Origin of the sequence: Paenibacillus nicotianae, from assembly GCF_042681745.1 — a bacterium.
GTDB lineage: Bacteria > Bacillota > Bacilli > Paenibacillales > Paenibacillaceae > Saccharibacillus > Saccharibacillus nicotianae.
Genome location: NZ_JBHUGF010000010.1, coordinates 461370 through 692055, shown reverse-complemented (window position 1 = coordinate 692055; position 230686 = coordinate 461370). Strand labels below are relative to the sequence as shown.

Here is a 230686-nt window from a genome sequence, read left to right as displayed (position 1 = left end):
GTGCAGAGATGCCTGTAGAAGTGCTGATATGATCAACTGATACAGTAAACGCTGTACCATGATAATCCGTATTCTGGGCTACCATCGGAATCAGTTCTAGCTCGGTAGCACGCTGACTGGTGATAGGAGCACATACCAGACCACGACCTTCTGTAACCATAAAGTTGATCACTTCAGGTGTAGCACGATCTGCCAAAGCGATAAAGTCGCCTTCATTTTCCCGATCTTCATCATCAACCACGATAATCACTTTTCCTTGCTTTAGATCAGCTAACGCTTCTTCGATAGAATGTAAGTTGGTAGATTCATGATTCATCGGTATAACCTCCTTCTTGAACTTTGTCGCACTTTTACTGCCAAGTGCTTGCTGTAAGATATTTTGCTTTGCAAAAATCTTTTTTTATTGAACTTTGTCGCGCTTATGGCGCCAAGCGCTTGCTGTAAGATATTTTGCTTTGCAAAAATCATTTTTTTATTGAACTTTGTCGCGCTTATGGTGCCAAGCGCTTACATATATCCATTTTCCTGCAAAAATTGGCTGGTGATTGATGGCTTTTTCTGACTGATTGCATCATTCGCTGTATTGGATTGGTATTGTAGTAAATGCTCTACATACTTACCAAGCACATCACATTCAATATTGACCATGTCGCCTGCTTTACGATAAGCAAGCACTGTTTCTTTGAGTGTATGTGGAATGATAGAGATCGTGAATGAAGTGTTCGTTACCGATACCACTGTTAAGCTGATGCCATCGACAGTGATAGACCCTTTCGGAATAATGTAACGAAATAGATCATGATCGGTTGGAGCTATCTGGAAAATCACAGCATTCTGGTTGCTCTGTATCTGTTCAATATGTGCTGTACCATCGACATGACCCTGTACGATATGTCCTCCGAAGCGTCCGTTGGCTATCATTGCCCGCTCTAAGTTAATAGGGCTACCTGTTTTCAATTCCTTGAGACTGGAAGAACGATACGTTTCTGGCATCACATCTACTGTAAATAAAGAATCGGCTATCGTCGTCACTGTTAAGCATACCCCGTTGCATGACACACTATCTCCGATCTGAAGTCCGTCCATGATACGTGATGCTTGAATACCAAGTACCATCGTTTCACCGCGTCGTCCATTTTGTCTGAGTGTACCTATTTCTTCGATCAGTCCGGTAAACATAGACATCCTCCTTTCTATCGAGATGGTCTGCTACTTAAATATTAAAGATGATGATAACGTGGTAATCCACTGATATAAATATTGTCATCTAATGTCTCAATTTCGATTTCATCTAGTATTACAGCTTGATTCATTTTTTCAAATCCATCGAAAGCAAATGTTGATAATGTACCACCGATAATTTTGGGAGCAAAAAATAAAGTGATGCGATCGATCAGTCCTGCTTCAAGCATCGAACCGTTCAGCGTTCCGCCACCTTCTAACAAAATCGAAGAAATCTCCAGTTCACCAAGCTTTTTCATCGCAAATGGAAGGTCTACATACGGCCCGCTCCCACAGATAATAACGGTGATACCACGTTCTTGCAGTTCATGGATACGATCTCGATTGGCTTGATATGTGGTCACAATAATCGTAGGCGCTACATCTGTATTTAATAATTTGGCTGTATCTGGAATACGTAGTTGCGAGTCAATCACAATACGAGTAGGATGAACGCCAGGTACTTCTGTACGTGTAGTCAGCTCAGGATCGTCTGCCAATACGGTACCAATGCCTACCATAATGCCTTGATGACGATGACGCATCGTATGAACGATAGCGCGAGCATCACTATTGGAAATCCACTTACTATCACCGGTACGAGAAGCTAGACGACCATCTAAGGTACTGGCTGTTTTGAGAGTCACAAAAGGAAGCCCTGTTGTAATATATTTATTAAATGTCTCGTTAAGTCGTTCTGATCGCTTAGCCAGTACACCGGTAACGACTTCAATCCCATGACTGCGTAACTTTTCGATGCCTGAGCCAGCTACTTGTGGATTAGGGTCTACTGCGGCAACAACGACCCGTTTTACTTTTTCTTTGATCAGGCGATCACTACAAGGTGGCGTTTTGCCATAATGACTGCATGGTTCTAGCGTCACATATGCTGTAGCGCCTTCTGCTTGATCTCCTGCCATATTGAGTGCGTGTACTTCAGCATGTCCGGTTCCTCGTTGTAAATGTGCACCCATTCCTACGATTCTGCCATCTTTTACAACAACACAACCAACCACAGGATTAATATCTGTCTGCCCTTGAGCTTTTTCTGCTAAATCCAGTGCTAGTGTCATATAAAATTCATCATTGATTACGTTCATTATTCAGGGCTCCTTTGACACCATAAAAAATTCATAACTGCATCCTTTGAGATTGATCAGAGTGCTGTTACGAGTTTGATCGTAGTATCATCATATTTAGTTACTATTCATAATTTAATAACTAAATTATAAAGTGTATCACGATATAATGACAAGCAAAAAGCCCTGTAAACCGGAATTGTATCCGAATGTTTACAGGGCTTTACATAAATGTATAGGAGTAAGAATATAATGTACCTATATAATCGAGTGCTCATATGTCTGTAAATCTACAGCACAAAGACTGTATACCTACTATTGGCTTCAGTTGATCTACTAATCCAATTTTTACATATGTGCTACGTATAGACACTATTTATATGCCAAAGAAACCTATAACGATAAGGTATCTTGCTTCATAAAAATAGTAAACTATACACTCAAATAAGTGCACTTTCAGTCAGAGATCGCTGTGCAAGCGACCTCTGTATCCCTCTCCCATCCAGACTATACTGTCGGCTCTGGATTCTCACCAGATCCACCGTCTATGGTTGTTACACACATAGCCGGGTCACGGACTTAGAGATCAGATTTTGTCTTGATCTCAACACCGCCGGTGGGGAATTTCGCCCCGCCCCGAAGGATAAATTATAAAGTTGTGATCACGATTTTGCTGTGATGCTGAAATCATATCATCCATACACGTAAAAATCAAGAAAGCTAACTTTTTCTATATGCTGTCTACCATTGTATAATCTTTAGTTATACTATAGATAACTGATTTCATGACTCTACTGTCTATACTGTTGTATAATAAATATACTTTTTATTTTTTAGATGAGGTATTGCTTTGAGTCTAATATCCTTACCATCGTGTGAATCAAATCATGTTAATCGAAAGGTGATTATGATGTTTTTTATCAACAAAAAATTAATCAACAAATTGGCTGCACCTTATCAAGAACCAAGTATGCAGGTATGTTATGCTACACCTCAACACTTTTCAGCCTATTCCAGCAAAGCAGTATTATTACTTAATGAGGAGAAATTAATAGTTTTATTTCTTAACTTCTTTTCTTCCAAAGTCATACATAAAGTCGAGTTATCTATGGCTGATATGCAAGAACATCGTTATAATAAAGGACTTTCACTCGCTTCAACGTGGTCATTTCAAAGTAACGGACAAACATGGCGGTTTCAGATGCTCAAAAAGATTATTCCACTCGGTAAGATGCAACAAGAGTTTTTAGATTTTCTGAATGAACACATTATCAATACATAAAAAAGTGCAAAAAAACACCAATCCACCCTCTTTTCTATTTGCAAAAGAAGGTAGATCAGTGCTGTTAACATCTGTATGCTGACTAGGTATAGACTACCTTTTAAGCTTGATACGCGACCTGTCCATTAACAACGGTCATACGGATAGCAGTTTGTAATAAAGATTCGGAATCGGTAGTAATATCTCGATCGATCACTGTAAAATCAGCCGCTTTGCCTACGTGAATACTGCCACGCTCTTGTTCTTCGCCTGCTGCTTGTGCACTACCTACTGTAAACAAATGTACAGCTTCTGCGATACTAAGTCGCTCCTGTGGTAAATACCCTTCGGCTGGCTCTGTCGCATAAGGTCTGCGACGGGTAACAGCGGCATGAATACCGAGCATCGGGTCGAGCGGTTCAATCGGCGCATCGCTTCCACCTGCACAGATGACACCGGCATCCATTAACTTTTTCCAGGCATATAAGTAATCTGTACGCTCTGCACCTACACGCTCCATTACCCAGGGGAAATCACTGGCGACAAAACGTGGCTGGATATCTGCAATCAGTGGTAATTGCGTCATTCGTCCAAGCAGTTGTTGATCCAGTACCTGCGCATGAATAAATCGATCTGGCAAATGTGAAATACCTTGCAACGGATGTGCTTCCATCGTCGATAAGGTCAGGTCTGCGGCGCCATCACCGATCGCATGTACCGCAATCGGATAACCTAGCGAACGCGCATACGATGTAATTTCATGTAACTGTGCTGTTGTATGAATCGCCATTCCGCGTGTATGAGGTGCATCGCTATACGGTTGTTGTAATAGCGCTGTACGTCCTCCAATCGCTCCATCAGAGAACAACTTAGCTGCACCGATACGTAACCACTCATCTCCATCACCTGCGCGTAATCCCAACGCTTGAGCTTCTTGTAAATGAGTATAAAAAATCAACTGATGGGTTCGGAAATGTAACCCTTCGGCATGCAATTCACGATAAATCTGTAACATCGTTTCTATACTACCCAAAAACCGTAAATCTTCGGTATGAGATGCTGTTAATCCTAAACGAAGTGCATCCTGACAAGCACGCCGAATCGCTTCTTTTTTGGTGTTATAATCGGGTTCGGGTTGTACCGCTGTAAAAGCCGCTGAAGCTTCTTCATAAATCCATCCGTTTAACTCTCCAGCTTCATCCCTGCCAAAAGAACCGGCTTCAGGATCAGGTGAAGATGAGGTAACACCTGCTTTGGCAAAAGCCAAACTATTACCTAAAAAAGCATGAAAACATGTTCTCGTGAGGTAGATAGGATGCTGTGTCGTAATCTCGTCTAGTTCTGTTCGCAATGGTGGAATCGGTGGATCAAAATTATTTTCATTCCAATTCAATCCGACAATCCATTCCCCAGCCGGTGTAACTTCGGCACGCTGACGAATCAATTGAATCATCTCTTCTTTGGACGTAACGTCTGAAAAATCAAGCATAGATAACTTCATCCCATGCATAGATAAATGCATATGCGAATCGACTAACCCGGGCAATACATAAGCCCCATCCCAATTCACATGACGGTAATCTTTCCCTGCTAGCTGTAACGATAAATCTTGCGTAGTACCAATCGCAGAAATGATTCCATTTTCTATGTAAATCGCATCTGCTTCTGCTGGAAGATGAGGGCTAAATGCAAATTTTCCATGTGTGAATAATGTTCCTGCCATTTTTTACACTCCTTTTGCATATTTTTAGTAAAAAAAGAGCCTGCATTATAAATGCAGACCCTTATTGCTGTTGATTGAAAAAAGCTTACGCTTCTACAACTGCAACAGTTTCCATTTTGTCGCTACCTTTAAGAGCATCAACATATTCCAAACCTTTAACGACTTTACCAAACACTGTATGTTGTCCATCCAAATGTGGTTGTGGTTGGTAGCAGATGTAGAACTGGCTTCCGCCTGTGTTGCGTCCTGCATGAGCCATAGCCAAAGAACCGCGCTCGTGTTTGTTCGGGTTGATTTCGCAGTTGATTGTGTAACCTGGGCCGCCAGTACCAGTACCGTTCGGGCATCCGCCTTGAGCTACAAAACCAGGGATAACGCGGTGGAATGTTAATCCGTTGTAGAAACCTTCGTTTGCTAATTTTTCAAAGTTAGCAACCGTATTCGGTGCATCTTGTTCAAACAGGTCGATAACTACTTCGCCGCCGTTTGCAAGTTTGATGTTCGCTTGTTTAGACATAATATAATAAATCTCCTCTCAATTAAAAACAGAAATTAGGATGCTTGACACTACTTCACTCTAGTACGATTAAGCAAGAATTAGTTCTGTAGGACAGCATCCTATTTAGTTTACTATGAAAATGAATTCTGCGCAAAGGCATGTTCACTTGTTTATCTGTCTACGATCCTCATTTTATTATTGAATTCAAATATTTATCGTTGATATATACTTCATATTCTGTTCTTTTGTTAGCGAATTTTAGAAAAAAAGAGCAGCAGATTGACGATCTTTATTATGGTTTTAGGTAAGACCTTCTCAAAAACAGATTTTTATAAAATTTAGCTTATGAAGCGCTAATCGTAGCTTTGGTTAGACGAGCCGGAATAACATCATGACCTGTAATATCAGCCAGTGTTTCGCGCTCTACAATCACATCACTTTTGCCGTCTTTGACTAATATCACTGCCGGACGACGAATACGGTTATAATTGCTTGCCATTGAATAATTATATGCGCCTGTGCAAGCTATCGCTAACAGATCACCTGCTACCGGAGAAGCAAGTTCAATATCCCAGATCAGCATATCGCCACTTTCGCAACATTTACCAGCTACTGATACCAGTTCTGTTTCTTCATCTGTGGCGCGATTGGCAATCACTGCTTCATATTTTGCTTCATATAGAGCCAGACGTGGATTATCTGTCATTCCACCGTCGACTGATACATATTTACGTACATTGGGAATATCTTTGTTAGAGCCTACTGTGTATAATGTGGTTCCTGCATCGCCTACGATACTGCGACCGGGTTCTACCCAGATTTGTGGTAATGCTCCTTCTAATTTGGCAAAATGTTCTTTCACTGCTGTCGTGATCGCTTCTACATATTCAGATACTTGAAGCGGAGTATCTTCGGATGTGTACCGAATCCCAAATCCGCCACCTAAATTAATAACAGTAAATGAAATACCTTCTTGTTGCTGTACTTCAAGTGCAAATGCTGCAACACGTTCTACTGCTACTTGAAAACCATCTACTTCAAAAATCTGTGAACCGATATGAGAATGAATACCTAGCAATTTGACATTCTCTAACTGATGAGCTTCTTTGACTGCTTGATAAGCTGTTCCATTTCCTACATCAAATCCAAATTTGGAATCTTCTTGTCCGGTAGAAATATATTCATGCGTATGCGCTTCTACGCCTGGTGTCACACGCAATAAAATATTAGGTATTAGATTTTTGGACGCTGCTATCGCATTTAATACGTGCAGTTCTACAAAGTTATCAACAACAAAGCAACCGATACCTGCATCCAACGCCATTTCTAATTCATCCGGTGTTTTGTTATTACCATGAAAATGTATCCGTTCTACAGGGAATCCAGCCTGCATCGCTGTGTATAATTCGCCTTCAGATACAACATCCATCGATAATCCTTCTTCTTCTACAATACGACACATTGCCATCGTACAGAACGCTTTACTAGCATACGCTACTTGAAAAGTTAATCCTGATGCTTTAAATGCTTGCATATATTCCTGACAACGACTACGAATTAAATGTTCATCCATAATATATAAAGGCGTACCATATTGTTCTTTTAACTGAACGGTATCACAACCACCGATCACAAGATGACCTTGATCATTTATTTGACTTGTTCCATGTAAATACATCTGTTGTCCTCCGTTCATTCACTTGAAGTGTATAGTCAGTATAACCATTGTGCATATTATAGCAGAATGGACTATTTTGCTGAACATTTGTGTTTTATGTGACTTGGTACAGAGTTGATTCACTTATTAATGTACTTACATATGGAAAAAATAAGCATTTACGTCAATTCAAATAAGATGCTACTATGCTTTATAGAGACACCGTCTTATCGCGATAAATCAGGATAATCTATAATTAAAATCTTTATATTACATTACTTATTTACCGAGGAGGATGGCATTGAAAAAGATTGGATGTCTTGTGCTTGCATTTATACTATTTGTACCTACTTTGCTCGTTCAAAATCTAGCGGAAGCAGCAAATAGTACTATAGTGAATCACTCTGTCACGTATACATATGCAGCGATGACCCGTCATATTCAGTTGTTAGCGCAGAAATACCCTGATTTGATCCAGTACAAATCGATAGGCAAAACCAAGTATGGTCGTGATATCTGGGCTGTCGGACTCGGTCATGGACAAGCGACTGTATTTATCAATGGTTCTCATCATGCTCGTGAATGGATGACGACGACAATCAATATGTATATGTTAGAGCAATATGCGATAGCGTATACCGCCAATCGCCCTTTTGAAGGATATAATACACGCCAGATTTTAGATCGAACAACCATCTGGTTCGTACCGATGGTCAATCCAGATGGGGTGACATTGCAACAGCAAGGAACCGGTGCTTTTCCTGCTTCTGTTCGACAAGCTTTAGTCAAAATGAATGGTGGAAGCACCAACTTTAAGCGCTGGAAAGCCAATGCTCAAGGGATTGATCCGAATCGTCAATATGATGCCTATTGGAGCACGATTGAAGATAATATTCCGTATCCATTTTGGAAAAATCATAAAGGAACCACTGCTGTACAAACAGCCGAAAATCAAGCGACCACTTCGTTTACGTACGAGATCGATCCCGAGATCGCTGTTTCGTATCATTCCGCAGGACGTATTCTGTACTGGAACTTCCACACGCTTCCACAGAATCTAAGTCGGGATAAGCGTTTGGCTAACATTTTCACAAGCTTTACCGGATACCGCCAAGTCCGTCCGAACAATAATCCTTCGGGTGGAGGATATACCGATTGGTTTATCACTACATTTGGCAGACCTGCTTTTACACCTGAGATTGGTATCAAAACAGGCGAGACCAACTTGCCACTATCTGCGTTTAACGAAGAATGGCGACGCAATAAAAAAGTCGGACTATGGATTGCTCAAGAAGGATATTCACTCTGGTTGAAAAAGAATCCAAATTCACCTTCTTCTCCAACCACACCAACCGATCCAGAACTACCAGCTACTCCTTCACGTCGATCTTTAAACGTTACTTTAGATGGAACGACCATCAGCAAAGAAACTCCTGCTTTCGTCCAAAACAAAGTAACCTATATTTCCTATAAACCATTGCTGACTCCGTATGGATTTGCTTTTTTCTGGGATCAAGCCAACCAGACCATTACAGCAACATCCAGCGCTTCCGGTACAGCCACATTTACACTGAACCAAAAAGCCGCTGAAATCAACGGCGTATCTACTGTACTAGAAGGTGCACCTATCAATCTCGAAGGAACCGTTTATGTTCCAACATCATTGATCAGTCAACTTACAGGCATAGCGATCCATATGAATGATAAAGGCGACACTTTAACACTAACCAGTCCAGACACAGCCACTCCATCACCAGCAACAGAAATCATAACAGAAAATCCCAACCCTTCTCCACCCCAAGCACCGGAACCATCAACTACATCAGAACCAGCAACTACAGACCAACCCACTGTAGCCCCTGACCCTGATGCAAGCGAATCCTAAGTGCCAACAGTAAACAGTATACTGTTGATGATCTAAACCCTATCTATCTGGTATTTTATTAACAATAATTTATACTCAGAAGTAATAAGTTATACTCAAAAAACCTTCTTGAATAATTAATTATTCAAGAAGGTTTTTTTGATCCCCTTTTCATATTCTATACTCATTCCCTGATCATTCTATATACAAACATATCCACCAATACTTCTCCTCTCCCGCAACCACCTAACATCATTAATTGTTAAAACCCTGTTTATATTATGCCCCTCCATCATTCACTTCAATAAAAGAAAAAATATCCAAATCCCTCCTAGTTCTCCCACACAATCCAACTCTCAAAAATCCTTCTCCACAATAAAAAAGCTTCCAATCCTATACCATAGGATTCAGAAGCCTTTTCACCTTATTTATCTTTTAACATTCTATCTTTTAGAGATTTACATCCCATATCACTACCTGCCACTTCCCCACAAGGTAGGCTTTTGTTTCATGACTGCGGTCTTCCTCAGCGGAGCGAAAGGAAAAACAATATTCTGAAAGTCGCCTTTGAAGTGGAATCCCGACTGCCACGCAGTCCAATCAAAGGATTCCATTTCACCAGCGACGGCAAGAATAATGTTTTTCCTGTAGCAGTCTCCCACCCCAGTCATTTTCAAAATCCCCCCACAACAATTACATTTGAGGAATAATAGCCAGTACCAATTTCAAGAACTGATCACGTACACGATCAGCCGTCTCCATGACTTCATCATGGGACAACGGTTGATCTAAAATACCTGCTGCCATATTCGTAATACAAGAAATACCCAATACTTCGATCCCTGCATGACGCGCTACAATCGTTTCTGACACTGTAGACATACCGACAGCATCTGCACCCAATGTACGCAACATAACGATCTCAGCAGGCGTTTCATATGTTGGCCCAAGCAATCCAGCATAGACACCTTCTTGAACTTTTAACCCTTGTTGCGCTGCTGTTTCTTTGAATACAGCACGTAGACGACGGCTGTAAGCTTCAGACATATCTGGGAAACGTACGCCTAGCGCAGAATCATTTGGGCCGATCAACGGGTTACGACCTGTCATATTCAAATGATCGCTAAGTACCATTAGATCCCCTGGCTCATAGGAAGTATTCACTCCACCGGCTGCATTCGTAACAAGCAATGTAGAAATTCCCAATTCTTTCATCACACGTACAGGGAATGCTGTGACTTCCGGGCCGTATCCTTCGTACATATGGAAGCGACCTTTCATCATCACTACAGGGCGACCTTGAATCGTACCTAATAACAATTCGCCTTCATGACCTTCGACTGTAGATACAGGAAAATGTGGAATATGATGATAATCAATCGCTACGCTATCTTCGATCAAATCTGCTAAAATACCTAATCCTGAACCCAAAATCAATCCGATCTCTGGTTTGATATCACTTTGACTACGAATATAAGCTGCTGCTTCTTGAATCGTTGCTTGAGTAATAGTTGTCATTAATATATCCTCCTTGAATATCTATTCATGTATAAAATGACTGCACGTTACTATATACATAGTAGTGTACATGTTATTTTAATTTATCTAAAAAGCTTTCTCCATGCAACGGCCCACCTGTTCTAAAATTATCGGCAATCGTTGCACCAATATCACTATACGTCGCCCGAATCCCTAGATCAGCACTCTGTTGAAGAGATGGACTATAGACTAATAAAGGTACATACTCGCGTGTATGATCGGTTCCTTTATGCACCGGATCATTCCCATGATCTGCGGTAATAATCAGCAAATCTTGTTCACCTATCGCAGATAACATTTTAGGCAAAGCTTGATCGAATTGCTCTAATGCTTTGGCATATCCCAGTGGATCACGACGATGTCCATATAACGAATCAAAATCAATCAGATTGGTAAATAATAATCCGTTAAAGTCCTGTCGCAACAAGTTTGTAGTCACTTGAATCCCATGTTCATTTCCTTTGGTCGGATGAGTCGCTGTAATGCCATGACCGGAGAAAATATCGTTGATTTTACCGACTGAAATAACATCATATCCAAAGTTCTGCAACGTATTCAATACTGTAGGCTCTGGCGGATTCACTGCAAAATCACGACGATTTGCTGTACGTACAAATTGTCCGGGTTCTCCGCGATAAGGACGAGCAATAATGCGTCCAACCGAATGTTCAGGTGACATTGTAAGCTGACGTGCTATTTTGCAAGCTTCATACAATTTATGAAGTGGAATAATATCTTCATGAGCCGCTATCTGCATTACACTATCCGCAGATGTGTAAATAATCCATGCTCCACTTTTCATCTGTTCTTCGCCATACTGTTCAATCATATCTAGCCCTGCACCTGATTTGTTACCGATTACACGTCTACCGGTAAGCTTTTCTAGTTCGGTAATTAGATCCTGAGGGAACCCATGCGGATACGTATTAAAAGGAGAACCTATTTGTAAACCCATCATTTCCCAATGACCGGTCATCGTATCTTTGCCGATAGAAGTTTGTGCCAGTTTGCCATAATAAGCTTGTGGTTGTTCTACCGGTTCAAGTGGCGCCAAAGACGTAATATTCGCCAGCCCCAATTGTTGCAAATGAGGAAGCTGAATATCTGGAACTTGCTCCAAAATATGACCTAATGTATGTGCACCTTTATCACCGAATTTCGATGCATCAGGTAATTCACCGATACCTACGCTATCCATTACAATAACGCTAATACGTTTAAAACGTGTGTCTGATTGTGTCATGATCAATGCCTCCCTATTCTATAGTGAATCAGGTTACATTGGCACGCGGATGATGAGCTTCATATACATCTTTCATATTCTTTTTGGATACCTGTGTGTAAATCTGAGTTGTCGAAATATCAGCATGTCCTAACATTTCTTGCACCGAACGCAAATCGGCTCCGCTCTCCAACAGATGAGTCGCAAAAGAATGACGCAACGTATGAGGTGTAATATCTGCTTCTATTCCAGCTTCACGAGCATACTTTTTGATAATTTTCCAAAAGCCTTGTCGTGTAAGTCTTGTGCCAAGCTGATTCACAAAGAGTGCCAGTTCTTCAGGATGATTACGAATAAGTTGCTGACGACCCTGTTCTATATATTCACCTACACGCTTCGCTGTGACACCTGTGATTGGAATAATTCGTTCTTTGCCTGCATTGTTCGCACAGCGCAAAAACTTCAAATCCAGACGCACATCATCTACATTGACCGATATTAATTCAGAAACGCGGATGCCTGTAGCATACAACATTTCTAACATTGCACGATCACGTCTGCCTTGTGGTGAATGACGATCAGGCGCATCGATTAAATGTCCTACTTGTTCGATCGTCATTACATTCGGTAGACGCTTTTCTGCTTTGGGCGCTTCCATATGTACTGAAGGATCTTGCTGAATAATCCCTTCTCTTACAAGATGATGACAAAATGAACGAATTGAAACGGTCATCCGCGTAATCGTGGACGATGCTCTTCCCATTTGTCTCATTTCTCCTAAAAAAAGAGCGATATGTGTTTTACGAATTTGATCTGGCGCCTGTAAGTCGCGCTGTTTGGCAAATTCTAGAAATTGATTTAAGTCACGTTGATACGATTCTAACGTATTTCGAGATAGTGCTTTTTCTTCGGCTAAATATCGGATAAACGTCTGCAAATATTCATTCATCGGAAATCAGGTCCCTTCATAGGAATGGTTACGGCAAAAAGACTCCCTCCCGAACAGCCAAATATCGGGCGAGAGTCTCTGGTATCCATTTTAGTTGTCAGGTTGTTGGTCTTGATTGCTATCGTTTTTGTCTTTACAACGGTAGCAAATTCCGTAAAAATCGAGTCTATGGTCCAGAACCGTAAAATCGAATTCTTTATCCAGTCGTTCTTCCAGTGGTCCTAGCCAATCTTCGCGGATCTCATCCATACTTCCGCATTGCACACATATAAGATGATGATGATGGTGCTTGCTGGTGTCGGTACGCAAATCATAACGCGCTACACCGTCACCGAAGTTGATTTTTTCCACGACATGCAGTTCACTCAGAAGCTCAAGGGTACGGTAAACAGTGGCAAGACCGATTTCGGGAGCTTTTTGCTTCACTAACATAAAGACATCCTCTGCACTCAGATGATCTTCTTCATTCTCAAGAAGCACTCGAACGGTGGCTTCCCGCTGGGGCGTTAATTTATAACCTTTGGATTGCAATTGTTGTTTAATTTTATCGATCCGTGCTTCCATTCTATACCTCCCCCTGTGGAAATCACTGCATCGTGTAAATGCTCACTTCTATTATTATAGGGGGAATTCTTTGACAAAGTCAAACTTTTTAGAACAGGTGTGTCTGCCTGCAATTCAAAGCAAATCTCTAAGTTTATCAGGTCAATCTGCTATGATGTCACTTCGTCATGACTTTGCCATATGTTCCGCCGCCACCCGAGCTTAACTGTAGCTCTCCGCTTCTTGCTTGTACAATCGACAAAGCAATTTCAGCACCTACAACATCTGTTAATTGCTTGATCGAAGTCTGGTGTAAAATGTTCATCTCTGTACCGTATTGTGCTAGCAAACGGTTCATCTTCGCAGGCCCTAAGCCTGGAATAAACGACAGTGGCACCTGATAATGATATGGAGGACGATGAGGAGCAACGACAGGTTGTTCTCGATCTGCAATCTGAAGAATCCGATCCATCACGCCTACTGTTAATTTGGTGCTACCACAATAAGGACAACGCTCAATAGCAGGTGAAGCATCGTCTATAATACTATTGCAATTCGTACAATACGTACGGTGATATTTGCCAAGTCTAGGATCAAGTCCATAATTGGCAATAATATGACGTCCTTCTTCTCCTCGCAGTACAGCTACCCATTCATCAAAACTCGCTTCACGCATCGCAAAGATATTGTATTCCCGTCCGATTTTGCCAAGTGAATGCGCATCTGAATTGGTCAGTAGTGGATAGCGATCCAGTTCACTAATATAACTCGACATCGTGGTATCAGCACTTAATCCTAGTTCTCCACCATCGATCTTATTCAAGTCTAGCACTTCACTCATACGTGCTACAGTACTTCCATAGATTCCTTTATGTGGAGTGAACATATGTGCAGGCATAAAAATACCGTTGCGTTGTTTTACCTGTTCTTGTAATTCATGAAACGATACATGTAGACGTTGAGAGCTTAACTGAACATTTTTCATATGCTTGCTCATCCATTGACTAAAATCAGTTATCGTAGCTAGATCACGAAAATAGACCAATACATGCGCTTCATGATAACCAGGTTCACGTATCTCAATCTCTGAACCGAGTAGAATCGTTGTATCCTGATAACGAATACCTCCACCCGGCACTTCAACCATTTCACCGCTAGCAATATAGTTACGAATATCTTGTTGTACGCCAGGAGAATGACAATCGATAATGCCTGTTAAGCCGATTCCTTTGCGTTCTGAAGATTCTTTGGCAATATTAGCAAAAGTCAGATTACGGCTACCACTGATCTTCACCGGCTGTCCATCTTCACTTCTACCGATATGAATATGAAGATCAGCGTAGACCGATTGCAATTCACTCACAGACTTGCTTTTCCTGTCACTTTGATCAGATGCCAAGCTTGTACCGCCATAATCGTTTTCGCATCGCTAATACGTCCATCACGAATCTGCTCATACGCTTCTTCTAATGTAATTTCAGTGATCTCTAGAAATTCATCTTCGTCTGGATTCAGTTCACCTGTTTGTAGATTTTCAGCTAGATACAGATGAATAATCTCATCTGCAAATCCTGGTGATGTATAAAAAGAGTTCAGCAATGTCACTTGCTCACAACGATATCCGGTTTCTTCTTCCAGTTCACGTTTGATCGCTTCCTCTGGTTGTTCCCCTTTTTCCAATTTGCCAGCAGGAACTTCCACTTCTGTCCGACCTAATGCTTGACGATATTGCTCTACCACAAGCATACGATCATTATGAATTGCCAGTACAGCTACAGCTCCTGGATGACGAACAATCTCACGTTTACTGGTATTGCCATTGGGAAGTTGTACAGTATCCACTTGTAAAGAGATAATTTTCCCTTCAAAGATAGATTCGGTGGACAGTGTGATTTCGTCTAATGCTTTATTCGCTGTCATTTCAATTCCTCCACTTATCGTTTATCGTTGACTGCTGTATCTTCTTATTTCCACTCTGTCAATTGAGCGGTCTCACGTACAATTTCTGTAACAAGATGAGCAGCTCGAATCAATTCGTCTTTGTGAATACGCTCATCTGTCGTATGAATAAATTCGTACCCTACCGCTAGATTCGCTGTCGGAATCCCAAAGCTATTGAAGATATTAGCGTCACTACCTCCGCCAGTATGGAAAATATCGTTAGGCACACCTAATTTACTAGCGGCACGTTGCGCTAATTGTACTACTGCATCGTCTTCTGTAAATTTGAAGCCCGGATAGACGATCACGCTTTGAAATTTACCTGTCGCGCCAAAATCTGCACATGTGCTCTCCAGAGATTGCTTCATCGCTGCTAACTGTGCTTCTACTTTCTCATGCACCAGACTGCGTGCTTCTGCTTCCAAACGCGCATAGTCGCAAATGACATTAGTCGCTTCGCCGCCTTCAAATTTACCAATATTCGCAGTTGTCTCATGATCGATCCGTCCTAATTTCATACGTGAGATTGCTTTGCCTGCTACTTGAATCGCACTGATGCCATCTTCAGGATTCACGCCTGCATGAGCAGACTTACCGAAAATCTCCATCACAATGCGTGCTTGTGTAGGTGCAGCCACAGCTATCGTACCTACGGTTCCATTGGAATCAAGCGCATATCCAAAATCTGCATCGACCAAAGACGAATCCATCGAACGCGCACCCATCAGACCTGATTCTTCACCAGCCGTAATAATTAATTGAATCTGTCCATGCTCGATCTGTTGTTCTTTTAAGACACGAATCATTTCAAAAAGAGCAGCGATACCTGCTTTGTCATCTGCTCCTAAAATCGTATCGGTAGAGCTTGTGATATAACCAGCTTCATCGATAACAGGCACAATACCAATTCCAGGCTTTACCGTATCCATATGAGAAGTGAAAAATAATTTAGGAATCGATTTGCCTGTATTAGCAGGCAATGTTGCGATCAAGTTACCTGCCGCATGACCTGTTTTGGCAGCCGATTCATCTTCGATAACAGTGAATCCAAGCGCGACTAGCTTTTCTGTCAAATGATCGGCTATCGCACGTTCTTGTTTGGTTTCACTATCGATTTGTACAAGTTCTTTAAATTCTTCGATTAAACGAGATTCCACTATCACAATATTCGCCCCTTTGAGTTTACGTAAATATACACATATTAGCGTACTCCCTTTTGCAAAATAGCCTTATAATCGGTATGATGAGATGGATTGGTACGTTTGCCAATCCCTATTTTACAGATATAAAGGAGTACACTTATGGAAAAGAAAAAATGGTTCAAAGTCTTTATTTATATCATGTTGATTGCAATGGTCGGTTCTACTCTACTGATGGTCATTCAACCGTTTTTATAAGGATTATGATTCGTCCGGCTGTGCATATTCAAAATGGCGCATAAAATGTGGCAAAATCTCTTGAGCCACTTGCTCAACATTAAATGTACGGCCGGTTATGTCCTCAAGCGAAGTCACTCCATATTGCTCGATACCACATGGAACTATACCGCTAAATCCTTCATTTTGAATCCCCGAAGAAATATTAAACGCAAATCCATGACTGGTAATAAACCCTTTACGATGACGACATTTATTAAATTTGATGCCTATCGCAGCGATTTTGAGATCACCGATCCATACACCGGTGTATTCTTCTTTGCGTCCAGCTTCAATGCCTTGCTCTGCTAAATAATCAATAATGACTTGTTCCAGTGTTCTCAAATATCGATGAGGATCGATGCCTTTGGCGGCATCCAGCAGTAGAATCGGGTAACCGACTAACTGTCCTGGTCCATGGTATGTAATATCTCCGCCTCGATCAATCTGAAACAGTGTGATGCCTCGCTCTGCCAGCTCTTGTTCATTCCATAACAAATGTTCTGGATGACGCTGAGAACCGATGGTATACGTCGGTGGATGCTGAAGAAGCAGAAGGTGTTCCTCTTGCTCACCGGCATCAATCCCGCGAACAATCTCCTTCTGCTTCTCCCACGCTTGCGCGTAATCCATCGAGGGCGTATAGGAGACTTGAATGAATTTACTCATATGCAGACACGTCCCTTCCCTGATGACTATTCTATTGTGTTTTACAAATTATCTTATCTTTAATTTACCGTACTCAAGTCCTTAATACAACTTTGTATCGGTATTATAGCTTTCCAGGTTGTCTTTCACACGTTGTAAGAAACGTCCACAGATCACACCATCAAGAATACGATGATCTAAAGATAAGCACAGATTCGCCATTGAACGAACCGCAATCATATCATTGATTACGACAGGTTTTTTGACAATCGATTCAAAAGTCAAAATCGCTGCTTGTGGATAGTTAATAATCGGATACGACAGAATCGAACCGAATGAACCGGTGTTATTCACTGTAAAAGTACCGCCTTGCATATCATCCAATTTGAGCTTGCCATCACGAGTACGACGTGCCAAATCTTCTACTTCATGGGCAAGACCAGCAATATTTTTTTGATCTGCTTTGTGAATAACAGGCGTCATTACTGAATCTTCTGTTCCTACAGCAAGCGCAATATTGATATCACGTTTGACGATGATTTTATCTACTGCCCAAACGGAGTTCATAATTGGATAATCTTTGATTGCATTGACTACCGCTTTGAGTAAGAACGATAGATAAGTTAAGTTGATGCCTTCTTTACGTTTGAATTCATCTTTTACTTTGTTGCGTAGCATCACTAGATTCGTTACATCGACTTCGATCATTGTCCATGCATGCGGAATCTCGGATACACTTTGACGCATATTACGTGCAATCGCATTACGAAGAGGCGTGACATTGATCAAATGTTCGCTTTGACCTAATTGATTCGCTTGATCTTCTTCCATCACGATCTTAGGAATAGCTGGTGTCTCCGATAAATGAATACCAGAATGGCGCACCTCGTATTCTGTAGAAGCCGCTGGCATACTTGCCGCTGTTGGTGCGGTTGTATTGCTAGCTGTTGAAGGTGCTTGCTCTGCTGCATTGCTATTATTAGATGCTGATGCTACAGGAGCATGAGCCGTACCATTTTCTAATGCTTTGAGCACATCACGACGAGTGACACGTCCACCTGCGCCTGTACCTTGAATACCGGACAAATTGACACCATGTTCTGCGGCAAGCGACTGTACAGCAGGTGAATAACGTCCGCTCATCGCGCCATTACTAGCATTAGCCGAACTTTGAGTTACCACTGCTGGACGTGCAGACGGTGTTGATGCTACAGGTGATGCCGATTGAGAAGGTGCTGGTGTTGCCAACGTCTCCGCAGGTAGATCATCATGCACTGTAATTTCAGGTGAAGCTGGAGAAATATCTTCAGTAGTAGCAGATGGTGCTTGCTCGGTATAAATTTGACAGATCACTTCACCAACAGCTACCTCTTGACCTTCTAAAGCAATAATATCGCCCATAATACCTTCTAAAACAGAAGGAATCTCAGCGTTAACTTTATCGGTAATGACTTCACAGATCGGTTCATATTGATCTACAGATTCTCCTGGTTGTTTGAACCATTTGGCAATTGTTGCAGATACAAGAGATTCCGCAAGTTGTGGCATTACCACATCTGTCGGATTTCCTTTTGCAGACATATCATTTCACTCCTAAAGGATTAGATATTTTGCTACATACACATCTTTTTTACAATATAGAGACGCTGATCCTTTTAACAGATCAGCGTTAGCATAGAACATTGATTTTAAAATAAAGCAAGATCACGCATAGCTGTTTTTACTTTATCTTTGTTAAGCATAAAGAATTTCTCTTGCGGTGGATTGATAGGCATTGGTGGTGTATCCGGCCCAGCAAGACGACGAATAGGTGCATCCAGATCGAATAAACATTCTTCTGCAATAATCGCTGCTACTTCTCCGCCTACACCGCCGGTTAGATTATCTTCATGCACGATTAATACTTTACCTGTATGACGAGCCGCATCAATAATTGCTTGGCGATCTAATGGTTGAATCGTACGTAGATCAAGAACATGACTGGTAATGCCTTCTTCTTGTTCTAATTCTTCTGCTGCTTGCATAATAAAATGTAATGGCAAGCTGTAACTAATCACTGTAATATCGTCACCTGCACGTAGAAGATTCGCTTCACCGATTGGCACCACATAATCATCATCAGGCACATCGCCTTTGATTAATTTGTAGCATTTTTTATTTTCAAAAAAGAGTACTGGATCAGGGTCACGTACAGCGGCTTTCAGTAGACCTTTAGCATCATATGCTGAATAAGGAGCTACAATCTTCAAGCCTGCTGTTCCAAAAAAGACCGATTCCATACATTGTGAATGATATAGACCACCGAATACGCCACCACCGATCGGAGCACGTACTACTAATGGACAACTCCAATCGTTGTTTGAACGGTAACGAATTTTGGCGGCTTCACTAATAATCTGGTTGGTTGCTGGTAACATAAAGTCTGAATACTGCATTTCAGCGATCGGCTTCATACCGTACATAGCCGCTCCGATGGCTACACCTGCAATCGCAGATTCTGCAAGCGGTGTATCCAACACACGATCTTCACCAAATTGTTCTTGTAACCCTTTGGTCGTTGTAAATACGCCACCTTTAAGCCCTACATCTTCTCCCAAAACAAATACATTATCATCCAGCGCCATTTCTTCTTTCATCGCCAGACGAATAGCATCAATATATTCCATCATAGCCATTACTGATTACCCTCCTCATCGCCTGCAAACACATGCAGCAATGTATCTTCAGCACGCGGATAAGGGGCATTGTCCGCATATTCCGTAGCTTCTTTCATAATCTGAACGTATTCTTTGCTTAGTTCTGCATCTTGCTCTTCGCTCCAAATACCGCAATCGATCAAGTATTTTTTGTAACGAGGCAAGCTATCTTTTTTCCAGTTCTCATCGACTTCTTCTTGAGTACGATAAGCTAGATCATTATCTGATGTAGAGTGTGGAGACAGTCGATACAACATCGCTTCAATCAAAGTAGGGCCTTCGCCATTGATCGCACGCTCACGCGCTTCTTTGGTTACACGATAGACTTCCAGCACATCATTACCATCCACCTGCACCCCAGGGAATCCATAACCTAGTGCACGATCACTGATTTTACCACTGATCTGCTTGTGTGCAGGTACAGAGATTGCATACTGGTTATTTTGACACATAATAATCACTGGCAATTTATGTACGCCAGCAAAGTTACAGCCTTCATGGAAATCACCTTGATTGCTTGATCCTTCGCCAAACGTAACAAAAGAAACTAACTTTTTCTTTTTCATTTTGGCTGCAAGAGCAACACCGACTGCATGAGGAACTTGAGTCGTTACCGGGCTGGAACCTGTCACAATGCGTAGACGTTTGCTACCAAAGTGACCTGGCATTTGTCGTCCACCACTATTCGGATCTTCTGCTTTGGCAAACGCAGACAACATCAATTCGCGTGCTGTCATACCGACAGACAGAACGAATCCATAATCACGATAATACGGTAAAAAATAATCTTCTTCCCGATCTAGAGCAAATGCCGCACCTACTTGCGCCGCTTCATGTCCTACACCGGATACATGGAAATTGATCTTACCTGCACGTTGTAATAAATGACAACGTTCGTCGAATTTACGTGCCAAAAGCATATATTTGTACATCTCGATTGCTTGAGCATCGGTCAATCCTATTTGTTCATGTCTAGTTTGTTGGTCAATAGTACCTTCCGCTTTCATAGCAGGTACCTCCTTAAAATTAGACAAGCTTTACAGCAAAGCTGGCTTGTCGTTTGGATTAAAATAGAAGATTGTACAATACGTGTCCGTCACTACAACAACCTTTGATCAGTTATTTTAAGCTACTGGAACAGATTATTCAACAATCGGGTGATTAGACTTCAAGTACAGGTTAGTGCTTGTCTTAAAACCTGGTACTAAGACTTGAGCCTAAACCTATTATAATCATATCCCGGGCAAAAAGAAAAGACGGATTTCTCCATCTTTGCTTCTATATCGTTATATATAGTGTCAAAAAGAGTAAAATTCAGATTACATTCCGATCGCTTTGCCATCTACAGCTAACATTGCTTCGCCCAAAATTTCAGCAAGTGTCGGATGAGCATGAACAGTCTGAGCAACTTCCCAAGGCGTTGCATCAAGGAATTGCGCCAGTGCAGCTTCGCTAATCAAGTCGGTTGCCTGTGGCCCTATAATCTGAACTCCAAGCAAATCATCGGTCTGACGATCTGCGATCACTTTCACAAAACCGTCACTTTCTCCATAGACTAAAGCTTTACCGATTGCTTTGAACGGAAATTTACCTACTTTGACATCGATTCCTTGAGCGGTTGCTTCTTGTTCTGTCATCCCTGTACTTGCTACTTCTGGTCGCGTATAGACGCAACGGGAGATTTGTAGCGGATTGTAATGAACTTCTTCTCCGCAGATATGGTTGACTGCGGCTATCCCTTCATGACTGGCTGCATGTGCCAATTGAAGTCCACCAATCACATCACCAATTGCATAAATATGTGATTCGGTTGTCTGCATTTTGTTGTTTACTTTGATAAAGCCGTTCACGATCTGTACATCAGTATTAGCAAGTCCAATACTTTCAGCATTGGCTTGACGACCGATCGATACCAGAACTTTAGATACGGTTAGCACATGCTCTTGTTCTTGATGACGGATCGTAATCGATAGTTCTTGTTGATCCGATGCAGGTACATATGTATCGGTTAGCAAAGTAGCCTCGGTGTAGATAGTAACTCCGCGTTTTTCCAGCAATTTGCGCAACTCACGAGCCACTTCTTGATCTTCAGCAGGCAGAATTTGCGGAGCCGCTTCAACGACTGTAATCTTCACGCCAAAATCGATTAACATTGAAGCCCATTCCATTCCGATCACTCCACCACCGACAATTAACATCGATTCTGGTAGTGACTCTAATTGAAGCGCATGATCGCTATTAAGAATCAATTGTCCGTCTGCTTCAAGACCTGGAAGAACGCGAGGACGAGAACCGGTAGCGATAATCAGATTTTTGGATACAACGGTTTCCATTTCGCCATCTTCGTACTCTACAGCAACTGCTCCACTTTGCGGTGAAAAGATCGAAGGCCCGATAACGCGTCCTTTACCTTGTACCACTTTGATTTTATTTTTACGCATCAAGTACTGTACGCCTTGATGTAATTGATCGACGATTCCTTGCTTGCGCGCTTGTACTTTGGCAAATTGTAAAGTGATATTGTCTGCGGCTATGCCGTAATCTTCACTGTCTTGCATCAATGCAAATACTTCTGCACTACGCAACAAACTTTTGCTTGGAATACAACCGCGATGTAGACATGTTCCGCCTAATTTATCCTGTTCAATAATGACTACTTCTTTACCTAGTTGAGCCGCACGAATTGCAGCGACGTAGCCACCTGTTCCCCCACCTAATATTGCGATATCACAATTGATTGTCATTGTTAATAGTCACTCTCTTTTCTATATCTATATCCAGTACTGTTACATTAAAATATCAACATTTTACAATTTTCGTTTTAAAATAAGCATCGACTCTGCACCTTTTTGAAAAATATAAGGAGTCGGCTGTTCTTCGCTTGTCCATTCTCCTGCACTTGCTGCAAAGATTGCTTCTTCTATAAAAGAAACACGTTCTCCATACAGATTGATTAACGGAAAAATACGTATTTCTTGGGTGGTTACACGCATCATTTCACGCAAACATTGAATATGAAATGACAAATCTAACCGATCTGCATACATAAACAAAAAATGAGCAGACAACGTCAAATCTACAGACTTATCCGGTAATGGTAACTGTGGCAAAGTAGCCGGAATATAACGTTGATCATACTGTGCTCGATCCTGACAGAACGTTTCCAGTGCAAATAGTCGTGTATTGCCTAATTGCTCTATCGTTCCCATCATCGTCCAGTCATATTCATGGTGTGCCGTCTGCATATGTTCTAACATATGGGCAATATCTTGTTTTCCTTTAGCGTGCAGAGAATCGGTATCAAATGTATACGCGATATCTGTAGCTATTACATCAAACCCATGTGCAGAAGCTTCGGCTGTAAACGAACATGCTCCTGCTGGACAATCTAATATTCGTCGTCCTTGCAACTGCTCTTCGGTTAGATCAAACATTGACATATACTCGTTGTACGTTCTGCCTATAAATATAATCCGATCTAAATGAAGCCCACCTTCATGTAACTTGTTACTCATCTCAGCTCGCTTCCTTTCTCAGCTCAACTATGCTCTAATCCTCTATAATTCCCTTTGCACAAGCTATGTTGCCCGTCTATTTTAACATATCTGTGTTATTGTTCAATAATTGCATATCGCTAGATCTATTTCACAAACCTATATGATTACGCAATATTATAGGTTCGATAGCTGTATATTCGCTGATTAATCAGGCTATACAATGTATTCATATCGCAATGATGTGTTTACTTGTGATTTTTTTAGAAAAACTATTCGTAGAGCGCATCACGTAAACGACTAGACATTTTAGGTTGTTGCGCGTTCACTTTGAGTAATGCTGTACGCAGACGTTTATTTTCGGCAGACACTGTCTGTAACGTATGCAATAATTGCTCGATTAAAGGTGCATCTGCCGCTGTCCATTCTGATCGTGTTAGCAACTCATTCAGTTGTTGTTCTAAAGAAATGCGTTCTTCTTCAGTCATTGTTATTCTCCTCTGTCATACATTATTATTCATCATTTTGCATACTGTTGATTGTGACTAGATATGAGTCAATAAGTTAGATTGAAGTCATCTCATATCTTATTATAATCGCTATTATATACATTATATCTGTAACATCAACAAACCGGGCGACTGCTTGCGCCCGGTTCAATAGTAAGATAGATCGATACTTAATTAGATACAATCAAAATACCTTTTTATAATTTCATAGATAATAATCATCGTCAATCTATTTACGTTACAGACAGATCCATCATACTCTTAATAGGCGTCAGGTGTAAATAATCCTTGTTTCCCTTGAAGCTTCACTAATGCTTCTGCAAAAAAGTAATCTCCATAAATAATCGAGACATTCAAATACTTCTGCTCTGGATAATGAACTGTTCCTTTGGAAATTAATCCTTCGCCTCCTGTTTCTCGCGACGAAAATTGTTCATATAACCCTCGTACCAATAATTCGCCTGCACGTTGATAAAAAGATTGCTCCTGCTCTGGTACATGGCGAGCCAGTTCTAACAATCCACTGGCAGCTATCGCTGCGGCTGACGAATCCCAGGCGATTCGATGTTCATCCGGTGCGCGAAAATCCCAGAAAGGCACAATATCTTCGCCTAATTCGGTCAGGAAAAATTGGGCTGTCTGCTTCGCAATATCCAGATACCGCTCTTCTCCTGTGTAGGCATAGGACAAAGCAAATCCATGAAGTGCCCAAGCGGTTCCTCTAGCCCATGCTGAACCGGGAGCGAATCCTTGTCCACCATGTTCTTTTACCTTTTCTCCTGTAAATGGATCAAATTCAACCGCATGACAGATTGAATGATCTTCTCGTACAAATTCTTTGGCTACGGTGTCAGCATGCTCTATCGCAAGTGCTTGATAACGGGGATCGCCGGTTTCTTTGGACGCCCAGTATAATAGCGGTAAATTCATCATACTATCAATAATAGCGACGCCGCGTGTATCCATAAAAGACGAACCAAAATTCCATGCACGAATATAACGACCGCGCACATTATATCTAGCGGCTAATAGATTGGCGGCTAACAATCCACGCCGACGAGATTCTAGATTACCGGATAATCGGTAATGAGCTACTCCGCTAAGTAACCATGTGAATCCGAGATCATGGTCGACTTTTTCTGGATCATGAAGACATTGTTCGAGCTTCACTTCACAACTTTCAGCCCAAGCAGATAAGGTGTCACTTCTATCCGTAGTCTGTTCACTGACAGATTTTTTTTCAGCTGAATCACCTTCTATAGCTGGTGGTACTAATGCAGGTGTAGAATGAACTAACCACAATAATCCCGGCCAAAAGCCAGCAGTCCACCACTCTGCTTCACGACGATCATATTCACCTTGTTCAGCCACATGCGGAAATTGATCTTGAATAATGGCTGCTGTTGTAGAGGTTTGTTGAACCACCCAATGCCATGCTTCCCTTTGCCAGGCGGTCGGCGCTGTAGTATTCATAATGTATCTCCTTTGCTTTTGACAGGGGTATGCCCTGTATACAATTTGTATAGCTTGAGAAAATAGCTTTTGTACTGATAGCCTAGCATCTGTGATACTTCATCAACAGTGCCATTGCCTGCGGTAATCCATTCTTTAGCACGCTGCATTTTGACGCGGGTCGCATATTCGATAAATGTCTCACCGGTTTCTTTTTTGAACAAGCGACTGAAATAACTGGCGTTCAAGTGTAAATGTTCAGCCACTTCTTCTAATTTGACCAGACGATTCATATGTTGTTCGACATAATTACGAGCATGAATAATTTCAGAGCGACAATTCGCCTGTAATGTCCAATCTCGTGATAATACAGCCAGCGCTCCAAAACGAATATTCATCCATTCGGTTAATTCATGGATATGACGAATATGACCCATTTCTCGATGTAATTCTTCTACGGAAAAAGCAAACGGTCGCTCATGCAATTGTTGTTGCTTTAATTGCCAGTCTATTGCTAATTTGAGCATAAAAGTTTTGACCGTTTCAGGATGATAACGTTCTTGCGTGAGACGTTCAATCCAATTGGTGATCCAAAGATTTATTTCGCCATCAGGCAACAGTGCAAGGGCTAACGATTCTGCTGCTGTTCCATAATTGGCAAATAGATCACTTTCTTTTTGAACATCTAATCGATAACTAGAATCGCATAATGTAGACGGTGGCAAGTAAAAATAACGATCGGCTTCTGCTTGTAACTGTATCGCGTCATTCATCGCTTCTTGCCAGTGCATAGTTTTGGAACCACATACAGTAACGATCTCGGCTTTGGCAAATTTCTGTACACTATAGATCAATTGGTACATCACTTCATGCAATATTTTTTCTTGCTCAGCGCTGGAACGAATCGGTAAAGCAAACCAGACAAATCCTTCACCAGGGCTTTTGCTCAAATGTACTGCACTTCCAGAATGTTCTACTATTTCTTCAACGATATTTTCAACAGTAAATGAAAGTAAATCTAGATCATGAAATCGCTGTTTGCGCTCTTCATTAGCTGTGACTGTGTAATATACAGGCAGAATCATTTTACCGCGGGTATCTAATCCGAAATGAGTCAATCGCTGAATCCCGTATTCTTCATCTTGAATACTGCCTGATAGCAATTCACTGGTGAACTTACGCTTAATCAATAATCGATGTCGCAAATGATCTTCTTGCAGACGTTGATGTTCACTGGAATACGATTGTGCTTGATCCAGTCGCTGGCGTATCTGCTCAAGAATAGGCACTAATTGATCTGCGGTTAGATTTTCTTTGAGTAAATAATCTTGTACGCCTAGCTTCACTGCTTGTTGCGCATAAGCAAATTCTCCATGACACGAAATAATAACCGACATAAGCGATTCCTGTCTCTGCTTGAGCGTTGAAATCAATTGAATCCCATCGATCTTGGGCATTCCGATATCTGTAATCAATACATCAGGAGTATGTTCTTGCCCATAAGTAAGCGCTTCCTCTGGATCACTAAAAGAACCTGCTAACTGAAAGCCTAACTGCTCCCAGGGGACAGCACGAGACAAATAATGAAGTACGGGCATGCTATCATCGACCAGTATGACACTATACATCATCATCAACCTCCTTTAATATTTGCATTTCAAGTTCATACTATTTCTAGGTATAGATTATTTTCAGGTATTCAATTTATGTGGGATGTGGCAATCCGATTTTGATCTCTGTGCCTTCGCCGGGATGACTTTCGATGTGTACTTGTACAGTAGGGCCATAGATCATTTGCAAACGGCGTATCACATTTGTCAAACCGATCCCTGAGATAGCAGGTACAGATGGTGAACTGGATCGATATTCTGACGTGCTTTTATTGAATGATCCTTTTTCTGTAGTATGATCTGCTTGTAATTCTGATTCTAATTCTGATAATGGAGTATGTTTAGATGCTGATTTTGATAATGGATATTGCGCGTGTTCTATGTTTGTTTTTTGAATCTGAGCGATCACTTGTTGGATAGCTTGTAATCGTTCGTCGTTCATTCCTTCGCCACTATCACGAATACTGATCCATAGCACTTCTTTTTTCAACCAAGATTGTATCCATAAAATACCACCGTATTTCGATAGTCCATGATGGTAAGCGTTCTCAACAAGCGGTTGAACGATAAAGCGTGGAACGTATATATCGACTGTATCTGTAGCTAATTCCATTTCGACATGCACTTTGACTTCTCGCTGGAAATCGACCAGTCGAATATAATGCTGTACCGTTTCCATTTCTTCTTGTAACGGAATACATTCATTGCCCCGATTAACGGTCATACGTAGCAATGAAGATAGTGAGCCTAGTAATACTGCGGCTTCTTCAGAACCTTTTAACAACAGATCCATACGAATCGCACCTAGAATATTAAATAGAAAATGAGGATTGATCTGCGCTTGAAGCATTTCCAATTCTGCTTTGCGGCGTTCGCTTTGTTCGCATTCAATCTGAATAATCATATCTTCGACTCGATCTAACATCGCATCTAGCGATTGACCGAGTACCCCTGCTTCATCTTCTCCTCGAATACCGGAACGAATACTTAGATTATCGTTATCAATTTTGCGAACGACTTGTGTTAATTTGACGATCGGACGGGTCAGGCGAGCAATACCTAGTACTAGCAAAATAAGAAAAACGATCAATACTGCCATCTGTACAAAATTAGTCACTTGATAGATGCGATTGATCTTTTCAGCGGCAACGCCATAAGGAACTAATCCTTCCAATCTCCAGCCAGCAACAGACATATCTCTTTCCAGTTCTAAAATACCTTCTCGTTGTTGATATAGCTGGGTAAACTCACTACCTATCCATGCGCTATTGGGATGAGAAATAATCTTGTTGTCTGCTCCCACAATCATCATCTGAATTGAGGAATTGTATTTATTGAGCACTGCTTTGAGTTGTTCTTCATTCATACTCACAATCACATAACCATATACTTTGCCTGATAATAAGCGTAGACTGCGAGCGACTGACAGCATGTATGTTGGCGGTGTATCTTTGGATTGCAAGTACGATGGATGAAGCAAAAAGTTAAGCTTGCCGCCTGCTACAAATTCACCGCTATTGGTTAGTTGGCGAATATTAAGATTATCGATCTGGTATTGATCCGACTGGAAATTGCTATATACCATTTTACCATTTCCTGTCCAGACAGAAATATATACTTGTTCGCCTGCATAAGAAAGATTGTCTAGCTTTTTGGTAACATCTGATGCTTCGGTCTGTCCTACATAGATTCCACTTCGCCGATATTTAAGTGCTAGATTGAGTTCTTGATCCAAGTACAGATAATTGGAAATATAGATCAGTCGATTGATCTGATCGGTTAAGTACAGATTCGCGGCATCTAGTGAATTGCCTGCATTTTGCAAAACCGTTTCTTTCATCATATCTTTAGTTAGCCAACTGGATAACATTGTGCCTGCGCCGATCGTTAACAGCAAGCAACAGGCTACGGAGGCAATTAGCTTGCCCCTTAGTGAAGTGTGCCAGATTCTCCTCCATGCCTTCATGCTCATATGACCTTTCGTTGTGGATTAAAAGTTTACATCAAAAATGGTGGGTGGGAGCTGGAGGAGGTTGTCCGCTGCGGCAAAGGAATTGTCCTTGTCATCGCTTGTGAAAAAAAATACCTTGATTGACCGCTGGCGGTCGGTATTTTTATTCAAATGCGACCGCTTCGCTTTTTCAGGACAATTTCCTTTGCCTCCGCTCCGACGCTCCTTAGCTCCCACGCAATTTCTTGATGTAAAGCTTTCTTAAGTTGGGGTAGCAGTTATATTGCTAAAGATTAAGTTGGTTTTAGAGATTGTTGGTTTAAGAATATTTTTGGTAAACAGTGAGATATAGTTTGAAAGTGGTAAAGAGTTTTTATTTTAGCTTTGTTTACTATAATTTTTTTCTTGGATAGCGATATTTATATAATTGATGTGATCTTTTTTTAGTTCGTTTAATTAGTATATGGGCTTGTTTTTTATTTTAGAGATTTCGTTTCGTTTCGTTTCGTTTGGTTTGGTTTGGTTTGATTTGGTTTGGTTTGGTTTGGTTTGGTTTATGATTTTTGTTTGGCTGTATATTTGTGTATACATGTTGTTCTATTAGCTTTTGTTGGCGTCTATGATTTGTTGGACGATTGCTTTGGCGTTGGTGATGGTGGTGTCGATGTCTTGTTTTTGTAGGATATATTTTTCAAACTCGGCGTTGACTTCTTGTTCGATTTCACTCAAGTATGGTACAGCAGGAGCTTTGTTAATGCCTTTGCTGACTTTGAATGTATAGATCAGTGAGTCTAGATCGACATTTTCGGGATGAGTACCGTTGTTGATAATACTTTCTAGCGCTTTGCTCACATCTGCTTTTTGCCATGATGAAATGTCTGTACCTTGCGCTTGAATACCTTCTGTGGTCATCCAGCGGATAAATTTCATAGATGCCTCTTGTTTGTCTGACCCTGCACCGATTCCATAGTAATCATAGTCATTGCTCGAATAGATTTCTTTGGTATCGGCGCTATTTTTAGGATATGGTGCTACAGCGACTTTGAAGTCAGGTGCAGATTCTTTACTACCTGCAATATTAGAGTTCATCCAGCTTCCCATCACTAGCATACTTGCTGATCCACCTAGAAATTGATCACGATAATTTAACTTTTGAGAAATCGCATCGCTATAAGGAACAGCGGATTGATCTTCATGTTCTGCATTATATCGAAGTTCAAACGATGCGCGGAAGTTAGGATCGTCCATATTGGATGTTCCATCTGCTTTGAGATAACTATTGTTCTCCGGTTGATTTAACAATTCAAGTAGCGTCTGAGATGCCCATGTATGGAAGTATACACCATAGTAGCTATGATCCGGTGCTGTTAATTTTTTGGCATATTCTCGAAATTCATCCCATGTCCAATCTGTAGGTACTTTTAAGCCTGCTTTATCAAGACGGTCTTTGTTCAGCAATACGTACGTAATTGCACGCTTACCTGGCAATGCATAACGTTTGCCATCGACTGCGAAGTCTGCTAAATATTCATCTTCATATTTAAAATCAATCAAATCGTTTAATGGTGCAAATAGTCCCATATCGACACGTTGAGCATACGTATTGGCATTGTTAACCATCACTACATCGATCGGATCACCAGAACCTGCGGCAAGGTCTAATTTTTTGATATATTCATCGGTATCGCTTTTTTCAGATAGTCCTACATATTGAACTTCAATATCTGGATTCTTTTTTTGCCATGCGGCATAGACATCATCCCAGTGGAATTGATCTTTGGTATACCAAGTGTAAAATGTGATTTTTGTTTTGCCATCTGCGGTGGTTCCACTTTCTTTTGCTTGTCCACATCCTGCGAGTATTAGCAGTAAACAGCAACTCATTATTATTGTCGATTTCCATCGTAGATTCAATTTCATGATAATCCCCCTTAGAATGTATACATTTCATAAGCAAACAAATTCGATTTATCCTTTAACACCACCGAGTGCAATACCACCAATAACATGTTTTTGAGCGAGTAAAAAGACGATCACTAACGGTAAAATCGCCGAACATGTACCTGCCATAATCAACGAGTAGTATTCACCAGTCGCATCGGCAAATCGATTTATGCCCAATTGCACTGTAAATAGTTCTGGCGAGCGTAAAAAGATCAGTGGTGCTTGATAATCATTCCATGTCCAGATAAAGCGTAAAATCGCATATGTAGCGATAAACGGTTGCACTAACGGTAAAGCAATTTGAGCAAAAATCCGTACATGCCCTGCTCCATCAATTTTAGCGGATTCAATAAATTCACTATGAATCGACATAAAAGCTTGTCGTAACATAAATGTACCCAGTGCGCTAAATGATTCGAGCAACACCAATCCGATATGTGTATCAAATAGTCCTAGACTGCGATACATAATAAATTGCGGAACCAGCACTGCTTGCCCTGGAATCATAAACGTTAATAACACGATAATAAATAACGTATCCCGTCCGCGAAAATGAATTTTGGAGAAGGCATATGCTGCCATAGCCGAGGTGATTACAGAGATGAGAATAGTCATCACCGACACTTTAATCGAATTCCAGTAGTACAGCATAAATGGTGGATCACCGAACCATACCGCACGATAATTTTCGACTACATTCCACGTATGTGGAATCCATTGTACCGGATATTTGAATACATCAGCTTCTGTCTTGAATGATGCAGATAACATCCAGATAAAAGGTAGTAGAAAAATAATGCCTATCACCAGCATGATAACGGTTACAATAATTTTCGTCAAAGACAGTTTGTCTTTTGTTGGACGTTGGGATGACGATACATTTGGAGCTGAAATCGGATGTTCCAACTGCTACACCTCCTTATAACCTAATCGTGATTAGTAGTTAACCCATTTTTTCTGACCCCAGAATTGAACAACAGTAATCAGTAAAATCACAGCGAACAGAAAGACTGATTCTGCGGCGGCATAACCCATTTTCAAATTCACAAACGCTTGATCATAAATCTCATAGACCATTACATTGGTTGACTTCGCAGGCCCACCTTGTGTGAGTACAGCGATAAGGTCGAACGTTTTGAACGAATAAATGATACCGGTAATCAATAAGAAAAAGGTGGTTGGTGATAACATCGGTACGGTAATCGAACGAAACTTGCGCCATGAGGATGCTCCATCAATATCAGCGGCTTCATACAGATCTTTGGGGATCGATTGTAGCCCTGCTAGATAGACCACCATATTGAAGCCAATCGATGTCCAGACAGTAATCATCATAATTGAAGGTAGTGCATACGTAGGATCAGCTAACCATTTCGGTGGATTAGTAACCCCTAAAGACATTAGAAATCCATTTACAGGGCCTTGAGAAGGATGAAATAAAATCTGAAATACAATCGCAACTGCAACTACACTTGAGATATAAGGCATAAAGTAAATAATTTTGAAAAAGCTTTTGAAATACACTTTCTCATCCACTACAATCGCAATCACTAATGAAAACAAAAGAGTAAATGGTACAGCTAACAATAATTTGATATTGTTCAGCATCGATACAAAAAACGATTTATCTTGAAACAAATGACGGAAATTATCCAGTCCAATCATCTCAACTCCGCGAAATCCTTGAATAAAGTTCCATTTGGTTAGACTAATAAAAAATAACGAAACCATCGGAATCAAAATAAAAATGGTAAGCCCTATTAACATCGGTGCAGCAAATAAATAACCGGCAATTGTTTCTTTGGCTGTTGTCGAAAGCCAGCGTTTGGATGGAGATGAAGCTGTAGATTGCGATGCAGAACGTTCCACGATTGGTACCTCCTTGTAGAATAGTGCAACAGCCGCGGACTGTAGCAGTTATTCAGTTGATATCTTATGTTCTAAGTGTATCGTGGAACGGTTGTTCATTTAAGACACAGAACTGACCTGTTTACAAACAATTTTTACCTTTTGTACTTTTGCGCTTATGTTAGCAATTATTTCTTTATGATCAGATATCATCTGTAGGTCATATTTCTATAACAGAACATTACGTCACTTCACATTCACAAACAACGATAAACAACAAAAAAGCAGCCCGGTTATATCATCCAGACTGCTTTGTGTATACAAGTAATTAGATCAATTACATTCGATCTTCAACCACATCTACTTATAAAAAAATTTCAAAAGAAATACGTGAACCTTTGGCTTCAATTCGTGCTCCTCGCAATAACCCGTTACGGCTCGCTACCTGATTCGCTTCATCGGGAAAAGTGATTGTCGCTTCAGGAGTAATCGGTATGATTCGTATAGACTGATCACGATAAGTGACTGTTATCACTTCTACCTGCTCTTGCTCTATCATTGTTGCTGATGATAACGGCGTCTTATCTGCTCTATCCAATGCAGGAATCGATTGTTCTGTCTGCGTCGCTACTAATGAACGATCTATTCGTTCTGTCTTGATAGTAGAGTATTCTTGTCCGTCAGATAGAAATAACGGAATCCACGCCCCGATCTGCTTTAGCTGTTCTGTTGATGTGTTAGATTTCGCTTCTGGATTAGTACTAACTTCATAAGTTACCACGATATGTCCGGGAGACTGTTCATAAGTAGCAACCACCTGATTAACTCCTTGTAATGGCCCCTGCCATCGTATAGCAAACTGATTATGAGCGGTGGTGGTAGAAGATTGCTCTATCCGATAAGAACCTCCTCCATCAGAAGGATCAACTCCTGCATCTCGATCAAAAGGAACAGCCGTCGGTATCCCTTCTGCTAGATGATGCCATATGTTATCTGCTGTCTGCCAAGCAGGTATATAACTAAGCGGAACAATATCACCTGCACTAAACTCTGTAAATCCTTGATCTCGATGTCCTGAAGAAGAAGTAGCTAGATTAGCATGTAATCCGGTACGCTGAATACGTGCTATACCTGGAATCATATAGGGATCATTCAGTGCTGTATGAATCACGATCTGCTGATCAGGCACTGAGCTAAATACCGTCTCAAACCAACCATCTGCTTGAAGAGTACGACTTCCTAGCTCTGCCGGAATAGGATAAGGTGTGATTTCTTCTGGCTGTTCATACCAGAGCGTGTACGCCAGTGCCGCGGCTGTCCATAGATTGTATGTTGTATGATTACTGTACACTTCATATCCATGTCGTTGCTCTGCCGAAAAATGATTACGCACTATCTGCACATATCCTTCAGAACTTTGCCACTTCTCTATCGCTGCCCATGTCTTATCCGCTGCACGCCGAAATGCTCCAGCCCATTGCAAGGCTCCATCTGCATAGGCTTGCTGAGCTTGTATTGTAAAAACAAATGCCGCTGCCGCTTCATTCCATTGATGTTGAGCACTACGTCCCCGCGGAGGTAATTCTCCAAGCGGTGATAGCGTTAATAATGAACTCATTGCTCCATGTTGTAACCGAGTTTGCAAAGCGTGTGCTGTTGTACCAGCATATCCCGATAACATCATCACACCCAGATGATAACGGGTCGCAATATCGTAAGCAAATGGACTATTCGGTCGATCCAGCGGCCCATCTTCATACCAACCGAGCGATGTAAACCGTGGTAAATGATACTTTTGCAAGTAATCGTCTATCCATGTCGTATCATGAGAAGCGATGCCTTCGGCTTGTCGTATCACTTCTCCAGACAACATAATCGCATTCCAGTTGATCATTCGATTCGGATTTTTCATTTTGCTCATCGTAAATAAATATGTCTCTTCCGGTTCTATCGTTGCCAGTGCTTGTCGCCATCGTTCGGCTTGCTCGGGCATTCTTCCTTTCAGAATACGATAAGCTCCCATAATCATCACAATAAAAAAATCAGGATGTTGATCCGGTGTGCGCCCGGATACTAATAATTCAATACTATGTGTCAGTGCAGAAGCCGCAGAATCGATCAACTCTTCTCGTCCGGTACTTACTAGCACCGCCGCCGCAAGAGCATACGAAGGTGTAGAATAATAACGTTCAGCTTCCGAATATGGATCGACAATAGCTCCATCGGCTTGCTGATGGGTGGCATAGTAATCTACCATTTGACTTAACATACGTACTTTGCGTTCATGTGTCCAATCCGATGCAGGTAATGGCTGACTTTCATACAATAATTGTTCATATTCATCTGCCGCATCTGCCCATCCATACGAAGATGAATCCCATCTATTCCACTGTTTCAAAATAACCCCTTCTTTCGGTCTTTTGATTGTTCATGATTGCGTATATTTCTTCATGAGTTCAGTGTAGCACCTTGCTTTATTCTATAAGATTCACAGATTTGACTGATTAAGCGACAATCTTGACTCTACTTATAGTGCGGATGATGGAATAGGTGTAATTACAAATGATAGATCTACTACTACAGTGACGGGTTCCGCTGGATATGCTGTCTCTTCTAACGAAGTGCTCTGTGTTGGCATCTCTTTTTGACGGATAAGCTGTTCTTGTACTCCCTCTTCTATAGAAGAAAAATGCTCAATAGACGTTCGGTACAATATGATTGGCATGCCATCATGATCGACATGTTGGATGATTTCTACACTGACTTTTTCTTGAGCATGTGCAAGCTTCAAACAGACTTCTGCTTTTTCGCCATGCCAGCGTACGGTATCAGATTCTACTATCGGCTCTATCCTACTGATAAACCGTTCAACAATCTGTGGAGTGGATAAATGTAATGGATCAGAATGAATCTGTGGTGAACTAGATGTACTCTGCTCTGGCTGACGATCAAATGTAAATCGATCGCTCAAGTGTAAAGTAACTTCGGCTTGATCTTGTGAAACAGACCAATCCAGCTCACGAGTATACTCATGCAACGTCGGATGCGGATAAGCTTGGGTAATATCTAACTTCCATATCGCACGCTCTGTTTGTTCTTCTGTCCATATACGCTGTTCTAATACATGCGCTTCTGCTTCACGTCCACTTTGTTGTTCCTGTCCATCTATTTGTGGAACCGAATGACCTGCGGATGAAATATTCAAAATCTGTTCTCGACCAGGCGCAAAATAAGCTTGTGTATACAGACCTGCTCCAAGATCGGATAGTATATTTTCTCCTCCAGCATGAATAATAAAAGAGCCCAGATCATTATGATTATGTGGTTCATCATTATGCCCGCCTTTGGTTGCCAATGCTACCGTAATATTAGACTTGGAAAGTTTACTTTTGCAGATCATCCAACTCAGATCAGGCAAATAGACTCCTTCATTCTGTGTATCAACCTGTGCAGAATCATGATCTACAAAATAACTTGCATCTGCCCATAACAGATTACGAATTAAATGCGCCCAACGACGACAAGGATCATCTAACAGTCGATTGATCTGAAAAGGTAAAGAATATCGATGCCCTGTCCATTTGCCCAGTTGAGATAATAATCCGGGTGGTAATATCTCCTGTTCATCACTATCCGAGAAATTAACAAATACTCCGTCTGACAAATGAAGATGTTCTGGAAAAGCCGCCATCTGCGCAATCTTCGTAGAGCGTAATAGATGTTCATACTGCGGTTCTACACGTATCAACATATCTGCAAAATAAGTATAATAACCGAATCCATATACCCAATACCCTAACCCTTCTGCACATCCTCCATCTTCACCATAACCTGATAAGAAATGACTCATCGCTTGAATCATTCGCTCCAGAATGTGAACTCGCATAGGATCATCTTGCTCTAGTAATAATAGAGCTGCTATCCCGCATCCTGCTCCACAGACTGCCGACCAATTATGATCTGCGGTCTCCCAGCCGAACGATACATTAGGATCACTTAGCGGCTTGAAGATTCGTCGCTGAATCTCTAATTCGATCCGCTTTGTAATACGGTCATCCAATCGATCCTGAAATAATATACATAGCTCGGCTAACATACCGGCTGTCTCTGCGGCAAACAGATCAATCTCTTCCCATACCGGTCGCTGTGTTTCTTTGGTTGACTGTGGTACATGTGCAGGTAAGCACCATGTATACTCATTGCAGATATCCCATAATGCTTCTTCTAATGATTCTATGTAAGATGTAACATCACCATCGGCTGTATATAAGCTTATGATCGCTAACGCTCCTATACGCCCTCTTTTTTCAAAATAAAGTTGTTGATACTGTTCTCGTCCTCCATTATCTGCAAATTCGCGAAAAGCTTCAAAGGTCAGCACCGGAATAGGTAAAATCAACGCTTCATTAGCAATATGCTGTAACTCTGTCCACCATGCTTTATAGCTCGGATCGATTACGGTATGCTGTATTCGCTTTTCTAGATCATCTACGCCCCAGAGTAGAGCAGAGGACTTTGTAGACATATTCATTGCGTTCACCTCGTAGATAGAATAGTTGTTGATTGCTTTGAAGATAACGCTTTCAACGATAAATGTATATCTATTATGAATTTTTCATATAATGAAATAATTATAAATGACTAGATATTTGCGTATTATAGGTTATGCTATATAACAAATAAATACTATATTGGAGGAATGCTTATGAGTACACATCCAGAATTAGAAAAACATATTGCTACATTAACAGATGAAGAGAAAAATGATTTTATCAAACACATATATCTAATTCTCAACAATCGTAGCAATTCCGATCTTATTATCAGAGCCAAAATTAGAGAATTAGTTGATCGCTATATCGATATTAAAAAATAAGATTTAGAGCATGCTATAACGTACTATAATGTAGCTAGGCATTAAGCGTATCCGATATGGATTACTGTAATACTCATTTTTGCCATATCTTTTGCAACACAAAAAGTCGCTTCGTTATCAAAGCGACTTTTTGTGTTGCACGCTATTTGTAAAGATATCTAGCCAAACCGCAGTCCACTCTTTTTACGTCGACGTCTACGGATCAAAATATAACATACCATGACCAATACAATGCCGATCCCATCGACTAATGTATCTTCAAAATGCCCTGTTCTTCCGGCTACAAAGGTCTGATGCCACTCATCGGATAAAGCATATACATAAGATACAAGACCTGCCCAGACAATAGGTGCATAATCCCGGCGTGTAAGTGGAGAAAATACACGACATAACAAAAACGCTAATATTGCAAATTCAACCACATGTGCTATTTTACGAATAAAAAATTCAAAAAAATCATAAGGCGATTTGCCACTTACCACATAACCGTCATACGAAAATTCAATCGTTGGCGTAAATGTAGACAACGTAGATTCGGGGATCAAATCTGCCAGAAAAGGCTTCAAATCCTGCTCTACATAAGGCTGATTGGATTTGTAAAAAATAAATACCATCCATGCTAACGCCAGTATCGTCCATATGATCCAGCGTGCATATGGAAATCTTCTATTACTATAGATAGAACTCATTCAGCTTATCCCTCCAAACATATGCAGCATAGTATATCATATCCTGTAGATCTGATCATCACTCTGTCCAAAACAACATATCAAAAAACAGCCCGATCTATACCAGACTGTTTTGGTTATTACACTATGTATTTCAGAGCACATACGGCTATTCTAGTATGTTTTTATCTTAGCGACCCTATCGTGTCGTTAATCAAACATACTAGCTAGTCGTTGACCTATTTATCATATATAAGCTTGTCTAGACAAACAGTCATTTTTCACGTTGCAATGAAAGAACTATGATTCTATTCGATAGGAGCACGTTCTACAAAATACTTATTAGTCATATAGAAAGCTTCACCGCGTGATGTTTCCACTTTTCCTTTTTTCGGATCAAGGAACACAATTTCTTTACACTTTGTGCAATACCATTTGGTACGCATAAATGGTGAATCTGTTGTATACGCTGTTCCACATTTACAATCCACTTTGATCAAAATTTCATTTGCTTTATAAGCAGTGCTCAAGTCCTCAGCAGGATGTTGTTCTTCCGGCTGAATCGGAACAATCACACGTTGATGATCAGAGAATTGATTTTGCACTTTAAAATCAGCAACTAATTCAGGATTTAATCCAAAAAATTCTTTACCTATATTAGTCACATAACGCGTATTGCTTTTATAACTTTCAAGCCATTCCTCAATCTGTTGGTTCGACAAAGGCACAGTACCTTTAATACCACTATTCAAGGTGTATGTCATGATGTGTAAAGCATCGCTTGGTCTGCTTGAGTACATTAGAAACCTCCTCTTTCTTCAAAGCTAATGTACTATAAATCATCGTTTTTATCAAAGCACGAAATTAACTAAAATCCCATGATATTGAATTCGCTAGTACATATATGCCGTTTTATTCCCGGTAAAACGGATGATTACATTTTTGTTACAAATAAGTCAGCAAGCATCGGACCCTACTTTCTAGCCTATCCCCCCTATTCGCGATGATTATGTACCATTGCTTAACTTATATAATCGCCCAGATCAACATGCCAATTTATCTGGTTGCGGGCAATCCACAATTGAACAGCATCATGAAAATGCTGAGCATATTGCTTACGGGAGACCTGATTTACAGTACAAAAATGCTCGATTAATTGATATTTTTCTACCCAATCATTCATAGTAGCAAAGCCAATATGCTTGATCATATGACACTGGAAACATAACGACTGAAACCCAGTAAGGTACTGAACTTGCGCTTCTGTATCAAATGTCCATAGCTCATGACAATGTAACTTGTCGATTGTATCCCCTTTGACACGATTACAGATACAACAGGTATACTGATCACGCTTTTGAATATTCTGGCTAAATTGCCGCCATTGATATGAAGTTAATCGATTACGAAGATTCAAATGCATCGTCGATTCGGGAATTAATTCTATTTCTAATTTGAAATGATTACGATTCATAGAAGTTTCCTGTATCTGAGAATTTTCAGCTTCCTTAGATTATAACACTAATGTTAATAATTTATAACACTAATGTTAACATTAAGGCAAGACCAGAACTTGTTTTGACCTGCATTATTAATACGATTAAACTTTTGATCATTATATATCAATTATTCGTTTTTTGAAATCGTTAAATCTAAAAATGATAGATTTTGATCATTTCATTTAGCGCTTAATTCAAATTTCCCATCAATCGTATTACCGATTTCATAATTGTTGATCGTCATATATACCACTGTCTTTTTACTCCATACTGGCAAATGTTCACCTTCTGTATAGAATTTTTGGATATCATTAATCATCTGTTTACATTTGGCTTGTACCTGCTGATCGGGTAACGTATACACTCCCTGTGCACTGTAATAAGACTCCATCTTCGGTTGGTTGTAAATATCGATATACAGATACTCTAATTGATGAGAAGTATCTTTGTAAAAATAAATTTTGTTGACTACAAAATCATCTGTTGCCATGTAATCTTCAATCTGATGAGTCATATCTTGAATAGCGGTATCTTCTTGTATCATACGAACATTCTTTTGGACAGTTGTTAATTCTTGCTGATACCACTCTAGCTTTTTTGTCAAAACTTTATTGCTCTGTTCACTATGGCGTATCGCTGTATAAAGCTTCTGATTGGCTATCCACAATACGCCAGCCAGTGCAATGACTACTATTAATATCAGAACGACTATTATCCATCCGTTATACTTTCTTTTATGTTGAATCACAGAAGTCGTCCAGTCTTTTTCTACCAACCGCATCACAACCTCCTTCCATATATTCTCGATTGCATTATACCTGAAATGAATAATAAGTCAGCACTTTTTTTACAAGCGTGAGTAATGAATCAAGACTTTGGAATGAGGAAATAAAAGCATTAGGTCTATCCACTTATTTTATAAAAATTTGTCAAAAACACTAGCTGTTTATGTAAACCTATGGTAATATTAGTTCATACAGAAAGGAGGTGCGTCAACATTCAGATTAACATGTTGAACGCGTCCTTTACCCAATCCGAGGTTCTTGTCTAAACCACACGAACTTCGGAGGCGCGGGATGCGGATCAAAGATTTCAATTAGCGCCATCGGGTTAGAAAGACCACCTTCGGGTGGTCTTTTTATGTGCCATTTTATAATGATTATCCTCTACTCTTATTCATAGGGAGCATCCAATTCGATAATATTATGATCAGGATCGAGAATATAGATTTGGGCAAAGCCAGCCAGACTATGAGGACGTGCTTCGTAAAAGACCTGCTGTTGATCCAAAAACTCCAAAGTCTCCGAATAACTCTTCACCCAGATCGCTAAATGCCCATCCGTTGAATCTATACCACCCTGACGTAATGTCTCTCCTTGTGGTTGCTCGATCAAATGCAATTGCTGATTTCCCAAAGCATACCAGATGCCTACAGAATCAAATGGCGGACGCTCGATTTCTTGAAATTGAAGCACATCCGAATAAAATGTACGAGACACTTCAATATCGCGTACAGCTAGACTCATATGGTGGATATATTGAAATTCAATCATAGCGATATTCTCCTTTTTGCTACTTTAATTGTTGGAACATTCTTTTTCTATCTTAGCCTGTATGCTCCTCTAAAGTAAATTCAGTTTAGAAAAAGAATTGCCAATATTTAAGAGAACGCTTACAATATGAAATATTACAATCCGCTTGTCTACATATTTTCTAAACCAGGAGGCATATGTACGATGGTATCCAGCGAAAATGAACTGCATCGTTTTTCTCAAAAGCCTGTTCGCTTTATTCTCACTCCTTCTCCTGTCGCTCAATCCACTTATCTCTATATTCAAGAAATCGGGTATCATTATATCGATTCATCTTCTTCTATTAAGCATGCCAAAATTGCGTCGTATCTGTTCTTATATACATTGTCTGGTGCAGGTTGTCTATATTATCGCGGGCAATCTTTTCTATTACAAGCAGGCGATTTCTTCTGGATTGATTGCAAAGAAGAATACCGCTATGAAGCGCAGTCCGAACAACCTTGGGAAACGTTATCGATCCATATGTATGGAGCTACGATAGCTGGTTATTATCAACAATATGAAAATAATCAGATGCCGGTATATCATTCACAGTCCTCTTCTCTGATTCTAGAGCTTGCTCAACAATTACTGAATCTGCAATATACACGTACACAGAAAACAGAGCTTCTAAATGCTCAACTCCTCACACAATTGTTAACCGAGATCATCTTAACAACGATCTATGTGAAAGACAATACATACAACATCCCATCCAAAATTCTTAATATGCAAACTTATCTCGAACATAACTACACTGAAGCGATCACACTCGATCAGCTTGCCAGACAATACGGGATGAACAAATTTCAATTAACCAAAGATTTCAAACAATATATCGGACTCCCTCCAATCGAATACCTGATCCATATCCGCATCAATGCAGCCAAAGGCTTACTACAGTATTCTGATAAAAGTGTCCAAGAAATCGCTAACGAAGTCGGCGTAGACAATGTGTCTCATTTTATCAATTTATTCAAAGCTAGAGTCAACTGCACGCCGCTCAGTTATCGAAAAGAATGGTCGTAACGATAATTCAGACGACTAATGACATCAGATAACTCCCGCATTTCACTGTACTTTATAGATACAATTGTAAGTGTAGTATACGTATATTCTCCTATGAATGATAGAAATCATTCCTAATATATGGTATAAAAAATATGATAAATAAAGGATACTATCATTTATAAGGAGGATATGATGCTTATTTCAAACGGTCATTTGTCTATTCGTTCTCTTTGTATAGAAGATAAATATACACTGGTTAAATGGATGTCCGATCCTACTATTCTGCAATATTATCAGGGTCGAGATCAACCGCTGGATATGGAAAAAGTGACTGAAATCTTTTACGATCCAGATACAGAAGACGTTCAGTGTATTATCGAATATGAGAGTGTAGCTATAGGTTATATTCAATATTACCTATTAGATGAAGAAAGTAGAGATACATACGGATATCATGACTCTAGTGAAGTGATCTATGGGATGGATCAATTTATCGGCGAACCAGACTATTGGAATCGGGGTATTGGTACTCTACTCATTCAGACAATGATCGCCTTCCTCACACAGCAAAAACAAGCCCACCGTATCGCGATGGACCCCCAGACATGGAATGCGAGAGCACTGCATTGTTATGAAAAATGTGGATTCCAAAAAGTAAAATTACTGCCCAAGCATGAATGGCATGAAGGACAATATCGGGATTGTTGGTTAATAGAGTACAAAAAGTAGTAAAAGCTTATAATGAGGTCAGACAGAATTGAAAAATATGCAATTGTACGTTATGATTTGGCTGATATACATATGTTAGGACATATTTATTTTAGAGGATATGCAAAGTCAATAACTGTACAGCACCTGACTTAATTGCAAGCCATCTTTCACCCCCTGCTCATACATCGTCGATTCTGCCAATCCTTGAATAAGCGTAATGACTTCTTCGTATTGGGTGAACAGAATTTGGATGTCTGATGGTAGTTGATCGTAGATGGTAGCAAATAGTTCTGTGCATTCGGTGGTAAGTGCCTGATATTCAGGTGAAGGCGATATAGCATCTTCACTCACTTGATCCATGCGTGTCGACATGAACTGATTAAAGGCTTCTTTGATTTGGGCTTTTCTATGTAGTAGTTGGGTCATATTACACCTATAACATTAATACTTAACTTTTGATCATATTTTTTAAAATTATGATGTGTAATTACTAAGAATACTCTTGTGAGTTTTAAATAAGTCTCTTTCACAAAGCTCATTATGCCACTCCCTTTATTATACGCCCAAGCGGTTATTTATGTTTTTATTTTAAACGCTTGGGCGTGTAAAGTCAATGCTTTGGAGGAATTAAATTGAAAGTTAAAATACTTTTAAAAGAAGCAATGAAGAAAAGAAATCTTACTCAAATGCAATTGTCTGAATTATCCGGTGTTCGTCAGGCTGCTATTTCTGAATTGTATCGAAATGCGAGACAAGAAATTAATTTAATTATGCTGTCTAAGTTAGCCACTGCTATGAATATTAAAGATATCTCCGAATTACTTCAATTTGTTGATGAAAACGAAGGAGATTAAAAGGCGGTTGTTATTACAGTGGAACAAATTCGATTTAAGCTAAATGAAACTTTGAAAATTATTGGAGCTACTCGAAATAAATTATCTGTAGAATCCAAAATACGTTCAGCTACTATTTTAGACCTAGCAAGTGGTGATACTCGCACAATAAAATTGGAAACACTAATCAGTATACTCAATGCAATTAATGAGATTGCTTCTAAAAACGGAGTCAATCGTACTTTTGGTATTGAAGATATTGTAGAATACATTCCTGTTAACCAAAAGAAAAAAGACCAATAAATTTAGTCGTTTTTGCTAAGCACTTATCATTTTTATTTATAAACTAATGATAACGCTTTTCATATGAAATGCTCCTTACCTTATATAATTTTTAGCACTTCAGGAGGAAAACCACTAATTAATGAGAATAATCAAAATAAATCTTAAATCACTTTTGAAAAAACATAAATTAACTCAAAAACAGCTTGAAGCTCTCTCTGGTGTTCCTCAATCTAGAATATCCAAGCTTTGTAGAGATGACCGTCAAGAGGTTAACTTACTTATGCTTTCTAAGATTGCAAATGCGATGGATATTACAGATATCTCTGAACTATTAGATTTTGTAGATGAAGAATAATTAGTTTATTGATTACGGAGAATTTAAATGAAGTTAAATATACTTTTGAAAAAATTATTAAAAGAAAAAGGTATGACTCAATTAGAATTATCACACTTGTCCAGCGTTCCTCAATCTAAAATTTCAATGCTATGTAATAATAATTATCAGGAACTGAATATAGCAAATCTCGAAAAGATTGCAACTGCTCTAAATATTAAAACCATTTCTGAACTTATGGAATTTAGTAAGGATGATCATCTTGAGAGTTAAAAGAATGGAGTAAGCGTCATATACGCAACTTTTCCCCATAAACTATATATAAATAAAAAGACCAATACTATGATTAGTATTGGTCTTTATTTTACTACTATAATTTCAACTTTTCTCCATTGAAATTGCTTGGTAATCCTAAAGCTTGAGCTAAATGGACAACAGCAAATTGATTAGCGGATACGCCTTCTTTTTTAGCAGCATTAAGCAATTGCTTATGCATTGTTTTAGGCATACGTAAAGGTATTTGTCCTGATGGCAAATCTTCGTTTGGTTCTATGATTTCTGCACCAGATTCTAATTTGATTTCTAAATAATCACGCTGTATTTCTTCCAATTCAGCGATTGCTTCTGCAATGGTAGGCGCATCGGTATGACAACCAGAAAGCTCTTCAATTCTGGCAAAATAATAGATACCATCCCCGTCATTTCTTTTAGTAATTTCGATAGTGTACGGAAGATTCATATAATATTCTATATTTTTACTCATTCCTGTTCACTCCTTTCATTTAATATCTATAGATTTAAATTCATAATAATCGGTCTAGCATTTCTTTTATGTATGAAATTTTTAAAGGATCTTCTTCTTTTAGAACAAATACATTTCCATCAGAATCTCCATATATCCTGTGAGAACCTCTTTTACGTTTTAGTTCATAACCAAAATAGATTAAAACTTTTGCTGCTTCACTATATGATACACCTCTTGGTTGATTTCTCATTTTATCTATTATTTTGTCAACAGACGGCATAAATAACAACTCCTCCTTTCAAGTAATGATATCATATATGATATCATTTTTTCAATATAATCATAGTTTGAATACTAAAATAGCACTTATTTCTAAGATACTGTTCCTTAGAAATAAGTGCTATTTTTTTAATCTGTTTCATTAGTATATTATAGATATTTAATTCGGAACCTTATGCTCAATTCTAAGTTTATCTGCTACCATCGCGATGAACTCCGAGTTAGTAGGTTTGCTCTTACTAATATTAATCGTATAGCCAAACAAATGACTGATACTATCAATATTCCCTCTTGTCCAAGCCACTTCGATCGCATGGCGGATGGCACGTTCTACGCGGGAAGGGGTGGTTTTGAACTTGTCTGCAATCGCAGGATACAACGTTTTGGTGATCGAGCCTAGAATCTCGATATTGTTGTAGACCATCGTGATCGCTTCGCGTAAGTATTGGTAGCCTTTAATATGTGCAGGAACGCCGATCTCGTGGATAATTGCTGTAATATTGGCATCCAGATTTTTACCTCTTGTTACAGGCGGTAGACCATTATTTACTTTGTTACCCATGCTGTTGCTGCTATTGCCTGGTTGCATATTGCCACCGCTATTGGTAATCGGTGATCCTACCAATTGACGTACACGACTGACCAGTACTTCCATATCGAATGGCTTGAGGATATAGTAAGACGCACCCAGTTGTACTGCACGTTGTGTAATATTTTCTTGACCGAATGCGGTTAGCATAATGATCTTCGGTGCTGGAGATAGATTCATATCTCGCAAGCGTTCCAGTACACCCAGTCCATCGAGGTGTGGCATAATGATGTCTAAGATCAACACATCTGGAAGATCTGGTAATTGATCGATCATCTGCAATACTTCTTCCCCATTAAATGCTATACCTGCTACTTCCATATCTTCTTGATTAGAAATATATTCAGCAAGCATATTGGTAAATTCACGATTATCGTCCGCTAATAATACTTTGATATCTGACACGTTATAATTCCTCCTTATGAGTTTTCTTTAACTATGATATAGCGGTTCGTTAGACTCTTACATCATTAGGCTGTTACGGAATGATAGGCAATTATATTTGAACTTTACTCATATTGATTATCAAGTCGCTACAGCAATTTGACTGTTTTGGACTCTTTATTATACTTTTCGACATCAACATGGGTATTCCTGCTGTCGAATGTAAAAAAGCGGATTATTTTTCCATATTTACTAACTTGGTTGATAACTGTGCCGTATCTATATGTATAACACAAAAGGAAGAGCGTTAAGCTCTTCCTTTTCACTTGAGCATCCTTTATACAATTCCTTAGTGTACTGCATACGTAGAACTGTCTTTGCGTGCTTCTGCCAGCTTCAACATTTCATGAGCATGATGATTTGTTTTCTCGGTAATCTCTACTCCACCTAGCATACGAGCAAGTTCACCGACCCGTCCATCTTCATGTAGCGAAGTGACACGAGTCGCTGTACGATCTCCAATAATGTTCTTCTCGATCAGATATTGATGGTCTGCCATGCAAGCAACTTGCGGTAAGTGAGTAATCGAGAATACCTGACAATCGGCAGATAATTTGAACAATTTCTCTGCAATGGACTGTGCAGCACGTCCACTAACCCCTGTATCCACTTCATCGAATACCAGTACAGGAACTTGATCGTGACGAGCAAAGATACTTTTCAGTGCTAGCATAATACGAGACAGCTCACCACCGGAAGCAATCTTACCCAGTGGTCGTAAAGGCTCGCCCGGGTTAGGAGAGATTAAGAATTCTGCATTATCGATCCCTTGACGGGTAATTCGAATATGACGTCCATTCCACTCTGGCCCATTCGGATCATCCATATAATCCATATTGACGCGTAGTGAAGTACGTTCCATTTGTAAATGTTTAAGTTCTGCTTCAACTTGACTGGCAAGTTCATCTGCGGCTTTACGACGAATCTTGCTTAGTTTTTCACCAGTCTGAAGTAACTTATCACGCAATCGATCACGACGTTCTGTCATTTCAGCCAGACGTTCGTCTTTATTTTCAAGCAGATCTGTCTCATGTTGAATTTTCTCATAATAGGTTAGAATTTCTTCTACATTATCTCCATACTTACGACGTAGACCAGAGATTTGATTTAGACGAGTCTCTACTTCTTCCAGACGACCTGGATTAAATTCGATATTTTCGCGATAGCTACGCAATTGATAAGCTGCATCTTCTAACTGGTAAAAAGCCGATTGTAACTGCTCTAGAATCGGGTCTAATGCTTTGGAATCGTAACGTGTTACATCTTCCAGTTGAGAAATAGCAATCGTTACAGAGCCCATACCGCCGTCTCCATTGATCGCATGATATCCACCTACGATAGCTTCCATCATTTTCTCACTATGAGAAAGACGTAGACGCTCATCTTGCAATAGTTCATCTTCACCAATCTCTAGTCCTGCTGAAGAAATCTCTTCAAGCTGGAAGCGATAAAGATCAAGCATCTGATACGTTTTTTGACTGGTTTCTTGTAGATCGCGTAATTCACGTTCTACTTTGGCATAGTCTGTATATTGTTGTTGATATTGAATTTTGACAGGATTAATGTCTGCAAATCCGAAGGTATCGAGTAAGCTCAGATGACGTTCTGGCTTCATCAACGATTGATGCTCATGCTGTCCATGAATATTGACCAGTTGCTCACCAATCTCACGCAACATTGTCAGATTCACTAACTGTCCATTAATACGCGCAGTACTCTTACCACTCGCTGTGACTTCACGACGAATGACCAGATGTTCTTCTGCGGTTCCCTGAATGCCAAGTCGTGACATCGTATCCCATACCGGGTGATCTCCACGTAGCTCGAATAACGCTTCCATCTCAGCTTTATCATTTCCGTAACGTACCAATTCCGCTGAACCTCGACTACCTGCAATCAGACCGAGTGCATCAATAATAATTGATTTACCTGCACCTGTCTCACCGCTCAGTACATGGAATCCTTTATGAAAATAAACGTCGATTTCTTCAACAACAGCCAGGTTTTTAATGCTCAGCATAACTAGCATGAGCCTCACTCCTCTTCGTATAAAAGACTATAGAGCAACGCTTTTAGACCGATATGGATCAAGCTCATGCTGTTAGGCTGACCGCTTGTGTGCCGAGCCGAACATTAACGTATCAATTACAACCTTATTGATGATTACGAGATAAAGCTCATAATTTGATCAATGACCTGTTGGCTGTCTTCCGGTTGACGGCAAATAATCAGTAGCGTATCGTCTCCTGAAATAGTTCCCATGATCTGAGGCCATTCCATATTATCGATCAGCGCTGCGATTGAATTCGCTGTACCTGGTAAGAACTTCATAACCACCAGATTAGTTGTAAAATCTACTTGCAAGAAATTGTCCACCAATGCACGCTTTAACTTCTGCACCGGGTTATAACGTTGATCCGTTGGTAATGAATATTTATACCTTCCGTCATCCGTTGGAATTTTGATTAGTAATAATTCTTTAATATCCCGCGATACGGTTGCTTGTGTCACTTGAAAGCCTGCATTACGCAATGCTTCAACTAAATCGTCTTGAGTTTCGATATCTTGATGGGTGATAATCTCCCGTATTTTGATATGTCGTTGTCCCTTCATAAAGACCTCCGTTTGTGATGTGCTCTCTATAGTGTTAACCTTCCGCTATCTCTATCTCTGTATATTGATATAGTATACACAGAACATGCTCACATCTTTATTCGTGAACATATACGTAGATTCCTTTTTGTGAATGGAAAATACTGTAGATATGAGGATCATTGATCATTAGCCGAACAGATTATCCTATTGTAACATCCAGAACGAGAAGGTCCAAGCCTCAGCGATATCGATAAGCTTGATTCGCTATGAAGCATATAGGCTACACTGGTAGTGCTAAGCGCTATAGTCGGAACGTTCGTTCTCATTATATAGGAATACCTGTTCGTAAATCAATAGTCTTTTGGAATTAGTTTTTTCTTCCAGTTGAATCTATAGATGCGAACAAAAAAACCTGAGCTCAGTAACATACACCGAACATCAGGTCTTTGTTGTGCTTAGATCAATATTGATCTATGTTTATTATTTTTACTTTTTGGCTGAACCACCGCGGAATGTATGAGCGGCTTCAAGCGCTGTCTGAGAAGCAAGCAGAGGAATATCGATAACATCTAATTGCTCGATAGTATCGTCTCCTTCGCCGGAAGGTAGATACCAGTGAGCTAGAAATTCAATATTACCTTCTCCACCTGTAATTGGTGAGAAAGTGACACCTTTTAGTACATATCCGATTTCTCTTGCAAACGTAAGCACATGCAACAGTACTTCTTCATGAATCTTAGGATCACGCACGACGCCTGTTTTGCCTACTTTGTCACGACCGGCTTCAAATTGAGGCTTAATCAGTGCTGCAATATCAGCAGGACGATCCAGCAGGTCTTTGAGCGGTGGCAACATCAATCGTAATGAGATAAAAGATACATCGATACTTGCAAAATTAGGTCGTGGGCCTTCCAGTTGATCGGGTGTCATGTAACGGAAATTCGTCCGCTCCATCACCTGTACTTGTGGATGATTGCGAAGCGACCAATCCAATTGATTGTAACCAACATCGATCGCATACACATATTCTGCTCCATGTTGTAGTGCACAATCGGTAAATCCTCCGGTAGAAGAACCAATATCTAGCATTGTTCTTCCTGTCATCGGGATTTCAAAATGTTTGAGTGCTTTCTCCAGCTTCAATCCGCCACGACTCACATACGGATGAACAGAACCTTTAACATTTAGATCGGTATCACGAGCTATCTTCATACCTGGCTTCTCCAGACGCTCTGTGCCTGCGTAGACCAATCCAGCCATAATTGCTGCTTTGGCTTTTTCACGACTCTCATAGTAGCCTTGTTCGACGAGTAAGACGTCGATTCGTTCTTTATCACTTGCCATGATTGGATATCTCCTAGCTTGCCAAATGAGATAACAACATGAAACGAAGCGGACACAATACTCTCCGCTTCGCTTCTGTTGATCTTATGGTGTATTTATAGAAATGTTAGACTGAGTTTTTGTGAAATGTAATCGCTTCGCCTGGTGCAAGCGCTTTAAGAGCTGTAGCGATATTTTCAGTAGTTAATCCTGCTTCACGTTGTTGGTCTTTAATACTGCCATGTTCGATAAATTCATCAGGTACACCCATGATGCCTACAGCCACATCGTGCAATCCTTTTGAAGCATAGAACTCAAGCACAGCACTACCCATACTACCTGCTTGCGAAGCTTCTTCTACTACAAGCATGCGTGTACCTTTTGCCGCTAGATCAAGCAACAATTGCTCATCTAATGGTTTCATAAAGCGTGCATTCACTACTGACACGTTCATACCATCGCGTTTCAGTTCGTCCGCTACTTCCAGTCCAAGCTGAACCATCGGGCCAGAACCTAGAATCGCGTAACCTTCACCTTCACGTACGGTTTCCCATTGTCCGATCGGAATAGCTGTTAATACTTGATCCAAAGGTACCCCTAATCCGTTGATTCGTGGATAACGGTAAGCGATAGGCCCTTCATTGTAATCCAGAGCTGTTTTCATCATATGACGAAGTTCATTTTCATCCTTTGGCATCATAATTACAATATTCGGAATATGACGCATAAAGGCGATATCGTAGACCCCTTGGTGTGTCTCTCCATCTGCACCGACAAAGCCAGCACGATCAATTGCAAACATAACATTGGCATTATGACGGCAAATATCATGTACAATCTGATCATACGCACGTTGCATAAATGTAGAATACACCGCATATACAGGTTTCATGCCTTCCATTGCAAGCGCCGCACACATTGTTGCTGCGTGTTGCTCTGCAATCCCTACATCAATCATACGATCAGGGAAACGAGCTGCAAATGGGAACAATCCTGACCCACCAGGCATCGCCGGTGTGACTGCCACAATACGCTCATCTTGCTCTGCAAGTTCGATCAATGTCTGACCGAATACTTCTGTATACATTGGATGACCGCCTGCTGCTTTGAGCACTTGACCGGATTCAATTTTGTATGGTGTAATCCCATGCCATTTGTAAGAATCCGCTTCTGCTGGTAGGTATCCTTTACCTTTGATCGTTACTACATGGATTAATACAGGGCCTTCTACATTATCCGCTTGTTGCAACGTTTCCAACAATTTAGGAATATCATGACCATCGACAGGCCCTAGATAAGTAAATCCTAATTCTTCGAACAATACGCCAGATACCATAGCGTATTTCAGCGTATCTTTAAGCTTTTCAGCCGTTTTGGCAATTTTATCGCCGATTGCTGGAATCTTTTTGATCAGTGATTCCATTTCATCTTTAGCACGCAAATAATTTTTATCCGAGCGAATTTTACCCAGATATTTGTGCATTGCGCCTACATTTGGAGCAATCGACATTTCGTTATCATTTAAGATTACTGTCAATTTGCGTTGCTCATGACCAATATGGTTCAATGCTTCAAATGCCATACCGCCTGTTAACGCACCATCACCAATAATAGCGATAACTTTGTTATCTTCTTTTTTGAAATCACGTGCAAGTGCCATACCCATAGCCGCAGATAAAGAAGTACTGCTATGTCCAGCTTCCCATACGTCATGTTCACTTTCATTCCGTTTTACAAATCCGCACAATCCTTTGTACTTACGCAATGTATCAAAACGATCCATTCGTCCTGTCAATACTTTGTGCACGTACGCTTGATGTCCAACATCAAAAATCATTTTGTCTTTTGGACTATCATACAAATAATGAAGTGCCAGGGTGAGCTCCACTACACCCAGATTAGAAGCAAGGTGTCCGCCAGTTGCTGACAATTTTTCGATCAGAAATTGGCGAATCTCACCTGCTAAATCGGCTAATTGTTCCGTTGTTAGATCTTTAAGATCACTTGGTTGATGAATCTGTGGAAGCAGCACACCATTTCCCCGCTTTCCTTGTTGAATGCTTATCGACATCCAATTGGTTTTAAAATTATAATGTTTCCTTTGCCTAACTTTTCATCTATCTTTTATATTATTATTCACTATATCACAACATTCCATTTTTTTCGAAAATGTATACATGGATGTATCTGAATAATGAATGTCTATCTTATATATACGTATAGACGAACAAAAATGATCATTCCTTACGATTAATGGTCCCTTTTTACCAGATAATCAGCAATTTCGGTTAATCGTTGAGAATCTGCCAGATTAGCTTCTGCTAGGGCTTTCTTGGCACTTTCTGTTAAGCGTTCCACTTCAGCTTGTGAAGCTTCGAGTCCTATAAAGAAAGGATACGTCACTTTTTCAGCTTTAATATCGCTTTGTGTCTTTTTACCCAGTAATGCCTCGTCTCCAATCACATCCAGAATATCATCCTGAATCTGAAAGGCTAGACCGAGGTCAGAACCGAAGCGACGCAACGCATCCAATTGCTCTTCAGTTGCACCAGCAGTACGTGCGCCAGCAGTCAAAGAAAACATAAATAGATCGGCTGTTTTGTGCAAATGAATATATTCCAGTTGAGCAATTTCAGTCATGCCTTGTTCGCCTTCCATATCAGCTACCTGACCGCCAACCATTCCGCGAGGTCCTGCATATTCAGACATATCGCTAACAATTGCTAATACTGCTTCAGCAGGCACACCGACTTTGGCTGCTTCGGTGACTGTATAAAAGGCTTGCGTTAACAGCGCATCACCCGCTAGAATTGCCATCGCTTCTCCGTATACTTTATGATTCGTCAATTTACCACGACGATAATCATCATTGTCCATTGCAGGTAGATCATCATGAACCAGTGAATACGTATGCACCATTTCGACTGCACATGCTACAGGCAAAGCCGCTTCACGACTTCCACCTAACGCTTCTGCTGCTGCAAGCACTAACAGTGGACGTAATCTTTTGCCACCTGCCATCAATGAATATTGCATCGATTCTTGCAGATTGACCGGTACACTCCACTCAATCGGTAATACCAATTTCAATTGATCGCCTACATAAGTAGCAATCTCTTGAATATATGTTTGTAGATCTGGACGATTAGTCAATACCGCCACCGCTTTCTGAGGCATCAAACGGCTTTTTGCGCAGTTCGCCATCTTCCTCTACGATCATTTCGATTTTGCGTTCTACTTGCTCTAATTTTGAACCGCAGACTTGAGATAACTTCATTCCTTGTTGAAAAAGATCGATCGCTTTTTCCAGCGGAACATCTCCATTTTCCAGTTCGGAGACGATTTCTTCCAGACGATCCATTGCTTCTTCGAAGTTTAACTCTTTTTCTTTTTCAGCTTTTGCCATCGGTTGCCGCCTCCTTGATCTCTGTCACCTGACAATTCAATTGCCCATCTTCTACATTGACGATAATAGAATCGCCTTGTTGCACCTGCTGTACAGATTTAACCAGTTGCTCTTGTTCGTCATATACCAGACTGTAACCTCTAGCCATAACTTTAAGCGGACTCAGTGCATCTAATTGCTTCATACCAAAGCCTAACTTTTGTTGCTTTTGTCGTAAAATACTACTCATACGAAGCTCCAATTGTTGTCGTGCTACATCTGTACGACGACGAGCATAAATCAATTGTTCTTGCGGATTATGACGGGCTAATCGCTGATTGAACCGACCCAGACGATCACGCTGAATATGAGCACGACGCTGTAGACTGGTACTTAACCGTCTTTCTAGCATATCTAATCTCGTCATATGTTGTACCAGATGACGTTGTGGATGTAACAATACAGGTGCACGACGTAGGCGCTCTAATCGTTCACGTTGACGCTGAGATAGGCGTAACAGCCCTTGCTTGAGTTGTCTACGACGTTGTTGCACTTGAGCGCGTAGTTCATTGATATTCGGTACCGCTAGCTCTGCCGCCGCTGTAGGCGTTGCAGCACGAAGATCGGCTACAAAGTCAGCAATCGTAAAATCAGTCTCATGCCCTACCGCAGAAATAATCGGAATCGATGAAGAAGCAATGGCACGAGCAACGATTTCTTCGTTGAACGCCCATAATTCTTCCAGTGATCCACCACCACGACCGACAATCAATACATCTGCTTCTTGCATACGATTGAAATTTTGGATCGCTTTGACAACAGATGCTCCTGCGCCTTTGCCTTGCACAAGCACAGGATAGACTTCAATTTTCACAATCGGATATCGTCTGCGAATCGTGGTCAGAATATCCCGGACTGCTGCCCCTGTACCTGATGTAATCACACCGATTACTTTGGGATATACAGGTAACGGACGCTTACGTGTAGAGTCAAAAAGTCCTTCATGCTCCAACTTTTGCTTGAGCTGTTCATAAGCCAGATATAGACTTCCTATACCATCCGGTTGCATTTGCGTGACATAAAATTGATACTGTCCGTCCCGCTCAAATACAGAGATATTTCCTTTTGCCATCACTCTAGCGCCTTCTTTAGGTATAAAAGGAAGGCGCTGATTATGAGAAGCAAACATAATCGTTTTGATACGGCTACTTTCATCTTTTAACGTGAAATACATATGTCCGCTAGAATGATGGGTAAAATTCGAGATTTCCCCGCGTAACCATACTTCAGATAACAGTTGATCGGATTCCATTTTCATCCGAATATATTTGTTTATTTCTTTGATTGAATAGACTTTTTGCTGCTGCATACCATCAGCCGCCTTCCTTACTTCAAGCCGTGAGCACGTTTGGCAGCCACTAGAGTGTTCTGCATTAACATTGTAATTGTCATTGGACCTACACCGCCGGGTACAGGAGTAATCGGACCGGATACTTCTTTAGCACTTTCAAAATCAACATCGCCTGCAAGCTTACCGTTATCCAGACGATTCACCCCTACATCGATTACGACTGCACCGGGCTTGATGTAACTAGCATCTACAAAGTTAGCTTTACCGATCGCTACCACAAGAATATCTGCTTGTTTGGCTAATTCTTTCATATTGCTTGTGCGAGAATGACACATCGTTACTGTTGCATTTTCACGTTGTAATAATAGGGATACTGGCTTACCTACAATATTACTGCGTCCAATGACTACAGCATGTTTACCCGAAATCTCAACACCTGCACGTTTGATCAGTTCTATCACACCGGCAGGAGTACATGGCAATAGACTATCGTCACCAATCACCAGATTCCCTACGCTGATCGGATGAAAACCATCTACATCTTTTTCAGGAGAAATAGCATTGATGATTGCTTTTTCTTCAATTTGCTCTGGCAATGGAAGCTGCACTAAAATGCCGTTAATATTTTCTTGCTTATTCAAACGATCCACCATAGCTAACAACTCTTCTTGCGAAGTAGTCGAAGGTAGACGGTGTACTTCAGAGTAATAGCCAAGATCATGACAAGCTTTTTCTTTATGGCGCACATATACTTGTGAAGCAGGATCTTCCCCTACCAATACAACAGCAAGTCCAGGTTGGAAACCTGTTGTTTTCAATTGTTCCATTTCTTGACGGATACCTTCACGAATGTCTTCTGCTATTTGTTTACCATTGATAATTGTTGCTGTCATGATAATCGCTCCTTTACCTGTTCGGAAAATTAAGTTTTATCGTTCAACTGCTTGACGTTTATCGTTGATGTCTGACGATCGGTTACTCTGAACAATGATTATTCTGCTTCTGTACGCGCTTCTTTTAATTTATCCAAGTCTTGAATCATTTTACCCAGTACACCGTTAACGAATTTACCGGATTCTTCTGTACCAAAATGCTTGGATAACTCGATCGCTTCGTTGACAGCGACTTTGGCAGGTACATCGTTGTGGAATACCATTTCATAGACCGCTTGACGCAAAATCTGACTGTCTACACGAGATAGACGGCTGATCTGCCAGCCTTTCAGATACTCTTCTAATAAATGATCGATCGCTTCTTTGTTGGTAAATGTACCGTTTACGATATCAAGTACATAAGCTTTTAAAGTAGCTTCATCACGAATTTCAACTTCAGATTCGTTTTCTTGTGCTGCTTCTTCAAGCAACATTTCGATTGCTTCTTCTGCTTTAACATCGTTCATTTCCATTTGGTACAGACTTTGTACAACGATCTCACGTGCTAATCTTCTTTTCATTCTTGGGTTCCTCCCGGTATGGATAAGCAGCTCTATCATATATTCAGCATACTATCCTGTGTACCTTATTATTTTCAATTCATTGATTTTACTCACGACAACCTATTCGCATCTATCGATCTATCCAGTCCATATCTTCTAGCATACCAAAAAACCTGTCGTACATCATGCCCGGCTGTATCATTTATCTTTTCATACGTAGTCCGGGAATGAGGTATGACAGGTTCATTTAAACGGGCGCCAGCGATCCGATATCCACGCATTCACCCGTTCCCAGGGAATGACAGAGCCTAATCGCATATCTTTATGCTTGCCGACGCTATAGCCTATGAACACTAACAGTGCAAAGAACAACATATCCCAAAAACCAACTACCACATATAATACTCCGAACAAAAGACCCGCGGCTACACCTGTTATCCGTCCTCCGTGAGTTTCCCAGATCGCTTTCCATATCATAAGGAGAACTCCCTTCTACTCCACTCTGCTTTTGAATGCAGGAGATTGAACGATATTTGCTATAAACACCGATACCGAGGATACCGGAATACCTGTAATTTCTTCCACTTGATCATGAACATTTTTTTGCATATTTTCCGTCAGTTCTGGAATCGAACTTTCTCCATCTACAATCGCTCTAATCATAATTTCAAGACCGGATTCGATCACACGTACACGCGTTTTGACATCACGCACACCACGAGAACGTTCTGCTACTTTGAGGCACATATTTTCTACCGTTTCCAGTGAAATCTGAATATCCCCAAATTCGGTTCGTTGATGTACCGAATGATGATGTCCACGCTCTGAACGCACCGCTAGATAGAAAAAACGGATACTTAGCAAAAATAAGATTACAGCTACAACCACGATCGTAATATAAAGATTTTGTTCGTTACGATCATTCAATTCTACAGGCACTTTGCCACTTAGTAAAAGGATTGCAAGCACAGACAAGATTCCAATGCTCAGACTGTAGATAAATAAAAGCAGTCTGTCTATAATTTTAGCCAAGAGTGTGCAGCCCCTTTACATTATAGTAAACATAGTAAACCCCTGACTGTTACGTCGGGGGTTTATATTTGCTTTTGGTACTTATTTGACCCGCTGTGAAAATTCAACTTCTTCGCTTCTGCTCTTCTCTGTTGTCTCTAAATGCACATCATGAATCTGCACATTCACTTCGACTACAGTTAAGCCAGTCATCGTTTCAATTGAACGTTTGACATTACGTTGAATCTCGGCTGCTACTTCAGGTAGACGATGTCCATAATGAACAATCACAGACACGTCTACAGCCGCTTCACGTTGTCCTACTTCTACTTTCACACCCCGGGAAAGATTTTTGCGACCGAGCAATTCAGCAATACCACCGGCAAAGCCACCACTCATGCCTGCTACACCTTTTACTTCAATCGTCGCTAGACCTGCAATCACTTCGATGACCTCGGGAGCAATCTGAATCTCACCTATATCTGTCCGCTCAAATTCAGTCGGTAACGTACTCATATTTATCTATACACCTCCTGCTAAGTAAACTAAATATAACATGTGAATGATTCATTGACAAACAAGCTTAGACTTCGTTTTCCTCAAGGAATTTGATGTCAAAATCGCCACGCACAAATGTCTCGTGATTCAGTAGACGCATATGGAAAGGAATCGTTGTATAAATGCCTTCAATCGCAAATTCGTCCAAAGCACGTTTCATTTTAGCTATTGCTTGCTCACGAGTTGGAGCCCACACAATCAACTTCGCGATCATAGAATCATAGTAAGGACTGATCGTATATCCTGGATACGCGCCACTATCTACACGTACACCCGGACCACCTGGTGGTAGGTAGAAATCAATCTTACCTGGACTTGGCATAAAGTTACGCTCAGGATCTTCTGCATTAATACGACATTCCATCGACCATCCGTTGATCACTACTTCATCTTGACGGAAAGAAAGTGGATTGCCTTCTGCTACAGAAATCATTTCCTGAATCAAATCTATACCTGTAACCATTTCGGTAACGGGATGTTCGACTTGAATACGCGTATTCATTTCCATAAAGTAAAACTGTCCATCTTCTCCAAGCAAGAACTCAAGTGTACCTGCGCCTGAATAATTAACAGCAACAGCAGCACGTACAGCCGCCGCTCCCATTTCTTCACGCAATTCAGGAGATAATACAGGACAAGGTGCTTCTTCAACTAATTTTTGACGACGACGTTGTACCGAGCAATCACGTTCACCTAAATGAACAGCATTACCATGTTTGTCTGCAATAATCTGCACTTCGACATGCTTCATCGACGTTAAATATTTTTCTAAATAGACGCCACCATTACCAAACGCTTTTTGCGCTTCTTGTTGAGCGGCTGTGATTTGTTTGATCAGTGATTCTTCGTCTTCTGCAAGGCGAATCCCTTTACCTCCGCCACCAGCGGTAGCTTTGATAATAACAGGGTACCCAATCTCACGAGCGATCACGATCGCTTCATCCATATCTTCTACGATTCCGTCAGAACCCGGGATAACCGGTACGCCTGCGGCAATCATTGTACGCTTCGCTTCAGACTTATCACCCATACGTGTAATCGCATCTGGTGAAGGTCCAATAAACGTAATATTGCAAGATTCACAAATCTCTGCGAAATCTGCATTCTCAGCTAAAAAACCATACCCCGGGTGAACAGCATCACATTCAGTCAATGTCGCAACACTCATTAAGTTGGTTAAATTTAGATAGCTATCTTTGGACAAAGTCGGCCCGATACAGTATGCTTCATCAGCCAGACGTACATGTAGTGATTCGCGATCTGCTTCGGAATAGACAGCTACTGTAGCTATCCCTAATTCACGACAAGCACGGATAATACGAACCGCTATTTCGCCACGATTCGCTATCAGTATTTTATGAAATTTCATTTTACGTTTCCTCCTCCGGGATTTGGCAAAAGCAATGTCTTGCTTATTCCGGTTTTACTAAGAATAATGGCTGTCCGTATTCAACAAGCTGTCCGTTTTCTGCCAAGATCTCTACGATTGTTCCTTTAGTTTCTGCTTCAAGCTCATTCATCAGCTTCATCGCTTCGATAATACATACAGTTGATTTATCATTGACTTGATCACCCGTACTTACAAAAGGAGCCGCTTCTGGTGAAGAAGAACGGTAGAACGTTCCAACCATAGGCGATACAATGGTATGTAAAGAAGGGTCTACCTCTGGAGTCGTTGGTGCCGCTGCTGGAGTAGCAGCAGTTGGTGTTGTTGCAGGCGCTTGCACTGCTTGAGGTGCAGCTATAGGTGCATTTGCAGCTTGTTGTACATACACAGTTTCTGCTTTGCTTGGCTTACGAATCACTAGACGTGATCCTTCATTTTCGATTTCTACTTCTTGTACAGATGTCTCGTCTACCAATTGAATCAATTCTTTAATTTCATTTAAGTTAAACATCTATTTTTCACTCCTTTGTCTTCATTGCCCGTTGTACACGGAAAGTTACACATAACGCTATGTATTATAGCACATTCATTAAAAAGGCGTGAACATCTTTGTTCACGCCTTTTTAATAAAGAATCCATCTACCAGTTATCTGGCAAACAACACCTTATTGATTTTCAATTTTATGATTGGAATATGAACTAATAATCTACTCTCCATCTTGCGAAATTATTCGACCGATGCGGACAAGCAGACCACTCGGATCACTTACTGCAAATTCATATACTCCCCAGGGTTTTACGCAAGGTGTTCCTTGTTCGATGATCAAATCACTTACCTGTGCAGCTATCTCATCTACATTTTCAACATACAAATATAAACCGAAGGGATTATCTTCAACCGTTTTGGGCCAATCTGGTACATAATTCAAATGCAGATGCCAACCGCGTCTATCAGAAAGAATACGGTAATGACCATAATCATTAAGTACATCAAACCCTAATCGCCTATAGAAAGCTTCACTCTTATCAAGGTCTTTGCTAGCTATAATTGGAACGGAATAATGATTCATACAGTTTCCTCCCTTATACACAGCACTGCTTACAATTTAGCCTTGCATCGAAATAAACTCTTTCAAATTTGATAAGTGTTATGTTTTATTATGCAGTTGTACCACAATCGATTTAACGACGGTCTTGAGGGCCACCTACAAATGCTTGTTCTTCAGTATCCAGACCGTATGCTGTATGAAGCGCAACGACTACATCTTGCAGACGACCGGCTTCGATCACGCAGGATACTTTGATCTCAGAAGTACTGACCATCTTAATGCTAACTCCCTGTGCAGAAATGGCAGCAAACATTTGCGCCGCTACACCCGGGTGACTGACCATACCTGCACCAACGATCGACACTTTGACCAGATCAATTTCAGAAGTGACTTCACTGAAAGGAAGTTCGCTACGCAAGCTTTCCATAACAGCAAGTGCACGTTCACGATCCGCTAGACTTACTGTATAAGAGAAGTCTGCTTTGCCATCCAATACACCGCTCTGTACGATAAGGTCAACGTCTATTTTAGCCGTTGCGAGTTCTCCGAACATTTTCGCAAGTACTCCCGGTAGATCAGCAACGCCACGGATTGTAAGACGTGCTACATTTTTGTCATAAGCAATGCCGTTAACGACTGCTCCCTGTTCCATAGTTGTCTCCTCCTTCACAACGGTTCCTTCATTATAGTTAAAGCTAGAGCGCACAACGAGACGTACATTGTTATGCTTCGCGTATTCAACAGCGCGCGGATGAAGTACCGCTGCACCTAGATTGGCGAGTTCTAGCATTTCGTCATAAGATATTTCTTCTAGTTTGCGAGCGCATTTCACGATACGTGGATCGGTCGAATAAATCCCATCAACATCCGTATAAATCTCGCAAGTATCAGCATGAATTGCGGCTGCTAGGGCAACGGCTGTTGTATCCGAACCTCCGCGTCCGAACGTTGTAATCTCGCCTTCTGCTGTAATCCCCTGAAATCCTGCTACGATCACGATTTTACCTGCTCCGATCGCTTTGAGAACACGTTCAGGCTGAATATTACGTATGCGCGCTTTGCCATGTTCCGCTTCTGTCTCAAAACCTGCTTGCCAGCCGGTAAAAGATACTGCTTCTCGACCCAAATGCTGAATCGCCATCGATAACATCGCCATCGATATCTGTTCACCTGTCGTCATCAACATATCCATTTCACGAGCAGGCGGATTCGGATTGAGCAGACGTGCCTGATCAATCAAATCATCTGTAGTATCTCCCATTGCCGAAACAACGACTACACAGTCGTGTCCTTCATCTTGCTTCTCAATAATGCGCTTTGCTACACGTTGCATGCGCTCGGTATCCCCGACGGAACTACCGCCGAATTTCATGACATACAAAGCCAAGACTTCTTCACTCCCTACTTGATACGGGTATATTATCTCTACAATATTTTACCCGGATTGAACAGCGTATTTAGGCGTTTCATACATAATAATGCATGAACATGCTTAGTCTTTAACAGTATAATACGAGAACACGTTAAGTACTACCCGTAAATTAAAAAAGCTACACTAGAATGTTTACTCTATGTTAAATCCTTTTCTATTTAATTTCCATTGATTTCTAATCGAATGTAGTAGATCAGTATGCTTTGTGATTTCGATTAGACACATATCTTTATCAGTAGCAGGTTCATAACCAAATTTGATCGATGGTATGTTATAACGTTCTATTAATTTTTGGAAATAATTGAGCAAATGTAAGCATTTAATAGTGTCTAATACGCCTTTGTAGATCAACTCAGTCTTTATAAAATTAAATTCTAAAGTAATGTATTCTGCATCTGACGAAATAACAAGCAATACTTCTTTTAAGGCTACTTCTAGTTCAAGAACTTCAAATAGTATGGTTCCTGTACCTGAACTCAATAAGAATGTTGAGAATGAATCGATATGATTAAACTCTATATCTTTGGTTCTAATTTGATCATAGAAATGCGAAGATTTTATATTTGCTGATCTTATGTCCAGTTCATCGATTAACAGCTTATCTATATAAGAAATATGTATATCAAAAACAACTTCAAGATGATCCATCTCTATACTCCTTATAGTATTATATTCTAAAAAAAGAATGAGCAGGCATCAAAGCCACTCATTCTTTTGATTGTACATATAGTTAAGTATTACGCGCGGGAAACGTATTTACCTTCACGAGTATCGATGATTAGAACGTCACCTTCGTTGATAAACATAGGTACTTGAACCGTATGTCCAGTTTCCAATTTTGCATTTTTAGTAGCGCCTGTTGCAGTGTTACCTTTGATTCCTGGTTCTGTTTCTGTAACAGCCAATTCTACGCTTGTTGGCAAGTTAATTCCAAGAATCTCACCTTGATAGCTAATGATATTAACTGTCATGTTTTCTTTCAAGAATTTCAATTCCCATTCCAATTGCTTGGAGTTCAATTCAAATTGATCGTAAGTTTCGTTATCCATAAATGCATGCTCGTCACCACTTGCATACAAATATTGAACGCCACGGTTTTCGATTTGAGCACGAGCGATCGTTTCACCTGCACGGAAAGTACGTTCTACTACGTTACCGTTACGCAAGTTTCTCAATTTAGAACGCACGAATGCTGCGCCTTTACCCGGTTTTACGTGTTGGAATTCCAAAACGGAATAAATATTTCCTTCTACTTCTACGGTCAAACCTGTTTTAAAATCGTTTACTGAAATCAAAATAACGCCTCCTCAGATGTGGTAAAGCTGGTCTCTTGCATAATTCTATGAAGCCTATATATTGTACTATACCCCATAACAATCGGATACTATATCATCATATACAGGTATTTTATTCGGCAACAGATAGTCATCATCCTGCATAACAGAACAATCTTTTCATTATACCGGTAAAATCGTAAGTTCTTTTGTGGAATGAGTTAGTACTCGAATACCATCTTCTGTGATTAATACATCATCTTCAATACGCACGCCGCCAAACCCTGGAATATAAATACCCGGTTCTACAGTTACTACCATACCTGGAGATAATACAGTATCGCTCATTTTAGACAAGCGAGGTTCTTCATGCACTTCCATACCGATACCATGACCTGTGCTATGTCCAAACGCTTCACCGTAACCATGAGAAGCAATCACATCACGTGCTAGTGCATCTGCATCTCTACCGCTCATACCTGGTTTCAAGTGTTTCAGCGTATTAAGCTGTGCTTCCAGTACGATATTGTAAATTTCAAGATGCTTATCTGTCGGTGTACCTACAAAAACAGTACGTGTTAAATCGGATACATATCCTTGATAAATCGCACCAAAGTCTAATGTAACAAATTCATTTTCGCCGATTACTTTTTCGCTTGCTACGCCATGAGGCAAAGCAGAACGTTCACCCGACGCAACAATCGTCTCAAAAGAAGTTCCTGTCGCTCCTTGACGGCGCATAAAGGATTCCATTTCAAGTTCGATTTCTTGCTCGGTTACACCCGGTTTGATGTAGTTCAAGATATGGCTGAATGTACGATCTGCGATATCTGTCGCTTTTTCGATAATAGCAATTTCTTCAGCATCTTTGAAATTACGAATCTCTTCCATGATGCCGGATACAGGAACCAGCTCAACCGGTGCTAAATGTTTGCTGTACATAGCATATCTGCTATAAGGCACTAGATCTTGTTCAAATCCAAGCTTGCTGATATTGCCTTTGGACAACAATTCTTTCATCGTATCGACTACATTTGCCGAATGTTCTACAACTGAAAAAGCTGTGGCTTGTTCTGGCGCTTGAGTCATATAACGGAAATCAGTCAATAAGTAAGCTTCCTGTGCAGTCACTAACACATAACCCGCAGAACCTGTAAACCCTGTCAAATATCTGCGATTCACACTACTTGTAATTAACAAAGCCTCTAATTGTTGCTCTTGCATCGCTTCACGTAACTTATTTAAACGTTGTGTACTCAATTACATCTCTCCCCTTCAGCGTTTTAGAATAAAATACGACGTTTTCTAGTAAAATCAAAAGTGATTTTTGCAAAGCAAAATATCTGACCTTCGCTTGGTTCTTTGTATCGTCGCATTGTGATCATTTTGGACAAATGTAAACTGAGAAATAGCCAAAAATTATTTTACCATACCAATTACAATTTTGAGAATAGGCAGTACAATATCTTATCTGTTCTCTTGATGCTTCCTGATAGTGTATTCTGGTAAAAATCAGCTAAATCCGCTACAATTAAAGGATAAGCTTATTTCTATCTATGATCAATGAACAGATAAGCTTGATCAGGCATTGCGTGAGTCACGATAATGTCGAACTACGGAAGGGTGACTGTACTTGTCAAAACAATCTGCTCCTCCGAGCTATGGCGGCCAAGCAGTAATAGAAGGCGTTATGTTCGGTGGAAAAAATGTGAATGTGACCGCTGTAAGACGTAAAGATGGTGAGATCACCTTTTTAGAAGTACCTAGACAGGATAAGTCATGGGTCAAAACATTACGCCGCATTCCATTGTTGCGAGGAATTATAAGTTTGATTGATTCAAGTGCCAAAGGCTCCAAACATCTGAATTATGCGGCTGATGCTTATTCCGAAGATCAGATGAGCCCTGAAGAATATGCAGAGCAAAAGCAAAAAGAAGAATCCAAAATGAGTCTTAGTATGATGCTCGGTGTAGCTGTAGTGGGTATTCTTTCGCTAATTGTAGGTAAGCTTGTTTTTACATTGGTTCCTGTATTTGTGGAAAGCTTATTATTTGGTAGAGCATTTGACAATCATGCACTGCATACGTTACTTGAAGGGGTTATCAAAATTGTTCTGCTGTTGATCTACCTGTGGGCGATCTCGCAGACACCGATGATTAAGCGACTATTTCAGTATCATGGTGCTGAACACAAAGTGATTACTGCTTATGAACATGGCGAAGAATTAACACCGGAAAATGTACAAAAATATAGTCGTCTGCATTATCGCTGTGGAAGCAGTTTTATTATATTAACCGTTATTATCGGAGTGATTATCTATGCGCTGTTTAGCTGGGATAGTCTAACCGAGCGTATTATCCAGCGTATCGTTTTATTGCCTGTTGTAATCGGTGTTTCGTTTGAATTTTTGAAATTCACCAATAGCTTACGTGAAGTCCCTGTGCTACGTTACTTGGGATATCCAGGGTTGTGGTTACAATTGTTAACAACGAAAGAACCAACACTGGATCAAATTGAAGTCTCGATTGCTTCATTCAACCGCATGCGTGAATTAGATGCTGCTCTTGAACAACAACATGTTCATTCTGCTGTTACCACGTCTTCTCCTGGCCCTGTGAAAGGATGATAAAAATGAGAAAATCACCTGTTCAACTGATTGTATTTGGAGTAGCTATGTTACTAGGTGCGGTCGGGCTGTTTCTTGAAATATTTCAAATGGTGGCTTCTCCTGCAACGTATAATTGGGCGAATCTTATTGTGCCGATCATTTTAATTGTTGTCTTGTTTTTGATTCTTCGTTCGACTTCTGGTATGGCTGGTCGAAGTTACAATGGCCCCAAAGTCAAACCTTCTGCACGTACAATGGCTAAAATGAATGGCTCACAGAAAAATAGTTACAAATCGACTTCTTCCAGACCATCGAATAGTCATCAACCGAAGCCGAAAAAGAATTATCCTTTTCAAGTCATTCAAGGTAATAAAGGTAAAGATGATGACGAGGCTCCTAAGTTTCACTAGATCAATGAATAGAATGTAGATCCGTTTAGTACAATAATTATCGTGATAAAGCTATTTATATCTATAAAAAAAGCATGACTTTTCCTTCTCACAGAGGAACAGATCATGCTTTTTCTTTGCCTTCTGGTTATGATGTTGCTCAGGTTTTGATAATCTATATTTATTAATATTTTTTTGCGATCTGCTTCTTTATTTCTTCGTTGTTTACTTTTTACACATCAAAAAAAAGGGATTCTATCGCCTCATGATCTTGGCTGATGAAATCCCTTTTTTTGTGATCTTATCTTATTTTACAATCCCCAGTATGAACGCAATTTCGCTAATACATCTTGTGGATTCTTTTTCAAATCTTTAGCACTAAAGAAAATACTACCTTTGATATTGCTGTATTTCTCATTATATTTCAATTGATTAATAATCTCGTTAGAACTGCTCCAACCGATTTCTGGTGTACTGATTTTGTAAAGAGCTTGACCGATATACAGATCTACACCTGTATTTTTGGTTTCATTTGCCCACCAGTCTACGACTTTATCGTAACGAGCTACCGGAAGCGTCATGCTCCAATATACTTGTGGAGCGATATAATCGATCCAGCCGTTTTTGATCCATGTGCGTGTATCTGCATAGGTAGTATCGTAAGCAGTTACGCCTGCTTTGGTATCAGAACCGGTAATATCCGATGATTTGTTACGCCATACACCGAAAGGGCTGATTCCGAACTTCACAGAAGGTTTGGAATTATGAATCGATGTGTTCAGTTGTTGCACAAAACTGTTGATATTACCACGACGCCAATCGGCTTTCGTTTTGAACTTGCCACTGTTGTAACTAGCATATGTGCTATCATCGCCGAATTTGTTAGAAGCTGTCTCTGAATACGGATAGAAATAGTCATCTAAATGTACACCGTCGATATCGTAGTTATTGACAACTTCCATCACTGTATCAATCACCGATTGACGAGCCGCTGGAATCCCCGGATTCAAATAATATTTATTATCGAATTTGATCACCCAATCAGGATGTTTGAGTACTACATTGTTACTTGCCAATTTGCTTGTATTCGCATCTGTTGTTGCACGGAATGGGTTAAACCATGCATGGAATTCCATACCACGCTTATGAGCTTCAGCAACCATATACTCTAGCGGATCATATCCAGGATCTTTCCCCTGTGTTCCGGTTAAATATTTTGACCACGGCATTAGTGAAGATTTGTACAATGCATCTCCAGCAGGACGAACCTGTACGAATACCGCATTGATCCCCATACCTTGCAGATCATCTAGCAATTTTGAAAATTCTTGTTTTTGCTTGGTTGCACCGGATGTAGCCGGCCAATCTAAATTATATACGGTAGAAATCCATGCACCACGAAGCCCGTCTTTGGCTACTGTGCTGGTTGTATTTTTACCACTATCTGTACTTGGTGTTGTTCCTGTATTAGTAGCTGGTGTAGAAGGTTTGCTACTGTTATTTTTACTACCTGTACCTTGATAGCTACTTGTTGCTAGATTTACCGTTTGATTGGCTTGATCCCAATTCACATCAAGACCTAGACCTTCCCCGATAAAACGTAGCGGAACCATTACACGACCATTTTTCATTTCAACCGAAGCATCTAAGCTAACCGATTTGTTATTGATCGTAGCGGTATTTTGACCGGAAGTCAGTACCAGTACTTGCTTATCACTGGTAATCGTAACTGTACTTGTCGCTTGATTCCAGGCGATTTTGGCATTTAAATTTTCACTCACTAAGCGCAAAGGAACCATCGTTACATTGCTCTTGCTGGTTATGTAAGGAGCAGCATCCCCTTGTATCTGTTCTCCATCTAGCATGATCTTTATACCCGAATCTGCGGCGTGAAGTGTACTACTGATCGAAGGGACAATCATCAACAACACTAAAAATACAGCGATAACACGAACCATTTTCATAAATTTAAAACCTCCAGTAAATCGTTGCTTGGTGCTTATAACATTAGACGACTGACAGGTAGCAAAGTTGCGAACAAAATAAAAGACATCTGCCAAGTGATCGACAGATGCCTGCCTTACGAGTCGCTAATCAGCTCTTTTTGCAGATTCTGTAGCGCTTCCACACGCGACGGATCACGACGGAAGTATTCTAGCAATGTTTCAATTTGAGTAATCGAATTCCAACTCAGATGATGCTCTATACCTTCTACATCTTTGTATATATAATCCGGGTTAACACCGATGACATTCAGGAAATCTTCCAGTAATTGATGGCGTTCTACAAGGCGTTTGCCCATCTTTTTCCCTTTGCTGGTCAGCACTAATCCCCGGTACTTCTCATAAATCAAATATTCATCTTTATCTAATTTCTGGATCATCTTTGTAACGGATGAAGGATGTACTTCTAACCCTTCTGCTATATCCGAGACACGCGCATATCCCTTTTGATCGATTAATTTATAAATGCGCTCTAAATAATCCTCCATACTGGGCGTTGGCATCTTGCTCCCCCTTTTTCACTACGTACTGTATTCATTTGGCAAATATTGATTCAATAATCATACATTTAATTCGCATGAGTTGGCAAGTTTTGCACGCCATTCAACCGATAGAAAGAACCTTCCATGTGTACACCATATATGCTGTTCCACGGAAGGTCTTTACTTATCTTTTGCAAACACTTTTATTTGACAATAGCACCGTTTGGCATACCGTCTGGAACTGTAGCTAGTGTCAATTGATCGCCATGAGAAGCCGCTAAAATCATACCTTTAGACTCTTCTCCGCGCAATTTGACCGGTTTGAGATTGGTTACGCAGATCACTTTGCGTCCTACTAATTCTTCTGGTGTGTAGAACTTCGCAATACCGGATACAACCTGACGTTGTTCTGTACCTAGATCCAATTGTAATTTAAGCAGTTTGTCTGCCTTTTTAACTGGCTCAGCAGAGATGACTTGAGCTACGCGCAGTTCGACTTTGGCAAAGTCGTCTATACTGATCTCAGGCGCTTGTGACTCTTCTACCTCTACAGGTGCAGAAGAAGAAGTAGGTGTTGGTGTAGATTCAGATGTTGCTGTTAATACGCCACCCATCGCTTCTACGATATAAGCTACTTCTTCTTTGCTATCCAGACGAGGGAAAATAGGATCGCCTTTAACAACAGTCGTACCTGCTGGAATCTGACCATACGTACGAATACTTTCCCAAGCGGTCAGTTCGCCTTCTGTAATACCAAGTTGTGCCCAGATTTTTTTCGGTGCACGTGTTAAGAATGGTTGTAACAATACAGAAACGATACGCAAAGTCTCTACAAGATGATACATCACCGAATCCAGTTGTGGTTGGTTAGCTTCGTCTTTGGCAAGAACCCACGGTTGCGTTTCATCAATATATTTATTAGTACGGCTAATCAACTGGCTGATCGCTGTTAGCGCCACAGAAAATTCAAGATTTTCAAACGCAGTTTCTACTTTTTCTATTGTCTGTGCAGCAATATCTTCTAATGTTCCATCCACTTCCAGTAGACGACCTGGATACGCAGGAATAGTACCACTACAGTATTTATCGACCATAGCTACCGAACGATTAAGCAAGTTACCTAGATCATTCGCCAAATCTGAATTGACACGATCGACAAAACTCTCTGGTGTAAAAGTACCATCAGAACCAAAAGGCACTTCACGTAGCAAGTAGTAACGCAAAGAATCTAGACCGTAACGATCGATCAATGTCACTGGATCAACCACATTGCCTTTAGATTTGGACATTTTGCCGTCTTTCATCAGTAACCAACCATGTCCAAATACTTTTTTCGGCAAAGGCAGATCAAGCGCCATTAACATAATCGGCCAATAGATCGTATGGAAACGAACGATTTCTTTACCTACCAAGTGAATATCTGCTGGCCAGAATTTGTTAAATAATTCTGGATTATCTGTGCCATATCCTAAAGCTGTAATATAGTTAGACAGTGCATCGATCCATACATAGACAATATGCTTAGGATCACCTTTGACTTGTACGCCCCACTCAAACGTCGTACGGGAAACTGCCAAATCTTCAAGTCCTGGCTTAATAAAGTTGTTGATCATTTCATTTTTGCGAGATTCTGGTTGAATAAATTCTGGATTATCTTGATAGTATTTTAATAGACGGTCTGCATATTTGCTCATACGGAAGAAATACGATTCTTCTTTAACCAATTCTACAGGATGTCCACTATCTGGACTTTTTCCTCCAATAATCTCACCATCTGCATTACGCTCAATATCGACAATTTGTGTTTCTGTATAATATGTCTCATCAGGAATACTGTACCAGCCTTCGTATTCACCTTTATAAATATCGCCTTGTTTGAGCAAACGATCAAAAATTTCTTGTACTACGACTTTATGACGCTCTTCAGTTGTACGGATAAAATCATCATACGAAATATCCAATTGATCCCACAACTTTTTGATTCCTTCGACAACACCATCAATAAATTGTTGTGGAGTTTGCCCTTTTTCTAACGCTTTACGTTCAATCTTTTGTCCATGTTCATCTGTTCCTGTCAAATAGCGAACTTCATATCCTCTTAGGCGTTTGTAACGAGCCATAGCATCACCGGCTACAGTTGTATACGCATGACCGATATGCAATTTGTCGCTCGGGTAATAGATTGGTGTTGTTAGATAGAAAGTAGGTTTGGCTGACATTATAATTCCTCCTTAAATATGATGAAATAACCAGGTTCTCATTTCCATATCTGGACGCAAAAAAGCCCCCGCCCCTATATGGGACGAGAGCATAGACTCACGCGTTACCACCCAAATTCTCTACTTCTTTGCAAAAGTAGACTCTTTCAGTCTTTAGCAGACTGCCCATTAACGCTGGTTCACGCTGAAGTCTTACATATTTATACGTTATATATGCTTGACTACAGTTCCTCCCGGACCATCTTCGATGACGCTAACCATACCGGTTCCCAGCTACTCCGGCTCTCTGTACTGGTGCATTTTCCATCTACTTATCCATTCACAGGAAATAATATTTGATGTTATGAATATACCGAACTTCCAAATCACCTGTCAAGCATTTTGCTGTTCCTGATTAGTGACAGCAGATGATGTACCTTTTGATTTGACAGGAGGTACAGGATCAAACCCTCCCGGATGAAAAGGATGACATTTCCCTATTCGTCTGGCAGCTAATCCTACACCTTTGACGACACCATGAATTTCAATCGCTTCTAATGCATATTGAGAACAGGTGGGATAAAAACGACATGTTGGTGGTTTGAGTGGTGAAATGAATTTGCGATACACATGGATCGGCGCCTGAACCGCACGACGACTCAATTTGCGCTTCACTGACTTTTACCTGCATGTTCATGAGTATCGTATGCTTGAGACATCAATTTAGACTGCTTGAGATGTAGAGTCGGGCCTTCTTTGCCATCTCCAGCACCCATTTCTTGACGACAATCTTTACAATATCCGAACACTTCAAATTTGTGTTTGACGACTTCAAATTGTTCAGGCATATCGGTCATATCCATCGGGCAAAAAGCAATGGGGTATGTTTTTTCACATTGTAAGCAGATCATATGGTGATGATGATGATCTTGACTGCAATGACTTTTAAATTTGACACCATCTTCAAAAACAATCTGTTCTAACACACCCAGTTCTTGCATCACGCGCAAATTACGATAGACCGTATCAAAGCTAAGTCCACTGTATTTTTTACCCATATAGTCATATACATCTTTAGCCGTCAGATAACCAGGTGCTTCTGCAAATAAACGAGCTAATGTGCGACGTTGATCTGTAATTCGCAACCCTTGTGCTGACATCGTATCGATGATTTGTTCTGTCGACAGCATGAGTTATTCCTCCTGTCCTAATCTATCTTTTATCGTTTACATAAATAATCTTATTATTCGTAATAATAACTATTATACAACATAACCATGATATTTGTGTCATTATTCGTCAAAAGTTTATGGCGATTACGTTACTGATTGATGTTTGGCTAAACACTATTACACATTTCTCCATCATGCCTTATTTAAACACAATCGTCAATTGATTCTAGCAAAAGGTAATGATTCTATTTGAACAACAAAAAAGCCCGAATCAGTAACAACTGACCCGGGCTTGGGGATAGAACGATTATTGTTTTTTAGCTGGCAATTGTGTGAATAACAAGTTGACTGGCAAGTTACTACCAGGCGCCGCTGTAAACCACAATTCTACCGCTTCTGTATCCAATGTTCCTGTGCGGTAAAGCACAACATTATCATTAGCTGTTGTTGCTGCACCATTATTTTTGATTGCTGTGATTGCTCCATTTACATACATGTAACCAGAGTAACGACCACCACGAGCATTAAAGGAAATCATTGTATTAGGTGCAACCATATCCAACTTGATTTTGTATAATACACCGAAGTTACCTGCGTTAGAAGCTTCAGTCATTGACAATGGATCTGTACCCATTAAGTTAGGGTCACTATTGTTGTCTCCGATTGGCATACGAACGGTTGTATTACCGATCAAATCAGCTACATGGATATTACGTACAGAATTATCGTACGTACCACGGTTATGAATACCATCGCGGTCCAATTTAGGTTCTGTAGCAAGTGCAGCGATAGGATCTGCATTTTCGTCAATCATCATTACTGTGTATTGCACATTAGAATCACTTACTAGATCGCCGAATAATGAAATAACGGTATCATTTTTCATTGCAGACGCATTAAGTTTATTAAAGATTACTTGGCTTTGTCCGGGTTGCAAAACAACTGTTTGTGCATCTGCTCCGCTTTGCATAGATTGGAAATAACGTTGAACAGATACTTTACCTGCTGCTGTAGCATAGGCAACCGGTCCAGCAAAACCTTGATTTTGAATATTTAAAGTTGCAGGCGTAGCATTTGGATTCGTTGCTACTACATACATTTTTTGAGTACTACCAGTTTCGTTCAAATGATGCACCATAAAGCGTGTTGGTCCAGAAGCATATTCCTGATATACAATTCCGTGTGTTAATACTCTTTCTGGACTGTTACTACGAATCAGACGACTTGGATCATCAGTTACTTGAGCATTGGTTACAGTTGCCCATGTCGGAATCAATGAACCGTTAAAGTCGAATGAATCTCCAGTTGGTGTAAATAGCGGATAGAAATCTTCTGCTGTGTACAATGTTTGATCTGTTACATTGATTGTTTTACTATACGTGCCTGTTACACCATGTTTATCAGTTACAGTTAATGTAATCGTCTGTGGACCAGGTGTAAAGAATGCTAATTGCTTATTATCCCATTTTGTCTGAGTAATTGCATTTTCATCATCTGTACTCATATCTGTATAAGTTACCAATTCACCCATACTATATGTTTCTTGATTTGTATTAAACATCGCTACTGGCGGTTGGTTAGGAGGAAGTACATTAATAGTAACAGTGTACGGATCACTCCATTGGCCGGATGAATCCATTACAGAATACGTGATCACATGAGGACCTGCTTCTGCAAAAATATCTTCGCGTCCTGTCCATGTTTCATTCGCAATCGGACTGCCATCAGAAGTTTTAGATTGTGTTTTGTATGTTACTAATGTCTGACCTGCATAAATTGCAGTAGGGGAAACAGTAAATGAAGCTGTTGGTTTGACAACAAGATCCAAGACAACTAATTTACCTTGTACAGTGTAAGGAATATTTAGTGCTTGAGTGATTGAAGTCAAAGGAACCATAAATACGTTTTTCTGTTGAAAAGCCGGGCCTTTCATTAAAGTGCTTACACCATTTACAGTGTAGTACTTACTGTCTGTTTTGAAGCGCAATTCTTTACCATCTTTTTGCATAATAGTTTCTTTGGTCTTAGCGTCGTATGTAAGCTTCAGACCGACACGGGTCACAAGTGCGCGAACCGATACGTAAGATACTCCACTTTTCACAGCCATAGGTTGATCTGAAAAGTATAATTTACCATCTTGATAAATCTGGTTAGAGTTCATCATGAAAATAACTTTGTTAGGACCAGCAGAATACACATCAGTCACTACAGTAGGTGTTGTCGGTGTAGTTGTTACTGGTGGTGTAACTGTAGTAGGTGGTGTAGGAACAGTGGGTACTGTACCTGCAGGATCTGTCGTCGGATCAGTCACTGCGTTAGGATCTGTAACCGCATTAGGATCTGTTACTGTAGTATCGTCTCCTAAAGTACCTTGAGTATCATTATATACATCTTGTACGATACTGCTATCCACATCGCCTTCAGCAGCGTGAACTTGTGCTCCTGGAACAGTCGCAACAGTCTGAGCTACAGCGAGTAATGCAATTAATAACGTCTTCTTGAATTTCATTATTAGGCTCCTTCTCATAACAATTTACTGTTTTGTACATCTAAAAACATTGGTCTTTCCCCCGAATTGGCACATTAATAAGACGCGCCAAACCTTAAAAAGTTTCTCTGTTCTCGAAGAAACCTTACAACATGCGTATCTGTTCACACTTCAGCCACATCTATTATTACAAAAAATCACATAAAAAACAGCCTTATCCATCAGCGATGAATAGACTGTTTTTGACTACATGATGTGCTCAGAAAACGTCATTAGATATACTTTACCACAAATAAATCCAATAACCTATTTTGGCGAATGATATTACATATAAAGCTGTAGATACAACTATATAAGATCGATAAAATAAACAATATAATGTTCTATAATTGAATCCGATATTGATCGTTTAAGCTAACAGGTAACTTGCCAAGCGCTGGCTTCTCTCCTGCGATTACAGCCGCTAGTGCTTCTACAGCATACTTTCGATTTTCATAACTACATAGATAGGTTTTGATCTCAGGAAGATCATTCATATCATAAGGATTACGTACCGAAGCTACGATCAATACTGTATCTGTTAACAAAGATAAGCGACGAGCTAGCTCTGCTTGTCCAAGCGGTAATCGTCCTGATGATGTATACGCAGCAAAAATCACTTTCGGATACTGAATCGCTTGCTCCAAGACCTGCTCAATCTCTTCCGGTTCTGGTCTAGAATCGATAACAATCTGTGTAGCATCAATCCCATAACAACGAAGTGCTTGAGCAAAGCTGATATCATGTCCTGTTGGTTCATCGACTTCAGTTAGACGGGTCACCTGCGGCCAGATCACTAATACATGATCATTTTTTTGTAAAGGCAATTGCCCTTCATCTTTTACAAGTGTAATACTTCGCTCTGCAATCTCACGTAAAATTGGTTCGATCGTTGAAGGTTCTAGTCGCTCTGTCCACTCTTTGATCGAGTAAGGTTCTGTATTCATCTGATGTTTGGCTTTGAGCGCAAGTATTCGCTCTACTGAAGTGTCAATCTGTGCTTCGGATAAATGACCTTGTTGAACTGCTTCTTTGATCGCTTCAATTGCAGCTATCTGATGCTCTAGCGTATGACTTACTAGCAATAGATCAGCTCCTGCTTGCGCCGCCATCACTGTTGCTTGAGGAATCGGAAAATGCTTCGCAATCGCATGCATTTCCAGACAATCTGTGACGATTAATCCGTCAAATCCCATCTGGGTTCGGAGCAAATCGGTCAACACTTTGCGCGATAATGTCGCTGGAATAGACTCTGGTTCAAATGCCGGGAAAATGACATGAGCAGACATAATTATATCTACTCCTGCTTGTATAGCTGCTCGAAAAGGAAGTAATTCTATCTCTTCCAAACGTGACTTGTCATGCGGTACTGAAGCTAGCCCGTAATGCGAATCGACTTCTGTATCGCCATGTCCTGGAAAATGTTTGGCTGTAGCTGCTACTTGTTCTTGTTGAATCGCTTGAATAGCCGCCGCTCCATGAGTGGCTACCACTTCAGGTTTCTCTGAATAGGAACGTACACCAATCACCGGATTACGAGGATTATTGTTCACATCTACACAAGGCGCAAAATTAACATTGATTCCAAGTGTGCGTAATTCACGCGCACTGATTGCTGAAGCCGCTTTAGTCAAATGAAGATCATTTACTGCGCCAAGAGTCATATTACCCGGAATCAGACTCATTTCGTCTTGATCAATTCGGCTGACCATCCCGCCTTCTTGATCGATTGCTATCAATAAAGGTGGTAATCCTTGTTTTTGAGCAATTTGTTGTAAATCTGCTGAAAGGTCGGTAATCTGACGCGCTGTACCTATATTACGGCGAAAGTAAATCACTCCACCTACATGATATTTCTCAATCAATTCTATAATATGTTCGTTCGGTACATTCGTATGAAATCCGCATACAAATAATTGTCCGATTTTCTGGTCTAAAGTTAGGTCTGATAATTGAATAGTGTTCATATGTATCCCCCTCAGGCTTCAGCCTATGATGAAAAAATGTCTTCATACGAGCGTGAAATAGCTAACGATATCCTTATTCAAGTATAGATAACTATAGCTAAGGCAACAAGCAGACAAAGTTTGGGTTTTGGGGAATTTTTTTCAGTGTAGATACGGTATATCTATAAAAAAGTATAGTATTAAAAAAATACCAAAAAGCCCTTTCCTATTGATCAGGAAAGGACTTATGGCTTCACGTTCGTATACCCTTTTCGCTTACTATGGTTGTTATTCTATCTATTTTCATTAAAGAGGAGGATTAGACACAAGAGACTTGACGACGGCCTTGTTCAATTAGACGATAAGCACGCTCTACTTCTTCTTCGGTTGGTGAAGGAACCCCATCCAGCGGATAGATGCGTCCCAGCGCTTCCCATTTGTAAATACCCATCTGGTGATAAGGTAAAATCTCGAACTTCTCTACTCCTTTTAATGTACCGATAAATTCTCCCAAAGCGATTAAATCTTCTTCAGCATCATTGATTCCCGGTACAAATACATGGCGTATCCACATTTTCCGTCCATTATCCGATAGCCATTGCGCAGTGTGTAGTGTTCGTTCATTTGATACACCTGTCAATTTTTTGTGCTTTTCATTATTGATATGCTTAATGTCGAGCATGACTAGATCAGTGACTTCAAGCAGTTCATGGATTTTACCTGGTTCGTTGAATCCATTACTGTCGAGTGTGGTGTTCAGATTCCAGCGTTCTTTCACTGCTTTGAACAATTCTCTGACAAAAGGAGCTTGCAACGTTGGTTCGCCACCAGATACCGTCAATCCGCCACCAGAAGAACGGTAGTAATTCAAGTAAGGTTCTATTTCAGCTAGAACTTCTTCTAGCTCCATGACTTTACCTCCGTCCAAATTCCATGTATCCGGATTATGACAGTATTGGCATTTCATCAGACAACCCTGCATAAATAGTACAAATCGTATGCCCGGGCCATCGACGGTACCGAACGTTTCTAGCGAGTGAACACGGCCTTTTACCATGATCAATCACCCCTTTCGTCTGAGTTGATGTATATAAATGAATATTATTTCGGAAGTTAAAGTTACACCGCTACGAATATAAATTATTCTTACGATCGCTGTTAAGATCGGATATCTAGAATGAACTGCTTTCGCAGTCGATATCCGAATCTTAAAGGCGAACGCTACGCTTCTTCAGAAACAATTTATAGTCTTCGCTCTAAGGTGTAATCTTACTTTCTCAAATATTTCATTTATATCATTCATTGTTGGTTAGCAGTTAAAATATTTAATTGAATTAATTACTTTGATTAGCTTTATTGCTGTTACTATTTTTTAAAAGTTGGTATTACATGGATCCGTGGAATGTGCGGTTGATGACGTCGATTTGTTGTTCACGAGTCAATTTAACAAAGTTAACTGCATATCCAGATACACGAATTGTTAATTGTGGGTAGTTTTCTGGGTGTTCCATTGCGTCTAGTAGTTGTTCACGAGCAAATACGTTCACGTTCAAGTGATGCGCGTTGCTACCAAAGTATCCATCAAGCATAGATACAAGGTTAGTTTTGCGGATTTCTTCTTCTTTACCTAATGCTTTTGGTACGATAGAGAATGTGTTAGAAATACCATCTAAGCTATCTTCATATGGTAATTTAGCAACAGAACTTAGAGATGCAAGAGCACCTTTAGTATCTCTTCCATGCATAGGGTTAGCACCTGGTGCGAATGGTTCGCCAGCTTTACGTCCATCTGGTGTTGTACCTGTTTTTTTACCGTACACTACGTTAGAAGTGATCGTTAATACTGATTGTGTTGGTGTTGCACCACGGTATGCTTTGTTTTTGCGGATCATACCCATAAATGTTTCTACCAATTCGACAGCAATTTGATCGACTTTATCATCGTTGTTACCGTAGCAAGGATATTCGCCTTCAATTTTGAAGTCTACTGCGATACCACGTTCGTCACGAATAGGTGTTACTTTAGCGTATTTGATAGCACTTAGTGAGTCAGCCGCTACAGATAGACCAGCAATACCACAAGCCATTGTACGTAAGATATCACGATCATGTAATGCCATTTCGATACGTTCATAGCTATATTTGTCATGCATGTAATGAATTACGTTCAATGTGTTCATGTACAATTTGCCTAACCATTCCATCATCGCTTTGAAGCGTTTCATCACTTCGTCATATTCAAGCACTTCAGAAGTAATTGCAGGATACTCAGGCCCTACTTGAACTCCTGATTTTTCATCACGTCCACCGTTGATTGCATATAATAATGCTTTGGCAAGGTTAGCACGAGCACCGAAGAATTGCATTTGTTTACCGATACGCATAGCGGATACACAGCAAGCAATACCATAATCATCGCCATAGATTGGACGCATTAGATCGTCATTTTCGTATTGGATAGAACTGGTTTCGATTGAAACTTTAGCACAGAATTTTTTGAAAGCTTCTGGCAATTGTTCTGACCACAATACTGTCAAGTTAGGTTCTGGTGCAGGACCCAAGTTGTAAAGTGTATGCAAGAAGCGGAAGCTGTTTTTGGTAACTAATGTTTTGCCGTCTACAGCCATACCACCGATAGATTCAGTTACCCATGTAGGGTCACCACTGAACAATTCGTTGTAGTCTGGAGTACGCAAGAATTTAACGATACGTAATTTCATAACGAAATGGTCTACTAATTCTTGAGCTTGTTGTTCTGTTAATGTGCCTTCTTTGACATCACGTTCGATATAGATATCAAGGAAAGAAGATACACGTCCTAGAGACATCGCTGCACCATTTTGTTCTTTGATTGCTGCAAGGTAACCGAAGTATACCCATTGGAACGCTTCTTTCGCTGTTTGTGCAGGTTTGGAAATATCGAACCCATGCATTTCAGCCATTTGTTTCAATTCGCCTAACGCACGAATTTGTTCAGATACTTCTTCACGAAGACGAATAATATCTTCATCAATCACATCAACTTCAATATCATTCAAATCTTGTTTTCTTTCATTGATCAAGAAGTCTACACCGTATAATGCTACGCGGCGATAGTCACCGATAATACGTCCACGACCGTAAGCATCTGGTAAGCCTGTAATAATACCTGCTTTACGTGCTGCTCTCATATCAGAAGTATAAGCATCGAATACACCCTGGTTATGCGTTTTACGAATATTCGTGAAGATATCAATGATTTGTTCTGGTACTTCAAAGCCATACGCTTTGCAAGCATCGATCATCATTTTGATACCGCCGAAAGGTTGCAATGAACGACGGAAAGGAGCATCTGTTTGCACGCCGACGATTTGTTCTTTGTCTTTGTCCAGGTATCCAGGACCATGTGAAGTGATAGTAGAAGGTGTTGCTGCATCTACATCCCATACACCACCACGTTCGATTTCTTCTTTAGATAGTTTGGAAATAATATCCCATAAGTCTTTTGTATTGGAAGTAGGGCCAGCTAGGAATGTTTCATTTCCTTGATAAGCGCTAATATTTTGCTCAATAAAATCACGAGTATCTACATGTTTTGTCCATTTACCTAACTTGAAATTGCGCCATGCATCTTGTTTTAAATTATCCTGTACATTTCTTTCGATAACTGACATTGATAATCCCTCCATTATTTGTGAATAAAATCACAAAAGCATTTAAGCTAATGCTTGTCTTGCTTACACGATACCGAAAGCTATTATTTTCTCCCTCCGGCTATGTCTTTATTATGATGTAATTGATAAGCAGAGTATGTGACATTTATCACAAAATCGCATTTTTATTATGATTTTTATCACATTCTGTATCTATAACAGTTTTCAAAAATAACTACTACAGATATTCAGAAACCCTTTTACATCATCGACAAGCACTTCATTACAACACAAATACAGTAAGATCAATCTACTAATACAAAAATATACATAACATTTTGCTCAAAATAACTGTAGCATCATATCGGAATATTCATCTTCTAACAACGATAAAAGTCACACTATTTCTGTATTATTCTATCTTCAAATGATAGAATAACATTTTTACATCGCATCACTCCTCTCTACGAATGAAAAAAACGATTCTCCTTGTTCTGCCAGAGTAGCAAAATAGGAGATCGTTCTTTTTAATTTCAAACCTGCCTATATTTGCTTGCCCTTTATTTAAGATAATTTCTTTTATAGATGAAGAAGAAAAAAAGGATCAGCTCCAACGACTCTGCTATAAAAGCATTTGTGGAGTGATCCTTTTTTCAATCTATCAGTTTACTTGTCGGACAGGTCTATTTATTCAAATCGACCATAGAATGCGTTGCGGTATACATCAGCTAGTTCTGTGACTAAAGGTAATTTAGGATTCGCTGTTGTACATTGATCTTCAAATGCACGATCTGCAAGGTAGTCTACACGAGCTTCAAATTCTTTGGCATCAAATCCCAAAGATTCAAATGTTTCAGGGATACCTAATTTACGGTTCATATCACGAATGGCATTGATTAAGCTGTTCACGCCTTCTTCGGTTGTACGTGCTGGCAATCCCAAGATACGAGCAATCTCAGCATAACGTTCGTGAGCAATAAAGTGAGAATATTTAGGGAACGCTGCGAATTTAGTTGGTTTTTTCGCATTGTAGCGGATAACGTGTGGCAACAGGATCGCATTGGTACGACCATGTGCTGTATGGTATTGTCCACCCCATTTATGTGCCAAGCTATGGTTAATTCCTAAGAATGCATTCGCAAATGCCATACCTGCAATCGTAGAAGCATTATGCATTTTTTCACGAGCAAGTTTGTCGCCTGTTAGAGCAGACTGTTCTAGATATTGGAATACCAGTTGAATCGCTTTGATCGCTAGTCCATCGGTAAAGTCACTTGCCATTACAGATACATAAGCTTCAATCGCATGAGTCAATACGTCCATACCTGTATCAGCAACAGCTACGCGAGGTAAAGAGTATACAAATTCAGGATCGATAATCGCTACGTCTGGTGTTAATTCATAATCTGCTAAAGGATATTTAGTGTTGCCTTTTTCTTTGTCTGTAATAACAGCGAACGATGTTACTTCAGAACCTGTACCCGATGTTGTTGGGATCGCTACAAATTGTGCTTTTTGTCCCAAATGTGGGTATTTGTAAATCCGTTTGCGGATATCCATGAATTTTTGTTTTAGGTTATCAAATTCAGTATCAGGATATTCATAGAACATCCACATGCCTTTAGCAGCATCCATAGGAGATCCACCGCCAAGAGCGATAATGCAGTCCGGTTGGAAACGTTCCATCATTTGACGACCACGTTCTACTGTAGCAGTTGATGGATCTGGTTCTACATCAGAGAACACTTCAACAACAACTGGAGTCTGGCGTTGACGCAAGTAATGTTGTACTTTTTCTACATAACCAAGTTGTACCATCATCGCATCTGTTACGATCACTACACGACTAATATCAGGCATTTTAGCAAGGTATTGAGTTGCGCCTTTTTCAAAATAAACTTTAGAAGGTATTTTGAACCATTGCATATTCACAGTACGACGAGCCACCCTTTTCACATTAATCAGATTCACAGCACTTACGTTAGAAGAAGTAGAGTTACGACCATAAGATCCACAACCTAGTGTTAAAGATGGTAAGTTCGTATTGTAAATGTCACCAATTGCACCATGTGTAGAAGGAGAGTTCACGATAATACGTCCAGTTTGTAGACGATTAGAGAACTTCTGAATAACTTCATCATTATTAGAATGGATAGCTGAAGAGTGACCCATACCACCAAATTCTACGATTTGTGCAGCACGTTCAATCCCTTGATCCGCATTTTTTACTTTATAGCAAGCCAGTACAGGGCTTAATTTTTCAGCAGATAGTGGGAATTTAGTACCTACACCTTCCAATTCTGCTACCAGTATTTTGGTATCAGCTGGGACTGTAATTCCACAAAGTTCAGCAATTTTAACAGCAGATTGACCTACAATAGAAGGATTAACTGCGCATTTATCTACATTCATTGCACCATTGGTTAATTTGCCTGCTTCTTCTTTAGTTACAAAGTAACAACCGTTGTCGATCATTAATTTTTTCACTTTTTCATAAACAAGTTCTTCAATAACTACTGCTTGTTCAGAAGCACAGATCATACCGTTATCAAACGATTTGGAAAGAATCAAGTCATTAACTGCTTGTTGCAAGTCAGCACTTTTCTCTATAAAAGCAGGAACGTTACCAGGACCTACGCCAAGTGCAGGTTTACCACAGCTATATGCTGCTTTGACCATTGCGCCACCACCAGTAGCTAAGATCAATGCTACATCAGGATGATTCATTAATGCATTTGTTTTGTCCATAGAAGGAGCATCGATCCATTGGATACAATCCGCAGGTGCACCATGTTTGACAGCAGCTTCAAGTAAAATGCGAGCCGCTTCTTTACTACAATTCTGTGCAGAGGGATGGAAGCCGAAAATGATTGGGTTACGTGTTTTGATTGAGATCAAAGATTTGAACATGGTAGTCGAAGTTGGGTTGGTTACTGGTGTAATCCCCATGATGATTCCGACAGGTTCAGCAATTTTTTGGAAGCTTTCATAATCATTATCTTCAATAATACCGACTGTTTTTTCATTTTTGATACCATGGTATACATATTCAGTAGCGAACATGTTTTTGATAATTTTATCTTCATATACGCCTCTGCCTGTTTCTTCAACAGCGATTTTGGCAAGATACATATGTTGATCCAAGCCTGCTAACGCCATTGCTTGTACAATATTATCAATTTGTTCTTGATCCATATTCATAAATGCAGCATGTGCTTTATTCGCTTTATCGATTAACTTTTGAATTTCTTCCTGTGCACTCAATTCCACGTTACGACTAGCATCATTTTTAACAGCCATTTCTCTCATCCTCCTCAGAATGTGTATCGCTTTTGTCTACACACCGATCATAGCATAGAGACATAAATCATAATGTGATATTTTTCACAATCAATTTTTATTTTTTAAATTTGTTTTATTTTATTTTTTCCTTTTGCATTTTAATATAAAAAGATGTATGATAATAGTGAAATTAATCACAAAGTATGAATTGTTTTTATGTATCAATGAGTTCACGATCTTTCCTATATAATGTACAATTTAACTAATCATTTAATTTCCAATTTTTTTCCTAAAATGTTATGCATTATGATTAATTTCACGTATAATTGAAACAAAAGGGGCGAACAATAATGAACAATTCTTTAGAAGAAACTCAACCACGTCATAATACAGCATGCTTTTCGGAAATTAATCAGGAAAGATTACTTAACCATTCTACAGAACGTAGTATTGCCGCAGGATCTCATTTATTCTGGGAAGGCGATTTGTCAGATAAATTGTATTTCATTAAAAGTGGACGGGTCAAATTAACCAAATCAACTGATGAAGGTAAAGAATTGATTCTATATATGTATCAAGCAGGCGATATGATCGGTCAAGCAGATCCTTTCTCTGGTACACGTCTTGGATTTACAGCAGAAGCGATAGAAGATACTGAAGTTGCTGTTATAGAACATAAGGAATTAGAATTGATGATCTGCCAGTATTGCGACTTTGCTATCGACTTTATGAAATGGATGGGCACGCATCACCGTCTTACTCAGACTAAAGTGCGTGATTTGATGTTATATGGTAAACCAGGTGCTCTCTGCTCTACATTGATTCGTTTAAGCAATACGTATGGCGAAGATTATAATGATCAAGGTTCTATTTTGATTAACAAAAAAATTACGCATACTGATCTATCGAATATGATTGGTGCTACTCGTGAAAGTGTTAACCGGATGCTTAGTGATCTCCGTAAAAAAGAAAGTATCGAATATGAACATGGTATGATCATTATCCATGACCTTGAAGCATTACAAGAAGTATGCCACTGCGAAATGTGCCCTAAAGAAATATGCAGAGTGTAATGAATAATCAGGTTTGCTTATGCAATTACCTGTTGAGACAACTAAAAATACCAAAAAAGCTTTCCGTAGATGACTCACAGCGGAAAGCTTTTTTTGATTGATTTATAAAATTCTATTCAACCCAATGCTCTGCCCAGTTCTGAATCTGTTCCATCACCGGCTTGAGTGCACGACCTTTGTCTGTTAACTCGTACTCGATACGAACAGGAGTCTCTGGATATACTTGACGAATCAAAATTCCACTGCTTTCTAAATCTTTCATCCGTTCTGATAACATTTTGTCGCTCATCATCGGAATCAGATTAGAAATATCTTTAAAACGTTTAGGACCACTCATTAATGATTGAATAATTAGACCGTTCCATCTTTTTCCTAAAAATGAAAACGCGGTCTCAAAACGGGGACATAATCCCAACTGATGTTGCTCCATGTTTTCTCACCTCTTCAATTGTTCCGAAACACGGGATCGGATAGTCATAAGCTCGTATTTCATCATATTATGATGTTAACTTACGATTAGTTAGTACATATATTTTAGCATATTTTGCCTGAAAAGAGAACGAAAACATTACATAATTACAGATTAATGCTCAATCTTTCATTATTATTTTATGATTGGAGCGTTAAATCGATCAATTCTCGCAAGACAACTAGATCTTCTGCAATAATAGGTGTCAATGATCTATTATACAATACTGCCGCAGGATGATACATAGGAAAAATCCAGTACTCCTGTTCTGACCAATGATATCCCTCATCCATACGATCTGCATCGACTTGTTGAATATGACTACGACGTGCTTGACCATGAACATGAGACACTTGATATCCTTTACCTAGTAGTCGTTGCAAAGCAATATTACCAAGTGTAATTATAATTTGAGGTTGTACCGTTTCAATCTCCGTATCTAGAATAGGAGCAAAAGCAAATACTTCATAAGAAGTTGGTGTACGATTGGATCGACTGGATCGTTCTGCTGCCTGTTTACTTTGAATCATTTTGTCTTTGTACGGGCGACTACGTACAGTACTTGTAATATATAGATCGTTTCTTGTGATATTCAACGCCTCAAAGTAACCATCTAATACTTTGCCTGCTTGTCCACAAAAAGGAATCCCTTTTTCAATCTCATTCGCTCCCGGTGCTTCGCCTACCATCATCAACTCACCCGGAAATTTACCATACCCACCTAAAAATCCTTCTAACCGATGTCCGGCTACTCGTTCCAAACATTCGCTAATTCGTATTGGAGATAATGGAACATTCCCAATCTGTGATTCGATATGTGCTTTAGACATAATGCACTCCTTTCTATCACTAACCTATATGGGAGAGTGCTTACACACATAAATGCTATCTAACTGCTAGACAAATCTCCAAAAAAAGTACGCCTGTAGGCTATTAACCATACACGCGCACTTTTGAAAGAATTATTTTCTATGATTAATAACGTCTGGAACTCAGTTGGTTCAGTATGGCTATTACACCATTACTTTACTACCGAGTGCACGTGTAGGTTCTGTGCGACCGAATTCAGGACGTGTATTGATTGCAGGATAAGCCCAGCGTACAGCATTAGAGATAATATGCATAATATCCTGATTGTAATACGTTGGATACGTTTCATGACCTGGACGGAAGTAAAATACTTTACCATGTCCACGACGATACGTACAACCGCTACGGAATACTTCTCCGCCTTCAAAGTTGCTCAAGTATACCAATTCATCAGGAGCCGGAATATCGAAAAACTCACCGTACATTTCTTCTTTATCCAAAGTGATAGAAGGGTTAACACCTTGAGCAATCGGATGCGTAGGATTTACACACCATAGAATTTCTTGCTCATCGGCTACACGCCATTTCAGATCACAACTGGTTCCCATTAGTTGTTTGAATGGTTTGGAGAAATGCCCGGAATGAAGAACGATCAATCCCATGCCTTCATTGACTCGTCTTGCTACCGCTTCTGCAATATCATCATCTACTAATTCGTGAGCTGTATGTCCCCACCATAACATTACATCGGTAGAGTTCAAAACAGACTCTGTCAAACCATGTTCCGGCTGATCGAGTGTAGCTGTACGGCAGGCAAAGCCTTCCTTCGATAGCCCATCTGCCAGAACAGTGTGAATCCCATCAGGATACACTGCTTTGACATCATCACGGATTTTCTCATGTACAAACTCATTCCAGACCGTTACATTAATCATAAAAAACTTCCTCCTCTATATTAGACCCACCACATCTCACCAAGTTCTTCCTCAATCAAAACCTGCTTCAAGTTATGGACAGCTTTTGTGAAACCTTCATTTACAGACATTAGACCATCTTCGTGCTCTATACTTACAACATAATCGTATCCAACTAGACGTAACGTGCTGATAATATCAGCCCATGTTTTGTTATCATGACCAAAGCCTACTGTACGGAACTGCCATGCACGATCTTGCATTTTTGTATAGTCTTGCATATCAGTTACGCCGTGCATATTAACATTATCGGTATCTACCAGCGTATCTTTAGCATGAAAGTGATGAATTGCATTATTTTTTCCTAAAATTTTAATCGCTTGTACCGGATCGATACCTTGCCACCACATATGACTTGGATCAAGGTTCGCTCCAATCACTTCGCCAGCAGCTTCACGCAGACGTAATAGTGTACCCGGTGTATGAACAGAGAAACCACCATGCAGTTCCAAACCAACTTTTACGTTATGATCAGCAGCGAATTTACCATTCTCTGTCCAGTATGGAATGACTTTTTCTTCCCATTGCCATTTCATAAGATCCTGGAAATCATTCGGCCACGGTGCTACCGGCCAGTTCGGATATTTCGCATCATCGCTATCTCCCGGACAACCGGAGAATGTATTAACAACCGCTACATCTAACTTCTGTGCTAGTTGAACCGATTTGATAAAGTCTTCATGGGATTCTTTAGCAATCGCTTTTTGCGGATGCAAAGGATTACCATGACAACTTAATGCACTAATCGTTAATCCACGAGAATCGATCGCTTGCTTGAATGCTCTAAGCTTACCTTCATCTGCAAGTAATTCATCAGGCTTACAGTGAACATTACCTGGATTACCACCTGAACCAAGCTCTACCATTTTAACGCCTTTTTCAGCTACATAATCCAATGCTTCTTCAAAGCTCATATTGTTGAGCAATACCATAAATATGCCTAATTTCATTTGTCCATCCTCCAGCTTCATTCGTTAATTTTATGAATGCAACCTGGTGAACTTATCACTTGAATCTAATCAATAGAGCGAACTGTGAATTCTGTATTTGTCCTATCAGACAGTTGAGAAAAGTAGAAATGCTCTATTATTAAATAATACGTCGAAACATGTCATAAAGTTCACCTAAATTGCGATTTATATCCATTTTAGTACAATTATTAGGATTGAACAGTAAGAGTTGGATTACACGCTTACTTTTCCACCTTTAGCACCATACGATTTCACCCAGTTTATACTTTGCTCAATACTTTGCAAAGGCGGTTGTAAGCATGAATCTTGCTCGACTACCAACCATTCTGCTCCTGCTTTTTCAGTAGCATCGGCAATAGCTGCAACAGGAACTTCACCTTCACCAAGTTCAACGGTTTGTGCTCCTTGATCGGTGCGTTTGAAATCTTTCCAGTGAACAATCGGTAAACGTCCAGCGTATTTTTGAATATATTCGATAGGGTCATATCCACCATACTGTACCCAGCAACTATCTAATTCAACTTGCAATAAAGATGCAGGAACTTCGGTATACATCGCGTCAAATACAGTATGTTCACCTATTTTTTCAGTAAATTCAAATTCATGATTGTGATATAACAACACAACATCGTTTTGATTGCATAATTCTCCAAGCTTACGCAGATTAGCGAAAACATCTGGCCAGTTGCTACGTTGCTCTTCAGACAAGAATGGTACAATAATATAACGATTGCCTATTTCTTTGTTATAATCGATTAAAGACTGTGCATCTTGTAATAGTTCTGTATATTGAGTATGAGAACCCACAACTTCAAGGTTGTGTTTTTTGAGTAATTCGTTAATTTGACTAGCAGTGCGTCCGTAAAATCCGGCAAATTCAACGCCTTGATATCCGAGCGATGCTACTTTAGCAATTGTACCTTCAAAATCTTTTTCTAAATCGTCTCGTACTGTGTATAATTGCAGTCCAACTTTAACCATTGCTCCATTCACTCCCACAATTTATGATAGTTGTATAGGATTATGATATTTAATAGCTGTTACCTTGTCTGTATCCTGCGCGACTTTTGATAATTACATGCTTGCCTTCTAATGAAGAACGTTGGAATGCATGCATCGCTTCAAGTACATGGTATGCCAGTTCACCACTAGCGCGGTGAGGTTGATTGTTGCGAATAGCTGTTACCATTTCATTGAGACCTTTACCACGTTCATTACGAGTTCCTTCAAATACAGGAGGTACAATCTCAAACTCTTCTGAACCTGCACGTCTCAAACGAACATCACCATCAAAAAAGTTAGGATCAGGAATTTCTAAAGTACCTTCTGTACCGTAGATTTCCATCCGAGGCAATTGAGAGCCTCCTTTAATATCAAAACTGGTGATCATGGTAACGATTGCACTGTTTTCGAAATCGATCGTTCCTGACAGATGTGTAGGTGTCTGTACACGTAATGGCGTACCTTCTTTGGGACCGCTATGAACATGACGATCAGGAATCTGTATTCCTGCTGACGAACTAATTCGAGTCATTGATCCTAGCAGGCTTGTTAGTGCTGTCAAATAATAAGGTCCCATATCGAACATTGGTCCTCCACCTGGAGCATAGAAAAATTCAGGATCAGGATGCCAGGATTCAGGCCCACCACTCATCATAAAAGCAGAAGCTGCAATCGGTCGACCGATCAATCCATCGTCGATCGCTTTGCGCGCTGTTTCTATGCCCGAGCCTAGAAAAGTATCAGGTGCACTGCCTACGCGGCGACCTACTTCTTTGGCTCGTAAAAGGGTACGTTGACCATCTTCGAGCGATACTGCAAATGGCTTTTCAGCATAGACATGTTTGCCTGCTGCAAGTGCCGCCAAATTGACCGAAGCATGTGCCGCAGGAATGGTCAGGTTGATAATTAATTCAATATCTTCCTGTTGAAATAATTCATCCGGTGTGAATGCGTTTGCAATGTTAAATTGTGAAGCCCTTGCTTGAGCCTTCTCAATCACCATATCTGCGCATGCTACTACTTCAACAACTGGACTTGATTGTAGATTTTCCAAATAAATTTCACTGATGTTACCGCATCCGATTAAGCCAGCTTTCATTCGTTCCACAGGTGATCCTCCTTTGGGCGTCTGTTTTTCTAGGTGCAGAAAAGCTTTTCCTCTGGTTATAAGTATATCTAGGATTGCCCTGCATAACGACAATCTGTCAATGCTATGATAAACCCTTTATGTATGACGGACTTATACATACCATTGTCCACTTTGTTAATGATGTAATCTTGATGTTTTGTAAGCTCGTTACAATAGTATTACTATTTGGTTTCAATTAAAATGAATAATATGATTAAAACATGAACTATTTGGTCAAATTTTAAATTTGTTGCTGAAAAGAGGCTTTTTAATGGAATTAAGTGGAGAAATTTGTAAAGTTTATACCGCAGGTTATTCGTTTCATCGAAAGCCTTTTTATATGAATGAGCCCGAAGGTGTCAAAAGTTACTTATTCCGTTTTCAAACAGAAGGAAACTGTTTGCTCCGTTACAAAGGAGGAATGGATGAAGTCGAAGTAGGTGATCTACATTTGTATGCACCTGATGAACCGTATGAGCTAAAAATTGATTATACGCCTAATGCGGCAGGCTTACCTATGGTAGAAAGTGGCGACTATCATATCTTTTTCGGTGGCGAATGGGCAGATACATGGTGGAATCGCACTGAACGACCTGCTAAAATAAAAATTCCGCTTAGCGATAATATCGTTGATTTATTACGTCAGATTTCGATGGAAAAAAGACGGATCGATGATCCTTATCCTGAGATTTTGTCTTATTATATGAAAATTCTATGCTTATCGATCGATCGTTATTTGTCCGAACAACCTAGCAGTGGTCCAAAAACATATTTAGCTTATCAAATCAAAAATTATATCGAAGAAAATGCATCTACTGCTTTTAAATTGGATGATGTAGCTATGTATGTCGGTATTAGCGTTTCTCGTGCTGTTCATTTGTTCAAAGAAGCATTTGATACAACGATTATGCAATATGCGCTGGATGTTCGTCTGAATATGGCACAGGAGCGAATTGTATTCAGTCCAATGCCACTGGAAGAAGTTGCCGAATCTTCTGGATTTGCAAATTATACGTATTTCCACCGGGTATTTCGTTCTCGCTTTGGCATGTCACCCAAAGAATTTCGGATTTCCAAGCGTGAGCATATCACTTAAACATATCACTTAGATAGTATCGACTAGGTAACTATTTTATGGGTTTGACGTACGAATTATCTATTTGTAGAGAGAGTCTTTGATCTAAAGAATCTCTCTTTTTTCATGTATAATAAACAGAATACACAGAATCGATTTTTTAATCACTTTTGCTATTATTTTTGTATCACTTAATCTATCATTTTTGATTTCTATAAGGAGCTTACAGCTATGAAAACAATTATCGATATTGCTCAAGCTGCCGGTGTTGCCAAAAGTACAGTATCACGCTATCTCAATGGCGGCTCGGTCAGTGATGAGACTAAAGAAAAAATCGAACGCATTATTAAACAATATAACTATGTACCTAATACATTTGCACGCAGTTTGAAAGCGAAAAAAACAAGTATTATCGGAATTATTGTACCGCGACTGGATTCATTTGCTGTATCTCAAATGTTAATAGGCATTGATGATACGTTGCGCCAGGAACAGTATCAGATGTTACTTGCGAATGCCAATCAAGAAACGGCTCGCGAGATCGAAGCGATCTATGAATTTTCCCGTCAAAAGATTTCAGGGTTGCTATTTATGGCGATCAAAATTACTGATGAACATCGTCAAGCTATTGCTCAATGCAAGATCCCTGTTGTACTTATTGGTCAAGATGATGCTTTGTTACATAGTGTGATTCATGATGATCGTCAAGCTGGTTATCTTTTGGGCAAATATGTATTATCGAAAGGGCATCGACAAATCGCTTATCTAGGAGTTACCGAGCAAGATGATGCTGTTGGTATTCAGCGTAAACTAGGTTTCCAGCAAGCCTTTGCAGACACGACAGATCATGATATTCGTTACTATGAATCAGGCTTTCGGATGGATCAAGCGGTGGTTGCTGCCCATCATTTACTAGATCAATGGACCCCTTCGATTGTTGTTGCTGCGACTGATAATATAGCGATTGGTGTATTCAAAGCAGCTCTTTCGAGACAGATTGATATTCCTACTACACTATCGATCACAGGGTTCGGTGACTACGATATTACAGAGATTATGCATCCTGCTTTGACAACCGTCAAATTTCACTACAAAGAAGCCGGACAATTGGCGGCTACTAATCTTATACAGCTTATTCATGGACAAACTGTTGCAAAAACAACCATTTCAAACTGCGAACTTATTGTCCGAGAAAGCGTTGACAATCGTTAAATACCGACTTATAATACATTGGAACCGGTTCCGGTGTATTTTTTTAATTCAATTTGGAACCGGTTCCGTAAAAAGAATATATCAATAATGATGGAGAATACTTTATGAAAATGAGTCGAACACAGTTGTATCGTACGTTAGATCAGGCTGATGTTGGAGAATGGGAAGCATTGAAGTTATTAGCCGATACAAGCCCCTGGCGTCAGACTTTCCATATTCAACCTGAAGCTGGATTACTTAATGATCCGAATGGATTTTGTTTTTTTAACGGAGAATATCATTTGTTCTATCAATGGTTTCCACTAGGGACACAACATGGTATCAAATACTGGTATCACACTTCCTCTACAGATCTGGTTCATTGGCATAATCAAGGAATCGGTATTGCTCCTGATACCAGATATGATTCTCATGGAGCCTATTCTGGAAGCGCTATAGAAAAAGATCATCTTCTTTATCTGATGTATACCGGTAATACGCGTAACAAAGATTGGAAGCGTTATCCATTTCAATGTATGGCTGTAATGAATACAGAAGGTCAAATTACCAAGTTACCTCCTGTGATCGAACATGTGCCAGATGGATATAGCGATCATTTTCGTGATCCGAAAGTCTGGAAAGATGGAGACTATTACTATTGTGTGATTGGTGCTCAGCGAATCGATTATAGTGGATGTGTTGTTATTTATCGTTCACCTGATCTACAGACATGGGCATTTCAAGGAGAATTACAGACGTCACTCCCTTCATTTGGTTATATGTGGGAATGTCCAGATTACTTTGAACTGGATCAGCAAGGCGTATTGTTATTTTCACCGCAAGGAATAGAACCGATAGAAGATTCGTTTCAAAATATTTATCAGTCCGGTTACTTGATTGGTGACCCTGTAGATGTGAATACATGGGAATTTGATCATGGAGACTTTTACGAATTAGATCATGGATTCGACTTCTATGCTCCACAGACGACCCTTGCACCAGACGGGCGTAGATTGTTGGTCGGTTGGTTAGGTATGCCAGAGATTGATTATCCTACAGATCAACAAGGATGGGCACACTGTCTCACATTGCCTCGTGAATTAACGATTGAACAAGGTGAACTACGACAACGTCCTGTTCAAGAGCTTAGTCAGCTACGCGGGCAACATTATCATCTGAATCATACTGTTGATAACCAACATGATCCGTTGTCATCGATGCAAGGTGTGCATTATGAAATGCTTGTTCAGATCAGTGATATTCAAGCTACCAAAATAGGCTTGGAGTTACGAGTAGGCACTAACGAAAAAACAGTTCTGTATTATCAACCTGAATTAGAGAAGTTAACTCTAGATCGCTCATTATCCGGTCAACCTCTAGCGCTTGATTATGGAACCACGCGAAGTTGTAACTTATCGCTGGAAGAAGGCTTATTAACATTACATCTATTTATAGATACTTCTTCGATTGAAATTTTCGCCAATGATGGTCGTAAAGTGTTAACAGCTCGCATCTTCCCCCAACCTGGTAGTACAGGAGTAGCTTTATTTGCAGAAGATGGAAGCGCATGCTTTGATGTTACACAATGGGATTTGATCGATAAGGAGGAACAATAATCATGTCTGAAAATCAAAAAATTGCTCAACAGGTTATCGAAGCTGTCGGAGGTAAAGATAATATCGCTTCTTTTGCTCATTGTGCTACTCGCTTGCGAATTATGGTACATAACAAAGAGCTAATCAATCAGGAACGTACCGAAAATATAGATAAAGTCAAAGGTGCCTTTTTCAATTCAGGTCAGTATCAGATTATATTTGGTACCGGTACTGTTAATCGTATTTTTGAAGAGTTTGAAAAGTTAGGCGTAGAAAGTACTTCCAAAGACGATATCAAAAGTCAGAGTAAAAATGCAGGGAACTTTTTTCAACGTTCGATTCGTACATTTGGTGATGTATTTGTTCCTATTATTCCTGTTCTTGTAGCTACAGGTTTATTTATGGGATTGCGAGGTTTGTTAACACAACCTCAGATTCTGGCTCTTTTCGGAATGACACCTGATCATATTCCAGCTAACTTTCTTCTATTTACACAAGTATTAACAGATACTGCATTCGCTTTTTTACCAGCACTTGTAGCATGGTCTGCTTTTAGAGTATTCGGAGGAAGTCCTGTGTTAGGGATAGTACTCGGTCTGATGCTCGTCAATCCTGCTCTGCCTAATGCTTATTCGGTCGCTGATGGGTCTGCTCATCCGTTAACGATGTTTGGATTTATTCCTGTTGTTGGTTATCAAGGTTCTGTATTGCCGGCATTTGTTATCGGTCTGATTGGAGCCAAGTTAGAAAAAGCATTACGTAAGCGGATTCCTGAAGCGATTGATCTTATCTTAACGCCATTTTTAACATTACTGATTATGATTACACTTGGATTGTTTGCAATTGGGCCTATTTTCCACTCACTGGAATCGGTGGTACTCAATGCTACGATTTATGTATTGAATATGCCTTATGGTATTGCAGGACTATTAATCGGTTCTTTGCATCAAATTATTGTCGTAACTGGTGTTCATCATATTTTCAACTTTTTGGAAATTCAATTGTTAGAAAGAACAGGTGTCAATCCGTTTAATGCTATTATCACCTGTGCTATGGCAGCTCAAGGTGGCGCTTGTCTAGCCGTAGGTCTCAAAACGAAAGACAATAAGCTCAAAGCATTAGCGCTGCCTTCTTCTTTATCTGCTTTTCTAGGTATTACAGAACCCGCTATTTTTGGAGTAAACTTACGTTATATGAAGCCATTTATTATGGGATTAATCGGTGGCGGTATCGGTGGTTTTATGGCTTCTTTGTTCCATTTAGCAGGATCAGGTATGGCAATTACAGTTATTCCAGGAACGTTGCTTTACTTGAATAGTCAACTTCCACTGTATATCTTATGTAACGTTGTCGCGATCGCTATAGCATTTACGCTTACATGGTTGTTTGGATACAAAGATAAAGTAGTTAGCCCAGCTCCAGATTCAGTCGCTACTGATTCGATTGTTGATACACAGTCATCAAGTTCTTCTACTGAATCAATCTCAGCTTCTTCTATCTATAACAGCACGTCTGCATCTTCTAGCTCTACTAATACTCATACAGCTATATTGGATATTGTAGCTCCAATAAGCGGAACACTGGTTCAGTTAGAACAGGTTCCTGATCCTGCTTTTTCCGGTAAACATATGGGCGAAGGCATAGCAATTGAACCAAGCGAAGGTAAATTGTATGCTCCTTTCGATGGAACGGTAGCGCATGTGATGGACAAAAGTAAACATGCTATTATTCTTGAACATGCTAGCGGTGTACAATTATTGATTCATATTGGATTAGATACAGTATCTTTGAAAGGACAAGGTTTTACTTTACATGTGAAATCAGGTGATTCTATTCAAGCAGGACAATTATTGATTGAATTTGATATTGCTATGATCCAATCTTCTAATCTATCTGTAATCACCCCTGTTATTGTACCGGATGGTATTGAACATATTCAGCTTATTCAACCTGTTGAACCACAGCAAGTTCAAGCCAATCAACATCATATTATGCAAGTCACTTATACTATCTCGTCTTAATGATCACAAAGAAACCTGAGTGTACACAGCAACTTTATGCTGTATAACCTCAGGTTTCTATCATTTACATGAATATTTTAGAATACTATAGAATCTTAACGTTGAGTACGGTAAGCTTCCATCAATTCTTCTATAGCACTACGGCTGATCATTTTACCTTTGAAATAGATAAGGTCTTCTGAATCGCCTGTAAAAATGCAAGAAGGCTCATATTTTTTCAAAATGATACGGTCGCTATCGACAAAAATCTCCAAACCATCTTTTACATCAATATTCATAACGCGACGCAATTCAATTGGAATAACAACCCGTCCCAATTCGTCTACTTTTCTTACAATACCAGTTGCTTTCATCATGTTATTTCTCCTCCAATATATATATTAGTATAACCCCTATATGACACTATTATATATCATTCTACAATTTTCTACATTTTTTTCAAATCGTAATAGTTATTATTAAATCATATTCAGTGTAATATGCCAAGTTAAAATTTTCAAATTTGCAAAAAATAAATAAAAGCTTCTGCCATTTCCTTTATTTTTCAGGAAATAACAAAAGCTTTGTATACATGGTTATTCTACTCTTCTTCGCTCTCTTGTGAAGCCAATCGACGTTCTGTAGTGGCTCTTGTATCTATCGCTTCGCTAATGACCAGAGCCAGATCTTCATTTCCGTACATCGACAATACACCAAATAACGTATCATCAGGAATATCGCCTGCTTCTTCTTTGGGGACTGTCAAATTAATTCCTTGTTGTAAACGTGGATTATCCACTTGATCTGGATAAGCGGTCTGGTACAAGTCTTTGGCATCAAATCCGCGATTTACACACCACTGCGCAAATACTAGAATCATCATATCTTCATCCTGACGATAACTTTGTACAATTTGCTCTTCTCGTAATTTCTGTTGTTCTTTGCTTGTTAGATTGTCGTAATCATAATCATCCATCGTATTGCATCCTTTCCAGGTTAACTATTTCTTTTTATAGATCAGATGTTAATCGATCTGCCAAAATATGTGATTCCAATACGAGATCGGCGCGTATACTGCATTGTTCTGGTGTTGATAAACGATCTAGAAAATGATCAACTACTCCCATAAATCCGCGCCGTTCCCATATCGTCTCCCAGCTACCAAATTGTTGCTGCTGTGGTAACATATCTTTTTCATATAAATAAGCACTATCCATATTCATCACTTCAGCAGAACGTCCGCCACCATGCAAAATCAATCTCTCCATATCAATCCCTGCACTGCGTGCCATCGTGTAGCTCCCGTAGCGTCCATTGCCTAATGAAAGCATTCCAGAAGCATGTAGCATTGGCCCGTTGCCATTCCCTTGTTGACGAAGCTGATGCGCCATGACTGTATATGTGTCATTACCCAACCACATTAATAAATCCAACATGTGGATCAGATCATCATAGACTGTTTCTTTCGCAGGTACACTTTGTAAGCGGGTGCGATGTTTGACTACTTCGCATAATTCAAATCCACCTGCTTCAGCTAGCCACGCATAGGCGTTCATATATAATGGAGCAAAACGACGATTAAATCCAACCGCAAGTAACAAATCTTTTTGTTCCGCTATTGAAGTCATCTGGCGGGCTTCTTCTATTTCATAAGATAAAGGCTTATCTACATATACAGGTAATCCAAAATGCAGACATTTCATTACAATATCATAATGTGTAGCAGTTGGGCTATGTACAAATACAGCATCCAGTTCCCACGCTTGGATATCTTCAATTCGGGTACTTCCTTTTGTTAGTCGAAAAGTATCCATCGTCTGACGCACCGTCTGCTCAGAATGACTGATAATTCCCACTACTTCTATATCTACACGATTAATTAGTAATGGCAAATACACTTTACGAGCAATATCGCCTATACCGATCAAAGCAATCCGTTTGCGTGTTATATTTCTATTCTCGTGTTCTGTCATCATCTAATCTCCTTTGATCACAAATATATATCAGTCTTACCACTATTTCTACTATAGAAGTAATATTAAAAGAAGCAACATCAAAAAAACAAAAGAGATTTCGATATTTTATCTTTTTTGTATTTATTTTGAAATTTCATATGGTTTTAAGCTATCGTTCATGTGAATTTAATTGCAAAGCTTATAATAAGAGTATACAACATGACAGAACCACAATTTTAAAAATAATATCAAGAAAATACACATCATCTATTGCAATTGTCGAATCATGGTGGTATATTTATATCATAAAGTTACTAAATGAAAGTAAGTTATAAAAAATTATGTAATTACAGAGGAGAAAATATCATGAACTCAACATTTAAAAAAGTCTTATTGTCTACTGCTTTAGCTACTAGCTTGGGAGCTGTTGCTCTTGTTGCACCGATGGGAGCAAGTCAAGTATCAGCTGCTGCGGATACAAGCAATCACCAAAAAGCAAAAGATAAAGCAGAACAACGTGCAGATAACTTAGCTTACCAAACAGCAGTATCTCAACAAGTAGAAGCGATGTTTGGAACAGCTAAAACAACACCAGCTCAAGAAACAACTCCAGCCGTAACACCAACTACAAATACTACAACTGTTGTTGTTCCACAAGGTGCTAGCCTAACTGAAATTGCTGCTCAATACGGTGTAACTGTAGATGAATTGATTGCTGCTAACAATCTTTTACCTGCTGGATACCAATTGACTATTCCACAAAAATAAGATTGATCCATCTGATCGGCCAAATGAATACTTGATAACGATTAAAATATAACCACTAACCGCTTACATGGCTACATGTCAGCGGTTTTTTCTCCCTTTATTTATAAATAGATGTCATCCAAATGAACAGTTTATACGTATCTAATGTTTGAATACACTGTTTTTTTGGGTTTTATATAGTGTAAGATATATTATGTATTATTTACATTTTAATTATTTATTCAAAGAAATGGAGTGAACGATAAATGAGCAACTCACAATATGAAAAGGCTACTTTTGCAGGCGGATGTTTCTGGTGCATGGTATCCCCTTTTGAAGAACTACCAGGCATCATCAGTATTCGCTCCGGATATACAGGTGGACATACTGAGAATCCAACATACAAAGAAGTATGTACAGAAACGACAGGACATGCGGAAGCGGTACAGATCGTATATGATCCATCCATTTTCCCTTATACTAAATTGCTAGAATTATACTGGCAACAAATAGATCCTACCGATGCTGGTGGACAGTTCTATGATCGTGGTTCTTCTTACCGCACAACGATCTATTATCATACTGATGAGCAACGTGAATTAGCAGAAATCTCCAAACAAGAAGTAGCTGCTAGCGGACGCTTTGACAAACCGATTGTGACACCAATTGAGCCTGCTCAGACTTTTTACGAAGCAGAAGAATATCATCAAGATTACCACAAAAAAAATACAGGTCATTACAAACGCTATCGTAAAGGTTCCGGCAGAGATGCTTTTATCAACGAACACTGGGCTACTAAGCTAGATAAAAGTGATCTAAAAAACAAACTATCTGAAATCCAATACCATGTTACTCAAAAAAATGGAACAGAACCTGCTTTTAAAAATGAGTTCTGGGATCATCATGGTGAAGGAATCTATGTAGATATTGTATCTGGAGAGCCGTTATTCAGCTCACTCGATAAATACGATTCCGGTTGCGGATGGCCAAGTTTTACCCGTCCTATTCGAGATTATCAAGTGAAAGAAAATATGGATTTGAGCCACTTTATGGTTCGTACGGAAGTACGTAGTCGTGAAGCAGACTCTCATTTAGGTCACTTGTTCGATGATGGCCCGGGCCCAAATGGATTGCGTTACTGCATTAACTCGGCTGCTCTACGCTTTGTTCCTAAAGAAGATTTAGAAGCTGAAGGATACAGCGAGTACAAAGCTATGTTCCAAGAAGCATAATACTCTAGATTGATTAATAAAGGCTCTTACCGCTAAGGTGAGAGCCTTTTATTCTGTCTCTATATCGTTTCGTCTAAAGATAGACGGGTAAATGAAATACATACCATGTTGCTTATGTATTTTTTTTATTCCATTGAATGTATTGTGTTAACTGTATTCTATTCTATTTTACTGATAAGGAGTGTTTATTATGCCTTGGACTAACGGAGATTATCCCCCATCTATGAAAAATTTAGATACTCGTGTACGACATAAAGCGATTGAAATTGCTAATGCTTTACTGGATGAAGGCTATGAAGAAGGTCGAGCCATCGCGATTGCGACTGCTAAAGCAGAAGAATGGGACAAAGATCATCCTGAAAAATAGTCTTATAACAAAAACAGTTGAACATTGTGTTCAACTGTTTTTTTATGAGTAACTTTACCTCAAAGACATTGTGTTATATCTATGTTGCTATTATTCATCATCATTATCTTCTTCCCAACTGTCATCCTCTTTATATCCAATATTAGATTTAGATTGGGATGAGGAAGAACTGGAACCGAATAAAGTAATCCCTCCAGAAGAGTGACTATGATAATGATTGACTACTTTAGCATTATTCTTTTGATTTTTTGCTTGACGTACACGATGACGTTCTTCGGATTTTGCTTTTTTAAGTGCTTGTTGTTGTGCCATAGTTTGATCATAAGATAATTGTAGTTCTGCGATAATTCCTTTTATATTTTGCAATGATGCAAATGCTGATTCATACTCTCCATTGACTGTCATAACTTCATAATCATTTATATATTTGTTAAAAGAACTCTTGTAATGTTTGCTTGCTCCCATAGGCAGATACCACTTTACTGTTCGATAATGAAGATTAAAATCATTTTGCAATCTTAATCTGAGTGGTACAGCATCATCACGATAATCAATCAATTTATCAATTGTACCAACCCATTTTTCAATAGCTTCAATATAGGTTGTACATTGTTTTTGCAATAGATTCAAATCTTTTGGCGATTCTGAAAAAAGATACTGAACTTTATCATATTGTTTCTGTATAAATTGATACTCTTCATCCAGTACTACATTCCTATCCCACTTGATGGCTTCTTGTTCAGCTTTAGCATAACTATGTTTTAATTTGTGTTCAGCTTGCTTTACTTTCTCAGGAAGCTGTTGTTGTAATTGTTGCCACACTTGTAGTTGTTCCTGATTAGCGTTTAGTTCCTGTTCAATAGAGGTTAACTTCGATTCTAACTGGTTAAGGTGTTTGTTAGCTTCTATATATTTTTGAATATCTTTATGAATATACCGTTCAATTTTTTCTAAGTCTTGTTCAATCGTATGCAATACTAGACATGTTTTTTCAAATTTTTGAAATGTATTTTTCCAGACAGAGTATTTCCATTCTTGGCGCGCTAGAGACCATATTACTGTTAATTCTAATTCAATACTATTTAGAAGTTGCAACTGTTCATGTGCTTTTCTATACTGCTCTTGAACGTTTTCTTGAAGAGCTATTCTATCTTCTATCATAGCAATCGATTTCGTTATAAAGCTTTCTAATTGATTATATAAAGATTGTGCTTGTAACAGATCACCCTGACGAACAGCATGATGAAACGATTCTAGCGTTCTAGTACTTTGGTTTAGCCACTGATACGGATCAATCTCACCTGTTAATAGTGAATGCATGTGCACAGAATGATTAATCTCAAAACGTAAAGTTTGAATTTTTTCTTCAAACTGCATTTCATATTCATAATATACTTTTATTTGTTCATATTGTTGGTTCAGAATATTCACTTTTTTTTCTGCTTCTTTTAAAAGATTAAAGGATTGAATAGTATCTGAATACTCATATTGTTTACTTTTGTTAAGCAAATCTTTAATTTGTTCTTGTTGCTTAGACCATTTGGATAAACTTGAACCTAATTCAATAGTAAAGCTATAAATATGTTGCTCCAATCTATTAAAAGAATGTTCCCAATGAATATAATACTCTTGCAGATATTGCTCTACTTCTAATAATTTATCTATTTTGACACGATCTAAATCAATTTGTTCTTGAATCGTTTTTTGTTTTTGTAAATCTTCTTTTAATTCTTCTATTCGTTCTGATAATCCACCGAAAAAAGAGGTCCAGTGTAACTGAATATCATCTTCAATATCTTCTAACTGATCAAGTGTTCCTTTTAAACTACTTTCTATTAGTAAAATATCTTTTTGAGTAATTCCACTTTTATTTTTTAGTAAACGATTAGATTTTTGTAATAATTCTTCAACTTCATCTATAAGATTATTATTTTGAACATCGATCATAGTATGAATATTATGTATGTAAACAAATCTAGATTGCTCATATAACTTGATAATCCCTGTAAAAATAATAATTAAACCCGGTGTAAAAATTATAATTCCTACAATCCATAATAAAATAGTATATCCATAATGTATTAAAAATTCGTTCATCATTCGTACTCCTCTGCTACTTTTTAATATATGTAATCTATAAGTATACTCACTATTATTATCGACAAACATGCTATGAATATAAATATATACAAAAAAGGCACAGACTCATCAATCGTCTGTGCCTTTTATTGATTCACTTATAAATAGCTTCAATACTTATTGAATACCGATTATGTCTTTAGACAGACTGAATGGCTTGTTCAATACCATCATCACCAGAGACAAGGTCGAACGAACGACGATACGTACTGGATTGATCTAAAATTGCCGCAACAACTGAAGCCACATCTTCGCGTGGAATACTGCCCTTTTCTCCTAAATGTTCAACCAATTTCACTTTACCTGTACCACTATCATTCAACAATCCACCCGGACGGATAATCGTATAATCGAGTGAGCTGGCTTCTAGCATTTTGTCAGCATAATGTTTAGCGACATAATAGGTTTTCATATCGTCTGGCCATTGTGTGCGATCTTCTGCATACAATGCGCTCACTAGAACAAAGCGTGAAATGCCTGCTTTTTCAGCAGCTTCCATACTTTTGACTGCTCCATCTAGATCAATCAATAACGTTTTGTCTGCACCTGTGCTACCACCAGAACCTGCTGCAAATACAACTGCATCTGCTCCTTGAAGCACTTTCGTTAGATCTTCTACTGATCCTTCCAAGTCTGCAAGTACCGCTTGAGCACCTACTTTTTCTAATGCTTCCGCTTGCTCCGGTTTGCGGATAACGGCACTGACTTTATGTTGATTTGCTGCTAATTGAGTAGTTAAGATTTTACCAATCTGTCCATTAGCTCCAATAATTGCGATATTCATTTTAGTGTCCTCCTATAGGCAAAAAAGATTCGGTCTTTACTATGTATACCCCAATTGATCATTAATTATTCTATATTCACTCAAAATTCACTCAAATTATCCTGACAGAAGTTTATTTCTATAGATAATCAGCAAGCAATATCGACAAAAAAGCGAACGTACATTGTAGATTTCTACACATGTATGCTCGCTTATCTTTTAAAATCTATTCGTTATTTATACCACCGATTAATTCCACGAAGCTGGTTTGATCTCTACAGGTTCGATCGCAGCCACATCCATATAATGTTTGCCCCAATTATACATCGCATCCAAAATAGGCATTAAAGTTTCGCCCATTTCGGTTAATGAATATTCTACTTTTGGCGGAACAACGGGGTATACTTCACGATGCACGATCAGGTCTTCTTCCAGCTCACGCAATTGGCTGACTAACATCCGTTGCGTAATACCAGGGATCAGAGCTTTGAGTTCACCGAATCGTTTGGTTCCACTTTTACCTAGATGCCACAAAATCAACATTTTCCATTTGCCACCGATTACAGATAAGGTTAATTCCTTTTCACAATTAAATATACGTTCACGCATGATTGAGATTCCTCCAATTCGGCTAATAACATATGCTAAAGTATTATTTTTCATACGAATGTACTTTTTTTATATGATCTTTATTATAACTAAAAAAAGGTTCACAGTATACTTTTAGACACTATGTAAATAAAAAGTGCGTACTTACATAAAGAGCACCTTTTACTTTATACTAGCAATACGTCGATGATGTCTAACTGTGCTATGCAGTGTTAGTGTCCTCATCGAACGATCTGTTATACCGAACGAAACATACAACTAGGAGGAATTATATATTATGGAACTTCAATTAGCATTAGACTTGGTTAATATTCCTGATGGAATTGCACTTGTAAAAGAAGTAGAACCTTTTATCGATATCGTAGAAATTGGTACACCTATCGTTATTAACGAAGGTCTGCATGCTGTTAAAGCTATGAAAGATGCTTTCCCTAACTTGAAAGTACTAGCTGACCTTAAAATCATGGACGCTGGTGGTTATGAAGTTATGAAAGCTTCTGAAGCAGGTGCAGATATCGTAACTGTTCTAGGCGCAAGTAATGATCTAACTATCAAAGGTTGTGTAGACGAAGCTAAAAAACAACGTAGCAAAGTATTGGTTGATATGATCAATGTAAAAGATATCGCTACTCGCGCTAAAGAATTAGATGAGCTAGGCGTAGATTATATCTGTGTACACACAGGTTATGACGGTCAAGCAGCAGGTCAAAATCCGTTTGAAGATTTGGCTACAATCAAAAGTGTAGTTAAAAACTCTAAAACAGCAATCGCTGGCGGTATCAAATTAGAAACATTGCCTGAAGCGATCAAAGCTAACCCTGATCTAATCATCGTTGGTGGCGGAATTACGGGTCAAGACGATAAAGCTGGCGTAGCTTCTCAAATTCGCGACTTGATCACTAAAGGTTAATTAGATGAGTAACCAAGCAGGAATCTCTACACATTTTGACCGTATTGTTCAAGAATTAGAACGTACACTTGCAGCAATTCCTGAAGTCGAAGCAGAAGCATTGGTTCAACAGATTTTGACAGCACGTCAAATCTTTGTAGCTGGTGCTGGACGCTCCGGTCTTATGGCAAAAGCATTCGCTATGCGCTTAATGCAATTAGGTCTTGATGCTTATGTTGTCGGTGAGACAGTGACTCCGCGTGCTGGAAAAGGTGATTTGTTAATCATCGCTTCCGGTTCAGGAGAAACACAAGGCCTTGTACTGATGGCTGAAAAAGCGCAAAAAGCGGAAGTGACTATCGCTGCGGTTACTATTTTTCCTGAATCGACAATTGGTCAGAAGTCTGCTCTAACTGTCAAATTACCAGGTTCTCCCAAAGATCCAGCCGATCATAATCAATATGAGACTGTTCAACCGATGGGTTCTTTGTTTGAACAGACTGTATTATTATTTTTCGATGGATTGATGCTTCGCTTAATGGAACATCGTGGTGGAGATTCAGCAGCTATGTTTACCAATCACGCTAATTTAGAATAGAACGATTTTGAATGATATAACGTTGAAAATCCACAGAAGGATTCCCCTCCTTTTGTGGATTTTTTGTGTGTGATGAGACAAGATGAATGATTTAGGTTACACTATTAAAGTAACATAGTATCGAAAAGTTACGAAGATAATACTTTATCCCACACAGAGGTGACTATATATGTTGAAATTAGGCGTACTGGATCAATCCCATATTAACGAAGGCGAAGATGCAAAAGATGCTTTAGCCAATACATTAAAATTAGCGCAAGAAGCCGATCGGTTAGGTTTCTCAAGATTCTGGATGTCAGAACATCATGCTTCTCCAAGTCTGGCTCATTCTAGCCCTGAAGTATTAATCGCTCATGTAGCGGCACTCACTTCACGTATTCGTGTCGGTTCAGGTGGTATTATGCTTCCTCACTATAGTGCTTACAAAGTAGCAGAAAATTTCCGTCTATTAGAAGCACTATATCCTAACCGTATCGATCTTGGTGTCGGTCGTGCGCCTGGTGGTATGCCACTTGCGACACGTGCACTTCAAGAAGGTAAATTTCCATCAATGCATGCATCTGATCGCTATCCTCAACAGATTGTTGATCTAATTGCTTATATGAATGATGCTTTACCTGCGGATCACCGTTTTCCTGGATTAATCGCTGAACCTAGTATTGAGACAGCTCCTGAATTATGGTTGCTCGGTTCTAGTGGCGGAACGGCTGATCTGGCTGCAATGACCGGCGCTTCCTATGCCTTTGCTCAATTTTTTGGCACAGCCGGTGGTGAAGATGCTGTAGCTCACTATAAAGAGAACTTCAAACCTTCACTCATGTCTAACACTCCCAAATCACTTGCAGCAATTACTGTTTCTTGTGCAGATACAGAAGAAGAAGCAGAATATCATATGCGTAGCAATGATCTGTATTTCTTGATGCTACGTCAAAATAACCCGATGCCTTATTTACCTTCTGCCAAAACAGCAGCAGCATATCCATATACTGATTCAGAAAAAGCACATATTCAAGACACACGTCGCTTCCGCGTTGTCGGTACACCTGATCAGGTAAAAGAAAAAATGTTGCAGTTTGCTAAAGATTATCAAACCGATGAATTACTGGTTGTCTCAGCTATTCATAATACGGAAGCACGCTTGAAATCATATCGTTTGCTAGCAGAAGCTTTTGAACTTCAAGGCTAATTAGTGTCTAGGTTCGCGATTATTAGATTAACGTAGCATTTCACTTTGCTTTTGTTTATTTGATCGATATCGATACGTTATAAATAGCTATCATATTAATGATAGTGCTTTCTCTGTACTGGCTAAAAGTAAAAATAACTAACAAGGGAGCGACATATTATCGCTCCCTTTGATTTGATCATTATATGAATAAGTATAAATTTATACCTGGCTTAGACAATCAGCAGGAATATGACCTGACAACCAGACTTCATGCCCTGCAAAATAAAATGTCACCCCTGCTTCTAACGCACGAACGGTATCGACTTGTAAAAGAACTAATTTGCCTCTACGTTTACCTGCTAATTCGGCAAAATGTGTACTTGCTGATAAGTGGACATACTGACGACTCATAGACAAAAGCCCTTGCTCTAGTATTAATGGTAATGCTTTCTCATGTGTACCATGATATAAGATTTCCGGTGGTGTGCCTTGCTCGTATTGCACCTGAGTATGACTATGCCCATATCTGGCTTTGATGCGATCGTCATTGATTTCAAAGCGTTGTTTGTCGGATTGTCTGACTACCTGACGGATATCATCTTCTGTAATCTCGCTCCATCCTTTTTGCTCACGTAATACATGAACTAATTCTTCTAATGGACAAGAACCATCACGAGCATCTAACAGGATGCCATATTCCTCAGGAGTATGACGCAAAATCAAACTCATATATTTACTTAATTGTACTTCTTGTTTGGATGTTAACATCGGAAAGCTCCTTTAATATTAATTTGGAGTAGGTGTATACTCACTTTGAATTTTAAATGTTACTATGTACATACAGAGTACATACAGAAAATTGTACAAACACTTTAGAAAAAAATCATTAATTTCAGAAAATAGGAGAGAATATATGCAACCATCTGTCACTCAAGAACAAGTTTCACCTCAAAATGATCGTTTTCCAGCAGCTTTATTTTGTCTCACTGCTGGTGCTTTTGCTATTGGTATGACGGAATTTGTAATTATGGGACTTCTACCTAATGTAGCTAACGATCTTCATGTTACGATTCCGCAAGCAGGGCAACTGATTACAAGCTATGCACTCGGTGTAGCTGTAGGAGCACCTGTTTTGACTGTATTGACCCATCGGATTCCGCAGAAGCAATTACTCTGTTTGTTAATGATTATTTTTATACTGGGTAATGCGCTCGCTGTTATTGCTCCTAATTACGGATTATTAATGGCTTCAAGGCTAGTTACCGCTCTAGCACATGGTACTTTTCTAGGAGCAAGCTCATTAATTGCCGCTAGACTCGTACGACCGGAGAAAAGAGCCAGTGCAGTCTCGATGGTTCTTGCTGGACTGACCATTGCCAATATTATTGGTGTGCCTTTTGGAACTTTTATCGGGCAATATTTAGGCTGGCGCTCTTCATTCGGAGCTATCACGATTATGGGTATGATTTCGCTGATTGGTATCTTTTTCTTAATTCCAAAAATTGAACAATCTGGCCCTTCAAGTCTAGCCAAAGAATTCCGTAGTCTGATTAACCCACAAGTATTACTTATTTTGTTCACCGGTGCTTTTGGTTGCGGAAGTATGTTTACTGTATTTACTTACATTACCCCTCTCCTCACAGACGTGAGCGGATTTCAAGAACATAGTGTCACATGGATTCTGGTCATGTTCGGTGTAGGTGTAACATTAGGTAATATTATAGGGGGTAAGCTTGCAGATTGGAAGTTGATGCCTTCTTTAATTGCTACGTTTACGATCCTTGTCATCTTGTTAGTCATTCTGTCCAGCGTACTTCACAATCAGATATTAACGTTAGTATTTGTCTTTCTCTGGGGAGCAGCCGCTTTCGGGATTATGCCAGGTATCCAGATTCGCATTATGAATCTGGCTCATGAAGCGCCAAGACTTGCCGCGACTTCCAGTCACTCTGCACTGAATTTGGGCAATGCAGGGGGTGCTTTTCTCGGGGGTGTTGTGATTACACATCTTGGATTACCTTATGTGCCACTCATCGGCGGTGCTGTCGCAGTAGTCGGCATTTTGGGATCTATTCTTAGTTATTATCTAGTTGAAAAAAGAGCTGTAACCAAAACGATATAACAAAAAGCCGTTCAGTCGATCCTAATGATCACCGAACGGCTTTTATTTTATACTTTGATACCTTTATGATTGATTTGTAATGATTGCGGAGTAGATGTGATTGGTTTTACAGCTACTTTACTGACAGATACAGCTAATGTGGATGTACGTTTGATCGGCAATAAGTGACGTACTTGCCATGTTGTTGTCATCGTCCATGTGATCACTTTACCTGCAATCCATACGGCTAGAACCGTATACATTGTTTCTTTAAGCGGTAAATAGAACAGACAGATTAACAATACAATAGCATCACTTGCAAAAAATACATTACCGATTTTCCAACCGCTCCAATCACTGATCAACTTGGACAACACATCATCGCCTCCGGTCGCCCCACCATATCGTAGAACGATTCCTGCTCCTAAACCGGTTAACAACCCAGATAATACTGCGGCTGCTAGCAGGTTACCGTGCAGGTCCACCACAAACAACGATAATTGCTCAAATAATGAGTAAAATAGTGAAAACGATAGTGCTCCAATTAGTGTAAATAACATAAAGCGACGGCCTTTTAACCACCATGCCAGTAATATCACTGGTATATCCAGCAATAAAGCTGTCCAAGCAGGTGACCATCCAAATGCATATTTTCCTAATAAGGCTAATCCTACAAATCCGCCTTCTGATAATTGATTCTGAACATTAATGTGATAATAAGCAAACGCTAAAATCAAAGTTCCAAGCAGTATTATGGCAATCTGCCTTAATACTGTTTTATCCATTTGTTTTCTCCTCATACAAGCTCCCTCTATTTCTCGTAAGTTTGATCGATATCGACCGACTCTTACGTGAGGCAAACTTGGAGGACTTTGTCCTTCGCATACATGATTCCCTCTTCCGTTAGAGTTGGTCTATAGTGACTTGTTCTCTACGGAAGAGCTAAGTATAAGAGAGATCATAACGTTTCCAAACCGTCCTTTGGGGAAGTATCCTTCGGGGACCCATGGTATCCTGATCCTTTCGTTAATAGATTCTAAAGCTAAATTTATTATACCACAGGAACTGCCATGCTAAACAGCTTGCTTGTGTAAAAGATTTTTTTGAAATGTATATTCTATGTTAAAAAAGTAAATGTTCACGTTCTACTTCAAAGCCAATATACATTTCCATTTGTAGTTTTAAGCGTTCATAACTTTCAATAATACTGAATTGCTCATCCCGATCAAATCTTTCTTTTAAATGTTTAAATATCGAATCGTCTGTATTCTTATCATCACTTGAATACAATAATGTATATAGCATTTCAATATTCTCATGATTAGAATTAGTAAATCTAATATCTTTAGAAAAATACGTTAATTTAAACGTTAACAGAAAATGTAAAACATCTAAACGATATTCTAATTCACGATCAGATTGAATCTCTACCAAAAATCGCTTCAGATCGCCAATCAATTCTTCAAATGTTAAACCAACATGCCCCATCGCCTCATAAGTATATCTCCCTGTACCTGTACCCGTATCATGAGCCTGCCAATTGGAGCTCCAAATGATGTTCTTTATCGTTTCTTTCTGCTCTTTGCCATATAAAGCAATCCCTAGAATCAGTCCCGCATTACAATCGATAGAAGCATGTTTATCGCCCCATTCATATAAACGTTCGACAAAAGTATTATCATATAAACGAAAACTAAATATAGGTAAAAACTCATCAAATAAAGGTTTATTGATAGATTGTTCTAATTTATCTTTTAATTCTTGCTGATATGTTTTAATAGATAAATGAATTAATCCTAGACAAGCAAATGCACAGGTGTTCCACATTTCACTTTCTAATACATATTTTATTAATACAGGTATAGCTTGCTCTACTCCCATATAACCCAAAGCATGCAACACTTCGTAAGATACTTCTTCTGTCAGATCATTGTCTACAATAGAAAATTCATATAATGATTGGGCTATGTTTTTATCACCTAATCTCATAATAGGTTCTATCAATCTTCCCATTTCATAAGTTGAAGGATCTTGTATAAACTTAGAATACAACGCTTCGGCATCTTCTTGATTACCATAACGAATAATCGTATTTATGTATGCTTGGAATTTCTTATAATTAATATCTTTTGTTGAATGTAATTCATTTATGAATTTCTGTGTAATTTTGAGCATGTAATTTTTATTCCTCCAATTAGTATTACGATAAAAATGAATCTAGCCTTTACTTCTATGTTTTCTTAATCTACCAATTATAATACAAAAAAGCCTACATCATATCTATATGCAGGCTTTACAAGTGTTTACTTTTTGATCGTTGACTTAGGATCATTAACCAGTTTCTTTTTACCATTGATTAAAATAAATTTGCGTTCCCACAGACGTTCAGCACGCATAGCAACTTTGAACCATTTGAGAGAAGCACAGCGTTTGTCTGCCGACACAGCGAGTCCCCAATGAATCACTCTTGTTAAAATAGGTGAGACTTTCGTCATGTCGCGCAAAGGCTCTAACGTATCATGGAACAGACGCTTCGGCACATCAATAGGTGCTTTACCCTGACAGCAAAAATACATCGTAGCCGCCAAACTATAAATATCAGATACAGGTCCTTGCACAGAACGCCCTGAATAAAATTCAATCGGTGAGTATCCTGCTGTTGTCAGGATCGTATGTGTCTTTTCTTGATAGCGCACAGCCGAACCAAAATCAAGTAATTTGGTCTGCCCATCTTCGCCAATCAAAATATTGCTTGGACGGATATCACGATGAATATAACCGAGACTGTGTATGTATTCTAGAGCACGAATAACCAGACCAAGACGTTCTAACAAAAAATCGTTGGTGATTTCAGTTGGATGCTCTTCAATAAATTGATCCAACGTCATGCCTTTACAATATTCTGTCACTAGATAAGCGGTACCATTTTCTTCAAAATACTGCACATAACGTACAATCCCTTGATGATCAATCTGACTTAGAATCTCAGCTTCAGATCGAAACGTTTCCAGCATTTCTCTATATTTAGAACCTAGACCTGGTTCATGACAATCAATATTCCGACGATCCCTTTTACGTTGTACCAATGCACTTGGAAAAAATTCTTTTATAACATGAAGTGTACCCTGCTCGATATGCCTTGCTACATAGACGATAGATAATTCACTAACCGATAATGTCCTGCGAATCTGATATGTATTCGCAAGTGTATGGTTTCGGGCAAGGGCCGGATTGACTATTATTTTATTCATTCTACACCCCTTCGCACCTTCCCACAGCATAGCGGTTCCCCCATGTATGACGCCGTGCCGGTGAAGAATATGGATAACAGTCATGACTATGGCTGTCTACACAGACATTTTAGCATGAAACTTAACAAATGTGAGCAATTTCTCTGACAAATTTCACTTATTTCAGCAAATATTCTGGTTTTTTTTCATAATCCCAGAATATTTGCTGTTTTACTTACTAATATCAAGATTTATTTATAGTATCTCCCATTTCATGAACGTTATCAACGTTACTCCCGCATATCCAAATAAAGCTTTATATCCGTTAAGCACGTTCAGATAACCAATCACTTTCACGCATAATCCGAATAGCACTTTCTGCAATCTCAGCTACTCGTGAATCAGGATCATGACTAGCTGTATAGACCAACATCTTCTCGAACTCTTGCCATCCGATAAAGCTTGTAGCAAATACAGCCGATTGACGTACACGTACATCAGGATCACGAAGATACAATTGAAAAATGTGTAACACGTCAGCAGACGGTTCCCCATAAGAAGCGATCCCTAGACGACAAATCGCATCAATCTTCTGATCGACATGTTGATCGTGTAGACAACGATACTGAATATCTTTACTAGAATACACGATATCGCTTTGATCTAGATGATACGCTAATTGTTGACAAGCAGGCCCTGAAATCAACAAATATGGAATACTGGTAGACTGGTCGTTGATTAAATACACAAGTGTCGACTGATCTTCCATCACAAATGTAAAATATTCTGCTGACGCATGTTCATCTTTATCTTGTTTGGTGTCTAATTTAGCCAAATACGGCAAATGTGATAACGCTTCCAGTATATGAAGAAAAAGCATATTCGGTTTGGTGCATAAACGAATATCATTCATGCGAATACCTCCTCCTTTACTGATGGAATAGAGTTAGCTTACTTCAATTATAACAATATGTACCCATAAAAGAATAATTTTGCTAAAAAATGTAAAAATAATAATATAGAAACAGCTTCCCTTAGTATATAAGAGAAGCTGTACGCTTTAATACATAGTTACAATGTGATTCCACTTTGCCTCTATTCGTTCATAGACTATATTAACTACGTGCTGTATGCGGTTTGGCACTCCATTTTTTCTCGTCGGCTATTTGTTTTTCTTCGCTTGCACCAGCGACTGGAGGTTTGATCCATAGTGCAATTAAGAAGGACACGATACACAACATACCGATAACGATAAATGTAGGTTTGAATCCACCCATCCAAGCGGCGATAAACGAACCTGCCAAAGCCCCAATACCAAAACCTTGATAAACGATACCATAGTTTTTGCTATGATTTTTAAGTCCGAAGAAATCACTCACAATTGCAGGGAATACAGTAATGTTACCACCGAAGCAGAAAGCAATCGCTGCTACTGCTGCAAAGAAGATACTATAAGTTAATGGAATAAAGCTTAGAACAGCAACCGCTGCTGCTGTAACAATAAATGTACCGCAGATCACTTTCATACGTCCTACTTTATCAGACAATGCTCCTAAAATAATCCGTCCTGCTGTGTTGAAAATAGCGATCATCGCAACAGCATTCGCCGCTGTAGCCAAATCCAATCCTGCTAATTGTACACCGATATCTTTGACAATTCCGATTAAGTATAACCCACTCATACACGCTGTAAAGAACATAATAAATAGTAAGTATACTTGTTTGGTTTTGAGCATTTCTTTTACTGTATAATCATGAGTTACTACTGTAGCTGTTGGTTTGACAGCAGACGGCTGGCTATCGCCTACACGTTGTGCTGTACCTTTAGCTTGTGGAACGGTTGCACCAGATACATTCGCTTCCCGAATTAGACGAGAACCGATCACAATCATCAGCAATACGATAATACCCCAATATAAGAAGGTTGCCGATACGCCGACAGAACCGATAAATGCTCCGTTAATGTATTTGAAAATAAGACTTCCTGTTCCATATGCACCTACAGATATACCGGAGATTAATCCTTTACGTTCCGGGAACCATTTGATCAAATTAGAAAGTGATGTAATATATGCTGTACCATCAGCAAATCCGACAATCACCCCTGCTAACATATACAGTAAAGGTAAAGAGGATACTTGCGAACTAAGCATTAAGCCTGCACCAAGTACAATACCTGCTATACCGATCAGACGACGGATACCCCATTTTTCTTGTAATTTCCCAGCAAATAAAGTGGAAAATGCTAATGCAAAACTGGTAATCGAAAATGTAATCGCTACTGAACTTAAACCCCAACCGAATTTATCAACAAGAGGCTGGTTAAAAAGACTCCATGTATAAATCGTCCCCAGACCCATTTGCACAATAATAGTACCGAGTGCAATTAACCAGCGATTGACTGGAGGTTTGGTAGATTGTAATTGAGTGGTGTCTGCTTGATTGGATACGTTTTTCATGATCGATGTTCCTTTCCGTAAGGACCGCAAATTGTAGTGTTATATGGTTCGGAGAATTCTCTGTTTCCTATGACCAAATTATAACCCTACCTTTAATGTCACATTCCAAAAAAGGAATGAATTGCAGTATATACGGAATGAAATGCCTTTAGATACTCATGATCTGCCTGAACTCTTTGACCTTACTTCGGCTCACTGGAACTTCGTAATCCAGATCATGTAAACGCAGTAAATAAGTGTTATTAAACCAGGGCACAATTTCGCGGATTTTGGTAATATTTACGATATAAGAACGATGACAACGGAAAAAATATTCGTCCGGTAATGTATTTTGAAATTCTGAAATGCTTGAAGTCACTGTATATTCAGCTCGCTTGGTAAATACATTGGTTACTTTCTCACTGGCAGACGCATAATAGACATCATCTACAGGAATCACCTGAATTTTATCATTTTTCCATAAGCTGATTTTGCCTTGAAGTACATGAGAATGATGCGGAACATGAGTCGTACTGGCTGTTGTGGGTTGTCCTAACAATGCTAGTTCTCTAGAAGAGTCATGATCATCAGAAGAATACTCGGCGAGTTCTTTGTCTACAGGTTGTGAAGATAGCGGCTGTGAACCATGATCACGTTCATACGTATTTTCTAATTTACGTAGCATCGATGTCATCCGGGATTCACTATACGGCTTCAAAATATAATCAAACGCTTCAATTTCAAAAGCTTCTGCGGCATGTTCTTTGTACGCTGTAATAAAAATAATATAAGGCTTACGTGAAAATTTACTAATCGTATGTGCCAAAAACACACCGTCTAACGAAGGAATATTGATATCAAGAAAAATAGCGTCGACTTCATGATCCTGTACATATTTTAATACATCCATTCCATCGTCAAAACTGCCTACAATCTCGATCTGGCTATGGGTGCGAATATAATATTCTAATTCTTGTCTTGCCAGAAATTCATCTTCCACTACGATTGCTTTCATGATATCTCCTTTTTCACTTTAAACTGAATACGTGTGCCTCGTTCCAGACGCTGAATCTCTAGTCCTTCGCCGTAGATTAATTTCACCCGTTGATGCACATTAGACAGCCCGATTCGATTTTCAGGCATTTTACCATTGTAGACATTTGCAATAATTTCTTGATCGATACCTGCTCCTGTATCTTCCACACTAATCAGCACTTGATCGCCATGATCTTTCACAGACAGTGTCACTGTACCGGAACCTTTTCCTTTCAAAATACCATGAACAATCGCATTTTCGACTAATGGCTGAATAATAAGACTAGGAATTTTCACTTCTACTTCTTCATCCACATCATAGATGACAGTCAATTTATTACCAAATCGTGCTTTTTCGATCTCTACATAATTTACAACCTGACCCAGTTCTTTGTTAATATCGATCAATTGGTCACTCCATTCCAGACTATGACGAAGATAACCGGAAAGATTAATAATCATCTCGCGTGCATAATTTGGATCAATCCGAATCGATGAAGCAATTGCATTTAGCGCATTAAATAGAAAATGAGGGTTAATACTGGTCTGTAACGCTTTAATCTCAGCTTTGTTTGCCATTTCTTTCATTTGTTCAATCCGGGATACTTCCATCAGTGTTGAAATAATTTGCGATAGACCGACAGCTAATGTTTGTAGAGAATACGTAATTTTATGAGCTTTACGATAGTATATTTTGAGTGCGCCTGTGACAACTCCTTTTTCGGTCAAAGGAATAATAATTAGCGATTGGATATTAGGCACTTTGCCTTCTGCATCGTTATTACTAATCATAATTTCGCCACTACGAATCGTCTGTTTGGTTGCATCGGTTATAATTTCATGTCCGATATTATAATGATCTTCACCAAGTCCTACATAAGCTAAAATTAACTTTGTATCGGTGATCGCTACAGCATCTGCTTGAATATCTTCTTTGATAATACCGCATATTTTGCGTAACGATTCACTGTTAATCGATCTAAAATAAGGAAGTGTTTTGTTCGCGATATCCAGTGCTAACTTCGCTTGCCTTGCCGCTATATTTTCTTTTTCCCCTTCGACTCCTTGAACAAATAAAACGATTAAGCCTACACTCACCTGACCAAGAATCATCGGTAACGCAATAATCGATACAATTTCTCTACCCAATTGAGCAGGTTCCGCCATGACCAGAATCAAAAACATTGTTAACGCTTCGCAAAACATCCCTGCGATAATGCCGACGATCCAGCGTCGATTCCGTTTAATTTGTTTATGAATATAACCCGAGACAATTCCGGCAATAATACTCGTAATCAGACAGGGTAGCGAAGTCACTCCATCAATATCAATTAAGTAACGATGAAGCCCTGAGACTACGCCGGTCACAATCCCCACAGGCCAACCAAACAGAATACCACCTGCCATAACAGCGATAATGCGTACATTAACGAGCGATCCTTCTACATTGATACCGGTGTATGTTCCAAATACAGCAAATCCGCTAAAAATAATCGAAATAATCAGCAAATCTTTTTTAAATAAAATATCTTTCTGAAAAATCTGTCTAAAATGAGATAAGCGTGTCAAAAAGTATAAACAAATCAACAGCAAAGCTGCTCGTTCAAATAATTGTAATAGAATAATCACATTCACGTTATTGGTAAGCATCTGTTCCTCCAATATCAATGTTACAAAGTATAAGCTAGATATGATGTTCTTTTTCTACATCTTTTCTAGTGTACACTATTTTGTGACTGTGGATTGTGACACCTTTCAAAATAAACCCAATGACTCTGCTTATGACAGAATGATTGGGTTTAGATTGAAATATAGTTAGCACAGATAGTTAACCAAGTACAACACGATCATCTGCCATTTTGGTTCCGCTAATCTGTTCAAATTCAGACATTAATCGTTCGATCGTCAGATCCTTTTTGCGTTCTTCATCAATATCCAAAATAATTTTACCTTTATCCATCATAATCAGACGATTACCAAGACGGATCGCTTGCTCCATATTATGTGTAACCATCAGTGTAGTTAAGTTCATATCACGTACAATTTCTTTGGTTAGTGAAGTAATCAAATCGGCACGCGCCGGATCAAGTGCTGCTGTATGTTCGTCTAGTAACAGAATCTGTGGACGGGTAAATGTCGCCATTAATAGACTGAGCGCCTGACGTTCTCCGCCAGATAACATCCCGACTTTGGCACGTAACCGATTTTCCAATCCTATCCCTAGACGTGATAATTCTTGCTTGAAAAGCTGACGCCTTGCCGAAGTTACGCCAAAAGCAAAACCACGATTTTTACCACGACGATAAGCCATAGCTAGATTTTCTTCAATCGACATATGAGGAGCTGTCCCTGCCATCGGATCTTGAAATACACGTCCGATCCAGCGACTACGCTGATATTCTGGTAGATGTCCTACAGATTGCCCTTCAATCTTCACCAGACCTGTATCCGGTCGGATAACCCCTGAAATAATATTCATTAGAGTCGATTTGCCTGCACCATTACTACCAATCACAGTGACAAAATCACCTGGATTCAAATGAAGCTGAATCCCTATAAGAGCAATTTTTTCATCGACTGTACCCGGATTGAACAATTTAGAGACATTTTCGATATGTAGCATTACTGTTCACCTCCGGTTGGTTTGGAATAAGGCGCTGTCTGAATATTGCTTAATAATTCTGCAGAACGCTTTTTAGCTAATCCTTTTTGCTTTACTTTACTACGGATAGCCGGGAAAACCAGTGCAATAATAACGATAACAGCTGTTATTAATTTAAGATCAGAAGCTTCAAACCATTCGATTCGTAGCGCGGCTGTAACTACTATTCGGTATACAATCGAGCCTAAAATAACAGCTAACGTAGCTCTAAATACCGTTTTGGCACCAAAAATCGCTTCACCTATAATCACAGAAGCAAGTCCGATAACAATCATTCCGATCCCTGAAGTTGCATCTGCAAATGTAGATGTCTGAGCAACAAAAGCACCAGATAAAGCGACCAATCCATTGGAAAGACTCACACCAATAATCGTTGTTGTATCCGTATTAGCGCCCAGACTACGAATCATCCGCTTGTTATCACCGGTCGCTCGCAAAGCCAATCCCATATCTGTACGCAGAAAAGCATCTAACAACAATTTGCATACAATTACGATAATCAACATCAATGCAATTGGAGAGATATGATCAAATACCATTGCATTGCCAAAAATAGATACGTTAGGACTGCCCAAAATCCGCAAGTTGATCGAATATAATGCGATCATCATTAAAATACCGGATAATAATCCATTAATTTTACCTTTAGTATGAAGCAAGCCTGTGCATGCTCCTGCGGCAAGTCCTCCTGCAAAAGCGCCCAAACAAGCAAGCCACGGTGAATATCCATGTACGATCATAACGGCTGTGATAGCACTTCCTGTTGTAAAACTTCCATCTACCGTCAAATCAGGAAAATCCAAAATGCGAAATGTAATATATACACCTAATGCAAGCAACGCATATAACAATCCTAGTTGTAATGATCCTTCGCCTATTTTCAAAAATAAATCCATAAAATAAGCTCGCCCCTTTCTTCTTCATGCTGTCTATTGCTAATCGCTGTTGGTCATGCTTACCTTATCCAACCCCATGTACCAAAATAGGATGAACTCCAAAGAAGCTCATCCCATTTTGCATGATCTTATTTCTTTTTAACGACATGTGCAATAGGGTCATACAATGTGATTTTGTAACCTTATTTTATTGTGTTCGCGTCTATCATTACGTTTTTATTTCATTATTGAATTAAATTATTATCTGGATCTTTCACTTTGGCTTTCATTTCATCTGTCACTTTGATGCCTTGCGCTTCTGCGGCTTTGAGATTTAAGATCAAATCTAATTTTTCTTGCATCGCTACAGGCAAGTCACCTACATTTTTGCCATTTTTCAATACATCGACAGCCATTTGTCCGACTTGATAACCATGATCATAATATTTGAAGCCTACTGTAGCAAAAGCACCTTTTTCTACAGTATCCCGATCACTAGAGAAGAAAGGCATTTTGTTCGCATTGGCTAATTGAATAATCGTATCAACAGCACTAACTACCGAATTATCCAATGTAATATAAAAAGCATCTGCACGACCGACTAACGATTGTGCGGCTTGTTGAACTTCAGAAGTATTGGTTACTGCTGCTTTGATGAGTGTAATCCCATGTTTTTGAAAAGCTTCTTCTGCACGCTGTGCCATAATAACCGCATTAGGTTCACCTTCGTTGATAACAAGACCAATCGTTTTGATATCAGGCAATTCGGTACCGATAAAATCAGCCAGTTCTGTGATCGCTTCTGGATTTGTGTCTGATGCTCCAGATACGTTACCACCCGGCTTTTGTAGATCACTTACGATTTTGGCGCTTAATGGATCAGTGACTGCTGCAAAAAGAACAGGTGTATCTTTCACTTGACTTACTACCGCTTGCGCTGAAGGAGTAGCAATCGCCAGTACTAAATCGTTGTCACTTTGAGATAAAGTCTGTGCAATCGATAAGTTATTAGTGGAATCACCTTGTGCATTTTTATAATCGACTGTTAAATTCTGACCTTCTACAATGCCTGCATCTTTTAGCGCTGCTAGAAATCCTTTACGTGTCTCATCTAGAGAAGGATGCTCTACAATCTGTGAGATGCCAATTTTGTACGATTTGCTATCTGTACTACCTGCATCTCCTGAAGAAGCGCCTTCGTTTGCATTACTGCTACACCCTACTGCTGTCAACATCATCATTACCATACTTAGAGGTAAAATCCATTTCTGCTTCAAATTCATTGACGTGTAACCCCTCTCATCTCTAGTCTTAAGCTCTATATGTTCAGTACACTGAACTGCATCATTCAAACTGCAATGCCGTTTGAATGCGTTACAACTTTACTTAACGAAAGTAACAGTATAAAAAAAGGAAAGCTTTATACTTCACATTCGGTGAAATATTCTTAGCGTATTTTAATTTACTTTTAAGAGTATTCTCATCTATATCGATTATGCTAAGTAGGTATCCTCAACGTAAAGCATCAACTGAGAAAGGTGGAGAGCCTGAATGGATATGAAGAAAATCGTAGCAACCAGTTCGATCGCGATGACGCTAGCTATAAGTGGAACAGTCATTATCAGTCCACAAGCTCATGCATCAACGATAAGCAAAATCATCCCTAGTCGACTCGAACATACTATCACTACTACGTTATCCAACAATCAGACTCCAAAGCGTGATATGCAACAACTCATTTCAGAAAAATATAAACCATCGGTCTCAATTACTTCATTGACTGCAAATAGTCTACTGTCTACTTATCCATTATGGAATCTCGGCGACTTATTTGATGAAATAGCCAGTCTGCTTGGAATGACGAATCACGAATTGAAGCAACACTTGCAAGATGGAGATACGATTGCTCAAATCGCTGAACATCAAGGTATGGAAAAAACGAAAATTGCTGATATGTTGATCAATAACATAAGTACCATCTGGCAGCAATCATTAGCTGCTGGTCAAATTACACAAGCTCAATACGAACAATATATGACAGAAGTTGAAGATCAAGCACAGAGGATCATTAACAGTGCTATGTAAGAATAGGTTAATAAGGAAAATGTATATTGAATCTATATTAAAGCGCTAGACTATCGTAAGTCAATCTATAATTAGATATAGATGTGTAAAAAAGGAATATGCTGAAAAAGCGCTTGTTTATCTGTTTTTTCATATGTATGTTATAACGTATACCAAAAAGGAGAGCACGATCATCGTACTCTCCTTTTGCTTGCGTTTTTTTCTATCATCTCGATTTAATCCATTAACTCGCCTTGAAAAACTTGCTGTTTTTCAAGATACTCTCGCAAAGCAGCATACTCTGGTGAAGTCCAGAAAAATTCGTTACTCACTAATTTCACAGCATCGACACGAGCAATCTCTAACACTTCATAATCACTCATCATATCAGCCACTTTGAACTCCGGTAATCCACTTTGCTTGGTACCGAAAAACTCACCAGGCCCACGAATTTCTAGATCACGCCGGGACACTTCAAATCCATCTTCTGTCTCGGTCATAGCGCGCATCCGCTCTTGACCTGTTTCAGACTTCGGATCAGCTATCAATATACAGAATGAAGCATGTTCTCCCCGACCGACACGTCCGCGTAGCTGATGAAGTTGTGATAATCCAAATCGATCAGCATCCATAATAATCATCAGTGTTGCATTGGGAACATCGACCCCAACTTCTACAACCGTTGTAGAGACTAACAATTGAATATCATTACTGTAGAAGTGACGCATGGCTTCTTCTTTTTCTGTCGCATGCATACGTCCATGTAACAACCCTACTTTGTAATTTGGAAAAGCTTGATCCATCTGCACATACAGATCAATCGCATTTTGCACATCCAATTTGTCTGATTCTTCAATCAGTGGACAGATTAGATAGGCTTGTCGTCCTTGATCAATTTCACGTGCGATAAAGCCCATTACACGATCCATCATATTATGTTTTACCCAGTACGTATTGATCGGCTTACGTCCTTTAGGACGTTCTGCAATCGTTGATACATCCATATCTCCAAAAGCAGTAATAGCCAGTGTGCGCGGAATCGGTGTAGCGGTCATCGTTAGCACATCAGGATCAAAACCTTTGCGTCTCAAAATACTTCGCTGATTTACGCCAAAGCGATGCTGCTCATCAGTAACAACAACTCCTAGACTGCGAAAATACACTTCGTCTTGAATCAAAGCGTGTGTACCGACCAAAATATCGATCATCCCCATTTGCAGGGAAGCCAGCAGATCCTTCCGCTTGCGCCCAGTGACACTACTGGTTAACATCCCTACCGTTATGCCAAAAGGCTCAAACATCCGCTGTAGCGAGCGCATATGCTGTTCTGCTAGAATCTCGGTTGGTACCATCAATGCACCTTGATGTCCTGAACGCACAGTGGCAAATAAAGCGATCGCTGCGACTACTGTTTTGCCTGAACCTACATCTCCTTGGAGTAGACGATTCATGCTATACGGTGCGCGCATATCTTTCAAAATTTCTAATTCAACTTGTTTCTGTGCATCGGTCAATTCAAAAGGCAAACTACGCACAAATTCACGAATCGTTGCATTATCTGTAGTATGCACAATCCCGCTATTTCGCTTCCGATTAATATTGCGATACGCTTGTAATTTTAATTGGAACAGAAATAATTCTTCATAAACCATCCGGCGACGTGCTTGCTTGCCTTCATCAGTATCACCCGGTTGATGCAAATGACGAATCGCTTGCTTGCGTGATACAAGCTTATAACGTTGCATGATCTCTTGTGGCAAAATTTCAGGAATCATTTCACCATATTGATCAAGTGCTTTGCCGATCGTTTTGCGCATCCAGCCCTGTGTAATATTACCTCCTACCGAATAGACCGGTTGAAGACTCCCACTACGCTGTGTACCTTTATCAGGAAATTCAGAATCAAGGACAGTCATTTGCGAGCGACGTTGATCCCATTTGCCGGTTAGTATAATTTCACGACCAGAGGTTAATTGTTCTTTCAGATAATGACGGTTAAACCATGTCGCGGTAACCATCCAATCGTCGACCATCATTTTACAGGTCAGTCTTGATTTTTTGCCATATCGTTGTAGTACAGGTAGACCTACAATTTTGGCTTGCACCGTTATTTTTTCTCCGTCTTTCACTTCTAATAATGATCGAAGACGATAATCTTCATAGCGAAAAGGAAAATACTCCAGTAAATCAAGTATCGTATAGACGCCAAAGGCGTGAAGCTCTCCTTCTTTGAGAGCACTCACGCCGTTCACTTGCCGAACTGTAATCTGTTCTAGACTGATATTCATGTTCATCCCTCGTTTATGGCTGATCCGGCCACGCGAAGATTCCAAGTGTACGCGCTCCTGTATGGCTTCCCACTACAGAGCCGATGTCTGGGAGCACCAGCTCACCAATCTCGTAGTGTTCTTTGAACAACGCTAACAGTGGCTCGGTAGACTGTGGATCAGCTGTATGTCCCAAAGCTAGATTGATTTTATCTACTTTTAATTCTTGACGCATCATTTCAACAATACGCGCCATTGCTTTTTTCTGACCTCTTACTTTTTCCACTGCATAGATTTGTCCTTGTTCATCGATCGATAAGATTGGTTTCACATTGAGCAGTGTTCCAAGAACTGCTGATGCTCTACCAATCCGTCCACCTTTACGCAGATTTTCCAGATCATCGACGATAAAGTACAAGGAACGGCTTTTCAAAATATGTTCTACACCATCTATAATCTCATTGACCGTTTTCCCTTGCTCAGCCAGTCTAGCCGCATGTACTACAGCCATTCCAAAACCGTACGAAGCCGACTTGGAATCAAGTATCGTAATATGATCATCTTGATCGATCATCGATTTACCGATTAATGCTGATTGATACGTACCGCTAAGTCCTGATGATAAATGAATCGATACGATAGAAGCATCAGGATATTGCTCATGAATCGATTCGTACGCTTCTGCAAATTTGGCAGGAGCAGGTTGCGATGTGGTCGGCAATACAGATACAGACACCAGGCGGCGATAAAATTCGTCCGCCTGAATATCTACACCATCTTCAAATGTCTCTTCACCAAAAAACAAACTTAATGGGATAATCCGTATACCATACTGTTCTGCTAGAGTAGCTGGAATATCTGCTGTACTATCAGTCACGATTATCGTATGTGCCATCGTTTCTCCCTCCTATCGTTCCTATTCTCAAGATTCCACCGAGAATAAATAATGGTAAACCGGTTGACCACCTTCATGCATCTCAATCTCTGCATCAGGATATGTTTCTTGAAGCCAGCCCATCAGAGCAGTCGTATCTTGATCATCTGCATCGTTACCTACTAATACGGTGACGACTTCTTGCCCTTCTTCAATCATGTTGGACAATAGTTGCTGACAGGTTGTAAGCATAAGATCACTAGCGGCTACAATTTTGGAATTGTAAATTCCGATATATTGTCCTTCTTTAATATTCATCTCTTCAATCACTGTATCACGTACAGCGTTGGTCACTTGACCGGACTTCACATGTTGCAAAGCTTCATTCATATTGCTCTGATTGACACTGACCTCTTCATCTTCCTGAAAAGCAAAAGCAGCCGCTATACCCTGTGGAATACTTTTACTCGGAATAACAGTGATATGATGCGTTTCTTCTAATAAGTCTTTGGCTTGTTGAGCCGCCAGTACAATATTAGAGTTATTCGGCAAAATAAAGATATGATCAGCAGACATACTTTCAACTGCTTTTACAAAATCTTCTGTACTTGGATTCATGGTCTGTCCACCGGATAAGATCACATCTACACCTAGACTTTTGAAAATATCAGAGATACCGTCACCTGCTGATACTGCGATAAAGCCATAAGGTGCTACCTCTTCCGCAGGCGGTGTCGCTGTTTCTTGAGCTGTCAAAGGTTGGGTTGGCATTTCTGCAAATACGTCTGGAGATGGAGCAATATCCAAGCCTGCTGATAATAGATCACGATGTTGCTCACGCATATTCAAAATATGAATCTGTGTAATTTCACCATATCGTAATGCCAAGTTCAATACTTCCCCAGGTGCTTTGGAATGCACATGTACTTTGACGACTTCATCATCTGCAATCACAATAATCGAATCTCCATTGATCGAAAGCTCTTGACGGAAAGATTCTTCATGAAAAGGAGCATTTTTGATATCACCGATCTGACGATTGATAAAGAACTCCATATCGTATAAAAACTCAATATCTTCCGTTTCGATACGTGATTGAGCAGAATGATCTGTTGTTGTCGCTAATCCTTTCGCTTTATCCAAAGCGACGCTAGAACCATGTACAGGCACACTTTCTCCAATATTGGCATAGATATCTGCCTGATCTTGATTTACTTTTTGATCTTGATTCACTTCATAACCGTTTTGCAAATAATTATAGAATCCTTCATAGATGTAGACTAATCCTTGTCCACCAGAGTCGACAACGCCTACCTGCTTGAGGATCGGTAACATTTCTTGAGTCTGTGCTAATGTTTCTTGAGCACGTTTAAGTACTTCGCCCATCAACTCGGTAATATCAGTCGTGCGACGTGAATAATATAATGCATGCTTGGCTGCTTCTTTGGCAACGGTTAAGATCGTTCCTTCTACTGGCTTGACTACAGCTTTGTACGCAGATTCCACTCCACTTTGAAGAGCTGCGGCAAATTGATTGGCATTTAATTCTTCATAAGAAGCTACCGAACGACTAAATCCGCGGAATAATTGCGATAAAATAACGCCAGAATTACCGCGTGCGCCCATTAATAATCCTTTAGACAATACTGTTGCAGTAGAGCCTATTACTGCTGAATGATTACGTTTTAATTCGGTTACACCCGCAGTCATAGTCAAATTCATATTGGTTCCTGTGTCTCCATCAGGTACCGGAAACACATTGAGGGAATTGACGTGTTCTGCATGTTGTTGCAATCGCTCTGCTCCAGCAAGCACCATAGCGGTGAAATCAGTCCCATTTAAAAAACGCTTACTCAATGAAAATTCCCCTTCCTCATCATACCTATACATCCTGCCGGTTCATATTTCGGTCAGGATATTCATTTTTATTTGTAGTTAAGTTTGTTGAAAAGCAATAGGTGTATTTCTATGGACTATAACAGACTATCATCTATCGTTGCCACTCTATCCATTACCACCATACCTATAAATTAGAACCTTGTCCTTGTATCAAGTACCAAAAATAGGCAAGAAGGTATAAGGAATAGACGATTTCTTCTCCAACCTTCTGAAATCATCAATTCAATTACATTTAATATCCGACAAAAAGATAGACGTCGAACTATTTTACATTGTACTATAACCTACCATAGAAATAAATAAAGTATTTGACACTGTTGACTATAGCCAAATCGTTATGCTAATATGGTAGAAGTGTTGTTTTCATGCAGTTTTTTTGGAAATAGGAGGTGTAACTATGGCTCGCAAATGTTATGTAACAGGTAAAAAACCTGGTAGTGGTAATACTGTTTCTCACGCTAATAACCGCAATCGTCGTACTTGGGGCGTGAACGTTCAAAAAGTTCGCATCTTGGTAGACGGTAAACCAAAACGCGTATATGTCAGCACCCGTGCTTTGAAATCCGGTAAAGTGACTCGCGTATAATTTACGGCTAATACATTAAGTATTATATGTAATGATGAAAAGCATCTCTAGCGATAGGGATGTTTTTTTGATGTCTGGATGACCTATTTTTACTTCGCTATCATATTTTCTTTGTCATCACCATTGAAGATTCATTTTATATATACCAAAAAACCAGTAATTCATATCTATGTGATAATGATTACTGGTTTTTGTATAGTTTTTGTATGATCGATACTTTTAAATTGATATGAAATACGAAAGATTTAGTTCAGACTATCTCGAATACTTTGAATCGCTTTGGCACGATCAGGCGCTCCAAATATCGCACTTCCTGCTACCAATACATCTGCACCTGCATCTACCACTAATTTGGCAGTTGTTGCCGAGATGCCTCCATCCACTTCGATATGAAAAGCAGTATGACCTTTAGCATTTGCCCAATCACGTAGTTGTTTGACTTTATCCACCATACGTGGGATAAATGCTTGTCCTCCGAATCCCGGATTTACAGTCATAACAAGCACCATATCCAAATCATCCAATACTTCTTCTATCGCAGAGATAGGCGTTGCAGGATTCAAAGCTACTCCTGCTTTGACACCATGTTCTTTGATCAAATGAATGACACGATGTAAATGTACACATGCTTCTGCATGTACCGTAATCATATGTGCGCCTGCTTTAACAAAATCAGCAATATAATTTTCTGGATTTTCGATCATAAGATGAACATCTACGAATAGTCCTGTATGTGGAGCAACAGCCTGTAATACAGGAGCACCAAATGTGATGTTAGGTACAAAATGTCCATCCATTACATCGACATGTAACCAGTCTGCACCACTGCGTTCTATTTCTGCGATTTCTGCACCTAATTTGGCGAAGTCGGCTGACAAGATCGAAGGCGCGATTTTGATAGAATTCATAGTTCAATACCTCCGTTTTTCGTCTTTCATTTCTTGATAAAATAATTGATAGTGTTTATAGCGACTTTCTGCGATTTCACCTTTTGCTAAAGCTTCGGTTACTTTACAGCCGGGTTCATGCAAATGAGTACATCCACGGAACTTACACCCGTCCGAGTATTCGTTGAACTCGCGAAAGCATGATCCCAAGTCTTCTAAGTCCACACCGAGCTGTGTAAAGTTCATTTGACTGAATCCGGGAGTATCTGCTACATAACCGCCACCATCAAGCTCAATCAGCTCGACATGGCGTGTCGTATGCCGTCCACGTCCAAGTCGCATACTGATCTCACTGGTGTTGATTGTACTTCCAGGAATAATCGCATTCAGTAAAGAAGATTTACCCACCCCCGATTGTCCTGCAAACATACTAATTCGATTCGATAATTCGGCACGAATCGTTGCAGTACCAGAACCATCTTCAGCACTGGTTAAAATCACTTTATAACCAATTTGTTCATACAATTGACGTGCTTGCTCTACTTCAGTCAATGTTTGAGTGTCTTCTGGATCGATCAGATCCATTTTACTAAAACAAATCAAAGGTTCTAAATTCGCATCTTCCACATGAACTAGAAATTTATCTAACAAATGCAGACTCAAATCAGGTTCTTTGACTGAAAAAAGAAGAACAGCTTGCTCAATATTAGCAACAGGTGGACGAATCAATTCTGTTTTTCTAGGTAATAATTCTTCCACTGTGCCTTCTCCATTTTCAGTTAACGAATATAGAACTTGATCGCCAACTAACGGTGAGATTCCTTTTTTTTTAAGAATACCGCGTCCACGACACTGAACTGTTTGCCGGTGATCCCCGCCCGAGGCTATATCATCGGCTTGTTGTTGCACATAGTAGTAGCCGCTTAAAGCTTTGACGATTAAGCCTTGTAGCATGTGATTCCGTCCCTTCATAGATAAAGCTTATTTCTATCTGTTCTGATTATTGCTTTTTGATAAAGTAGAACTCAATTACGGTGTACTGGTAGTTCCACCATCTGTTGATCCTTCTTCTGTTGTCGGATCGGTCGGTGTAGTTCCATCTGTTGCTGGATCTGTTGGTGTGGTTCCTTGACCGTCTGCTGGTGGGTCTACCGCAGGATCATCCGTCCCTGTTCCTGTACCGCCTGTATTGCCACCATTATCAACAGGTGGAACTTCAACAGGAGCATCTGGTTCGATAACTGTTTCCTGTACACTGCCTTGCTTCGCTTCATTATATCCAATCGCATACGTATCGATAAATTCGCCATCACGATAGATCGATACAGCACCATCACGATTAGGGCCTAACACCATATTCACTTTAAGAGACTGACGTGAATTGATTGTTTTGGTACCCCAATCTTTATTTTCACCTGTAGCATCGGTGTATTTGATATTGATTTTGCTAGATTTGCCTGCTGTTGCTGGCGGAATAGATACAGAATACGTAAAATCAAATGCTTCTGGTGGATATCCAGAACTCACCCAGAATGATACTTTACTTCCTTTGCTCAACGAATTACCAGCAGCAGGATTTTGACGAGTCACTTTACCAGTAGCTACTGTATAACTGGTTTCTTGTCCTACATCTCCTACAGTAAATCCACTTGAAGATAATTTGGCTTGAGCATCAGACTGACCCATTCCTGTGAGATCAGGTACAGAAGCAGTAGCTGTTCCTTTACTTACAGTCACAGTAACTGTTGTGGTTGCTGGATCAACATCTGCATTCGCTCCAGGTGTCTGATCAAATACAGTTCCACTATCAACATTGTCATTATTTTCATCAACACGTGTTATCTGATCTTCTTTAAATCCTTCTGCTAGCAACAACTTACGTGCATCTTCATACGTTTTGGCATTCAGATCGGGCATTTTGGATAGTTCTTTTTCAGCGGTGACCGTAATATCAATCAGAGCGCCTTCTTTAACCATCGTTCCGGCATCTTTACTTTGGGCGATAACAATACCCGCCGGCTGTCCTTCTTTGTACTCACTGCTAACCTGCCCAATCTCTAATCCTTGAGCATTGACTAACTTTTTGGCATTATCCTGTGTCTGGTTAATCAGATTCGGTACAGCCACATCTGCTACTTCTAACGTAGAACGAATATACATCGTGGCTATCGTCATTAATGCTAGTAATACCACAACTGCCGAAATCCAGATCGTCGGTTTTACCCATTTGCGCTGTTGCTTCGCAGGTGCAGAAGATCGTGACATTTCACGATCAGACTTACGATCATCATCCCCTACAGGAATCGAAGTCGGGCGAATCGCCGATATCACGCGTGTCTGTTCTTCATCGTCTACAGTTGGAAAATATACTTTCGTTTCGCTACGACGTTCTGGCAATAGACATGTATCCAGATCTTGTAACATTTCATGAGCAGAATTGTATCGTTCTGAAGGGCTTTTACGCATTGACTTCAAAATAATATTTTCTACACTTTGCGGAATCAACGGATTAATTAACCGCGGTTCTTCAAATTCATCTTGTAAATGCTTGAGTGCTACACTAATCGGGCTTTCACCAAGAAAAGGAAGTCGCCCAGTCAGCATTTGATACAATACGATTCCAAGTGAATACAAATCAGACTTCTCACCTGTAGCTACACCTTTGGCATGTTCAGGCGAAAAATAATGCACTGAACCGACAACAGAACCTGTTTGTGTAATTGTGGTAGACGTCACCGCACGAGCAATACCAAAATCGGTTACTTTTACCCGTCCATTACGACCGATCAAAATATTATGTGGTTTGATATCGCGGTGAATAATCTGATTATGATGCGCATGATCAAGTGCGTCGCAAATCTGAGAAGCGATTCGAATCGCTTCATCTACAGGCAAAGGAGCACGTTCTTTGATCACTTCATTTAAATTGTAACCTTGTACATATTCCATCACGATATAGTGAATATCGCCTTCCTGTCCAACATCATAGATGCTAACCACATTAGGATGTGATAAGGATGCCGCCGACTGAGCTTCACGACGGAAACGGCGAATAAATTCTTCATCATATACAAATTGCTGGCGCAAAACTTTGATGGCAACATGACGATTAAGCAGCACATCACGCGCATTGTATACAAGCGCCATACCGCCACCACCGATTTCCTCGATGACTTCATAACGGCCGCCTAGCGTATGTCCGATCATTGTTCCCACCCCTTCGTGCTCAACTCTACAGTAGAGTCATCCATTTCGAAAAGGGCAACAGTAATATTATCTTCGCCACCAGCTTCAAGCGCCAAAGCCACCAAGTGCTTAGCACGCTCTTCCAGTGGAATACCTGCCAGCGCAACCGTTTCGATCTGCTGATTACCAATCATATTTGTTAATCCATCACTACATAGCAAAAGCACTTCACCGATTTTGAGCTGAATATCGTCTATTTCAACAACGACCTCTGCATCTGTACCCAGTGCACGTGTTAACACATTACGGCGCGGATGAACAGCCGCTTCTTCTTGTGTAATCTGATGATTTTTGAGCAATTCATTGACCAGTGTATGATCTTGCGTCAATAGACGTAATTCTTCTTCGCCTACCAAATAAGCGCGGCTATCACCGATATGACCGATAATGCCGCTATTACCGCGTAGCAATACAGCTACAACAGTCGTTCCCATATTGTGGTAACTGTCGTCCATTTGAGCAGTATGAAAAACAACATTATTCGCATGTAAAATCGCATCATGTAAAGCGGCACGACAAGCTTCCAGCGATAGACCAGCTTCCAGACCTTGCAGATCACCTATAATGGTCTGCACAGCTAATTGACTGGCTGTATCACCTGCACGATGCCCGCCCATACCATCTGCGACTATACCTAGTGTATATTCCTGTTGAATTGAACCGATCCATACTGAATCTTCATTCACTTGTCGAACGTGTCCCCTATCACTATGTTGCGCTGTTCTAATCAAATGTGATCACCTCGCAGTCGACTCCATGTGTTTCGCCCGTAATTGTCCACAAGCCGCAGCGATATCGTGTCCTTGCTCACGACGAATCGTTACATTCACACCTTTGTCAGATAAAATACGCTGGAATTCAAAAATATCTTTGCGCGGGGTACGCACATAATCACGTTCTGGAACATAGTTAACAGGAATCAAATTGACATGACACATCATTGTTTTGAGAACATCTGCTAATTCTTCTGCATGCTCAGGTTGATCATTAACGCCACCAATCAACGCATATTCAAACGTAATCCGGCGACCGGTTTTGTTTAAATAATAACGAAGAGATTCCATTACATCATCAAAAGGAAAACGGCGGTTAACCGGCATCAATTTAGAACGCAATTTATCGTTCGGTGCATGAATCGAAATCGCTAGATTGATCTGTGTATCTTCATCTGCAAATTTATAAATATTCGGCACAATTCCACTTGTAGAAACAGTGATATGACGTTGTCCGATATTCAAACCTTTTTCATGAATCATGATGCGTAAAAAAGTCATCGTTGCTTCATAGTTCTCAAACGGTTCACCTGAACCCATAATTACGATACTGCTTACACGCTCATTCGTTTCATCCAAAATCTTCTGTGCTTGCACAACCTGAGCTACAATCTCACCTGCTGTAAGATTACGCTTGAGTCCGCCCAATGTAGATGCACAGAATGTACAACCGATACGGCAACCGACCTGTGTTGTTACACAGATACTATTCCCGTAGTTGTGACGCATAATAACAGTCTCAATCGCATGAGCATCATGCAGACCGAACAAAAATTTAACCGTACCATCTTTAGACTGCATTTTAGTAATCTCGTCCAATAGAACAAAAGAAAACTGGTCGTCTAGTTTAGCGCGAAGTTCCTTGGAAAGGTTAGTCATTTCCTCAAACGAAGTCACACGCTTCACATACAGCCAGTCAAAAATTTGTCCTGCGCGGAAAGCAGGTTCATTATTTTCCTTTGCCCAGTTCTGTAGATCTTCCAAAGCATAATCATATATAAAAGGTTTCATTACAATTATCACACCTATTCTCAAATTCTTTTCATTTTTTGATACAACAGATCATATGACGGTCAACATTGAATTTCATCCTTACTATTCTAGCATAAAACAATCAAACCCTAAAGGGTCTGTTCATTAAGATATCGTTACTATTTGTTACTATATTTCTGTTATCGGTTGATTATAGATTAGCATTTATTCCTAAACACAGCAAAAGTGGCTTTACTCAGGATAAACATGCTCTCCATAAGTAACAAGCCACTTTTATAGTATCTATCCAAAAGATAAAAATAAAGCAGATTACATACTAATTTTACGTAATGCAGCAATATAAAATCCATCCGAATAAAAGTCTTGCGGTAAAATTTGAATTCCGGTTTTGGCATGATTGGTGCTTACCGGTGCAAAAGGAACCAATTCAAATTGCTTATTTTGGTGTAAAAAAGATTCTACAATCGCTTCATTTTCGCTACGTTCAATCGTACATGTGCTGTAGACCATAATACCATCTGGCTTGAGCAATGTAGAGATATTTTGTAACAATTGTTGTTGTAATTGTACGATTTCTTTGATATCAGCAATACTTTTATTCCATTTCAGATCAGGTTTCCGACGAATAACGCCCAGACCTGAACATGGAGCATCTAACAAGATTCGATCAAAAGAACCCGCAGGATAGCGTTCTGTTAATGTTAATGCATCTCCAACAGTTGTTTCAATAATCGATAATTGCAAACGTTCTGCTTGATCATCCACTAACTGGCGCTTATGTTCATGAATATCATTGGCAATAATATGACCACTATTATTCATTTTCTCAGCTAAATGTACACTTTTGCCCCCTGGAGCCGCGCAACAATCAAGTACATTCATACCAGACTTCGCTTGTACCGCTTCAGCAACAAGCATCGAACTCTCATCTTGCACCGAGATTAATCCTTCTTGATACCATGATGTTAACGCCATATTCCCGCCACCATGCACCAGAATACCATCTGGAGATAATGGAGACACTTCTACATTGTAACCTTCACTCTCTAGCAATTCCAACATTGCGGTACGGGAAGTGCGATGCGTATTCACACGGATACTTACCGATGGCGCTTCGTTATTGGACATACAGATTTGTTCAGCCGTTGTTTCATCATATTGCTTGATCCAACGTGCTACCATCCATTCAGGGAATGAATGTTGCAATGCTATTCTTTTCGCTGGTGGCAAATCTTGTGGAATCACCAATTCTTCCCGGCGACGAATCACATTACGCAAAACTCCGTTCACCATACCCGATATGCCTTGATGTCCTCGACGCTTCGCAATATTGACCGCTTCGTTCACAGCCGCATGAGCAGGAATCCGATCCAGATAGTAGATTTGATAAAAGCTAAACCGCAACAGATTACGTACCCAGGGTTGAAGTTTATTTAAACCTTTAGCCACAAATTGTCCGAGGAAATAATCGATCGTATTCAAACGTGACATTGTACCATAGACTAACTCTGTAGCCAGTCCGATATCTGCACGTTCCAGACGAATACGATTGAGCATTTGATTCAGTACAAGATTACTATAAGAACCTTCTTCTTCCACAGCAGTCAGTACTTCCAAAGCCACTTCACGAGCTGTTGTTGGACGAACCGATTTACTTTTCGGATCAGACTTGGTTTTAGTATTATTCGCTAACGGGCTATCCGCATTCGGTTGACGTTTGGATTTGTTGTTATGATTTTGATTATTCACCCGAGCACCGTACCTTTAGTCATTGACGTACCACGTACAAAGTCTGACGCTTGTAGTGCTTTTTTGCCCGCAGGTTGAATCTCTGTTAATGTCACTGTGCTATCTCCTGTACGAACTACAATACCTTCTGGCAATAGTTCCAAAACAGTTCCCGGTACAGCTTCTAGCGCTGATCCTTTTAACGTAGCATCCGCTGTAGGCTTGCTTATTTTCCATACTTTGAATACTTCGCTATTCCATAATGTGAATCCGCCGGAGAATGGTACAAGACCACGAACTTGATTATATAATTCACGACTGGTTTTCGACCAATCCAATTGTTCATCTTCACGAGTCAGATTCGGAGCATATGTGGATTCATCATCGTTTTGCGGTTCTGCTTCAACTTTACCTTCTAACAAGCGTGGCAATTCTTGACGAAGAATTGTTGCTCCAGCTTCACTCATTTTGGCAAATAAAGTACCCGAGGTATCTTCATCGGTAATCGGCACTTCAATCTTCGAGATCATATCTCCTGTATCGAGTCCTTCTGCCATATACATCAGCGTAATGCCTGTTACCGTTTCACCATTAATAATACAACGTTGAATCGGTGCGCCTCCGCGATATTTAGGCAACAAAGAGCCATGAATATTTACACAACCTAAGCGTGGAAGATCAAGTACAGCTTTCGGTAAAATTTGTCCAAAAGCAGCCGTAACGATCAAATCTGGCTTATATGCTGCAAGTTCTGCGATAGATTCTGGATTTCTCATGCGTTGCGGTTGAAGTACAGGAATACCATGCTCTACCGCTGCTGCTTTGACAGGTGTAGGTGTTAACACTTTTTTGCGACCTTGCGGACGATCCGGTTGAGTCACAACACAGACTACGTTCATGCCTTCTTCAATTAGAACATTTAAGCTATGCACAGCAAAATCTGGTGTTCCCATAAATGCAATGTTCACGATAGACTTATTCCCCTTCCTCGTCTAGCTTACGGTCATACACACGCTCTGCGATATCGGTAAATAGCACACCGTTCAAATGATCGATCTCATGTTGAAAAGCTCGTGCTAACAAATCACGACCTGTAATCGTCACTTCTTCACCGTTACGATCTAGACCTTTAACCGTTACTTCCAAAGCACGACGAACTTGACCGTTAAGACCTGGAATACTGAGACAGCCTTCTGAACCTAATTGCTCGCCATTACTTTCTATAATTTCAGGATTAATAAGTTCGATTAATCCATTATCATCACCTACATCAACTACAATCAGACGTTTCAAAATACCGACTTGTGGCGCAGCAAGACCTACCCCGTCTGCATCATACATCGTGTCTGCCATATCGGTTAACAACTTCTGTACATTCGGTGTAATTTTAGTCACTTCTTTTGCTTTTTTGTGAAGCACATCATCTGGTTCCGTTACAATAATACGTATAGCCATTCTTTATCCCGTCCTTTATATTATCTCTCTACTGTTGCGATGCTACCATTTTGCCAAGCTATTCGTTACACAAATCTGTTTTACATCAATACCTGTGGATCCACATCGATACTGATTAATAATTCTTTATCACGTACACTATCTTGCAATTGTTCTGCCACATGCTCTGCAAGCTTGGCAACGTCCATATCTCCACGCCATTTTATCATACATTGGAATCGGTATCTATTTTTTAAGCGTGGTATAGGTGAAGCGACAGGCCCTAATACATCCAATGCTTCATTTGAAAATCGTTCTAGACTACCTAGCCAACCTAATTTGGAAGCTTGATCTTTAATCATCTGTGTATAATTTTCAGCGATACGTACTAATAAGGCTAATTTTTCATGTGAAAAAGTAATCAATGCCAACCGGCAATACGGTGGATACCCGAGCGTCTGACGATGCTTCAATTCTTCTCGCACAAAAGACCCGTAATCGTGACGGCTCGCATGAATAACTGAATAATGCTCTGGATTATAGGTCTGCACAATTACTTCACCTGGCAAATGATGACGACCCGCTCGACCCGCTACCTGTGTGAGTAGTTGAAATGTTTTTTCCGCCGCCCGAAAATCAGGTAAATGTAGTGCCGAATCAGCAGCAATAACACCAACCAACGTCACATCTGGAAAATCCAATCCTTTGGCTACCATTTGTGTTCCTAATAGCAGATCTGCTTTTTTATCTCGAAATTGATTTAACAATTTCTCATGCGATCCTTTTTGCGTGGTTGTATCGACATCCATTCGTACGACACGAATACCGGGAAATAATTTCGCCAATTCTTCTTCTACACGCTGTGTTCCTGTACCAAAATAACGAATATGTTCGCTACCACATTCAGGACATATTTGCGGAGCCGGTTCTGCATGACCGCAATAATGGCAACGTAGACTATTAGAACGCTGATGATAAGTGAGTGAGATATCACAATTTGGACATTCAGCTACATAACCACATGTACGGCACATAACAAATGTAGAATGCCCGCGCCGATTAAGCAGTAACACAATCTGTTGCTTTTTTTCCAGACGGTCTTCGATTGCTTGATGAAGAGGTCGACTGAACATAGAGCGATTGCCTTCTTTTAACTCTTCACGCATATCAATAATCTCTACGGCTGGAAGTTCACTTCCAAGTGCCCGTCCATGAATTTCCAATAATGTTGGCATAAATTCATCATTCGCTTGCGACCTTGCTGCATAATAACTTTCCAGTGAGGGCGTAGCTGAACCGAGAATTACAACTGCATTATGCTGATGAGCACGATGAATCGCTACATCACGCGCATGGTATTTGGGACTTTCTTCTTGCTTATACGAAGTCTCATGCTCTTCATCCATAATAATTAAACCTAGATTGGAAAAAGGAGCAAAAATCGCTGAACGTGCACCAATCGCAACTTGAGATTTACCTTCACGAATTTTGCGCCATTCATCATATCGTTCTCCACTCGATAGACGACTATGCATAACAGCTACACGATCACCAAAACGACCTTTGAATCGCTCTACCATCTGCGGTGTCAGTGCAATCTCAGGCACAAGCATAATCGCTTGTCGATCTTGTTCAATAACACGCTGAATACATTGTAGATAGACTTCTGTTTTGCCACTACCTGTAATCCCATGAATTAAATACTCGCCTTTTTCCCGCTGGTTAATACGGCGAATAATAGAGTTATATACTTGCTGTTGTTCATCTGTTAACTTAAATGGTGTACTCGGTGTAAAATTGCGATCTTGATACGGATCACGATACACTTCCATATCCATAATAGCGATATATCCTTTATCTGCCAGAGCTTTCACTGTACTTGCTGTTACGCCGAGCACGGTCATAATTTCTTTGAGTGGTACATCGCCACCTGTATCTGCGATATACGTTAGCACTTCTTGTTGACGCTTTGCTTTGGCTGGAAATTCTTCGATAATCGTACGAATCTCATCTTCTGGTAAATGTAGAGAAACAGTTCTGACTGTTTTCTTTTGCACTTTATCGCGTATGCTACGACTTTCTAATAAAATGCCCCGTTGCAATAACGATTTGATAATATGGGCTTGTTCACCAAATCGGCGACTTAACAATTCCATCCGTACTTCTTGTTGCTTTTGAATATGAGAGATAATCTGTTCTTCTTCGTCGGTTAATAACGATTCTGTAGCATCAAAAAGAGAATCTTCTCCTACCCAAGATTCACGTTCAGCGACTCGAATATACCGTTCTGCTTTTCCTTTCAAAGCCGCAGGCAACATCGATTGAAGAGCAGTAATGCGGTGACAAGCATATTTGGCACTCATCCACTCGGACAACTCAACCAATTCTTCGGACAGTGGAGGCACCAGATCAAGCAATTCTTGTAACGATTTGAGCTTGGCTGCTGGTGTCTCAGATGTTCCGCTCAACCCGATCACGAATCCTTGTAATGTACGGGGACCAAAAGGAACACCTACACGACTTCCTACTTCTAACCATCCTCGCATCGATTCTGGCACAATATAATCAAATGGACGATCTGTGCCCCGGCTAGGTACATCTACAATCACCTGAGCAATAAGAGTCATGAGGTAGACACTCCATTCAGCCGTTTGGCTACAACACTTAGCAACTGAATCGCTACTTCATCTTTGCTCATTAACGGCAGATCAGCTACTAATCCTTGTGCATCGTAAATCTGGACTAGATTCGTATCGGTTCCAAATCCAGCGCCAACAGCAGTAACATCATTAGCGACTAATAGATCACAGTTTTTGCGTTTTAATTTGCCCATCGCATGTTCAGCTACATCATTCGTTTCTGCGGCAAAACCAACCAAAAATTGTCCCTGTTTGCGTTGGCCTAAACTTTCCAAAATATCAACTGTTTTTTCCAGTTCGAGTGTAAATCCTTCGTCTTTTTTCTTCATTTTAGTCTCATATACGGTTCGCGGACGATAATCTGCTACAGCCGCTGTTTGAATCATAATATCAGTATGATTCCATTCGCCTAATACCGCTTCATACATATCTTGAGCAGATTGAACACGTACCGTTTCGATCCCTTCTGGTAAAGGCACTTGTACGGTTCCTGCAATCAATCGTACCGATGCTCCCATATCACGAGCTGCTTTGGCGATTGCAATCCCCATTTTGCCGGAGGAATCATTGGTAATAAAACGAACAGGATCGATCCGTTCTACTGTTGCACCTGCTGTGACAGTTACTTTCTTACCTGCTAACACCTGACGTAACTGATTACGGTGTGCTTGAGCTTGAAAAAAGTCTTGAACTACTTTAATAATCGTCTCCGGTTCTTCCAGACGACCTTTGCCGACATAACCACAAGCCAGCATGCCACTTCCTGGCTCTATCATCAATACACCACGACTCACCAGTGTATTCATATTTTGTACAACTGCTGGATGTTGATACATATGCACATTCATTGCTGGTGCGACCATGATTGGAGCTGTAGTAGCAAGCAATGTAGAAGACAGCATATCATCAGCTAATCCATGTGCCATTTTAGCAATTGTATTTGCAGTGGCTGGAGCAATTAATACCAGATCAGCCAGATCAGCCAGGTTAATGTGAGTGACTACTTCTGGATCACGTTCGTCAAATGTATCTATATGAACCGGGTTACGAGAGAGCGTCTGTAGGGTAAGTTCGGTAATAAATTTGGAAGCGGAACGTGTCATAATGACATGTACATCTGCTCCTTGTTTCACCAATCCGCTACACAACGCTGCCGCTTTGTAAGCAGCGATTCCGCCAGTAATCCCCAGCACAATCTTTTTACCTTGCAGCATCTCTATTTCCCCGCTTTCGTTTAATTTTTACAATTATTCATCCCTTTATTATACCGCTTTTTGTTGTAAAAGGGGAATCTATTCCGTCGTTTTAATATATTTTCAAAAAAAATAACAACCTTTCGGTTGTTAGCAAGTGGCGCAGGGGTCCGTATTTAGTTAAGCTTCTATAGCGGGCCCCTTTACCGTAGCCTGTTACTTATTTTTCGTCGTCATACTCTGTTTCTGTTCTGCGTTCAATACGAAGAATATCGTTATAGATTTCTTCTAATGCAATCCCTACATATTTGCTCGCATGAGCATCTTTCAATTCACTAACACTACCTTCACGTAGTTGTCTAGCACGACGGGAAGCTGCAACAACAAGCGAGTACTTACTGTCGACTTTAGTCATCATTTCATCAATAGAAGGATATAACATTAGATACACACACCTCTTCGTGTTCTGCGAAATATATTCCGCAGGACTTATTTTGTAATCTTACAATGTTCTGCGACAATAATACTCTGGATTCGCATACATGCTAGATCAATTTCATCATTGACTACAGAGTAATCATAATGCTTCATTAATTCCAACTCGTCAGCAGCTACCGTCATTCGATTCATGATCGTATCTACGGTTTCGGTTCCACGTCCATGCAGACGTTGTTCCAATTCTTCAAACGAAGGTGGAGTCAAAAATATAAATACGCCTTCTGGAAACTTCTCCATGACTTTCAAAGCACCCTGCACTTCGATTTCCAGGAAAATATCGTTACCCGCATTCAGCGTATCTTCTACAAAATCACGTGGTGTTCCATAGAAATTGCCTACATATTCTGCATGTTCAAGCAAACGATCATTTAAGATCATTTCTTGAAATTGCTCATGGCTTTTGAAAAAGTAGTTTACTCCGTCCACCTCACCTGTACGAGGCTTGCGTGTAGTTGCAGATACAGAATAGATCAATTCAGGCATACGCGTCCGAAGAGCACTGCATACCGTTCCTTTGCCGACGCCGGAAGGGCCGGATAATACAAATAATAATCCTTTAGACATGGTACACTCCATTTTAGGCTGTTGCGTCGTCCGGTACGTACTGGATTGATCAACAGCCTCTTTTTGTTTATTCGTCGTGATCATCATCTTTAGTAGATAAGCGATGTGCGACTGTTTCCGGTTGTACTGCGGAAAGAATTACATGATCGCTATCGGTAATGATAACAGCACGGGTACGACGACCATATGTGGCATCAATGAGCATATGACGATCGCGTGCTTCCTGAATAATTCTTTTGATTGGTGCAGACTCAGGGCTTACTATAGAAATAATCCGATTAGCGGATACAATATTTCCGAAGCCAATATTGATAAGTTTGATGGCCATCTTCAGGTTTTTCCCCCTATACATTTGACTCATTTACGCCGAAATGAGGTCGCTGACTTGCATTCATTCCAAATTTGCGGCTTGTTCGCGAATCTTTTCCAGTTCCGCTTTCATCTCGACCACATGATTGACTAGAGCCAGATGATTTGCTTTGGAACCAATCGTATTCACTTCTCTATTCATTTCTTGAATCAAAAAATCAAGCCTACGTCCTATTGCATCGTTACTTTCTAGCAATAATTTACACTGCTGAAAATGACTATTCAAACGCGTCAATTCTTCGTCAATATTAGAACGATCTGCAAATACAGCTATCTCCATGCTAATTCTGGAATCGTCCCAATGATAACTTCCATCCTGAAGTTCAGATAATCGCTGTTTTAGACGTATGCGATGTTCTTCTACAACAGTAGGCGCCAATTCACACATACTACGATAATGCTGCTCTAGCAGATTCACACGCTCCCGCAAATCGTTAGCTAAATGAATCCCTTCTCGTGCACGCATTTGTAGCAAATTTTGAAGTGCTTCTTGTAGTCCTTGTCCAAGAATCTGTTGCCACTGTGCTTGTTCTTCTTCATCTGCCAATGCCGAAGGTTGCTCAGTAGTCATCACTCCTGGTAATGCAAGTAATTGATGAATATCCAAATTTCCATTCATACCATAACGCTCTGTAAGCTCTTGACCCGCTTGTAAATAAGACTGAACGTTAGCATGGTTAAGCTTCAAAGACGGAACTTGCCCTGTGTCTTGCTCTTTGTTCATAAATACATCTATCCGTCCACGCTTGATCACATCTTGAATCAGCCGTTTGAGACTGTCCTCCATTTGACCCCATTCACGTGGTAAACGCATCATAATTTCGCAATAACGATGGTTGACGGATTTGACTTCAATCTGGACTTTGTAGCCGCCAAATTGCACGGCGGACTGACCGTATCCGGTCATACTGAATGACATCGGCATCACATCCGTTATCCTATTGTAATTGATTATCTATTGTGAAACAAGGGGTTGGGACGGCGCTTTGCTTTTGCCCATATATATTCAGTTAGCTGTACACTCATATCATAAAACATAAACGGAGTCATAATATAAATTCCATTAAAATGTTCCATAGCGACATCCAGCAATTCTTTGGCAATCATTACGCCTGTCGCTCTGCCTTCTTCGCCTTCAAGCCCTGCCATTCGTCCACGTACTTCATCGGATAATTGAATACCAGGAACTTCATTATGAAGATATTCTGCATTTCGTCCACTAGCAAGTGGCATAATTCCGATAAAAATAGGAATATCCAAATGTTTGGTCGCTTCCCGAATATCAGCTATCAACTGCACATTATAGACAGGCTGAGTCATAATATAATCAGCGCCTGCCGCAATTTTCTTTTCCAGACGGACAACAGCTTTATCCAGATGTTTGACATTCGGGTTAAAGGCTGCGCCTACAACGAATTTGGCACGTTGTTTGAGAGGCTTTCCAGAAAAAGCGATCCCTTCATTCAACTGCTTGATCATTTTGATCATATCAAACGAAGTCATATCGTAAACAGAACTCGCTCCCGGCAAATCGCCAAATTTGGACGGATCACCGGTTACAGCTAGTACATGATCGATACCTAGAGCATCAAATCCCATCATATGCGATTGACTGCCGATCATATTGCGATCACGACAAGCGATATGAATCAAAGGACGAATCCCTGCTTCTCGTTGCACAATATGTCCAAGTGCCATATTGCTCATACGAGTAACAGCAAGCGAATTATCAGCTAAAGTCAGCGCGTCTACGCCAGCTTCTTTAAGCGCGGCGGCTCCTTTGAGAAAGCGTGTAATATCCAGATCACGAGGTGGATCAAGTTCTACAATCACTGTTGGACGTTCACGCACCAGATCTACCAGTGTTGGCGGTACGTCTTCACCATTACGATCGCTTTCATCCATAATAGCGTTCTCGATAGTGACACTGATCTGAGGAATCGGTGTCTGCACATTAGAAAAGTCTAACTTTTCCGGTACATATCCTTCTAAAGCTCTTGCAATAGCAGCGATATGTTCAGGAGTTGTTCCACAGCATCCGCCGATCACTCTTGCTCCTAGTTCTGCAAAGCGAATACTACGCTGACCAAAATAAGCGGGACTTGCTCCATAACGATATTCACCATCTACATAATCCGCTACTCCTGCATCAGGATACACAGATAATGGCAAAGATACTTTACCTTGAACCGCTTCAAGCGCATGCAGCGTTCCATTAGGGCCAACACGACAATTCAGCCCTACCATATCTGCCCCGGCATCTGTCAATAAAGCAAACGCATCTGGCAAAGCAAAACCATCCAGCGTCCGAATCGCATCTTCTACTGTTAATTGACACATCACTGGAATATTTGTCAGTTTGCGTACTTGTCGTAAAGCGATTGCCAGTTCTTCCACTTCAAAAAACGTTTCTAACAAAATGCCGTCTACGCCTTCTTCTAACAAAGACGATACTTGCTGTCTAAAATGCTGACGTAATTCAGACCGCGGAATATTGGTTCGTTTACCATTACGAATCGCGCCTACTGAACCGACCACATACGCTTGATCACCAGCCGCCGCTCGTGCAATCCTTACACCTGCACGATTAATTTCATCTACTTTATGTTCAAGCCCATATTTAGATAATCGGTCATAATTAGCAGAAAATGTATTGGTCTCAATCATTTGAGCACCAGCAGTAACATATTGGCGATGTACATCTTCTATAATATGTGGACGAATCAAATTCAGTTCTTCATAAGAAATACCTACCGGAAATCCTAATTGATACAAATAAGTCCCCATTGCTCCATCGCCTATAATTACACTATCTGTCCATTTGGAACGCAAATCTGGCTTCATTGTATAGTCCACCCCACTGTATGTCATTTACGTTCTAATGTATCATACAAAAGCGCTCTAGAAGACGTTTTAACGGTGGTATAGTTAAATTATATAACCAGAGGTGTAAAGCATATTATTCTGTTGTTTTCCCAGTGTATACAGTAGCCGCAGGCCCCGTCATATATACTTTGTTACTCGACTCATCCCACTCGATATATAAGTCTCCACCTTTAAGCGATACATATCCGTTACGATCTGAAAATCCATTGAGCACTGAAGATACTAGCGTTGCACAAGCACCTGTTCCACAAGCCAGTGTCGGGCCTGCTCCACGTTCCCATACACGCATATCCATCCGATCACGACTTTGCACCGTTGTAAATTCTACATTGACTTTGCGCGGGAATAACGGATGATTTTCAAGTAGTGGACCCCATTTATTCAGATCGATATTGATGGCATCATCGACATAAATCACACAATGTGGATTACCCATCGATACCGCTGTAAAATGGAAAATCTGTCCTTCCACTTCTATTTCTTGATTGATCACTGGATTGCCTTCGATCGCTACTGGAATCAAGGTACTATCCAGAATCGGTTCTCCCATATCTACACGAACCGTATGGGCTATCCCATCTTCAGCTTGAACGGTAACCGATTGTACACCGGCACCCATCGTTTCTATCGTAATTTCAGTATGAGGCGTTAAGCCACGATCATATACATATTTGGCAACACAACGAATCGCATTCCCACATTGTTCTGCTTCTGATCCATCTGAATTAATAATTCTCATCATAAAATCTGCATTAGCAGACGGCAAAATATAAACCAATCCATCTGCACCAATACCAAAGTAACGATTGCAATGCTTAATCGCTAATTCTGCTACATTAGCTGGTAAGGATGGCTCTCCATAGACGATGATAAAATCATTGCCCAGACCATTCATTTTGGTAAATTCCATATTGATTCTCTCCTCCGAAAAACACGTTCTATTGGGTAAGCATACATGATGGCACTATAAATTGCTATGGCTTTGTGGCATGATAGAAGATGATTATGATAGTAAGAATAGGAGAATACTCGATATGGCATTAGATGGCATTGTTACCCGTGCGATTGTTCATGAGCTTCAATCTCTACAAGGCGCACGTATTAATAAAATTCACCAACCGACAGGTAATGATATTGTTTTTCAGATTCGTGCACAACGCGGCAATCGCAAATTAATTCTGAGTGTAAATCCAACTTATCCGCGTGTTCAATTTACCGAGCAATCTTTTATGAATCCGCAGGAAGCACCGATGTTCTGTATGCTTCTTCGTAAGCATTGTGAAGGTGCTATTATTGAATCAATCGAGCAGGTAGGTATGGAACGTGTAATTCATTTCAATGTACGTCAACGAGATGAATTAGGCGATGTTTCTTTCAAACGATTGATTATCGAAATTATGGGTCGTCATAGTAATATGATTGTGATCGATCCGGCAACCAATACCATACTGGATGGCATTCATCATATTACACCAGCAATCAGTAGCTATCGTGTTATTATGCCTGGATTCAGCTATGTGGAACCACCCGATCAGCACAAATTAAATCCTTTAGAAACGGGCGAACAACAATTTATGGAGAAGCATCGTGAAAATATCGATCCTCCTGCTCGTTTTCTTTTGAATACATTTAGCGGTCTGAGCCCATTGATTGCAGAAGAAATTGTATATCGCGCTCAACAAGCCGATATTAGCGTTAATGGAGAAAATGAAAATCCGTATCCAGATGTACAGTATATCTGGCAAGCATTTTCGACCTTAATGGAGCAAGTATCCAAAGGGGAATTTGCTCCGGTGAGCGGTCTTAATGCACAAGGCAAAATCGTATTTTCAGCTGTTCCGTTAACCTTGATTCAAGAAGAAGAAAAACATTATGATTCGATCAGTCAATGTATTGAAGCATATTATGGTGACAAAGCAGAACGCGATACCGTTAAGCAGAAAACAAGCGATCTATTGCGTTTTCTCCAAAATGAACGTAGCAAAAACATTAAAAAACTAGATAACTTGCAAAAAGATATCAAAGAAGCAGAAGGCGCTGAAAAGTTCCGTATTCAAGGAGAATTATTATTTGCTTCGCTTCATGAATTGAAACGCGGCGACAAGCAGATTGAGTTGATTAACTTCTATGATGAAGAACAGCGTCCAATTACAATTACACTTGATCCACAATTAACACCGTCTGATAATGCACAGCGTTATTTCAAACGTTATAACAAATACAAAAATAGTCTAGCTGTTATCGATCAGCAATTGATCAAAACGCATGCTGAAATTCAGTATTTGGATTCGTTGCTTCAACAATTAGGCAGTGCTTCCTTACAAGATATTGATGAAATTCGTGAAGAATTAGCAGAACAAGGATATGTACGCAATCGTAATAAACGTGCGAAAAAGAAACGCAAAGACAATCGCCCTACGCTTCATGTCTATACGTCTAGTGAAGGTATCGAAATGTACGTAGGTAAAAACAATTTGCAAAATGATTATATTACCAACAAATTAGCTCATTCTAATGATACGTGGTTGCACACCAAAGATATTCCGGGTTCTCACGTCGTTATTCGCAGTCAACAATTTGGAGAAGCAACACTAGCAGAAGCCGCTCAGCTTGCCGCATATTTTAGTCAGGCGAAAGAATCTAGCAGTGTACCTGTTGATTACACGCTGATTCGTCATGTGCGTAAGCCAAGTGGAGCGAAGCCGGGATTTGTAATTTACGAACAACAGACTACACTATTTATCACTCCTGAAGAAGATGTAGTAAAAAGCTTGGAAAGTACAATCAAATCGTAATGCTTCTCTGAATATAGAATAGGTATGTTTCAATAAAGTATGCTTTAAATAGGCTCCTATGTCGAAATCAAACAAAGAACGGCTGGACTACACCTATTACAGGTGATCATCCAGCCGTTTTTCTTATAACTATATCTAATGTTTTTACTATCATTTCACTGTGATTACTAGATTATATCTACTCTGCTGTAATACCTGTCTCGATCGCTGTCTGTAATTGACGCAATTGAATCAATGTAGACATCGGGACACTTTTTCCACCCAATGGGCCATGAAATACTTTTCCTTGACGTTCCCCATGATAATCCGAACCACCGGTAACGATTAAGTCTCTACGTTTTGCGATTTCTAGATATCGTTGTTCATCTTCAGGAGAATGATCAGAATGATAGACTTCTAGACCTGCAATCGAACTGTTATCTAGAATACGCTCTACTAATGTATCATCACCATAAATACCCGGATGTGCCATCACCGGAACACCATTGGCTTCACGAATCCATACCGCTGCATCAGAAGCTGTAATACGTGGAGGTGAGACATACGCAGCCGCGCCTTCTGCTAGATACTTGTTAAAAGCATCTTTTAGATCTACAGCATATCCTTTAGCTACTAACACATCAGCCATATGCGGACGACCGATACTTTCATCAGGCATTAATTCTCTACCTAATTGCTGAATCACTTCATCCATCGTAATCTCTACACCAAGATCACGTAACTTTTGCAAAATTTGTACATTGCGGTTGTCTCGAACTTCACGTAATCCTTGCAGACGTTCTAGTAATTGAGGGTCTTCTGTATTGAGGTAATAACCGAGAATATGAATATCTTTATTATCTTCTCTAGTGCTAATTTCTACCCCAGCAATTACTTCTATATCATATGATTTGCCTGCTTCTATCGCTTCGGCTACACCTGCTACCGTATCATGATCGGTTACAGCAATAGCACCCAGACCTGATTCTACTGCTAACTTTATATTTTGAGATGGTGTATTCATACCATCCGATGCCTGACTATGCGTATGCAAATCTGCGTAACGTTCTTCTTGAGCATTATTCATTATCTAATCACTCCTATATGATTGCTTCTACCTATCTATTACACTTCTATATTCAGACCCACTCATACTCCTGTACAAATTGTAAAAAAGTAACTGCCGGAATGGTCAATAACGTAGATTTCAGATGAATCGAATAAAATTGCCGTTGAAACGAAACATTTTCAATCGTTAAGACTTTCAATAATCCTAACGTGACTTCATGCTTAACCGATGATGGCGACAAAATCGTAATCCCTAATCCAGCTTCTACGGCTGATTTTACCGCTCCTGTACTGCCCAGTTCCATTACTGTCTGTATATGCGACAGATCAACCTGATGTCTGATTAGCTCTTCTTCCATCACTTGCCGGGTTCCAGATCCTTTTTCACGTAATACAAATGGATACTTCAACAAATCTGTTAATTGCACCATTTCCTGATCGGCTAGAGGATGGTTGCCGGGCACAATTAATTTGAGTTCATCTTGCATCACAGGCTTAATCGTCATATCCGGGTGATCTACAGGGGCTTCAATCAATCCAAAATCAAGCTGATTGCGGCTAATTTCATCTAAAATTTGAGTGGTGTTCATCACTTTGAGCATGACTTTCATATGTGGATATTGCTGACCTAACGGACCAAGCAGACGAGGTAATACGTATTCACCTATCGTGTTACTTGCACCTAGAACTAATCGCCCTGCTAATGTATCGGTAAATCTGGACATGACTGCATCGGTTTCGCGCATGAGATGAATTCCTTGTGAAGCGAACGGCATTAACGCATGACCTGCTTCAGACAATTCAATTCGTTTGGTTGTACGATTGAATAATTTGGTACCAAAATGATCTTCTAATGACTGTACTTGCATTGTGACTGCCGGTTGAGTCATATGAAGAGCTTGCGCTGCTGCTGAAAAACTTCCACGCTCAGCAACGGTATAAAAAATATGCAATTGATGAAAATTAAATGCCACTGCCGTTCCCCCTCCTTACTATGTATATATTGTACCATTTTCGTATAAGCATACAAAAAAGAAGCTTGCTTTAATAGCCGCTTCTTTTCAAAAGTATTATGAGTAAATAGGTTAGCTTTTTTATAAACATTGCATTTTTGCGCAAACTGTTAAAATAATGCTATGCCTATTCTTATCTAGGGTGAAGCTGCTGTGAATACACAAAGCTTATTTGCGTTTGCGACTGTTTTTGATCAAAGTCATCCGACGAGAGTGTCTTAACCACGAATAGTAAGATTTAAGATCGCGAAGCTCAATGGTTTCCGACATTTTACCCAAAAATGTAACGATAATCATTTTGTGCAGTGGGTTACCTGTAAGATCGTATTCACCTGGTAGATCAGCAAATTCAGCAACAACAACAAGGTCTTCATCAATTAAATACACGTCTTCTTCTTTGCGATAATACGATACAATCCGATTTTGTTTAAGCGTTTCCCACATAAATGAAGCAATTTCTTCAGGTTTAGTCTGAGCTTTGGCGATACGGTCATTATAACGAGTAATTGCATGATTCGTAATTACGATATCTGCAACTTTTTTCTCGCCAAGTTCTACATGAAAAGGTTCATACGTGCTCCAACGTTCCATTACTTTATCTCTCATTAACTATTCACTCCCCATTCTGTATGGGTCTTTCCGTCTAAGTATTTATACCTATTAAGATATATACATCGTTCGCCCTACACAAGACGAAAAAGCTACCATTTTTTAACTCATTTCACTAAATTTCTTTAATTTTTAAAGTAATTTGATATCATTTCAGTATTTGTCTTTACAACCTTACAGTTCTGTAGTCCCACTAAATATTATATCGACAGGCAGTAACGTTTCGTTAACCCATAAATGATAAATCTTCAAAATTATCATAAATAATACTTACTACATACCTTTAAACAACATTCAATGAAACCGTTTCCTGCAATAAAATATAAAAAAGCGACCATTAAAGGTCGCTGATAAATTGTAGTCAGAACTGCTCATTTTAAAATACTTTGTTAAATACCGTAAAATTGAGTCTGATCAGGTACCGCTTTAGTATATTCCGTTTTGATCTCATTTCGATAAGATCGTTCAACTTTGCGCACGTAAGAAAGACGACGGATATTTTTGAGTGTTTCTTCTGCTTTTTCAGTGTACAAATACATAACTACATAATGCATGCGACGTGAAATATAATGAACACAGCCATATTTTTCAAGATTGCGTGCTGCTTTGACATCATTCACCCAGATAATATAGCCCATGCGTGAAGGTAACGCCAATTCTTGTTCTTCCGGTTGTTGTGTTACATTTTGTTGTACTACATTTTCTGGTTGTTCGTTCTCAACTGCATCCACATGATCCTCCACTACCACATCCGCCTCCTTTCGGTAAAGGGTTATTGCTTGGAACTTTGATACTTTCAGAGACCGAATGTGCAATCAACTCTGACATTTCGTATAACATTTGATCCAATTTTTCCTCAGCATCTTTAAAGCGCCATACCGCTTCAATCTGTTCCATTTCTCGTTGAACAGCTTCGACCTGTTCTTTAGCTTCATGGAAGTTCGGATGAAAATGTCCAAACCGCTGTGTTTCTTCAAATAATTCTTTTTTGCTATTGAGCTTGTGCATCAAGCTTATTACTTCCGGGTGAGCTAGCATACGCTCTTCCCAATATAGGTAATTCGCGACTTCGATAGAATTGTTGATCATATCGCCTAATTCATAGGCGTTTGTCAAGACTTCGGCCATATCGACCGTCCTAATCTCGGTTACGCTCATGAAGTTCATCTCGTTTCTGTATATAAAGTGGACAACCATCTGACTTCGTTGTCTTTATTATCATAGCATAAGCCGAGAACAGATTAGAAGTGCTTTTCCAAAAATGGTATCTGTAATACAGCAAATTCACTCTATTTAGCGATAAAACAAGCATTTTACGTATACATATATTACAACAAAGGTGAGCATTCTTTGCGATAATCCATGGGGGATAGACCGATTTCTTTTTTAAATAGTTGCGAAAAGTAAGATTGTGACTTGAAACCTACAATTTCTGAAATATCCAAAATCGAATAATTCGTAGATTCTAACAAAAATTTAGCGGTATTTATTCTAACCATAGATAGGTATTTAAGTGGCGATATATCATAGTTTTTTTTAAAAGCATGTGATAAATAGTATTTGTTAATATGCGCTTCGCTAGCTAACATATCTAACGTAATATCTTTTTTGAAATGAATATCGATAAAATTACGAACTAAAGCGATCTCACGATTTACTTTTTGGGAACGTTCTACATGCAAGAGCACAGGTTTTTTACGCAAAATAAGATGAAGCAAAATACGAATTAGATGCTTACATATCTCATCATAAGCAGACTGTTTCGCAGTATATTCCTCCAAAATTTGATGAACATAAAATAAAATATTTTGATTCACATCGTCTATTTTAAGATAAGAAAAAGGTTGCTCTGCATTGACCAATGAAATTCCATGAATCCCGATAACTATATATTCCAGCAGTTGATGTGTATCTGAAATTTCTGTATGTTCGACATTCGGATTAATAACGATTACATCATTTTTTTTGATTGAAAATCGCTCATCTTCTACTAAAAATTCGCCTCTACCGCTAGTGACATAAAAAAATTCAACAAAATGGTGGGAATGCTTCATTGTGACCCAATTTTCCCCATCTGTATCTGACTTGTTAATATAAATTAACTCGGCATTCACATAAGAATGAACATCGATCGTCGACAAATGATCTTCACTATTCATCACTACCACCTCTTAATTGTAAAATCACTTATCCTGTAAGAAAAGATTTTTGTAGAGCAAAATATCTATACCATTTGTTTACACTTTTTAATCGTATAGTTTATTTTAAAGCAATAAATCTAAAATACATAGCAATAAAGATAAATTCTAATCTTACACGTAACTGTATAATAAACGTATTCTTACATTCATTTTTGACTATTAAAGGAGGGATGCATGATGCGTAAAAAAGCGGTACATACCCCATCATTTTTGTTCTGGATTACAGGCTTATTTATCGTAGGTGGCACACTGCTAACGATGATCCTGTATATGTCCAACGCCAATGACAAGGTTGCCGCGGTGGATAACTACAGTATCACTAAGCAAGAATTAAGCTTTTATATGCAACAATTACGTCCTCAGGTACAAAATGAATTTCAAACCAAATACCATCGTCCACTAACTAAAGAAGATTGGAACCAAGCCATCGATGGAGTAACACCAATAGATCAATTACAGCAACAAGCACTAGCTCAAATTGCAAAAGACAAGACCTTATTGATTGTCGCCAAACAGCAACATTTGATAGAACATATCGATTATGAAGATATTCTTCAAGCAATGGAAGCTGAAAACAAAAGCCGTACTGAAGCTGTAGCGCATGGTGAAATTGTATACGGGTTGACTTCCTTTACACCACAATCATATTATTCTCATCTCTTAACTTCACTCCGAACCAAATTAAAACAGCAATTAAGCCAATCTCCTAACGATCCTCTATATATTAATGACCAAGATGCTTATGCCTACTTTAATGCTCATCAAGCAGATTGGACAGTTAATGCGACTACGTATAAAGTGAGTCGTCTCCATATCCCTTCTGCTCAACAACAAAAAGCAACGACGTTGCAACAAATCACACAAGATCTACAACAAAATATGAGTATGACTACGATTCAACAGAAATACAAATTACCTCAAAAAACAGAAGAAACAGTCAAGCCTGATAGCAATAATTCGCAAAACTCATATCAAAACGAACTGATTATGAAGCTTAGAAATGCTACTGATCCTTCACAACCTATATTTATCGAAACCAAGCAAGGCTTTAATTTATATCAATTAGAGCACACGACTATCAAACAAAAAGAAGCTTTCAAACAGTATCAAACACAGATTACAGAAACATTGTTAAATGATCGACTAAATACGTATCTAGCTCATATTCAGCAGTCTTTTCCTTTTAGCGTAGATCAACAAAAAATAAGTACCGTATTAGCAACCTCTTCTTAAATTCATTCTGCTTTATCATTTTGTATGTAGGTCATTCTTTATTTTCAAAAAGTAAATTTACTGGAGGTCTAGCATGCCTAAAATAAAAACAATTTTTATTGGTCTGGTATTGTTCACGTTATTACTTCCTCTCTTCCCTACTTATTCTGCTTTTGCTGATACTGCTGGAGAAACAACAAAAAGTTCGCTTAGTGGAAATGCTCCTAACCCATATGGTGGAACCGATTATTATATCGATGCTACCAACGGACAAGATAGCAATAACGGTAAGTCTATCGATACCCCGTGGCAAACATTGCAAAAAGCAAATCATACTACATTTCAGCCAGGAGATCGCATTTTACTCAAATCCGGTGAGACCTGGCAAGATCAGCAACTTTGGCCTAAAGGATCTGGAATTGCGGGCAAGCCGATTGTGATCGATCGTTATGGAGATGAAGCGCTCGGTAAGCCGTATATTGCTACCAACGGTAAAGTAGACAACCCTTTGCAGTATACAGGCGGAGACTTTGTTAAAGATAAAAATAAAGTAGGACTAACCGGTGCTGTCGTTCTTCGCAATCAACAATACTGGGAAATTCATAATCTAGAATTATCCAACGACGATGATTTCAATACCGATATTAATGTATCTGCCAAAACAAAATCGGTTGTTCGAGACGGCATATCGATTTCGATCAATGCTGATCTGCTAGAAGGCAATGATAAAATTATGGATTATTTCCGTATCAGTGATAACTATATTCACAATATTGATGGCCCGACCGATTGGCAAAAGATCCATTACGGTGGTATTGTTTTTCAAGTATTTGGAGAAAAGAGCTACACCTCTTATGATAAAGGTGCATACTATTTCAAAGATGTTCGTATCGAAAATAACCGTTTTTACAAAACAGAACTACATGCGATTGAATTTGCATTTAACTGGTTTTATGATCGTGATACTAGTTCTGGTGAATATGATGAAACAGGCAAGTTTCATGAAGGTTGGGAACAACTGTGGGTCAAAAACAGAGATTTGTATAGTCGTGATGTGTATATCGGTCATAACTATGCTGAAGATATTGGTCAGGGCGCAATTCAGCTTGCGAACACCAAAGATATGACTGTTGAATATAATGAAGTGAATGGCTATTTACAACGTTATAATGCTGTTTCCTGTGGACTATATCTATGGGCAGGTGCAGATACGGTTATGCAATATAACGAGGTCTATGGCGGGCCTTATGGAGAATACGATGGTACACCGTGGGATCTGGAATTCACCAATTTTAATGTAACTTATCAGTATAACTATTCTCATGATAATGCCGCAGGTTGGATGGCTTATATGGGCAACAGTTCCAATTCAATTGCCCGTTATAATTTAAGTGTGAATGACAACGGTGTTATTGTAAAAAATATGTTATCCACCAACTACTCGCCTACGTATTTCCTGAATAATGTATTTGTCTATGATGCTTCCAAAATGGACTGGTTCCATGATGAAGTATTTAAAGATACGGTCTATTTCTTAAATAATGTATTCTACAATACATCGACAACCACCCCAACCAAATGGTATCGCAAGGAGGGAGCCTTGAATAGAGCTGTATTCTCTAACAATGCCTACTACGAAGCTGGTGGTGTACAGTCTGGACAACAACCTGCTGATGCTCATGCTATCTTAGCAGATCCGCAATTTGTAGCTGATCCTGCGGATTACAAACGTGGCAATGGAGTTGCCAATATTATCGATTCCGCAGCTAATTTTAAAGTCAAACCTACTTCACCATTAATTGATGCCGGTCGTTATAATGCACATGTAGGGAAAGCTGATTTCTTTAACAATCATCTATATTATGGTGACAATATCGATATCGGGATTCAAGAAAGTCCGATAGGAACCAAAGTTGAATCTCCGGTGGATAACAACCCGATCGAAAATGAGCAACCTGCACCACGAGAAAATCTAGCTCTGAATCAGAGTATTACAGCTAATTACACCCATCCGAATGTAGGATTAGAAGCTACCAATCTGGTTGATGGTAAAACAACAACACGCTGGGCAAGCCCGGATGAAGTCACTTATCCGATTGAGATTACGATCAATTTTGGCAAACCTATTTCTTTTGATGAAGTGTATCTGGATGAATATGTCGACAGCGGAACCGATCCACGTATTCTTGAATATGAATTACAACGATATGATGAAGCAACAGGTACATGGACTACTTTTGAAAAGCAGACTAACGGTTTAGGAACCAATGTTTCACTCAAAGAGTTCGGCAATATCACAAGTAGTCAGCTTCGCTTGCTGATCAATAGTGTCAAACCTGATGCAACCGGAACCCCTACACTTACTGAAATTCAAGTATACAATAACAACAGTGCTGAAAATCCGAAGCAACCGACAACATCGATTACTTCAGCAACGTATGATCTTAATCCGTCCAAACAAGATGATCCTGCAAATCAAGTGATATGGGATGTCTATCTTGATGGAGATACATTATCTACAATTCGTTATATCGGAACAGAAGGCAATGTATTAAGTAGTCTGACCGAAGGGGAAGATTATACAGTCAACGGAAATACGTATACGTTAACCCGAAGCTTTTTAACAACACGAGCTATTGGCAAGTCAGGATTACAGCTTGAATTTGCTTCAGGAGCGCAATTAAAAATCGAACTGAATGTGATTAACTCTACAGATACTTGATTCCTTGTGCTATATGATTTTTATATAACTTTACAAATATCAAAAAAGATTCAGAGTCGGTGTATCGTTCACCAACTCTGAATCTTTTTGTTTGGATAACTTTTGATCCAATATTGTATTTATAATCTATTTATTGCTAAATCATCAATAAACCGATAGGAAGTCATGACACTGTATGTTGTGTTTCCAGTACAGCTTGTTGTAAATAATTCTCAGCGAGTGCTGTTAATAATTTGGCTGCATTCAACATTCCTACTTCATCCATATCGAATCTTGGATGATGATGCGGATACGTAATCCCTTTATCTTCATTACCAACACCGACAAAAACAAAGCAACCTGGTACTTCTTGTACATAATAAGCAAAGTCCTCTGCTGGCATCATCGGCGGAGTTACTTGTACATGTTCTTCTCCAAATATTTCTGTGGCAACTGCAAAAAAGCGATCCGTCTCACTGGCATGATTAACTAACGGTGGATAACCCATCATATAATCGATCTCTACCTCTGCTCCATTCATTGCACATACATGACGGGTCACTTCGTCAAATCTTTTGCGGATAGTGGCTCTAGTTTCTTCATCAAATGTACGAACAGTTCCTGTAATCCGACAAGTTTCAGCAATAATATTTTTGGCGGTTCCACTATTGATCGTTCCTACTGTAAGCACTGCTGGTTGAAGTGGATTCACATTACGACTAACAATCGACTGCAATTGCACAACCAATTGTGAACCTGTGAGTACACTATCGACAGTTACATGAGGAATACCACCATGTCCACCTTTTCCTGTAATATCAATCACAAAATCATCAACAGAAGCCATAATCGGCCCGGATGCACTAGCTAATATACCAACAGGCAAAGGTGACCATAAATGTACGCCGTAGATCACATCTACCCCTTCAAGTGCACCGGCTGCAATCATCTTCAAAGCACCACCCGGACACACTTCTTCACCAGGTTGGAAAATAAGACGAATTTCACCTTGTAATGTCGCTCTATTCTCACTAAAATAACGAGCGACTGCTAATAAACCTGCTGTATGACCATCATGTCCACAGGCATGCATTACACCATCCACCTGTGAAGCATATTCACATTCTTTTTCATCTTGAATAGGTAAAGCGTCAATATCAGCACGCAACGCAACTGTTTTGCCGGGTAAATGCCCTTTGATCACACCAATAACTCCTGTATCACCAACACCGGACGTTGTCTCAATTCCAAAAGACACTAATATATCAGCAATAAATTTCATTGTATGATGTTCTTGATAAGATAATTCAGGATGACGATGAAGATGCCTGCGCCATTCTACCATATCTGGAAATAAAGCTTCCCAATTGTAATTCCCCATCTGCTCTTCATCCTTTCGATATCATTCTTATGATTTCATTATACACATAATCAGACGTTTCAATACTGCTCAGTTGGTTAAATAATAGTTTATATGACTAAATTATGTTTCATTATAACCGATAAATGGTAAGAACGATGTTCAAACTGATGGGTAAAGCTTGCACCTACCTACAAAACGTACTATCATGAAAAGTGAACTTAACCATAATTTGATATGAAGCAAAATTATATACATTTTTTTATTACAAAAGGAGGATTTGTGCATGAAAATTAGCAGTTGGTTAACTGCCTTTAATACTTCTGATCTGTACATATCCGTTCTATCCTTGGAGACTGGTTATGAATAAAATCAGACATACTTCGCCACGAACGCTAAACAACCAGACAACAGCTAATCGCTATCAGAATGCGAATCCTTCTTCAAATTCTAATGTGCGTAATATACAGCAACCTGCACAGAAAATTACTACAAAAGGCGCTCCTGATTTTCAATTGTTGATCATGACTGTCATTTTAGTCTGTTTTGGTATTATTATGGTCTTTAGTGCAAGTTCAAGCATTGCATGGACGAACAAAAACTATAACTTTGACTCCTTGTATTTTACGAAAAAGCATATTTTATATGCAGTTATCGGTCTTGTAGGTATGTTTTTCGCGATGAAAGCTCATTATAGTAAGTATAAAAAGTGGTTTGCGCCCTTTTTTCTAATTACTTTAGCTTTACTCGTTATTGTGCTCATGGTCGGTAAAGAACTGAATGGTGCTCGAAGCTGGTTGAATATTTTTGGATTTTCTCTTCAGCCTTCTGAATTTGCCAAATTAGCTGTTATTTTATATCTAGCAGCCTTGATCTCCAAAAAAGGTGAAAAATTACGTGATCTGCGTAGTGGCTATATTCCAGTCATGGTCGTTGTCGGTCTAATCGCTGGCTTGATCTTTTTACAAAATGACTTGGGTTCTTGTATGATTTTGGTAGCAACAGCAGGTTTGATTATTTTTGCAGGTGGCGCTAGTGTCAAACATATTATGGCTTCTGTTCTTTTACTTGTACTTGGAGCATCACTTGTACTCGGTATAGGTGCTCTTTTTAATCACGATGATAACAGCGGTAAAGAAAGTAGCTACAAAGCAGGTCGGATTGAAGCTTTCCTTGATCCGATGGCTGATGAAAAAGGAAGTTCTTACAACCTTGTACAATCACTAACAGCTATTGGTGTCGGTGGATTTACAGGGGCAGGCTTTGGTCAAAGTATTCAAAAGCTTCATTATCTTCCTAACCCTTACAATGACTTTATTTTCGCCGTCATCGGTGAAGAATTTGGATTTATAGGCACCAGCTTATTCCTACTGTTATATGGATATTTTATCTGGCGAGGCTTGTTTATTGCTTTACGTTGTCCAGATATCTTTGGAACACTGGTCGGTGTTGGTATTATGAGTCTGATAGCTATTCAAGCGTTTATTAATATCGGCGGTGTTACAAATACAATTCCTATTACAGGCGTTACGTTACCATTTATTAGTTATGGTGGTACATCATTGATTATGATGATGACCAGTATGGGAATCATGTTAAGTATTTCTCGTGAAACCAATCGTGTAGCTAGTGAAAAAGCACAAACGACCAATTCACGTATTAGTGGTCGCTCTTCGATCTCTATGCGCATGAAATAATACGATAATGTACAAAAAAATGCATAAAAAACGTAAAAAAAACGACGGATCATGATACCGTCGTTTTTTTATATAGTTAAACTTGAAATTTCTACAAAATATCGTCTTTAAAAGCCACGCCTTCTACTTTTACGTTGACTTCAACTACTTTGAGTCCGGTTAAATTTTCTACAGCTTCGCGTACATTTTGTTGAAGCATGCGGCATACTTCATGAATAGGAGTCTCGTAAAGAACGATAATACGTAGATCAATCGCAGCTTCCAATTGTCCGACTTCTACTGTAACTCCTTTTTGTACATTTTTACCACTTAGACGTTTGGCAAATCCATCGGATAATCCTCCAGACATAGCGGCAATGCCTGGCGTTTCTAAAGCGGCCATGCCCGCTACTTTTGCTACGACGTCATCGGCAATTTTGATAATACCCATTTCCAATTGTAATGATTCGGTCATGTCCCATCCTCCTCTAAAGCTTCAACCATAATCTGTATAAAACACTTCTACATCAAGCTGACTTTTCTCCTCTATTGTATCAGCATTCTGCCAAAATCTAAACTTTATCTCACCTGATTGGTTTAAATACACTACTGTTTTGGTTATAATGTTAAAGAATTTACATAAAATATATAGAAAAAGGGGTGCAGAATGAAGAAACATTTATCTACTATTTTATTGGCTATCTTTTTTGTGTTTAGTGCTATTGCTCATTATGCACATTTGAATCCTATTCTACAATTTGTAGTCTCGGCTATAGCAGTTGTATTAGTCGCTGGATTTCTAGGACGTGCTACCGAAAGTGTAGCTCATTATGCCGGACAACGGTTAGGTGGATTTCTTAACGCTACCTTCGGTAATGCCGCAGAATTGATTATTGCTATTATGTTACTGCGTGAAGGATTATACGATATGGTCAAAGCCAGCTTAACCGGCTCAATTATCGGTAACCTATTACTTGTACTCGGTCTTAGTATTTTTGCAGGCGGTGTTAAGCATAAAATTCAGAACTTTAATGTAGCGCTTGCTAATATGAATGGTTCATTGATGATTGTAGCTGTAATTGCGCTATTTGTACCTGCTTTATTTTTGAATACCCATTCGATCACGCCTACCGAAGTCGATACACTTAGTCTGATTGTAGCCGGACTATTAATCGCTGCTTATATCGCCTGGTTGATCTTCTCGATGATTACGCACAAAAAGTATCTGGAAGATGTGAAAGATCCCAAAGCACCAGAAGATCATGAAGAACCGAAATGGTCTAAAAACAAATCTATTTTGTTTTTGGTGATTGCTACTGTTATGACTGCTTTTGTCAGTGAATGGCTTGTAGGTACATTAGAGACATTTACAACAGACTTTGGATTCAGTGAACTATTTGTCGGGGCATTTGTAGTAGCTATTATTGGTAATGCTGCTGAACATAGTGCCGCTATTATGTTAGCGATGAAAAATAAAATTGGTGCATCGGTTGAGATTGCTGTCGGCAGTAGTCTACAGATTGCTCTCTTTGTTGCTCCGGTATTGATTTTCGTGAGCTTTTTCTTAGGCAACACGATGGATATTGTATTTACCACCTTAGAACTTGTCGCGATTATGGTATCTGTATTTATTGCCAAATCGATTATCCAAGATGGTTCTACCAACTGGTATGAAGGGCTATTACTGTTAGTGACTTATATTATTCTCGGTGTATCTTTCTATCTTGTCTAAATCAGACCAAACAAACCAAAAACGCCTGTACCCTCTTCGGAAGGTACAGGCGTTTCTATGTAACCAAAGTCTGCTACTCAGCAGACTGTTGTTTATTATTCATTGCTTCATACAACACAGACAAATTACGCTCCAGGTTGCTGATAAGCTGTTTGCCTACAGGCTCAGAAACAAATCCAGCACGTATAGCAAAATCTACTTCTTTGGAAAAGCCGTATACTTGAGTATCCAGAACTTCCTCGTACAGAGGACAGTAACGAGTATCCAAATTCTCCATCTGTATTTCAATTAATTTTTCAATTTTATTTGCATCTTCTTGTAGAAGATTCAATGCTTTTATATTCAACTGCTCTTGTAAATCAGATGAAGTCATGCTCTTCCCCCCCATGTTCGAGAATCGTCAGTCACTACTACTATTAATATTAGACGAAATTGGAGGCTAATACAAGAACCCCTAACGAAATTAAAGGAATTTACATTATATTTTAACTATTTGTTGAAAAATCGATTTATGATGAATACATACAAAAAATGCTGCGATTCACAAGGAATCAGCAGCATTTTGTTCATCATTGACCTTCTGCAAGTTTTACGGCAAGTCCATGCTTTTCAAAAGCAGCAACTACTGCTTTTTTAGCCTCTTCTTCGTCTGGTCCATGTACATGGAGCTCATAATCTTGATTTTTTACAAGTGTTGTAAATAGCCCCAAAATACTTTTAACATCAATAAATTTAGATTCGTGTTGTAAAACAATAGAAGAAGTGAACTGACCTGCTGTCTGTGCGATTTCAACTACTGCGGCATTATTCGTATTACTTGTTGCCATTTGAGAACCCTCCTACTCCGACTAAAATTTTCAACAATTCAGGTTTTCCATTTACATCATAATTGAATACGCTTTCTTATGCAACCCATTTCTTATAGCAGATGAGAGCGATAAAAAGAGGTTACGATTGTGAATAGCGTATAAGATGCTCTCAACAATATATAACCTCTTTTACCATTTTCAATCTTTTATAGTATTTATTAAATAATTATTTCAAGTTCTCTGGATTAAGCGCTTCTAGTTCTGGCAAAACAAAGATTCCATCTTTGCGAATCAATACATCATCAAAGTAAATTTCTCCGCCACCGTATTCTGGACGTTGAATAAATACTAGATCCCAGTGAATCGAAGAACGATTGCCGTTATCTGTTTCTTCATACGCTTGTCCTGGTGTGAAGTGGAAACTACCTGCAATTTTTTCATCAAATAGAATATCGTTCATCGGATGCAAAATATGCGGATGGAATCCGATAGCAAATTCTCCGATATGACGAGCGCCATCATCTGAATCCAAAATGCTGTTTAATTTTTCAGTATCATTACTTGTTGCTTCAACAATTTTACCATTTTCAAAACGGAAGGTGATGCCTTCAAAAGTAGTGCCGTTATATACAGTTGGTGTATTGTAGCTGATAACGCCGTTAACAGAATCACGAACAGGCGCGCTAAATACTTCACCATCTGGAATATTACGTTGACCGGAACATTTTTTGGCACCGATATCTTTGATAGAGAATTGCAAATCTGTATTTTTGCCGACCAAGCGAACTTTGTCTGTACGGATCATTAATTGCTCTAATGCATCTTGAGCTTTGTCCATTTTAGCGTAATCTAGATTACATACGTCAAAATAGAAGTCTTCAAATGCTTCTGTGCTCATTCCTGCCAATTGCGCCATGCTTGCATTTGGATAACGAAGAACAACCCATTTCGTATGTTTAACACGTTGCTCGCTATGAACAGCATGTTGATAAATACTGTTGTACAATTTTTGTTTGTCATCAGGAACATCGGATAGATCGTTGATATTCTCGCCTGCACGAATACCGATATACCCTTGCATTTGTTTCATACGCTCTAGATCCAGTGCAGCCCATGTTTTCATACTTGATTCTGTCGCATTCATCAACATAGCACGTTGAACTTTACGATCCGTCAATTGAACAAACACATTACCGCCTCGTTCGCCAATCGCATGAATTACTGCATTTAACAGATCACGTTCATTACCGATCATTTCGACCAACACATTTTCCCCTGGTTGTACATCGATTGAATATTCAACCAAATTTTTGGCTAGTACTTTCACTCTAGGATCTTGCATCACATATCTTCCCCTCATAAGTAGTTTTTTAAATATTTTTTTGAACAACGGTTAATTATTCAAAAAACATTGTATCATGATGTTAACTTTCTTGTCTTTACCTGTCGTTACAAAATAAAAAAAGTAGCTCTAGCATCTATATCGCTTATCGATAATGATCCATAGAACTACTCCATATGTTATTCTCTCGGGCTCTCATCGGTACATACTTGATTACGTCCGCTTTTTTTAGCTTGATAAAGCGCCATATCTGCGCGATAAAATAACGACTCTACACTAACCTTTTTGTCTTTACGATCCCATGCCGCAATGCCACAAGACACTGTCACTTTTGGATTTGTTTCTTGTTCGATTTTTTCACGAATCCGTTCAGCAATCACTTCTGTTTTCTCTGCATCAATCTGCGGGAAATAAACAGCCAGTTCTTCTCCGCCCCAGCGTGCTGCAATATCGTCTTCTCGAATAGAGGACTGAATCATATTGCTCACTTGCTTCAAAATCTCATCACCGATCTGATGACCATACGTATCGTTCACCTGTTTAAATTTATCAATATCCACCATCAATAGAGTTCCGCTATCTTCTTTACTTTGATAACTGTGAATCTTTTCATCTAGATAGCGACGTAGGTATAACCCTGTAAGCGCGTCACGGCTTGCCATACGTCTTACTTCATCATGTAGGGTTGCATTAGCTACTGCTAGTCCAATATGCGTTGTAATGACTTGTAAAAGCTTAAAATTGCCATATGAAAAATAATGACTGGTGCGATGACCTAAAAAGATCGATCCATTGACTTCCCCACCACTCATTAACGGAGACGCAATCATTGAACAAGAACCCGATGCATTCATAAATAGCGATTCTAAGCTAGGATTTTTGCAATAATCAGATAAGATCACCGGTTCTTTGGTTCGATATAGTAATCCAGTATATCCATGATCTTTGCCTACTGACTTGCCTTCCATACTTGGAACATTACCTGTTACGACTTCAAATTGCTCGGTCTCTGTATTCAGATGAAGTACAGCTACTGTTTCAGCTTTGAATACATCTAATAATTCTTTACCTGCAATATCAAAAATCTCATTCAATTGCAGACTTTGATTAAGTCTTCTTGTAATCTCATTGATCAAACGAAGATCTTCATTTAGCAACTGTGATTGTTCATATAATTTGGCATTTTCAAAAGTGCGTCCAGCCGCTTCTGCCATAATCCTCATTAGCTCTATATCTTCTTCCTCTAAAGGGGATTCAGACAATAGATGAAATACACCGTAGATTGCTTGCTTACCAATCAAAGGAATCGCTACTTCCATTCGATCAGATCCTTTAGATTTGGAATGTACTTCCATAAGCGGCTGCCCTGCTGTAAAGGCACGTACACACATATCTTCTTTTGGATTTTGCAACAATAACGGCTTTACTCTGGCATTGTTACTTTTATTATCTTGCGATACCAGCAATTCGAACTCTACCTGTGGATACATCTGATCTACGATAGCAAAAAGTTCGTTAATCAGCGCATCTACATCGAATTTATCATGCATACGTTGAATGACTTGAAACAATACAGACCGCCGCTGGGCTTCACGCTCTGCTAGTGTTTTGGAATGTAACATATCTGCTACAAATGTATACTCGAAACGACGGTAAAATAAAGTTTTATAATGTAAAACAAGCAATTTGACTTCTTCTGTAGATAATAAATCTGAGTCATCACGCAATTGAACGCACCCCATCATCGCAAACTGTTGCTGACGACGACGGGTATAAATAGGAATAATCGTATATCGATAAGCCCCTTCATCATATTCAATCAAATGTTCCTGCTTCGTAGGATGAGTTAAGGTTGCTATATCTATCTTTGGTATCAAATGATCGCTTGTCTGATCTCCGCCTATATATTTATGCATATGATTTATTAAAAACCAATGTGCATTACCTATCCGCATTTGAGAATGATTTTGTTGTTGCCAATCTTCAAGACTTTCTTGCAACAACGGTTCAATATGCGGAAAATCTTCAGGATTAATATCCAGATTTTGTAGCCAGAACGTTTCGTCAGCAGTTGATACAACCGGATAGGAGGCATGTCCTTCTTCGGTACGCCAGGCTTGCACTGGATAATTCCATTGATTGTCTGACATATAAAATGCCTCCTTTCACGAATACTAATAGGTGACTAAATTTCTTAACATTAATACACCCATTCTACAATTTTATGCTATAGTTTGCACCCCATATTTAATACAGAAATAACTCGTAGCAAATTTTACATAAACAATATTTACAAACCTATTGACGACAGATCACTGTTTCCTATATAATTTATTATTGATGAAGACTGGATAGACTTTAATTTGGGGTAACGTTGTTTCACCCTCACGCTTTTTGTTGCTAGCAAGACTGCGGCTGAACATTTTTGCTAGTAGTACGCTTCCTATCCGAGCCTACGATAAACAAAACGCGGCAACATGAATCACAGACCCAAAGCCCCGGAATGTTTATTTTCAAAATAAAACTTTAATTACGAAGGAGCTTATTATAAATGTCACGTTACACTGGTCCTAAATTTAAATTAAGTCGTCGTCTTGGTATTTCCCTAAGCGGCAATGGTAAAGATTTGAAACGTCCTTTCCCTCCAGGTCAACACGGAGCGAACCAACGTCGTAAAATGAGTAACTATGGTATGCAATTACAAGAAAAACAAAAATTGCGTCACATGTATGGTTTGGGCGAAAAACAATTCCGTACTTTGTTCTCTAAAGCACAAAAAATTCAAGGTATTGCTGGTGAAAACTTCATGTTCTTGCTAGAAAGCCGCTTGGATAACTTGGCTTACCGTATTGGTTTTGCTAACAGCCGCGCTGGAGCACGTCAATTGGTATCCCATGGTCATATCACTGTTAACGGTAAAAAAGTAGATATCGCTTCTTACTCCGTAAAACCAGGTGATGTTATTGGTCTTCGTGAAAGAAGCCGTAGCTTGTCTTCTGTTAAAGAAGCTATCGAAAACCGTTCACACTTGCCTGCTTACATCGAGTACAACGAAAACGCTGTTGAAGGTAAATATATCCGTTTGCCAGAGCGTTCTGAATTGTCTCAAGAAATCGACGAAAAACAAATCGTTGAGTTCTACAACCGTTAAGATTTAAATTCCAAGCTGTCAGAGAATTCTCTGGCAGCTTTTTTATTTGCTTGTTGATTGATATAGCAATCATTACTCTACACCAACTACAACAGATGACTATAGAAAAAAACCGCCAGCATATTGCAGACGGTTTTTTGGTCTATCTTATTCTTTTTGATCTATACCACGATTAATGAAGTGAACATATTATCAAGTACGGAATTTAGAAATCAATTCATTCAAAGCATCCGATACAGCATCTAAAGATTGTGCAGAAGCTTGTAACTTCTGTAACGATTGTGATTGCTGTGTAGAACGCTCGGTTGCACTTGCTGCACGGACTGCCGATGATTTGGCAATATCCGCCAGGTTGTTCAAGGATGCTGTGACTTCTTCTGCACCGGCTGACATTTGTTCAGAAGCAGATGATACTTCTTGAATCTCGCCAGCTACACTTTCAATATCTCCACTAATCGAAGCAAACATGTGCTTCGTATCTTCTAACATATTGATGCCCTCGGTAACCTGGGTTGAACCATCTTTCATTCCATTTACGACCGCAGACGTTTCAGATTGCATAGAAACGATCTGCTCAGTAATCAATCTAGCCGAATCTCCAACGTTATTGGCTAGATTACTGATCTCAGACGCCACTACAGCGAATCCACGACCCGCTTCTCCTGCGCGTGCTGCTTCGATAGAAGCATTCAGAGCAAGCAATGTAGTCTGCTTATTAATCGCTTGAATCATATCAATAATACTACTGATCTGTTGAGAACGTTCGTTTAGTGAAGCTGCCATGCGTCCAGCTTCATCCATCACTACTTTAGCTCTATCAATTTGTTGAACTGCTTTGTTAAGATGTTGATTACCTTGCTCTGCTTTTTGCTCTATAATAACAGTCGCTTCTGATACTTCTTGTACTGATTCTGCGATCCGTTGTACACCGATCGCCATTTCTTCCATTGCTACCGTACTTTCGTCAGCAGCTTTTAATTGTAATTCAGCGCCACTTTCCATTTGTTGCAACTCTTTCACATTATAACCTGCATCTGTAGCAGCCATTGTTGAATCTTGAGCAATCTCTGTAGCTGCGCTTTGAATCATCGTTGATTGTTGATTCAGATGATTCATAATACCACTGGTCGAATCTAACACTTTATTAAATTCATTAGCCATCTGTCCAAATTCATCAGCTCGTTGATTCAATAATCGTGCAGAATAATCGCCTACAGCCATTTTGCGACTAACTTCAACTACTTTACGTGTTTCTCGAATCATCCCTATATTATTCCACAAAATCGCGGCACTTATAACGATGATACCGATTGCGCCTACAATAATTAGAATATGTAGCAGTTCTTGAGTAGGCTGTTGAATTTCAGAATCAGGTAGAACGACAGCAATTTTCCAACCTGTTTCTTGCACAGTCATATAGAAAATCGTATTTAATTCACCTTGAATATTTAATACAGTACGACCGGTTTGATTTTTATTGATTAGATTAGCTACTGCATCCATACCGTCTATTTTTTCATCTTTGAGAGGCGTATCAGCTACAATCTCAGGTCTACCACTAGCAAGGACTTCACCTTTACCACTGATCAATATCGCGCGACCGGCTGTACCTATTTTAAGGTTATTTACATAATCTTTAATATTATTCATACTAATATCTGCCAAAGCTACCCCTAGCACCTGGCCATCATTATTACGAATCGTTTTACCTGCTGTAATCATTTTGATTTTACTAACTGAATCAGTAAATGGCTCGGTATAATAAATTTTATCAAAATTATTAAGCGTGCCGGTATAGTAAGGTTGTGTTAAATAATCATAAGCTGGATCATCATATTCTGTAGTCGTTGTAATTTTGTCGCCATCTCGAATTGCATAAGCAGAACGGTATTTTACACCTTGCTCATATTGATTTTCTGCAAAGAAAACACCTACTCCATACGTAAATGGACTTAACATTTGCCAGCGTTCAGTGAGTTTAAAATAATCTGCTATATCTAGATTATTACCTAATTCTCCAGTAGCTGCTGCAAGTGATGATACAATCATTGAATTTTGTTTTAATTGACTGTTTAAATTTTCATTTAATCCTGTTAATGTTGTTGCCGCATTTGTGTTAATTTCAGTGTTAAGCTTCTGCTTGGCAAACTGATACGATAGTGCACTAATGAGTACAAGAGCAATAATAACAATCGGAAGTAATGTCAATAATGTACGTGCCTGGATACTTTTAAACTTGAATCTACGCAATGTAATTACCTATCCTCTCTTTATCTATAATAAAACCCACATTCTACTTATATCGACAAATTGATACATAATATTAATAGTTTCACATTGAGATATTTGACAAACAACTGACTATTTTTTGAATATTAGTTTCCTTATCAGCAATCTACACAAAAAAACCTTTAGCATTACCGAAGTAATACTAAAGGTTGCAATGTATTTCTAGTGAAGTTGTATAAATATCTATTACGCTTTTTTAATTTTGGCAAATTTACGTTTACCTACTTGTACGATATCTCCATCGGACAATTCGATACTTGCATTGACATCATCATATTTTTGTTCGTTGATTTTGAGAGCACCTTGTTGAATACTACGTCTAGCTTCACTGGTAGATGTTGCAAATCCTAAAGTCATAACCAATTTAATCAGACCGATCTGCCCGTTTTCTAACAGGCTTTCGTCCACTACTACTTCTTGAATATCGTCCGGTAATGCACGTTGCTGGAATACAGTCACAAAATGATTTTTGGCGGCTACTCCTGCTTCTTCATTATGGAACATACGTACATAATGTTGTGCCAGATTCATTTTGGCATCGCGTGGATGAACAGAACCGTCTGCAAGCCCTGCTTTGAGTGCAGCCAGATCTTCATTTGAAATATCTGTTGTTAACTCGTAGTACTTGAGCATTAATTCATCAGGCACACTCATCGATTTACCGAAAATTTCATTCGGCTCTTCGTCAATCCCAATGTAGTTACCCAGACTTTTACTCATTTTCTGAACGCCATCTAATCCTTCGATAATCGGTAAAGTAATCGCTACTTGAGAGGCTTTACCGTATTCTTTTTGCAATGTACGTCCCATTAACAAGTTAAACTTCTGGTCAGTACCCCCAATCTCAATATCACTTTCAAGAGCTACCGAATCCATCCCTTGCATTAACGGGTAGAAAAATTCGTGAATACTGATAGGCTGACCGCCCTGGTAACGCTTTGTAAAATCATCACGTTCTAGCATACGAGCTACTGTGACTTTCGCTGCTAGATTGACTACATCAGCAAAATTCATCGGACTTAACCATTCCGAGTTAAAGTATACTTTCATTTTGCTAGGATCAAGAATCTTGGTGATCTGCTCTTTGTATGTCTCTGCATTATGCTTAACCTGTTCTTCGGTTAATTGCTTACGTGTCTCTGATTTACCTGTAGGATCACCGATACGTCCTGTAAAATCACCAATAATTAATTGAACCTGATGTCCTAATTCTTGAAATTGACGAAGCTTTTGCAAAACAACGGTATGACCAATATGGATATCAGGTGCAGACGGATCAAGACCTAATTTGACTGTTAATGGCTTGCCTGTTGCTACAGACTTGATTACTTTTTGACGCAAAGCATCTTCAGGAATAATCTCTGCTGTTCCTCGTTCGATTACACTTAATTGCTTTTCCACTTCTGCTTGTTGTGCCGGTGTTAGTTCTTCCCATTTCATTATCTATTCGCTCCCTATTTCATTATGATACGGATCACTTCCGCTAGAGTGCCTGCCTTGAAAATGAGCATCAAAAAAGACCTACCCATCCCCATAAAGGGACGAGCAGGCCTCGCGTTACCACCCTAATTAGAAGACTGATCCTATATCTGATATGTATAACATCATAAGATATATTCAGCTTCTCACTTCATTATATATAACGGAATCTTCATTCCGGCTTGATATTATCAATAGAACTATTAATATCAAACGACTCCAGACCTGTAATTCAAAGGAAGTCCGCTTGCCGATTTGCACCAACCATCGGTTCTCTGAGAACGGTAATCTCCACTTCTACTGGGTGTCTTTCTTCGTCTTTGTGTTATGTAATTGTAGATTGCTTGAACGTATCACTTTTATAACATACCTTTTACAAACAAGTCAATGCTTGTTCACATCCGACTTTGTGCCCATCCCGGTTTTATCGTTCAGAAGAAACTGATTATAGCGTAATTTTTATGATATAATAGTGGCTGGTAAAAGGGGGAAGTTACATGGCTGAAAAGAAGGACAAGCGTCCAACAAATAAGTCCGCTAGCAAGCACTCTGGGTTCCGCAAATTACTCACTATCTTCAAATGGGTAGTTATTGCTGGTTTTGCCATTTGCCTGTTTGGTGGAGGTCTTTTGATGGGCTACGTTTCTTCGATTGTAAAAGACGAACCTGTGCGTTCGCGTGAAGAAATAGTCAAAAAAATTAACGAAAATGCAGTGACCGGTTTTGCTTATTTTAATGACGGTTCCCCGATTGGACAACTTCGTACAGAAGAAGATCGTCGATTGGTGACTTATGAACAGATTCCTCAACCTGTCATCGACGCCATTATTTCCATAGAAGATAATCATTTTTATGAACATAAAGGTGTAGATATGAATGGTACGCTGCGTGCTGTCAAACAGCGTGTACTGAATGAATCCGTCCAAACCGGAGGCAGTACACTTACACAGCAATTGTCGAGACGAGTCTTTTTGAACTTGGATAAAACAGATGATCGCAAAATCAAAGAAATGTTGCTTTCTCTTCGTATCGAACGCTTTATGACCAAAAATGAAATTTTGACGGCTTACTTGAACAAAATGCCTTTTGGTAAAGGTTCAAGTGGATATAATATTTTTGGAATCAAAGCAGCAGCCAAAGGGATTTTTGCTGTAAACGATCTAAGTAAAATCAATATTGCTGAAGCCGCTTATATTGCAGGGCTACCTCAATTACCAACAGCTTATTCTGCTTTTGACAGTAGCGGTAAATTTAATGAAAAAGGATTTAAACGTGCTGTCGGCAGGCAACAACTGGTTCTTGAACGGATGAAAGAATTAGGCAAAATTACAGCCAGTGAATACAATGAAGCAATCAATTTTGATCTTAAAGGTGCACTTGCCAAACCAACAGCTAAAGCGTACTCTCAATATCCTTATCTTATGATGGAGATTGAACGACAAGGCGCACAAACGATTGTAAAAATGGAAAATCCAGATTTGGATATGTCTACTTTATCTTCAGAAGAACGCAATCAACTGTATGAAGATGCTCGTCAGAAATTGCTAACTGGTGGTTATCGTGTCTATACCACGATTAACAAAACGGTCTATAACACGATGCACGAAGTAGCAGAAGATAGCAGCAACTTCTCACCTGATAGCAATACCAAAGGCAAAGAACAAACAGCCGCTATGATGATTAATCATAAGACTGGCGCTATTCTAGGAATGATCGAAGGTCGTAGCTTCCAAGAAGAACAAATGAACTATGCTACCCAGATGACACGTCAGCCGGGTTCTACGATGAAGCCGATCGCTGCTTATCTACCTGCTCTGGATGCCGGTCTGGTACAACCAGCAAGTATTCTGGATGATGCACCGATTATTTTGAAAGACGGAGGCAAAGGTTATCATATCCCTGCCAATGCAAATGGACGTTATCAAGGTCTAGTGACTGCTCGTACTGCTCTGGATGAATCTTTAAATGTACCTGCACTCAAACTATTTAATCAAAAAGTAGGTATTGATAAAGCATGGACATTTGCCAAAAAACTAGGTATTACTACGATTCAAGATACGGATTACTCTGCACAAACCGGAGTATTAGGCGGTCTTAAATACGGAGTGACTGTCGAAGAATTAACGAATGCGTATGGTTCTATTCCCAATCAGGGAATATTCAATGATGCTTATATGATTGATAAAATTGTCGATCCTTATAACAAAATTGTGTATAAGCACAAAGCTGATCCACAACGAGTCTTTTCCAAACAAACCGCTTATCTGATGACCGATATGCTTCGTACTGTTATTACTGATTCGCGTGGTACAGGTAGAACGATGCAGACGTTATTTAATAAATATGGCAAAATACCGATCGTAGGTAAAACGGGTTCAACTCAGAACTATGCAGATGTATGGTTTATGGGCTTTACGCCGGATGTAACGCTGGGAGTATGGGCAGGATATCGTGAACCTGTTAATACCCTATCAGAAGATGGGAAAAAACGCGCTCGTACGTTATGGGCAACGATTATGAACAAAGTGACCGATAGTGATCCTGAATTGTTCAAAACAGACGCATTTACCAAACCAGACGGAATTGTAACGCAAACCGTCTCTGGATTCAGTGGTAAATTACCTACGTCTGCGACAAGACAATCCGGTAATCTTGTCACCGATATTTTCAATGCTAAATATGTACCTAAAGACTTTGATGATGGTGTAGCTTACGCGAAATATATTACGTACAATGGTGTGAATTATATTCCACAAGATGGTACACCGGACGATATGGTGAATCAACGTACCGTAGTGAAACGCGAAATGCCTATCTCTGAATTGATTAAAGATTTACAGCATGCTCTTGCTAATATGTCAGGCCCTAAATACGCGCTATGGCGTTATTTACCGGAAGATGCAGGCGCAGATGCTCCAACACGCATCGATCCAAGACAAGATGATGGTGGCTCACCTAATCCGCCTAGCAATGTACGCTTATCCACTAGCGGTAGTGATGCTCGTATTACATTTAACTCTGGAGGATCTGGTGATGTCGTCGGTTATCGTCTATACCGTTCATCCGGTGATGGATCTTATCAATATCAAAAATCAGCACAATTAGGCAGTAGTCAATTCAATTCGTTTGTTTCTGCGAATGGTAATTTCTCTTTCTATGTGACTGCTGTTGATGTGGGCGGACATGAATCCAGTCCAAGTAATACTGTTGATTATAGTGCAGCACCTGTACCAGTAGAAGAGCCAGATGAAGGCACTTTATTACCGGATGGAACGACTGAAGAACCTGCAACTGATGGCACAACTCCAGCCGAAGGAGAGTCTACTGAACCTGCTGCGGCTACCGAAGAAGCGGCTCCTGCTAAAGCAAAAGTAGCTCCTTCTGCTCCTTCTTCTCTGGGTGCTAAAGGTGCAGGCAAAAGTGCAGTCGTGATCTCTTGGAGTGCTCCTTCTCAAGCAACTAACTACAATGTATACTTTAGTAAAACAAGTGGTGGGCCTTATAATCTAGCTGGATCAACACCGGATACCAAGTTCCAGTATAATTCTAGCCGTAAAATAGACGGTTGGTTTTATGTAGTGGCGGTCAATGAAAGTGGTTCTTCACCACCTTCATCACCAATACAATATAAAGGGAAATAAAGTGAATATGGATTGACTTAACAGCGAGTACCGATTTGATATGAATCGGCACTCGCTGTTTTCTTTATTTCTTGATTACAACTAATGATAGATGCTCTTCAAATGGTTTCTTTTAAACAGGTATAGTCTAAAGATATAACGAAAAAAGCATCTTCTCCTTAAAGGAAAAGACGCTTTTGATGATTTCTACTATATAATATTAGTTCAATTGATTGACAGACAAACGTAGAATCGTTTCGTGTGGCAAAATAACACGTGTATTTTCGACGTTTTCTTTTTTCATCAATTTTGTTAATAGACGCATAGCTACAGCACCCAGATCATACATTGGTTGTGCTACTGTAGTTAGCTGCGGACGTACCATAGAAGCAAGGCGAATATTATCTACAGAAATAATAGAGAAATCGTCCGGTACTTTCAAGCCTTCGTCTTGAATACTGTGAATAGCACCAATAGCCATTTCATCAGTTGCTGCAAAAATAGCAGTTGGACGTTTTTTGAGACCGATAAAATATTTCATCGCTTCAACGCCAGATTCATAACGATAGTTACCGATACGCACCCAGTCTTCTTTGTATTCAATATTTGCAGCTTCTAGTGCTTTTTTGTATCCTTGGAAACGGGAATATCCATTTGCAGGATCTTGTAATGTACCACTGATCATCGCAATCTCGCGGTGTCCATGACGAATCAATGTATTAACAGCATCAAAAGCTGCTGCTTCATGATCGATATCTACTGATGGAATCAATCCATTTTCATCACGAGTTGCACATAACACGATAGGTACAGCTGAAGATTGGAAAGCTTGTAGATGATCTTCTGTTACTGTTCCGCCCATAAATAACAGACCATCTACTTGCTTTTCTAACAATGTGTTAACAACACGAATTTCTTTTTCTTTTTTCTTATCAGCATTACAAAGAATAATATTGTAATGATACATATTCGCAATATCTTCAATACCGCGGGCAATTTCTGCAAAAATAGAGTTTGAAATATCAGGAATAACAACGCCTACAGTAGTCGTCTTTTTACTCGCGAGTCCACGTGCTACTGCGTTAGGACGATATCCTAAACGTTCTATTGCCTCATAAACTTTTTTGCGTGTTTGTGGTTTGACATTCGGGTTATTATTCACTACACGAGATACTGTAGCCATAGATACTCCAGCTTCGCGTGCTACATCATAAATGGTTACTGTCACGGTCCTTCTCTCCATTACCAATAAATTTTCTTCATGTTTTCAAGAATTTGCTTCGTTTTTCATTTAGATTCATGATACGCTAAAACAGTATGACTTGCAATCATTGTTATGATGTTAAGATAACGCTTCACGTAGTGAACTTACGGTAATCTTAGAGTGTGAAGTGTTCCAGACAGGTTCACCATTTTTCACTAAAATCACTTGTGGTGATTCATGCTTAACTTGCAAATGCTCCGCTACTGCATTCGATACATCACGATTTTCCACTACATAAACCAAACCGTAATCGACATCTTCACTTGGATTGTTTTCCAAATACGATTTAAATTCACTATAAGCGCCAGCGCTAATCGGACAACGAGTACTATGTTTAAAAACAAGCAGTGGTTTTTGTGTTGTATGATTCAAAGCTTCTTGTAACTGATCGGTTGTAGTCATCTGAGTTACACTTGCCATTATGCACACATCCCCTTTTGCTATTAATTAATGTAAGAACGTTTTCATGAATAACTATCATAAGTATCTTAACAAATAACAGTGTAAAAATCCATTTTTTTGTCATTGTTACCGTTTTTTTAGCCGAATTTACGTGAATGTAATTTTCATAATGTTTTCTTTTTTATGATTATGCGTCTTTTTTGGTCATCATGATGTATTTTGATCCTTATCGTTTATTTTGATACAATGAACCTCAATCAAAAGGATTGATAGATTTAGATCAATCGCACTTATAACATATAACTCTGAAAGGGATGATAATATGAGATTAGCAGGTAAAAAGGTTATTGCTTTAGTCGATGAAGAATTTGAAGATTTGGAACTATGGGTTCCTGTTTATCGAGTACGCGAAGAAGGTGCTGAAGTTCATTTAGCCGGCGCTGATCGTGGTAAAAAATATATTGGTAAATACGGAGTGCCTGCTGAAGCTGAATATAGCTTTGACGAATTAGACAGTGCGGACTACGATGGGATTTTGGTTCCTGGAGGTTGGGCTCCAGATAAATTACGTCGGTATCCTAAAGTATTGGAATTAGTACGCGAAATGCATGAAGCTCGCAAGCCGATCGGTCAAATCTGTCATGCCGGTTGGGTACTAATCTCCGCAGGTATTTTGCAAGGAGTGACTGTGACTTCTACGCCGGGTATTCGCGATGACATGGAAAATGCAGGTGCTACATGGAAAGATGAAGCGGTTGTTGTAGATGGTCATATTATTTCTGCTCGTCGTCCACCCGATCTTCCTCCATACGGCAAAGCATTTTGTGATGCATTAGCAGCAAAGTCTTGAATCGATGATTTCTTTTCTACTTACACTCAAGCGTTTACTAAGCGGGCTATGGAGAGCTTTTAAGCTGAAAAACTTTCAAGCATTATTTGTGTTAGTCTTGCTTGTACTATTATCTGGTACGATTTTTTATGTTAAAGAAGAAGGACTTTCGATTGTCGATGCACTGTACTTTTGTGTAACTACGCTCAGTACAGTCGGACATCCTAGCTTTGAACCTCAGACCACTCTTGGAAAATGGTTTACGATGGTTTATATCATGGTTGGAGTAGGGTTGTTTTTAAGTATGGTCGGTTATATTGCTTATGCACTGATCCAACAACCCAAAGATCAAGATGACGCTGACGATCATACAAGCAAATTGAATAATAAATAAGTACATTTTCAACAATACTCTACTCTACATCCAAACCAAAAAAGGCAACCTTTAACGGTATGCCTTTTTTGGTTTATATTTTTTTATTTGTTCGGTACTTATTTATGAAGTCGAAGAAGCAAAAGAAGCATCTGAATCTGTTAAGGTATTCATATATTGTTGAATACCTTCTTCGATTGCTTGAGACGTTTTTAATTTCATCCACGATAATGCTTGACTAGATGCTTGCTTGGAATCAGTATTCAGGATACTTTGCTTAACGCGCAACAATGATTGTGGTGACATACTAAGATGATCAACACCCATGTGTAACCAAAATGGAATCGAGCGCTCATCGCCAGCCATTTCTCCACATACACTTACCGGAATACCTTCGGCATGAGCCGCTTGAATCGTACTGCGCAACATTCGCAACACAGCCGGATGATAAGGATTATACATATGAGCTATATGTTCATTCATACGGTCAACAGCCAGTACATACTGCACCAGATCATTTGTCCCGATACTGAAAAAGTCACATTCTTCGGCAAGTAAATCTGCTATCGCTACCGCCGCTGGAATTTCGATCATAATACCGACTTGAATCTCACGATTGTAAGGAAGCCCTCGTTGATCTAATTCATCCATCGCTTCATGCAAAATAGTATTCGCTTGTTGAACCTCTTCTACGGAAGAGATCATCGGATACATAATTTTGACTGCTCCATAAGCACTGGCACGCAATATCGCAAGCAACTGCGTTTTGAACAATTCGGTATGTTCCAGACAAATGCGAATCGCTCGATAACCTAGAAATGGATTTTCTTCTTCAGGTAAAGGGAAATAATCCAGCTCTTTATCTCCGCCAATATCAAGTGTACGGATAACAACTGCTTGTCCTTTGGCTTTTTCTGCTACTAAGCGATACACTTCAAATTGCTCACGCTCACTTGGAAAAGAGTTACGATCCATATACATAAATTCTGTACGGAACAAGCCTACACCTTTAGCTCCATTTTTCAAAGCAATATCCAATTCTTTAATCGAACTAATATTCGCTGAGAGGCGCATAGGGATGCCGTCTTTAGTAATAGAGTCGACTGTAGATAACATTTCAAGCTGACGTTTACGGCGATCCTGAGCGGTTCTAATCCGCTTATAATGTTCAATCGTTTGTTGATCAGGATGAACAATAATTTTACCATTATCTCCATCGACAATAATCATTTCACCGGTCTGAATCGGTGGGTCTAATTGACTTTCTAATCCAGAGACAAGCGGAATACCTATCGCTCTTGCCATAATTGCCGAATGAGACGTTTTTCCGCCTAGAATAGTAGCAATACCCAGTACATTATGTGGATTCAAATGTACCAATTGCGATGGCGATAACTCTTTAGCCACCAAAATATAAGGTTGTGTATCTGTAGGCAAAGTTACTTCTGGTGCACCTAGCAAATGTTTAAGTAGACGGTTACCAACATCTTTAATATCAGCAGCCCGTTCTTTCATATATTCATCATCCAGTAGATCAAACATCGTTACAAAATGGTTAATCGCTTCTTGTACAGCCACTTCTGCCGCTTTGTATTGACGTTCGATAATACCGCGAATCTCATTCATAAATTCAGGGTCTTCCAAAATAGCTAAATGAGCATCAAAAATACTGGATTCTTCAGGACCTGCGATTTCCTCGAATTCATTTTTCATCAGCTCAATCTCGGTTTTGGATGTACGAATGCCTTCATATAAGCGCTCAAATTCTTGCGCAAGGTCTGTAGGGTCAAGACATTGATCCGGTACATCCCATTCCCATGTTGGCAAAACAAAAGCTTTTCCTATCGCTACTCCACCAGCAGCTGCGATTCCTTTGATCATGTTTAGTCCCCCCCACCGCTCTTATCATGCAATACTACCGACATTACCGCCCCTTGTCCTTTTTTTACATTTTTAAAAGGAGCATAACTCCATGATCTAACACGATCAGGGTTAGTAATAACCATCGGTGTTGCAAGTGACGGTGCGTTTTTTTGCAATGTTTCCAAATCAAACTTAATCAATAATTGTCCGGCTTCTACTACATCGCCAGCAGCTACAACCGCTTCAAAGCAGCCTTTTTGCTGAGAGGTATCGATACCGATATGAAGCAATATTTCGACACCTTCTGATGTGCCGATACCGATCGCATGCATCGTAGGATACAAATGCATAATCGTTCCTGCTACAGGCGAGACCAGTTCACCACTTTCAGGTAAAAAGGCAACACCTTCACCAACTAGCTTACCTGCAAAAATCTGATCGGGTACTTCAGATAGTGCTATCATTTTACCTTGTACAGGAGCGCAAAATTGAACATGTGTCAGATCGCGATCCATTAACTTCCGAATCTCTTCCCGAATCAATTCTGAATATGTTCCAAAAACGATCTGTACATTACCGCCACCTAATTTGATCAATCCTGCTGAACCAAGTGACTTTAACGCGCGGCTATCTATAGCACGATCATTAACGACCGTTAATCGCAATCTTGTAATACAAGCTTCTACTCGTACAATATTTTCTTTACCACCTAATGCTTGTAAAATCAGTGGTGTCTGATACGGAATATTTCCAACCCAATCGCCTAATGTAGAAGCTTCTTCACGACCTGGTGTCGGAATTCGGAATCGACGAATCGCAAAGCGGAAAATAAAGTAATACGCTAGTCCGTAGGCAATCCCAATTGGAATAAGCATCCATGCATTACTCGATAAATGATAATTCAGCACATAGTCGATTGCTCCTGCTGAATACGAAAAGCCATGATGAATATCTAACGCATACGTAATCCACATTGCCAGTCCAGACAACACAATATGAATACCGAATAACCAAGGAGAAGCAAATAAAAAAGCAAACTCAATCTGCTCGGATACACCTGTTAAAAAGCAGACTAGAGCAGCGCGCATAAATGTTTTGCGTACTTTAGGTTTCAAGTCTTCGCGTGCTTCTTGAATAATCGCTAATGCTGTTGCTGGCAAAGCAAACATCATAACCGGATATAATCCCGCCATATAAATACCTGCGGTCGGATCACCACTAAAAAAGCGTGGCAAATCGCCTTGTACAATATCTCCATGCGTTTCATATGAACCAATCTGGAACCACACAATATTATTCAATAAGTGGTGCAGTCCAAACGCAGACAAAATACGATATAACGCTCCATATAAAAAGAGTCCAAATCCGCCCATGGTCGACAATACCCATGTCAGTCCATTGAGTAAATGCTGTAATACAGGAGCAAACCATAACATCCCATAAGCAAATACAGAAGAGAATAACCCCATAAACAGCAAAACAAAACGCGATCCGCCAAAAAATTGGATCGCTTCGGGAAGACGTACATTTTTGAATCGCCTGTACACTGCCCCGGCTATAATACCCATCATAATTCCAATCAATGTAGAAGGTTGTATCAAATCACTGCTAAAGTGCTTGGTCACCTGATCATATAATGCCATTCCGGCAAAAGCGGCAAGCCCTGCGGTTCCTGCTTGATTAGCAAGCCCTAACGCAACGCCTATCGCGAAAATAAACGGTAAATAATGAAAAATACTTTGACCTGCTATTGTAGCTACCTCAGAGACGACAGGTAAGCCCCATGCTCCCCACGGAAGTCCTCCCACACTAAGCAAAATAGCCGCTGCCGGAAGTACCATGGTAGGAAGCATAATAGCTCTTCCGAACTGTTGCAGGGAACCTAGCCAATTCAACGCGCCCTCCCCCTTCCTATACCTGATGGTACGCTGTAGGCCATGTTTTGTCAAAGCGACTCTATATGATAAGAATGTCATGATTTCCTCATTTTCATATATAACATACACCTATTTGTTCATCTATTCTATACCTATTGTCCAAAACATAATAAAAAGACAAAAAAATATAGAAAAGCCTGCTCAACTATCCTACAGACTTTTCTATATTTTTATGAATGATCTACCCCATAGAGGATATTATCCATTACACATTTCCTATAATTACACTCTGACAGGACGCACAATAGCTTCTTCTACTTTAATACAGCGATCCATAATCATATCGATACCATGCTCTTCTGCTATTTGTGCTGCTTCCTGATTGACTACACCTAATTGTAACCAGATCGTTTTGGCACCTACATCTACTGCTTCTTTGGCGATATCTGCGCAATATTCACTACGACGGAACACATTAACCATATCGATCGGTTCAGGGACATCTTGCAGACTAGCATAGCATGTCTCGCCTAGAATCTTCTGACCTGCTGCTTGCGGATTCACAGGAATAATGCGATATCCTCGATTTTGCATCGCTGCGGATACCATATACGAAGTACGATCCATTTTGTCAGAAAGTCCTACAACTGCAATATTGCCTACGTTTTCCAAAATCGTTTTGATTTCTTCTCTTGAAGGATTAGTAAAAGCCATTTTGATCTTCCTCCTTGATCTGTATTTGATAATGAAAATGTATCAAGTTGTGCATGATACTTCTATTAACCTTGTACCCATTCTATATTAGCCCCAAGCGCTTGAATATGATCAAAGTACTGTGGATAGGACTTCGCTACATGATGAGCATCACGAATCACAATCGGTTGCTTCGCACGCAGACCTACAATAGACAGAGCCATAATGACGCGATGATCATAATGAGCATCAATCGTTACTCCGCCTTCTACACCTTCAGGACGACCATGCACAATAATCTCTGCTTGACGTTCTTCTACATTCGCTCCTGCTTTGCGAAGTTCTGTCAAATAATCGGTAATCCGATCACATTCTTTATAACGCAAATTTTCTACATTATAGAAACGCGATGTTCCTTCTGCAAATACAGCCGCTGCTACCATTGCAAGTACAGCATCTGTAGCAGCATCTCCATCAAATTCTACCGCTTGCAGTTTGCCTGTTCCTTTGACATGGACAATATCATTTTCATGAGTCAAAGGCACTTGCATCATTTGCAATACATCAACTACTGCTTTTTCTCCTTGTTTACTTTCAACAGGTAAACGATGAATAATCACATCAGACTGTGTGACTGCCGCTGCCGCTAGCACAGCCGCTGATCCAGGATAGTCACCTTGTACAGTGTAAGATTGAGCTAGATATTTTTGACGACCAGGCACTTTGTAAGTCATTAGGTCTTCACTAGCTTCAATTGTAATGCCAGCTTGAGCTAATACTTCAAGTGTCTGTCCTACAACGACTTTGGATTTGAGATCATGTAAGACAGTAATTTCACTATCTTCTTCTAATAAAGGAGTCAAAAATAACAATGCACTCAAATATTGTGAACTTACGCTACCGGATACAGTAATCTTGCCACCGCGCGGCTGACCTCCACGAATCGTAATCGGTAGTCTTCCGTTCTGATGTTCTACTTCTACACCTAGTTGACCTAATGATGTAATCAAATCATCATGTGGACGTTTACCTAGTGAATCAGGATATGTATTCACAAACGTCACTTCAGGGCATAGCGCAGCAATTGCCATCAAAAAGCGTAATACCGCTCCAGCATTTCCTACATTAAGCTCTTTTACATCTACAGGCTTACTACCAAATCCGGTAATCACTATTTTCTCATCATCTTCTTCTAAAATAGCTCCTAAATCACGAATACAACGACGCATAGCATCGCTATCTTCACTATGTGCTGGAAAATGAATTGTACTTGTTCCTTCTGCTAGAGCAGCGACTAGCAAATAGCGAGTCGTATAATTTTTAGAAGATAATGCTCCGATTTCTCCTTTAAGTTCAGGGGTAGGGGTAACAATAACATCCATGAGTTCAATCTCCTTCAAATAAAATAATAGTATTTATATCGTAATCAATAGCTTGTATGTCTAGTATTTCTTTGCAGTAAAACATTCACTTCAATTGACAGTCAAGAACACGCTTCGGTATGATAAAGAAGTTAAAAACACATTCAGAAATGAGGGTATAACATATATGTCTAATTCTACTCAGATCGACACCGATGAACTGCGCGAACGCTTAGCAGCCGGAGAAAAATTGCAATTGATTGATGTACGTGAAGATGAAGAAGTCAACCAGGGTATGATCGACGGTGCCAAACATATTCCTTTGGGTCAAATTCCTGATCGTCTGAATGAAATCGATAAAACGTTACCAACTGTTTTAATTTGTCGTAGTGGATATCGCAGTGAACGCGCTCGCGAATATTTACAACAATTAGGTTACGATCATTGCCTTAATATGTCTGGTGGTATGATTGATTGGGTTGAAAATCAATAATAGCTAGCGATCTCTTATAAAAGACTTGTTGACTTCATGTAACAAGTCTTTTACTTTCGCACCTAAACATTAAAAAGCTTGAACGCGGTAACGTGTTAAAACATGTGAAGCCACTTCATCAGGATTCAAAAGCGATGTATCCACTGTAACATGTGCAAATTGATAAGCATGCTTACGTTGTTCCATAATACTACTTACCCGTTCATACGTATCTCCTGCTAATAAAGGACGGTTATCATCTCCGCCTACTCGCTGTACAATATGATCTATATCCGCAGTCAGACATACCACAAGCCCTTTAGCAATCATCAGATCACAATTTTCAGCACGCAATACTGAACCGCCACCTGTTGATACAATCTGCCCTTTTTGCTCTAACACGCTAGTAAGTGTTTGACTTTCAAGTTCACGAAAGTACAATTCTCCTTTGGAAGCAAAAATATCCTGTACACTCATACCTTCTGATTCTGCAATTACTGCATCGATATCGACTAATGGATATTGTAATAAATCCGCTAGTAGTGTACCTACAGTTGTTTTGCCTGTACCCATCATTCCAACCAGTATAATATTGGAATGTAAATTATTTTCTGATTGATGCACTCTATCTACACCTCTTTCAACAACTATGCTATTCCCCCCATCATAGCATAGAGACAAAACATAAGACAATCATTCGTTTCTTCGATGTTATCCCTTTATAAGCAGACAAAGTAAACCTAGAAAAAGCGCACTGGCTTTTCCTATCTGCATAGGAGTTCCAGTGCGCTTTGCAATCATAATGATCTGATATTGTGTACTATTCTTGCATCCATTCGTGATGGAACGTACCTTCTTTGTCCAAACGTTTGAAAGTATGAGCACCGAAATAATCGCGTTGAGCTTGTAGCAAGTTCGCTGGCAATCTTTCTGTACGATAGCTATCAAAGTAAGCCAAAGCGCTGGAGAATCCAGGAACAGGAATACCATATTTCACAGCGATCGATACTACTTCACGCCATGCGTCTTGATATTCTTCAACTACACCTTTGAAGTAATCATCAAGCAATAGGTTTTTCAAGCCGGAATCTTTGTCGTACGCATCTTTGATGTTTTGCAAGAAACGTGAACGGATAATACAACCACCACGGAAAATCATAGCGATATTACCATATTTCAAATCCCAACCGTATTCGTCAGAAGCTGCACGCATTTGTGCGAAACCTTGAGCGTAAGATACGATTTTGGAAGCGAATAATGCTCTGCGTACTGCTTCGATAAATTCAGCTTTGTCACCTGCAAAAGCATCTGTTTTAGGTCCATTTAAAATTTTGCTAGCTGCTACACGTTCTTCTTTCATAGCAGACAAGAAACGTGCAAATACAGATTCAGTAATCATAGACAAAGGAACACCTAGATCGAGTGAACTTTGGCTTGTCCATTTACCTGTACCTTTTTGACCAGCAGAATCAAGAATCACATCAACCATAGGTTTGCCTGTTTCTTCATCGTATTTAGAGAAGATATCTGCTGTGATTTCGATCAAGTAACTATCTAGCTCGCCTTTGTTCCATTCGCTGAAAATAGATTGCAATTCTTCAGCAGATGTTCCTAGAACAGATGTAAGCAAGTTGTATGCTTCGCCAATCAACTGCATATCGCCATATTCGATACCGTTATGCACCATTTTTACATAGTGTCCAGCACCGTCTGGTCCGATATATGTACAGCAAGGGTCGCCATCGACTTTAGCCGAAATTGCTGTAAGAATAGGTTCTACTAATTTATAAGCACTTTCTTGTCCACCTGGCATAATAGCAGGCCCTTTAAGTGCGCCTTCTTCACCACCGGATACACCTGTACCGATAAAGCGGAATCCTTGAGCTTCCAAGTCTTTGCTACGACGTTGCGTATCAGGGAAGTAAGCATTACCACCATCAATAATGATGTCGCCTTCAGTTAAGAAAGGAATCAATTGTTCAATTGTAGAATCTGTTGCAGATCCTGCTTGAACCATAATTAGAATTTTGCGTGGCACTTCTAATGAATTAACAAACTCTTCAATAGAGAATGTTCCTGTTAAATTTTTACCTTTTGCTTCTTCAAGCAAATCGTTCGTTTTTTGCGGAGAACGATTGAATACAGATACTGTGAAGCCTCTGCTTTCAATATTTAAAGCTAAGTTCTTACCCATAACGGCAAGACCGATAACACCAATTTGTTGTTTAGACATTTCTGGTTCTCCATCCTTTGCTTCAATATTTTGTATTCATGATTTTGCATAAAATAAGTTGGCTCAATTCATCATTTTACAGGTTTTAATGTCATAAGGAAAGTCTCAAAACGTGATCTGACCAAAATTCATAGAATTGTTGAAAGAATTGTGAATATTTTGGCTATTTCAACAAATTATTTTGGAGATCACGTTTTAGAGTTTACTTTTCCAAACGAATAAGTTCAAAACGAAGATTTTCCAACACTTTTTTACATTCATCAATTTTTTCAGTATCGCCTGTTTTGATTGCTTCATTCAATCGATCAAGGGACTCGTCAATTTGGGTTTCTATATTTTCCAATCTCTCTTCACCTTCCGTTGATAAAAAAAGTGTGTGTAACGCTTCATGCGTTAACGTAGATTCTTTTTGATACAAGACGCGCTGTTCAAAGCCAGAAATTTCGACCATACGGATCACTTCACCAAACAGAATATTTTCAACTAAAATCTGTTGATCTTTGAATCGTTTGACAATAGCATGACCACGCGTATCACCGATCAGTTTTTCCATCCATTCCGACAAACGCGAATCATGGATACGATAGTCTCCGATCAATTTGTATCCTTCTTGAGTTTGTTGAAAACGTAATTTGGTCATATGATCATCTGTACGGATCGAGACGATAAATGAATCCTCCGTTTCTCTCCAATACAATGAATATCCTTCTTTGATCAAATCACGAATCAAATTCTGAATATCCCGACGTTGAAAACGCAACTCCAAGTTACAATACTCGACTTCGTAACTTTTATTCATAGTAGTACCTCCTTTTTAACATTTGTTTTATCTGTATGTGATTCTATATATCTGTCTAGCTGTTCTGTAATTAAATGAGAAAATATACAATAAAAAGTATAAACAATGAATACTGGTTGTGAAATTATAAATCATAAAAGTATCGTTGTAGATTCAAACTTTAGTACAATATATACTTATTATAATTTTACCCCTTTACAGGGTTGTCTAAGCACTAAAGCGTACACTCACATGTAATCTTCATGAAATAATTGCCTGCTCTTGTGCTATAATAAACGCTGATTATCGCTATATTTATATGGATCGATTTGGAAAGAGAGGCATCACAACGATGAATAATATTGAATTTACTGGTTTTGATTCTGCGGACTTTGATGTGTTTACAATTGATGGGTTAGAGCCACGTATGGATGCATTAATTAGCACGATTCGACCTAAATTGACAACGATTGGTGAACAAATACAACCTTATTTAGCCACATTATGTGGTGAAGAGATGTATGTGCATGTCGCCAAACATGCTCGTCGTACAGTTAATCCACCTAAAGACACATGGGTAGCATGGGCATCTAATAAACGTGGGTATAAAGCGTTACCTCATTTTGAAGTAGGTATGTTTGGTAGTCATGTGTTTATTGTGTTTGCGATTATTTATGAAAGCCCGCGTAAAGTTGATTTTGGAAAAGCGCTACAAAAAGAGTGGAAACAAGTAAAACAAATGATTCCAGATGAATTTTACTGGTCTACCGATCATATGTCGCCACAAGCTCATATTCAGGGAGAATTGGACGATCAATACTGGACAGATACGGCTGAGCGATTGCAAACTGTCAAAAAATCCGAAATTGTATGTGGATTACGGATCGAAAAAGATGATCCTTTGCTTCAAGATGGCAAAGCTTTTATAGCAAAAGTAGAACAGACTTTTGAACAATTGCTTCCGTTATACCGTATGGCATTCTAATATACAATTGCTAAAAACCCTTTATCTACTATCCAAGCAGATAAAGGGTTTTCGTTTATGTTGGATTATTATGTTTTGGATACAGCTAACTTTTTGCGATGACGTATCATTATCCAGTGAATACCGAATAAAATAAACATTGAACTGGCACTAACAAAAAATGGGGCTTGCGGGCTGATAATATCCCATAACTTTCCCGATACTAAAGGACCAATAACAAGCCCTGATCCCTGTAACGTCAAAAATAACCCCCAGATCATTCCACGTTCTTGTGCTGGCACAAGATTAGCTAGCAACGAATTCCATGCTGGTAAAATCATAGCGTAACTGAGACCGACACAGACTACAAATATCCATATCCATGCCAATACAGTGGTAGAAGCAATCCCTATTAAAGCTGTACCTGCTAGTAAAAATCCGATATTCAAAAAGTACCGACTTCCCCAACGATCGATCAGACGACCTGCTGGAATCAGACCCAAAGCAGTAACGCCACCACCAGCAATTAATAACCCATTAAAATAAGCCGGTGTTAATCCCAACTGACTTATAACATATAGAGTGATAATAGGTGTCAAAATACCCAACGCAAAAGATTGCAAAAAAAGTGCTGGATACAATAGCGGATGAATATGGAGTGAACGAATCAATACGATATATTGTTGCAAACGTTGTTTCCTTGTTATACGGGACACCGATAGATTGGGCGCAGATAGTTGATTTTCAGTTAGTGATTCAGCATTATTATGGGTTTGATCTGTTACATGATTATTAACTGTTGCTATAGAAGACGATTCTTTGCGACCCGGTAAGCATAAAGCAATAGCCAGTACAACAGTCATACAGATCAACATCATCCATAATGTAGATTGGTACGATGTATCACTAATCCAATTGACCGTAACCGGCCCAAGTCCCGCTCCTCCAAGAGAAGCAATCTCAATAATACTCATAGAGGTTCCATATTTTCCATCGGCATGGGACAGATCGGTAATTTTAGACATCACACAAGGCCATAATGGAGCACTACCAATCCCCATTACACCACAAGCTAATATTAACCAACCTGTACTTTTTTCTGTTGCCATAATAAATACAGCGCCTAATACAAGGATCATACCGATCGACATAATCATTCGAAATCCTAATCGTTCTGCTAGCCATCCAGCAGGACCTCGAAGTGCATTATCGCCTACATACTGCAATGCAAAAGCGATACCAATTGCAAAAGCAGGTAATCCAAGTACATGTCCCATATATACAGGTAACAAAGTGACTAGCAATCCACCTTTAACAAATTCCACTAAAAAAATAAGTAGCCACAGGCATACAAAAACAAAAATATTACGTTGACGCTTTTTTGCTTGATTTGGATGATCTGTACTAGCGTTCGCAATCGATACCATTACTAACGATGACTCCCTTCAAGTCTACCCTTGAATGTATACGTATTTATGTTATATGTATTTTATCTTATTATATTAACTATTGCATTCCCCCCACGTTTTGCTATACTCATTTTGTTTGGCAAAATGTTGTATAAGCATTTTAGCCTCAGAATAATGACTTTACCTCAGAAAGGTTGTGACAGCTTCAATGGATCATAAGCAAACGCCGCTTTTCACCGCTCTACGAGAGCATGCGGCAAGCAATCCCGTCCAATTCCATATTCCAGGGCACAAAAAAGGAATCGGCAGTGATCAGGAGTTCCGAGAGTTTGTGGGTGATAATACCCTTTCTATAGATCTGATCAATATTGCACCACTTGATGATTTGCACCAACCGATGGGTGTGATCGAGCAAGCCCAAAAATTAGCCGCTGATGCTTTTGGTGCTGATTATACGTATTTTTCAGTACAAGGAACAAGTGGCGCTATTATGACAATGATTTTGTCTGTTTGTTCACCGGGTGACAAAATTATCGTTCCACGTAATGTGCACAAATCGATTATGTCTGCAATTATTTTTGCAGGAGCGAAGCCAGTATTCGTTTCTCCAGCACGTGATGAAAATTTGGGGATTGATCATGGGATTACGACTTCATCTGTACGTCGCGCGCTAGATCGCCATCCTGATGCCAAAGCAGTTCTTGTTATTAACCCGACTTATTTCGGAGTCTGTGCTGATCTGAAAGAAATTGTTGATCTTTCGCATAGTCGTGGTGTTCCTGTATTGGTCGATGAAGCGCATGGTGTATTGATTCATTTTCATAAAGACTTGCCGATCTCTGCGATGGAAGCTGGTGCAGATATGGCAGCTACCAGTGTACATAAGCTAGGTGGCTCGATGACTCAAAGTTCTGTGTTGAATCTAAATGTAAAAAATGGTCATGTGAATCCTCACCGCGTACAGACCATTATTAGCATGCTGACCACAACATCTACTTCATATATCCTATTAGCTTCTCTAGATACGTCACGTCGCAATCTAGCGCTTAATGGACATGATATGGCAGAGCGTACGATTCAATTAGCTCAAGAAACACGTCAAAAGATCAATGATATTCCGGGATTATACTGCTTTGGGAAAGAATTACTTGGCGGTGAAGCAACATTTAACTATGATCCGACTAAGCTAACGATTCATATTCGTCATTTAGGTATTACAGGATACGATGCAGAGAACTGGTTACGTGAGCATTACAATCTAGAGATTGAATTAAGTGATATGTATAATATTTTGTGTCTGGTAACTCCAGGAGATACACAGGACAGTGTTGATATTCTTGTGCGCTCGCTCACTGATATGGCATCTCAATATTACAGTACTGACGGTTCTAAAGAAATTCATGAACTGGTTGTCAAAATTCCAGAGATTCCGCAATTGTCACTCATTCCGCGTGATGCTTTTTATGGTGATACCGAAGTGGTTCCTTTTAAAGAATCAGCAGGACGTATTATCGCTGAATTTATTTATGTATATCCGCCAGGTATTCCTATTTTGTTACCAGGTGAAGTTATTTCACAAGAAAATATCGATTATATTACCGATCATGTTGAAGTAGGATTGCCAGTCAAAGGGCCTGAAGATCGTACAGTACATCATGTCAAAGTAATCGTAGAAACAGACGCTATTTTCTAAATATATACTCATCTTTACTATTAAAATACCAAAGTAAATACACAAAAAAGCCGGAGTGAATACTGTATAGAAATATACAATATCTACCCGGCTTTATTTATGATGAATCTTATTCTGATTCTTCGATAAGCTCGCCGTATGCTTTCTCTACAGCAGCCCATTCTTTTTCGTCTTCGATATTTTGCAATTCGAATCCGTCTTCTTCTTCTTCCAGACGCATGATGTAACCATCTGCTTCAGGATTGCCACGCTCTAGTAGAAGTGCATACAATTTCTCGCCAACATCAAATGTTTCAACAAGAACCATTTCTACATCATTACCTTCGTCGTCAGTCAATGTTAATACATATTCTTCCGCTTCGTGGTCATGGTCGTGATCATGATTACAATTTTCATCATGTACATGTTTATCGCTCATTAGGATAACCTACTTTCGGCATAAAATTGAATGTCATTTAGGTTCATAAATAGGTGTAATACCTTTCATTCATGAAATAATACTTGTGTATCTTACCACTTTCCCCTAGACAGGTCAATTGAGATTCATACCTTCTCTAGATCATCTATACTATCTGTTCAAGATTATTGATTTAGCGCTGTAATGACCTTTTGGGAGACAAGTACATAATCGCTAGCTTTAGACTTTTTCATATAGAATCCAACCGTATATTTGCCTGCGGTATTAAAATCATATGTGAAATCGTATGTGCGGAACCAGAAGTTATCTTTTTGTTGCGTAATATCCTGACTTTGGATATCTTTTTGATTGCCTGAAGGATCAATAATAGCCACTTTGACAGCGACAATATCAGTTTGTAAATTGTCTACCTGACTAAATACATTGAATTTAAGCTTTCCTTTACTGACGTTGCCAAACGCCGTATCATTTTTGAATAAAAAGATATGTACGTTAGGTTTGGTAAGTTTGACGGTTTTGGCATCATTATCATAATCGACCAGACCTTGAATCTCGCGTAAAGGTACATACGTCTTTCCATCGATCATGTAAGCTCCATCACTGACCTCACTTCCATTAATCCATACTTTAATCTTTTGACTTACAGCATCTGCAAATAGCACTGAACTGCTCATTAAGAAAAAGGCTAATGCACAGACTGCAACTCTTTTCCAATTCACGTAAGAACCCCTCCTTTTGTATTTAGAAAAAGCTTATCGACTCCAATTCTCTCTTTATCATAAAAGCATTGTATCTCTATGCTGATCTTCTTATACATATATACTCCAATAGTCCCGTTCAGTTGCGGTAAAAAAATTGTAACCTTTTGACACTTACAATTATTGTTCCAACTATCATTAAACCAATCGTGCGCGGTTGTATCTTTATCTGTTTGGTGCCGATATTCAATTCCTGTATTTCCCTTCTCGCTTCTATTCATGTTACATTAAGAAAGAAGAATGTCTACTCATTGGATAGATATCTCTTTATTTCATGTACCATACAGACAGGAGGAATACTGTGTCTATTGAACTACAGATGCTAGGAACAGGTAATGCTTTTGCCAAAAATTATCATAATAATAATGCATTGATTCATGTTGGTGACTATACGCTAATGGTGGATTGCGGTATTACAGCTCCGCTTGCGTTACATCAATTAGGTAAAACTGTGAATGAAATTGATGCGATTCTGATTACTCATATTCATGGAGATCATGTAGGTGGTCTTGAAGAATTAGGATTTCAGATGAAATTTATCTATAATCGGAAACCGGTTTTATATATTGCAAGCACATTAGTACGTCCTTTGTGGGAACACACATTATCCGGTGGTATGACGCAAGAAGGAATAGAACGGATCGAAGATGTGTTTGATGTAAGACCGATCGTGGCTGAACAACCGATCACATTAACAGAAGGATTAGATATTGAATTAATTCAGACACCACATATTGATGGGAAGAATAGCTATTCGTTTTTAGTAAATGAAACTATTTTTTATAGCGGAGATATGAAATTCCACCCTCATCTATTGGAACATTTAGTATACGAACGCGGGGTTAAAACGATTTTGCATGATTGTCAATTACATCCTCCAGGTATCGTACATGCGACTTTAGATGAATTGTTATCTTTACCTGAACAAGTACGTTCTACTATTTTGTTGATGCATTATAACGATGACAAAGAAGATTTTATAGGCAAAACCAAAGAGATGACTTTTTTGGAGCAACATCAATTTTACACATTGGGATAATTCGTTTTTTTGAAAACAACAAAAAAAACCGTGCCAGATATGATTGGCGCGGTTTTGCTATGTTATCCATGATACATAACAATCATATGAATTTAGATAGTAACTACAAGTTGCTTTTTCATACTAACATGAGCAATACCTGCATCTTCAAAAGGCTCTTCGGAAATTGTGATATATCCCATTTTATTGTAAAATCCTTCGGCTTGACATTGAGAATCAAGTAAAGCTTTTTCAAATCCATTTTGACGCGCATAATTTTCCATACCTAAAAGAATAGATTTACCATATCCACCTCTACGATAGCCAGGCAATACAGCAATACGTTGCATTTTAGCTGCTCCGTTCTCATAACGAATCATACGACCTGCTGCAATATTTTCGCCATCTTTTTGTAACAGAAAATGATAAGCTACGCCATCATTTGGCAATTGATCATACTCATCTACTTCTCTGCTTTCAGGAACTTTCTGCTCTACAACAAATACTTGTCTCCGAATATTCAAGCATTGTTCTAACTGTTGTTGAGTTTGTACGCGTATCACTTCTATCGCCATTTTATTTTGCTCCTTCAATCTTCCCATTGTGTACTCTTTACAATTGTATCATAGAAATAGAAGATAAAGACGGCTGTTATGAGGATATCATACATAATTAATATGCAGACTATACAATCTCTTTTATGCAAGATACAAAAAAACAGCCCTTTTCTAAACGAAAAAGGCTGTTTTGTCTTGTGCTTATGATGTAGTAGAAACAAACGCTTGATTTAACTTTTCGATATCTTGTGCAAGCATTTCTTCTGTATATTTCCCTTGTCCGAAATTAACCATTGCTCGTAACGGCATTCCTTTGACCATTGCTGACATCATATCATCGCTAGCATCAAATAATTGCCCCATGCCCGAACGTTCCAGTAATTCTTTCGCCAATTGCTCGGTTTTGGGATGAGTCGTAATATCACCCATCGTTGTATTGCGATCAATCGTCAGTGGAAGTTCTACACTGGATTGAACGTTAATCGATTGTTGTACACGAATATCACGAGAAGAAGAACCAACAAGAATCTCGAATGTTCCTGATTCGACATGCCAGTCTGCTAATTCTACATTGTAATAAGCAAACGAACGCTTATCGAGTGTAAAGTGTACAGTCTGACTTTCGCCTGCTTGTAGATGTACTTTCGAGAATCCTTTAAGTTCTTTTTCTGGGCGCATCACTATACTCTCGTTATCTTTAACATACAATTGTACAATTTCTTTGCCTGCGACTTGACCTGTATTCGTAATCTTCACACTTACTTTTACCTGATCTTGATCGCTGTATTGCTCACGATCAACCACAAGATCACTATATTCAAATGAAGTATAACTTAATCCATAACCGAATGGGAACAAAGGCTTAATCTGCTTGGTATCATAATAACGATAGCCAACAAAAATACCTTCGCGATATTCTACCCGATCTTGTTCACCCGGAAAATTCAAAAAAGATGGATTGTCGCTTAACTGCATAGGAAACGTTTCAGCTAATTTCCCGCTTGGACTCACTTCACCGAATAATAAGTCGGCAACTGCACCGCCAAATGCTTGTCCACCTAAGTATCCTTCCAGTATTGCTTTGGCATGTCCGATCCATGGCATCACAACAGGCGAACCATTACTAAGTACAACAATCAAATTAGGCTGTACTTTAGCAAGTTCTTCGATTAAATATTGATGATTTTGCGGAATATGAAGATGCGTCCGATCATACCCTTCCGATTCATAGCGATCAGGTAATCCTGTAAATAACACCACAACTTCCGCCTGGGCTGCTAGTTGTACAGCTTCTTGAACTAATTCTTCTTTGATATCATCGCTATCCAGATCATAACCGGCCGCATAAGATACATGCCCTTGATCACCGACATGTTTGACAATTTCATCAAAAGCTTTATCCAGTTGTGTCGGATTCACATGGGAACTACCGCCACCTTGGTAACGCGGATTTTGAGCAAATTCACCGATTACAGCAATCTTTCCTTGTTTGGCAAGCGGTAAGAGTTGATCTTCATTTTTAAGTAAAACCATACTTTCTTGTCCTATCTTACGGGCTAGTGCATGGTGTTCGTCCGCATCGTATGAAGGATCTTGTTGACGTTGCTCTACTGCTTTGAAAATAAATTCCAATACCCGCGTAACTGCTCGATCGACGATTTTTTCATCCAATTGTCCTTCTTGCACAGCTTTGACAATTTTGGCATCACCGATACCGTTATTTGCAGGCATTTCAAGTTCTAGACCTGCTCGTAGCCCGTCTACACGTTCATTTACAGCGCCCCAATCGGACACAACAAATCCTTCAAATCCCCATTCTTCACGTAACACTTTGGTCAAAAGAAATTCATTTTCACCGGTATACGTTCCATTTAATTTGTTATACGAACACATAACGCTCCAGGGCTGAGATTGTTTTACAGCTCCTTCAAAGCTAGCTAGATAAATTTCACGTAATGTACGTTCATCGACAATAGCGTCTACACTCATCCGGCGCTCTTCTTGATTGTTAGCGGCAAAGTGTTTGAGTGATGTACCTACACCCTGACTTTGTACGCCTTGAATATGATGAGCTGCTAATTCAGAAGAAAGATACGGATCTTCCGAAAAGTATTCAAAGTTACGTCCACATAAAGGGGAACGCTTGATATTCGTACCGGGGCCAAGCAAAACAGCAACATTTTCCGCTTGTGATTCTTGACCTAGCGCTTCCCCTACTTGACGAATAAGATCGCGGTTCCAAGAAGAAGCCATGCCTGCGGCTGACGGAAAACAAGTAGCCGGTACACTATCATTTAATCCCAAGTGATCTGCTTCTTCACCTTGCTTACGTAATCCATGCGGGCCATCTGTCATCATTACAGACGGAATATTTAAACGTTCGATCGGTTGTGTGTTCCAGAAATCAAGACCTGAACAAAGACTCGCTTTTTCTTCAAGTGTCATTTGAGATAGTAGTTGTGGAATATCTGTTTTCATAATGTCCTCCTTCAATGGCTATACCTAAAATAAACTTTCTTTATCTCATTTACCCAATATAAGCATAAACTGAAATCTATAAGCGGTATGGTACGATCCATATGTAATTGGTACTTATTTTGAAAACTACAAATAATACTTGAAAAAGAAACGTATGTTCGTATATAATAAGAATATAAATAAGAACAAATGTTCGGATAGGAGTAATGCTATGTTATCTAAATATATAGGCGAAATTGTTGAAATTGTATATATGGATCGTTCTCATCAACTAACACAGCGACGCATCGAGATTAAGCATATTCGTAAAGGTCTAGTGTATGCTGACTGTCTACGTACAGGTAGTCCACGCACATTTCGTGAAGATCAGATTCTTGCCTGGCAACCTGCGAAGTCGAAGCTCAAGCCTACGATTAAGCCTGTTCAACCGCTTCATCCTCGTCTGGCTGGATATACTGCATCTCCGGCTATTGCAGATGCTACAGTTCGCCAAGCTAATGAACCAGCTTCTACTGCTGTAACCAAGTCTGTTGTTAGACCTGCTGCGACCAGACGTAAATCAATATCTATAACCACTACCCGTTCTTTTCGCCACAGTACAACGCCTAATGCTTCTTCTACTTCTCCTACGCAAGTTTCATAACCATCGCTGCGCCAATTACTTTTATCCTTGTTATAATGCTATATCTCAATCATACATGTTCCAATTTCACTCTAATCCTCTATATTTTTATTGCAAAAAGCGCAGCTTCTAGTTGAAGGCTGCGCTTTGTTTTGATATCTTTTTTAGCTGATTTGTATAGAGCAATAGTTAAAATGTAGAAGAAGCAGACAATCTTAATAGCAATTGATCATAAGCATCTAGTTGCTTGGAATCTTGGATAATCACACCTGATTCTACATAGCTGATCTGACCTGTTCCTTCTCCAATCTGCGAACGTTGTTGCAAAATTCGGTACAGATTGCGTGCGGTTCCTTCTCCACCATCGATAATATCGACTTCTTCAGGAAAGAAATGATGCAAATGCTCTTTAAAATAAGGAAAATGCGTACATCCCAATACGATAGTGCCATATTGATTCAGGTCTAATCCTGCTAGTGCTTGTTGTAAATAAGCCTGTACCTCTGCATCTGCAAATTGTCTTTTTTCTGCGAGTTGTACCAGCCCTGGCAAAGCCAAACTTTCCACAATATCAGCCGTATCTATCGAACGTACTAAATTTTGAAATTTTTCTTCTCGTAATGTTAACGTCGTTGCTAATACAAGTACTTTTTTGTGCTTAATCATACTGTTCTGCACAGCAGGCTTAACCGCCGGTTCAATGCCGAGAATAGGAAAGTCATAACGCTGACGTAGATCGTTCACCGCTATACTGGTTGCAGTATTGCAAGCGATCACCAGCGCTTTGATATGTTGCGCTGCTAGATAATCTACCGCATCAAAAATATACTGACGTACCTCATCTTTGGGCTTTTCACCATAAGGAACATGTTGAGTATCCGCGTAAAATAGATAATCATCTGCTGGCAACACTTTGAGCACTTCATGTAAAACAGTTAATCCACCAATCCCCGAGTCAAAAACTCCAATTTTCAATGTATTCACTCTTCTTTCAAGACGGCAACTTGTTGTCTTTGTAATAAAGTCGTTCTATGATTATAACTTTTTTGAATTCATTTTTAAAATAAACTTGAGATATGATTTTAGATTATTCGTTGTTGTCTGTAGATTCTGTAGGATTCAGTTCATCTTCATTTTCTTGTTCTATAGATTGAATATAAGTGACCGATTCGTGCAATAACTGAGCAAATGATTCAGAATAATCATGATCCAGTTCAGGAAGTTCAATATACTGGTAATCGACATGAGCTTCTTGAAGTGCTTCGATCAGTTCCATCGTTCCCGGTAGACAATCATCATCCCATTCTCCGCACATAATCGAAAGCTTCACTCCTGCTTCCTGTAATCCTGCCAGCCCTTTTTCCCATTCTGAAGCTTGTGGTAACCAGGGTGCTACCAAAATCAAGCCACTGAACGCTGTAGGCTCTTGAATCGCAGTATATAGTGCTACTCTCGCACCTGCGGAAAATCCACCTATAATAGGCTTGAGCGATGATGTAGACGGGCTCTGTGCATCTTCTGTCATAATATCACTAAGATGCCATTTCAATTCTTCTACACCTTGCTCTACATTTTCCCATTCATAGGCATCTGTAAACAAAATTTGCGAAGATTGAGGCAAAGCTAACCGGTAATGATGATCGAGCAGACTGATCCAATACGGTTCTGCAATCTCTATATTTTCCTGATCACCATGTAAAGCAATAATCGTCTGCGCTATCGTATGATCTTCTTGATCGTTTGGATACAGAATTTTTAATTCAGGTGTAGACTCTTCACGCGCCAATGCTTCTCGTTCCGCGCATAATTCTACCAATTTCTGAAATTCATCTTGATCGCGTAAAGACTTCAAATCTTCTTCTTCCAATAAATACGTCGAAGAATACCAGTATCCTTTTTCCAAAATAGCTTCTTGTAATAATTGTAATGCTTCTGTATTCATTCCTGAAGCCGCTGCTAACGAATAACGAAAATTATATACTTGTGCATCATTACCTTTCACTTCATGAGCATGTTCGGTTATATAAGTATAAGCTTCTTGACTGCTATTCTCTGCCAAAATTTCAAGTGTTCGATTAATAAGACGTGTGTATGTTAGTGTAGTCATGTCTTCAGCTCCTATACTCTCAAATAAGAAAAACCCTTGAAATGATTATTCAAGGGTTCTTGCATACGTATTGTACCAAATTCTAACGCGATAACCTATTCTATCTTATTGCGCTGTTACAGCACCATCGATTGAGTATACAGCGCCGTTAATATAAGGAGCTTCATCACCTAATAAGAAAGCTACCAGATTCGCAATTTCTTCCGGTCTACCCAAACGTCCAGAAGGAATACTATCTACTGTCGCTTTCATCGTTTCTGGATTCTGTCTACCAAATTCAGCTACCATTGGTGTCTCAATCGTACCCGGTGCAATCGCATTTACACGAATATGATCTTTGCCGTATTCAATCGCTGCTGTACGTGTTAAGCCGATAATGCCATGTTTGCTAGCGGCGTAAGGCCCCACGGTCTGTACACCTACTACACCTGCTGTAGAAGCGGTATTGACGATAGAACCGCCACCTGTTTTGAGCATTTCAGGAATCACATATTTCATCCCGTAAAAAGCTCCGCGCAAATTAATATTAATAATTTGATCAAATTGCTCTATACTATGATCTGCTAACTTGAGCCCCGGTCCTGAAATGCCTGCATTGTTAAAAAACATATCAATACGCCCAAAGGTAGCTACCGTTTGCTGAACAAAATGTTCTACCTGTGGTGCTTGACTAACATCAGCCGCGATAAAGAGTGCTGTTCCACCTTTGGCTTCGATCATAGATACTGTTTCTTGACCAGCATGTTCAGAGATATCGACAACGACTACAATTACTCCGTTATCGCTTAATTTGATTGCTGCTGCTTGACCAAGACCACTTCCAGCTCCTGTAATAATAGCTACTTTTGATTGTGTATTCATTCGATTCCTCCATCAGAAGTATTCTGAATACATAGCATCATCGCATGCTGATATCAGACCTACTTACAAGTATTTATACTCTTAGTATAGACTGATTTTTATTTTTCTACACGATTAAGAAAAGCTTTGGTACGGTCTAATTGAGGATTTCCAAAAATCTGTTGTGGAGTACCGGATTCAGCAATCTCACCTTTATCCATAAAAATCACCCGATCAGCGACATCTCTAGCAAAATTCATTTCATGAGTTACAACGACCATCGTAATTTTTTCTTGTGCTAGTTGTTGCATCACTCGTAATACTTCCCCTGTTAATTCTGGATCAAGCGCTGAAGTCGGTTCATCAAATAATAAAATATCAGGATTAAGCATTAATGCTCTAGCAATCGCTACCCTTTGCTTCTGACCACCAGACAGATTAGCTGGCAAAACATTTGCTTTATCCAGCAATCCTACTTTGTTCAAAATCACTTCACTGCGTTTGCGAATATCAGCTACACTTTCTTTTTTGACCGCTTTGGGAGCTAATTCCAAATTCTGCTGTACCGTCAAATGCGGAAATAAATTAAAGTGCTGAAAAACCATTCCCATACGTGATGTTATTTTTTTGATATTGCTAGCAGTTGCATATTTGCCGTTCTCGACTAATGCTTGTCCTTGAAATAAAATACTGCCACTATTCACTTCTTCGAGATGAATAAGACTGCGTAACATCGTACTTTTGCCTGAGCCAGAAGGTCCGATAATCGCAACCACTTCTCCAGGTTCCACAGTAAAATTAACACCCTTTAACACTTCTAAATCGCCAAAACTTTTTTTGAGTTGTTGTACTTCGATCATTGTCATAGATAGACATTCCTTTTATTCAAATTTAAATCGACGTTCTAATCCTTTGAACAGCAACGTCAATACTAATGTCATTAATAGATAAATAATACCGGCTAATACAAATGGAGTGATTGTAAAATCACGATTGACTGCTGTTTGTGCAAAGTGAAGCAGTTCTGGTACGGCTACGGCATACAATAACGCCGTATCTTTGACCAGTGTAATCGATTCATTGGCAAGTGCAGGTAATGCTACCCGAATCATTTGCGGAATAATAACTTTGGTCATCGTTTGCCATTTGCTCAGTCCAAGCACCTGCGCAGCTTCATGTTGCCCTTTATCAATCGACAATAATCCACCTCTAAAAATCTCTGCAAAATAAGCTGCATAATTTAATACAAAAGCAAGCCCTGCAGCTACAAAACGATCAAATACCAGATAGTCCCCAATAATCGGCAACATCGGTAATCCAAAGCAGAAAAAAAGCAATTGCAATAGCAATGGTGTTCCGCGAGTAATATAAATAAACGTATGGGCTATCCATGATAATAATTTGATACTGCTATTAGCTAACAATGTAATCCCAAATCCTAACGGAATCGAAAGCACAATAGCAATCAAAAATAGCATAATTGTATTTTTAGCACCTTCTAGCATCGGGCCTATAATCTGTAATAAGTAATCTACACTCATCATATTCGACTCCTACATCTCAACATTTTGAATTCAAGTCTTGCTCTTTACAAAAGAAAACCGAGTTGTATCACCCAACCGGTTTTCGAATGACTTTATATGGGGTGTACTATTTTACAAAACAGTCATACATCATCTTTATTGGTGTTATTTCAGCACTTTATTTTCGCCAAACCATGTGGTTGAAATTTTTGCAGCGGTACCATCGCTATTTAATTCATCCAGTGCTTTTTGCAAGCTGTTTAGCAGTTCTTCATTTCCTTGCTTTACACCAATACCGTATTCTTCAGGTGCTAACGATTCATCTAGTAATTTAAAAGTATTTGGCTCTTTGGACATATAATAACGAGCAACCACTTCATCAATAACAACAGCATCTAGACGACCATTTTTGAGATCACTCAAGGCTAGCACGTTATCTGGAAATTCACTTACTTCTTTCAGTTGAGCTTTGATCGGATTGGCTGCTAATGCATCAGAAGCAGAAGAAAGTGATTGTAAGCCTACTGTTTTGCCAGCTAGATCGTTAAACGTAGTGATCGGTGAGTTAGCAAGTACAGCTACCACCTGACTATTTGCAAGATAAGGTTTTGTAAATAGTACTTTTTGTTTGCGCTCATCAGTAATGGTATATCCGTTCCAGATCAGATCAATACGACCACTATTTAATTCAGATTCTTTGGCAGACCAATCTATCGGTTGAAACTCTACTTGTTTACCCATTTTAGCGGCTGCGGCTTTGGCATAATCAATATCAAAACCAACAATATTATTTTGTTCATCACGAAATCCCATCGGTGCAAATTTATCATCGATGCCGATCACTAACTTATTGTCATCTTTGTTAGCACCACTAGAACATCCTGCTAATACCAATAAAACCATACCAAAAAGTAATACTAACCCTGCTATTTTTCTTTGTTTCATCATTATCGCTCCCCTTACAATTTACCGAACGCTTTAGTTCGTTACCACGTTATCAGAACCACTATAATAACATAGCATGGAAACGAAGTCGAGAGCCATAACACTGAAGTAAAAGATATTTAGCTATTTAGCATTTGTGACTATGTATTCAACGTCTAATCATAATGCCTATCGTAAAAATACATATAAAAAGCACCCGCTTAGGGGTGCTGTTGGAATAGCTATTATACGGCTTCCAGTGCATTCATAAAACGCTGAATATAATAAGTAGGAATATTCTGTTCCATCCAATCGGTAATGTCCTGATACACCAAACTATATTTTGTATTTAAATATTGAGGATGTGGTAGAACTTCGACTTCCTCAAAGTAATTTTTAACTTTGCGACGCAAATTACGCAGAACTTGCTGTTTGGATTCTACATCTTCACGGTCTTCAATTAGCAAATGGTCTTCTAATTGGTTACCGTCGTTCATCATGATTTCGCGGCTATACATAAATCGTTCGCCTACACTTAATTCACTTTCATAAAAGTTCGCATATACTTTGTTATCTACAATAATGCGTCTGCTGTAGATACGTTTCAATTCGCCCATGGAACGATCGAATTTTCTATAGGTTTCTACTCCGATCGTATCAATCAATTCACAGATGGTTTTTACCGCTTGTTGATGATTTTCTTCTTTACTATCAAATAATTCAAAGATATCTACTTTTTTGTAACGAAAACGAATATACGATTTGGATAACTTACCATACATATAAAAAACAATACTAACATCAAGAATCTGGTCATTGTACTGCACATCCATATTGACATATCGGTGCTGTTGACGCATAAGATTCTACCCCTTTTCTTGTTGAATTGATTGGGCTAGTAAATCGTTTATTCGACAAGGTGGATACCTTTAAAATAAATGTACTAAGCAACCATCGTATACAAATAAATGTAATCTATACAAGGATTTAACCTTTAAATTACAATTCAAATCAAAAGAAGCACAGTTATTATCAAAAATATGTACTCTAAGCAAAAAATTAAACTCTTTTTTTCTTTGGTTATGGTAAACCTATCTGCTATTTTGTTGGAATACTTGTGGATATATAGGTTTTTTACGGTTTTGATTGAATGGTTACGATTATAGTTTGTAAGGCATTTTTTACGTTCCACATACATATATCTAAAGGATCTGTTATCTATGGTTTATCTATATACACATCAAAAAACAGGCGAACACTAACGTTCAGCCTGTTTTTATATATAGTATGATTTATAGTTGTTGTTAGATACATGTATGAAGTTTAGTTGGTTGTTGCTGTATATCGGCTGACCAATTCACTAATTTTGCCTCTTACAGCCAAATCGGAATTCTGACGGTTTTTCAAAATAGCATGTACTTGAGCCACAAAGCTATTTTCTGTATCTTCTGTTTCCATTACAGGTGTTGTTACGATAGATTCTAAGTTCATCATAATTCCTCCAAATCAATTAATACGCTCTTGAATGATACGCTTATTTAATATGACCCCGATTTACTTACTTTAAAACAATTTTGAGGCTAATTATATTTTAAACTATAAATTTGATTGGATAGATTTTCTATCTTCTATATAAGCAATTAAAGTATATAGTTTAGGAAATTGATTAATATTTAAATACTGATCTTCAAATTCAAATTCAAACTCTACTTCGATTGAAATTATAATTTTAATGAAAGTTATTGAGTCGAGTCCAAGATCAGCTAATGTATGATCTCCTGTTATATTTTCAATAGGAAAAGGAATATTTAAATTATTTTGTATTATCTCTATAACCTGTAAATCTACATTTGATTTATGATCTGTTAATTTTGCGGGAACATTATCTAATAATTGTTCTGGATCTGGTAGGTTTTTTCTGTCTATTTTCCCATTTAATGTTTGTGGAATTTTGTCTATTCTTATAAAATGAAGTGGATGCATATAATAGGGTAAAAGCGGGTCTAAAAAATCTCGAAAGCTTGATGATAATAAATCTTGATTTGATGTATAGTAAGCACATAAATAAGATTGGTTATTTTTATCTTTCCATGAACAAACGGCAACTTGATCAATAGATTTAAAATTTAATAGTATTTGTTCTATTTCTTCTATTTCAATTCGATGCCCTCTGATCTTCACTTGATTGTCTATTCTGCCAAGATATTGGATATTCCCATTCGGTAAACGCTTAACTTGATCACCTGTTTTATATAATCTTGTATCTGATATTGATGGATAATGTATAAATCTCTCTTGAGTAAGATCAGATCTATTTAAGTATCCTCTCGCTAGACCTATACCCCCTATATAAAGTTCCCCTTCTTCCTCTTCTTGAACTAATATGTTATTTTCATCGATCACAAAAAGTTGTGTATTTTGTATGGGTTTCCCAATATCTACTTTTTCTTTTCCTGTCAAATCACTTATTGTAGACCATACTGTTGTTTCAGTAGGACCATACATATTATAAATCTTAGCATTTATTGTATTTTTGATTTTAGCAAATAAAGAATCTGGGAAAAATTCTCCGCCAATCATAAGCTCTTTTAAGTTTCTAAGACTTTCTAGATCCGGATTATAATTAATGAGTAACTGCATCATTGATGGAGTCATTTGAAGCATATCGATATGTTCCTTAGAAAGGATATCAGCAATTAACTTTGGATTTTTTTGTACATCCTCACCTGCAATTATTATAATTGTTCCAGTAGTTAATGGGAGTAAAGCTTCTATTAAAAATATATCAAACGATACAGTAGTTAATGCTAATATTTTTTTACTTTCTGAAAATTGAATAGATTGGGTTATACCTTCAATCAGATTCACAATAGATTGATGTTCAATCATAACGCCTTTAGGTTTTCCTGTAGAACCTGATGTATATATAAGATAAGCTATGTCATTAGGCATTATTTCTGTTAAAAGAGGGGTATGTTGTTCGACTACTGTTTGATACCATTTATCTATATAGCCTATCTTCACAAAATTTATTTTATCTATCAAAGTTATATTAGTTAATATTAAGATTGTTCCACTATCCTCTAACATCATTTTTATTCTTTCGTCAGGATATTCTGGATCAATAGGAAGATACGTAGCTCCTATTTTTAAGATAGCAAGTATACCTACGATCATATCTATAGACCTTGTCATCATTATCGCAACAACATCTTTGGGTACTACATTTTCCTTTCGCATTATCTGAGCAATATGGTCGACCTTTATAAATAATTCATGATAAGTAATACTTTGATCTTTGCATTGAATAGCTATACTATGAGGAATACGTTTGGCAGTACTTTCAAATAAACTATTAAGTGTGACTTGTTTGGAAATAAAATTCAATATCATCACCTCAGTCTTTTTTATTTTTTTACATTAAGTGTATATTCAACTTGTTATAACATTTGCACTCAAAAAAATAGTATTTTTTCTATCAATATTAATTGTATCGCGTACAGTTCGAGATAGAACACTTTTCAATCCACATTCTACATAAGTATCTATATTTGCAGTAAACATATTCTCAAGCGTTTGTGTCCATTTTACTGGTGAATAAAGTTGCTTGATAATGTTAGATTTAATTTTATCTCCTTGATCTACTTTTTTTCCATCAACATTCATATATATAGGTAATTTTGGATCTAAGAATTTAAAGTGTTCTAATTGTTTTTCTAATATATCTGCAGCAGGCTTCATCAATCGATTATGGAAAGGACGATTAACATGAATAGGGATCGTTTTTATCTCAAATTCATTGGCAATATCCTTAAAAGCATTTAAACCTTCAATATCACCCGCAAGACTCATTTGCTTTTTGGAAGTATAATTAGCAATTGCCACTTCACCTTTTTCAATACGATCGCAAATATGTTGGCAGGTTTCACTAGAAGCGTTTACAGCCATCATTCCATATGAGCCTTGTTGTAAAACAGATTCAGAAGATTCAATAAGTATCTTTACAATTTCAAAAGCTTCAGCTGTAGATACAACTTCAGCTGCGGCTAAAGTTGCATATTCTCCCAATGAAAACCCTGCTAATGCCGTAAAAGAAAAACCCTGTTTGATACCTAAAATATAAGCACATAGATCAATAGTGAGCATACTAGGTAATGAGAATGTAGTCTTTGTAAATTGTTCTTCTTCTCCATAAAAACATAATTCCGCCATATCGTAATTCATGACTTGACTCGCTATTTTAAAAATCTGACGACAATCTTCATCTAAATCATAAAATTCTTTTCCCATTCCTATATACTGAGTACCTTGTCCACCAAATAAGCAAGCAATTTGCGATACCTTATTCATGAAAATTCGCCTCCTCATCTTTAATTTAAAATAGCAACTTAATCATCTAATGTTTTATAAAATTCTGCTTGAATATTATATAATTTATAATATTCACCTTCTTTTTTTATTAGTTCTTCATGATTTCCCGACTCTACTATTTCACCTAATTCCATTACAATAATACGATCACAAAATCGACAACTGGACATTCGATGTGATATATAAACGGTTGTTTTATCTTGAGTTAACTTAGCAAAATTAGTGTATATTTCGTATTCTGCTTGGGGTGATAACATCGCAGTAGGTTCATCTAGAATAACAAAAGGCGAATTTTTGAAAAGTGCACGTGCTATAGCTAATTTTTGTTTTTGCCCTCCTGAAAGTTCTATACCTTTATGGTCAAAAAGCCGACCTAATTCTGTATACAAGCCGTTTGGTAAATGATTAACTGTCTTTTCAAGATTGAGATTATGTATAATCTCTTTTATCGTATTCTCTTCATAAGCATGATCAAAAACAAAGTTTTCAATTAAAGGATAATTTAATATATTAAAATCCTGAAAAACAGCTGTTATATTTTTCATATAGTTATCCATACTGATATTTTGAATATCTATTCCGTTAATTAATATTTGTCCTTTAGTTGGCTTATAAAATCGCAATAGAAGTTTGATAAAAGTCGTTTTTCCTGCTCCATTTTCTCCTACAATAGCGATTTTTTCATTAGGATAAATCGTTAAATTTAGATTTTTGATAGCATAATGATCTTGTTCTGGATATTTAAAATAAACATTAATAAATTCTACTGTAAAGGTAGTTGTATCTAATACTATATTAGCGTTGTCCTCAATTGATTTCGTATGACTCACTGTTGTTAAATATTTAAAATAGGTAGATAAATGCATGCCTGCTTTCTGAAGTGATATCAAACAAGTCGAGATCCCTGCAAGTACAGTTACAAAAACACCCAAACTATTGATATATACAATTACATCTGATAATGGTATAAAGCCTGTATACGCAAGCCAAGCTATATAAAAATAAACTGCTCCGTTAAGAGTGATCTGTAATGTATTAGAAATAATATTCATTATAGTAAATACATTGACAGCTTTATTCACACCACTTTTCATCGTATCAAAATAATAGTACATTTTATCGACTACCCATTGCCCCAATATATTTGTTCTCATTTCTTTTGCATACGTAAAATCTGTAGCTAATTCTTGATAATAGCCTACTCGACGACCAATATTAACTAATGAATGACTCCAAACATTAAATTCTTTATCTGCAGCTATTATATTCAAAACAATACTGATCAAATAAATAATGAACAAAACTAAAAATACATATGGTGTTATCGTAAGAAAAATAATAATGACTCCAATAAGCTGTAATACATAAGCAACTAATTGTTTGGAATCGATGAGTGTGTTTTTCAGATCCATAAACTGTGCTTGTCCTGGATAAAAGATAGCCATTGCTTTTTGTTTATGATCATGTAAATATGGATTATCTATTTGTTCATAAGATAAATCCATGGTTTTCATACTAAGTTCTTTCAAAAAAATAGATTTAAATCTCAATATTTTTTTTTGCTCATATGTCCAAAAAATAGAATCAAATGAACGTAAGATGAGTTCAATCGTGCACATCGATATCACATAAATAAGTGCAGAAGTCCATCTAAGATTTCCGGCCAATTCGTCTATAATCAATTTTAAAAATAAAATTCTGTTAAACGGATACAATGCTTTTACAAATATAATTAATATACTGTTTATTACATACGATTTATCTTGTCCCCATATTTTTTTATATAAATGATAAATATTCTTAAAATAAACAAGCATCTCTTTTACTTTGTTTTGTATTCCCAACTCTTTCACCTCCTGATCATGTTATACAAAATTTATACTATATCCTTATAATATTTAGATTGTAATTCATACATATTTTTGTATATTCCATTTTTATTTAATAATTCTATATGAGTTCCATATTCAATAATTTCCCCATTATCCAATACACAGATTTTGTCACTAATGGTGGAACTACTTAAACGATGAGAAATAAAAATAGTCGTTTTATTTTTAATTATTTTCGCAAATTGTATATATAGCTCATTTTCAGCAACAGGCGACAAACTTGCACTAGGCTCATCTAAAATAATGATTGGACTCTTTTTATAAAGTGCTCTACAAAAAGCGATCCTTTGGGATTGACCACCTGATAATTCCACACCATCACTATCGAATTCTCTAGATAAAATTGTTTTTTCTTGATAAGGCATTGAATTTATTTTTTTCAACAATTGATTCTGTTCCAATAAAGAATGTAGCTCATAATCTTTTTCTTGAGGAGTTTTGAAAGTAATATTCTCATATACACTTGTAGCAAATATTTTATAATCTTGAAACACAGTCGATAGAATTCTCATATAGTCGTTATAGTTATAGTCTTTAATATTAATATTGTTATACAAAATTTCTCCAGATGTGACATCATATAGCCTCATCAATAATTTAATTAATGTTGTTTTACCAGCTCCATTTTCACCAACGATCACAAGACATTCACCAGGTTCTATAATTAGATTAATGTTTTTCAAAATTAGTCTTGAATCATTAGGATAATGAAAACAAACATTCCTACATTCAAATCGTTTAGCCTCTTGATTTACATCTAACTTTATATTTTCAGAAGATTCTTGTAGGTTGCTTTTACGATTTAAAAATTCAAAAAAATCGTTAACATAATGATTAATAGTATACAAATTTAAAATATGATCAAAAAATCGAATAAAACTATTATTGAACTGTCCTGTAGCGCTAACCAAAGCATTAAAATTACCAATCGTTACACCTTTAAAAATGACAGAATACACAAGGAGTAGCATTACAGAAATTTCTTGCATAATATTCATACCTACATTTAGTAACAACCCTTTTTTCTCATTGTTATGAATAGCATCTACAAATCCAAAATATTCTTTTCTGTTAGTATCACCTTTGTCTATAATGAATTTTTTTAAACTAAATAGTCTAACTTCTTTCGCATATTTTAAATCGTTTGCTAAATTAATAATGTATCTCCACTTTGTATCTACCGGAAGAGATTCTTTATGCAAATAATAATTTTTCTTTTCTATTTTTGAGTTAACGATGCTATTCATTATGGCTACTGTTAATACAATCAAAATAATCAAAGGATTAATTGTAGTTGCTAAAATAGCAATAAAAATCAATTGTAACAATGCAATAAATATTCCATTAACGGCTGCTAAATATAACTCCAAATTATCACCATTAGCTAAAATAAATTTGGCTCTATTCATTTCTTGAATAATCGATTGATCTTCTGTATATTGATAATCCATTTCAATAGACTTCTTGCAAAATATTGATGTTAAAGGTACTAAAAGCCATTTGGAACGAAGAGTAATAGCACTTTTTGTATAGATTTGAATATTTGTTGCTACTAAATTTATGATTAAAGTAATTACAGTAATTTTTGTAATATAAGAGAATTCATATTTAAAATAAATCGCATCGAATAAATATTTAAAATAAACAATATTGATAAAAGGAATAATAGAATTACTCAAAATATATAGTAAAGAAATTACTACATAAATTTTGTCATTTTTCATCACGAGTACTAGTAAACTTTTCATATTCTTTACTATGTTAATAGTCACTATTTCTCCTCCTTTATATAGTTATGTAAAGATGATATATTCTTTTATTTTATTGAATAAAAGTTATTTTCTGGAAGAGAAAACCTGATAAATCTAGTGTTTTCTCTTCCAGAATAAATATTTACCTTATTTAAAATAAAGTTTAGTTCTTTACCTGATCTAAAAAATAATCCATACTTTCTTTTAAATAGTCGTTAGTAAAAAATTCGTTCAAGATTTTCAATAATGAATTTAAAATGTGGTCTACTTCATAATCATCTAAATAACATTTTTGATAAGAAGCAGAAATATGATAAATATCATTTAAATTCTTAATCTCTACATCTAATATAAATTTTGGAATATTTACAGCATGCGGTATATCTTTAATAGTTCTGTTCTTTTTCAATGACTTATCTTCAAAATCCATATAAAAGAAAAATTCTGGATTTAAATTTTTTAAATCATTGATAAGATGATTGTATTGATAAAATTGGTTTTCTATACCTCCTATTGTTTTCTGAGAGACCGTTTTGAGAAAATCGCTCAATATCTGATCGGGTTGGATATTAATCCTAATAGGTATTAAATTAGTAAATACACCTATAGAATCCTTAAACTCTGGTTTGTACCTGTTCAAAACAGGTGTCAGGATAGCTATGTCATTTCGTTGAAGAAAATGACTCAATGCTAGAGCATATGCACCTAGAAGAACATTAAATAATGTAGTTTTTCTCTTTTTAGCAAATTTCGTCAAATTGTTTGCCAGTTCTGAGTCCAACTCAATCATTTTGTTACCATAAGCAGATATATCTAGATTTTTTCTACTTATTGGATTTTTAAAATCGAATGTCTCTAATTCATTTTTCCAGTATTGTCCCATATCTTTGTATTCAGAAGATTGATAAAAATCTTTTTCAAATTGTACATAATTAGAATAAGAATAATGAGGTTTTTTGGTTTTCTCATCCTTAGCAAAATCATCCATATATTCTTGAAGTAACGTGCTTGAATAACCGTCCAAGAGTATATGATGAATATCCAAAAACAATAGTTTTTTGTCATTGTCTTCGAACACAGTTAAATTAAAAAGTGGATACTTGCTTAAATCAAATGTTTTTAAATATTGCTTAAAGTCAATGCTTTCTACTGAAGGTACTTTGACATGTTCCATTGGAATAGGCATAACAGGATTTACAAATTGCACTAATTTTTTATTAACGATTTTAAATGAAGTTCTAAGCATTTCGAAGCCTGAAAAAAACTGATTAGCATTTACCACTAAATCTTCATAATTGTTTTTCGATACATCTGATACGAACCCAATATTATATACTAATTTATTTTTACTGAGTCTGTAATCTAAATAAATTCGTTCTTGTGGAGTACTCATATCGTAATATTGTTCCAATGGTAATTGTTGCATCAAACCAGTACTATTATCTGCTTCAGATGTTGTTATTTTTGATGATTGCTTTTTCTCAAGAGATAATGTGATAAATTCTGATAGACTTTGAATCGAATCAAATTCAAATAGATCAGCTATTTTTACAATATCAGGATACACATTATTAATAATATCGTGCATATCCGTTAATAAAAGAGAATCTCCTCCCATATCGAAAAATCCTTCGTAAATATCAGCTTCCTCATATCCTAGAATATCGCAATATATCTTGCCAATCTGCATTTCTACTGGTGTATATTTATCTTCAATATTTCCTCGTAACTGTATAATCACAGAATCTTCAATCGTAGATGTCTTCGTCTCTACATTGGGGAACTGTTCAATAACGTTTTGTTTTTCTGGTAATCGCGAAGTGATAAATTCAGCAAGGCTTTGAATCGAATCAAATTCAAATAGATCAGCTATTTTTACAATATCAGGATACACATTATTAATAATATCGTGCATATCTGTCAATAAAAGAGAATCTCCCCCCATATCAAAAAATCCCTCATAAATATCAGCTTCCTGATATCCTAAAATATCGCAATATATTTGACCAACTGTCATCTCTACAGGTGTATAAATATTTTCAACATTTCCTGTTAATATGATATTTTCCTTACTTGTTGTTGGTGTAAAAGTAACCTGCTGTTTTTCTTCTACATGCGTTGGAGTGATCGGAACTTCTGTCAATGCTACTTCTGATCGCTTAGATTGAGTTGCTAATTTTGAGTGTTTTTCTATAAAAGAAGCTGCTATCGCATTACGGCTGTTTTTAGTTAATGGAATAATATCTATCTCTTCATTAAACTGACCAATAACAAGACGTTGAGGATTACTATTTATTAATTGATTGAGTCCATGCAAAGCTTCTTTATTCGTAATGGCTTTTGTGGTGGTATCTACATTAGTATTGTGTTTATAAGCCATTCCTGTTTCTTTCCAAGCTACCCAATTTACTGTGTAGGTTCTTCTTCCTTGAGCGTTTAAAAGATCTGTATACGAATCTAAAAAAGAATTTGCTGCCATGTAGCAACTTTGTCCAGGCTCACCGGCATCTGTAACATTAGATGAATGTAAGATAATAAAATCAAGTTCATCTTGTTTCGTTAACTTTTCTAAATTCCATGTGCCCATTATTTTAGGTGCAAATACGGATAAATAGCTTTCCTTCTCTTTTTTAAGAATAAAACCTGGCTTGATAACTCCTGCACAATGTACAATACCATTAATTTTCCCGTATTTTTTTCTTGAATATTCAAGCATCGTTTCTACGTCTTGTGTATTGCTAATATCACATTGAACAAACTCCAATACAGATCCATTTCTTTTTATTTCTTCAAATTCTTTAATCTCGTTAGCATATTCTTCTTTCAGCTTATATTGTTCCCATTCAGATTCATCTGGAAATCCTTTTCGACTCACTAATATCAAATTACAATTTGCTTTATTACTAAATAATTTGGCATTTTGGATCCCAATACCAGAAGTTCCGCCTGTAATGATATAGGTTCCTGCATCTTTTATTCTATTATTTGTTTCTGGAATTAATGAGATTTCATCAAATTCTTCAATGTAACTTTTTCCTTTGCGTAGACCAACCATATACATATTATGATCAGCAAATAACTGTTCGATAATATCATTTACAGTAGAATCAGTATCTGTATCAATTGAACGACAATGTATATTTTGAAACTCCTGTTCAATAACTCGTCCCACACTTAAAGCTGTAGCATTGTAAGGTAAGATATGCTTTTCTTCACCTGAAATACTATAAGCATTACATGAAATAACAACGAGTTGTATATTTTGATCCAAGCGTGCTTTTATAAATCCTTTCACTAAATCTATAATATTAAAAAATCCATATTCTAATTCTTGATATAGTTCTTGAGAATCGCTAACTTCGTAATCTCTGCATGCACCCATATGAACAACTTTGTTTATTTGTACATGTTCCAGATCTACAAATAGCTTTTTAAAATCATCAACAGTAGGCGTAATGTAATACGTATCTTTATCTACCTTTTTGAAATTTTCTTCTGCTATCAGCACATTAATAACTCTTACTCCACGATCTCTTATTGTTTTTACCAAACGTTCTTGTCCTAAAGCATCTCCTTGAATAATAACAATAGCTTCATCTTTTGATGGAAACTTCAGTTGCATTTCTTTTTGAAAAATCCATCTTTTCCCATGGAAAAATGAAGGTTGAATATCCTCATTTGGTTTAGTTAACTCAACGACTTTTTTGTCATTGACTGGTATTGGATACCATGCATGATTTTTCTCATAAGGATAAGTTGGTAAATTCAATTTGGTATACGATAGATCATAAAGATACTTCCACTCTACTTTTGCACCTTTAACGTACAATTTGATAATTTCATTATATGATTCAATAGTTATTGAAGAAGATTGATTATAATATTGTTTCACTTCTTCATTCAGCTTTTGTTGTTCAGTTGAAGTGATTTCATAAGAGTATTTGTCCTTTTTATTTTCTGGAACAATAGAGTATCTACCCGTAAAGCACCAATCCTGCTTAATTTCATTAAAAGATTGATATGAACTCAGTTCGTTTAATTTTTTTAGTAATTCAGATAGGTTAGAATAGACAAATGCTAAACGATAAGCATAATGTTTTCTTCCAATATTCAAAGTAGCAGTTAAATCATTAAGGTTAACATTTTTATTTTTATTCAAATATACTTGATAACGTTTGACTAGCTCGAATACTGCTTTTTCAGTTCTTCCAGATATGGTAAATAACTTAGGACTTCTATTATTTTTATTGGAATTTGTAACCGGTGGAGCTTCCTCCAAAATAATATGGGCATTCGTTCCACTCATTCCAAATCCACTTATACCAATAATCGCTTTTTCACGGTTAGTCTGTAGAGGTCTAGGCTGATCAACTACATACAAAGGAGAATCAATAAAATCAATATTATGATTAGGAACTTGAAAATTTAATGTTGCAGGTATTTTCTTGTGTTGAAGTGTTAATATACATTTGAATAAACCACACATCCCTGCTGCTTCATTCGCATGACCAATATTAGTCTTAACAGAACCAATACCACAAATTTGTTTGGCATTTGTCATTGTCTCAAAAGCATTCTTTATTCCATTGATTTCTATAGGATCTCCTAATTGCGTTCCTGTTCCATGGGCTTCAATATAGCTAATATCCTCAGCACCAATGCCTGCATTTTCCCAAGCCTTCTGGATAGCTTCAGACTGTGCTAAATAATTAGGGGCTGCAATTCCAAAAGAGCTACCATCTTGATTAATAGCACTTCCTTTAATAACTGCATATATTGAATCTCCATCCAATTGAGCCTGTTTAAGAGATTTTAGTAAAACGACACCTACACCTTCCGCAATAGCTGCGCCACTTGAATCATTAGCAAAAGCTCTCGTTTTTTCTTCTGGAGATTCAAACCCCATACCTGAGCCATCTGCTAATGGAATAGCCATAAGAGATGCTCCTCCTGCAATAGCCATATCACATTTACCAAATAGTATTTGTTCACAGGCCATATTTAAAGCCACGAGTGACGATGAACAAGCAGTATCAATAACCATACTTGGTCCTTTTAAGTCAAACATATATGCAGTTCTACTAGCAGTCATACTAACTTGTCCTATAGGTAAAGCAGCAGAAAATAATTTAGAATCCATTTCATATAACAGTCTATTATAAGCATTGCCAATATTAGCAGTATACCCAAGAAAGACACCTGTATTAGTTCCTTTTATACCATCTGCTCCGTAACCAGAATCATCTATTGCATCTGAACAACATTGTAAAAATAGACGCAATACAGGATCAAGCAATGAAGCATCCCGTGGAGAAATACCAAAAAAAGCATGATCAAATTTATTAACTTCATCTAAATATCCACTTTTTCTAAACTTAATTTGATCTTCAGTATAATTTTTAAATAACAAATGCTTAGTTATATCTGTAGATCGCTCCCCTGGAATATCACGAACAGCATTAATTCCATTAATTAGTAAATCCCAATAACTATCCAAATCTTTACATGTAGGAAGATCTAAGCCAACTCCAATAATCGCCACACTATCCTTTTCATCCTCATGATTTTGATTATCAATTTTGGATTTTGAAGAATTTGAATCCATAGCATAAGCTTTATTCTGGTCTTTATTGACTTGTAACGGTATGCTGACTTTTTCTTCAGGAGCAACTTCTTCAGGAACTACATCATGATTAGACACAGTGGTTGGAATATCTATTGAACTTTGTGTATTTATAGTGTATTGACTCATTTTATTACTAATATGAGCTGCTAATAAATTTACTGAAGGATATGCAAAAAGATCAGTAACTTGTAACATGTTAGGAAATAACTCATTCAAATCCTTATATATAATCGCTAATAGAATAGAATTTGCACCTAATTCAAAAAAGTTATTATTTATATCTAGAGTCTCGTAACCTAGATTTTTGCAACATACTTTAATTAGTGTATTTTCAATATCTTCATACTCTTTGCTACTTTTAATTTCATCTGATAACGAATGACTTGTATTTATAGGCTCATTTTGCTGTAGAGCATTATTAATTTTTGTAGACAACTGCAAAGGATATGTTTTCAAAAGTAAGGAAATTTTATCTTTTAAATTCAATCTAGCAATCACTGTAGATGAACTATTTTGTGATAAAACTTTGAATAAAGCTTGAATCGCTTCTTTCGTTTTGATCGTTTGAAATAATGTATCTATAGTAAAGTTATCCTTTAATGCCATACCTGTTTCTGACCAGGTTGCCCAGTTAACTGTAATACTTTTCCCTTTACTTATTTTTTTACGATAATGACTATAACTATCTAAATACATATTCCCAGCCACATAACCTGTTAGATCAGCACTACTAAATATCGTAGAGATACTAGAAAACATTAAAAAGAAATCTAAATTCTGTTCTCTTGTAGCATGATCCAAAACAGAAGTTCCAATTACTTTAGGAAGCAACATATTTTGAATATATTCTTCATTGATCTCTTCAAATGTTGTACCTCCACTAATTCCTGCACCATGAATAACACCATTAATCTGTCCATATTTTTTATTAACATCTTTAATTATGGCTTCAACAGCTTGTTTATTACTGATATCTGCAGCATAGTATTCTGCATGTTTAGCTTGAGATTGAAGTTGTTGTATACGTTCAATCTTCTCTGTGGTATTACTATGAGGGTGCTCGCGAACTATAGTATTCCATTCAGAATAATTAGGAATTTCAGATCGTCCAATAAGAATTAACGATATATCCTGAGCACGTCTAGTCATTTCCATAGCAGTCTCGAATCCGATTCCACCTAACCCGCCACTAATAATATAGATTCCATTATCTTTTATAATGACAGGTTCATTTTCTACATGAGTCATCGTTTCAGTTAACGCTTCTTGGTACCGTTGATTATGACGATAATTTATAATATCTTTATTAGAAATGGCACAAATTTCATCCACTATAGTATTCCATGTTGTATGGTTATCATTATCGATGCAACAAGCACTTACATTTTTGAACATACGATTTAAAGATTTACATAAACCAAAAATAGTAGCACCATTCGGATCTAAATATTCTTCTTTGCCAGTAATTTCAAAACAATGTTTTATAATAGGTACAATTTTAATATTATGGTCATAATTTTTAAATTCGCGATAAATAGAAACAATACTTAATAATTTTAATTTATGCATATCCAATAATTTTTTTTCGGAATCATTCGATAGATTGGTTTCACTATTAGCAATAACAATATGTGAAATGCCTTTATAGTTTGTATTTTTAAATACTTGGTTACAATATTTTTCAATTCCTACTTTTTGAGACTCTTTAAGATCTAGTTCAATAATATCAACATCAAAGAATTTTTCTTTCAAACTATTAGACAAATCTTCAGTATCGTCTTCTTTTTGTTTTATTAATAAACATTTTTCTATATTGGTTGTTTGAGTTATCGCATCAGCTTTAACAAAAATTCTTTCATAATACAAATCTTCAGCTATATCAGAATACAAATTTTCAGCTATATCAGACTTTTCTTCTGGAGAATGGTTTTCATTTTTAGGGGATGGGTTTGAACTTGTTACATTAATATTCCATTCTACTTTTTGTTCTTTTTTGGGTAACCAGAAACGCGTCTTTTTAAAAGGATAAGGAGGTAATGAAATATGCTGTAGTTGTAAATTTTGATAAAAGAGATTCCAATTTAATTTAGCTCCGTAACTATAAGCTTGTGCCAAATCACTAAGATCATTTTTCAATACATTAGATGTATTATCTAATTTTGAACCAGTATCGATAAAAGTTTGATTACAGCGCTCCAACATAGTTTTAATTTGACTATAATTCAAGTCTGATGCTTTTTTGTCCTCATTATGATAATATACTCCTTCAATATCACTCCAAAATGCCAGTTCACTAGTAGATAACTTACTAAAAATATCTATCAGATTTTGTTTGTCCGAAAATACAATAGCTAATCTTTTATTATAATGCGTACGATATAAATTGATATTACTTGCAAATAGATAAACATCTACTTCCTCTTTTTCTAAAAATGTTTGATAATTTTTAACTAATGCCTTCATACTCTCTATCGATTTTGCAGATATTCCTAAAATATGATTATTTCCTAATGAAACACTTTCCTTTTTTTGTTTGTATTCTTGTAGTATTAAGTGGCAATTTGTTCCACTAATCCCAAAAGCACTAATGCCACATGTTCTTAATCCTTCTTTGTCCCAATCTTTAGTAGTCTTGCTTACATAAAAAGGTGAATCACAGAAATCAATTTTCAAATTAGGTATATTAAAATGACTCGAACCTGGTATTTTTTTAAACTTCAATGCAGCGATAGCTTTAATAAAAGAAGCTACTCCGGCAGCTTCATATAGATGCCCAATATTACTTTTTGAAGAACTGAGAGCACAAAATTGTTTTTGCTCGGTATGCTTTTCAAATGCACTCGTTAATCCTCGAAATTCGATAGGATCCCCTAATGCAGTAGCAGTACCGTGTGTTTCAATATAATCGATTTCATCAGGTGAAATTCCTGCTACTTTTAATGCATCTGAAACAACATGTGCTTGAGCAGAAGGATTAGGAGCTGTAATACTCGCTGAAGTACCATCATTATTTACAGCCGAACCTTTGATAACACCATAAATATGATCTTTATCTCGTTCCGCTTCTTTTAATGATTTTAACAACACGACTGCTGAACCTTCTCCAATTGCTGCTCCGCTAGCTGAATTATCAAAAGTTCTAGTTTTATTATCATCTGTTTCAAATCCAACATTCATATCTTCATACGAGATCGGAAACGAATGAAGTCTTATACCTCCTGCTATAGCCATAGTACAAGTCCCATTTTTGATACTTGAGCAAGCATCATGAATAGCCACCAAAGAAGAGGAACAAGCAGAATCTATAATCATTGTAGGTCCTTGCAAGTTGAGAGCATATGAAGCACGCGAAGGAATAATACAAGGCATATTTCCCACATTGGAATATTTTAACAATTCAGGATTATTATAAAAAATGTTAGTAGCATAATTATCTTTCGTAGAACCTGGAGTATAACCTATATAAATACCTGTTTTGCTGCCACTTAACATTTCTGAACTATAACCAGCATCATCAAATGCATTAAAAATAGTCTCTAATAATAATCGTTGTACAGGATCCATTACTTGTGCTTCTATAGGGGAAATTTTGAAAAACTCATTATCAAATTTATCTATTTCATCTAAGTAGCCTGCTTTATTGTAAGAAACAGACTCATTTTCGCTTTGTATCAATTTTGAATATAATTGCGCAAAATCTTTAACATCATTTTTACGATATTCTGGAAAATCGCGGATGCAGTCTATATTATTCTCGAATATATTCCAGTATTCTTCTAAATTTTCTGTTCCTGCAATTTTTAATCCAATACCAATAACAGCAATATCATCATTATGCTCATTCTTTTCGGGCATATTTTTGTTCATATTATTTCCCTACCTTCTGGGTTGAATTTGAAATAATATCCTTTTTATTTATAAAATACGTATACAATTGGGCTAACTATATTTTTTTAAAGTATAATTAATTATATTTGTAGTTTTGAGAGGTTCTTCAGTAGGAAAAAAGTGAGTTCCTTTGATTTTGACAAAAGAAATATTATTCCCAGCAGATTCTCTCCATGTATAGATATCCTTATCTATAATGTCTGGTTCATTATCGCTCCACAATACGGTGATATCAGAATTAATTTGTTTAATTTCTTTGATAGATACACTTTGCATCAGTCGATAATCGGCTAACAATATATTCATATAATATTCAGTTAGTGCTGTATTGTTTAATACTTCCTGTTTGAATCCACCCATACGTATAATTCTAGATTTACATTCTTCTAAATCATCTAAATTATAATATGCCTTCTCATTATGATAATAGGGTGGCCAGCGGCTAGAAAAAAATAAATGAATTGGTAAAGGTTCTCCTTGATCTTTCAAATAGAAGTATAATAAATAGAGTAATAATCCTCCCATACTATGACCATACACTGCATACGTTTCATTTGAGAGTATATTTTTTTTAATATTTTGAGCTAAGTCATACACAACATCATTGATATTTTCACTCAATGGTTCACTAGATCGAGTCATATGCCCTGGCAAATCAAGAGGAATCAAATGAATTTTTTGATCTAAATACTCTTTCCAAATATTATATGAAATAGCGGAAGCACCTGCATGAGGGATACAAAATAATTTCATAGTACTTCCTTTCTATAATGTGTTAAATACATGAGAAAAATTATAAAAATTATTTGTTTCATCTAATAGAGATTTCACACAGTTTTTTATAAGTTTAGGATGAAGTTTTTTTATTTTAAGAGCTTTTATTAACAACATTAATATTTCTGATTGTTGATCTTGATGTAAATAGGAGTTGTTTTTATTCATTGTTTGATATTGGTCTCTAAGCTTCCCATAAATTTTGATGACTTCTTTATATTCATTTGTATTCTTATTATTATTTTCAGTAGCTACCAAAATGCTAAGACATCTTCCTATAAAATTGGGCATATCTTTTACAAAATTGGTATCCGATTTAAATAAGCGTTCTAATGACTGTCTATCATTAATTAATCCATAACAATAAGCTTCAATTTCTGAATGATCCTCTTTGATAAATTCTGAGAGTAACAATTTGGGACTCATTTCAATCGTGCGAGTAACTCCGTATTTCTCAAATAAATGAACAGCATTGGAAAATTGTACCGGATGAACAAGATGATATGTTAAATTTTTGGCTATTTTACTTGGATCAGATAATGGCATACCTGTATAGTTTGAAATAATAGGAAATTTAAACGGGTAAAATTCAAATGTATTAATGTATTCTAAAAACTCCATACAAATATCGTTCATTAAAGGAGAGTGCATTGGAGGGCTACTAAATAACGGAGAAACTATGGATTCTTTATCTAGCAATAATTGCTCTACAGCATCTAACTTCTCGTTAAACCCACTAAGAGCGTATTGACTGTTAGAATTAAAGCAAGAAATAAAAACACTATCTTTTGCATTTGCTTCCATAATAGATTCTTCGATCAAATCTATATTTGATTTTTCTATAATTGCCATATGACCATTATCTTTTTCAATAACCTGATCTACTAATTCTCCTCTTTTCAACATGATTTTAATAGCATCTGTAAATGTAACTGCTCCTGTACTAACGAGTGCTGCATATTCCCCAATACTATGACCTACCGAAAATTGAGGGTATATACCATAATCGCTCATATATGCTCTAAAAATAGCTATCTCTGCAGTAAGAATCGTTAATTGCATATTTGTAAAGTCATTAATACTACTCATAGTTCCATTAAAACAAATATCAGCAATATCAATACCTGAGGTATCACTTGCTTCTTCAAACGTTTTTTTAGAAATATCATAATTATCATAAAAAGATTTACCCATTTGTAAAAACTGAGTTCCTTGACCTGGAAATACAAATGCAAATTTATCCATTGAATTCATTCCTTCCATGTATGATATTCTTAATAAGAAAAAGCTTTCGTAAATAATGTCTTATTCTTCGATGGTTAATGTAATATAATCAGGTAATGGTTGTATGAAAGACAGATCATTTTTGAATAAAATAAAATCTCCATCTTCATGATCTTCTTGAAAGCCTGCAAATTTATAAGTAATATACATCATTCTATTTTTATCTGTTGTAACAAATTCAGCATATAAGTCGACATTAGCTTGTTTTGCAAGATTCATAATATGGTTAATAACTATAGTTCCGACCCCTCTTGACATTACACGACAAGACATCAAAAGTAATTTAATAGTCCATGCGTCTTCTGTTTTTTCAATAAGAGTTAGTCCGATCTTTCCGTATACTCCATATTTATCTTCCAGTCCAGAAATAAGCAACATATGACGATCAGACTTTCTCAATTCGTCTATTTCTTCATATGAATATGTATAACCTGTTGTATTTAATTGATGCGTTCTAACCGTTAGTTCTTCCGCACGTTGCAGGTCTCCTTTCTTTACTTTAGAAATAGTCATGTTCAACTGTAAAGATGCCAAAAATTCTTCTTGAGTTCCTACAAATTCTGTTTCAATACTTTTTCTTTTAATATCATTTAAATATAAATGTCGACGAATTTTCGAATCATCCGTGACAAACTTAGGATTCAGCTCTGGCATATCTAATAGATTGGATATATCAAGAGCATCTATACATAATACTTCAGGTAATTCAAAGTTTACTTCTTCTCGTTCAAAAGGTTGATCATCTACAAAGGCTAATGTATCTATACCAATATTTATAGATTCTGCAATAGCTTTAATAGAGTGTGATTTAGCATTCCAATTGATTTGAGGATAAATAAAATAATCATTTAATCCAAATTCTTTTAATTTTGCTATTGCTAGCGTATGCTCATTTTTACTTGCTACTGATTGTAATATTCCGCGGCTATCCAACACTTTAATAATATCCACAATGTCTTTACGTATAGTCACTGTACTATCTTCTAGAAGTACACCATTCCATAATGTATTATCCAAATCCCATATAATACATTTGATTTTTTGTTGTTTTTTTTGCAAAGATTGAACATTACTCATATTGCAGCCTCCATTTCAATTAGTAATATGAATTGCAACTACACTGTTCTAAACGTATTACTTGCTATAAGCATTTCATGTATTTGCGTAGTTCCTTCGATAATTTCATTGATTTTGGCATCACGCATATAACGTTCTACAGGATAATCGCTGCTGCACCCATTAGCACCATGTATTTGTATAGCATCACTTGCAATTTGATTAACGATTTTAGATGCAAAATATTTAGCTGTCCATGTTTCAATAATAGAATCTGGATCTAAAATATCTTTAAGATAGCCAGCAGAATAACATAATAACCGAGCAGCTCTAATATTGACTGTCATTTCTGTTATCATTTTTTGTATGAGTTGATTTTCTCCTAAAGTGGTACCGAACTGTATTCTATTTCTTGAGTAGCTTGTAGATTCTTCCAAGCAAGCTTGAGCTAAACCTACACATCCACACGCTACTGTGTATCTTCCATAATCAAGACAGTCTAAAGCTACATAAGATAGACCGGTTCCTATACTACCTATTACATTTTTTTGAGGTATCTTGCAATGATTAAAGTACAATTCTGCATTCATAGTAGCTCTAGCACCAATCAAGCCACTGATCGGTTTCTGAATAAAACCTTCTGTTTCTCGATCAATTAGAAAAGCTGTAGGCTGCCCATCATATTTCACAAATACTAGAAAAACATCTGCAATTTGTCCCATCGTTATCCATTTTTTATGTCCATTTATCGTATAATGATTTTCGTAAAGAGTAGCTGTGGACTTTATACTTTGAGAATCACTTCCGGCTTCAGGCTCTGTTAATGCGAAGGCTCCAATTTTTTCTCCTTTAGCCATTTGTGGTAGGAAACTTTCTTTTTGTTCTTTTGTACCCCATCTTAATATAGAGAGAGCTACCATTCCGTGTACAGTCAATAAAGATCTAACAGAAGAACAACCACGTCCTAACTCTTCATTGAAAATTCCTAATGCGATCCAGTCTAATCCCATCCCACCATATTCTTTGGGTAACATAGAACCCATATATCCTTTTTGCTTTAATTTTTTTATAATTTCAGGTGCTAATTTTTCCTGGCGATCGTTTTCTTTAGCATAAGGAACAATTTCTGTATCTACAAATTCTCTAAATTCTTCTTTCCACTTAATTTGTTCTGAATTTAATTCAATTTGCATAAGTATTAGCACCTTTCGTTGTATTCACATGATCATGTATTTTGATTAAAATCCTTCATATACTTTTCTTCTCAATTAGCTCATAAATATTATTTATTGTTCTAAAATTATTAAAATCCAGGTCTTTATTATCAATACGAATCGCAAATTTTTTCTCAAGAAACATAACCAATTGCATAGCGAATAAAGAGTTTACAAATCCCAAAGAGAAAATATCTTCATCATTTTGTAATTCGTGCTTTTTAAAAAATTTTTTCAGAAATTCTTTAATAATGACTTTACTCTCTTCTAATTGTAAATTTTCCATTCTTACACCTTCTCTTTCATTATTTTATAGAATTGGCAAAACAACATATTGTTGAATTTCTCAGAATAAAGAAGTATGCATATCAAACGAAGAGTATTGAATTTCATATGCTTTTTTAATTCTGAAAATAGATACTTTCGCATTACTCAACATATGTATAGAATCCTTTTCCTGATTTTCTGCCATACAATCCGGCACTAACCATTTTGAGAAGTAATGGGCAACATCGATATTTAGAGTCTTGATAACTTTCATACAAAATATTTAAAGAATGCACCACTGTATCTAATCCAATTAAATCAGCAGTTTCTAAAGGACCCATCTTATGTGAGTAGCACTTTTTAAAAATATCATCCACTTCTTCAGGAGTTGCTACTTGATCTTGTACTACAAAAGCAGCTTCATTCATGAATAAATGAGATATACGATTTGAAACAAACCCAGGATAATCATTAACTAGAATGATCTCTTTACCTATGTTAGATAATAATTCTTCAGTCATTTTTATAGTTTCTTCTGCTGTATGATAGCCTCGAATAACTTCTACAGCAGTTTTAAGAGGAACAGGATTCATAAAATGAGTTCCAATAACTTGCTCAGGTCGAGTGGTAAAAGAAGCAATTTGAGTAACGGAAACACAAGAGGTATTAGCCAAAAATATACATTCATCTAAACAAACTTCATCTATTCTTTTATATACTTTTTCTTTAATATCCATTTTCTCTGTAACGTTTTCTATAATAAATGTAGCGTCTTTGAGTAATTCATAATCTGTAGCAAAGTTGATTCGAGAGAGTATGATTTCAGGTTCTTCTGTTACTTTTTGATTATGAAAAAATGTTTGAAATCTTATGTTGTTATAGATTTCTTCTTTTGCTTGTTCTAATATCCGGTTCTCTAAATCAATAAGTACTACATCATATCCCGATTGTGCAAAGTTCTGTGCAACTCCTCTTCCCATTACTCCAGCACCGAGAACACCAATTTTACTCATTCAGATCCTCACTCCTTATATCACGTGTTTTAAATGCCCAATGTTTAATTAAATTAATTTTGTTGTGGCTAAATTTGATTTAATATTATCTGCAAACATTTAAATATTCAACATAAATACATAAATATGTAAATTTGATGATAATATGTATATTTAAACATTTTGAAAATTTCTATCTAAATAAATATGTAAAGTAACTTATTAAGTCTTATAAATATAATCTTATATCGATTATTTATATCACTATAAAAAATGTTAAAAAGTACATTTTTTTATAATTTTTATATATTTTATTGATCTTTCTTTTTTCTAGTTGTATATTTTGGCTTAACATTAACAAGGAGGTGAATAATATGAGAGAAATCAAAGCGGAAATTAAAACAGAAATCAAAGCAGAGATTAAAGCAGAGATCAAAGCGGAGATCAAAACAGAATTAAAAGAAGTTTAATTAACAGCTAATTATACATAAAGCGCTCAAATTGTGAATTACACATTGAGCGCTTTGTGCTATACCATGGAGGTGTAATATGTCCGATTTTGTAACAATTGACTTAAGTAACTATCTGACCAATAAAGGAATAACTTCTGAAAGTGAAATGTCATTAGGAGAGCTTAGTATTGGCGGTTCTTCTTTACCTTATTTACATTTTAATTTTGGATCATTATTTCATATCGATTCTATTCCTTTTATCATTTATCAAAAAGATGGTAAAGATAATATGGAATTGAATCAACAGCTGATTCCAGTACAAAATATAGAAATAAATAAAATACATATGTTAGGAGTTACTAATAACGGTAATTTTTCAGAGAAAGCATATTTTATTGAAAATGGGAAGCACCTACTCCAAACTACTATTTCATTTAGTGATTTTCTTTCGCCAACACCTTTTTATAATGAGAAACTTGCTTTTGAATTTCCATATATGCATTCTCGCAATGGGCTAATTAATCATTATACACCTAAAATTTGGATGAATACGTTCTCTTTTGATCATGTTCGTGCGGATCATTTGTTGTTTGAAGAGAATATGTTTATACATCTTTTTGCAATTACAATTGAAGGAAATATCAGTAATCCAACTATAAAATAAATTGAGGAGTTACACTATGGAATTTAATTTATATTACAACAACAATCAAAACTGTCTTCAACGTGTACTTTCAGCTATGTTAATCAGAAAAAATATAGATCCAAATCAACTATGGTATCAATCTGGTATTTATTATACAGATTCAAACGATGCTAGCAGCTGGGAGATCAATCCTTATTTCATGGAGTATGATTACTTTTTGAAAAATATGGGCATTGAATGCTCCAGTTTTTTACTTCCTACGAGTGAAGACACGATATCTAAAATAAAAGAATATATTAACAAAGATAATACGATCGGAGTATATGTAGATATATCAGAACTGCCTTATTGTTTATATTATCAAAAAGAGCATGAATCACATGCCATTGAAATTATTGAAATAAAGAAGGATATCGTTACTCTTTGTGACCATTATTATAATTATTATGGAACCATCTCACTTCAGCAGCTTCATTTAGCAATTCGTAGTTATATAGAGCATATATCTAATTTATGTACTATTTTTTTTCTTTCTATTGATCAAGATATAAAGATAAATGTAGCAGAGTGTATAAATAATAATATTGAAGTTATGAATGGAAAAAAAATTGGTACTTATTCTTTAAAAAAAGAAGGTTCTATAGGACTGAGCGCTATTCCAAAAGTCAGAAGCAAAATCATTTCCTTACTCAATTTAGAACATCCTGATAAATTTTCTTATCTAGATAAATTATTTAAAGATATCAAAGAAATTGCTTATTCACGTTATAATTTTAATGTTTTTTTAGACAGTCATCAATACTCTATTGATTCTGAATACTCTACAGAATTATCAAATAATTGGTCAGTTATAGCCAATCTAATTTTAAAGTCAGCTGTCACTAATAAAACAGAAATAGTACTACCGAATATTGAAAAGAGATTCAATAATATCATTGATCAAGAAGGAAATAGACTCATTCGATTGGAAAAATTAATATGAAATTTAAAATATTTTCAAAAAAAAAACAAATTAGTTAACTATTTATGATATTATACATTTTAAGTATCCCATTTAGTTAATTACTATGTACCGTTAATAAATTGCAGTTCTACTTTCTATATTAAAAGTAATTTCGACTTTTAGCCACAGCTTATTAAATGTTTAATGATTTTCGTGAACGTGGTTTTACGAGGAGTCTGTAATAATAACTTTTAATTGTATAAAGCAAATCATGCTTTATGTGACCCAAATATAGGAGGCAATTTATGAATATCCATACAATGTCTTATGAATCAATTATTGTTCCTGGTGGAATTGTGCATATGAATAGTAATTGTGAAAATAAATTATTTTTTATAGCCACTCACTCGGAACTAATTTTGCAAGTACTTACAGAAAAAATTGTTCTTCAGCCTAATGATATTGTTATTGGTAATAATCTCGTTTTAGAAAATATTTCTTCGAATGATATCTCGTTTTGTTCAATCAGCTTTGAAACTGATGATGATTGTACTCCTTGCTCCTATTATAAACTCCAAAAATGTAATCCTAATTACACCTTATGCCTTTCGAATATTTTTTCTGCATTTAATAATCACAAACTGAATGATAGAGATGTACTTGTTAAATCTTTAGAAATTTTACTGAATAAGTTAAAAAATGATATGCAACAAGATCTTTTTTTCCAAATCGATCAACGTATTCTTTTAGTCAATAAATTTATAGAAAATAACTATTTTATGGAAATTAGTTTACAATCTCTTTCTGAACTTGTTGGTTATAACCCTGTATATTTAAGTAACAAATATTCTTCTGTATTGAATATATCTCCGATGAGACATCTTCAAAAGATAAGGATGGAGAATGCTTTATTATTGTTAAAAAATACAGATAATAATATATCCGATATTGCCACAGCTATTGGTTATTTAACAGCTTCACAATTTTCCGCAATTTTCAAAAAATTTTATAACTTTACTCCTAGTCAATTTCGGTCTACCTGTAAAATAAAGATTGAAGATTCTCACTTTGCAACTACAGACTGAGCTGAAATAGTTTTAATATTTTTTATGTAATAGGGTAGATAAATTAATAACTTTATCATTTCTACCCTAGCTTAACTAATTATAAAATTAAATTAAAATTGCTTTACTTTGTATCACTATTTAAAACAAAAAAGTCTCTTTGTGTCTAATCAACCTTCTGCGATATCTGCTCGTAATGCACTAGCCACTTCTATCATTTTCGGAATAACTGCTTCATTGGTGCCTGATACATATAGATCACCTTCATAATGGCGAAATGGAATCGAAGCTGTTCCACTATCCCACAAGAAGAAATCTCCTTCGATCGACATGGTAGCTTCTCCTTTAACAGTAAATACAGGTGTATAGACAAAATCCGGCTGTAGCGCAAAATAAGTCTGACACTCTTCTAATGTAATAGGGTCTATTTCACCTTCAGGTTGTTGCATTTCTCTTGTAATACGGTAACGCTGAATCATATCATGTCGCTCCTTTATTGAATAAATAAAAAAGCCCTTGATAGACAAGGACTTTCGGTGATGACCTGTAGTGGGATCGAACCACTGACCCCTACCCTGTCAAGATAGTGCTCTCCCGCTGAGCTAACAGGTCAAAATAAGTATAACAACTTCCATATAATATCAAGAATTTATAGCGTTGTCAATGTATTGCTTATCTCCATATCTGTCATATCTAGCACTGGTTTATATTTTCTTTTAGACATGCTACAGACTCCGCCAAGTCTGTTGTATATGTACTTTAATATTGTGTCCAATAAGACTCTGGAAGAGGCAGGACTGTCTTTTCTTTGCGCTCCCATCCCTGAATCATAACGACACTATTCACTTCAAGTTTGTTGTCCCAGTATATGTATTGTTTGTTTTCTAACGATAATAAGATTTGACTGAGTTCATTGGTGGTTTTACCTGTTTTGAACGATAACTCTCTCCACTCTGGCATACGACGATATAACGAAAAGAAGTTATATAAAATACGCAACAATTTACGTTCGTTATCTTCTAACATTGTGTATCTCTCCTAACCATATTGCATAAGATATAGTTACAATCTTATACGAACTTTTGTTCTTATTTTAAATGAAGTACTGCCTTTTGGCAAGTTTTCAAAATGTATCTGTATTGTTGTCTACAAATATCTTCGTTATACAAAAGACTCTACCTAATTAGGTAGAGTCTTCCTATTATATCGATCACATAAAGTCAGTCGATATGATTATGATTTGGCTGGTACTACTTCTTTTACATTAACTGTAGTCGACAATTTTTTATCGCCGTATTCTACTTTAATAGTAGTTGTTCCTTTAGCAACTGCTGTAATTGTACCTTGAGTCACTGTAGCAATATTCGCTTTGGTACTTGTCCATGTTGCTTCTTTTGTTACATCGACTTTGGTACCTGTATCGTATTCAGCTACGATCTGAACAGATTTAGCATCGCCTACTGTCAATTTCAAAGCTTTCTCAGAAAATGTTAATTTTTTCAACTTCGCTGTTACATTCACTTTAACAGTCAATGTTAATCCTTGGTATGAACCTGTTAGCGTAGTTGTTCCTAGATTCAATGCTTTGACGCTTGATCCTTTAACAGTAGCTACCGAAGGATTTGAAGAAACCCAATTCATTTTAGTTGAAAGTGTTACTGATTTGCCTGTGGCAGCATAGATACCGACTGCTTTAATCGTTTTACTCTTTTTAATATTCAATTCAACCACATCTGGTGTAACAGTGATTGATTTAATTTTAGGTTCCATCGTTACTGCAACTTTAACTGTTTTGTTAAGGTAAGTTCCTTTAAGCGTTGCTTTACCATTTAATAAAGCTTTTGCTTTGGAACCTGTTAACAATAGGCTTTCAGAAGAAGATGTCCAATCGATATCATTACTTACATCGACGGTAGAACCTTCTACTGTCATTGCTTCTACTTTAGGCAAGTTTGCAGATTCACCAACGACGATACTTAAAGTTGTTACATCTGGCGTTAATACCAATAGTTTGGTCTGAACCGATACTGGCACGGTTACTTTAAGATCACCGATCGTACCGACTAGATTCACATTACCTTCACTTTCAGCTTCTACTTTAGTGGTTGTAACTGAAGCAATACTTCCGTCACCTGCACTCCATTCTACAAGCTTAGACAAATCTACAGTTGTTCCATCTACTGCTGTACCTGTTACTTTAGGAAGTGTAGCACTATCCCCTGTAACCAAGTCGATTGAATCTACACTAGCTTCTACTTTTTTCATTGTTTTGTAGACTGTAACTTTGAAGCTCTTTGTATAATCTTCGTACTCTGCTTTGATCGTAGAAGTACCTTCTACCCACGGAGTAAGCAAACCTTTGTCTGCTGTTACGTTGATTGCATTCGATGAAGTCCATTTTACATCATTCGTTACATCTGTAGGGACGCGAGTCGCATCTGCTACTTCTGCTTTGATTTGTTTTGGCGTATCACCAATAAACATCACTTGATCTTCTTCAGGTGTTAACATGAGACCCTGAAAAGAAGAACGTACATAAATCGTTTGTGTATCTGTAAGTCCAGCATATTTAGCTGTAATCGTTGTTGTACCTTGTTTAATTCCTTTTACCGTACCCAGCGATACAGTGGCTACTGCTGCACTGTATGTAGACCATGTTACTGAAGAAGTCACATCTTCTGAACTACCGTCATTTTTGGTAGCTGTTGCTGTAAATGTATAAGGCTGTCCGATCGTTACATTTGCTGCTACGTCTGGCGAAATTTTTAATGCTGTATAAGGTGAAGTGACTGTTACTTTTTTGGTAGCAGATAGATCGCCATATTTAGCAGTGATCGTAGTCGTCCCTATTCCTACAGGTGTAATTGTTCCTGCTTTTACAGTAGCTACTGTAGATACAGAAGAAGTCCATTTTGCATCGTCGGATACATCTTCGGTATTGCCTGAACCATCTACGGTTGATACCGTTAAGTCTGTAGCATCGTCATCTAAAGATAGAGTTAAAGCATTATCGTCTGCAAATTTAAGCGATACCGCATTGCTTTCTGCTGCAAAAACTCCGGCTGGAAATAGTGTACTCGCTACGATAACAAGTGCAAGCATCCATTTTGCCATTTTGGCAGTATGTGTCATTAATTTCTCTCCTTGTATAACGTATTTGTGATCTTCTCTGTCCATTCCTGTATTAATATCGGTTGCAATACTATATTTTTGAAGACAATTGTTCCAAAATAAGGCTATAGTCCTGTAAATCCTCTTCTTTTTCTGGAAAATCAAGGTGTATTTTCACTGCTATATTGTTCAACATCCACGTAGAGAACGGACAACAAATCGATAATCTGATTTGCGTAAAATACGTCCATTGCCCAAAAATACTTGTTGATGATCATGCTTTACAATCTGAGCACGTAATTCAACCAATCGATCTCCTTGCCAGATCATAACCTGAGAGCCGAAAAGAATAGCATTATCGAATTGCACAGGTAATTTCATAACATACCCGATATGATTCAGTTCTGCGGCAGAAGATTCTACTTCTTGAGGCAACTGTTCTAATTCTTTGATATATAAAATATCATTTAATAGCACATTGATCGCACCCGGTTGTAAAATCAACCGATTTTTGCTTTCATCCCAGTACTGAATCGTACCATACAATCTAGAACTATATTCATCATCACGAGTAACCATTACTTTTTTACCTTCCCAATGCTTCATCTTTTCACCTCCCTTGAGTATGAATCTTTATGTGATATTTGGAATATGCCAGTCAATAGGATGTTCACCATGTTGTTCTAAAAATTCGTTTGTACGTGAAAACGGCTTGCTTCCAAAAAAGCCTTTGCGAGCGGCAAACGGACTTGGATGAGCAGAACGAATAATCAAATGACGCTCTTGATCGATAAAAGATTCTTTTTCAGCAGCATGATTGCCCCACAACAAAAACACCATTGGTTCTTTTCTTTTATTAAGCGCATGAATAACGGCATCCGTGAATTGTTCCCATCCTTTACCTCGATGAGAAGCAG

At 38.4% G+C, this 230686-nt stretch carries 203 protein-coding genes, 1 tRNA gene, 1 riboswitch and 2 other annotated features (2 of these 207 only partly in view); of the genes, 43 read left to right on the top strand and 161 right to left on the bottom strand.

What is annotated here, in order from left to right:
• The 3 genes from ribB to ribD all read right to left on the bottom strand — a co-directional run.
• On the bottom strand, nucleotides 1–316 hold the beginning of the coding sequence (gene ribB / locus ACFSGI_RS07240) for a 3,4-dihydroxy-2-butanone-4-phosphate synthase (protein WP_204823479.1). Its footprint begins 326 nt before the window's first position; the window shows 316 of its 642 coding nt (coding positions 1–316); it begins with the start codon at nucleotides 314–316; its stop codon lies beyond the left edge, outside the window.
• 191 nt (nucleotides 317–507) lie between these two features.
• Entirely contained in the window at nucleotides 508–1179 is a 672-nt protein-coding gene (gene ribE / locus ACFSGI_RS07235) for a riboflavin synthase (protein WP_204823478.1), read from the bottom strand.
• A 41-nt stretch (nucleotides 1180–1220) separates the two neighbouring features.
• Entirely contained in the window at nucleotides 1221–2321 is a 1101-nt protein-coding gene (gene ribD / locus ACFSGI_RS07230) for a bifunctional diaminohydroxyphosphoribosylaminopyrimidine deaminase/5-amino-6-(5-phosphoribosylamino)uracil reductase RibD (RefSeq protein WP_204823477.1), read from the bottom strand.
• 465 nt (nucleotides 2322–2786) lie between these two features.
• A riboswitch (FMN riboswitch) is annotated at nucleotides 2787–2948 on the bottom strand.
• 262 nt (nucleotides 2949–3210) lie between these two features.
• On the opposite strand from ribD, the gene ACFSGI_RS07225 reads away from it, so the two are divergent.
• A complete protein-coding gene (locus tag ACFSGI_RS07225; RefSeq protein ID WP_204823476.1) occupies nucleotides 3211–3582 on the top strand; it encodes a hypothetical protein in 372 nt (123 codons plus the stop codon).
• Between the two features lie 100 nt (nucleotides 3583–3682).
• Here the strand turns inward: ACFSGI_RS07225 and ACFSGI_RS07220 are convergent, their stop codons facing one another.
• The 3 genes from ACFSGI_RS07220 to lysA all read right to left on the bottom strand — a co-directional run bounded on the left by ACFSGI_RS07220 (nucleotide 3683) and on the right by lysA (nucleotide 7461).
• Nucleotides 3683–5284, bottom strand: a complete 1602-nt coding sequence (locus tag ACFSGI_RS07220) for an amidohydrolase (RefSeq protein ID WP_204823475.1) — start codon at nucleotides 5282–5284, stop codon at nucleotides 3683–3685.
• An 85-nt stretch (nucleotides 5285–5369) separates the two neighbouring features.
• Nucleotides 5370–5801 carry a peptidylprolyl isomerase gene (locus tag ACFSGI_RS07215; protein ID WP_204823474.1) on the bottom strand — a complete coding sequence of 144 codons (432 nt, stop codon included), beginning with the start codon at nucleotides 5799–5801 and terminating at the stop codon, nucleotides 5370–5372.
• A 325-nt stretch (nucleotides 5802–6126) separates the two neighbouring features.
• A complete protein-coding gene (gene lysA, locus ACFSGI_RS07210) occupies nucleotides 6127–7461 on the bottom strand; it encodes a diaminopimelate decarboxylase (protein ID WP_204823473.1) in 1335 nt (444 codons plus the stop codon).
• A 280-nt stretch (nucleotides 7462–7741) separates the two neighbouring features.
• Here lysA and ACFSGI_RS07205 point away from each other — a divergent pair, with 280 nt between their 5' ends.
• The gene (locus ACFSGI_RS07205; protein ID WP_204823472.1) at nucleotides 7742–9325 is read left to right on the top strand and encodes a M14 family zinc carboxypeptidase; all 1584 of its coding nucleotides are present in this window, start codon (nucleotides 7742–7744) and stop codon (nucleotides 9323–9325) included.
• Nucleotides 9326–9997: 672 nt separating this feature from the next.
• Here the strand turns inward: ACFSGI_RS07205 and ACFSGI_RS07200 are convergent.
• From ACFSGI_RS07200 to ACFSGI_RS07170, 7 genes are all read right to left on the bottom strand, one after another.
• Complete coding sequence (locus tag ACFSGI_RS07200) at nucleotides 9998–10822, bottom strand: purine-nucleoside phosphorylase (RefSeq protein WP_204823471.1); 825 nt, start codon at nucleotides 10820–10822, stop codon at nucleotides 9998–10000.
• A gap of 73 nt (nucleotides 10823–10895) precedes the next feature.
• Nucleotides 10896–12086: a phosphopentomutase gene (locus ACFSGI_RS07195; RefSeq protein ID WP_204823470.1), complete on the bottom strand. Its 1191-nt coding sequence runs from the start codon at nucleotides 12084–12086 to the stop codon at nucleotides 10896–10898.
• 28 nt (nucleotides 12087–12114) lie between these two features.
• Nucleotides 12115–13014, bottom strand: coding sequence for a site-specific tyrosine recombinase XerD (gene xerD, locus ACFSGI_RS07190; RefSeq protein ID WP_204823469.1), 900 nt, complete (start codon nucleotides 13012–13014; stop codon nucleotides 12115–12117).
• 90 nt (nucleotides 13015–13104) lie between these two features.
• Nucleotides 13105–13578: a ferric iron uptake transcriptional regulator gene (fur, locus tag ACFSGI_RS07185; RefSeq protein ID WP_204823468.1), complete on the bottom strand. Its 474-nt coding sequence runs from the start codon at nucleotides 13576–13578 to the stop codon at nucleotides 13105–13107.
• Between the two features lie 157 nt (nucleotides 13579–13735).
• Nucleotides 13736–14920 carry an endonuclease Q family protein gene (locus ACFSGI_RS07180; RefSeq protein ID WP_204823467.1) on the bottom strand — a complete coding sequence of 395 codons (1185 nt, stop codon included), beginning with the start codon at nucleotides 14918–14920 and terminating at the stop codon, nucleotides 13736–13738.
• On the bottom strand, nucleotides 14917–15477 hold the full coding sequence (locus tag ACFSGI_RS07175) for an NUDIX hydrolase (protein ID WP_204823466.1): 561 nt from the start codon (nucleotides 15475–15477) through the stop codon (nucleotides 14917–14919). Before ACFSGI_RS07175 ends, ACFSGI_RS07180 begins: the two co-directional genes overlap by 4 nt.
• Before the next feature lie 44 nt (nucleotides 15478–15521).
• Complete coding sequence (locus ACFSGI_RS07170; RefSeq protein ID WP_204823465.1) at nucleotides 15522–16661, bottom strand: M20/M25/M40 family metallo-hydrolase; 1140 nt, start codon at nucleotides 16659–16661, stop codon at nucleotides 15522–15524.
• A 138-nt stretch (nucleotides 16662–16799) separates the two neighbouring features.
• On the opposite strand from ACFSGI_RS07170, the gene prli42 reads away from it, so the two are divergent.
• A complete protein-coding gene (gene prli42, locus ACFSGI_RS07165) occupies nucleotides 16800–16895 on the top strand; it encodes a stressosome-associated protein Prli42 (RefSeq protein WP_137220660.1) in 96 nt (31 codons plus the stop codon).
• A gap of 3 nt (nucleotides 16896–16898) precedes the next feature.
• Here the strand turns inward: prli42 and lipB are convergent, their stop codons facing one another.
• The 15 genes from lipB to ACFSGI_RS07090 all read right to left on the bottom strand — a co-directional run bounded on the left by lipB (nucleotide 16899) and on the right by ACFSGI_RS07090 (nucleotide 37596).
• Entirely contained in the window at nucleotides 16899–17582 is a 684-nt protein-coding gene (gene lipB, locus ACFSGI_RS07160; protein WP_204823464.1) for a lipoyl(octanoyl) transferase LipB, read from the bottom strand.
• An 81-nt stretch (nucleotides 17583–17663) separates the two neighbouring features.
• Entirely contained in the window at nucleotides 17664–19142 is a 1479-nt protein-coding gene (locus tag ACFSGI_RS07155; RefSeq protein WP_204823463.1) for a dihydrolipoamide acetyltransferase family protein, read from the bottom strand.
• A gap of 107 nt (nucleotides 19143–19249) precedes the next feature.
• The gene (locus ACFSGI_RS07150) at nucleotides 19250–20236 is read right to left on the bottom strand and encodes an alpha-ketoacid dehydrogenase subunit beta (RefSeq protein WP_204823462.1); all 987 of its coding nucleotides are present in this window, start codon (nucleotides 20234–20236) and stop codon (nucleotides 19250–19252) included.
• Nucleotides 20236–21264 carry a thiamine pyrophosphate-dependent dehydrogenase E1 component subunit alpha gene (locus tag ACFSGI_RS07145; RefSeq protein WP_204823461.1) on the bottom strand — a complete coding sequence of 343 codons (1029 nt, stop codon included), beginning with the start codon at nucleotides 21262–21264 and terminating at the stop codon, nucleotides 20236–20238. Before ACFSGI_RS07145 ends, ACFSGI_RS07150 begins: the two co-directional genes overlap by 1 nt.
• Before the next feature lie 312 nt (nucleotides 21265–21576).
• Nucleotides 21577–23001, bottom strand: a complete 1425-nt coding sequence (gene lpdA, locus ACFSGI_RS07140) for a dihydrolipoyl dehydrogenase (protein ID WP_204823460.1) — start codon at nucleotides 22999–23001, stop codon at nucleotides 21577–21579.
• A gap of 63 nt (nucleotides 23002–23064) precedes the next feature.
• Nucleotides 23065–23772, bottom strand: a complete 708-nt coding sequence (locus ACFSGI_RS07135) for an SAM-dependent methyltransferase (RefSeq protein ID WP_204823459.1) — start codon at nucleotides 23770–23772, stop codon at nucleotides 23065–23067.
• A 251-nt stretch (nucleotides 23773–24023) separates the two neighbouring features.
• Nucleotides 24024–24239: a hypothetical protein gene (locus ACFSGI_RS07130; RefSeq protein WP_204823458.1), complete on the bottom strand. Its 216-nt coding sequence runs from the start codon at nucleotides 24237–24239 to the stop codon at nucleotides 24024–24026.
• 282 nt (nucleotides 24240–24521) lie between these two features.
• Nucleotides 24522–25733 (bottom strand): glycoside hydrolase family protein, encoded by a 1212-nt coding sequence (locus tag ACFSGI_RS07125; RefSeq protein ID WP_204823457.1) that lies wholly within the window; start codon nucleotides 25731–25733, stop codon nucleotides 24522–24524.
• Nucleotides 25730–27343 (bottom strand): response regulator transcription factor, encoded by a 1614-nt coding sequence (locus tag ACFSGI_RS07120; RefSeq protein WP_204823456.1) that lies wholly within the window; start codon nucleotides 27341–27343, stop codon nucleotides 25730–25732. Before ACFSGI_RS07120 ends, ACFSGI_RS07125 begins: the two co-directional genes overlap by 4 nt.
• Before the next feature lie 73 nt (nucleotides 27344–27416).
• Nucleotides 27417–29219 carry a sensor histidine kinase gene (locus ACFSGI_RS07115; protein ID WP_379282798.1) on the bottom strand — a complete coding sequence of 601 codons (1803 nt, stop codon included), beginning with the start codon at nucleotides 29217–29219 and terminating at the stop codon, nucleotides 27417–27419.
• 654 nt (nucleotides 29220–29873) lie between these two features.
• Nucleotides 29874–31193, bottom strand: a complete 1320-nt coding sequence (locus tag ACFSGI_RS07110; RefSeq protein ID WP_204823454.1) for an ABC transporter substrate-binding protein — start codon at nucleotides 31191–31193, stop codon at nucleotides 29874–29876.
• Nucleotides 31194–31241: 48 nt separating this feature from the next.
• Nucleotides 31242–32030 carry a carbohydrate ABC transporter permease gene (locus tag ACFSGI_RS07105; protein ID WP_204824939.1) on the bottom strand — a complete coding sequence of 263 codons (789 nt, stop codon included), beginning with the start codon at nucleotides 32028–32030 and terminating at the stop codon, nucleotides 31242–31244.
• Between the two features lie 123 nt (nucleotides 32031–32153).
• Nucleotides 32154–33086 (bottom strand): carbohydrate ABC transporter permease, encoded by a 933-nt coding sequence (locus ACFSGI_RS07100; RefSeq protein ID WP_379282795.1) that lies wholly within the window; start codon nucleotides 33084–33086, stop codon nucleotides 32154–32156.
• Nucleotides 33087–33429: 343 nt separating this feature from the next.
• The gene (locus tag ACFSGI_RS07095) at nucleotides 33430–35463 is read right to left on the bottom strand and encodes a glycosyl hydrolase (RefSeq protein ID WP_204823453.1); all 2034 of its coding nucleotides are present in this window, start codon (nucleotides 35461–35463) and stop codon (nucleotides 33430–33432) included.
• Nucleotides 35464–35592: 129 nt separating this feature from the next.
• Nucleotides 35593–37596 carry a heparinase II/III domain-containing protein gene (locus tag ACFSGI_RS07090; RefSeq protein WP_204823452.1) on the bottom strand — a complete coding sequence of 668 codons (2004 nt, stop codon included), beginning with the start codon at nucleotides 37594–37596 and terminating at the stop codon, nucleotides 35593–35595.
• A gap of 174 nt (nucleotides 37597–37770) precedes the next feature.
• On the opposite strand from ACFSGI_RS07090, the gene ACFSGI_RS07085 reads away from it, so the two are divergent.
• Entirely contained in the window at nucleotides 37771–37941 is a 171-nt protein-coding gene (locus tag ACFSGI_RS07085) for a hypothetical protein (protein WP_204823451.1), read from the top strand.
• A 158-nt stretch (nucleotides 37942–38099) separates the two neighbouring features.
• Here ACFSGI_RS07085 and ACFSGI_RS07080 read toward each other — a convergent pair whose 3' ends face one another.
• The 5 genes from ACFSGI_RS07080 to ACFSGI_RS07060 all read right to left on the bottom strand — a co-directional run bounded on the left by ACFSGI_RS07080 (nucleotide 38100) and on the right by ACFSGI_RS07060 (nucleotide 41661).
• Nucleotides 38100–38630 carry a VanZ family protein gene (locus ACFSGI_RS07080; protein WP_204823450.1) on the bottom strand — a complete coding sequence of 177 codons (531 nt, stop codon included), beginning with the start codon at nucleotides 38628–38630 and terminating at the stop codon, nucleotides 38100–38102.
• Nucleotides 38631–38917: 287 nt separating this feature from the next.
• Nucleotides 38918–39409, bottom strand: a complete 492-nt coding sequence (locus tag ACFSGI_RS07075; protein ID WP_204823449.1) for a hypothetical protein — start codon at nucleotides 39407–39409, stop codon at nucleotides 38918–38920.
• A 221-nt stretch (nucleotides 39410–39630) separates the two neighbouring features.
• The gene (locus ACFSGI_RS07070; RefSeq protein ID WP_204823448.1) at nucleotides 39631–40083 is read right to left on the bottom strand and encodes a hypothetical protein; all 453 of its coding nucleotides are present in this window, start codon (nucleotides 40081–40083) and stop codon (nucleotides 39631–39633) included.
• A 203-nt stretch (nucleotides 40084–40286) separates the two neighbouring features.
• Entirely contained in the window at nucleotides 40287–40889 is a 603-nt protein-coding gene (locus ACFSGI_RS07065) for a hypothetical protein (RefSeq protein ID WP_204823447.1), read from the bottom strand.
• A gap of 391 nt (nucleotides 40890–41280) precedes the next feature.
• A complete protein-coding gene (locus ACFSGI_RS07060) occupies nucleotides 41281–41661 on the bottom strand; it encodes a VOC family protein (protein WP_204823446.1) in 381 nt (126 codons plus the stop codon).
• Between the two features lie 183 nt (nucleotides 41662–41844).
• Between ACFSGI_RS07060 and ACFSGI_RS07055 the strand changes: the two genes are divergently transcribed.
• Together ACFSGI_RS07055 and ACFSGI_RS07050 are read left to right on the top strand one after the other, a co-directional pair.
• On the top strand, nucleotides 41845–42708 hold the full coding sequence (locus ACFSGI_RS07055) for a helix-turn-helix domain-containing protein (RefSeq protein ID WP_204823445.1): 864 nt from the start codon (nucleotides 41845–41847) through the stop codon (nucleotides 42706–42708).
• 174 nt (nucleotides 42709–42882) lie between these two features.
• Nucleotides 42883–43419 (top strand): GNAT family N-acetyltransferase, encoded by a 537-nt coding sequence (locus tag ACFSGI_RS07050; protein ID WP_204823444.1) that lies wholly within the window; start codon nucleotides 42883–42885, stop codon nucleotides 43417–43419.
• Between the two features lie 108 nt (nucleotides 43420–43527).
• Here the strand turns inward: ACFSGI_RS07050 and ACFSGI_RS07045 are convergent, their stop codons facing one another.
• Nucleotides 43528–43773, bottom strand: coding sequence for a hypothetical protein (locus tag ACFSGI_RS07045; protein WP_204823443.1), 246 nt, complete (start codon nucleotides 43771–43773; stop codon nucleotides 43528–43530).
• A 290-nt stretch (nucleotides 43774–44063) separates the two neighbouring features.
• On the opposite strand from ACFSGI_RS07045, the gene ACFSGI_RS07040 reads away from it, so the two are divergent.
• The 4 genes from ACFSGI_RS07040 to ACFSGI_RS07025 all read left to right on the top strand — a co-directional run bounded on the left by ACFSGI_RS07040 (nucleotide 44064) and on the right by ACFSGI_RS07025 (nucleotide 45126).
• Entirely contained in the window at nucleotides 44064–44255 is a 192-nt protein-coding gene (locus ACFSGI_RS07040; RefSeq protein ID WP_204824937.1) for a helix-turn-helix domain-containing protein, read from the top strand.
• A gap of 18 nt (nucleotides 44256–44273) precedes the next feature.
• A complete protein-coding gene (locus ACFSGI_RS07035) occupies nucleotides 44274–44537 on the top strand; it encodes an XRE family transcriptional regulator (protein WP_204823442.1) in 264 nt (87 codons plus the stop codon).
• A gap of 121 nt (nucleotides 44538–44658) precedes the next feature.
• A complete protein-coding gene (locus tag ACFSGI_RS07030) occupies nucleotides 44659–44874 on the top strand; it encodes a helix-turn-helix domain-containing protein (protein ID WP_204823441.1) in 216 nt (71 codons plus the stop codon).
• A gap of 27 nt (nucleotides 44875–44901) precedes the next feature.
• A complete protein-coding gene (locus ACFSGI_RS07025; RefSeq protein ID WP_204823440.1) occupies nucleotides 44902–45126 on the top strand; it encodes a helix-turn-helix domain-containing protein in 225 nt (74 codons plus the stop codon).
• A gap of 97 nt (nucleotides 45127–45223) precedes the next feature.
• Here the strand turns inward: ACFSGI_RS07025 and ACFSGI_RS07020 are convergent, their stop codons facing one another.
• The 22 genes from ACFSGI_RS07020 to ACFSGI_RS06915 form a co-directional block, all read right to left on the bottom strand.
• Nucleotides 45224–45616: a toxin-antitoxin system HicB family antitoxin gene (locus ACFSGI_RS07020; protein ID WP_204823439.1), complete on the bottom strand. Its 393-nt coding sequence runs from the start codon at nucleotides 45614–45616 to the stop codon at nucleotides 45224–45226.
• Between the two features lie 40 nt (nucleotides 45617–45656).
• On the bottom strand, nucleotides 45657–45878 hold the full coding sequence (locus tag ACFSGI_RS07015) for a type II toxin-antitoxin system HicA family toxin (protein ID WP_204823438.1): 222 nt from the start codon (nucleotides 45876–45878) through the stop codon (nucleotides 45657–45659).
• 159 nt (nucleotides 45879–46037) lie between these two features.
• Entirely contained in the window at nucleotides 46038–46871 is an 834-nt protein-coding gene (spo0A, locus tag ACFSGI_RS07010; protein ID WP_204823437.1) for a sporulation transcription factor Spo0A, read from the bottom strand.
• A gap of 328 nt (nucleotides 46872–47199) precedes the next feature.
• Entirely contained in the window at nucleotides 47200–48939 is a 1740-nt protein-coding gene (recN, locus tag ACFSGI_RS07005; protein WP_204823436.1) for a DNA repair protein RecN, read from the bottom strand.
• A 134-nt stretch (nucleotides 48940–49073) separates the two neighbouring features.
• Nucleotides 49074–49523, bottom strand: coding sequence for a transcriptional regulator AhrC/ArgR (gene ahrC / locus ACFSGI_RS07000; protein ID WP_069329109.1), 450 nt, complete (start codon nucleotides 49521–49523; stop codon nucleotides 49074–49076).
• A 468-nt stretch (nucleotides 49524–49991) separates the two neighbouring features.
• The gene (locus tag ACFSGI_RS06995) at nucleotides 49992–50849 is read right to left on the bottom strand and encodes a TlyA family RNA methyltransferase (RefSeq protein WP_204823435.1); all 858 of its coding nucleotides are present in this window, start codon (nucleotides 50847–50849) and stop codon (nucleotides 49992–49994) included.
• 106 nt (nucleotides 50850–50955) lie between these two features.
• Nucleotides 50956–52860 (bottom strand): 1-deoxy-D-xylulose-5-phosphate synthase, encoded by a 1905-nt coding sequence (gene dxs / locus ACFSGI_RS06990; RefSeq protein ID WP_204823434.1) that lies wholly within the window; start codon nucleotides 52858–52860, stop codon nucleotides 50956–50958.
• A gap of 218 nt (nucleotides 52861–53078) precedes the next feature.
• Nucleotides 53079–54005 (bottom strand): polyprenyl synthetase family protein, encoded by a 927-nt coding sequence (locus ACFSGI_RS06985; RefSeq protein WP_204824936.1) that lies wholly within the window; start codon nucleotides 54003–54005, stop codon nucleotides 53079–53081.
• On the bottom strand, nucleotides 53974–54234 hold the full coding sequence (xseB, locus tag ACFSGI_RS06980) for an exodeoxyribonuclease VII small subunit (protein WP_204823433.1): 261 nt from the start codon (nucleotides 54232–54234) through the stop codon (nucleotides 53974–53976). The genes ACFSGI_RS06985 and xseB overlap by 32 nt, the downstream gene beginning before the upstream one ends.
• Entirely contained in the window at nucleotides 54221–55582 is a 1362-nt protein-coding gene (gene xseA, locus ACFSGI_RS06975) for an exodeoxyribonuclease VII large subunit (protein WP_204823432.1), read from the bottom strand. The genes xseB and xseA overlap by 14 nt, the downstream gene beginning before the upstream one ends.
• Nucleotides 55583–55599: 17 nt before the next feature.
• Nucleotides 55600–56457, bottom strand: a complete 858-nt coding sequence (folD, locus tag ACFSGI_RS06970; protein WP_204823431.1) for a bifunctional methylenetetrahydrofolate dehydrogenase/methenyltetrahydrofolate cyclohydrolase FolD — start codon at nucleotides 56455–56457, stop codon at nucleotides 55600–55602.
• 98 nt (nucleotides 56458–56555) lie between these two features.
• Nucleotides 56556–57017 carry a transcription antitermination factor NusB gene (gene nusB / locus ACFSGI_RS06965; protein WP_204823430.1) on the bottom strand — a complete coding sequence of 154 codons (462 nt, stop codon included), beginning with the start codon at nucleotides 57015–57017 and terminating at the stop codon, nucleotides 56556–56558.
• Nucleotides 57018–57242: 225 nt separating this feature from the next.
• Entirely contained in the window at nucleotides 57243–57476 is a 234-nt protein-coding gene (locus ACFSGI_RS06960) for a DUF2273 domain-containing protein (protein WP_204823429.1), read from the bottom strand.
• 15 nt (nucleotides 57477–57491) lie between these two features.
• A complete protein-coding gene (gene amaP / locus ACFSGI_RS06955; RefSeq protein WP_204823428.1) occupies nucleotides 57492–58031 on the bottom strand; it encodes an alkaline shock response membrane anchor protein AmaP in 540 nt (179 codons plus the stop codon).
• A gap of 81 nt (nucleotides 58032–58112) precedes the next feature.
• Complete coding sequence (locus tag ACFSGI_RS06950; RefSeq protein WP_204823427.1) at nucleotides 58113–58526, bottom strand: Asp23/Gls24 family envelope stress response protein; 414 nt, start codon at nucleotides 58524–58526, stop codon at nucleotides 58113–58115.
• A gap of 67 nt (nucleotides 58527–58593) precedes the next feature.
• The gene (gene accC / locus ACFSGI_RS06945; protein ID WP_204823426.1) at nucleotides 58594–59937 is read right to left on the bottom strand and encodes an acetyl-CoA carboxylase biotin carboxylase subunit; all 1344 of its coding nucleotides are present in this window, start codon (nucleotides 59935–59937) and stop codon (nucleotides 58594–58596) included.
• A 43-nt stretch (nucleotides 59938–59980) separates the two neighbouring features.
• A complete protein-coding gene (accB, locus tag ACFSGI_RS06940) occupies nucleotides 59981–60466 on the bottom strand; it encodes an acetyl-CoA carboxylase biotin carboxyl carrier protein (protein ID WP_204823425.1) in 486 nt (161 codons plus the stop codon).
• Between the two features lie 196 nt (nucleotides 60467–60662).
• Complete coding sequence (locus ACFSGI_RS06935; protein ID WP_204823424.1) at nucleotides 60663–61025, bottom strand: VOC family protein; 363 nt, start codon at nucleotides 61023–61025, stop codon at nucleotides 60663–60665.
• A gap of 112 nt (nucleotides 61026–61137) precedes the next feature.
• Entirely contained in the window at nucleotides 61138–62391 is a 1254-nt protein-coding gene (locus tag ACFSGI_RS06930) for an aspartate kinase (protein ID WP_204823423.1), read from the bottom strand.
• 177 nt (nucleotides 62392–62568) lie between these two features.
• Nucleotides 62569–63084 carry a hypothetical protein gene (locus ACFSGI_RS06925; RefSeq protein ID WP_204823422.1) on the bottom strand — a complete coding sequence of 172 codons (516 nt, stop codon included), beginning with the start codon at nucleotides 63082–63084 and terminating at the stop codon, nucleotides 62569–62571.
• 89 nt (nucleotides 63085–63173) lie between these two features.
• Entirely contained in the window at nucleotides 63174–63731 is a 558-nt protein-coding gene (gene efp / locus ACFSGI_RS06920; RefSeq protein ID WP_204823421.1) for an elongation factor P, read from the bottom strand.
• A 162-nt stretch (nucleotides 63732–63893) separates the two neighbouring features.
• The gene (locus ACFSGI_RS06915) at nucleotides 63894–64970 is read right to left on the bottom strand and encodes a M24 family metallopeptidase (RefSeq protein WP_204823420.1); all 1077 of its coding nucleotides are present in this window, start codon (nucleotides 64968–64970) and stop codon (nucleotides 63894–63896) included.
• A 373-nt stretch (nucleotides 64971–65343) separates the two neighbouring features.
• On the opposite strand from ACFSGI_RS06915, the gene ACFSGI_RS06910 reads away from it, so the two are divergent.
• Entirely contained in the window at nucleotides 65344–66336 is a 993-nt protein-coding gene (locus tag ACFSGI_RS06910; protein WP_204823419.1) for a DUF1385 domain-containing protein, read from the top strand.
• A gap of 5 nt (nucleotides 66337–66341) precedes the next feature.
• Nucleotides 66342–66728, top strand: a complete 387-nt coding sequence (locus tag ACFSGI_RS06905; RefSeq protein ID WP_204823418.1) for a DUF308 domain-containing protein — start codon at nucleotides 66342–66344, stop codon at nucleotides 66726–66728.
• Between the two features lie 290 nt (nucleotides 66729–67018).
• Here the strand turns inward: ACFSGI_RS06905 and ACFSGI_RS06900 are convergent, their stop codons facing one another.
• The 10 genes from ACFSGI_RS06900 to adhE form a co-directional block, all read right to left on the bottom strand.
• Nucleotides 67019–68671 (bottom strand): family 10 glycosylhydrolase, encoded by a 1653-nt coding sequence (locus ACFSGI_RS06900; RefSeq protein WP_204823417.1) that lies wholly within the window; start codon nucleotides 68669–68671, stop codon nucleotides 67019–67021.
• 116 nt (nucleotides 68672–68787) lie between these two features.
• Nucleotides 68788–69213 (bottom strand): transcriptional regulator MntR, encoded by a 426-nt coding sequence (gene mntR, locus ACFSGI_RS06895; protein WP_069329089.1) that lies wholly within the window; start codon nucleotides 69211–69213, stop codon nucleotides 68788–68790.
• Nucleotides 69214–69395: 182 nt separating this feature from the next.
• Entirely contained in the window at nucleotides 69396–71411 is a 2016-nt protein-coding gene (gene metG / locus ACFSGI_RS06890) for a methionine--tRNA ligase (RefSeq protein ID WP_204823416.1), read from the bottom strand.
• 76 nt (nucleotides 71412–71487) lie between these two features.
• Nucleotides 71488–71743 (bottom strand) — a binding site (T-box leader).
• A 40-nt stretch (nucleotides 71744–71783) separates the two neighbouring features.
• Entirely contained in the window at nucleotides 71784–72065 is a 282-nt protein-coding gene (gene yidD, locus ACFSGI_RS06885) for a membrane protein insertion efficiency factor YidD (RefSeq protein WP_379282777.1), read from the bottom strand.
• A complete protein-coding gene (locus ACFSGI_RS06880; RefSeq protein ID WP_204823415.1) occupies nucleotides 72062–72580 on the bottom strand; it encodes a Fur family transcriptional regulator in 519 nt (172 codons plus the stop codon). The genes yidD and ACFSGI_RS06880 overlap by 4 nt, the downstream gene beginning before the upstream one ends.
• Nucleotides 72581–72869: 289 nt before the next feature.
• Nucleotides 72870–75071 carry a stalk domain-containing protein gene (locus ACFSGI_RS06875; protein WP_204823414.1) on the bottom strand — a complete coding sequence of 734 codons (2202 nt, stop codon included), beginning with the start codon at nucleotides 75069–75071 and terminating at the stop codon, nucleotides 72870–72872.
• Nucleotides 75072–75433: 362 nt separating this feature from the next.
• On the bottom strand, nucleotides 75434–77056 hold the full coding sequence (gene nagZ, locus ACFSGI_RS06870; RefSeq protein WP_204823413.1) for a beta-N-acetylhexosaminidase: 1623 nt from the start codon (nucleotides 77054–77056) through the stop codon (nucleotides 75434–75436).
• A gap of 298 nt (nucleotides 77057–77354) precedes the next feature.
• The gene (pflA, locus tag ACFSGI_RS06865) at nucleotides 77355–78092 is read right to left on the bottom strand and encodes a pyruvate formate-lyase-activating protein (RefSeq protein WP_204823412.1); all 738 of its coding nucleotides are present in this window, start codon (nucleotides 78090–78092) and stop codon (nucleotides 77355–77357) included.
• A gap of 328 nt (nucleotides 78093–78420) precedes the next feature.
• Nucleotides 78421–80688 (bottom strand): formate C-acetyltransferase, encoded by a 2268-nt coding sequence (gene pflB, locus ACFSGI_RS06860; protein WP_204823411.1) that lies wholly within the window; start codon nucleotides 80686–80688, stop codon nucleotides 78421–78423.
• Nucleotides 80689–81354: 666 nt separating this feature from the next.
• The gene (adhE, locus tag ACFSGI_RS06855) at nucleotides 81355–83967 is read right to left on the bottom strand and encodes a bifunctional acetaldehyde-CoA/alcohol dehydrogenase (RefSeq protein WP_204823410.1); all 2613 of its coding nucleotides are present in this window, start codon (nucleotides 83965–83967) and stop codon (nucleotides 81355–81357) included.
• Between the two features lie 332 nt (nucleotides 83968–84299).
• On the opposite strand from adhE, the gene ACFSGI_RS06850 reads away from it, so the two are divergent.
• The gene (locus ACFSGI_RS06850; protein ID WP_204823409.1) at nucleotides 84300–85022 is read left to right on the top strand and encodes a Crp/Fnr family transcriptional regulator; all 723 of its coding nucleotides are present in this window, start codon (nucleotides 84300–84302) and stop codon (nucleotides 85020–85022) included.
• Nucleotides 85023–85134: 112 nt separating this feature from the next.
• Here the strand turns inward: ACFSGI_RS06850 and ACFSGI_RS06845 are convergent, their stop codons facing one another.
• The 6 genes from ACFSGI_RS06845 to ACFSGI_RS06820 form a co-directional block, all read right to left on the bottom strand.
• Nucleotides 85135–85452 (bottom strand): winged helix-turn-helix transcriptional regulator, encoded by a 318-nt coding sequence (locus ACFSGI_RS06845; protein WP_273612963.1) that lies wholly within the window; start codon nucleotides 85450–85452, stop codon nucleotides 85135–85137.
• 179 nt (nucleotides 85453–85631) lie between these two features.
• A complete protein-coding gene (locus tag ACFSGI_RS06840; RefSeq protein WP_204823408.1) occupies nucleotides 85632–86321 on the bottom strand; it encodes a uracil-DNA glycosylase in 690 nt (229 codons plus the stop codon).
• A 183-nt stretch (nucleotides 86322–86504) separates the two neighbouring features.
• Complete coding sequence (locus ACFSGI_RS06835; RefSeq protein WP_204823407.1) at nucleotides 86505–87236, bottom strand: ThuA domain-containing protein; 732 nt, start codon at nucleotides 87234–87236, stop codon at nucleotides 86505–86507.
• Between the two features lie 20 nt (nucleotides 87237–87256).
• Nucleotides 87257–88225, bottom strand: a complete 969-nt coding sequence (locus ACFSGI_RS06830) for a sugar phosphate isomerase/epimerase family protein (RefSeq protein WP_204823406.1) — start codon at nucleotides 88223–88225, stop codon at nucleotides 87257–87259.
• Nucleotides 88226–88459: 234 nt separating this feature from the next.
• Nucleotides 88460–89227 (bottom strand): sugar phosphate isomerase/epimerase family protein, encoded by a 768-nt coding sequence (locus ACFSGI_RS06825; protein WP_204823405.1) that lies wholly within the window; start codon nucleotides 89225–89227, stop codon nucleotides 88460–88462.
• A 49-nt stretch (nucleotides 89228–89276) separates the two neighbouring features.
• Nucleotides 89277–90356: a Gfo/Idh/MocA family protein gene (locus ACFSGI_RS06820; protein WP_204823404.1), complete on the bottom strand. Its 1080-nt coding sequence runs from the start codon at nucleotides 90354–90356 to the stop codon at nucleotides 89277–89279.
• A gap of 292 nt (nucleotides 90357–90648) precedes the next feature.
• Here ACFSGI_RS06820 and ACFSGI_RS06815 point away from each other — a divergent pair, with 292 nt between their 5' ends.
• The 4 genes from ACFSGI_RS06815 to ACFSGI_RS06800 all read left to right on the top strand — a co-directional run bounded on the left by ACFSGI_RS06815 (nucleotide 90649) and on the right by ACFSGI_RS06800 (nucleotide 96259).
• Nucleotides 90649–91473 (top strand): AraC family transcriptional regulator, encoded by an 825-nt coding sequence (locus ACFSGI_RS06815; RefSeq protein ID WP_204823403.1) that lies wholly within the window; start codon nucleotides 90649–90651, stop codon nucleotides 91471–91473.
• A gap of 210 nt (nucleotides 91474–91683) precedes the next feature.
• Nucleotides 91684–92664 (top strand): LacI family DNA-binding transcriptional regulator, encoded by a 981-nt coding sequence (locus ACFSGI_RS06810; RefSeq protein ID WP_204823402.1) that lies wholly within the window; start codon nucleotides 91684–91686, stop codon nucleotides 92662–92664.
• Between the two features lie 104 nt (nucleotides 92665–92768).
• Nucleotides 92769–94259, top strand: a complete 1491-nt coding sequence (locus tag ACFSGI_RS06805; RefSeq protein ID WP_204823401.1) for a glycoside hydrolase family 32 protein — start codon at nucleotides 92769–92771, stop codon at nucleotides 94257–94259.
• A gap of 2 nt (nucleotides 94260–94261) precedes the next feature.
• Nucleotides 94262–96259 (top strand): sucrose-specific PTS transporter subunit IIBC, encoded by a 1998-nt coding sequence (locus ACFSGI_RS06800; RefSeq protein WP_204823400.1) that lies wholly within the window; start codon nucleotides 94262–94264, stop codon nucleotides 96257–96259.
• Between the two features lie 95 nt (nucleotides 96260–96354).
• On the opposite strand, the gene ACFSGI_RS06795 is transcribed toward ACFSGI_RS06800, so the two are convergent.
• The 3 genes from ACFSGI_RS06795 to ACFSGI_RS06785 all read right to left on the bottom strand — a co-directional run bounded on the left by ACFSGI_RS06795 (nucleotide 96355) and on the right by ACFSGI_RS06785 (nucleotide 98211).
• Nucleotides 96355–96615: an AbrB/MazE/SpoVT family DNA-binding domain-containing protein gene (locus ACFSGI_RS06795; RefSeq protein ID WP_273612973.1), complete on the bottom strand. Its 261-nt coding sequence runs from the start codon at nucleotides 96613–96615 to the stop codon at nucleotides 96355–96357.
• 224 nt (nucleotides 96616–96839) lie between these two features.
• Nucleotides 96840–97214 carry a hypothetical protein gene (locus tag ACFSGI_RS06790; protein ID WP_204823399.1) on the bottom strand — a complete coding sequence of 125 codons (375 nt, stop codon included), beginning with the start codon at nucleotides 97212–97214 and terminating at the stop codon, nucleotides 96840–96842.
• 34 nt (nucleotides 97215–97248) lie between these two features.
• Complete coding sequence (locus ACFSGI_RS06785) at nucleotides 97249–98211, bottom strand: Gfo/Idh/MocA family protein (protein ID WP_379282767.1); 963 nt, start codon at nucleotides 98209–98211, stop codon at nucleotides 97249–97251.
• Between the two features lie 348 nt (nucleotides 98212–98559).
• Between ACFSGI_RS06785 and ACFSGI_RS06780 the strand changes: the two genes are divergently transcribed.
• From ACFSGI_RS06780 to ACFSGI_RS06770, 3 genes are all read left to right on the top strand, one after another.
• Nucleotides 98560–98961, top strand: coding sequence for a LysM peptidoglycan-binding domain-containing protein (locus ACFSGI_RS06780; RefSeq protein WP_204823397.1), 402 nt, complete (start codon nucleotides 98560–98562; stop codon nucleotides 98959–98961).
• Nucleotides 98962–99206: 245 nt separating this feature from the next.
• Entirely contained in the window at nucleotides 99207–100172 is a 966-nt protein-coding gene (gene msrA / locus ACFSGI_RS06775; protein ID WP_204823396.1) for a peptide-methionine (S)-S-oxide reductase MsrA, read from the top strand.
• Nucleotides 100173–100362: 190 nt separating this feature from the next.
• Complete coding sequence (locus ACFSGI_RS06770; protein WP_204823395.1) at nucleotides 100363–100539, top strand: DUF2188 domain-containing protein; 177 nt, start codon at nucleotides 100363–100365, stop codon at nucleotides 100537–100539.
• 90 nt (nucleotides 100540–100629) lie between these two features.
• Here ACFSGI_RS06770 and ACFSGI_RS06765 read toward each other — a convergent pair whose 3' ends face one another.
• From ACFSGI_RS06765 to ACFSGI_RS06755, 3 genes are all read right to left on the bottom strand, one after another.
• Complete coding sequence (locus ACFSGI_RS06765) at nucleotides 100630–102636, bottom strand: hypothetical protein (protein WP_204823394.1); 2007 nt, start codon at nucleotides 102634–102636, stop codon at nucleotides 100630–100632.
• Between the two features lie 181 nt (nucleotides 102637–102817).
• Nucleotides 102818–103462, bottom strand: coding sequence for an SDR family oxidoreductase (locus tag ACFSGI_RS06760; protein WP_204823393.1), 645 nt, complete (start codon nucleotides 103460–103462; stop codon nucleotides 102818–102820).
• Between the two features lie 228 nt (nucleotides 103463–103690).
• Nucleotides 103691–104059, bottom strand: coding sequence for a winged helix-turn-helix transcriptional regulator (locus ACFSGI_RS06755; protein WP_204824932.1), 369 nt, complete (start codon nucleotides 104057–104059; stop codon nucleotides 103691–103693).
• A gap of 268 nt (nucleotides 104060–104327) precedes the next feature.
• Between ACFSGI_RS06755 and hxlA the strand changes: the two genes are divergently transcribed.
• The 3 genes from hxlA to ACFSGI_RS06740 all read left to right on the top strand — a co-directional run bounded on the left by hxlA (nucleotide 104328) and on the right by ACFSGI_RS06740 (nucleotide 106723).
• A complete protein-coding gene (hxlA, locus tag ACFSGI_RS06750) occupies nucleotides 104328–104960 on the top strand; it encodes a 3-hexulose-6-phosphate synthase (RefSeq protein WP_204823392.1) in 633 nt (210 codons plus the stop codon).
• Nucleotides 104961–104964: 4 nt separating this feature from the next.
• Nucleotides 104965–105537 carry a 6-phospho-3-hexuloisomerase gene (gene hxlB / locus ACFSGI_RS06745; protein WP_204823391.1) on the top strand — a complete coding sequence of 191 codons (573 nt, stop codon included), beginning with the start codon at nucleotides 104965–104967 and terminating at the stop codon, nucleotides 105535–105537.
• 169 nt (nucleotides 105538–105706) lie between these two features.
• Complete coding sequence (locus ACFSGI_RS06740; RefSeq protein WP_204823390.1) at nucleotides 105707–106723, top strand: LLM class flavin-dependent oxidoreductase; 1017 nt, start codon at nucleotides 105707–105709, stop codon at nucleotides 106721–106723.
• Between the two features lie 201 nt (nucleotides 106724–106924).
• Here the strand turns inward: ACFSGI_RS06740 and ACFSGI_RS06735 are convergent, their stop codons facing one another.
• Nucleotides 106925–107473: an RNA 2'-phosphotransferase gene (locus ACFSGI_RS06735; RefSeq protein ID WP_204823389.1), complete on the bottom strand. Its 549-nt coding sequence runs from the start codon at nucleotides 107471–107473 to the stop codon at nucleotides 106925–106927.
• 145 nt (nucleotides 107474–107618) lie between these two features.
• Between ACFSGI_RS06735 and ACFSGI_RS06730 the strand changes: the two genes are divergently transcribed.
• Nucleotides 107619–108827 carry an MFS transporter gene (locus ACFSGI_RS06730; RefSeq protein WP_204823388.1) on the top strand — a complete coding sequence of 403 codons (1209 nt, stop codon included), beginning with the start codon at nucleotides 107619–107621 and terminating at the stop codon, nucleotides 108825–108827.
• Nucleotides 108828–108874: 47 nt separating this feature from the next.
• Here the strand turns inward: ACFSGI_RS06730 and ACFSGI_RS06725 are convergent, their stop codons facing one another.
• The 10 genes from ACFSGI_RS06725 to ACFSGI_RS06680 all read right to left on the bottom strand — a co-directional run bounded on the left by ACFSGI_RS06725 (nucleotide 108875) and on the right by ACFSGI_RS06680 (nucleotide 120329).
• Nucleotides 108875–109591: a YitT family protein gene (locus ACFSGI_RS06725; RefSeq protein WP_379282761.1), complete on the bottom strand. Its 717-nt coding sequence runs from the start codon at nucleotides 109589–109591 to the stop codon at nucleotides 108875–108877.
• A 337-nt stretch (nucleotides 109592–109928) separates the two neighbouring features.
• Nucleotides 109929–110981 carry a HEAT repeat domain-containing protein gene (locus ACFSGI_RS06720; protein WP_204823386.1) on the bottom strand — a complete coding sequence of 351 codons (1053 nt, stop codon included), beginning with the start codon at nucleotides 110979–110981 and terminating at the stop codon, nucleotides 109929–109931.
• 128 nt (nucleotides 110982–111109) lie between these two features.
• Entirely contained in the window at nucleotides 111110–112057 is a 948-nt protein-coding gene (locus ACFSGI_RS06715; protein ID WP_379282758.1) for a serine/threonine protein kinase, read from the bottom strand.
• A 304-nt stretch (nucleotides 112058–112361) separates the two neighbouring features.
• Nucleotides 112362–112949, bottom strand: a complete 588-nt coding sequence (locus ACFSGI_RS06710) for a hypothetical protein (RefSeq protein ID WP_204823385.1) — start codon at nucleotides 112947–112949, stop codon at nucleotides 112362–112364.
• Between the two features lie 202 nt (nucleotides 112950–113151).
• Entirely contained in the window at nucleotides 113152–114495 is a 1344-nt protein-coding gene (locus tag ACFSGI_RS06705) for an L-lactate MFS transporter (RefSeq protein WP_204823384.1), read from the bottom strand.
• A gap of 148 nt (nucleotides 114496–114643) precedes the next feature.
• Nucleotides 114644–115489 (bottom strand): LytR/AlgR family response regulator transcription factor, encoded by an 846-nt coding sequence (locus tag ACFSGI_RS06700; RefSeq protein WP_204823383.1) that lies wholly within the window; start codon nucleotides 115487–115489, stop codon nucleotides 114644–114646.
• Entirely contained in the window at nucleotides 115486–117159 is a 1674-nt protein-coding gene (locus tag ACFSGI_RS06695) for a LytS/YhcK type 5TM receptor domain-containing protein (RefSeq protein WP_379282755.1), read from the bottom strand. The genes ACFSGI_RS06700 and ACFSGI_RS06695 overlap by 4 nt, the downstream gene beginning before the upstream one ends.
• 178 nt (nucleotides 117160–117337) lie before the next feature.
• Nucleotides 117338–118132 carry an ABC transporter ATP-binding protein gene (locus ACFSGI_RS06690; protein WP_204823382.1) on the bottom strand — a complete coding sequence of 265 codons (795 nt, stop codon included), beginning with the start codon at nucleotides 118130–118132 and terminating at the stop codon, nucleotides 117338–117340.
• Complete coding sequence (locus tag ACFSGI_RS06685) at nucleotides 118132–119067, bottom strand: ABC transporter permease (RefSeq protein WP_204823381.1); 936 nt, start codon at nucleotides 119065–119067, stop codon at nucleotides 118132–118134. The genes ACFSGI_RS06690 and ACFSGI_RS06685 overlap by 1 nt, the downstream gene beginning before the upstream one ends.
• 224 nt (nucleotides 119068–119291) lie before the next feature.
• Entirely contained in the window at nucleotides 119292–120329 is a 1038-nt protein-coding gene (locus tag ACFSGI_RS06680) for an ABC transporter substrate-binding protein (protein WP_379282752.1), read from the bottom strand.
• Between the two features lie 268 nt (nucleotides 120330–120597).
• Between ACFSGI_RS06680 and ACFSGI_RS06675 the strand changes: the two genes are divergently transcribed.
• Nucleotides 120598–121131 (top strand): hypothetical protein, encoded by a 534-nt coding sequence (locus ACFSGI_RS06675; RefSeq protein ID WP_204823380.1) that lies wholly within the window; start codon nucleotides 120598–120600, stop codon nucleotides 121129–121131.
• 215 nt (nucleotides 121132–121346) lie between these two features.
• On the opposite strand, the gene recG is transcribed toward ACFSGI_RS06675, so the two are convergent.
• Genes recG through ACFSGI_RS06660 form a run of 3 tightly spaced genes read right to left on the bottom strand, consistent with a single transcriptional unit; the run spans nucleotide 121347 to nucleotide 126108 of the window.
• Entirely contained in the window at nucleotides 121347–123398 is a 2052-nt protein-coding gene (gene recG, locus ACFSGI_RS06670; protein ID WP_204824928.1) for an ATP-dependent DNA helicase RecG, read from the bottom strand.
• Between the two features lie 13 nt (nucleotides 123399–123411).
• Entirely contained in the window at nucleotides 123412–124272 is an 861-nt protein-coding gene (locus ACFSGI_RS06665) for a DegV family protein (RefSeq protein ID WP_204823379.1), read from the bottom strand.
• A gap of 27 nt (nucleotides 124273–124299) precedes the next feature.
• Nucleotides 124300–126108 (bottom strand): DAK2 domain-containing protein, encoded by a 1809-nt coding sequence (locus ACFSGI_RS06660; protein ID WP_204823378.1) that lies wholly within the window; start codon nucleotides 126106–126108, stop codon nucleotides 124300–124302.
• A gap of 439 nt (nucleotides 126109–126547) precedes the next feature.
• On the opposite strand from ACFSGI_RS06660, the gene rpmB reads away from it, so the two are divergent.
• Nucleotides 126548–126736, top strand: a complete 189-nt coding sequence (gene rpmB / locus ACFSGI_RS06655) for a 50S ribosomal protein L28 (RefSeq protein WP_069329046.1) — start codon at nucleotides 126548–126550, stop codon at nucleotides 126734–126736.
• A gap of 245 nt (nucleotides 126737–126981) precedes the next feature.
• On the opposite strand, the gene rpe is transcribed toward rpmB, so the two are convergent.
• The 16 genes from rpe to dapF all read right to left on the bottom strand — a co-directional run bounded on the left by rpe (nucleotide 126982) and on the right by dapF (nucleotide 144856).
• Nucleotides 126982–127644 (bottom strand): ribulose-phosphate 3-epimerase, encoded by a 663-nt coding sequence (rpe, locus tag ACFSGI_RS06650; protein ID WP_204823377.1) that lies wholly within the window; start codon nucleotides 127642–127644, stop codon nucleotides 126982–126984.
• A 3-nt stretch (nucleotides 127645–127647) separates the two neighbouring features.
• Nucleotides 127648–128577, bottom strand: coding sequence for a ribosome small subunit-dependent GTPase A (gene rsgA / locus ACFSGI_RS06645; protein WP_204823376.1), 930 nt, complete (start codon nucleotides 128575–128577; stop codon nucleotides 127648–127650).
• 75 nt (nucleotides 128578–128652) lie between these two features.
• Entirely contained in the window at nucleotides 128653–130830 is a 2178-nt protein-coding gene (gene pknB, locus ACFSGI_RS06640) for a Stk1 family PASTA domain-containing Ser/Thr kinase (RefSeq protein ID WP_204823375.1), read from the bottom strand.
• Nucleotides 130827–131600 carry a Stp1/IreP family PP2C-type Ser/Thr phosphatase gene (locus ACFSGI_RS06635; protein WP_204823374.1) on the bottom strand — a complete coding sequence of 258 codons (774 nt, stop codon included), beginning with the start codon at nucleotides 131598–131600 and terminating at the stop codon, nucleotides 130827–130829. The genes pknB and ACFSGI_RS06635 overlap by 4 nt, the downstream gene beginning before the upstream one ends.
• Before the next feature lie 6 nt (nucleotides 131601–131606).
• Nucleotides 131607–132653: a dual-specificity RNA methyltransferase RlmN gene (gene rlmN / locus ACFSGI_RS06630; protein WP_204823373.1), complete on the bottom strand. Its 1047-nt coding sequence runs from the start codon at nucleotides 132651–132653 to the stop codon at nucleotides 131607–131609.
• Nucleotides 132654–132944: 291 nt separating this feature from the next.
• The gene (gene rsmB, locus ACFSGI_RS06625; protein ID WP_204823372.1) at nucleotides 132945–134384 is read right to left on the bottom strand and encodes a 16S rRNA (cytosine(967)-C(5))-methyltransferase RsmB; all 1440 of its coding nucleotides are present in this window, start codon (nucleotides 134382–134384) and stop codon (nucleotides 132945–132947) included.
• Nucleotides 134381–135331: a methionyl-tRNA formyltransferase gene (gene fmt, locus ACFSGI_RS06620; RefSeq protein WP_204823371.1), complete on the bottom strand. Its 951-nt coding sequence runs from the start codon at nucleotides 135329–135331 to the stop codon at nucleotides 134381–134383. Before fmt ends, rsmB begins: the two co-directional genes overlap by 4 nt.
• Nucleotides 135332–135338: 7 nt before the next feature.
• Nucleotides 135339–135818 carry a peptide deformylase gene (gene def / locus ACFSGI_RS06615; RefSeq protein WP_204823370.1) on the bottom strand — a complete coding sequence of 160 codons (480 nt, stop codon included), beginning with the start codon at nucleotides 135816–135818 and terminating at the stop codon, nucleotides 135339–135341.
• Nucleotides 135819–135898: 80 nt separating this feature from the next.
• Nucleotides 135899–138424, bottom strand: a complete 2526-nt coding sequence (gene priA, locus ACFSGI_RS06610; protein WP_204823369.1) for a primosomal protein N' — start codon at nucleotides 138422–138424, stop codon at nucleotides 135899–135901.
• Complete coding sequence (gene coaBC / locus ACFSGI_RS06605; RefSeq protein ID WP_204823368.1) at nucleotides 138421–139650, bottom strand: bifunctional phosphopantothenoylcysteine decarboxylase/phosphopantothenate--cysteine ligase CoaBC; 1230 nt, start codon at nucleotides 139648–139650, stop codon at nucleotides 138421–138423. Before coaBC ends, priA begins: the two co-directional genes overlap by 4 nt.
• A gap of 199 nt (nucleotides 139651–139849) precedes the next feature.
• Nucleotides 139850–140071, bottom strand: coding sequence for a DNA-directed RNA polymerase subunit omega (gene rpoZ / locus ACFSGI_RS06600; RefSeq protein WP_204823367.1), 222 nt, complete (start codon nucleotides 140069–140071; stop codon nucleotides 139850–139852).
• Nucleotides 140072–140118: 47 nt separating this feature from the next.
• A complete protein-coding gene (gene gmk, locus ACFSGI_RS06595) occupies nucleotides 140119–140691 on the bottom strand; it encodes a guanylate kinase (protein ID WP_204823366.1) in 573 nt (190 codons plus the stop codon).
• 67 nt (nucleotides 140692–140758) lie between these two features.
• Complete coding sequence (remA, locus tag ACFSGI_RS06590; protein ID WP_020615370.1) at nucleotides 140759–141019, bottom strand: extracellular matrix/biofilm regulator RemA; 261 nt, start codon at nucleotides 141017–141019, stop codon at nucleotides 140759–140761.
• 63 nt (nucleotides 141020–141082) lie between these two features.
• Nucleotides 141083–141979 (bottom strand): YicC/YloC family endoribonuclease, encoded by an 897-nt coding sequence (locus ACFSGI_RS06585; RefSeq protein WP_204824927.1) that lies wholly within the window; start codon nucleotides 141977–141979, stop codon nucleotides 141083–141085.
• A gap of 32 nt (nucleotides 141980–142011) precedes the next feature.
• Nucleotides 142012–143904, bottom strand: coding sequence for a bifunctional homocysteine S-methyltransferase/methylenetetrahydrofolate reductase (locus ACFSGI_RS06580; protein ID WP_204823365.1), 1893 nt, complete (start codon nucleotides 143902–143904; stop codon nucleotides 142012–142014).
• Nucleotides 143905–144019: 115 nt separating this feature from the next.
• Nucleotides 144020–144856, bottom strand: a complete 837-nt coding sequence (dapF, locus tag ACFSGI_RS06575) for a diaminopimelate epimerase (protein ID WP_204823364.1) — start codon at nucleotides 144854–144856, stop codon at nucleotides 144020–144022.
• A gap of 124 nt (nucleotides 144857–144980) precedes the next feature.
• Between dapF and ACFSGI_RS06570 the strand changes: the two genes are divergently transcribed.
• Nucleotides 144981–146741 carry an Rqc2 family fibronectin-binding protein gene (locus ACFSGI_RS06570; protein WP_204823363.1) on the top strand — a complete coding sequence of 587 codons (1761 nt, stop codon included), beginning with the start codon at nucleotides 144981–144983 and terminating at the stop codon, nucleotides 146739–146741.
• A gap of 178 nt (nucleotides 146742–146919) precedes the next feature.
• Here ACFSGI_RS06570 and ACFSGI_RS06565 read toward each other — a convergent pair whose 3' ends face one another.
• The 6 genes from ACFSGI_RS06565 to ACFSGI_RS06540 all read right to left on the bottom strand — a co-directional run bounded on the left by ACFSGI_RS06565 (nucleotide 146920) and on the right by ACFSGI_RS06540 (nucleotide 151569).
• The gene (locus ACFSGI_RS06565; protein WP_204823362.1) at nucleotides 146920–147807 is read right to left on the bottom strand and encodes a PHP domain-containing protein; all 888 of its coding nucleotides are present in this window, start codon (nucleotides 147805–147807) and stop codon (nucleotides 146920–146922) included.
• Nucleotides 147808–147859: 52 nt separating this feature from the next.
• The gene (locus ACFSGI_RS06560; RefSeq protein WP_204823361.1) at nucleotides 147860–148762 is read right to left on the bottom strand and encodes a selenium metabolism-associated LysR family transcriptional regulator; all 903 of its coding nucleotides are present in this window, start codon (nucleotides 148760–148762) and stop codon (nucleotides 147860–147862) included.
• A gap of 207 nt (nucleotides 148763–148969) precedes the next feature.
• Nucleotides 148970–149407: a hypothetical protein gene (locus ACFSGI_RS06555; RefSeq protein WP_204823360.1), complete on the bottom strand. Its 438-nt coding sequence runs from the start codon at nucleotides 149405–149407 to the stop codon at nucleotides 148970–148972.
• 392 nt (nucleotides 149408–149799) lie between these two features.
• The gene (locus ACFSGI_RS06550; protein ID WP_069329121.1) at nucleotides 149800–150048 is read right to left on the bottom strand and encodes a YlbG family protein; all 249 of its coding nucleotides are present in this window, start codon (nucleotides 150046–150048) and stop codon (nucleotides 149800–149802) included.
• 79 nt (nucleotides 150049–150127) lie between these two features.
• On the bottom strand, nucleotides 150128–150568 hold the full coding sequence (locus tag ACFSGI_RS06545; RefSeq protein WP_204823359.1) for a YlbF/YmcA family competence regulator: 441 nt from the start codon (nucleotides 150566–150568) through the stop codon (nucleotides 150128–150130).
• Between the two features lie 170 nt (nucleotides 150569–150738).
• Nucleotides 150739–151569: a helix-turn-helix transcriptional regulator gene (locus ACFSGI_RS06540; protein ID WP_204823358.1), complete on the bottom strand. Its 831-nt coding sequence runs from the start codon at nucleotides 151567–151569 to the stop codon at nucleotides 150739–150741.
• A 219-nt stretch (nucleotides 151570–151788) separates the two neighbouring features.
• Between ACFSGI_RS06540 and ACFSGI_RS06535 the strand changes: the two genes are divergently transcribed.
• Together ACFSGI_RS06535 and ACFSGI_RS06530 are read left to right on the top strand one after the other, a co-directional pair.
• The gene (locus ACFSGI_RS06535; RefSeq protein ID WP_379282741.1) at nucleotides 151789–152844 is read left to right on the top strand and encodes a SurA N-terminal domain-containing protein; all 1056 of its coding nucleotides are present in this window, start codon (nucleotides 151789–151791) and stop codon (nucleotides 152842–152844) included.
• A 73-nt stretch (nucleotides 152845–152917) separates the two neighbouring features.
• Nucleotides 152918–155545 (top strand): X2-like carbohydrate binding domain-containing protein, encoded by a 2628-nt coding sequence (locus ACFSGI_RS06530; protein ID WP_204823356.1) that lies wholly within the window; start codon nucleotides 152918–152920, stop codon nucleotides 155543–155545.
• A 163-nt stretch (nucleotides 155546–155708) separates the two neighbouring features.
• Here ACFSGI_RS06530 and ACFSGI_RS06525 read toward each other — a convergent pair whose 3' ends face one another.
• The gene (locus ACFSGI_RS06525) at nucleotides 155709–156905 is read right to left on the bottom strand and encodes a M20 metallopeptidase family protein (RefSeq protein ID WP_204823355.1); all 1197 of its coding nucleotides are present in this window, start codon (nucleotides 156903–156905) and stop codon (nucleotides 155709–155711) included.
• A 443-nt stretch (nucleotides 156906–157348) separates the two neighbouring features.
• Between ACFSGI_RS06525 and ftsW the strand changes: the two genes are divergently transcribed.
• Nucleotides 157349–158581 carry a putative lipid II flippase FtsW gene (ftsW, locus tag ACFSGI_RS06520; protein WP_379283933.1) on the top strand — a complete coding sequence of 411 codons (1233 nt, stop codon included), beginning with the start codon at nucleotides 157349–157351 and terminating at the stop codon, nucleotides 158579–158581.
• Between the two features lie 91 nt (nucleotides 158582–158672).
• Here the strand turns inward: ftsW and ACFSGI_RS06515 are convergent, their stop codons facing one another.
• On the bottom strand, nucleotides 158673–159035 hold the full coding sequence (locus ACFSGI_RS06515; protein WP_204823353.1) for an Asp23/Gls24 family envelope stress response protein: 363 nt from the start codon (nucleotides 159033–159035) through the stop codon (nucleotides 158673–158675).
• Between the two features lie 192 nt (nucleotides 159036–159227).
• Here ACFSGI_RS06515 and cax point away from each other — a divergent pair, with 192 nt between their 5' ends.
• A complete protein-coding gene (cax, locus tag ACFSGI_RS06510) occupies nucleotides 159228–160292 on the top strand; it encodes a calcium/proton exchanger (protein WP_204823352.1) in 1065 nt (354 codons plus the stop codon).
• A 73-nt stretch (nucleotides 160293–160365) separates the two neighbouring features.
• Here cax and ACFSGI_RS06505 read toward each other — a convergent pair whose 3' ends face one another.
• From ACFSGI_RS06505 to ACFSGI_RS06490, 4 genes are all read right to left on the bottom strand, one after another.
• On the bottom strand, nucleotides 160366–160665 hold the full coding sequence (locus ACFSGI_RS06505) for an Fpa/YlaN family protein (RefSeq protein ID WP_069329024.1): 300 nt from the start codon (nucleotides 160663–160665) through the stop codon (nucleotides 160366–160368).
• A gap of 196 nt (nucleotides 160666–160861) precedes the next feature.
• Nucleotides 160862–161119, bottom strand: a complete 258-nt coding sequence (locus ACFSGI_RS06500) for an HPr family phosphocarrier protein (protein ID WP_069329023.1) — start codon at nucleotides 161117–161119, stop codon at nucleotides 160862–160864.
• A gap of 208 nt (nucleotides 161120–161327) precedes the next feature.
• Nucleotides 161328–162443 (bottom strand): aminopeptidase, encoded by a 1116-nt coding sequence (locus ACFSGI_RS06495; protein WP_204823351.1) that lies wholly within the window; start codon nucleotides 162441–162443, stop codon nucleotides 161328–161330.
• A 179-nt stretch (nucleotides 162444–162622) separates the two neighbouring features.
• A complete protein-coding gene (locus ACFSGI_RS06490) occupies nucleotides 162623–164593 on the bottom strand; it encodes a sensor domain-containing diguanylate cyclase (protein WP_204823350.1) in 1971 nt (656 codons plus the stop codon).
• 401 nt (nucleotides 164594–164994) lie between these two features.
• Between ACFSGI_RS06490 and rpsD the strand changes: the two genes are divergently transcribed.
• Nucleotides 164995–165594, top strand: coding sequence for a 30S ribosomal protein S4 (gene rpsD / locus ACFSGI_RS06485; protein ID WP_204823349.1), 600 nt, complete (start codon nucleotides 164995–164997; stop codon nucleotides 165592–165594).
• A 192-nt stretch (nucleotides 165595–165786) separates the two neighbouring features.
• Here rpsD and ACFSGI_RS06480 read toward each other — a convergent pair whose 3' ends face one another.
• Nucleotides 165787–167844, bottom strand: a complete 2058-nt coding sequence (locus ACFSGI_RS06480) for a methyl-accepting chemotaxis protein (protein WP_204823348.1) — start codon at nucleotides 167842–167844, stop codon at nucleotides 165787–165789.
• Between the two features lie 225 nt (nucleotides 167845–168069).
• The gene (tyrS, locus tag ACFSGI_RS06475; protein WP_204823347.1) at nucleotides 168070–169323 is read right to left on the bottom strand and encodes a tyrosine--tRNA ligase; all 1254 of its coding nucleotides are present in this window, start codon (nucleotides 169321–169323) and stop codon (nucleotides 168070–168072) included.
• A 94-nt stretch (nucleotides 169324–169417) separates the two neighbouring features.
• Nucleotides 169418–169686, bottom strand: a binding site (T-box leader).
• Nucleotides 169687–169859: 173 nt separating this feature from the next.
• Here tyrS and ACFSGI_RS06470 point away from each other — a divergent pair.
• Nucleotides 169860–173003 carry a transglycosylase domain-containing protein gene (locus ACFSGI_RS06470; RefSeq protein WP_204823346.1) on the top strand — a complete coding sequence of 1048 codons (3144 nt, stop codon included), beginning with the start codon at nucleotides 169860–169862 and terminating at the stop codon, nucleotides 173001–173003.
• A gap of 199 nt (nucleotides 173004–173202) precedes the next feature.
• On the opposite strand, the gene ccpA is transcribed toward ACFSGI_RS06470, so the two are convergent.
• Nucleotides 173203–174210 carry a catabolite control protein A gene (gene ccpA / locus ACFSGI_RS06465; RefSeq protein WP_069329015.1) on the bottom strand — a complete coding sequence of 336 codons (1008 nt, stop codon included), beginning with the start codon at nucleotides 174208–174210 and terminating at the stop codon, nucleotides 173203–173205.
• Between the two features lie 114 nt (nucleotides 174211–174324).
• Nucleotides 174325–174666 carry a bacillithiol system redox-active protein YtxJ gene (ytxJ, locus tag ACFSGI_RS06460; protein ID WP_204823345.1) on the bottom strand — a complete coding sequence of 114 codons (342 nt, stop codon included), beginning with the start codon at nucleotides 174664–174666 and terminating at the stop codon, nucleotides 174325–174327.
• Nucleotides 174667–174970: 304 nt separating this feature from the next.
• Here ytxJ and ACFSGI_RS06455 point away from each other — a divergent pair, with 304 nt between their 5' ends.
• Nucleotides 174971–175498 (top strand): type 1 glutamine amidotransferase domain-containing protein, encoded by a 528-nt coding sequence (locus ACFSGI_RS06455; protein WP_204823344.1) that lies wholly within the window; start codon nucleotides 174971–174973, stop codon nucleotides 175496–175498.
• Between the two features lie 4 nt (nucleotides 175499–175502).
• The gene (locus tag ACFSGI_RS06450) at nucleotides 175503–175871 is read left to right on the top strand and encodes a potassium channel family protein (RefSeq protein ID WP_204823343.1); all 369 of its coding nucleotides are present in this window, start codon (nucleotides 175503–175505) and stop codon (nucleotides 175869–175871) included.
• A 102-nt stretch (nucleotides 175872–175973) separates the two neighbouring features.
• On the opposite strand, the gene ptsP is transcribed toward ACFSGI_RS06450, so the two are convergent.
• The 4 genes from ptsP to aroA all read right to left on the bottom strand — a co-directional run bounded on the left by ptsP (nucleotide 175974) and on the right by aroA (nucleotide 181665).
• A complete protein-coding gene (gene ptsP / locus ACFSGI_RS06445) occupies nucleotides 175974–177731 on the bottom strand; it encodes a phosphoenolpyruvate--protein phosphotransferase (protein ID WP_204823342.1) in 1758 nt (585 codons plus the stop codon).
• Nucleotides 177732–177733: 2 nt separating this feature from the next.
• Complete coding sequence (locus ACFSGI_RS06440) at nucleotides 177734–179608, bottom strand: glucose PTS transporter subunit IIA (protein ID WP_204823341.1); 1875 nt, start codon at nucleotides 179606–179608, stop codon at nucleotides 177734–177736.
• Between the two features lie 264 nt (nucleotides 179609–179872).
• Nucleotides 179873–180304 (bottom strand): CoA-binding protein, encoded by a 432-nt coding sequence (locus ACFSGI_RS06435; protein WP_204823340.1) that lies wholly within the window; start codon nucleotides 180302–180304, stop codon nucleotides 179873–179875.
• Nucleotides 180305–180369: 65 nt separating this feature from the next.
• Nucleotides 180370–181665 (bottom strand): 3-phosphoshikimate 1-carboxyvinyltransferase, encoded by a 1296-nt coding sequence (aroA, locus tag ACFSGI_RS06430; RefSeq protein WP_204823339.1) that lies wholly within the window; start codon nucleotides 181663–181665, stop codon nucleotides 180370–180372.
• Nucleotides 181666–181831: 166 nt separating this feature from the next.
• Between aroA and ACFSGI_RS06425 the strand changes: the two genes are divergently transcribed.
• Nucleotides 181832–182137, top strand: a complete 306-nt coding sequence (locus ACFSGI_RS06425) for a rhodanese-like domain-containing protein (RefSeq protein ID WP_204823338.1) — start codon at nucleotides 181832–181834, stop codon at nucleotides 182135–182137.
• A gap of 69 nt (nucleotides 182138–182206) precedes the next feature.
• Here the strand turns inward: ACFSGI_RS06425 and ACFSGI_RS06420 are convergent, their stop codons facing one another.
• From ACFSGI_RS06420 to ACFSGI_RS06410, 3 genes are all read right to left on the bottom strand, one after another.
• The gene (locus ACFSGI_RS06420; RefSeq protein ID WP_379282731.1) at nucleotides 182207–182740 is read right to left on the bottom strand and encodes a shikimate kinase; all 534 of its coding nucleotides are present in this window, start codon (nucleotides 182738–182740) and stop codon (nucleotides 182207–182209) included.
• 196 nt (nucleotides 182741–182936) lie between these two features.
• Complete coding sequence (gene gndA / locus ACFSGI_RS06415; RefSeq protein WP_204823337.1) at nucleotides 182937–184349, bottom strand: NADP-dependent phosphogluconate dehydrogenase; 1413 nt, start codon at nucleotides 184347–184349, stop codon at nucleotides 182937–182939.
• A gap of 202 nt (nucleotides 184350–184551) precedes the next feature.
• A complete protein-coding gene (locus tag ACFSGI_RS06410) occupies nucleotides 184552–185148 on the bottom strand; it encodes a hypothetical protein (protein WP_204823336.1) in 597 nt (198 codons plus the stop codon).
• A gap of 340 nt (nucleotides 185149–185488) precedes the next feature.
• Between ACFSGI_RS06410 and ACFSGI_RS06405 the strand changes: the two genes are divergently transcribed.
• The gene (locus tag ACFSGI_RS06405; RefSeq protein ID WP_204824925.1) at nucleotides 185489–186112 is read left to right on the top strand and encodes a YktB family protein; all 624 of its coding nucleotides are present in this window, start codon (nucleotides 185489–185491) and stop codon (nucleotides 186110–186112) included.
• A gap of 68 nt (nucleotides 186113–186180) precedes the next feature.
• Here the strand turns inward: ACFSGI_RS06405 and ACFSGI_RS06400 are convergent, their stop codons facing one another.
• On the bottom strand, nucleotides 186181–187518 hold the full coding sequence (locus ACFSGI_RS06400) for an MFS transporter (protein WP_204823335.1): 1338 nt from the start codon (nucleotides 187516–187518) through the stop codon (nucleotides 186181–186183).
• A gap of 190 nt (nucleotides 187519–187708) precedes the next feature.
• On the opposite strand from ACFSGI_RS06400, the gene ACFSGI_RS06395 reads away from it, so the two are divergent.
• Nucleotides 187709–189193, top strand: a complete 1485-nt coding sequence (locus ACFSGI_RS06395; protein ID WP_204823334.1) for an aminotransferase class I/II-fold pyridoxal phosphate-dependent enzyme — start codon at nucleotides 187709–187711, stop codon at nucleotides 189191–189193.
• Between the two features lie 109 nt (nucleotides 189194–189302).
• Here ACFSGI_RS06395 and ACFSGI_RS06390 read toward each other — a convergent pair whose 3' ends face one another.
• Nucleotides 189303–189611 (bottom strand): DUF1292 domain-containing protein, encoded by a 309-nt coding sequence (locus tag ACFSGI_RS06390; RefSeq protein ID WP_069329002.1) that lies wholly within the window; start codon nucleotides 189609–189611, stop codon nucleotides 189303–189305.
• A gap of 164 nt (nucleotides 189612–189775) precedes the next feature.
• Entirely contained in the window at nucleotides 189776–190330 is a 555-nt protein-coding gene (locus tag ACFSGI_RS06385) for a copper amine oxidase (protein WP_204823333.1), read from the bottom strand.
• 340 nt (nucleotides 190331–190670) lie between these two features.
• Between ACFSGI_RS06385 and ACFSGI_RS06380 the strand changes: the two genes are divergently transcribed.
• On the top strand, nucleotides 190671–191408 hold the full coding sequence (locus ACFSGI_RS06380; protein ID WP_204823332.1) for an MBL fold metallo-hydrolase: 738 nt from the start codon (nucleotides 190671–190673) through the stop codon (nucleotides 191406–191408).
• 92 nt (nucleotides 191409–191500) lie between these two features.
• Here the strand turns inward: ACFSGI_RS06380 and ACFSGI_RS06375 are convergent, their stop codons facing one another.
• Together ACFSGI_RS06375 and ACFSGI_RS06370 are read right to left on the bottom strand one after the other, a co-directional pair.
• Nucleotides 191501–191962 carry a GNAT family N-acetyltransferase gene (locus ACFSGI_RS06375; RefSeq protein WP_204824924.1) on the bottom strand — a complete coding sequence of 154 codons (462 nt, stop codon included), beginning with the start codon at nucleotides 191960–191962 and terminating at the stop codon, nucleotides 191501–191503.
• 183 nt (nucleotides 191963–192145) lie between these two features.
• Nucleotides 192146–194422 (bottom strand): glycoside hydrolase family 3 C-terminal domain-containing protein, encoded by a 2277-nt coding sequence (locus ACFSGI_RS06370; protein WP_204823331.1) that lies wholly within the window; start codon nucleotides 194420–194422, stop codon nucleotides 192146–192148.
• 211 nt (nucleotides 194423–194633) lie between these two features.
• Here ACFSGI_RS06370 and ACFSGI_RS06365 point away from each other — a divergent pair, with 211 nt between their 5' ends.
• Nucleotides 194634–195065, top strand: coding sequence for a hypothetical protein (locus tag ACFSGI_RS06365; protein ID WP_204825044.1), 432 nt, complete (start codon nucleotides 194634–194636; stop codon nucleotides 195063–195065).
• 168 nt (nucleotides 195066–195233) lie between these two features.
• On the opposite strand, the gene murI is transcribed toward ACFSGI_RS06365, so the two are convergent.
• From murI to ACFSGI_RS06270, 19 genes are all read right to left on the bottom strand, one after another.
• Nucleotides 195234–196019 carry a glutamate racemase gene (gene murI / locus ACFSGI_RS06360; protein WP_204823330.1) on the bottom strand — a complete coding sequence of 262 codons (786 nt, stop codon included), beginning with the start codon at nucleotides 196017–196019 and terminating at the stop codon, nucleotides 195234–195236.
• A 112-nt stretch (nucleotides 196020–196131) separates the two neighbouring features.
• Complete coding sequence (locus ACFSGI_RS06355) at nucleotides 196132–197151, bottom strand: alpha/beta hydrolase (protein ID WP_204823329.1); 1020 nt, start codon at nucleotides 197149–197151, stop codon at nucleotides 196132–196134.
• Nucleotides 197152–197256: 105 nt separating this feature from the next.
• Nucleotides 197257–198012, bottom strand: coding sequence for an SDR family NAD(P)-dependent oxidoreductase (locus tag ACFSGI_RS06350; RefSeq protein ID WP_204823328.1), 756 nt, complete (start codon nucleotides 198010–198012; stop codon nucleotides 197257–197259).
• A gap of 98 nt (nucleotides 198013–198110) precedes the next feature.
• The gene (locus tag ACFSGI_RS06345; RefSeq protein WP_379282725.1) at nucleotides 198111–198857 is read right to left on the bottom strand and encodes an amino acid ABC transporter ATP-binding protein; all 747 of its coding nucleotides are present in this window, start codon (nucleotides 198855–198857) and stop codon (nucleotides 198111–198113) included.
• A 15-nt stretch (nucleotides 198858–198872) separates the two neighbouring features.
• Nucleotides 198873–199532, bottom strand: coding sequence for an amino acid ABC transporter permease (locus tag ACFSGI_RS06340; protein ID WP_204823327.1), 660 nt, complete (start codon nucleotides 199530–199532; stop codon nucleotides 198873–198875).
• Nucleotides 199533–199679: 147 nt separating this feature from the next.
• The gene (locus tag ACFSGI_RS06335) at nucleotides 199680–200459 is read right to left on the bottom strand and encodes an amino acid ABC transporter substrate-binding protein (protein WP_204824922.1); all 780 of its coding nucleotides are present in this window, start codon (nucleotides 200457–200459) and stop codon (nucleotides 199680–199682) included.
• Between the two features lie 224 nt (nucleotides 200460–200683).
• Nucleotides 200684–201298 carry a hypothetical protein gene (locus ACFSGI_RS06330; protein WP_204823326.1) on the bottom strand — a complete coding sequence of 205 codons (615 nt, stop codon included), beginning with the start codon at nucleotides 201296–201298 and terminating at the stop codon, nucleotides 200684–200686.
• 463 nt (nucleotides 201299–201761) lie between these two features.
• Nucleotides 201762–201929 carry a hypothetical protein gene (locus tag ACFSGI_RS06325; RefSeq protein WP_204823325.1) on the bottom strand — a complete coding sequence of 56 codons (168 nt, stop codon included), beginning with the start codon at nucleotides 201927–201929 and terminating at the stop codon, nucleotides 201762–201764.
• 105 nt (nucleotides 201930–202034) lie between these two features.
• Nucleotides 202035–203825 carry an amino acid adenylation domain-containing protein gene (locus ACFSGI_RS06320; protein WP_204823324.1) on the bottom strand — a complete coding sequence of 597 codons (1791 nt, stop codon included), beginning with the start codon at nucleotides 203823–203825 and terminating at the stop codon, nucleotides 202035–202037.
• A gap of 45 nt (nucleotides 203826–203870) precedes the next feature.
• The gene (locus tag ACFSGI_RS06315; RefSeq protein WP_204823323.1) at nucleotides 203871–204788 is read right to left on the bottom strand and encodes an ACP S-malonyltransferase; all 918 of its coding nucleotides are present in this window, start codon (nucleotides 204786–204788) and stop codon (nucleotides 203871–203873) included.
• Nucleotides 204789–204826: 38 nt separating this feature from the next.
• Nucleotides 204827–206653: an ABC transporter ATP-binding protein gene (locus ACFSGI_RS06310; RefSeq protein WP_204823322.1), complete on the bottom strand. Its 1827-nt coding sequence runs from the start codon at nucleotides 206651–206653 to the stop codon at nucleotides 204827–204829.
• Nucleotides 206654–206685: 32 nt separating this feature from the next.
• Nucleotides 206686–208425 (bottom strand): ABC transporter ATP-binding protein, encoded by a 1740-nt coding sequence (locus ACFSGI_RS06305; RefSeq protein ID WP_379282720.1) that lies wholly within the window; start codon nucleotides 208423–208425, stop codon nucleotides 206686–206688.
• 190 nt (nucleotides 208426–208615) lie between these two features.
• Entirely contained in the window at nucleotides 208616–217945 is a 9330-nt protein-coding gene (locus tag ACFSGI_RS06300; protein WP_204823320.1) for an SDR family NAD(P)-dependent oxidoreductase, read from the bottom strand.
• 72 nt (nucleotides 217946–218017) lie between these two features.
• A complete protein-coding gene (locus ACFSGI_RS06295) occupies nucleotides 218018–218719 on the bottom strand; it encodes a thioesterase II family protein (protein WP_204823319.1) in 702 nt (233 codons plus the stop codon).
• Nucleotides 218720–218731: 12 nt separating this feature from the next.
• The gene (locus ACFSGI_RS06290; RefSeq protein WP_204823318.1) at nucleotides 218732–219985 is read right to left on the bottom strand and encodes an ACP S-malonyltransferase; all 1254 of its coding nucleotides are present in this window, start codon (nucleotides 219983–219985) and stop codon (nucleotides 218732–218734) included.
• A 60-nt stretch (nucleotides 219986–220045) separates the two neighbouring features.
• Entirely contained in the window at nucleotides 220046–221101 is a 1056-nt protein-coding gene (locus ACFSGI_RS06285; RefSeq protein WP_204823317.1) for an HAD-IIIC family phosphatase, read from the bottom strand.
• A 38-nt stretch (nucleotides 221102–221139) separates the two neighbouring features.
• Nucleotides 221140–222273: an acyl-CoA dehydrogenase family protein gene (locus tag ACFSGI_RS06280; RefSeq protein WP_204823316.1), complete on the bottom strand. Its 1134-nt coding sequence runs from the start codon at nucleotides 222271–222273 to the stop codon at nucleotides 221140–221142.
• Nucleotides 222274–222328: 55 nt separating this feature from the next.
• On the bottom strand, nucleotides 222329–222580 hold the full coding sequence (locus ACFSGI_RS06275) for an acyl carrier protein (protein WP_204823315.1): 252 nt from the start codon (nucleotides 222578–222580) through the stop codon (nucleotides 222329–222331).
• Between the two features lie 142 nt (nucleotides 222581–222722).
• Nucleotides 222723–223574 carry a 3-hydroxyacyl-CoA dehydrogenase family protein gene (locus ACFSGI_RS06270; RefSeq protein ID WP_204823314.1) on the bottom strand — a complete coding sequence of 284 codons (852 nt, stop codon included), beginning with the start codon at nucleotides 223572–223574 and terminating at the stop codon, nucleotides 222723–222725.
• Between the two features lie 528 nt (nucleotides 223575–224102).
• Here ACFSGI_RS06270 and ACFSGI_RS06265 point away from each other — a divergent pair.
• The 3 genes from ACFSGI_RS06265 (at nucleotide 224103) to ACFSGI_RS06255 (ending at nucleotide 226679) form a co-directional block, all read left to right on the top strand.
• On the top strand, nucleotides 224103–224669 hold the full coding sequence (locus tag ACFSGI_RS06265) for a hypothetical protein (RefSeq protein WP_204823313.1): 567 nt from the start codon (nucleotides 224103–224105) through the stop codon (nucleotides 224667–224669).
• A 16-nt stretch (nucleotides 224670–224685) separates the two neighbouring features.
• Nucleotides 224686–225633 (top strand): hypothetical protein, encoded by a 948-nt coding sequence (locus tag ACFSGI_RS06260; protein ID WP_204823312.1) that lies wholly within the window; start codon nucleotides 224686–224688, stop codon nucleotides 225631–225633.
• A 266-nt stretch (nucleotides 225634–225899) separates the two neighbouring features.
• On the top strand, nucleotides 225900–226679 hold the full coding sequence (locus ACFSGI_RS06255) for a helix-turn-helix transcriptional regulator (RefSeq protein ID WP_204823311.1): 780 nt from the start codon (nucleotides 225900–225902) through the stop codon (nucleotides 226677–226679).
• A gap of 149 nt (nucleotides 226680–226828) precedes the next feature.
• Here the strand turns inward: ACFSGI_RS06255 and ACFSGI_RS06250 are convergent, their stop codons facing one another.
• From ACFSGI_RS06250 to ACFSGI_RS06225, 6 genes are all read right to left on the bottom strand, one after another.
• The gene (locus ACFSGI_RS06250) at nucleotides 226829–227137 is read right to left on the bottom strand and encodes a hypothetical protein (protein ID WP_204823310.1); all 309 of its coding nucleotides are present in this window, start codon (nucleotides 227135–227137) and stop codon (nucleotides 226829–226831) included.
• 61 nt (nucleotides 227138–227198) lie between these two features.
• A tRNA-Val gene (locus tag ACFSGI_RS06245) sits at nucleotides 227199–227270 on the bottom strand.
• Nucleotides 227271–227417: 147 nt separating this feature from the next.
• Entirely contained in the window at nucleotides 227418–227684 is a 267-nt protein-coding gene (locus ACFSGI_RS06240) for a hypothetical protein (protein ID WP_204823309.1), read from the bottom strand.
• A gap of 207 nt (nucleotides 227685–227891) precedes the next feature.
• The gene (locus tag ACFSGI_RS06235) at nucleotides 227892–229790 is read right to left on the bottom strand and encodes an Ig-like domain-containing protein (protein ID WP_204823308.1); all 1899 of its coding nucleotides are present in this window, start codon (nucleotides 229788–229790) and stop codon (nucleotides 227892–227894) included.
• A 168-nt stretch (nucleotides 229791–229958) separates the two neighbouring features.
• A complete protein-coding gene (locus tag ACFSGI_RS06230) occupies nucleotides 229959–230375 on the bottom strand; it encodes a hypothetical protein (protein WP_204823307.1) in 417 nt (138 codons plus the stop codon).
• A gap of 27 nt (nucleotides 230376–230402) precedes the next feature.
• A protein-coding gene (locus ACFSGI_RS06225; RefSeq protein ID WP_204823306.1) for a uracil-DNA glycosylase crosses the window boundary here: on the bottom strand, nucleotides 230403–230686 show its end. It continues 388 nt past the right edge of the window; the window shows 284 of its 672 coding nt (coding positions 389–672); its start codon lies off the right edge, out of view; its stop codon occupies nucleotides 230403–230405.

Coding starts and splice junctions, on each gene's coding strand:
- ACFSGI_RS06535 (WP_379282741.1), top strand. CDS start 151,789: ATGCGTAAAAAAGCGGTACATACCCCATCATTTTTGTTCTGGATTACA.
- ACFSGI_RS06810 (WP_204823402.1), top strand. CDS start 91,684: ATGAAAACAATTATCGATATTGCTCAAGCTGCCGGTGTTGCCAAAAGT.
- ACFSGI_RS06840 (WP_204823408.1), bottom strand. CDS start 86,321: ATGTCTAAAGCACATATCGAATCACAGATTGGGAATGTTCCATTATCT.
- ACFSGI_RS06270 (WP_204823314.1), bottom strand. CDS start 223,574: ATGAGTAAAATTGGTGTTCTCGGTGCTGGAGTAATGGGAAGAGGAGTT.
- ACFSGI_RS06505 (WP_069329024.1), bottom strand. CDS start 160,665: ATGACTTCATCTGATTTACAAGAGCAGTTGAATATAAAAGCATTGAAT.
- ACFSGI_RS06295 (WP_204823319.1), bottom strand. CDS start 218,719: ATGAAATTATTTTGTATCCCTCATGCAGGTGCTTCCGCTATTTCATAT.
- rlmN (WP_204823373.1), bottom strand. CDS start 132,653: ATGAAACCTTTTATATATGATTATGCTTTGGAAGATCTACAGAACTGG.
- ACFSGI_RS06530 (WP_204823356.1), top strand. CDS start 152,918: ATGCCTAAAATAAAAACAATTTTTATTGGTCTGGTATTGTTCACGTTA.
- ACFSGI_RS06850 (WP_204823409.1), top strand. CDS start 84,300: ATGAACAATTCTTTAGAAGAAACTCAACCACGTCATAATACAGCATGC.
- ACFSGI_RS06495 (WP_204823351.1), bottom strand. CDS start 162,443: ATGCAAGATCCTAGAGTGAAAGTACTAGCCAAAAATTTGGTTGAATAT.
- ACFSGI_RS06900 (WP_204823417.1), bottom strand. CDS start 68,671: ATGAAAATGGTTCGTGTTATCGCTGTATTTTTAGTGTTGTTGATGATT.
- ACFSGI_RS06390 (WP_069329002.1), bottom strand. CDS start 189,611: ATGAGCGATAAACATGTACATGATGAAAATTGTAATCATGATCACGAC.
- dapF (WP_204823364.1), bottom strand. CDS start 144,856: ATGGAATTTACCAAAATGAATGGTCTGGGCAATGATTTTATCATCGTC.
- ACFSGI_RS06700 (WP_204823383.1), bottom strand. CDS start 115,489: ATGAAAGCAATCGTAGTGGAAGATGAATTTCTGGCAAGACAAGAATTA.
- ACFSGI_RS06905 (WP_204823418.1), top strand. CDS start 66,342: ATGAGAAAATCACCTGTTCAACTGATTGTATTTGGAGTAGCTATGTTA.
- recG (WP_204824928.1), bottom strand. CDS start 123,398: ATGAATATCAGTCTAGAACAGATTACAGTTCGGCAAGTGAACGGCGTG.
- ACFSGI_RS07050 (WP_204823444.1), top strand. CDS start 42,883: ATGCTTATTTCAAACGGTCATTTGTCTATTCGTTCTCTTTGTATAGAA.
- accB (WP_204823425.1), bottom strand. CDS start 60,466: ATGTTTAACTTAAATGAAATTAAAGAATTGATTCAATTGGTAGACGAG.
- ACFSGI_RS06340 (WP_204823327.1), bottom strand. CDS start 199,532: ATGAGTGTAGATTACTTATTACAGATTATAGGCCCGATGCTAGAAGGT.
- ACFSGI_RS06685 (WP_204823381.1), bottom strand. CDS start 119,067: ATGGATTTATTTTTGAAAATAGGCGAAGGATCATTACAACTAGGATTG.
- ACFSGI_RS06330 (WP_204823326.1), bottom strand. CDS start 201,298: ATGCGTCAACAGCACCGATATGTCAATATGGATGTGCAGTACAATGAC.
- ACFSGI_RS07135 (WP_204823459.1), bottom strand. CDS start 23,772: ATGAGTAACAAGTTACATGAAGGTGGGCTTCATTTAGATCGGATTATA.
- ACFSGI_RS07110 (WP_204823454.1), bottom strand. CDS start 31,193: ATGAAATTGAATCTACGATGGAAATCGACAATAATAATGAGTTGCTGT.
- ACFSGI_RS06740 (WP_204823390.1), top strand. CDS start 105,707: ATGTTGAAATTAGGCGTACTGGATCAATCCCATATTAACGAAGGCGAA.
- ACFSGI_RS06555 (WP_204823360.1), bottom strand. CDS start 149,407: ATGAGAGATAAAGTAATGGAACGTTGGAGCACGTATGAACCTTTTCAT.
- ACFSGI_RS06455 (WP_204823344.1), top strand. CDS start 174,971: ATGAGATTAGCAGGTAAAAAGGTTATTGCTTTAGTCGATGAAGAATTT.
- ACFSGI_RS06545 (WP_204823359.1), bottom strand. CDS start 150,568: ATGAGCGTAACCGAGATTAGGACGGTCGATATGGCCGAAGTCTTGACA.
- ACFSGI_RS07120 (WP_204823456.1), bottom strand. CDS start 27,343: ATGATGTATAGTGTCATACTGGTCGATGATAGCATGCCCGTACTTCAT.
- ACFSGI_RS06325 (WP_204823325.1), bottom strand. CDS start 201,929: ATGAACTTAGAATCTATCGTAACAACACCTGTAATGGAAACAGAAGAT.
- ACFSGI_RS06790 (WP_204823399.1), bottom strand. CDS start 97,214: ATGGATGATTATGATTACGACAATCTAACAAGCAAAGAACAACAGAAA.
- remA (WP_020615370.1), bottom strand. CDS start 141,019: ATGGCCATCAAACTTATCAATATTGGCTTCGGAAATATTGTATCCGCT.
- ACFSGI_RS07125 (WP_204823457.1), bottom strand. CDS start 25,733: ATGAATACTACAGCGCCGACCGCCTGGCAAAGGGAAGCATGGCATTGG.
- ACFSGI_RS06550 (WP_069329121.1), bottom strand. CDS start 150,048: ATGGGCTATATTATCTGGGTGAATGATGTCAAAGCAGCACGCAATCTT.
- ACFSGI_RS06735 (WP_204823389.1), bottom strand. CDS start 107,473: ATGTTAACATCCAAACAAGAAGTACAATTAAGTAAATATATGAGTTTG.
- ACFSGI_RS06770 (WP_204823395.1), top strand. CDS start 100,363: ATGCCTTGGACTAACGGAGATTATCCCCCATCTATGAAAAATTTAGAT.
- ACFSGI_RS07155 (WP_204823463.1), bottom strand. CDS start 19,142: ATGTCTGCAAAAGGAAATCCGACAGATGTGGTAATGCCACAACTTGCG.
- rpoZ (WP_204823367.1), bottom strand. CDS start 140,071: ATGTTATATCCTTCTATTGATGAAATGATGACTAAAGTCGACAGTAAG.
- ACFSGI_RS06710 (WP_204823385.1), bottom strand. CDS start 112,949: ATGAATGATATTCGTTTATGCACCAAACCGAATATGCTTTTTCTTCAT.
- ACFSGI_RS07045 (WP_204823443.1), bottom strand. CDS start 43,773: ATGTCGACACGCATGGATCAAGTGAGTGAAGATGCTATATCGCCTTCA.
- ACFSGI_RS06285 (WP_204823317.1), bottom strand. CDS start 221,101: ATGAGTAATGTTCAATCTTTGCAAAAAAAACAACAAAAAATCAAATGT.
- ACFSGI_RS06725 (WP_379282761.1), bottom strand. CDS start 109,591: ATGGATAAAACAGTATTAAGGCAGATTGCCATAATACTGCTTGGAACT.
- ACFSGI_RS06665 (WP_204823379.1), bottom strand. CDS start 124,272: ATGGCACATACGATAATCGTGACTGATAGTACAGCAGATATTCCAGCT.
- nusB (WP_204823430.1), bottom strand. CDS start 57,017: ATGAAAAGAAGATTAGCACGTGAGATCGTTGTACAAAGTCTGTACCAA.
- ACFSGI_RS07150 (WP_204823462.1), bottom strand. CDS start 20,236: ATGGCTATGATGGAATATATTGATGCTATTCGTCTGGCGATGAAAGAA.
- ACFSGI_RS06470 (WP_204823346.1), top strand. CDS start 169,860: ATGGCTGAAAAGAAGGACAAGCGTCCAACAAATAAGTCCGCTAGCAAG.
- ACFSGI_RS06365 (WP_204825044.1), top strand. CDS start 194,634: ATGTTATCTAAATATATAGGCGAAATTGTTGAAATTGTATATATGGAT.
- ACFSGI_RS07020 (WP_204823439.1), bottom strand. CDS start 45,616: ATGAGTAAAAATATAGAATATTATATGAATCTTCCGTACACTATCGAA.
- fur (WP_204823468.1), bottom strand. CDS start 13,578: ATGGAAGCACGGATCGATAAAATTAAACAACAATTGCAATCCAAAGGT.
- ACFSGI_RS06370 (WP_204823331.1), bottom strand. CDS start 194,422: ATGAAAACAGATATTCCACAACTACTATCTCAAATGACACTTGAAGAA.
- ACFSGI_RS06680 (WP_379282752.1), bottom strand. CDS start 120,329: ATGAATTTGAAGCAGAAATGGATTTTACCTCTAAGTATGGTAATGATG.
- ACFSGI_RS07025 (WP_204823440.1), top strand. CDS start 44,902: ATGAAGTTAAATATACTTTTGAAAAAATTATTAAAAGAAAAAGGTATG.
- ACFSGI_RS07220 (WP_204823475.1), bottom strand. CDS start 5,284: ATGGCAGGAACATTATTCACACATGGAAAATTTGCATTTAGCCCTCAT.
- rpsD (WP_204823349.1), top strand. CDS start 164,995: ATGTCACGTTACACTGGTCCTAAATTTAAATTAAGTCGTCGTCTTGGT.
- hxlA (WP_204823392.1), top strand. CDS start 104,328: ATGGAACTTCAATTAGCATTAGACTTGGTTAATATTCCTGATGGAATT.
- rpmB (WP_069329046.1), top strand. CDS start 126,548: ATGGCTCGCAAATGTTATGTAACAGGTAAAAAACCTGGTAGTGGTAAT.
- ACFSGI_RS06880 (WP_204823415.1), bottom strand. CDS start 72,580: ATGCTGTCGACAGAACAAATCATCGATACGATGTCAGCACAAGGGTTG.
- ACFSGI_RS06275 (WP_204823315.1), bottom strand. CDS start 222,580: ATGGAAAATTTACAATTAGAAGAGAGTAAAGTCATTATTAAAGAATTT.
- ytxJ (WP_204823345.1), bottom strand. CDS start 174,666: ATGGCAAGTGTAACTCAGATGACTACAACCGATCAGTTACAAGAAGCT.
- recN (WP_204823436.1), bottom strand. CDS start 48,939: ATGCTAGTTATGCTGAGCATTAAAAACCTGGCTGTTGTTGAAGAAATC.
- rpe (WP_204823377.1), bottom strand. CDS start 127,644: ATGAATTCTATCAAAATCGCGCCTTCGATCTTGTCAGCCGACTTCGCC.
- ACFSGI_RS07175 (WP_204823466.1), bottom strand. CDS start 15,477: ATGACAGCGAATAAAGCATTAGACGAAATCACACTGTCCACCGAATCT.
- ACFSGI_RS07015 (WP_204823438.1), bottom strand. CDS start 45,878: ATGCCGTCTGTTGACAAAATAATAGATAAAATGAGAAATCAACCAAGA.
- ACFSGI_RS06715 (WP_379282758.1), bottom strand. CDS start 112,057: ATGAATAAAATAATAGTCAATCCGGCCCTTGCCCGAAACCATACACTT.
- ACFSGI_RS07075 (WP_204823449.1), bottom strand. CDS start 39,409: ATGTACTCAAGCAGACCAAGCGATGCTTTACACATCATGACATACACC.
- ACFSGI_RS06250 (WP_204823310.1), bottom strand. CDS start 227,137: ATGATTCAGCGTTACCGTATTACAAGAGAAATGCAACAACCTGAAGGT.
- ACFSGI_RS06835 (WP_204823407.1), bottom strand. CDS start 87,236: ATGATTAATGTAACGGTCTGGAATGAGTTTGTACATGAGAAAATCCGT.
- ACFSGI_RS06805 (WP_204823401.1), top strand. CDS start 92,769: ATGAAAATGAGTCGAACACAGTTGTATCGTACGTTAGATCAGGCTGAT.
- ACFSGI_RS06720 (WP_204823386.1), bottom strand. CDS start 110,981: ATGCTCAAAATTACACAGAAATTCATAAATGAATTACATTCAACAAAA.
- ACFSGI_RS06345 (WP_379282725.1), bottom strand. CDS start 198,857: ATGACAATGATCGAAGTACAACAACTCAAAAAAAGTTTTGGCGATTTA.
- ACFSGI_RS06845 (WP_273612963.1), bottom strand. CDS start 85,452: ATGGAGCAACATCAGTTGGGATTATGTCCCCGTTTTGAGACCGCGTTT.
- ACFSGI_RS07090 (WP_204823452.1), bottom strand. CDS start 37,596: ATGAATATGTCTACAAAGTCCTCTGCTCTACTCTGGGGCGTAGATGAT.
- lipB (WP_204823464.1), bottom strand. CDS start 17,582: ATGAGTAAATTCATTCAAGTCTCCTATACGCCCTCGATGGATTACGCG.
- ACFSGI_RS06690 (WP_204823382.1), bottom strand. CDS start 118,132: ATGCTACATATCGAAAATGTCTCTAAATTGTTCAATCCGGGTACAGTC.
- ACFSGI_RS06490 (WP_204823350.1), bottom strand. CDS start 164,593: ATGTCAGACAATCAATGGAATTATCCAGTGCAAGCCTGGCGTACCGAA.
- ACFSGI_RS06300 (WP_204823320.1), bottom strand. CDS start 217,945: ATGAACAAAAATATGCCCGAAAAGAATGAGCATAATGATGATATTGCT.
- ACFSGI_RS07080 (WP_204823450.1), bottom strand. CDS start 38,630: ATGAGTTCTATCTATAGTAATAGAAGATTTCCATATGCACGCTGGATC.
- ACFSGI_RS06435 (WP_204823340.1), bottom strand. CDS start 180,304: ATGGCTTTTACTAATCCTTCAAGAGAAGAAATCAAAACGATTTTGGAA.
- xseB (WP_204823433.1), bottom strand. CDS start 54,234: ATGGCAAAAGCTGAAAAAGAAAAAGAGTTAAACTTCGAAGAAGCAATG.
- ACFSGI_RS06565 (WP_204823362.1), bottom strand. CDS start 147,807: ATGAATAATGCTCAAGAAGAACGTTACGCAGATTTGCATACGCATAGT.
- ACFSGI_RS07145 (WP_204823461.1), bottom strand. CDS start 21,264: ATGAAAGCGGAAGGTACTATTGACCAACAAACTAGACATGAACAAATA.
- ACFSGI_RS06355 (WP_204823329.1), bottom strand. CDS start 197,151: ATGACTACACTAACATACACACGTCTTATTAATCGAACACTTGAAATT.
- ACFSGI_RS06425 (WP_204823338.1), top strand. CDS start 181,832: ATGTCTAATTCTACTCAGATCGACACCGATGAACTGCGCGAACGCTTA.
- ACFSGI_RS06230 (WP_204823307.1), bottom strand. CDS start 230,375: ATGAAGCATTGGGAAGGTAAAAAAGTAATGGTTACTCGTGATGATGAA.
- ACFSGI_RS06785 (WP_379282767.1), bottom strand. CDS start 98,211: ATGACAGAACACGAGAATAGAAATATAACACGCAAACGGATTGCTTTG.
- ACFSGI_RS06730 (WP_204823388.1), top strand. CDS start 107,619: ATGCAACCATCTGTCACTCAAGAACAAGTTTCACCTCAAAATGATCGT.
- tyrS (WP_204823347.1), bottom strand. CDS start 169,323: ATGAAATGGGAAGAACTAACACCGGCACAACAAGCAGAAGTGGAAAAG.
- ACFSGI_RS06400 (WP_204823335.1), bottom strand. CDS start 187,518: ATGGTATCGATTGCGAACGCTAGTACAGATCATCCAAATCAAGCAAAA.
- ACFSGI_RS06825 (WP_204823405.1), bottom strand. CDS start 89,227: ATGGTTAAAGTTGGACTGCAATTATACACAGTACGAGACGATTTAGAA.
- ACFSGI_RS06925 (WP_204823422.1), bottom strand. CDS start 63,084: ATGGATCATCTTGAAGTTGTTTTTGATATACATATTTCTTATATAGAT.
- gndA (WP_204823337.1), bottom strand. CDS start 184,349: ATGTCTAAACAACAAATTGGTGTTATCGGTCTTGCCGTTATGGGTAAG.
- ACFSGI_RS06585 (WP_204824927.1), bottom strand. CDS start 141,979: ATGTCATTCAGTATGACCGGATACGGTCAGTCCGCCGTGCAATTTGGC.
- folD (WP_204823431.1), bottom strand. CDS start 56,457: ATGACAGCAACAATTATCAATGGTAAACAAATAGCAGAAGACATTCGT.
- ACFSGI_RS06280 (WP_204823316.1), bottom strand. CDS start 222,273: ATGCAAATTGAATTAAATTCAGAACAAATTAAGTGGAAAGAAGAATTT.
- ACFSGI_RS06240 (WP_204823309.1), bottom strand. CDS start 227,684: ATGTTAGAAGATAACGAACGTAAATTGTTGCGTATTTTATATAACTTC.
- ACFSGI_RS07105 (WP_204824939.1), bottom strand. CDS start 32,030: ATGCTGGTGATAGGCATTATTTTTCTACTACCTTTTATCTGGATGTTA.
- ACFSGI_RS06960 (WP_204823429.1), bottom strand. CDS start 57,476: ATGATATGGAAAGCGATCTGGGAAACTCACGGAGGACGGATAACAGGT.
- ACFSGI_RS06795 (WP_273612973.1), bottom strand. CDS start 96,615: ATGATGAAAGCAACTGGTATTGTAAGAAAAGTAGACGAATTGGGACGG.
- ACFSGI_RS06515 (WP_204823353.1), bottom strand. CDS start 159,035: ATGACCGAATCATTACAATTGGAAATGGGTATTATCAAAATTGCCGAT.
- ACFSGI_RS06800 (WP_204823400.1), top strand. CDS start 94,262: ATGTCTGAAAATCAAAAAATTGCTCAACAGGTTATCGAAGCTGTCGGA.
- mntR (WP_069329089.1), bottom strand. CDS start 69,213: ATGCCAACGCCCAGTATGGAGGATTATTTAGAGCGCATTTATAAATTA.
- xseA (WP_204823432.1), bottom strand. CDS start 55,582: ATGCAGCAGCAAAAAGTCTATTCAATCAAAGAAATAAACAAATATATT.
- ACFSGI_RS06395 (WP_204823334.1), top strand. CDS start 187,709: ATGGATCATAAGCAAACGCCGCTTTTCACCGCTCTACGAGAGCATGCG.
- pflB (WP_204823411.1), bottom strand. CDS start 80,688: ATGTCAGTTATCGAAAGAAATGTACAGGATAATTTAAAACAAGATGCA.
- ACFSGI_RS06570 (WP_204823363.1), top strand. CDS start 144,981: ATGGCATTAGATGGCATTGTTACCCGTGCGATTGTTCATGAGCTTCAA.
- ACFSGI_RS06255 (WP_204823311.1), top strand. CDS start 225,900: ATGAATATCCATACAATGTCTTATGAATCAATTATTGTTCCTGGTGGA.
- ACFSGI_RS06500 (WP_069329023.1), bottom strand. CDS start 161,119: ATGGCAACAAGTAATACGAATAATGCCGCAGTAGTTGAAATCGCACAG.
- priA (WP_204823369.1), bottom strand. CDS start 138,424: ATGACTCTTATTGCTCAGGTGATTGTAGATGTACCTAGCCGGGGCACA.
- ACFSGI_RS07065 (WP_204823447.1), bottom strand. CDS start 40,889: ATGCGGTTGGTAGAAAAAGACTGGACGACTTCTGTGATTCAACATAAA.
- msrA (WP_204823396.1), top strand. CDS start 99,207: ATGAGCAACTCACAATATGAAAAGGCTACTTTTGCAGGCGGATGTTTC.
- ACFSGI_RS06765 (WP_204823394.1), bottom strand. CDS start 102,636: ATGAACGAATTTTTAATACATTATGGATATACTATTTTATTATGGATT.
- aroA (WP_204823339.1), bottom strand. CDS start 181,665: ATGGATGTTATTGTTACCCCTACCCCTGAACTTAAAGGAGAAATCGGA.
- ACFSGI_RS07200 (WP_204823471.1), bottom strand. CDS start 10,822: ATGACAACTATTACTCAAGCAACGATTCAAGAAGCAGCAGCTTATATT.
- lpdA (WP_204823460.1), bottom strand. CDS start 23,001: ATGACAATCAATTGTGATATCGCAATATTAGGTGGGGGAACAGGTGGC.
- ACFSGI_RS07030 (WP_204823441.1), top strand. CDS start 44,659: ATGAGAATAATCAAAATAAATCTTAAATCACTTTTGAAAAAACATAAA.
- ACFSGI_RS06815 (WP_204823403.1), top strand. CDS start 90,649: ATGGAATTAAGTGGAGAAATTTGTAAAGTTTATACCGCAGGTTATTCG.
- ACFSGI_RS06760 (WP_204823393.1), bottom strand. CDS start 103,462: ATGAATATCGCAATTATTGGAGCTAATGGACAGATTGGTAAAATCTTA.
- ACFSGI_RS06410 (WP_204823336.1), bottom strand. CDS start 185,148: ATGAATAAAAGTTACGAAGTCGAGTATTGTAACTTGGAGTTGCGTTTT.
- ACFSGI_RS06780 (WP_204823397.1), top strand. CDS start 98,560: ATGAACTCAACATTTAAAAAAGTCTTATTGTCTACTGCTTTAGCTACT.
- lysA (WP_204823473.1), bottom strand. CDS start 7,461: ATGTATTTACATGGAACAAGTCAAATAAATGATCAAGGTCATCTTGTG.
- ahrC (WP_069329109.1), bottom strand. CDS start 49,523: ATGAAGGGACAACGACATATCAAAATACGGGAGATTATCACCCATCAA.
- ACFSGI_RS06695 (WP_379282755.1), bottom strand. CDS start 117,159: ATGCTTACCAATAACGTGAATGTGATTATTCTATTACAATTATTTGAA.
- ACFSGI_RS06305 (WP_379282720.1), bottom strand. CDS start 208,425: ATGAAAAATGACAAAATTTATGTAGTAATTTCTTTACTATATATTTTG.
- coaBC (WP_204823368.1), bottom strand. CDS start 139,650: ATGCTGCAAGGTAAAAAGATTGTGCTGGGGATTACTGGCGGAATCGCT.
- ACFSGI_RS06950 (WP_204823427.1), bottom strand. CDS start 58,526: ATGAGTACGTTACCGACTGAATTTGAGCGGACAGATATAGGTGAGATT.
- ACFSGI_RS07215 (WP_204823474.1), bottom strand. CDS start 5,801: ATGTCTAAACAAGCGAACATCAAACTTGCAAACGGCGGCGAAGTAGTT.
- ACFSGI_RS06315 (WP_204823323.1), bottom strand. CDS start 204,788: ATGAATAAGGTATCGCAAATTGCTTGCTTATTTGGTGGACAAGGTACT.
- def (WP_204823370.1), bottom strand. CDS start 135,818: ATGGCTATACGTATTATTGTAACGGAACCAGATGATGTGCTTCACAAA.
- ACFSGI_RS06995 (WP_204823435.1), bottom strand. CDS start 50,849: ATGGCAAGTGATAAAGAACGAATCGACGTCTTACTCGTCGAACAAGGC.
- ACFSGI_RS06450 (WP_204823343.1), top strand. CDS start 175,503: ATGATTTCTTTTCTACTTACACTCAAGCGTTTACTAAGCGGGCTATGG.
- ACFSGI_RS06525 (WP_204823355.1), bottom strand. CDS start 156,905: ATGGGGAATTACAATTGGGAAGCTTTATTTCCAGATATGGTAGAATGG.
- ACFSGI_RS07195 (WP_204823470.1), bottom strand. CDS start 12,086: ATGACACAATCAGACACACGTTTTAAACGTATTAGCGTTATTGTAATG.
- ACFSGI_RS07085 (WP_204823451.1), top strand. CDS start 37,771: ATGAGTACACATCCAGAATTAGAAAAACATATTGCTACATTAACAGAT.
- gmk (WP_204823366.1), bottom strand. CDS start 140,691: ATGTCTAAAGGATTATTATTTGTATTATCCGGCCCTTCCGGCGTCGGC.
- prli42 (WP_137220660.1), top strand. CDS start 16,800: ATGGAAAAGAAAAAATGGTTCAAAGTCTTTATTTATATCATGTTGATT.
- accC (WP_204823426.1), bottom strand. CDS start 59,937: ATGAAATTTCATAAAATACTGATAGCGAATCGTGGCGAAATAGCGGTT.
- rsgA (WP_204823376.1), bottom strand. CDS start 128,577: ATGCTACAAGGCTTAATCGTCAAAGCTTTAAGCGGCTACTACTATGTG.
- ACFSGI_RS06260 (WP_204823312.1), top strand. CDS start 224,686: ATGGAATTTAATTTATATTACAACAACAATCAAAACTGTCTTCAACGT.
- ACFSGI_RS06675 (WP_204823380.1), top strand. CDS start 120,598: ATGGATATGAAGAAAATCGTAGCAACCAGTTCGATCGCGATGACGCTA.
- pflA (WP_204823412.1), bottom strand. CDS start 78,092: ATGGTAAAAGGCCGTGTTCACTCGCTAGAAACGTTCGGTACCGTCGAT.
- ACFSGI_RS06290 (WP_204823318.1), bottom strand. CDS start 219,985: ATGGATAAATTTGCATTTGTATTTCCAGGTCAAGGAACTCAGTTTTTA.
- ACFSGI_RS06875 (WP_204823414.1), bottom strand. CDS start 75,071: ATGAAATTCAAGAAGACGTTATTAATTGCATTACTCGCTGTAGCTCAG.
- ACFSGI_RS06265 (WP_204823313.1), top strand. CDS start 224,103: ATGTCCGATTTTGTAACAATTGACTTAAGTAACTATCTGACCAATAAA.
- ribE (WP_204823478.1), bottom strand. CDS start 1,179: ATGTTTACCGGACTGATCGAAGAAATAGGTACACTCAGACAAAATGGA.
- ribD (WP_204823477.1), bottom strand. CDS start 2,321: ATGAACGTAATCAATGATGAATTTTATATGACACTAGCACTGGATTTA.
- ACFSGI_RS07055 (WP_204823445.1), top strand. CDS start 41,845: ATGGTATCCAGCGAAAATGAACTGCATCGTTTTTCTCAAAAGCCTGTT.
- nagZ (WP_204823413.1), bottom strand. CDS start 77,056: ATGAACACTATTCAATTATCAGACCTAACTTTAGACCAGAAAATCGGA.
- ACFSGI_RS06375 (WP_204824924.1), bottom strand. CDS start 191,962: ATGGCGATAGAAGTGATACGCGTACAAACTCAACAACAGTTAGAACAA.
- ptsP (WP_204823342.1), bottom strand. CDS start 177,731: ATGATCAAAGGAATCGCAGCTGCTGGTGGAGTAGCGATAGGAAAAGCT.
- ACFSGI_RS06350 (WP_204823328.1), bottom strand. CDS start 198,012: ATGAATACACAATCAAAAGTAGCTATTATTACAGGAGCTGGAAGTGGT.
- ACFSGI_RS06830 (WP_204823406.1), bottom strand. CDS start 88,225: ATGAAATTAGGCATATTTATGGTATTGCTCAACAATATGAGCTTTGAA.
- ACFSGI_RS07070 (WP_204823448.1), bottom strand. CDS start 40,083: ATGAATCGTAATCATTTCAAATTAGAAATAGAATTAATTCCCGAATCG.
- ACFSGI_RS06335 (WP_204824922.1), bottom strand. CDS start 200,459: ATGAAACAAAGAAAAATAGCAGGGTTAGTATTACTTTTTGGTATGGTT.
- ACFSGI_RS07130 (WP_204823458.1), bottom strand. CDS start 24,239: ATGACTGAAGAAGAACGCATTTCTTTAGAACAACAACTGAATGAGTTG.
- metG (WP_204823416.1), bottom strand. CDS start 71,411: ATGTCAGCCAAACCTACTTTCTATCTAACAACACCAATCTATTACCCG.
- ACFSGI_RS06235 (WP_204823308.1), bottom strand. CDS start 229,790: ATGACACATACTGCCAAAATGGCAAAATGGATGCTTGCACTTGTTATC.
- ACFSGI_RS06540 (WP_204823358.1), bottom strand. CDS start 151,569: ATGAATAGTGAAGATCATTTGTCGACGATCGATGTTCATTCTTATGTG.
- ACFSGI_RS06935 (WP_204823424.1), bottom strand. CDS start 61,025: ATGAATCATTATTCCGTTCCAATTATAGCTAGCAAAGACCTTGATAAG.
- pknB (WP_204823375.1), bottom strand. CDS start 130,830: ATGATCGGACATACGCTAGGCGGCCGTTATGAAGTCATCGAGGAAATC.
- ACFSGI_RS06705 (WP_204823384.1), bottom strand. CDS start 114,495: ATGAAAAACGTATCCAATCAAGCAGACACCACTCAATTACAATCTACC.
- xerD (WP_204823469.1), bottom strand. CDS start 13,014: ATGAATGAATATTTGCAGACGTTTATCCGATATTTAGCCGAAGAAAAA.
- ACFSGI_RS06580 (WP_204823365.1), bottom strand. CDS start 143,904: ATGAAGCCAGATTTGCGTTCCAAATGGACAGATAGTGTAATTATAGGC.
- hxlB (WP_204823391.1), top strand. CDS start 104,965: ATGAGTAACCAAGCAGGAATCTCTACACATTTTGACCGTATTGTTCAA.
- cax (WP_204823352.1), top strand. CDS start 159,228: ATGAAGAAACATTTATCTACTATTTTATTGGCTATCTTTTTTGTGTTT.
- ACFSGI_RS07060 (WP_204823446.1), bottom strand. CDS start 41,661: ATGATTGAATTTCAATATATCCACCATATGAGTCTAGCTGTACGCGAT.
- ACFSGI_RS06985 (WP_204824936.1), bottom strand. CDS start 54,005: ATGCCTCAGAAAGCGGTGGCGGTATTGACTAATCGTCCAGATCTACAA.
- adhE (WP_204823410.1), bottom strand. CDS start 83,967: ATGGCTGTTAAAAATGATGCTAGTCGTAACGTGGAATTGAGTGCACAG.
- ACFSGI_RS07040 (WP_204824937.1), top strand. CDS start 44,064: ATGAAGAAAAGAAATCTTACTCAAATGCAATTGTCTGAATTATCCGGT.
- ACFSGI_RS07225 (WP_204823476.1), top strand. CDS start 3,211: ATGTTTTTTATCAACAAAAAATTAATCAACAAATTGGCTGCACCTTAT.